The organism is Ruegeria sp. AJ12 (genome assembly GCF_056536245.1).
Genome location: NZ_JBQFJJ010000001.1, coordinates 3,122,546 through 3,345,824 on the forward strand (window position 1 = coordinate 3,122,546; position 223,279 = coordinate 3,345,824).

The window sequence follows — 223,279 nt, forward strand, 5'->3', positions numbered from 1 at the left end:
TGAGACCCGCACGCAGGACAAGTTGGAAGCAGCCGCAGAATAATCCGAGAAACGGCACGAAAACTCACGCGGCGCAGGTTCGTGGCGTGAGTGTACCTGAGCCCCTGTTTTCTACCTGACGACCGGCGGTTTACTCGGATCGCTCCCCGGTGCCGCGCGCAGCGAAACAGGGGCTTCTGCCTGGGGCAAGTCAAATCGCAACCCCGCCCTGGCCAAGAGCGCGGTGGCTGGATCGTCTGGTGCGAAGAACCCAACATCCATGGCACCTGCCTCAACACCGGAAAAGGTCAACGCCTCCGATGCAGCTTTGGCCAAAGCGGGTTCGGCCCCCTCGACCGCACCAACAATACCCAAAAGGTGACCCGGCGCGCCGTCCTGTGACTTTGTGGCGACCAGAAACGCGGATTGCGCCAAACCGACGGCAGACGCCAGCTTGACATCCAAAGCGGTTAACAAACTGTCCGGCAACCCGGACGGTGGCAGGAACTCCGTCAGCCGCTCCTGCACCTCCTCGGGGCCGTGCTGAAGCGTTTCTGCCAGCCAACCCAGCGCTTCGGCGGGAATCAGCATGGACGAGGAAGCAACGTCCAGGTTCAGGCCAAGCCCGATCCCCTGACCGGCCAGCATGGAGGACAGGGCACGTCCGGAAAGCGCCACATACGGCACCGGGCGACCCGCAAATTGCGCCAGCCGGTCCTCGCGATCAAAGGCCAGAACAAAACGCCCGTCCGCCACATCAAACAGCTCTGGCGAAATGTTGTTGCCCCGCGCCTCTTCGGTCAGCATCAGAAACAATTCGTTATCCGCCAGACGTTCAAAGAATTTCAACCTCGCATTGTCATCCTGCGAGGCGGCCTGCATGGCAGCATGGGCGGCATCCAGCGCCGTGGTTTCAGTCATTCAGCACCTCTTGCACCCTGGCCCGGAGAACCGGCAACAGCTCGGCTTCGAACCAGGGGTTTTTCTTCAGCCATGCCGTATTGCGCCAAGATGGGTGAGGCAAGGCAAAGACCTGCGGCGCTTGGTCCTGCCAGTTTCGAACGGTTTCCGTCACAGACCCCCGCGTTCCCAGATGGTACTTGTGCGCATAGCCGCCGACCAGAACCGTCAACGGAACCTGCCCCAACGCCTGCATCACCCGATCATGCCATGTCCGTCGGCAAATAGCCGGAGGTGGCAAATCCGCGCTTCGAGAATCGTAGCCGGGAAAACAGAAGGCCATCGGCACGATAGATACCCGTGAACGGTCATAAAACACGGTCTGATCAACACCCAACCAGTCATGTAACCGATCTCCGGACGGATCCGTAAAGGGCTGACCGGAGTCGTGCACGCGCGCACCCGGTGCCTGCCCGGCGATCATGATCGGGGTTCCCGGCCGGAACCAAACCACCGGGCGCGGTTCATGCGCCGTCGCCGTTTGCGCAAATTCCGGCGCGCACAAACGGCAAGAGGCGATTTCCCGGGCCAAACTATTCATCTGTTCACAACCCTTCCTGCATCCAATTCGATCCGCATCCTGAGACAAAGATAATCATCCCGCTAGTAAGTTCAAAACAACGGCCCCGGCGGCTCGAAAACACCAGCCGAGGCGGTCGGTTTCCGACATGCATTGATCATTTGTTTCATAATTCGACATAATGTGGCCAACATGGGCCGATAAAGACTACGTTTCATCGCCACCCTAACGAGCGACACACAAACGGACTGAGCAGCAGGCTGCGAATGCTTGAATTCGAGAATGTCAGCAAATCCTTCTGGACCGGGACGCGCCGCAAGGTGATTCTGGATCAAGTGTCGTTTCGCATCGAAATCGGCAAGTCTCTCGGTGTTCTGGCGCCGAACGGAACCGGAAAAACCACGTTAATCAATATGATGGCCGGGCTTGAGAAACCTGATGAAGGCGTTATCCGGCGGGAATGCAGGGTGTCTTTTCCGATGGGATTCACGGGCGGTGTGTCCAGCAAGATGTCGGCGCTGGAAAATGCGCGCTACATCGCCAAAATCTATGGCATGGACCCGGACTATGTCGAAGCCTACTGCAAGTGGTTGTGCGGATTGGGTGAATACTTCAACCAGCCGCTTGCAACCTATTCTTCGGGGATGAGGGCGCGGTTCACCTTTTCTCTGATGTTGGCGCTGGACTTTGACATGTACCTGATTGACGAGGGCATGCCCGCGACAACGGATGTGGAGTTCAACAAGAAGGCGGGGTCCATCCTGCAGGAGCGATTGCGCACCACGACACTGGTGATCGTGTCCCACAGCCCCTCCACCCTTGAGAAATTCGCGCAGCAGGCCGCAGTTCTGTTGGACGGGCAGCTTTACATGTTTGAAACCTTGGAAGAGGCAAAGCAGTTATATGACTACGAAACCCAAGGTTAAAAAATACAACTGGCGGCGCCAAAGGCAAAGCGAAGGCACAGCCGAGGCACGTGCGGACGCGATCGCGCGCATCCGCGGCGCCACGCAAAACACGGCCGCATCGATTGACTCTCAACCCAGCGCGGAACTGGATGACATCAAGCGCGAAGGGCTGACGGGGCGCCAGTTGCGCATCGCACGACGATTGGCGCAGAAACACGGATTGGCCGCGACATCAGATTATGACGCCGTGCGGCTGTTGCGCAAAAAAGGTATCGACCCTTTCGAGCGCACCAATCTGTTGGACCTAGCGACGGCGAAGCGGGTGGACAAAGACGCAGACACAGCGTCCAAGGGCGACGTCAAAATCCAGTTGCCGGAACCCGTCCAAGGTAAACAACCGAACCTGCCCGGTCCGGAACTGAGCCCGTCTGAACGCCGCAACCTTGAGATTGGCCAGATTCAAAAGGACATCGCACGCAGACGCAGGCGCAAACTCTTTACGTTGTTCGCGCGACTGGCGGTCTTCGTGCTGCTGCCGACGCTGATCGTCGGATACTATTTCTATCGCGTCGCGACCCCGATGTACGCCAGTGATTCAGAATTCCTGATTCTGCAGGCCGATGGCGGACCCGGCGCGATTGGCGGCCTGTTGGCGGGAACACAATTTGCCACGACCCAGGATTCGATCTCGGTCCAGTCGTTCCTCGAATCTAAAGAAGCGTTGCTGTTGCTGGATCGCGACGCCGGATTTTCCGATGTTTTCAAGCAGGATTGGATCGATCCCGTCCAGAGGCTGGCACCAGACGCCACATTGGAAGATGCGTACAAGCTGTACAAACGCATGATTACCATCGGATACGATCCCACCGAAGGCGTCATCCGAATGGAGGTTGCAGCCCCGGATGCCCAGACCTCGACCGAGTTTTCCGAGCGACTCATCTCTTATGCCGAAGACCGCGTCAATGCCCTATCCGAGAAGAAACGCGAAGATCAGATGCGTGATGCGCTGCAAAGCTTTGAATCAGCGCAGGAGTCGCGCCGGCAGGCGCAGGAAGATCTGATCGAACTTCAACTTCAGGGCGCTGTGCTTGATCCTGAGAACGTGATTGCCAGCTTGCGGGCCCGTATCAACGAAATCGAGATTCTGCTGCAGGACAAAGAGCTTGAACTGGCAGCTCTGCAAGATAACCTGCGCCCCAATCAGGCCAAGGTTGACGGCGTCAGCGGTGATATCGCCCGTCTGGAGACAGTACTCGCGGACCTGAATGCCGAGATGCTGGATGCCTCCGCCGGCGAAAACTCGCTGGCCCGGCTGAGCGTGCGAATTCAGATGGCTCAGGCCGATCTGGTAGCGCGCGACATGATGCTGCAAACCGCGATGCAGCATATGGAAACCACACGCACCGAGGCGAACCGTCAGGTACGGTATCTGACGGTCTCCGTGAACCCCGTTCCAAGCCAGGAACCCAGCTATCCGCGCAAGTTCGAAAATACGATTTTGGCTTTCCTGTTGTTTGCTGGTATCTACCTGATGATCTCGCTTACCGCGTCGGTCCTTCGTGAACAGGTATCCTCGTAAGACCCATGAAACATGTAAAAATCTCCGACCTGACCGTCGGCAACGATCTTCCGCTGACCATCATTGCGGGCCCATGTCAGCTTGAAACGGCAGACCATGCGCAGATGATCGCGGGCACCATGAAAGAGGCCTGTGATGCTGCGGGCGCGCAGTATGTTTTCAAGGCCTCGTATGACAAGGCCAACCGCACCTCATTGTCCGGCAAACGCGGCATGGGGATTGAGGCCGGACTGCAGGTTCTGGACGATATCCGCAAGACGATGGGTATTCCGGTCCTGACCGATGTTCACACCGAAGCGCAATGCGCTGTTGCCGCTGAGGCGGTGGACGTATTGCAAATCCCGGCTTTCTTGTGCCGCCAGACAGACATGCTGCTGGCTGCGGGCAACACAGGTGCCGTGATCAACGTCAAAAAAGGCCAGTTTCTGGCCCCGTGGGAGATGCCCAACATCGTCTCCAAGATCGAGAGCACCGGAAACCGGAACATCCTGTTGACCGAACGCGGCACGACCTTTGGCTATAACACTCTGGTCGCCGACATGCGCTCGCTCCCTCAAATGGCGCAGACCGGATATCCGGTCGTGATGGATGCCACCCATTCGGTGCAGCAACCCGGTGGTCACGGAGGCTCGTCCGGTGGTCAGCGCGAGTTTGCACCTGTGATGGCCCGTGCCGCGGTGGCAGTCGGCGCTGCTGCAGTATTCATGGAGACACATCAGGACCCGGACAACGCGCCGTGTGACGGGCCAAATATGATCTACCTTGATCAGATGCCCCACCTTGTTGACACATTGATGCGCTTTGATGCGTTGGCCAAGGCCAACCCAATTCAGATTTAACCATTGAGATTTGTTATGACCAAACCAATCCCCGAGGTGACCCCCAACACCTGGAGCTTTCTGCGCGACGCGATGATCAGACCCACAGGGTTCCGGGAATATGACGCGCGCTGGAAATACCCCGATGAGATCAATCTGCCGGGGATGACCGCCCTTGGTTTGGGACTGGGCACCCAGATTCACAAGCGCGGAATTGAGCCCGTCATTGCGGTGGGTAACGACTATCGCGACTATTCGCTGGCCATCAAGAACGCGTTGATCCTGGGGCTGATGCAGGCCGGGATTCAGGTCAAGGATATCGGCCCCGCACTCAGCCCGATGGCGTATTTCGCGCAGTTCCATCTGGACGTGCCTGCCGTGGCGATGGTGACCGCCAGCCACAATCCAAACGGCTGGACCGGGGTCAAAATGGGTTTCGAGCGTCCGTTGACGCACGGCCCGGACGAAATGGCAGAGCTGCGCGATATTGTCCTGAACGGCGAAGGAGTTGCCCGAACCGGCGGATCTTATGAGTTCGTCGAGGGTGTGAAAGAAGCCTATATCGACGATCTGGTCGGCGATTTCAAAATGTCGCGGCCGCTGAAGGTTGTATGTGCGACCGGTAACGGCACCGCGTCCGCCTTTGCGCCTGAGATTTTCGAACGCATTGGGGTCGAGATTGTACCCAGCCACAACCGGCTGGACTACACTTTCCCGAACTACAACCCAAACCCCGAGGCCATGGAAATGCTGCATGATATGGCCGCTTCAGTGAAATCCAGCGGCGCTGATCTCGCGCTTGGGTTTGACGGTGACGGCGATCGCTGTGGCGTGGTCGACGATGAAGGCGAAGAGATTTTTGCCGACAAGGTCGGTGTGATCATGGCCCGGGATCTGGCCAAGCTCTACCCGGGATCAACCTTTGTCGCAGACGTGAAATCGACCGGTCTGTTTGCCAGCGACCCAGAGTTGCAGGCGCAGGGCGTCAGGGCGGATTATTGGAAAACCGGCCACAGCCACATGAAGCGTCGGGTCAAGGACATCGGCGCGCTCGCCGGGTTCGAAAAGTCCGGCCACTACTTTCTGGCTGAGCCCATCGGGCGCGGATATGACTGCGGGATGCGGGTCGCCGTAGAAATCTGCAAACTGATGGACCGCAACCCGGATAAGAGCATGTCGGACTTGCGCAAAGCGCTGCCCAAAACATGGTCCACCCCGACGATGTCACCCTATGCTGCTGACACTGAAAAATACGACATCCTGCAGCGGCTGGTTGATAAGCTGGTGGCCAAAGCGGAGGCCGGTGAGAGTTTTGCCGGCCGGTCGATCAAGGAGGTCGTCACCGTCAACGGCGCCCGTGTCATTTTGGACAATGGCAGCTGGGGCCTGGTGCGGGCGTCATCGAACACGCCAAATCTGGTTGTCGTGTGTGAAAGCAGCGAAAGCGAGGATGAGATGCGCGCGATATTCGCAGATATCGACGCCGTCATCCGGACTGAGCCCGACGTGGGCGACTACGATCAGACCATCTGAAACGGGGGGCATTCTACCCCCCAAGGTTCGTGCGGCAGATATTCAGTCACCGCCGAACAGCTTTAGCAGTCCTTTCTTGGCCTCTTCCTCAAGTTTGTTCTTCAGGGCGTCTTCGATTTGATCACTGTCTGTAATCGTGGTGTTCAACTCGTTACCGACCTTGTCCAGAACCTTTTGCTTGGCGTCTGTCTCAAGATCTTTGATTTTTCCTTCCGCCGCGGCTTCGATGACTTTCGTAAGATCAGGTTTGATCGAAGGATCGCTCCACGGACCAACGATACGCACCGGCACCGAGATGCCTTGACCAGAGTTCGCCCGCAAGGCAACGGGCGTGAACAGATAGTCGATGCTCTGGCCGCCTATGTTGACCGTGCCTGTGCCATCGGCTCGGAAATTGTTCAGCAACATCAACAGGTCGTTGTTGGTCAGAACACCTTGGTCGATGGTGAAACTGGCTGTCATACTGTTGAACACCGTCGTGCCGCCGGATCCCGTACCGCGCCCCATCAGACGGTCCAGATCAAAGCCGGAAATCACGCCTTTCCCGACATCGATACTTCCTTTGCCACTGAGCGAGCGCATGATCTGATCTTCGGTTTGTCCGACACCCAGAAACTCCACTGCGCCCGATCCGGTTCCCGACAGCCGCTTGATGCCCCCCAGTGCCGACAGGGCCTGCTGCATGTCTATCCCCGATGCTTTCAGATTTCCCCCAACCGACAGGCCATTGCGATTGTTCGCGACCACCTGACCGTTGAGTTGGCCCGAAAACAGCGAGGCGGGATGCATCTCTAAAACCGCACGCGCGCGATCCAGGTTCAGCGTCAGATCGCTCGGCCCAAATTTCAGTCCCGGAACCGCAATCGAGTCAGCGGTAAGCCTGATTTTACCGTTTGCAAGCGACAAGGATGACGCATCGATCAGCGTTGTGGACCAGCCGCTGCCCGCAGAGGTTGCGGTGCCCGAACCGTTGCCAGAAGCAGGTGCCTGGCCGTCATCAAAATTCGAAAGGTCCAGATCGCCGGTGTTCAGCCGTGCCGTGATCTGTGGTGGGTTCGAGATTGCGATATCGGCCTCGCCTGCGAACTGGTTGCTATCCAGTTTGGCGATCATGTCGCGCAAAGAAACGCGCCCGTCCTTCGTATAGGTCATGTGTCCGGAAACACTTGCGACCCGCCCCAAACCCAGTGGCACAGACACGCCCGCCTGTCCGAAGGCAGCCAGCATCTTTTCGGTGTCGGTTGTCACAACCTGTGTTTTGCCATCCATTTCACCGGCCAGATTCACGCGCCCGTCAAAACCGATCTCACCACCCGGTGCCTTCAACGCCAGTTCCAACGGTGTCACCGTCCCGGACGAAAAGGCTGGCAAATCCGGTATTTTAAGGTCGACTTGCACTTCGCCGCCGGGAACGGGCATACCTGCCTCCATCACCATCGGTGCCGTGACATCCGGCCAACTTGCCGACAGGACGACGTCTGCAAAATCCAGCTTGGTTGCGCCGTCTTCGATGTAAATCAGCCGCGCGTCTGTCAGTTCAAGACGATCCAGCGTCACCGGTTTTGCATCGTCGGCTGTGGACGCACCACTGCCACCTCCTGTCGATGGCGGGCTGGCAGGTGCACCCAGTTCCCAATTGCCGCGTCCCTCTGACAGTTCCAGCCGCAACACCGGGTTGTCGGCAAACACCCGTTTGATCCGCAGATCTCCCGCAATCAAGGCCGCAGCATCAACACCCACAGCAAGGCTGTCAGCGCTCAGCATCGGTTCGGGCCCCGCCCACGGGGCATTTCCAAAGGTGACCGGTCCGGTTTCCATCCCTAGAACGGGCCAGAAGGACAAGTGCACATCCCCCGACAGCGTCAACTCCCGTCCGGTTTCCGCCCGCACCTGTTCCGCCAGAATGTCCGCCAGTTTGTCGCCGGGCATCAACAGCAAAGCGCCAACAACCAGCCCGAAAACCGCCACAAGAATGAACAGGATGCGCAACAGCCATTTCATTTTCAGCTCTCCGCCTTTGGGCTTGTCTTGTGTTTTATCATTCTGACCGCGCGTGGTATTTGCAAGGGGAAGTGTTCCTCACTATATGCCGCGCAATGACAACAAATCCGCCGAACCTCCGTCCGGACCTTGCACCTGCCGCCCGGATCACCGAAACGCCGCATTCCGACCAGCCCACCATAGGCATGGTCTCACTGGGCTGTCCCAAGGCCTTGGTCGACAGCGAGCGCATTCTGACCCGGTTACGGGCCGAAGGATACGGCATATCGCCCGACTATGCGGGTGCCGATGCCGTGATCGTGAATACCTGTGGGTTCCTTGACAGCGCAAAGGCGGAATCACTGGATGCCATCGGCGAGGCATTGGTAGAAAACGGCAAAGTCATTGTCACAGGATGTCTGGGGGCCGAGCCCGACTATATTCGCGAACACCATCCCCGAATTCTGGCCGTCACCGGGCCGCACCAGTACGAGCAGGTTTTGGATGCCGTGCACGCCGCCGTGCCGCCAGACCCAAATCCATTCGTGGATTTGCTGCCTGCCAGCAGCGTGCAACTGACGCCACGCCACTATAGCTATCTCAAGATATCCGAGGGCTGTAACCACAAGTGCAAATTCTGCATCATTCCCGATATGCGGGGCAAACTGGCCAGCCGCCCGGCCCATGCGATCCTGCGCGAGGCGGAAAAGCTGGTCGAAAACGGTGTGCGGGAACTCCTCGTGATTTCTCAGGATACTTCCGCCTATGGGCTCGACCGCAGATACGACACAAACCCGTGGAAAGACCGCGACGTTCGCAGCCATATCACCGACCTGGCGCGCGAGCTGGGCCAGATGGAGGCCTGGGTACGCCTGCACTATGTCTACCCTTACCCGCATGTGCGTGAGTTGATTCCGATGATGGCGGATGCGGGCAGCAACCTGTTGCCTTATCTGGACATTCCGTTTCAGCACGCGCACCCGGACGTTCTGAAGCGCATGGCGCGCCCAGCGGCTTCTGCCAGGACGCTGGAAGAAATTCGCGCCTGGCGCGCGGTATGCCCCGATATCACCCTGAGATCGACTTTCATCGTCGGATATCCCGGAGAAACCGAAGCCGAATTCCAGACCCTGCTGGACTGGATGGATGAAGCCCAACTGGATCGCGTTGGCTGCTTTCAGTACGAAAACGTTGCCGGTGCGCGATCAAACGCCCTGCCCGACCATGTCCCTGATGATGTCAAGCAGGACCGCTGGGAGCGCTTCATGCAAAAGGCACAAGCCATCTCAGAAGCCAGGCTGCAGGCCAAGGTCGGGCAAACGATCGACGTGATCGTGGATGAGGTCGACGATCAGGCCGCCACCTGCCGCACCAAGTCCGACGCCCCTGAGATTGACGGGAATCTGTTCATCGATGAAGGATTCGATAACCTTAAAGCGGGTGACATCCTGACCGTGGTGGTGGATGAAGCCGGTGAGTATGATCTTTGGGGCAAGGCGGTCTGATCCGGGTGAGGCCAATCTGTTTTTAAAGTAGCCCAAGCAAAGCCACGACCCATGCAACTCCTGCCGCTATGGCTGTCAGCGCAACCGCGGCGCTGGCCGCATCTTTGGCCTGACCGGCCAGTTCGTGATGATCAACAGATGTGTGATCTACCGCACGCTCAATGGCTGTGTTGAACAGCTCGGCCACCAGCACCAGGATGCCGAGTACAAGGACCAGCGCGCGTTCGGCGGCACCTATTGGCAGCCAAAGCGCCAGTATGACTGAAATCAGGTTTGCCCACGTCCAGACCCGGAACGAGTACTCCGCTTTCCAGGTTGCCAGCACACCCTGCCAGCTCCAACGGGTCCGGTCCTTTAGGCGGGAAAAGAAGTACAACATCGGTCCTAGGGCCTACAGCTCATAATCCGTGGGGCAGGATTGTTGTCTGGCACGAGACGGGCACGAAAAAACCACCCCAAAAAGGCGGCTTTCCTTGCGGACTGTGTGCAGGCGGTCCCGAACAGGACCGCCTGCGGAACACTTATTGAGTAACCGGGTTACAGACGGTCTGGCCTGCTTCGGTTGTTGCCAGTTCATACCCGCCTGGGCAGCTGGGCGTACCGGCCTTGTCATAGCTGGGCTGAACAAAAACCGGGGTCGGTTCTTCCTGCTGCGCACAGGCAGTCAGGATCAGAGCAAATGCGCCAACGGCAGCGAGTTTGAGTTTCATGTCCGTCAATCCTCTATTACTTTTCTGATATTGCCCAGTTTTTCGGGGCCGTTCCCAGAATACGAGGTGCAGTTCATTCTGGCAACAGCATCGGTCGCATGAGCATGAAGGAAGGCGAAACCATGCCTGCGCAGCCCATCACAATCCCTGTGGTAACGTGTCCCGCTACCCTTTTCCGCCCATGGCTCTAAACTGTTGCCACGACATCAGCCAAAGACGGAGTAGCCACATGTCAGACGCACCGATTATTGCCCAGACCTCACCTTTTCCGGTCGACGTCGAGGAAGGGAAAAACTACTTCTGGTGTGCGTGCGGCAAATCCAAACGGCAGCCTTTCTGCGATGGCTCGCACAATGGAACCGGGCTGGAACCTGTTAAGTATACGGCGGAAGAGAGCAAAAAGGTTTTCTTTTGCGGCTGCAAGCATTCTTCCAAGACGCCACTATGCGACGGGTCACACTCCCGGCTTTAAACGCTCCGAAAGCGCATTCAGGGTGTCGGCGTTTGCGCAAAACTCCGGGGCTGAGGCCGCAAGTTCATGCTGCGAAGCCAGCCAGGCTTCGCAGCGACCGTTGCATTGGGACGCGCGGCAACGGGTGACCAACTCGGCATAGCCCTCCGGAGAAAGCTGACCTTCGGCCATTGCGTCGGTGAGCGAGACGCCCACGCACCGTGCGACAGACCGTGTCAGCCAGAAATGTTTCTCGATATCTCCCAAAGGTACGTGCCGCATCAGTCTTCCCTCATCTGAGTAGATTTTAGCGCCGCAAATCGTGTCCGGTTTGGGCAGGTACACGGGGCATCTACGACGGTTTCATGTCTTTTCAGCCATTCCGGGCAATCCCGTGCCCATGAACATCCCCTGCAGAACTGAATCATGTCGGCCCAGTCTCTCTGGCTCAGGGTTCCGCGACGATGCGCCGCGACGATATCCGTGCCGGTGACTTGGCCCATCCGCAAGACAAGCCGAAGATGGGTCATGACGTCCCCAAGGTGCGGCATATGCATGTCTCTGCTCATGGCATCAGCTTATGAAGCAACTCCTGATTTCTGCAGTATTCCGGTGTTCGTTCCATTGCGGTGGTCTGGTTCAGGAGATCCTGGCAATGATCAGGATTGGGGCATGCCGCGCAGTTGATGACAGCATCGGAAATCTGATCAATCGTGATGTTCCCGCCGATGGCGGCAGCTTCGAGGTCGACGTCGAGCATACTGGCCATATCGTCAACCAGTCCGGCGTGAAGTCGCAGGGTTTCTCGGCTGGGCATGCGGTGTCCTTTCCCATTTGTGCTTGGGAATCAGGGTACCGGCTTGGGCCACCAAAGCCTTTGATACAGGTCAAGGCCTGATGCTGATGTGATCCAGATAGGCACGCGTTGCATCCTGCACCCGGCGAAAACGATCACCGCCCAGTTTTTTGCCACCGTACCAGCGGGTTACTATGATCACGTGGTTGCTCAGGCCGGCCCGCTCCATCATACGCAGAATCACCATCCCAGCGCCGCTTTCCCCGTCATCTGCCTTCAGGCCACCGGTCGGCAGGATGGCAGCCCATGTGTTGTGCGTGGCTTTTGCATAGTTCTTGTCGAGTTTGAGAGCAACCAATGCAGCGTCAACCTCGCTTCTTGACCTGACAGGCGCGCCCGATACAGCATATTTGGACCCACGATCCGTGAGAACGACCCCCAGCCGCGTTACAACCGTCACTGAGTCAGACCCAGAGATTTCGCTGTTTCCAATACGATCTCAACGCGCTCAGCGTTTGGCGGGTGCGATCCCAGAAACCTGTCTCCGGGATCTGGAATTCGGTCAAAAAACTTGGCGCCGACCAACGGGTTGTATCCCGCCTTGTAGGTAATGACGGTGCCCAATTGGTCCGCTTCGAGTTCGAAGTCCTTTACATAGGCCTGCACACCAACCTTCGCGCCCAACTGCTGCGCCTCTTCGATCTCGGCATCGTTGGCACCGCGCAACCGTGCCAGATCCCCGAACGTGGCCGCGCTTGCGCTGGCATTCTCGGATTGCCGGGCAATATGTCCAAGCACATGGTGCGCCGCTTCGTGCCCCATGACAAAAGCAAGCTCGTCGGCATTTTGGGCAGACCGAATCATCGAACGTGTAAAAATGATCACCGGTTGCCCGTTTTCATCCAAGGTCTGGAATGCGTTGGCTGGCGCAGTTGGGTTCAGATCGACCAGGATTCTGAAATCACAATTCTGGCGTCTGGCCTGACGCAGACACTGAGTTTTAGCCTCGGCCCCGATCGCCCGGCTGACCTCCCGGAATGTTTCGACGGTGACTTGTGTGCCGGGAACCGACACATCCCACTCGTCCGCAGGCTGTACACGGAGTGTCTCCGTATCGCAGGCCACCAAAAGCAGCGAAACCAGTAAGAAAATCAAGCCGCGCATTCCGTTTCCCTCAGGCCAGTCGTGCTGCATACCCAACATAACGCAGCCAATCCGGCGCGACCATACGCAGTACGCCAATCAACGGGTTGCAATGGGTGCCATCGACCTGCACTCTGCGCGTATGTTTTCTATTGAGCATGAATTCGACTCGACAGTCATTACTCTGGTGGATGAAGGCACAAAGCCGCTGCAAGAGGACGTGGTGATCAACAGTTTCGCGGAATGCGTAACTTTGGAACAGTTGGACCCGCGTACGGAACAGATCCAAAAGATCACCCTGTCACCGGAACAGGTCCGCGACCTGGCGGCTGCGCTGGACCTGCCCGAAGGGGTTTATCAGATTCGCGAATCTCAGCGTCAGGACTCCTAGGCACTCGCGGTTTCGCGCGTATTTTTCGCGGAACGACATGGAATGTGCCGACTTGTTCAGCTTAGAGCTAATCCGTTGGAATTCGGGTATTCGCATTGTGTCCCATTTCGAGTTGGCCGTTGGCAATACATTGACTCCTATGTCCTTGCATGTGCGGCCCCGGGGTGAAATTGATCCGTGAAACCTGCTCCGATGCCCTTGAAACCAGGGCACTGCCGACCAAATTACAGACGGATCATGTAAAGGAAGTTAACATATGTCCCTGAAGAACCCGGCTGCCCTTGAATTTCTGCAATCGCGCCGGTCCCGCCCTGCGAAGACGCTGGTCGAGCCAACCCCTACCAGAGACGAGTTGCTTCCGTTGTTGACCGCTGCGGCGCGGAGCCCGGATCACGGAAAGCTTGAACCCTGGCGGTTCATCGTGATCCAGAAGGGCGCTATGCCACGATTGGCCGACCTGACCGAGGAATGCGGGCGCGCTTTGGGCAAGAGCCCCGAGGATATCGCCAAGGCGCGCACCCAATTCGAGATGGGTCTTCTGGCGGTTGCCGTGATCGAAGTGCAAAAACAATCGGACAAGATCCCCGCCATCGAGCAAACTTATTCGACGGGCGCCGTTTGCCTGGCTTTGCTGAACGCAGCGCTGGCTGCTGGCTGGGGCGCAAACTGGTTGTCAGGGTGGCAATCGCATGATCGCGACTTCTGTAAAAAGGCGCTGGGGCTGGCGGATAACGAGCGTCTGGCCGGGCTGATCCACATCGCGACAGAGGGCCGCACGCCACCCGAACGTCCGCGACCGGACATAGCCGCGCTGACGGAATGGGTCACGGAATGATCATTCTGAACAGCTTCTTTGCCGCATTAGGTCAAATTGGCGACCCCAAGTTCCGGGCAGTTTTGTTGCGCGGTGTGGGTCTGACGATCCTTTTGTTAGTAGTCGCCTGTGCAGGAGCGATCTGGTTCATCAACTCTCTGTCGGGCAATGAGATTTCCCTGCCTTTCATCGGTGCGGTACCGTGGCTGAACGATGTGCTGAACTACTCGGGTATTCTTCTCATCCTGGTGCTGCCCGTTTTCCTAATGGTCCCTGTAGCCTCTGCGATCACTTCGATATTTCTTGATGAAGTCGCGCAGGCGGTCGAGGACAAGCACTACGCCAGTTTACCTGCCGCCCCCAGGATACCGTTTTCCGAAGCGTTGTGGGATGGCGTAAGCTTCCTGGGCGTCCTAATCGTGGCCAACATTCTGGCCTTGATCCTGTATGTGATGTTCACACCGCTGGCGCCTTTTATCTTCTGGGCCATGAACGGATTTCTGTTGGGCCGGGAGTATTTCACGCTGGCCGCCATGCGCAGGTTGGGCCGCGAGGGTGCGCGGCAACTTCGGGCCAAGCACTCAACAACCGTTTGGGTCGCCGGTACACTGATGGCCATCCCGCTGTCCATCCCGCTGGTGAACCTGATCATCCCGATCATCGGCGCTGCCACGTTCACTCATATTTTTCACAACCTTGCGAGTGAGCGACCCTAAAGGTCACTCGCGGGGTTCGAGCTGATTCAGCCAGTCGAAATCCCGCACCGAGATCATGCCCGACAAAATAATGCCCGCAATGATGGCCCACAGCACGACGGTCACGCCGGTGGTGATCCACAGCTTTTTCCTCATGTGATGGATTTCCGGGGCACCCGCATGCGTGCCGGGAACGATTTCGCCCAGGTCACCTTGCGTCTTGATGCGAATGGGCAAAACCACAAGCAGCGTTAGAAACCAGATGACGGCAAACAGGACCAGGGCAGCGGTGATGGTCATTTCGGGGCCTCCGGGATTAGATTACACCTGCTCAAGCTCGACCAGGCAGCCGTTGAAGTCCTTGGGGTGAAGGAACAGCACCGGCTTGCCATGCGCGCCGATCTTGGGGTCACCCGACCCCAAAACACGTGCACCCGTGGCCTTGAGATGATCGCGCGCCGCCAGGATGTCTTCGACCTCGTAACACACGTGGTGAATACCACCTGCAGGGTTCTTTTCGAGAAATCCGTTGATGGGGCTGTCGTCGCCTAGCGGATAAAGCAGTTCGATTTTGGTATTGGGTAGTTCGATAAAGACAACGGTCACGCCATGATCCGGCTCATCCTGAGGCGCACCGACCTTGGCGCCCAGCGCACTCCGGTATTGCTCGGACGCCGCCTCGAGATCCGGAACGGCAATGGCGACGTGGTTCAGGCGACCGATCATGACAGTTTCCTTTCGTTCTGCGTTGCATGGGTTATGGGGCCAGTCCCGCCAAAGGACAAGTGCGCCAAATCGCCCGTTAACCCTGTGTTAGCCAGAAGTTCCTAGCGTGAAGCATCTGCTGAAGAGGAGACCTGCCATGGACGATTCGGACCCATTCGCCACCGCGGCCGCCATGCCCACCGCAAGACGGCCCTTGCTGGGTCAGACCATTCTGGTTGTCGAAGACAGCCGGTATGCCTGTGATGTGATACGTCTCATGTGTTTGTACAGCGGCGCGCGCATCCGGCGGGCAGATTGTCTTAAATCCGCACGGCGTCATCTGCAGATTTATCGTCCTTCTGTCATTCTGGTTGATATGGGGCTGCCAGATGGGTCAGGGGCCGATCTGCTTGCCGATCTCGCAGACGCCTCCCCCCGTATCGGCGCGATACTGGGCATGTCGGGCGACGATTGCAATGAACCGGCGGCCCTCAACGCGGGCGCGGATGGTTTCCTGTCCAAACCTATAAAATCAATGTCTTATTTTCAGAAATCAATCTTGCAACTCCTGCCTGAGGACCGGCGCCCAAGTGACCTCCACTCGGTCCGGGACGAGGTTATACGCCCCGATCCGATGGCCTATCAGGATGACATGGCCCATATCGCAGATGTGCTGACTGGGCCAAACGACGCCCGCACACTGGACTATGCAGCTCAGTTTCTGCGCGGCGTCGCACGTGAGGCAGACGACATGGTTCTAGCGGAAGCCGCCCGGCGGCTTGCCGCCTCGCGCGCGCAGGGCACCCCAGTCACGGCTCAGGCCGCTCAGGTCGCAGGCCTTGTGCAAAATCGTCTGGAACAGCGGGAGGCGATTTGAGATGGTGACAGCGTATTTCATCACCGCGTCGCTGGTGTGTTTTTGGATGTACCGTCAAACACGTCATGCTGCGCGCAGCATTCGGATCAATCGCGAGTCGCTGGGTAACCCGCTGGACTAATCCGACTTCCGACTTTTTATGGCATCCGCAGCAGGTGAGCCCGTGCAGAGCCACCAGGTCATACCCGGCTCAAGCAGCTATGTCGGGATCAGGTCTTGCCTTCGAAACAAGCCGCCCGCGCCTAGCGAGCGGTTTCACATCAGTCTTGCGGGATGATCCTTAACCCCAGTTCCATCAACTGATCCGATGTCGGGTCAGACGGGGCATCCATCATCAGGTCCTCGGCACGTTGGTTCATCGGGAACATCATGACTTCGCGGATGTTCGCCTCGTCCGCCAGCAGCATCACAATCCGGTCGATGCCCGCTGCACAGCCCCCATGCGGCGGAGCGCCGAAATGGAAGGCATTGTAAAGCGCGCCAAACCGGCTTTTGACTTCCTCCTCGCCATAGCCGGCCAGTTCAAAGGCTTTCAGCATGATCTCGGGCTTGTGGTTCCGGATCGCACCCGAGACCAGCTCATACCCGTTGCACGCCAGATCATACTGATAGCCGCGCACGTCCAGCGGATCGCCCTGCAGTGCGTCCATCCCACCCTGGGGCATCGAGAACGGGTTGTGCTCAAAGTCGATGGTGCCGGTTTCGTCATCCTGCTCGTAGATCGGGAAATCCACGATCCAGGCAAAGGCAAAGCGGTCTTTTTCGGTCAGGCCGAGCTCTTCACCAATGACATCACGGGCCTTTCCTGCAACCTTTTCAAAGACTTTCGGCTTGCCGCCGAGGAAGAACGCCGCATCACCAACGCCCAGACCCAGCTGTTGGCGGATCGCCTCGGTGCGCTCGGGGCCGATGTTCTTGGCCAGAGGACCCGCAGCCTCCATCCCTTGGCCCTGATCGCGCCAGAAGATGTAACCCATGCCGGGCAGGCCTTCTTTCTGGGCAAAGGCGTTCATGCGGTCGCAGAATTTGCGGCTGCCACCCGTCGGTGCGGGGATCGCACGGATTTCGGTGCCATCCTGCTCCAGCAGTTTGGCAAAGATGGCAAATCCAGATCCACGGAAATGGTCCGAGACCACCTGCATTTTGATCGGGTTGCGCAGGTCCGGCTTATCTGTGCCATACCAAAGGGCTGAATCCTTATAGGAAATCTGCGGCCAGTCCTGATCAACTTTGCGACCGCCTCCAAACTCTTCGAACACTCCGGTCAGAACCGGCTGGATCGTGTCGAACACGTCCTGCTGTTCGACAAAGGACATCTCGAGATCGAGCTGGTAGAAATCGGTGGGTGAACGATCCGCGCGCGGGTCTTCATCCCGGAAGCACGGTGCGATCTGGAAGTATTTGTCAAAGCCCGACACCATGATCAACTGCTTGAACAGCTGCGGGGCCTGCGGCAGCGCATAGAACTTGCCGGGGTGCAGGCGGGACGGCACGAGAAAGTCGCGCGCGCCCTCGGGTGACGAGGCGGTGATGATCGGCGTCTGGTACTCGCGAAACCCCTGATCCCACATGCGGCGGCGCATCGAGGCGACCACGTCCGAACGCAGGGTCATGTTTTGCTGCATCGCCTCGCGGCGCAGGTCCAGATAGCGATAGCGCAGGCGGGTTTCCTCAGGGTATTCCTGATCACCAAAGACCATCAGCGGCAGTTCATCGGCGGCACCCAGAACTTCCAGCGCACGCACGTAAACCTCGATCTCACCTGTCGGCAGCTTCGGGTTCACCAAGTCCGCGTCACGCGCCTTGACCGTGCCATCGATGCGGATGCACCATTCCGAGCGGACTTTCTCCAGTTCGGCAAAGGCCGCGCTGTCGCCATCGCACAACACCTGTGTCACACCAAAGTGGTCACGCAGATCGATGAACAGGACGCCCCCGTGATCTCGGACCCGATGCACCCAGCCGGACAGGCGAACGGTGTCGCCAACATTGGCGGCGGTCAGAGCGGCGCAGGTGTGGCTGCGATAGGCGTGCATGGAACATATCCCTTCGGGCGCAAAATTCATCGCGCCGATACACCGCGATCCCCACGGGAAGTCAAGGGTTCGGCGACAAGTCGCACGTGATGTTATCCAAAAGGAAGACAAATTCATTTTTTGAGGTATGTTTTCAATACAGTGAACTTGAATAGTTGATCCCCATCTGCGGGAGCCAGGCCTTTTCGAAAGGAGATGTTCGGCTCATGTGGCAAGCTATTTTCGATCGCATAATGCAGCGGTTTATTGCGCAAGGCACGCTGCACGTGACGTACCCGGACGGAATAACGCACACGTATGGCGACGGGACGGCGCCGACGGCGCGTATTTGCATTCATGACGCTTCCTTGCTGCCCAGACTGGTACGCAATCCCGAATTGGGTTTCGGCGAAGGCTATATGGACGGTGTGTTGACAGCCGGGGACGGGTCGCTGGAAAACGCGATGCGGATCGCGATTCGAAACGCCGCCAACGGGCGCCTGCCGACCCTTCAGCGCGTGCAGGAGAGCTTTGCATATCTCTTACGCCCCATCAGGCAACGCAATTCTGGCAATCTGTCGCGGCGAAACGTGGCGCATCACTATGATCTGTCCGACGCGTTTTACCGCCTGATGCTGGATCAGGACATGCAGTACAGTTGCGCCTATTTCGAAGCACCGAATACATCCCTCGAACAGGCCCAAAGCGCCAAGAAAGCGCATATCGCGCGCAAACTGCATTTGGAACCCGGCATGACGGTGGTCGATATCGGGTGCGGCTGGGGCGGTCTGGCCCTGACGCTGGCACGCGACCACAAGGCCCGGGTCACAGGGCTGACCCTGTCAAAAAACCAGTACGAAACGGCGAGCCGGCGCATTTGCAATGCCGGTTTGCAGGACCGCATTGATATCCGTCTCATGGATTATCGGGAGTTACAGGGCGAATTCGATCGTGTCGTTTCGGTCGGAATGCTCGAACATGTGGGTGCCCCGCAGTTTCAAACGTATTTTGACAAGGTCGCCGAGTTGATGAAGCCGGACGGCGTTGCCCTGATCCACTCAATCGGGCGTAACGGGCCACCGACCAACCAGTCTCCGTGGCTGAACAAATACATCTTCCCCGGAGGTTATGTGCCTTCGCTTTCCGAGCTGATTGAACCGATTTCGAAAACCGGACTGTGGTATCTGGATATCGAAAGCCTGCGTCTGCACTACGCCAAGACGCTGCGCCATTGGCGCGACAGGTTCGAGCGCAATCTGGATCAGGTGCGCGCCATGTATGACGACAGATTCATCCGAATGTGGCGGTTCTACCTGACGGCGTGCATTCTGGTGTTCGAGGAACGGGATCAAACCGTATTCCAGCTTCAGCTGGGCCATCGGCGCGATATCGTCCCGCTCACGCGCGATTACATGTATCTGCATCATCATCGAATCCGCGACGCGGCGGAATAAAGTCAAAACGGGCGCTGTACGTTTCCGGAGTAAAAATATACGCCCAATCCGACGGCAAAAATGATGTTGCCAGCGATCGCGTGCAGCAAGACCGCATAGAAAAACGACCCGCGTCGCCGATAGGCCCAGGTGAACAAAAGCCCGCCCGCAAACGTCATACCGGCAACAATCCAGCTCCAATACATGAGATGGGCAAAGGAAAAGATGGCTGCGTTCAGCACATAGGCTTTGCGCCCATCGGGCAGGATTGCGTGATAGCGTCGAAAAAACAGCGAACGAAACAAGAGTTCCTGCGGCAGCGCTGAGGCCAGCGGATACCCGATCCAGATAAACGCCAGCATCTCTGGCCGGTTCAGCAACAGAAAAAAGGCGGCCTCGGGTCGGGTGATCTGAATCAGTGCAATACAAAACGCAGACATGAAGACCGCAAAAACAGCCACTTCGCGCCATGACCAATTCGCCCACTCATAACGCAACTCGGCCCAGTGAAAACCAGGGGTCCAATGCAGCAACACGATCCCAAGGCCGGTGAAGGCAAACAGGGCTGGAAACATCCAGTCAGGTGGGAAAAGAACAGCGATAGCCAAGGGCACCGCAATGTAAAACAGACCAAACTCAATGCGCAGCCGCACCAGCGACACCGGAGAGCCGATCATCGTGCTTTCTTTATTCACTGCCCCACCAACTCCACGGGGATCAACCCGCGTAGCGAATTCCCCATGAATACAATTTGTGCGCTTTGCAGATCGGTCAAGGTCAACGTGGCTTCGGAAACGGTATCTTTTTCCAGCAGTTCTTCGCGCAGGACACCCGGCAGCAAACCGCAAGACAAGGCCGGCGTGAGGATTTGCCCATCCTTCGTCGAAAGGAAGAGGTTCGTGATCGAGCCTTCGCAAAGTTCGTCGCGTTCGTTCAGGAACAGAACCTCATCAACACCTTCGGGCATCGACGCCCGCGCAGCGTCGTAGATCGCCCTGCGGGTTGTCTTGTGTTTCAACCAGACATCAGATGACGATAGCCTCGAGTCTGCGATGGCCACCCGCCACATGGGTGGATTGGGCGCCAATGAGGCTGTGGTTATGTCGAACACACCCAAAGCGTCCATGGTCAGCCTGCACCTGAGCGGCAGGTCTCCTGTCACCCCGGACAAAGCATCAAGGGCTTTCTCTTCCGAGAAAGGCACGGACAGAGCCGCAGCTGTTCGCGCCAGTCGCGCCAGATGCCGAGCTTGACGCACAAATCCCTGTTCAGGCTTGTACCCAAGCGTTTCGATCAGGCGGAAATCAGGCTCAATTGGCGCGCAAAGCGGGCCTTCCATAGCGCTTCCTCATATTCCGAAGGGGCAGTGCTGTCCCAGACAACGCCACCGCCCACGTTCAGCGTGGCCGTGCCCTGCTCGACCATCAAGGTCCGGATCGCCACGTTGAACTCAGATCGCCCATCCGGTGCGGCCCAGCCGATTGTTCCACAATAGATATCCCGTGGCCAGGGCTCGAGCTCCGACAGAATCTCCATCGCCCGTATCTTGGGCGCTCCGGTGATCGAGCCGCAAGGGAACAAAGCCTTCAGAACATCAGACAGCGCGGCCCCGATTTGCAGCTGCGCCTGTACCAGCGAAATCATCTGATGCACCGTCGCATAGGTTTCCACCTTGAATAGTTCGGGGACCTTGACGGTTCCCGGCAGGGCCACGCGGCTGATATCGTTGCGCAGTAAATCGACAATCATCAGGTTCTCAGCCCGGTTCTTTTCATCCACGGACAGAAAATTTCGGCGACGGGCGTCCTCGGACAGATCTTCACTGCGGGGCTGGGTCCCTTTCATGGGCCGCGTTTCAATACGCCCCGTTTCGTCCGTACGGAAAAACAACTCGGGTGATCGGCTGAGAAGGTCCGGCAGACCATCCTGCTCGATCAACGCCCCGTGTCCAACGGGCTGATGTGCGGCAAGCGCGGCGTACAGCGATCCGCTGTCGCCCTGAACGGTCAGATCGATGGGGAAGGTCAGGTTGGCCTGATAGATGTCACCGGCGCCAATCGCCTCGTGGACGACCTCAAACGCACGAGAATAGCGTATTTCGTCCCATCGCGGCTGAAAGGCGGTAATCCCGCTCGCAGGCTTTGGTAAATAACATGTCTTGGGGGGATCATACACGCCAAAGCTCAACAGCGGCAGACGACGATCCTTCGGCAAACGCTCGGAGAGGCACGGCTCCAACACGTATCCCAGTTCGTAGCTGGCATAGCCCGCCAGCCAGCCACCCTGCGCGCGCGCGTCGTCTATCGCTGCCAACGCCGCGGGCACCTCCTCCGCTTCTTCCGCGCGGATAATCCGGAGCGGTTGGTCAAAACAGGTGCCTGCCCCGGCTGGTCCCTGATCAAAACGAATACGCAATTGCATCCTCATTGGCCGTGTTGCGCGGTATAGACAATACGCGGCTAGGGGAAAGGGGGGAAAGCGGCAATTTCGTCCCTGTTTCCGATCCCCCTTGCACCTTTTCGCGCGGTCCCTATAACGCAGGACAATTTGGGCGCTTGGGCGGTGCCCCTGACTCGCGGGAAATCGAAGGAATTGGGCCATGCCGAGAAGAACCGACATCCAGTCGATCATGATCATCGGGGCGGGTCCCATCGTCATCGGCCAGGCGTGTGAATTCGACTATTCCGGTGCCCAGGCCTGCAAGGCACTGCGGGAAGAAGGCTATCGGGTCATTCTGGTGAACTCGAACCCCGCGACGATCATGACCGACCCCGGTCTGGCGGACGCGACCTATATTGAGCCGATCACACCCGAGGTTGTCGCCAAGATCATCGAGAAAGAACGCCCCGATGCCCTGCTGCCCACCATGGGTGGGCAGACCGGTCTGAACACCTCGCTGGCTCTGGAAGAGATGGGCGTGCTGGACGAGTTCGGTGTCGAAATGATTGGCGCGAAACGTGACGCCATTGAGATGGCCGAAGACCGCAAGCTGTTCCGCGAGGCGATGGACCGGCTGGGTCTGGAAAACCCCAAGGCGACCATCGTGACCGCACCCCGCAAGGAAGACGGCAGCGCCGATCTGGATGCTGGTGTGCAGATGGCACTGGACGAGCTGGAAGAGATTGGCCTGCCCGCCATCATCCGCCCTGCCTTTACTCTGGGCGGGACCGGCGGTGGTGTGGCCTATAACCGCGAGGATTACATTCATTTCTGCCGCTCGGGCATGGATGCCTCGCCCGTCAACCAGATCCTCGTCGACGAAAGCCTTTTGGGGTGGAAAGAATACGAGATGGAGGTGGTGCGCGACACCGCCGACAACGCGATCATCGTCTGCTCCATCGAAAACGTCGATCCGATGGGCGTGCACACAGGCGACTCGATCACCGTGGCCCCTGCCCTGACGCTGACCGACAAGGAATATCAGATCATGCGCAACGGCTCGATTGCCGTTTTGCGCGAGATCGGTGTTGAGACCGGCGGCTCGAACGTGCAATGGGCGATCAATCCGGATGACGGCCGTATGGTCGTCATCGAAATGAACCCGCGCGTGTCGCGGTCTTCGGCGCTGGCATCCAAGGCAACCGGCTTCCCGATTGCCAAGATCGCCGCAAAGCTGGCCGTGGGGTACACGCTTGACGAGTTGGACAATGACATCACCAAGGTCACGCCCGCCTCGTTCGAGCCGACCATCGACTATGTCGTTACCAAAATCCCGAAATTTGCGTTCGAGAAGTTCCCCGGTTCCGAACCCTACCTGACCACCGCCATGAAGTCGGTGGGTGAGGCGATGTCCATCGGCCGCACCATCCACGAATCCATGCAAAAGGCGCTGGCCTCTATGGAATCCGGTCTGACCGGGTTCGACGAAATTGAAATTCCAGGCCTGAACGTCGGTGTCTGGGATCAGGCCGACGACAAAGCCGCCGTGATCAAAGCGATCAGCCAGCAGACCCCCGACCGTCTGCGCACGATCGCGCAGGCCATGCGCCACGGCTTGTCCGACGATGAAATCTTCGGCGTCACCAAGTTCGACCCATGGTTCCTGGCCCGCATCCGCGAGATCATCGAAGCCGAGCGTCAGGTCCGCAAGGAAGGCCTACCGGTGACCGAAGACGGTATCCGCAGGCTGAAAATGCTGGGTTTCACTGATGCGCGTCTGGGCAACCTGACGGGTCGGGACGAAGACAACGTCCGCCGCGCCCGCCGCAATCTGGGCGTCACCGCCGTTTTCAAACGCATCGACACCTGCGCCGCCGAGTTCGAGGCGCAGACGCCCTATATGTACTCGACCTATGAGGCCCCGATGATGGGCGAAGTCGAGTGTGAAGCACGCCCCTCCGACCGTAAGAAAGTTGTTATCCTTGGTGGGGGTCCGAACCGGATCGGTCAGGGCATCGAGTTCGACTATTGCTGCTGCCACGCCTGTTTCGCGCTGACCGATGCGGGCTATGAAACCATCATGATCAACTGCAACCCCGAGACGGTATCGACTGATTATGACACCTCGGACCGGCTGTATTTCGAACCTTTGACGTTTGAGCACGTCATGGAAATCCTGACGAAGGAACAGGAAAACGGCACATTGCATGGCGTCATCGTTCAGTTCGGCGGCCAGACCCCGCTGAAGCTGGCCAACGCGCTGGAGGCCGAAGGCATCCCGATCCTTGGCACAACGCCGGACGCGATCGACCTTGCCGAAGACCGTGAACGGTTTCAGGCTCTGGTCAACGATCTGAACCTGAAACAGCCGAAAAACGGAATCGCGTCGACCGACGCAGAAGCGCTGGAAATCGCGGAAGAGATCGGCTTTCCGCTGGTCATCCGCCCGTCTTACGTGCTCGGCGGGCGCGCGATGGAAATCGTCCGCGATATGGACCAACTGAAACGTTACATCAACGAGGCCGTTGTGGTCTCGGGCGACAGCCCGGTTCTGCTGGACAGCTATCTGGCAGGCGCGGTTGAACTGGACGTGGATGCGCTGTGTGACGGCACCGACGTGCACGTGGCCGGCATCATGCAGCATATCGAAGAGGCTGGCGTCCATTCCGGCGATTCAGCCTGTTCGCTGCCGCCCTATTCTTTGTCAAAGGAAATCCTCGACCAGATCAAGGATCAGGCGTTCAAGCTGGCCAAGGCGCTGAATGTTGTAGGCCTGATGAATGTGCAGTTCGCGATCAAGGATGATGAGATCTACCTGATCGAAGTGAACCCGCGCGCTTCAAGAACGGTGCCCTTTGTGGCCAAGGCCACCGACAGTGCGATTGCGTCGATAGCGGCGCGCGTCATGGCAGGTGAGAAGCTGGCGAATTTCCCTATGCGTCCACCATATCAGGAAGGTCAGGACACCAAGATCGCGGATCAAATGACACTTGCCGATCCCAACATGCCGTGGTTCTCGGTGAAGGAGGCGGTGCTGCCCTTTGCCCGCTTTCCCGGCGTCGACACAATTCTGGGCCCGGAGATGCGCTCGACCGGTGAGGTCATGGGGTGGGACCGCGATTTCCCACGCGCCTTCCTCAAGGCCCAGATGGGCGCGGGCATGGTTCTGCCCTCCTCGGGGCGCGCCTTCATATCGATCAAGGACGCCGACAAGTCCGCTGCAATGATTGAGGCCGCTCAGGTTCTGGCCGAGCGCGGCTTCGCACTGGTCGCCACGCGCGGCACGCAGGCTTGGCTGGCCGATCAGGGCGTGGCCTGCGATCTGGTCAACAAAGTCTATGAGGGCCGTCCGGACGTGGCCGACATGCTGAAAGACGGGCAGGTTCAACTGGTGATGAACACCACCGAGGGGACGCAGGCGGTCGAGGACAGCAAGGTCATCCGGTCCATCGCCCTGTACGACAAGATCCCGTATTTCACCACAGCAGCGGCAAGCCATGCTGCGGCTCTTGCGATCAAGGCCCAAGCTGAAGGAGATGTTGAGGTCAAGTCATTGCAGGGATAGGAATATCGCAATCCATGAAAAAGCCCCGGAGCAGTTCCGGGGCTTTTCCTTTTCTAGTCAACCGGTTGAGCGGTAAGCTGATGCTTCTCTTCCCTTCTGAAGAACAGCAGGTAGAAGACCGGCGCCGCGACCATGGTCAGTACGGTCGCAAAAGCTAGACCTCCCATAATGGTCACCGCCATCGAGACAAAGAACGCATCTGTCAGCAGGGGTGCCATCCCCAGAATGGTAGTGATGGCGGCCAGCATGACCGGGCGCAGACGCGAGACAGAGGCTTCGATGATCGACTCGCGCAAGGGTTTGCCGGTTGCACGTACCAGATCGATTTCCTCGACCAGAACGATGCCGTTTTTGATCAGCATCCCCGACAGGCTGAGCAACCCAAGAAGCGCGGTGAACGTAAATGGCAAACCTGTCCCCAGTAGCCCGATGACCACACCGTTGACCGACATCGGGACAAGCAGCCAGATGATGATCGGCTGACGTATCGCGTTGAAGAGTAAAACGGAAATCAGAACCATGATCAGCAAGCTCAGGGGCAGTTGCCTGCCGAGACTTTCCTGCGCTTCGCTTGAGTCCTCGAATTCGCCGCCCCATTCCAGCTTGTAGCCTTGGGGAAGCTCAATTGCTTCGATGGCGTCACGAACTTCGCCGTGAACCTGTGCAGCCGTCAGGTCTGGTGGGATGTCGGCTCCTACGGTAATGGTCAGCACCCGATCACGGCGATGAACCAACGTGTTGAGGGATTTGTATTCGAATCCGTCCACCATCTGTTCAATTGGTACAAACCTCTCGGACTGATCCGAGTACACCACCTGATCAACAATCGAGTAATCGCCTCCCGCCGGGCGACGCAGGATGATCGGAATCAGGCGATCCCGGTCGCGCAGCACACCGCCGGTTATCCCATCGGTCGAAAACTGCAGCGTCGCGGCGATGTCTTCGCGTGTGACACCTGCGGTCTGGGCCCGCTCTGTTGCGTAGATCGGCTGAACGGCCAACTCCTGTTCGCGCCAGTCATGATGAACACGCAGCGCGTTTGGCGACGCATTGGCCATCCGCTGAACCGCTTCGTCCGCCAGCTGGCGCAAGATGACCGGGTCGCTGCCCGAGAACCGTGCCTGGATCGGATCACTACCACCCGGACCGAACACGAGCCGCTTGGTACCAAATTCACCCTCGGGGAATTGCGCGGTTCCAAAGGCTTCCAGGTCGGCCTGCAGGGCCGGAATGTCATCCAGGGTTTCGGTGCGGATGATCATGTGGCCGTAACTCGGGTTCGGCTTCTCGGCGGAATAGGTCAGCATGAACCGTGTCGCCCCCTGCCCCACAAATGTGGTCACGGAGACGACATCGTCACGCGCCGCAAGCCAGTCTTCGAAAACGGTCATGTCCTCGGATGTGCGCGCAATCGGCGTGCCTTGTGGTAGTTTGTAGTGGACGAAGAACAAGGGTGTGTTCGAATTCGGGAAGAACTGCTGCTTCATCAGGCCAAAGCCCGCGTAGCAGGCGACCGTGATCCCGAGCAGACCCGCGACCACCAACCAGCGGAACCGCAAAGCCCAGCGCAGGATAACACCATAGACACGGAACAGAATGCCGCCATAGGCGTCAATCTCGCCTTCCTTGCCCTGCTTGAAGAAATAGTGACCCAGCATTGGTGTCACTGTAATGGCCAGAACCCAGCTGAGCAGCAACGAGATCCCGATGACCGCAAAGAGTGAAAACAGGAATTCTCCGGTCGCATCCGGGCTGAGGCCAATTCCCGCGAAGGCCATGATGCCGATAACCGTCGCGCCCAGCAGGGGGATTTGCGTTTTCGACGCAACCTCTTCCGCCGCATCGCGTGAGGATTTGCCACGCAGCATCGAGATCTGCATCCCCTCGGCCACCACGATGGCGTTGTCCACCAGCATGCCCATCGCGATGATCAGCGCACCCAGCGAGATCCGCTCCATCTCGATAGAAAACAGCGACATGAACAACAGCGTTCCCACCACCGTCAGTAACAGGGTCGAGCCAACAACAATGGCCGCCCGCCACCCCATGAAAATCCCCAGAACGGCGACCACGATGGTCACCGACATGGCGAGGTTCACGAGAAAATCGTTCGATGCCTGCTCGACCACCACGTGCTGTTGATAGATGGGCAGTATCTCGACACCATAAGGAATATCCGTGTTCAATTCGGCAAATTTCGCGTCGGCACGTTTTCCCACCTCGACAATGTTCTCGGTGGCCAGCCCCGCAATGCCCAACGTAAAGGCCTCAACCCCGTCAAAGCGGATCATGATTTCAGGATCGGTCTGCTGCGCGCGGTAGACATCGGACATGTCAAACAGGTTGATGACCTGCCCCTGAGACCCCACGGACAAGCCTGCGATGGCGGAAACGCTGTCCGAGCCTTCCGCCGTCAGTATCGTCGTGCGGTCCCCATTTGACCGCAGAGAGCCAGAGGCGTTAACCGAGTCCGCATTTGCAATCGCGTCGTTAATGGCCTGAAACGGGACGTTCTGGTTCACGGAAATGGCCAGATCGGGTTCAATAAAAATCGCCTCGTCCGGCAAACCCTGAACCTCGACATCAGCGACGCCATCCACTGTCAGCAATTCACGGCGCAAAAACGTAGCCAGTTCATGCTTTTCCGCATCCGAGAAACCCTCGGCCGTCACCGCATAGAACAGACCGAACACGTCACCGAACCCGTCATTGACAAACGGCTGGCCAACACCAGAGGGCAGTCCCCGGGCGGCATCGCGGACCTTGGCACGCAGGCGTGTCCAGATATCGGGGAGCTCGGTACCGTCATAGGTGGATTTGATTTCCACCTCGATCAGGGAAAAGCCGGGTTGATTGACCGACGTGATCGTATCCACCTCGCCCATCTGCTGAATCGCAGATTCCAAAGGTTCCGACACTTCCAGAGCGACCTGCTCGGCCGTGGCACCGGGGTATTCTGTGGCAATGACCGCATTTTTGATGGTGAAGGCCGGGTCTTCCAGCCGCCCCAAAGAGAGGAATCCCCAAACACCACCAAACAGGGCGATGAGGATGATCAGCCACGTGTAGAGAGGCCGGTCGATCGAAGCGCGCGCAATCTTCATCTGTCCGCCCTTCAGTTCGAGAAGCCAGCAAAGCGGCGGACGCTCTGGCCGTCGGTCAAGACCGCACCGCCCGCGATCACGATCTCATCGCCGTCCGACAGCCCCGTCAGCACCCGGACACCGCCTGTTTGTGTCGGCTCGATGGTGACGGGTACGCGGCGCACCGTGCCTTCATCGGCACCGACCGGAGAGAAAACCATGACCCCGAGATCACCAGTTGCGTCTGCAACGATGGCTGTTGGCGGCACGATGATGCCTGGGCGTTCATCCTGCACCTGAACATTGACGGTGACCGAGGAGCCCGGAAGGATCTGTACACCTTCTGGCGGGGTCAGACCAAACTGGATGCGAAAGGTTTGACCCACGCTTGAGGACTCGGCATCAAATTCGCGGATCTCCAGCGGGTAGATTTCGTCGCTGACCGGGAACTTGGCGGTGATGGTGATGTCCTCATTCTGGCCAGAGCGCTGGAACAGAATTTCCGGAACGTCCACCTCGATCCGCAGTTCGGACATATCGTGGATACGCACGATAGGCGTTCCTGCTGCAACGGTCGAAAACGCTTCGACCGCACGGCTGGACACCAGCGCATTAAAGGGGGCTGTCAGGGTGGAGTTTTCCAGTTCATATTCCGCGTCCCGCAAGGCGATTGCGGCAAGCTGAGCTTCGGTTGCTGCGTCATCAACCGCAACCTGACTGGCCGCTGTGCCCCGCAGACGGGACAGGCGGGCCTCGGTGCGGTCGGCCTGATCTTTCTGCAGGCGGGCGCGATCCAGACGCAACTCGAACGGTTCCTGATCGAGACGTGCGATGAGCCCGTCCTTTGGGATGACGAACCCCTCGGTCACCGGCATTTCAACGATCTGGCCGGCAACCTGAAAAGCCAGATCGACGGTCTGACGTGCGGCGACGCGACCAAAGAACTGGCGCGAGAAGCCCGGCGTCGTTTCACTTACCAGCATCAGTTTCACCGGTTTTGGAGCATCTTGTGCGGCAAGCGGTGTTGCCAGTACGGCCAGAGCAAGGCCCAGAGAAGTCAGGAATCGCATAGTTTCAGTCCCTCGGGAATCCCGGTTTTCAGAATGTTGTCACGGATTTTACACGCCATTCGTGCGAATTCGGCGGTTTCTTCGGTGTTCAGGCCCGAGGCCCGGTGAAACAGGTCTCCGGCCTCGGCCACCAGCATGTTGCGGGTATCCTCACCCTGCTTGGTCAGCACCAGCAGCCAGGCGCGCCGGTCCGCCGGATCGCGTTCGCGGGTCAGGTAGCCAGCCTGCTCCAGAGCATCCGCTGTTGCGGTGATGGTCGATGGTACGCTCAGCATATCCGCTGCCAGAACGCCCATGCGTTTGGGCTGATCCAATTTGATCAGCATGTGGCATTCCAGATGGCCCAGATCGGTATCGATGCTCTCAAAGGTCTCTTCCAGCTTCCAGTACAGGGCATACACCCCCATGATCGACTGAATTTCAGGGCTGAGGCGACCAAGTCTGGACGCTATGTCGTCTGGCATATCGGGTCTCCGCGCAAGTCCGTGCGGCGATATACTTCATTTTTCGAACTATTCAAGGTGTGAAATAGAGTTTGGCCGGAGAGAAAGCGTTCCCTTGGGTCAACATCTCTTGATCAAAAGTCGATGTGACTGCATTTTGGGCAAATCCAAAACTTTCAGGACCAGCCATGTATACCCCCGCGATCACCGGCACCGGTGTCTACACGCCCGATAACGTCATTACGAATGCTGAACTGGTCGAGGCGTTCAATGCGTATGCCGACAAGAAGAACACCGAGAATGCCGAAGCCATCGCGGCGGGTCAGATGGAGCCGATGCAGCATTCGTCCGAAGAATTCATTCTCAAGGCTTCGGGTATCGAGAACCGTTACGTGATGGATAAATCCGGCATTCTGGACCCGGATGTCATGCATCCCGCGTTGCGCCAGCGCAGTGATGACGAGCCCGGGATCATGACAGAAATGGCGGTGGATGCATGCAAAAAGGCGCTGGCGCAGGCGGGGCGCGACGCGACGGATGTGGATCTGGTGATCTGCGCAGCGTCGAACCACGAGCGTGCTTATCCGGCGATCGCCATTGAAATACAGCAGGCCTTGGGGATTGACGGTTTCGGATTTGACATGAATGTGGCCTGTTCTTCGGCAACATTTGGCATTCAGGCGGCCGCTGACATGGTGCGCTCGGGTTCGGTCCGATCGGCACTGGTCGTGAACCCTGAAATCTGTTCGGGCCATCTGGAATGGCGCGACCGCGATTGCCATTTTATCTTTGGCGATGTCGCGACAGCCACGTTGATCGAACGGATCGAAGATGCCCGCGGCCCGCATTTCGAGATTGTCTCGACCCGCTGTGCCACGGCTTTTTCCAACAATATCCGCAACAACAACGGCTTCCTCCGCCGGTCGCGCCCTGACGGGATGATCGACCGGCGCGACATGCAATTCATGCAGAACGGACGGAAAGTATTCAAGGAAGTCCTGCCGATGGTCAGCAAGCATATCAGTGACCACATGGATGCCGAAGGCGTGGAGAGCAAACGCCTGAAACGTTTGTGGCTGCATCAGGCCAACAAGACGATGAACGATTTCATCGGGAAAAAGGTTCTGGGCCGCGAGCCTGAACCGGGCGAGCAACCCAATATCCTGCAGGACTACGCGAATACCTCATCCGCGGGATCGATCATCGCCTTTTCCAAATACTCCGACGATTTTCAGGATGGCGATATCGGCCTGATCTGCTCGTTCGGCGCAGGCTATTCCGTCGGGTCCGTGATCGTAAAACGGCACGGCTGAACCGGCGTCAAGGCCGGTGTCCATCCTATGCCCTAACCCCTGTTGACGCGAAAGATATGGAACGCAGCGTCAGGGCCGCCATCAATTTCTTCAAGAAACGCGGGCAAGTCCCCGGATAACAACCCGGCTGGCAAGCCTGCGCCCTCGGACACGGAAGACCAGTATTCCGTCCTGGGATGAAATTTGCAGATCAGTATGTAATCCACACCCAACTCTGCCAGACGCGGCCCCGCGTCTGACGCGTCTGTCCTGAACAGATCAATCTGAGCCAGAAGCCCGGCTTCGTTGCGATGATAATTGCCAGCCAGAGCCGAATGATCAGTGTAGCGGAGAAGATATGACGCGTAATCGAACCCGGTGACGACCAACCCCGGCGGCAAATCGCGGATTGTTTCGAAGGAGTGTTTTGCGTTGCAGGATATGATGCGGGAAGGTTCGCCCGTCCCGCTGCCTGCAGTCTGTTCCCCGGTCGCCGTCGACGCAGTGAACCAGCCTTCCACTCTGCCCCCCATCTTCGGCGACATAAGGGCGATGAAACCGATCATCAATACGCCGAACAACCGTTGCTTTTCGAACTTGTACTTAACGTACATGACTCGCAGGATTTGCGCCTGCACGGCCACCAGAGACATAGTCAGAAAAGTCATCATCCGGGACTGGTACAAAAACAGGACGAAACTGGCCGTCATCAGGAAGAGAAGCAAAAGGTACTCAATCTTGAGTTCTGATACGCGGATGAACGCGATCGTTGCGATTATCGTGAAGGTAGCAATACCAATAAGCGCAATTGTTTCGCCAGCGTGCCGTTGGAGGACAAGTGTGACACCTTGCGCTTCGGTTATCTGGCTCAGCCAGTACTTACGCACATCAGGCGACATCTGCTGGATTGGGTTATCCAGACAGTACGGCGCGTAAGAATACGTAACAGATACGACAATTATCCCGACTATCAGGACGCAGCTGGCACGTGCCCAAATTGGCCAACCTGATGCAACACACGAGGCACCCAGCAACCCTAAAGCGGCAAGGGCGGCCGACAGTGCAACACTAAGGGTCAAAGCATCGCAACCAGGGAAGAAAAAGCTGTCGCTGCTTGCGGTCGCGGGAATCGTCAGAAGAAGAGTCACGATAATCGCCGCACTGAAAGCCATTGTCCGACGACGGCTGTCGACGCCGGACAAGATCCAGTCTGCGGCGACGAAGGCACCGATCAAGGCGATCTGCGCAAGCGATTCTGTGCCGATCGAAACCGATAGAGCAAGGCAGGCACCCAATGCCCAACAGGCGTAGGGTTTATCCTTTCGAAGGACAAAAAACATGTAGGCAGCTACGAAAAGCAAAACCTGCAATCCGTGGTGATCAAAGGAAAACTGATCGAATTTCCCGGAGTTCAGTATTGCGAGCGCCCCCATGACAAGCGCTGAAACGGCGCCTTCTCGTCCCCCCATCGCCCCACCGGTGACCGCAAAAACCCACAAGGTCAGCCCCGCCAGCAAGGAGGGCCAGATAAATGCAGTCAGGTTCAGTGCCAATTCAGGTGGAAGGACCAGGGCACTCAGCGAGTAGATCGCGGCAATTGGCGCGTCGACCAGGCGCGACCAGTGCATCAACGTGCCGTTCCCTGGCCCAAGGCGATGCTGATAGGGGTCAAACCAACCCTGTCCCATCAGCAAGTCCCTTGCGGAAACCCACCGCAGGGTGTCGTCCGGACCCTGTACATGGCCGCTCAGCATCATGAGGGTTAGGAGCACGACAAATGCGACCCAAAAAAGCCGCCACACCACCCTGTCAGCCCGGGTGCTGTAAGGCTTCTGCAGATTTTGCATGCGTGTCCGCCTCAGGAGTTGGGTTTTGTCGTTGTGCCTGTTTATCGCCTAAGGAAGCGCAGCTTGGCACCAGTTGTTTGCATCGTAAGGCAGAAGTTCTGGCAGTGTTGCCAAGGCATCGCTCACACGGTTCAAGGTGCAGTTTCAGCTCACGCTTTCTTCTTCCAGATGCAGTTTCATCTCGATCAGCACCTGTTGAAGAAGGCTGGTTTCTTTCAACAGCCGCTTGGCTTCGTTAACCGTGATGATCCCGTCTTCAATCGCGGCCTGATATTCGGTCATCAGCATGGCAAAGCGTTGGCTCAGCGCGATGACGTCCGAATTGACCCCACCGGTGCGCGGGGTGTCGGTGTTGCGCCCGTCGTAGGACAAGGTGATGTTCTTGAGATCGGCCAGGGCCGAGGTGACATGCGGATAGGTCGCTGCATTCTCGAGACGCGCAACCGCATCCACCGGCATGAACCGGTCTGCATGTTCGGCATTGTCGGAATAATATCGGCCCAGGGTGGCCTTGGATTTGCCTGTTATCTCGCAGGCCGCTTCGATTCCGACATCCTTAACCAATGCCTCGGTATGTTTCTTCAGATAGGCCCCGATATCCGCCATTGCTTTACCTTTGTTACCTGCGCGCCCGCTCCCGCTTGCCGGTTTGGGGGAAAGGGCGGGGAAATTTCCCATACTCCAGTCATAATTGAAATGTCATATATTGGCTATCCCTCAGATATGCGGGGGATTTTGTGAGTGAGTGGCGGCAGTTCCTGCCGGTAATGAGTGAATGTGGGGCAGTTTTTTTAGCCTCGCGCTGGTTTGGCCATTATGCTGGCCGACGGCGTCGCTGTTGTGGACGCGGGGGTTCCATCCCCAAAGAGCGAAAGCTCGGCCTCTGGGATTGCAATGGCGACGTCGGTTTATTCCTCGACACTGATGGCTTGTTCGTTGGGTTCAGGCACTTTAGACCCGCGCCATGGCCAAGCTCTACTTCAATTACTCTACTATGAACGCGGGCAAGTCGACCGTGTTGCTTCAGGCGTCGCACAATTACCGTGAACGCGGCATGGACACCTATCTGATGACGGCGGCAGTGGATGGGCGCGCGGGCGCCGGACGGATTGCCTCGCGCATCGGAATATCGGAGCAGGCGGACACATTTCGTCCCGAAGACGATGTTTTCACTATGATTCAAAGGCGGTTGTCCGGCGGCACGGTCGCCTGCGTGTTTGTGGATGAGGCACAGTTTTTGTCCGAGGATCAGGTCTGGCAGCTCGCGCGGGTGGTCGACGATCTCAAGGTTCCGGTCCTAGCCTACGGCCTGCGGGTGGATTTTCAGGGAAAGCTGTTTCCCGGCTCGGCTGCTCTGTTGGCCCTGGCGGACGAGATGCGCGAGGTGCGCACGATCTGCGAATGCGGGCGCAAGGCCACGATGGTGATTCGCCGGGACGAAAACGGGCAGGCCATCACCGAGGGCGCGCAGGTGCAGATCGGCGGGAATGAAACCTATGTCTCGCTCTGCCGTAAACATTGGCGCGAGGCGGTCGGGGATTAAACCGGGTTTGGCACCGCCCGACCGGCAACAAAGGCTGCAACATTGTCGAGTGCCATATGGCCCATGCTAGTGCGTACCTCTTCGGTTGACGTTCCCAGATGCGGCAGCAAGGTGACGTTGTCCATTTCGCGCAGCGCTTGCGGGACATCGGGTTCGAACTCATAGACATCTAGTCCGGCACCTGCGATCTGACCGGCCAGCAATCCGGCAATCAGCGCGGATTCGTCAATGACCTCGCCGCGCGCAATGTTGACCAGTATCGCGGACGGTTTCATGGCCGACAGAACCCGCGCGTTGATCATATGCCGGGTGTCGGGCCCGCCGGGAACGGCCAGAACAAGGAAATCCACCGCGCCCGCCAATTCCAACAGGTCCGGCATGTAATCCGCCGGATAGCCGAGTTCTTTGTCTCCGCGTGCGGTGTAGGCCACCTGCATTCCAAAGCCGTAACGGCACCGTCGGGCGATGGCCTGACCGATGCGACCCATGCCGACGATACCCACCCGTTTTCCGGTGACGTGATGCCCAAGCATCTGGGTGGGGTGCCAACCCTCCCATTCGCCCGAGCGGACCAGCCGTTCCCCCTCGCCCGCGCGGCGCGCGGTAGACAGCAGCAGGGTCATGGCGATGTCGGCGGTGGCATCCGTTACGGCTCCCGGCGTGTTGGTGACCTGAACCCCTGACGCCCGCGCGCTATCCACGTCGATATGGTTGTAGCCAACTCCGAAATTGGCGAGCAGTTTGCAGCGCGACGCAGGCACCTGTGCGAACATCTGCGCGGAGAACTGATCCCCCAGCGTAGGAACGACAACGTCAAAGTCGGTGAGCGCCCGCACCAGTTCATCACGGCTAAGGGGTAATGTGGACGTCCTAAACTCGGTGTCGAATTCAGTGCTGGCACGGTCCGTAACCGCCGATGTCATCGGTCGGGTGATCCAGAGCCTCATCAATGCATCCGCCCGCCCAAAGGCACATCACTGTCCGGGCCGATCAGGACAACCTCACCGGCTTCGTCCGGCATTCCCAATACCAATACTTCGGACATGAACTTCCCAATCTGGCGCGGCGGGAAATTGATCACCGCCAGAACCTGTTTTCCGATCAACGTCACCGGATCATAGTGTGCAGTGACCTGAGCCGAGGACTTGCGTTCGCCGATTTCATCCCCAAAGTCGATCCACATCTTGATCGCGGGTTTGCGGGCCTCGGGAAAGGGTTCTGCGCGGGTAACCTGACCGACACGGATATCGACTTTGAGAAAGTCGTCAAAGCTGATTTCACTCACGCGATAGCTCCTTTGATCGTTCGGTTGCCGCCGTGACGGCCCGGTGCAGAAGATCGGGGAACCCCTGTTCTTCGTGCATCAGAACCTCCAAGGCCGCCTGAGTTGTGCCCTTGGGAGAGGTCACGTTGATCCGCAACTGCGACGGATCTTCGTCAGCGGCCATGGCGAGCGCCCCAGCCCCGGCGACAGTGGATTTGGCCAACCGCATCGCCAGATCGTGCGGCAGGCCCTGTTTTTCGCCCGCTGCTGCAAGCGCCTCGATAAGGTGAAAGACGTAGGCCGGACCAGAACCGCTCAGCCCCGTCACGGCATCCATCTGCGATTCCGACTCCAGACGGACGGTTTCGCCAATGGCCGCAAGCAGGTCTTCCGCCATTTCAAGGTGGTCACCCGATGTGTACGAGTTCCCGATCAGGGCCGTGATCCCCTGACGGATCGCAGCCGGCGTATTGGGCATCGTGCGCACGATTGGCGTGCCATCGCCCAGAACCTGCTCAAAAGTGGCAATGGATGTGCCTGCGGCCACGGATATGAACAGGCTGCTGCCTCCGCCCAGCGCCTGAATCGCTGGCAGGGCTTCACCCATCATCTGCGGTTTGACGGCCACCAGCACCACGGCGGGCGCCTCGGGAAGCGGTGTATTGATGTTGACGCCCTGCTCTTTCAGCCAGTCAGACGGCTCTGGATCAATGACCCAAACGGATGCTGCGGGCAGGCCGTGATCCAGCCAGCCCGCCAACATCGCGGATCCCATCTTACCGCATCCCAGAAGCACCAGCCCCTGTTCGGCGACACGCGACATGTCCATGGATTGCCCCTCCGCTGCGTTCCGGTTTGGGGCAAAGCTTTACGCGCGGCCGTAGGCCTCTGCAATGGCGACTTGCATCGCATCCTCGGGATCGCGGTTGCCCCAGGTCACAAGCTGGATTGCAGGGTAATAACGCTCGGCACTCAGCACGGCGGCGGTGATCATCGTGTCGATCTGATCCGGGCTTGCCATCTGGCCGCCGGTCAGAACCAGCCCATAGCGATAGACCATCAGTTTCTGATTTGCCCAATAGGTGAACGCACCGGCCCAGCACTGATCGTTCATCTTGTTGAGCAGCTCATACAACTCGGATTCGCGATCGGTCGGCGGTTCCATTTCAAATGAGCAAACCATGCGCAATGTTTCGTCGTAGTTGGACCAGGCCAGCGTGATCGAATATGTCCGCCACTGACCCTCGACGGCCATGGCGATCTGATCGTCGCCGATCCGGTCAAAATCCCAGTCGTGATGTTCGGCCAGATGTTCAACAATATCGATCGGATGAAGGTCTTCTTCGAGAAATTGCTCGGAAAGGGCCATGATGCCACCTCACTAATCTCTAGCATTTGGGGGCTGGCAGCGCCCCAGCGCTAGTTGCCTGCTCTACAAGCCGGGCTTCCCCCGCGTGCTCGTACTAAATATGGTGCGATGTAGGTGAGACTCTGGCAACCCCCAATTTTGGGGATATCAGCAATAAGTTGTGGATAGCCGGCAACGGCAGTCAAAATATTGGCACTCGGCGCAGCTTTGTCTTGATAAAATTCTGCGATGCGTCAAACTTCGCCGCACCGCACAAGCCGACATCGGATTGTGCGGAGGATCTTCTGCAAGACAATCAGGGGTACGAGCGGCGCCAGCGCGCTACTTTTTCGATGCCGCCTCAAGCGCGGCGATACGCTCTTCGAGCGCTGCGTTCTCTTCGCGCGCTTTCTGAGCCATGGCGCGAACCGCGTCGAACTCCTCACGCGTGACAAAGTCCCGGTCGGCCAGCCATCGGTCGATCATCGACTTCATTGCGTTCTCGGCCTCTTCCCGCGCGCCCTGCGCCACGCCCATGGCATTGGTCATCAACTGAGAGACATCATCCAGGATCTTGTTGCGGGTTTGCATGGTCTTACTCCCGATTTCGCACTTGCCCTCTATATGGGTAAAGAATAGCGCGGACACAAGGTTGACTTGCCCTGCGGCCCCCGTGCAATGAAGCGCACATGCAGGCTGTTCTGAATTTCCCCGATCTGTCGCCCGAGCTGTTCTCGATCTCTTTGTTCGGGATGGAATTCGCCCTTAGGTGGTACGCGCTCGCCTATATCGCAGGTATCCTGATTGCCTGGCGCATGGCGGTAACGGCTCTGCGCCGTCCCGCTTTGTGGCGGGATGACACGCCCCCGATGCCAGCGGATCAACTAGAAGACCTGGTCACCTGGATCATTCTGGGTGTCATCCTGGGCGGGCGTCTGGGGTTCGTGCTGTTTTATCAGCCGGGATACTATTTGACGCACCCGCTGGAGATTCCGATGGTCTGGCAGGGTGGCATGGCCTTTCACGGAGGTCTGCTGGGCGTTGTTGTAGCGTCCTACCTGTTTGCGCGCCGCCACAAAATTCAGGTTTTGTCGCTGGGTGATATGATTGCTTACACCGTGCCGCCCGGCCTGCTGCTGGGGCGGCTGGCCAACTTCGTCAATGCCGAGTTGTGGGGCCGTCCAAGCGAACTGCCCTGGGCCGTGATTTTTCCGGGCGCGGCGGCGCAGGACTGTCCCGGTGTGGTGGTCGGCATGTGTGCCCGGCACCCGTCGCAGCTGTACGAAGCTGCGTTGGAAGGCCTTCTGCTGGGGGCTGTTCTGGTCTGGCTTGCCTACCGGCGCGGCGCGTTTCGCAGGCCGGGATTAGTAATGGGCGTTTTCTTTGCGGGCTACGGCGCCTCAAGGTTTCTGGTAGAGTTCTTCCGTCAGCCCGACGCGCAATTCGTGTCGCTGGGGAATCCACTGGGGCTGGCGGTCCACGTTGGCGGGTATGGCCTGACAATGGGGCAAGTGTTGTCCTTGCCCATGATCGCGTTGGGTCTTTGGCTTGCGCTGCGCGCCGGACGAGATCGGTGACCCTTCTGGATCATATGGTCGCGCGCATCCGGCAAGACGGGCCGATGAGCGTGTCAGATTATATGACCGAATGCCTTTTGCACCCGACGATGGGCTACTACACGACCTGCGATCCGCTTGGGGTGCGGGGTGATTTTGTCACCGCCCCCGAAGTCAGCCAGATGTTTGGCGAACTGATCGGACTGTGTCTGGCGCAAAGCTGGATGGATCAGGGTCGGCCAGCCCGGTTCGCGCTGGTCGAACTTGGCCCGGGGCGCGGCACCCTCATGACCGATATCCTGCGGGCAACGCGCAGCGTTCCGGGGTTTCACAAAGCGGCAGAGCTCTATTTGCTCGAGGCGTCGCCCGTCTTAAGGAAAATGCAGGCCGAGACGCTGGACGCGTATGATCCTGCATGGATCAACAGCGTCTCCGATCTGCCGGACCTGCCCGTGATGCTGGTCGCTAACGAGTTCTTTGATGCCCTGCCCGTCCGCCAATTCTTGCGGGATGGCGATGGCTGGCGCGAGCGGTTGATTGGCGAACAGGCAAACACCTTGAGATTTGGCCTGGGCCCAAGGGCGCCTCATATGGCCTTGCGGGACAGACTGGCGGACACCGAGGATGGCGATCTGGTCGAGCTGTGCCCGGCCGCAATTCCGATCCTGACCGTCATTGCTGCGCGGATTGCCGCGCATGGCGGAACCGCCCTGATCGTCGATTACGGCGACTGGCATTCATTGGGCGATACGCTTCAAGCCCTGCAGCAGCATGAGCGTGTCGATCCGCTGGCTGCACCCGGGCAGGCCGATCTAACGTGCCATGTGGACTTCGAACCCTTGGCTCAGGCCGCCAGGGCAGCAGGATGCGCGCATACCCGCCTGACACCGCAGGGTGTGTTTCTGGAGCGGCTGGGGATCACCGCACGCGCGCAAATTCTGGCAAGAACGCTGAGCGGTTCCGAACTGGACACTACGATTGCCGCACATCGCCGGTTGACGCACCCGGAGGAAATGGGAAACCTGTTCAAAGTGCTGGGTCTCTATCCAGTACATTCGGCACCTCCACCGGGACTCGAGCCATGACGCTGGAAATTCTGACCTCAGACATGCTGTCCCCTGTCCGGCATGGATTCTTCAGCCGCCGCGGCGGGGCATCTTCGGGCATCTTCGCAGGCCTGAACTGTGGCCATGGATCGTCTGATCAGACCGAAGCCGTGGCGTTGAACCGACGCCGTGTGGCAGATGCGATGGACGTGGCCGCCGACGCATTGGTCGGCGTGCATCAGGTGCATTCTCCGACGGTTCTGGCCGTTGAGGGCCCAATCGATGGCGACAAACCCAAAGCCGACGCGGTCGTGACGGCGACGCCGGGCCTGGCCCTTACGATCCTGACAGCCGACTGTCAGCCGGTCCTGTTTGCCGATCCTGACGCTCAGGTCATTGGTGCCGCCCATGCCGGATGGCGCGGTGCGCTGGACGGTGTGCTTGAGGCAACCCTGGACGCCATGGAGACTTTGGGCGCCGATCGTTCAAACACCCGTGCTGTAATCGGACCTACAATTTCGCAACGGGCCTATGAAGTCGGCCCCGAGCTTTTGGACGATTTCATCGCGGATTCACCGGAGAACACTCGGTTTTTTGCCAACGGTCAGGGCGACCGTCTGCAATTTGATCTGCCCGCCTTTGGCCTGCACCGGCTGAGGCAGGCCGGAATCGGAGATGCCGAATGGACACGGCATTGCACATATTCGGACCCGGACAGGTTCTATTCCTACCGCCGTGCAACCCACGCCAAGGAAGCCGATTACGGGCGCCTGATTTCTGCCATCAGATTGTAGTTCTTGCCCGAAATAAGGCAGTTTTGCCACCTTTCCGCCACAATTGTTTTGTTTACCTAAGGCAGAATCGTAACGAGTTTTTGCCGGTCTTCAGGTTGTTAACTGACATTCAGACACGTGAATTCTGGCATCGGTATTAGGAAGGGCTGTCAAACTTCATTTTTTGTCCGCATTTGATCCCGCATAAGCCTTATCCCTGCCGCAAATCAGCGTCACATTAGGTTCACAAGGGATACGAGGCATCAGACCTCAAACAGAGCAGGATCAAGAAATGAAACCGAAATCTCGCTTTCTCAGCGCGGTGGTTGCCGCCACACGGAACCAGAAACTGGACATGCCGTGGAAACGAGTTTCAAGCAATTCTGTCAGGGTTGCCCGCCGTCTGGCGGCTCGACGCTGAAACAGGAATCCCAACGGACCAAGCTGCCGGTCCCGATGGGTCAAACATGCATCAGAAACTGCTCCGGTCTGGTGCGTGAGAGGTCGCGATACATTCCGCGGCATGTTTTTGGGGTGTGTGTGCGGGCAATTGCAGCCTGCAAAGTACGAGTTTGTCTGGGGGGTCAATGTGTTGACCGATGGAACGCGAAATTATGTCGCTGTGTACTGCCTATTCGGCCGGTGCCCAGAGGTTACCCATTTGTTTCAAGGCAAAGAACCAGTCTGCCAGGCGGGCCAGCACGGGGGTACGCCCCGCCCGGCGGAGTATTAAGAAGGATGGGATATTTATGACTATTCCAAGTTCATTGGCCCGCGCGGCCAGAAATGCAGTCGGTACGTCGGCCGTTTTGAGAGAGGTGCCGCGGCCGGCTGAAACGCCAAAGGCACAGCTGCGGCGCTATGAGGTTAGCAGCCTCCTGAAAAACGGCGATGTTTCTCAAACACGCCATATCGCGCCCGCTCTGCCCATGTTCGAGGACGCGTTCTGCGCCTTCTCACGCGGCTCGCTGGTCGAAACCCAGCAGGGACCGATGGCAATCGAGGACCTGATGCCGGGCGACAGCGTCCTGACACAGGATGGGACCTCTGAAACCGTGTTGTGGAAAGGGTCGGTCACACTGATCCCCGGACGCGAGGATTCGCGGGGGCGGACACGGCCCCTCACCCGGATCATGGCCGATACGTTCGGGATGCAGAAACCAATGTCCGGCGTCATTGCCGGTCCGGCGGCCCGGTTGCTTGGCACACCTGCGCATCTGCGCCATCTGCATGGCGGCGCACCGATTCTGGCGCCGGTGGCAGAGTTTCAGGACGGAATGGGTGTCATCGAAACAATGCCGCCTACACCGGTCGAGTTGTTTCACATTTGCCTGAGGCGACACTCTGTAATCCGGGTCGACGGTTTACAGTTTGAAACGTATCACCCAGGTGTGAACGCGGTTCGGATGATCAGCCATTCGCTTCGCTCGATTTATTTGAACCTGTTTGCGCATATCGAGTCGCTGAACGATTTTGGCCCGCTGCTGATGCCGCGCGCCGGAGACGGAGAAGTGGACGCGATTACGGCGTGAGTTGTTAACGATTGCTGCAGAGCGGGGGCATCATGCAGATATTACTGAGTTGGATCTTGTTTATGGTGATTTCGGCGCTTTTACCGCCGTGCACCACGCAACCAAACACTATGCGGTTCACGCCGTCCGGTTCATTCGTTCTTCCAGAACGTCGAACGGTACGCCTGGGTCGTCTTTTGCGCCGCGGATAACAAGCGAGGTTTTGACGCTGGCCACGTTCGGCGTGGTCAGCAACTCGCCCGTCAGGAACTGTTGAAAACTGCTGAGGTCCGGGGCCACGCATTTCAGGATAAAGTCCACCTCGCCATTGAGCATGTGACATTCCCTGACCAGAGGCCATTCGCGGCAGCGCTCTTCGAACGCGCGCAGCTCCGTTTCGGCCTGACTGTCCAGACCGACCATCGCAAAGACCTGAACCTCAAAACCCAATTCGCGCGCGTTGACCTCAGCGTGGTAACCGGTGATGTAACCGGATTCTTCCAATGTGCGCACTCGCCGCAGACATGGCGGGGCCGAGATTCCAACCCGTTTGGCCAACTCCACATTGGTCATGCGACCGTCTGCCTGCAATTCCGCCAGAATCTTGCGGTCGATATCATCCAGCCGAGTCGTGACCATAAAACGCTCCTGATTTTTCGGTTCTTATATCAGCACCCCGCTCGTGCGCAATATTGTTTCGCAATGGCGCAATATTCTTTGTTTTCAAAACTCTTCTTCCTGCGTTGCCATTCGGTCAGCGCATAGCGGGTTAACCGCAGGAAAGGGCTTTAAGCGTTGGCGACCCGCCGCTATATCCTAGCGACGGGTGAAAACCCATATCAGGCAGTTCGAGCGGGGATACCATGGCCGACACACGACACACCAAGGTTCTGATCATCGGATCAGGACCCGCAGGATATACCGCCGGCGTCTACGCCAGCCGAGCGATGCTGAACCCTATTCTGGTGCAGGGGATCGAGCCGGGTGGTCAGCTCACCACGACCACCGAAGTCGAGAACTGGCCGGGGGATACCGAAGTTCAAGGCCCGGACCTGATGGTCCGGATGCAAGATCATTCCAAGGCCATGGGATGCGAAGTGATCGGTGACATCATCAGCGACCTGGACCTGAGCGAACGGCCATTTACGGCCAAGGGCGACAGCGGCACCACATACACAGCCGACGCCGTGGTACTGGCGACGGGCGCCCGCGCAAAATGGCTGGGCCTGCCGTCCGAGGAGAAATTCAAGGGGTTTGGCGTATCGGCCTGTGCCACATGCGACGGTTTCTTCTATCGCGGGCAGGAAATTGTGGTCATTGGCGGCGGCAACACGGCTGTCGAAGAAGCCTTGTTCCTGACCAATTTCGCCAGCAAGGTCACCCTGATCCATCGCCGGGACGAATTGCGCGCCGAAAAGATCCTGCAGGACCGTCTGTTCAAGAACGACAAGATCGAACCGCTCTGGTTCCATCAACTGGAGGAAGTGATCGGCACCGATGCGCCGCTGGGCGTTGAAGGCGTACGCGTCAAGAACGTCAAGACCGGCGAGATCACAGAGATTCCGTGTAAGGGCGTATTCGTGGCCATCGGACATGCGCCCGCGAATGAATTGGTCAAGGACGCACTAGAAACCCATATGGGTGGGTATGTCATCACCAAACCTGGATCGACCGAAACCTCGATCCCCGGTGTCTTTGCCGCCGGCGACCTGACCGACCACATCTACCGTCAGGCAGTCACCAGCGCCGGCATGGGCTGCATGGCGGCCCTGGATGCCGAGCGGTTTCTGGCCGAGCAGGACTGAGACGTACCTGAGCACGCCATCGGCAGGATCATCGCTGATTTATCAGTGCTGGAGGCCGCTGGCGTGCGTGAACAGCGCTATTCTTCACTCGTTTGCTATTTGCCACCCGCTTGACCCATACCCGGAGGGATCGCACACTTGGGCAAAACGAGGTGATTGCAGGTGGCAGCGTTAAACAGCGCTCTTTGGCGAGGCGGGTGGGCAACCCGACTCAGGATCGGCAGCGGGCTGATTCTGTTTACCTTTGCCTTCTTTCACTTCATCAACATTGGCTTGGGTCTGTTTCACACCGACTATCTGCATGACATGCAGGACGGTCGACAGGCCGTGACACGACACAATGTCATGAGCGCGGTGATCTATCTGGCCTTGTTCGTTCACGCCGGTCTGGCGTTAACTTCCATCGCCCGACGCAGAACCCTGCGCATGCCGTTCAGCTCGGTTCTGCAAATCGTGCTGGGGCTGCTGATCCCTCTGCAACTAATCTCTCACATTGTGCACACGCGGGTTGCGCATGAGGTCTTCGACGTCAATGACGAGATGGGCTATATCATCATCCTGATGTGGCCCAGCTCGGCAATCTGGATGCAAAGCCTGCTGCTGCTGATTGTCTGGATTCACGGGTGCATCGGTCTGCATATGTGGCTGCGCCTGACGCGGTGGTGGTCCAGAACGGTTCCCTATCTGATCGGGCTGGCCGTGTTTGTTCCTTCCTTTGCCTTGGCCGGGCTTTTGACCGAGGGCCGGCGTATCTGGGCAGATTTTTCCGACGCCTTTTTGCGGGAGCAGTACATAGAGCATTACAACTGGCCCTCGCCCGAACAGTTTCAGATTCTGTTCAGCGTTAAGGACAACGCGCTGTTTGCCTTCCTGGCGGCGTTGGCCGTTACGGCGTTGTTTTACGTCGGCCGAAAGCTTTGGCGGCGCCGGCACTCTGTGCGTGTGCACTACACTCGTGGACCCGACGTGGTCGCAGAGAAGGGTATGACGCTGCTGGAGATTTCGCAGGCCAACGGCATACCCCATACGGCCCTGTGCGGTGGCAAGGGACGGTGCACAACCTGCCGGGTGATTGTGGAAGACGGATCCGACGGCCTTCCCCCGCCCAGCGATGTCGAAGCCCGCAGTCTGGCGGCGGTTGGCGCATCCTCTCAAACACGGCTTGCCTGTCAGATCCGCCCCACTGAACCGGTCTCGGTGTTTCGGGTGTTTCGCCCGGACGGCGGTCGCAATCGGGGGCACGCGAGTCAGGGGCAGGAGCGGCAGCTTGCCGTGCTGTTTCTGGATATGCGGGGGTTTACGGCGCGAACCACCGGGCAGTTACCCTATGACATCGTCTTCCTGCTCAACCGGTTTTTCGACGCGATAGTCCCGGCCATTACCGACGAAGGTGGTTTCGTGGACAAGTATATGGGAGACGGCCTGCTGGCCGTTTTCGAAAAACCCGACGCGCAAAGTTCAGCCCGCGCGGGGCTGAAGGCAGCGATCGATATCAGCCGTGCGCTGGACAGTTTCAATCAGCAACTGGATTCCGAAGGCAGCCCCCGGATCCGCATTGGCATGGGTTTGCATCTGGGCGATCTGGTTCTGGGTGAAATCGGGGCGGCGGGACATGCGTCCCGAACCATAATCGGGGATGCCGTGAATGTCGCCAGCCGACTGGAAAGCGAAACCAAGGCGCTGGGGGTCGAACTGCTGGTATCCGATGAATTGCTGCAGGCGGCAGATGTTGCCATCAACCCGGATGACATCCGCCTCTTTCAACTGCGCGGTGTCACGCAGCCGGTCCCGGCCCTGCCGGTCGCGCGGGCCTCTGACCTCGATCAGCCTGTCCACGGTCAGGAACACATGTACTCGGAGTGATCGGATTGTTGCCTGTATAGGGAACCACGGTCCCGTTTTGCTTTTCAGGCCGGAAAAACCTTCCATTCCAGAAAAAAACCGCGCATATCGTCCTTTGTTTCATTTGTGCCTGTGGACTTCGCCGGACGGTCGGGGCAAATGCCCTCCAACGACCAAGACTCACTGGCAAAACAACACTGCGATAAGAGTATTCTGATGACGATGTTAAGCAATCTGGCGCCCATTCCCGAATTATTCGTTTCATATGACTCGGCCCAGAAACTGAAGGTGGAAGCCGCCGACCTGACCAGCTGGGATCTGAGCCCGCGGCAGATCTGTGATCTGGAACTGCTGATGAATGGCGGGTTCAACCCGCTGAAAGGCTTTTTGAGCGAAGCGGATTACGACAATGTTGTCGAGAATATGCGTCTGGCGGACGGCACACTCTGGCCGATGCCGATCACACTCGATGTCAGTGAGGATTTCGCCGCACAGATCGAACTGGGGCAGGACATTGCTCTCCGCGATCAAGAAGGCGTTATTCTGGGTACGATGACGGTGACAGACCGCTGGACACCGGACAAGGCGCGCGAGGCCGAGCATGTCTTTGGCGCTGACGATCAGGCGCATCCGGCCGTGAACTACCTGCACAACGTTGCGGGCAAGGTCTATCTCGGCGGTCCTGTGGTTGGTATTCAACAACCCGTCCACTACGACTTCCGCGCGCGGCGCGACACGCCGAACGAATTGCGAGCCTATTTCCGCAAGCTGGGCTGGCGTCGGATCGTCGCCTTCCAGACCCGCAACCCCCTGCACCGCGCGCATCAGGAATTGACCTTCCGCGCCGCGAAGGAGGCGCAGGCCAACCTGTTGATCCACCCGGTCGTCGGCATGACCAAACCCGGCGATGTGGATCACTTCACCCGCGTGCGCTGTTACGAGGCCGTACTGGACAAGTACCCGGCAGCAACAACCTCTATGTCCTTGCTGAACCTGGCGATGCGGATGGCGGGCCCGCGCGAGGCGGTCTGGCACGGTCTGATCCGCGCCAACCATGGCTGCACGCACTTCATTGTCGGACGCGATCATGCAGGCCCCGGCAAGAACTCGGCCGGCGAGGATTTCTATGGCCCGTATGACGCCCAGGACCTGTTCCGCAAGTTCCAGGACGAGATCGGCATCGAGATGGTCGATTTCAAACATATGGTCTACGTGCAGGAACGCGCCCAATACGAGCCGAATGACGAGATTCTGGACAAGGACAATGTCACGATCCTGAATATATCGGGTACCGAACTGCGCCGCCGTCTGGCCGAGGGGCTGGAGATTCCCGAATGGTTCAGTTTCCCCGAGGTTGTGTCAGAGTTGCGCAAAACGCGCCCCCCGCGCAGCCAGCAGGGTTTTACCGTGTTCTTCACCGGGTTCTCGGGCTCGGGCAAATCGACCATCGCCAACGCGCTGATGGTCAAGCTGATGGAGATGGGCGGGCGTCCGGTGACATTGCTGGACGGGGACATCGTACGGAAGAACCTGTCGTCGGAACTGGGTTTCTCGAAAGAGCATCGCGACCTGAACATCCGGCGCATCGGCTATGTCGCCAGCGAAATCACCAAGAATGGCGGTATCGCGATCTGCGCGCCGATTGCACCTTACGCGACCACCCGGCGCGCGGTGCGCGAAGATATCGAAGCCTTTGGCGCGTTCTGCGAAGTGCATGTGGCCACCAGCATCGAAGAATGCGAACGTCGCGACCGCAAAGGCCTGTACAAGCTGGCGCGCGAAGGCAAGATCAAGGAATTCACCGGTATCTCAGATCCTTACGATGTACCAGAAAACCCCGAACTGCGCGTTGAGACCGAGAATGTGGAGGTCGACAACTGCGCCCATCAGGTCCTGCTGAAACTTGAAAGCATGGGTCTGATTGCCGCGTCGTAGTCCCGGTAAAACGCCGAGAGGTATTATAAGCCCCCGACGCATCGGGGGCTTTTTTCCATTCAGGCTTCTCAGATACTCAATTCCGCGCGTAGCGCCGCAACGGCGCGCCGTTCGAATTCGCCGAAATCTGCTGCTTTCGACTGGATCGCTGTCAAATGGGGCAGACGTTCCGCATAGTCTTCGGCTGACGCTGCGCTGATGGCCTTGTGGATTTCGTCTTCGGTCTCACAGAGAACCATGCCAGCAGTATCCATGAAATCCGAGATATTCGGGCAGCCCCAGTAGATCGGAACGGTCGAACACAGGATCGCATCGATCAGCTTTTCCGAGAAATAATTCTTCTCGCGGACATTCTCGATCACCACGGAATAGCGGTAAGGTGCCAGCCCGTCGGACTTGCGTTCAAAAGGCGTATAGCCACGCCCCATGATGTCGACATCTACGCCTGTGTCGCGCACCCAGTCGATAACGGAATGGCGCAGCTGATGTCCTGAAAGGTCGCGTTTAGCCGACGCGATCAGCGAGCAGGATTTGGTTTTCTGCACCGGCAACTCGCGCCAGTCGGGCACCATCGTCGCGCCATAGGGCAGAAAGACAGCGTTCGGGAGGCTTTGCAGCAAAACGTCATGAAAGGTGAGCACGCGAAAAAATCGCCGCCAGGTCACCCGCAACATCCGGTCGTGCTTGCCGTGAATGGCGGACGGTTCGCCCATCATCAGCGAGATCTGTGCCCGTGTGCCCCGGCGCAGGCGCAGATGCACGGTTGAGTTGGGATACATGATCAGGTGGTCAGTCGGGTCTAGATCACCCACAGACTTCCCGTTGAGGCGATCCGGGCAGCCTTCCGGCCAGATAAGTTCCGACAGTGGGATTTTGCCGAGCTTTGGTCCCAAGCGGTGACCATAGGGCAGAATGGCGATGGCCGGTTCGGTCATGGCAGACGTTCGGGCAAATCGACCTGCCCGCGCATCAGGACATGGCCGCGTCCGGCGACTTTGATTCCTGTCATGGCCTCAACCGGGCCGACTCGGGTCACGGTTGCTTGCCCGGGGCGGCCCATGTCGTGGCCTTGTTCGGCGATAAACCTGTCATTCTCCATCAGCCCGTATTTCCACAGGTAGGCTGCCATGGCACCGGTGGCCGATCCGGTGAAGGGGTCTTCCGGCGGGCTGGGCGGCGCCATCAAGAGACGCGAAAAGGTGTCACCTGACGCGGTAGCCCCCTGCAGTGTCACCAGAAACGGCTCGGCCATATCCGAACCGGAATGACCTGCGGCGGCGGCGACCTTGCGCAGCGGGCCCTCGGCCAAATGCGCGGCCCGCAGAGCGTCGTGGTCACGCAGGACTGTAATGCAGAATGGCAGCCCGGTCGAAACCATCTGGGGAGGACAGATGATTGCATCTGCACTTAGCCCGATGGCAGAAGCAACCAGTTCCACAGGAACTTGCGCGCCAAAACTTGGCGCGATCTGTGTCATTTCGATCTCATCGCCATTCAGCTGGACCGCCACAAGACCAGCGCCGGTTTCCAGTGTCAGGGAATCGCCAATAATCAATCCACGGGACCGCATGGCCGCGACTGTGGCAATCGTCGGGTGCCCGGCAAACGGGATTTCACGGCTGGCAAGGAAATACCGCACCCGCACGTCTGCAATGTCGGACGGCCCGGTAAATGTGCATTCCACCAGCGAGGTCTCGCGGACATACGCGGTGCAGACCTCTTCGGATAACCCCGCACCGTCGTGCACAACGGCACATCCGTTACCCCCAAAAGCGCGGTCGCTGAAGGCATCCACCCAATCAAAACTGAACCAGCTCATGCGCCCCCGTTCCGGACCTCAACAAGTCATTTCAAGGATCGTTGGGCCGTATCAGTGAACGGCCACGGGCGAAAGATCATGCTGCCGGGCGAGCGAAAATGCCAGCTTGCGGTCGGCCACAAGCGCCAGTTGCTGCCCATCGGAATCGTGCACGGCGTACAGATGATCCAAATCCCCCGCCTGATCGCGCAGATCATGCGGCAGGTCTGCCACATCGACGGCTTTTACATAGACGATCCGGTCGCCTTCGGTGTTGATCTCAATCGGTGTATTCATAGCTCTTACCCCTTCTTTATGTTGATTGTCTGCACCACGGTTTCCGGAACGGCGCGTGTCAGATCCACGTGCAGCAATCCGTTTTCCATGATCGCTTCGCCAACTTCGACGCCATCGGCCAGAACAAACATCCGCTGGAACTGGCGCGCGGCAATGCCACGATGCAGGAACACACGTCCTTCGCTGTCGTCGCGCTGACGGCCCCGGATCACAAGCTGGCGATCTTCAATGGTGATCGACAAATCCTCTTCCGCGAACCCGGCAACGGCCAGGGTGATGCGATAGGAGAAATCCGAGGTCTGTTCGATATTGTAGGGCGGATACCCTTCGTTTCCGGCCTTTGCAGACCGTTCCAGAAGGCGTTCCAACTGCTCGAACCCCAAAAGATGCGGGTATGAGCCAAGAGTAAGTTTTGACACGTTTTCTCGTCCTTTATTGCCAAAGCGACGTTCTGAGCGGTCCCTGCTTAGGCAACCGCGTACAATAGAATATGGGAAGAAATCAGGATGTCCACAAGGTCTGGCCGGATTCACCTCAACACACTATCTTGTGTAGAAATGCACCACCTACTAAATCGAGTCGCCCATGAACGCGCCCACCGACCTTTCAATGAAGACAGATGAAGTTCTGAAGGTTGAATTAGAGGTCTTTCGTCGACAACACCGGGATCTGGACGAAGCAATCGAAGCATTGCAGGCCACAGGCACGTCGGATCAGCTGACCATAAAGCGCCTGAAAAAGCAGAAACTGAAGCTGAAAGACCTGATCCGCCTGATCGAAGACCGCCTGACCCCCGACATCATTGCCTGACATGCGGCGGGCAAACGCTAACGCATTGCCACGAAGGCGGATTTAGCTATAGTGCGCGCTCTTTGACATGCCGGGGATACGAGCGGATGGGTGAGATCAAAGTGGGGATCATCATGGGCAGCCAGTCGGACTGGCCCACGATGAAGGAAGCTGCCGATATTCTGGACGAACTGGGCGTGCCCTACGAAAAACGCATCGTGTCGGCGCATCGTACCCCTGATCGCCTTTGGGACTACGGCAAGACCGCCGCCCAGCGCGGCTTGAACGTGATCATCGCGGGTGCGGGCGGCGCGGCGCATCTGCCTGGCATGATGGCCTCCAAAACCCGCATTCCTGTCATCGGCGTACCGGTGCAGACCCGGGCTTTGTCCGGGGTCGATTCCCTCTATTCCATCGTTCAGATGCCCAAGGGCTTTCCGGTCGCCACCATGGCCATCGGTTCGGCGGGCGGTGCAAATGCCGGCCTGATGGCGGCGGGCATTCTGGCATTGCAGGATCCGGCACTGGCCGACCGGTTGGATGCGTGGCGTGCAGCTCTTTCAGCCTCGATTGCCGATGAGCCCCAAGAATGAGACGCATTGGATTTATCGGAACGGGCCATATCGCAGCCCCAATGGTGCGGTTTCTGGCTTCCCGCGGGCATGAGATTGCAGTCACCGAACGAAATGCCGATGTGTCTGCAGCCTTGCAGGTCGAGTTGGGCGTCATCGTTGGCTCACCGCAGGCCGTTGTCGATTTTGCCGAGATTATAGTCCTTTGTCTGCGCCCAAACCGCGCTGCAGAGGTCTTGGATTCGCTGACCTTTCGGGCGGATCAGCAGATCGTGTCTGTTATGGCCGGTATCTCAAGGGATCAGCTTGCTGTGATGTGCGCGCCTGTGTCTGACTTTGTTCAGACCATCCCTTTGGGTTTTTTGCAGGACGGAGGCTGTCCCTTGGCTGCGTTTGGGAATGACAGCCTGCTATCTGCGTTGTTCGAACCGGAAAATCCGGTGGTAAAAGTGGTGGATGAGGCCGCGTTGAATGCCCATTTTGCAATTTGCGCGCTGGTTCCCGGCCTTTTGGACCTGATGGCCACCGGAGCGGAGTGGCTGACGGATGCAACGGGTGATGCGGACCGGGCAGAGTTTTACACGACCCAGCTCGTCGCCGGGTTTCTCGCAGCGACCGAAAAAGGCAAAGCCGGGCAGCTTGCCCGGGAACGCGATGCGCTGGCCACTGACGGCACGCTGAGCTTGCAGATGACAGACGCATTGCGGTCGGGTCGGGCACACGATGCGCTGCAGTCAGCGCTGAGTGCCATAGAAAAACGGTTGGAGACGTGAAGATGACGGATATGCTCGCCCCCGGTGCAGTGATTGGAATTCTGGGCGGCGGGCAGTTGGGCCGTATGCTATCCGTCGCCGCGGCGCGTCTGGGTTTTGTCAGCCATATCTATGAGCCGGGCGCAAACCCGCCCGCGGGGCATGTGGCCGACCGTGTCACCACAGCCGCATACGACGACACAAAGGCGCTGTTTGCCTTTGCCGAGTCAGTCGATGTGATCACCTATGAATTCGAGAACATTCCGACCGAAGCGCTGGATCTGTTGGAAGCGCACCGCCCCATTCGCCCCGGACGGGAGGCATTGCGAGTCAGCCAGGACAGGCTGACCGAGAAGACATTTCTGCAGGGTTTCGGGCTGAAAACCGCGCCTTTCGCCGATATCACGGATATCCAAAGCCTGCGTACGGCCGTCGATGAAATCGGGACGCCCGCCATCCTGAAAACCCGCCGCTTCGGCTATGACGGCAAAGGGCAGGCCCGACTTGGGACGCCCGCTGACGCAGAGGCCGCGATGGAGGATATGGCGGGCGCACCGGCCCTTCTGGAAGGGTTCGTGACGTTCACCCATGAAGTCTCGGTCATAGCCGCCCGTGGCCTGGACGGTCAGGTCGCCTGTTTCGACCCCGGAGAGAATGTGCATCGCGACGGTATCCTGCACACCACGACGATTCCCGCACGCCTGTCCCCTGCCCAGCGCACAGACGCTGTTTTGCTGGCCGCCAACATCCTGAACGCGCTGGATTATGTCGGCGTACTGGGGGTCGAGTTGTTCGTGACGCCGCAAGGTTTGATCGTGAATGAGATTGCCCCGCGGGTGCACAATTCAGGACACTGGACACAGAATGGCTGCGCGGTTGATCAGTTCGAACAACATATTCGCGCCATCGCGGGCTGGCCGCTGGGCGACGGACAACGTCATTCGGATGTGGTGATGGAGAACCTCATTGGTGACGACATGGACCGCGTACCCGATCTCGCCCGTGAACGGGACGTTGCGCTACATCTCTATGGCAAGGCCGAGGTCAAACCGGGCCGCAAGATGGGCCATTTCAACCGGGTGGTGCGGCAAGGGTAACCGCGCGTCCGCGCCAAGCGTCTTGCCAGTTTTTGACCGCCCAGAGTGCTCTAGGCCACGAACCGCTGTGCGATGTCTCCGGACATATGGCTGACGCGCCCACCCGCTAAGGTCGCCGCGACACGGTGGTTTTCCGCGTTCAGGATAACCATGTCGGCGCGTTTTCCGGGTGACAACGTGCCCCGGTCTTCCAATCCCAGAACCCGGGCCGGGCCGGACGAAACCAGCGCCCAGGCACCGGCCATGTCGAGCAAGCCGGACTTCGCCAGCATCAGCGCAGCCCGGCGCGGACTCGGGTAGTGGTAATCGGAGGCCAACGCATCGCACAGGCCCATCGCGATCAGGTCCAGCGCGCTGGCATTGCCTTTGTGCGAGCCACCGCGCACCACGTTCGGCGAGCCCAGGATTACGTGATCTCCACTGGCCTTGGCGGCCTCGGCGGCCTCAAGCGTTTCGGGGAATTCGGAAATCCGGACGCCACGCTGGCGCCACCATCCTCGCGTCTGGGCGGTTCCATCGTCATGGCTGCCCAATCGAATGCCCCGATCATTTAGTTTCGAACAAAGCGCCTCCAGTGCCTGGGGCACCTCATCCCTGCGTGCATGCATACTCTGCAGCATTTCCAGATGCGCTTCGGGGTTGCGACCCGCCTTCAGCGCCTGCCCGGTCAAACGCGCTGGTGTCTTTCCTTGCGCCAGACGATCATGCGGCAAGTGATCGTTGAAAACGACATAGGGCACCTGCCAATCCAAAACCCGATCTGCCAGATCCGCATAGTCATCCAACATATGCGTTTCAAACCGCAACTGAGGGATCAGATCGGTCACCGTTTGCGATTTGACAGACGCGATTGCGTTAAAGACCTGACCCGCAAACTCGGGGGCCCGAACGCCGCCTTCCCAGCTGTGGAACTGGGCCAGAACAGCGGTGGTAATCCCGTTGGCGGCCAGTTCCGCCTCGACCGACAGGATGCCTTCGGCCATTTGCTTCATCGCGCCTCGGCGCGGTGCAATATGGCGTTCGAAACCGTCGCCATGAGGGTCCACAATCCCGGGCAGGATGAGATATCCGGACAGATCAATCCGGCGCCCGGCCCGGTCCTGTTGCACCAGTCCGCCAGCGATGGCCAGGTCGGCGGGCGTCAGCCCCTCCTCCGGCAGGAGAACATCCGCACCGGATAGCGTCAGTTCCAGCGCGGTCATCGCGTGGGCTCCGACTCGGGTTCGGCGCAATCCTCACCGATGCAAATCTCGTCTATCACATCCATCACCCCATCCAGCCAGGTGATTTCAGGGTCAAACTGCCCGAACTCGATGAAATGCAGCGCCTGCGCCATGACACGGGGGTTGTTCATCATGAAGGTGTGAGTCACAGGCAGCACAATGTGGTCGGACATTCCGTCAACCTTGGTGCTTTCAATCGACACCTTGCCGTCATCCGGGCCATCGACCAACGACGAAAACACCGGGTTCAACGAGTTTTCGCCAGCAATGACGCCGAGTTCAAAATCGACCGGCGGCAATTTACGTGGAATGCCCTCGGGGCCTGTGCCCAATTGCAAACCGGCAGGCCCATTCAGGTAGCCAAACACTTCCCAGGCGCTCAGCTCGTCAACCAGTTGGCTGCCCTGGTTTGGCGGGCCGAGCATGACCACCCGCCCCAGGTTTTCCGGGCGGTGATCCTGCAGCCAGTAGCGCAGCAAAATGCCGCCCATCGAGTGCGCCACAACGTTGGCAGTGTCACCCCCGCAAGCAGCCAGAGCGTCCGGCAAGGTCTGGGCGGCCAGTTCGGGTATCCCCAGATCGGTCGACGGGTAACCCGGGCGGACAACCTGGTATCCATGGGTTTTGAACAACTGCTCCATAACGGAGAACGACGCCTCGGTGCGCGCAAGCCCATGCAGCAGGATCACGCATTTCGCGTGGGCTGCCGTCGCAAACAGGCAAAGGAACACGGCGCACAGGAGTTTCATACCCGCCAGATAAAGCCAATCTGTCGTCGATGAAAGGCCTAGCCTGCTTTCGGGCGCAGGACCGCCAGTCCGATGCCTCCGAGGACCAGCACGGCGCCAATCAGCAGACGGGTTCCGGCGACTTCGCCCAGCAATAAGACACCACCGACGATGGCGATCACAGGCACGCTGAGTTGCACCACGGCCGGAACAGCCGGCGGAAGCTGGGGTAACACGCGATACCACAACGCATATCCCAGACCAGAGGTCACACCACCAGACACTATCGCAAGCAGATACCCAAGGCCGGTCATCTGCCACGCAAGGTCTGTTGCCATCAGCGCCAGCGCAGTGACTGGCAAAGTCACGACAAAGTTGGCTGCAGTCCCTTGGAGCGCATCCGGTTCGCTGCGACCGGCCAGAGAATAGAGGGCCCAACCGACCCCTGCCGCTGTCATCAACAGTGCCCCCACCGGATCCACCTGAACTGCGCCGGACGGCCAGAGCACATAAGCCAGACCGCTCAGCGCGACCCCGGCGCCCATGAGCTGTCGGACCGAAGGTATCGCCCCGGTCAGTGCGTTCACCGCAAACATGGTGATCTGCACGACACCAAAAAGGATCAACGCCCCCAGCCCGGCGTCCAGTGTCAGATAGGCCAGCGAAAACCCGATCATATAGAGCGATAACGACCCCGCCCCGACAACGCGCCGCCGGTCCAGCAAAGGCAATTGACCGTTACGCAAGTACACCAGAGTGGCCAGAAAAAGTGCACCGGACAGAACGCGCACCACTGCAAATCCAGCAGGATCGCTGGCGCCACTGTCGATTGCGAGGCGGTTGAGAATCGAGTTCGCGGCGAAGGCGCACATGGTCAAAGACGTGAGCAGGAACAGTTTCATATCAACCGCATAGCGCTTTCACTTCGCTTTGCACATTCACTTTCTTGTCGGATCGGAACGCATTGCTACTTGCCTAAATGCAAAAAACGAGGCCGCCCGAAGGCGACCCCGTCATTAAGCGCTGAGGTTCCCGTCTCAGCAGCTTGACCATACGGCCAAGCGCCTGTCGGGGGCCGTCAGAATTCGCCGGAGCGAATTCGACGTCTTACATCATGCCGCCCATGCCGCCCATGTCGGGCATGCCGCCACCTGCAGGCGCGCCTTCTTTTGCGGGCTTGTCGGCGACCATCGCTTCGGTGGTGACCAGCAGGCCAGCAACCGACGATGCATCTTCCAGGGCGGTCCGGACCACTTTGGCCGGGTCGATGACACCGAACGAGAACATGTCGCCATATTCTTCGGTCTGAGCGTTAAAGCCAAAGGCCGCATCCGAAGATTCACGGACTTTACCGGCAACAACCGCACCGTCGACACCTGCGTTTTCGGCAATCTGGCGCAGCGGCGATTCGATTGCTTTGCGCACGATGTTGATACCGGCGTTCTGGTCGGCATTTTCGCCTTCCAGAGTTTCCAGAACCTTGCCCGCCTGAACCAGCGAGACACCACCGCCCACAACAACGCCTTCCTGCACAGCAGCGCGGGTTGCGTTCAGGGCATCGTCCACACGGTCCTTACGCTCTTTCACTTCCACTTCGGTCATGCCACCGACGCGGATCACAGCAACACCGCCTGCCAGTTTGGCAACGCGTTCCTGCAGCTTCTCACGGTCATAGTCGCTGGTGGTTTCTTCGATCTGAGTGCGGATCTGGCCAACGCGAGCTTCGATCTCGGCCTTCTCGCCAGCACCGTCGACGATGGTGGTTTCGTCTTTGGTGATTTCGATCTTCTTGGCGGTGCCCAGCATGTCCATGGTGACGGACTCGAGCTTCATGCCCAGATCTTCGCTGATGACTTGACCACCGGTCAGGATTGCGATGTCCTGCAGCATGGCCTTACGGCGATCGCCGAAGCCCGGTGCTTTGACAGCCGCAATTTTCAGGCCGCCGCGCAGTTTGTTGACCACGAGGGTCGCCAGCGCTTCGCCTTCAACATCCTCAGCGATGATCAGCAGCGGCTTTTGCGACTGGATCACCTGCTCGAGCAGCGGAACCATCGGCTGCAGCGAGGACAGTTTCTTTTCGTGCAGCAGGATCATGCAGTCTTCGAGTTCTGCAATCATCTTGTCTGCGTTGGTGACGAAGTAAGGCGACAGGTAGCCACGGTCGAACTGCATACCTTCAACAACATCGGTCTCGGTTTCCAGACCTTTGTTTTCTTCGACGGTGATGACGCCTTCGTTGCCAACCTTCTGCATCGCGTCTGCGATCTGCTGACCGATTTCGGCTTCGCCGTTGGCCGAGATGGTGCCAACCTGAGCAACTTCTGCCGAGTCTTTAACTTCACGCGAAGCAGCTTTGATGCCTTCAACAACCTTGGCGGTTGCCAGGTCGATGCCGCGCTTCAGGTCCATCGGGTTCAGGCCAGCTGCAACCTGCTTCAGGCCTTCTTTGACGATGGACTGAGCCAGAACGGTTGCGGTGGTGGTGCCGTCGCCGGCTTCGTCATTGGTGCGGCTGGCGACTTCTTTCACCATCTGCGCGCCCATGTTTTCGAACTTGTCTTCCAGTTCGATTTCCTTGGCAACTGAAACACCGTCTTTGGTGATGCGCGGTGCGCCGAAGGATTTGTCCAGAACCACGTTGCGGCCTTTGGGGCCCAGGGTCACTTTTACCGCGTCGGCCAGGATGTTCACACCTGCCAGCATGCGGTTACGGGCATCGGTGTCAAACTTGACGTCCTTAGCAGCCATGTTGTTTCTCCTCGAGAAATAAGTTGGAAATGAAAATCAGAGAAAGCGCGCGGGCTTACTCGATGATCCCCATGATGTCGCTTTCTTTCATCATCAGCAGCTCTTCGCCGTCGACCTGAACCTCGGTGCCCGACCATTTGCCGAACAGGATCTTGTCGCCAGCTTTCACAGCCATCGCGATCAGTTCGCCGCTGTCCTTGCGCGCGCCTTCGCCGGTTGCGACGACTTCGCCTTCGCTGGGCTTTTCTTTTGCGCTGTCGGGAATGATCAGTCCGCCTGCGGTTTTTTCGTCGCTTTCTACACGGCGAACCAGCACACGGTCATGAAGCGGTTTCAATGCCATCTTTGCAGCTCCTTGGGCTCAAAGTTTATCTATCCTCCCCCCGCCGGACGGCGAGGCGTTAGCACTCGGGTCACTTGAGTGATAACGACGCATAGCTAGGGGGTCGCTTGAAGCGAGTCAACAAGATGTGAGAGATTTTTTTAGAGGGGCCGAAAGCAGTCTTGATTGGCGGTCAGTCTGCCTCGTCCCAGCTATACGCCCAATGCTTGAGACCGTCATAACCAGCCTCAGACAATGCATAAATGCCGGTGTCCACTTTGTCGAACCAACCATAATGGTTCTCACGCATCAGGCGCGTTGCTGCGGGCACTCCGGTGGCGCTGGCAACGTCGGCACCCCGTGTGGCACCACTCTCCGCCAAGTGGCTTGCGCATTTCAACGCGTCCTGCCGGTATGCGGTGACAATACCGTGACGGGTCGCGCCACCTGCGTTCGGGTCGCCCTGCAGCCGGTCAAACTCACGCAACATCCGCGCGGCCTTACGCTTGTCCTTGCGCGGCGCATAAGGGCCGGGATCGCACTGCACTTCGACCGCTCCGTCCGCCCGGACGGTAATCAGACCCAGCCCCAGACGGCGGCAGAGTGCCAGATTGTCCTTGAGCATGCGCCGGGCGTTGCGCCCTTTGGGCTTGCAAACCCCGATATAAACCTGATCGGTGATTTTCAGTCGGGCAATGGCCTGATGAAACAGGGCCAGCGAGAACCTGAGCTTGAGCTCGACGATCACCGGCTCATCCCCTTCGCGCAAAGCAACAATATCGGCCGCGCCGACCTCTCCTTTTACAGTGTAGCCCTGACGCTCCAGCAGCGCTTTGATCGGGGGATAAAGATCCTGCTCGCGGTCCATGACGTCATGCTATGCAATTTTTTCATGAATGCCAGACGTTCAGTCATCGTCGGGTTGAATAGCATCGGGCTGCGCCGCTATGTCTTGGTTGCGACTGTCACCACGCTCAGGGTTTTCACAATGCGATTGCTGACCTTTCTTGCCTTTCTGCTGTTGCCTGTTTCGGTTGAGGCGGCCTGCGAAGGCCGCGATCTCAGGCCGGACATGACACCCGAAGCAAAGGCGCAATTGCAACAAGCCCTGGACGGCATTCCTTTTCCGGAGGGCAACCATTGGATTGCGACCAAGGATGATACGGTCCTGCACCTGATCGGGACCTTGCACACAAATGATGCCCGCATGGATGCGGTTGTCGAACGCCTGACACCGACGCTGAGCGAGGCTGATGCGTTTTATTTCGAAGTCACGCAGGAAGAGATGGACGCGTTCGAAAAGGACCTAGCCCAAGATCTCAGCCCGGTCCTGATCACTTCGGGTCCAACGCTGATTGATCTCATGACCGAAAAGGACTGGTCCGAGCTTTCGTCCAAACTGACCGAGCGCGGAATACCGCCGTGGATGGCGGCCAAGATGCGCCCCTGGTTTCTAAGCATGATGCTGGGCATTCCCCCTTGCCTGATGGAGAACCCGGACGCCAAACACGGGATGGACGCACGGCTAACAAATTTGGCCGAAGCGCAAGACATCCCACAGCACTCGCTGGAACGGATCGAAGACCTGATGGCGATGTTTGATAGTCATCCGATTGAAGAACAAGTTCAATCGCTTGTGCGTTTGGCCGATGCAATGCATGGCAGCGAGGATCAGCTGGCCACAATGGCAAACGCCTATATGGAAGAGAAACACGCTGAAATCCTCCAACTGGCGCGGCTGCAGGGGCTCGAGTTGTCTGGCCTGTCTCCCGAAGAATTCAACGAGGAGTGGGAGGGGTTCGAGCAACAATTGCTGGTCGAGCGAAACGCAAACTGGATGCGGAACATTCTGGAGATCAAGGGGCAGACCGTCGTGATTGCCGTCGGTGCCGGCCATCTGAGCGACGACCACGGTTTGCTTAACCAGTTGTATCAGGCCAGCTACACCCTGACACGAGCGCCGTTTTAGCCCATTGCCAGGAAATTCAGACCAACCGTCGCATCATACTTGACGGCACGTGACAAGGCGGGTTGCCCGCCCTATAAGGCGCGCAAATTTCCAATGCTCAGGACGCAGACATGACAATTCAGGTTTTTGGTCACAAATCTCCCGATACCGACTCGACCGGGTCCCCCATCATCTGGGCCTGGTATTTGAACGAAGTCAAAGGTGAGCCTGCCGAGCCCGTATTGCTGGGCGAGCCGAACACCGAAGCGGCCTTTATGCTGGACCGGTGGGACCTGCCAAAGCCGCGCATCATCGAGAGCGTGGCCGCGGACACTCCGGTCGTGATCGTCGATACCAATAACCCCGCTGAATTACCGGCCGATATCAACAGCGCCGATATCCGCGCAATCATCGACCATCACAAGCTGGTCGGTGGTCTGGAGACAAAAGGGCCAATCGACATCACCGTGCGCCCGCTGGCCTGTACTGCGACAATCCTGGTCGATCTGATGGGCAAAGACGCCGCCAAGATGCCGGAAGCAGTCAAAGGCGCGGCGCTGACCTGTATCCTGTCGGACACGCTGGAGTTCCGCTCACCCACCACTACCACGCACGACCGCAACGTGGCCGAAAAGCTGGCGGCTGATCTGGGCTTGGATGTGTCGGCCTATGCCTCGGATATGTTCGCGGCCAAGTCGGATGTCTCGTCCTTCTCGGATGCCGAACTCATTCGCATGGACAGTAAGGAATATGAGGTCGACGGCACCAAGTTCCGTGTCTCGGTGTTGGAAACCACGGCACCCGATGTTGTTCTGGACCGCAAGGCCAGCCTTGCTGGTTCGATGACCGAAGTCGCCAAGGAAGACGGGGTCGATCAGGTTCTGCTGTTTGTAGTCGACATCCTGAACGAAGAAGCCACGTTGCTTGTTCCGAATGATCTGGTCAAAGGTGTTGCCGAAAAAAGCTTTGGCGCATCGGTTGACGGCGACAGCGTCGTTCTGCCCGGCGTGATGAGTCGAAAAAAGCAGATCATCCCGAACCTCAAGGTTTGAGGACTTTTCAATCCTAAGAAAGGGCGTCCATTCGGGCGCCTTTTTTACGTGGGCGGCATGGTGTCGAAGCACGGGATGCCTTTGGGTATCAGATGAAACGTCTGCTTCTCACCCACGAACAGCGCCGCCTTGGCGCCGCGAAACACCGACGGATCATCCAGAGTGCCAATTTTCAGAATAACCGGGTCCAAGCCGGGACGATGGGTGGCGATGTGGGTTCCGCAGTCTGCACAAAACTCGCGCGTGACAGGTGCCGCGCGATCCGTGCGCCGGAATTGCTTTGGTGTGCCCGACGTATACCGAAAACCGTCACGCGGCATCAGCATGAAGAGATTTGGCGCGCCACCTGAAACGTGCTGGCACGCCCGACAGTGGCACTGGCCTTTGAAAACAGGCTTGCCGCTGGCCTTGTACCTGACAGCACCGCAAAAACATCCGCCTTGCAGGGTCATGATTTCATCTCCTTTTCGCACAACCATGGACAGGGATCGGTCAATCGGGCAGTGTCAGTTTTGACATTATAAGGACCGATTTAGACAAATGCAGACAGTTCGAACGGTGATCCTTCATCCAACCCCGTGCCAGTTGTCGAGTTTGTTCATCACAAGCGAGATGCTGGACACCGCAAACCGCGTCGCCCGTCTGCATGGAAACACGCCACCGTTTCAGGCCACTGTTTTGACGCCGGAAGAGTGCTTGTCACGGAAGAAGACGGCAGATCTGGTTGTTTTGCCCGGGCTCGGTCTGGCAACGGAACCAGAACTGCGGTCGACCATGCAGCATCACAGTTTTGGCACGCTGGTTGACGCTTTGAAGAACCTCGCGCGGCCGGAAGCAACCATCGCCGGTGCCTGTTCGGGTTGTTTTGCACTGGGTGCGGCCGGGTTACTGAACCGGCGCAGCGTCACTACCACCTGGTGGCTTGCACCGTTGCTGCAGTCTTTGTTCCCCTTGGTGCGTCTGCGTTCAAACGATCTGATCGTACGTGACGGCAATCTGGTGACTGCAGGCGCCTCGTTCTCGCAGATCGATCTTATGCTATCGCTCATCGAATGGTTCGCCGGTCTGGCTATCGCCGAGGATTGCCGGCGGTTCCTGATGGCAGACAACCGTCCCAGTCAATTGCCCTACATGTCCGTCGCGACGCTGGTCGCCGGACATCCTGCGCTGCAAAAAGCGGAACTGCACGTGAAACACAATCTGGGTCGACAGATAAGCCTGGCCGACCTTGCAGATGCGGCTGGTTTGACCCCGCGGACGTTGTCGCGCCGACTGGCACAAGCCACGGCCCTGACGCCGTCTGCCTTTATGCAAACGATCCGCGTCACCGAAGCAATCCGTCTGGCCCGGTCTGCAACACGCACCCATGATGAAATTGCAGAACGGGTCGGATATTCGGACGCCACCGCCTTGCGGCGGACTGTCCGCAAGAGAACGGGCCGGACCCTGGAAAGCTTTCGCAGGTGACCGCGCGCCTTTTCAATGGCCAATCACCGACGGGTACGGCATACATCGCTGGATTCAGTTTGCTGCGGACCCTACCCCATGACCCAGATCATCACCTCGCTGTCCGAAATCTCTGACCACTACAAGGCTTTGTTCGTCGATCTTTGGGGCTGCGTGCACAATGGCATCACCGCGTTCCCCGAGGCGGTTGCGGCCTTGCAGCAATACCGGGCTGCTGGCGGGTTTGTCGTCTTGGTCACCAACTCCCCCAAACCCCGCGCCGGAGTCGGTGAACAGCTGACACATTTCAATGTCCCGGCGGGCTCATATGACACCATTGCCACAAGCGGTGACTCGGCGCGGTCCGCGATGTTTCGAGGCGTGGTCGGGCACAAGGTGTACTTCATGGGGGAATGGGAACGGGATGCGGGGTTTTTCGAGCCTTTGAAAATCCTGCACCACCCCATTCATATCGAGCGTGTGCCACTGGATCAGGCCGAAGGCATTGTGTGCTGCGGGCCGTTCGATCCGATGGCGGATCCGGATGTGAACCGGCCGGACTTCCTCTATGCCAAGCAGATGGGCCTGAAACTGCTCTGCGCAAATCCCGATATAGTCGTGGACCGGGGCGAAGTGCGCGAATGGTGCGCGGGTGCCCTGGCGCGGCTCTACACCGAGATGGGCGGCGAGAGCCTGTATTTCGGCAAACCGCATCCGCCAATCTACGATCTGGCCCGCCGCCGCCTGCAGGAGCTAGGCGCGGATGTCTCGGACGGTGACATACTGGCGATCGGGGACGGCCCGCACACCGACATTATGGGCGGTATGGGCGAGGGAATCGACACGCTCTTTATCTCGGGCGGTTTGGCCGCTGCAGAGACCAAGACATCGCATCACCCGCATGCCGAGTCGCTGACGGACTATATCCGGCAGGAAAAGATCAACCCGACCTACACAATCGGGCGCCTGAGATAGTCATTTAGGGCTTGATTTTCTGCAACTGCGAAGTAATAAAGTTGCCAACACTGGGCCGTTGGTGATTTTTTCTTTCACGGTTGACATCGAGTGAGGGTGACATGTTGGACAATCTTCCACGCGGAACGATCTGTATCGAAGACATCGAAATGGGCATGAGCCGGCACCTGCACAAAGTGGTGACGGACGAAGACATCGAGATGTTCGCGCAAGTTTCAACCGACCGGAACCCGGTGCATCTGGATGACGACTACGCGCGCGACACGATCTTTGAAGGACGTATTGCCCACGGAATGCTGACCGCAGGTCTGATCTCGGCGGTGATCGGAGAGCAGCTGCCTGGCCATGGCACGGTCTACATGGGCCAATCCCTCAAGTTTCTGGCACCTGTCCGCCCCGGCGACATGGTCTATGCCGAGGTCAAGGTGATCGATATCGATTTCTCGAAACGCCGAGTCAAACTGGATTGCCATTGCTCGGTGGATGGCAAAAAGGTGCTGGTGGGTGAGGCCATGGTTCTAGCCCCGTCACGCAAGTTCGACTGATCCGCCACGACAACAACCCACGATCTGTGATCACGCCCTTAAAACTGAGAACGTGTTGATCTCTGTCATATGTCGGTTGTTCCAAGCAATGCACACTGCACCGCAACCGGACTTCCTGCGTTGATGGTGGATTATGGCTGGAACAACCAAATCAGATCTTCTGGACATCACTCACAAGGAGTTTGCAAAGCTCAAGGCAGTGATTGAGCCCGTCACAGATGAGCAGGCCTTGCAAAGCGACGAGGACAACACGTCGATAAAGGACGTGATCGGGCACCGCGCGCACTGGATCGATTTGTTTCTCGGCTGGTATACCGATGGTCAGGCAGGCAAAGCGGTTCATTTCCCTGCCAAAGGATACAAGTGGAACGAGTTGAAGCGCTACAATGCCGAGCTTCGCCGGGCGCAGGCAGACATGTCGTGGGCCGCGGCCGCCGCCGCTCTGGACGAAGGGTACGCGAAGCTGGTCACATTCATGGAGACACATTCGGAGACCGACCTGTATGGCGGGCCGATGAAAGGGGCCAAAAACAACTGGACCCCGGGCCGGTGGGCCGAGGCTGCCGGACCAAGTCATTTCAGATCCGCCGCAAAGTACATCCGCGCAAGGCTGAAAGCGATGGGCTGACTCCACCGGGATGAATTGCCCACGTGTGAGTCCAAGACCCCTGCTGAAAGCGCGTCGGAAACGGATTTCGAAGTTCTGGCAGCAATCCCACAGGTGAATTTAAGTCCAACCAAGAATGAGGTGCTTGAACATATTCCGGCGGGACAGTACCCAAGCCTCATGCATATCATCCGGGATTTCCAGTATGTCGAGCCAGAAGATCGCGGCGCCAGCGTGGCGATCGGCAATTTTGACGGTGTTCATCTCGGACATCGCTCGGTCATAGAGCTGGCCCGCAGCGCGGCACCGGAGGCGCCTTTGGGCGTCCTGACATTCGAGCCGCATCCGCGTGAATTTTTCGCGCCCGATGCCGCCCCATTCCGTCTGATGCGGGGGAGTGCACGCGCGCACCGGTTGGAAAAGCTGGGGGTGCAGAAGCTGTACGAACTGCCGTTCAACGCGGCGTTGGCCGGGTTGGCTCCGGAAGAGTTCGCACGCAATGTGATCTGCGATGGGCTGGGCCTGTCCCATGTCGTGGTTGGCGCTGATTTCTGTTTCGGAAAGGGGCGCAGCGGAACGGCAGATGACATGGTTCGGTTCGGTGCTGAAATGGGATTTGGCGTCACGATTGCACCGCTGATGGAACGCTCGGAAAACGTGGTGTCATCGACCGCTATCCGGACCGCTCTCAGCGAAGGTCGCCCACGGGATGCGGCTGCAATGCTGGGCCATTGGCACCGGATCGAGGGCGAAGTGGTTGGCGGCGAACAGCGCGGGCGCGAATTGGGATACCCAACGGCCAACATGTCCATCGAGGGCCTTCACCCTCCCGCGTTTGGCGTCTATGCCGTTCTTGTGGATGTGCTGGATGGCCCGCATATGGGCAGCTATCACGGGGCCGCGTCGATTGGTGTGCGACCGATGTTTCATGGCGAGCTTGCCAATATCGAAACTTTTCTTTTCGATTTCTCTGGCGATCTTTACGGGGCGACTCTGTCTGTGGGGCTGGTCGAATACCTGCGCCCCGAGATGACATTCGATGGAGTGGATGGGCTGGTCGCGCAAATGGATACGGACTGCGACCGCGCCCGCACCCTGCTGGCCGCCGAATGACCAAAGATCCGATTGATCGTTCCGGCCTGTCCCCGCGTTTCTGGGAGCGCAAACCCCTGCGCAAGATGAACCCGCGCGAATGGGAAGCGTTGTGTGATGGCTGTGGCAAATGCTGCCTGAACAAGCTGGAAGACGAGGATACGGGCGAGGTTGCCCTGACCTGCGTGGCCTGCCGCTTGCTGGACGATGAAAGCTGTCGATGCACACAGTACGACATTCGGCACCAGTTCGTGCCGGAATGCATCGTGATGACACCCGACAACATCGACACCCACGCCTATTGGCTGCCGCAAACCTGTGCCTATCGGTTGTTGTGGGAAGGCAAACCTCTTTACGACTGGCACCCGTTACTGTCTGGTACGCCGGACAGTGTCCATGACGCAGGCGTATCGGTGAAAGGGCGCACCGTGTCCGAGTTCGAAACGCCGGAAGAGGACTGGGAAGAGTACATTATTGAGGAACCCAACTGATGCACTTTGCCTCTGACAATTCCGGGCCGGTTCACCCCGAGGTTCTGGCAGCACTGGTCGAAGCCAATCAGGACTATCAAATGGCCTATGGTGCCGACACGCTGATGAATGAAGTGCGTGATCAGATTCGGGGGGCCTTTGAAGCCCCGGGGGCGGCGGTTTATCTGGTGGCGACCGGGACGGCGGCAAACTCGCTGGCTCTGGCCACTCTGTCCAACCCCTGGGAAACCGTGTTTTGTTCGCCGGTGGCGCATATCCACGAGGACGAATGCAACGCGCCGGAGTTCTACAGCGGGACCAAGCTGACACTGGTGCCCGGCGGCGACAAGATGTCCCCCGAGGCCTTGCGCAAATCCATTCTGGCCGAAGAAACCCGCGGCGTGCATGGACCGCAGCGCGGCCCGGTGTCCATCACTCAGGTCACCGAGCGGGGTTCGGTCTATTCTCTGGCAGAATTGCAAGCCCTGTGCAGCGTGGCCAAGGAATACGGCCTGCCGGTCCATCTGGACGGCGCGCGCTTTACAAACGCTCTGGTTGCGCTGAACTGTTCACCGGCAGAGATGACCTGGAAATCCGGAGTGGACACAGTCAGCTTTGGTGGAACCAAGAACGGGCTGATGGGTGTAGAGGCGGTGGTCTTTTTCGACGAGAGCAAAGCCTGGGAATTCGAGCTGCGTCGCAAGCGGGGTGCGCATCTGTTCTCCAAACACCGGTATTTGTCCGCTCAGATGGCCGCCTATCTACGAGATGACCTGTGGCTGCGGTCTGCGCGGCAAGCCAACGCCAACTGCGCGCGCCTGGCCGATGGCCTGCGACGTGCCGGGGCTGCGTTCCTGCATGAGCCGCAAGCCAATATGATCTTTGCCAGCTTTCCGCGCAGCACACATCGCCACCTTCACGAAGCCGGGGCCGTGTATCACCTCTGGGGGTGCGAACTGGATGGAGCTGATGAGGATGAAACGCTGGCCTGCCGCCTCGTTTGCGATTGGTCGATTGGAACAGACCAGATTGACCGCTTTCTTTCGCTGCTTTGAAGGCTCGAGAGGTCCAACAACCAGACGTGTCCTTCAAGGACAGGACGACCAGAATTCGAGAATTTGCGCGGCGGTTTCCTGCGGATGTGAGATGGGCAGCATGTGCCCTGCCCGATCAATCACCACCTCTCTGGCCGAGGGCAATCGGCGCTGCAAACCTGCGTTGATGGCGGCGATTGTCGGATGTGTCTCGGACCCCCGCATCAGTAGAACCGGCATGGCAGCCCGATCCAGAATGCCCGGTTGCAAAAACCCGCACGGTCACCGAACAATACGTCTCCAACCGGTGGGACCAGCCGCATCCCCCGAACCATCGCTGAACGCGTCTTTTCGGGAAGATCGGGCCAACGTGGGCTGTCTTCAGCGGTCCACAACCGATTGAACAGACGGGCGGCCAGCCTGTCATCGCCCGCCGCCAGCGCCGCGAGATATGGCTGAGCGTCCCGGTCATGTTGTTCCATCAGCCACGGTGCGTCCTGTTTGGCAATCGCGAAGAACACGGGTTCGATCAACACGGCACTGCGTATCAGGTCGGGATGTTCGATGGCGAGGCGCAGCGCAACCATCCCCCCAAAGGAATGTCCGATCAAATCCATCGGTTCTGTAATCTGGTTTAGTGCCTGTGCGGTCACCGCATCAAAAACGTCGCCGTGGCCGTCCCAATCCGGACTGCGTCCATGCGAGAGCATATCCGGCGCAATCAGCGTTGCCTGACCCCCAAACGCCGCTGCCAGCCCGGCCCACGCCCCGGAATGCGCCAGCGTGCAATGCAGGGCGAGCACCTTGCGCGTGCCGCTTCCAAACTGTCTGACAAATGTCGGGTGTGAGGGCGAACCCTCGTGTGTCACCCCTTCATCTCCGCCAGATGAATGTCGAGATCGTCGAGCCGGTCCTGACCCCAAAAGCGCTGATCATCCGGTGTGATGTAAAAAGGCGCGCCAAACACACCGCGGTCAACCGCCTCTTCCAGATTGGCGGCATAGGTTTCGGCGCCGACAAGCAGGCCGCTGTCGGCCAGATTGGGATCAAACCCGGCCTCAGACAGGCAATCGCGGATCACCTCATCCTGCGCAATGTCCTTATCTTCTGCCCAGCAGGCCCGCAGCAGAGAATGGCATAGCTTTCCAACATCGCCTGAGCTGTCCTGAATGGCTGCGATCACCGCATAAGACGACGGCGCCATATTCGTCGGCCAATGTGCCGGTTGCAGATTGAAGTCCATCCCCAGTTTCTTTGCCTGACGCTGCAATTCCTGCCCACGGTACTCCTGACGGGAGACATGTCGGTCCTTCGGCGGCGTTCCCCCCGTGCGGCCAAACAGGGCGATGATGTCCAGCGGCTTGTAGTTGATTGTGGCCCCGTGTTTCGCAGCGATTTCCTCCAAACGCTGACCGGCCAGGTAGGAATAAGGCGACAGTGTCGCAAAAAAGTAGTCAATCTCGGCCATGTTCACTTTCTCCGCTGCGTTATCTTTGCGGGACGGTAAGGCCATGCTAAGCGGAGTCAACATCACGAATCTGTCACATTGCCATTGCTGCCCAGGGACCTCAGCCGATGCCGACACTTCACGAACCCAAGCTGATCGCTGGGAACGCTAACCTTCCGCTTGCCGAAACGATTGCCCGCCGCATGAGCCTGCATCGCGGCGTCGATCAGGGGCTGGTCGATGCGCGGGTGGAACGGTTCAACGACGGAGAGATTTTTGTCGAGGTCTTCGAAAACGTTCGCGGCGAGGACATGTTCATCATCCAGCCGACCTCGAACCCGGCGAATGACAACCTGATGGAGCTGCTGATCATCGCGGATGCGCTGCGCCGATCATCGGCCTCGCGGATCACGGCTGTGATCCCCTATTTCGGGTATGCCCGCCAGGACCGCCGCACAAAAGCGCGCACACCGATTTCGGCCAAGCTGGTTGCAAACATGCTGACGGGCGCCGGGATCGAACGCATCCTGACAATGGATCTGCACGCAGCTCAGATCCAAGGGTTTTTCGATATGCCAGTGGACAACCTCTATGCTTCACCGATCTTTGCGCTGGATGTTAAGAAGCAGTTCAGAAACCAGATGGATGACCTGATGGTTGTCTCTCCGGACGTGGGTGGCGTGGCCCGGGCACGAGAACTGGCCAAACGGATCAACGCACCCCTGTCGATTGTAGACAAACGCCGCGAAAAGGCGGGCGAAGTGGCCGAAATGACGGTGATCGGAAGCGTAAAGGACAAGATTTGCCTGATTGTGGACGACATGTGCGACACCGCCGGAACGCTTTGCAAGGCCGCTCAGGTCTTGATCGACAACGGCGCCAAGGAGGTGCATTCCTACATCACGCATGGTGTCATGAGCGGGCCGGCGGTTGAGCGTGTGACCAATTCTGTAATGAAATCTCTGGTTCTGACTGACACGATCCAGCCCACAAAAGAAGTTGCCAAGGCCAAGAACATCCGCATCGTTCCGACCGCCCCGATCTTTACGCAGGCGATCCTGAACATCTGGAACGGAACAAGCGTTTCGTCGCTGTTCGAAGACAGGACGCTGACACCTATTTACGAGTCTCTGTACCAAATGGACTAACGTAAAAGAGCTCAGTCACCCGTAATCTCGATCTCTCGGTGTGACCAACGCTGTTTGGTTGCCTCTGGGCAACCCGGTTGACTGTTTTCCGGCGATTGACTGCAATACCCTGGTATCTGTTCAGACAGTGCGCGACCAAGACAACGGTCAAAAAGGACGGTTTGTTGCTAGATTACTCGAAATTTCGGAACCGCCCCATTCCCAGTGTTCCAAACCCGCCAACGGCGCTGGAGTACAAGGATGTTCCCGTCGACCGAACTGACCCCCGCGCGCAGGAGCCATTGGTGGATCTGGCTGAATACGGTGTGTCCGGCATCAATTTTTATGCGCGGCGCGATGGCTTGAACACGCCGTACCGCCGCTGTCTTTCGTGTTCGGAACCACAGATTTGTGTCCGCAAATCCCTCGCGGACCGGCTTGCCGACATCAACGAAGAACTGATCAATCTGGGCGTTGAACTTTTTGCTTTGAACGGGTTTCGACCATTGGCGGTACAGCAGGACCTGTGGGCATTCTTCATGTCCGAGGCCCGAACAACCCTGTCCGATCCAACGGATGAGGCCTGTGTCGCATTTGCGGGCCAGTATTGTTCGGACCCGCGACGGTTTGAGGCCACCGATCCCCGCACATGGCCCACCCATATCACCGGCGGCGCCATCGACCTGACACTGCGCAATCTGGAAACCAAAGAGCATCTGTTCTTTGGCGGTGTGTTTGACGATCCCGCAGCCATCACCCACACGCGGTTTTTCGAAGACCGGCTCGACACCGTCGGCGGCAACTATGGGACGTTGACCCTGAGCGAACTGGAAGCGCTGCAAAATCGCCGCCTGCTATATTGGTCCATGTGCAGCGCCGGGTTCACCAACTACGCGTTCGAATGGTGGCACTACGATCTGGGAACGCAATTATGGGCGGCAAACCGATCAGCCGCCAGCGACGGGCCTCCAATGATGGCATGGTACGGACCCGCTGCGGACTAGGTGGTTTTCGCCTGGGAAGACATGCTGATCCACTCACGAAACGTCCCAATCATCCACATGGGCCACTTCACCGATCGCCGTCCACGCGACCCTTATTCGCGCGATCCGGGTGTCGGACCAGGTCCGAAAGACCGCGCTGAACCCTTTTGGCGTTATGTCTTCGGCCTGCACCTCGGCACGCAGGGCCGACGACGTATCCACATCCCACAGCGACACGCCGATCTGCACCAAAGGCGCCGAGCGGAACGGTTCGCTGAATCTGATCGCGGTGCGACGTTCCCGGGGGCCATCCCCGGTCCACATGTCTCCGCCTTCGGCAAACTCGGAGAACAGCACTTCTTCGCCCTGATCGATGCCGATGGGATGGGATAGAAATTTCTTCATACTGTCATCATCGTTCAACAATTGCCGTAAGGTACCCCGGGTCTCCGGCAAAAGCACGACAAAAAAAGCGGCCCAGCTTTCACGGGGCCGCTTGAAAAATATTAGTGTTCTGAGCCGGTTACAGGCTCATATGCGTTCCAAGGGCTTCCATGTCGGCCAGCAGCTTGGCGGCATCGTCGACGATGGTCTGATCATCACCGCTCCTTGCCTCTTCATGCGAGGCGCGCGCCTCGGCGATCAGGTCGTCCAGATGCGACCGGGTCACTTCGGCAACTGGAATGGCCTTTTCGGCCAGAACCGACAGGCTATCGCCGTTGATCTGGGCAAACCCGCCGGTGACCAAGTATTCGCTGGCTCCTTCGGGTGCCTCGACCTTCAGGATGCCCGGGCGCAGGGTTGTGATTGTGGGGGCATGATCGGGCATCGCCGTCATGTCCCCGTCCGCGCCGGGAATCTGGACCGCCGTCGCGCTGAGCGAAGCAAGGCTCCGCTCGGGGCTGACGAGGTCGAATTGCATCGTGTTTGCCATCAGGGATACTCCTTAGGCGGCTTCTGCTGCCATCTTCTCGGCTTTGGCGATCACTTCTTCGATGCCGCCAACCATCAGGAAGGCCGCTTCGGGCAGGTGATCGTATTCGCCAGCCACAACGGCCTTGAACGACGAGATGGTAACCTCCAGAGGAACCTGAACGCCGGGCGAGCCGGTGAAGACCTCTGCCACGTCGAACGGCTGCGACAGGAAGCGTTCGATCTTACGGGCACGGGCCACGGTCAGTTTGTCCTCTTCCGACAGTTCGTCCATGCCGAGGATGGCGATGATGTCCTGCAGCGACTTGTAGCGCTGGAGGATCTGCTGAACGTCGGTCGCAACCTTGTAGTGCTCTTCACCAACGATGGCCGGGTCGAGCAGGCGCGAGGTCGAGTCGAGCGGGTCAACCGCCGGGTAGATACCCTTTTCCGAGATCGCACGGTTAAGAACGGTGGTCGCATCAAGGTGCGCAAACGATGTTGCCGGCGCGGGGTCGGTAAGGTCGTCCGCAGGAACATAAATGGCCTGCACGGACGTGATCGAGCCCGACTTGGTCGAGGTGATGCGTTCCTGCAGGGCGCCCATGTCGGTCGCCAGTGTCGGCTGGTAGCCCACGGCTGACGGAATACGACCCAGCAAAGCCGAAACCTCGGAACCCGCCTGCGTGAAGCGGAAGATGTTGTCGACGAAGAACAGAACGTCGGTACCGGACTGGTCGCGGAACTGCTCGGCCAGGGTCAGACCGGTCAGAGCAACACGCGCACGCGCGCCCGGAGGTTCGTTCATCTGACCGTAAACCAGGGCAACCTGCGATTCCGACAGGTTGTCCGGCTTGATGACGTTGGATTCGATCATCTCGTGGTACAGGTCGTTGCCTTCACGGGTCCGTTCACCAACACCCGCGAACACGGAAAAGCCCGAGTGCACTTTTGCAATGTTGTTGATCAGTTCCATGATCAGAACGGTTTTACCAACACCGGCGCCGCCGAACAGGCCGATCTTACCGCCCTTGGCGTAGGGGGCCAGAAGGTCAACAACCTTGATGCCGGTTACCAGAACTTCCGACTCGGTCGACTGTTCTGCAAAAGTCGGTGCAGGCTGGTGGATTGCGCGGGCTTCGCTAGCCTCAACCGGACCTTTTTCGTCGATCGGCTCGCCGACCACGTTCAGGATGCGGCCCAGGGTGGCGTTACCAACGGGAACCGAGATCGGAGCGCCGGTGTCGGTCACAGCTTCGCCGCGAACCAGACCTTCGGTCGCATCCATCGCAATGGTACGGACGGTGTTTTCACCCAGGTGCTGAGCAACTTCCAACACCAGGCGCTTGCCGTTGTTGGTGGTTTCCAGCGCGTTCAGAATTTCAGGCAGCGCATCATCGAACTGCACGTCAACGACGGCCCCGATGATCTGTGTGACCTTGCCTTTTGCATTCGCCATGTTTCGTCTCCGGTTTGTCTCTACAGCGCTTCGGCGCCGGAAATAATTTCAATCAGCTCGTTGGTGATCACGGCTTGACGCGAGCGGTTGAACTGGATCGTCAGCTTGTCGATCATCTCACCCGCGTTGCGTGTCGCGTTGTCCATCGCAGACATCCGTGCACCCTGTTCGGACGCTCCGTTTTCGAGCAGAGCCGAGAAGATCGCGGTTGCAACCCCCTTGGGCAGCAGGTCGGCCAAAATGGCCTCTTCGCTGGGCTCATAGTCGAAAATGGCACCGCTATCGTCACCAGCCGCGTCGTCCTCGAACGAGGCGGGAATGACCTGCTGCGCCGTCGGGATCTGGGTCACAACGTTGACGAACTTCGAGTAGAAGATAGTGGCAACATCGAACTCACCCCCGTCAAAGCGGGACAGGACGTCCTTGGCGATGTCTTGCGCGTTGGCGTAGCCAATGCGCTTGACCTCGCTCAGGTCGACATGTCCAACGAACAAATCGCCAAAATCACGCTTGAGCGCATCACGGCCTTTCTTGCCGACGGTCAGAACCTTGACCGTCTTGCCCTGGCCGCGCAGCTCGTCCGCCTTTTGGCGGGCCAACTTGGCGATGTTCGAGTTGAAGCCGCCACAAAGGCCGCGTTCAGCTGTCATCACAACCAGCAGATGGACATCATCACTGCCCGTACCCCGGAGCAGCTTGGGGGCGCTGTCGCTGCCCCCGACCGACGCCGCCAGCCCAGCCATAACGGCATTGAACCGCTCGGCATAGGGGCGCGAGGCTTCGGCAGATTCCTGGGCGCGGCGCAGTTTTGCTGCCGCGACCATCTGCATGGCCTTGGTGATCTTGCGGGTCGATTTGACCGACTCGATCCTGTTTTTAAGGTCCTTCAGACTAGGCATCGGAACCTCCTATCAAGCGAAGGTTGCGGCGTATTCGTCGATCGCTGCCTTGATCTTGTCGGACGCTTCACCTTTGACCTTGGGATCTTCGTCGGTGATCCACTTCAGCAGGTCAGCATGCTTACCACGCAGGTGCGCCAGCAGACCGGCCTCATAGCGGCCAACATCTGAGACGTCGATCTTGTCGAGGTAACCGTTGGTGCCTGCGAAGATGACGCAGACGATTTCCGCGTTGGTCAGCGGCGAGTACTGCGGCTGCTTCATCAGCTCGGTCAGACGCGCACCACGGTTCAGCAGCTGCTGGGTTGCGGCGTCGAGGTCCGAACCAAACTGCGCAAACGCAGCCATTTCGCGGTACTGTGCCAGTTCCAGTTTAACCGGACCAGCAACCGATTTCATCGCATCGGTTTGAGCCGAGGAGCCCACGCGCGAAACCGACAGACCGGTGTTCACAGCAGGACGGATGCCCTGGTAGAACAGTTCGGTTTCCAAGAAGATCTGACCGTCGGTGATCGAGATCACGTTGGTCGGAATAAACGCCGAAACGTCACCACCCTGAGTTTCGATAACCGGCAGAGCCGTCAGCGAGCCTGCACCGAAGTCTTCGTTCAGCTTCGCCGAACGCTCCAGCAGACGCGAGTGGAGGTAGAAAACGTCACCCGGATAGGCTTCACGTCCGGGCGGACGACGCAGCAGCAGCGACATCTGACGATAGGACACAGCCTGCTTCGACAGGTCATCATAGATGATCAGCGCGTGGCGGCCATTGTCACGGAAGTATTCAGCCATCGCGGTCGCGGCGTAGGGCGCCAGGAACTGCATCGGTGCCGGGTCGGACGCGGTCGCAGCCACAACGATCGAGTATTCAATCGCGCCGGACTCTTCCAGTTTCTTAACCAGCTGCGCAACGGTCGAACGCTTCTGACCAACCGCAACGTACACGCAGTACAGTTTCTTCGACTCGTCGTCGCCCGCTGCGTCGTTGTAAACTTTCTGGTTCAGGATGGTGTCCAGAGCGACAGCGGTTTTACCGGTCTGACGGTCACCAATGATCAGCTCACGCTGGCCGCGGCCGATCGGGATCATCGCGTCAACCGATTTCAGGCCGGTTGCCATCGGCTCGTGCACCGACTTACGCGGGATGATGCCGGGGGCTTTAACGTCTGCAACGCCACGCTTGGAAGCATTGATCGGACCTTTTCCGTCTAGCGGGTTGCCCAGACCGTCCACAACACGGCCCAGCAGCTCGTCACCGATCGGAACGTCCACGATCGAGTTGGTGCGCTTAACAGTGTCACCTTCTTTGATGTCACGGTCAGACCCGAAGATAACGACACCCACGTTGTCGCTTTCCAGGTTCAGGGCCATGCCCATAATGCCACCGGGGAATTCGACCATCTCACCGGCTTGCACGTTGTCCAGGCCGTATACACGGGCAATCCCGTCACCGACGCTCAGCACGCGGCCGATTTCGGCCACTTCGGCTTCCTGACCAAAATTCTTGATCTGGTCCTTTAGGATTGCAGAAATCTCTGCAGCTTGGATTCCCATTTATCCGACCTCTTTCATTGCATTCTGTAGGGAGTTCAGCTTCGAACGGATCGAACTATCGATCATTTTCGAGCCCACTTTAACGACAAGACCGCCGATGAGGCTTTCATCAACGGTCGCATTGATTGTCACGGTCTTGCCAACACGCTCGGACAGCGTTTTGGACAGTTTTTCCATCTGTGTTTTGGTCAGCGCCTTGGCCGAGGCGACATCTGCGGTCACTTCGCCACGCTCTTCGGCCAGCATGTCGCGCAGGACCTGTACCAGTTGCGGTACAACAAACAGCCGGCGTTTCTCAGCCATCAAACCCAGCGTGTTGCGCAGGATGGTGTGCAGCCCCATCTTGTCTGCAATTGCGGTGATTGCGGCTTCTTGTTCCGCGCGGGAAATCAGCGGTGAGGCGATCAGGTCGCGCAAGTCGGCACTTTCGTTCAAAGCCGCTGCCAAGTCAGTGATGCCGGTTTCCAGACCTGCGAGGTCTTTGTTCTCTTTGGCGATCTCGAAGATCGCGGTGGCATAGCGCTCGGCTATGCCCGTGGAAATCGAAGCTGGTTCGGACACGTCCACCCTTCCGATATTTTGGGCCCCGAATTCGCGTTGCGGCAGCTACCCCGGGGGCGTGAAGAAACCCCGTCCAGAAGGCCGGGGATCAAAATCACCGGGGGTCTAGCAGAGCCGAACCAACCTAGCAATACGTTATGCCGGTCAGTGACTTTTCCACAAAACGTTTACTTTCAATTAGTTAGGCAAAGTGCGACCCTTTTGACCGGTTCTTGCGTTTGAAAAATGTTACGAAGTTGCAGCTTTTTGCGATTCCTGTGGCCGATTTCCCGCAATTTTGCAGAAACCAAACTCAAAAACAGGCTGCAGAAATCGCTAAGCAGGCTTCAACAGGCCATCCAAGGCTTTGATCGGGCGCCGGGCCGTGTCCTTGGTGACACTCCCGCTGGGCGGACGAATATGCTTGGTCACCTCGACCATCAGGACACCGCCCGCCATAATGGTCGGCAGCCGCTGGCCGGTCTTTTCGATCAGCCCGGCCGACTTGAGCCAAAATCGGCGGAACGAGGGCGGCAGATACAGCGCCGAGCAGTGGTTTTCCGGAACAAAGTGATGTTCCTTGAGTTGTTTTTCCAGTTGCGACGCCGAGTAGGGATGCCCAAACCCAAAAGGCGTCACGTCAGACCGCGACCAGAGCCCGGCCCGGTTCGGAACGATAAACAGGGCCCGCCCGCCAGGTCCCAGAACACGCCAGCACTCGTCGAGCAATTGGCTGGGCCGCTCCGAGGTCTCCAACCCGTGCATGACGATCAGCTTGTCCACATGCCCGGTTTCGACTGGCCAACGTGTTTCTTCGGTCAGCACTGACACGTTGGGCATTCCCGCAGGCCAGGGCATCACCCCCTGTGGACCGGGCATTAACCCGATCACACGACGCGCATCCGCCAGATAGGGGCGCAGCAACGGCACCGCAAAGCCGAAACCCGCAACGGTCTGCCCCTTGGCCTCGGGCCACAGATCCGTCAGCCGACCGCGGATCGCAGCCTGCGCCGCACGCCCCAAAGTGCTGCGGTAATAGAAGTTCCTCAGATCCTGCACATCGAGATGCATTGCGGACACCCGGTCAATCGGCTTAGCTGGGCGCAGTCTAGCAATGAAAGGGCAAAAGGCCATGCCTCTTGAGATCATCACCGTCCCGTGCCTCAGCGACAATTACGCCTATCTCGCGCATGATGCCTCTAGCGGCCAGACGGCCCTGATCGACGCCCCCGAAGCCGACCCGATTCTGAGCGAGCTGGAAATCCGTGGGTGGGACTTAAGTCACATTTTGCTGACCCACCATCATTGGGATCACGTGGACGGTCTGGCCAATGTCCTCGAGCGACACCCAGCCAAGGTTATCGGGGCCGCAGCCGATGCGCATCGCCTGCCCAAACTGGATCTGCAGGTGACCGACGGTGACATTTTTGAGATCGGCGGTGAGCCGGTGCACGTGCTGGATGTATACGGACATACCGTCGGGCATGTCGCATATTATATGCCAGAGAGCGCTGCGGTTTTCACCGCCGACAGTCTGATGGCACTGGGATGCGGCCGATTGTTCGAAGGCACACCGTCGCAAATGTGGGCCTCACTGAGTAAACTGGCTGCACTGCCCGACAATACCCTTGTTTATTCCGGTCACGAATACACACAGTCAAACGCAAAATTTGCGATTACAGTTGATCCAGAGAACAATGCCTTGCGGCAACGCGTCATCGATATAGATCACGCGCGCGCTGCCGGGGAACCAACTGTGCCGTCCGAACTTGCGCTGGAAAAAGCGACAAACCCGTTTCTTCGCGCGGCTGATCCTTTGATTCTGGCTCATTTGGGAATGGAAGGCACTGACGCGACGACCGTTTTTGCCGAAATCCGGGCTAGAAAAGATCGGTTTTAGTGCCTATTTGCCTCTCTTCACGGCCACGGTCACAACAAATGTGACTGTCAAGTGAAAGAAAACCCTTGAAGCCGGGCCACGATCAACCAAACTCTAATAGTATGAGGACATGGTTGGGATGGGGATCCGGCCTGAAGCCCGCCCCTTCCGACCCAAGACTAGAGGAGCACCCGCGTGCCTTCATTCTCGAGCACATTGGAACAAGCCATACACGCGGCGCTTGCAGCCGCCAATGAACGGCGCCATGAATTTGCAACGCTGGAGCATCTGCTGCTGGCGCTGCTGGAAGAACCCGACGCGATCCGGGTCATGAAAGCGTGCAGCGTCGATCTGGACGAATTGCGCAGCACCCTGATCGAATTCATTGACGAGGATTTATCCAATCTGGTCACGGATATCGATGGATCCGAGGCTGTACCGACCGCTGCCTTCCAGCGCGTCATTCAGCGCGCCGCGATCCACGTGCAAAGCTCGGGCCGCACCGAAGTGACCGGGGCAAATGTGTTGGTGGCAATTTTCGCCGAACGCGAGAGCAACGCGGCCTATTTCCTGCAGGAACAGGACATGACCCGCTACGACGCGGTCAACTTCATTGCACATGGTGTAGCGAAGGACCCGGCCTACGGCGAAAGCCGGTCCGTGTCTGGCGCGGATCAGGTCGAGGAAGACGTTCCGTCCGGTTCCGGTGAAACCGAGCAAAAGGAAAGCGCGCTGGGTAAGTATTGCGTCGACCTTAACGCGAAGTCGCGCGCGGGGGATGTGGACCCGCTGATTGGCCGCGCGGATGAGGTTGAACGCTGCATTCAGGTGCTCTGCCGCCGTCGCAAAAACAACCCGCTTCTGGTGGGTGATCCGGGGGTCGGCAAGACAGCCATTGCCGAGGGTCTGGCTCATAAGATCGTCGCAGGCGAAGCACCGGACGTTCTGGCTGAAACAACGATTTACTCGCTCGACATGGGTGCTTTGCTGGCCGGGACTCGCTATCGCGGTGATTTCGAGGAACGCCTGAAGGCTGTCGTCACCGAGTTGGAAGATCATCCCGACGCAGTGCTGTTCATCGACGAAATTCACACGGTCATCGGCGCTGGCGCGACCTCGGGCGGTGCCATGGATGCCTCGAACCTGCTCAAGCCCGCGCTGCAGGGCGGCAAGCTCCGCACAATGGGCTCGACCACGTACAAGGAGTTCCGTCAGCATTTCGAAAAAGACCGCGCCCTGTCCCGCCGGTTCCAGAAAATTGACGTGAACGAGCCTTCGGTTGAAGACAGCGTGAAGATTCTGCGCGGCCTCAAGCCGTATTTCGAAAAGCATCACGACATCAAATACACCGCGGATGCCATCAAGACGGCCGTGGAACTGTCGGCGCGCTACATCAATGACCGCAAACTGCCCGACAAGGCGATCGACGTGATCGACGAAGCTGGTGCGGCCCAGCATCTGCTGGCTGAAAGCAAGCGCCGTAAGACCATCGGCGTTAAGGAAATCGAAGCGGTCGTTGCCAAGATCGCACGCATCCCGCCGAAGAATGTCACCAAGGATGATGCCGAGGTCCTGAAGGACCTGGAAGTGTCGCTGAAACGGGTGGTGTTCGGTCAGAACGAAGCCATCGAAGCGCTGTCGAGCGCCATCAAACTGGCCCGTGCCGGTTTGCGGGAGCCTGAAAAGCCCATCGGCAACTATCTGTTCGCCGGTCCGACCGGTGTGGGTAAAACCGAGGTGGCGAAACAGCTGGCAGATACCTTGGGAGTGGAGTTGCTGCGCTTCGACATGTCCGAGTACATGGAGAAGCACGCGGTCAGCCGCCTGATTGGTGCACCTCCGGGCTATGTCGGGTTCGATCAGGGTGGTCTGCTGACTGATGGCGTCGACCAGCATCCGCACTGCGTGCTGTTGCTGGATGAGATCGAAAAGGCCCATCCGGACGTGTTCAACATCCTGTTGCAGGTGATGGACCATGGTGAGCTGACCGATCACAACGGACGTACCGTGAACTTCCGCAACGTGGTGTTGATCATGACCTCGAACGCGGGTGCGCAGGAACAGGCCAAGGCCGCCATCGGCTTTGGGCGTGACCGCCGCGAGGGTGAGGACACCGCCGCGATTGAGCGTATGTTTACGCCGGAATTCCGCAACCGTCTGGATGCAGTCATCTCTTTCGCGCCGCTGCCGAAAGAGGTCATCCTGCAGGTGGTCGAGAAATTCGTGCTGCAGCTTGAGGCGCAATTGCTGGATCGTGGCGTGACCATTGACCTGACGCCCAAAGCGGCGGAATGGCTTGCTGACAAAGGTTATGACGACAAGATGGGCGCCCGTCCACTTGGTCGTGTGATCCAGGAGCATATCAAGAAGCCGCTGGCCGAAGAACTGCTGTTCGGCAAACTGGCCAAAGGCGGGGTGGTTCGTGTCTCGGTTAAGAAGGGTGAGTTGAACCTGGAAATCCTGGGGCCTGACCAGCCTCGCATTCCGGGCGACAAGCCTCCGCTACTGACAGCCGACTGATCCAACTGCTATTTCGAAATGTGAGACGCCCGGCGATTTAACATCGCCGGGTTTTTCGATTGGAATGGACCCAAAGATGTGGTCTGCAAAACCGCACAAAAAACCTGCGACGGAAATGCCCCACCTTGCCGTTCTATGCTTATGCCCACCGATCAGGGAGACCGGGAGTGAACAAAAAAATTGCCGTCATCTGGGGCACTGCTTTCGCCCTGTCAGCTGTTGCCGTCATTGCCACGGCACAGCATCGATTCCGATACCACGACGAAACACAATCCGAACAATTGCGATTGGTTCCGGCCACCGTTGATCCGGGCACCAGCCATGCGCAGATAAAGGAAACTGGTTCGAAACTGCGATTGTCGGCCAACGGTATTCCGGATCATCTGGTTGGACAGTTTCCCAACCGTGGCAATCCTCATCGGATATCCACACAGACCGTAAAATTGAGTATTCCAAAGGCCCCTGAGCAAAGCGGAACCATAACGCCATTGCGCATGGGTTGGAATTTCGGGGTTTCGTTGAATGGTATCGTCTTTGATCCGCTGGCCGCAGAGTTCTGGAAAGGCGATCCGCGAACCGGCTGGTCTTACAACCCGTTGGGCGGGGCAATAGCTCTGGGTCTCGACGCAAACTACGCGCATGTTCAGCCAAACGGTAAATACCACTATCACGGCGTACCGACCGGGCTGGTCGAGCTGCTGGATTGGTCGCCTGACAAACACTCGCCCCTGATCGGGTACGCAGCCGATGGGTTTCCGATTTATGCTATGACGGGAGTGATTGGCGGACAGGTGAGCAATATGACTTCATCTTACCGCCTAAAATCCGGAAACCGGCCGGGTGGTGAAATGCCAGACGGTCGCCATGATGGTACGTTCAACGAGGATTATGTTTTTGTTCAAGGCTTCGGCAATTTGGACAAGTGCAACGGCACATTCACAGTCTCGGCGGAATTTCCGGCCGGCACTTACGCCTATTTTCTGACTGAGGATTACCCGGTTGTCCCCAGATGCTTTAAAGGCGCCCCCGATCAAAGCTTTCGGTTCGGCCGAAGATAGGCGCGACATCTGATTGACCGCTAGCTTGACGGTTATCGTTCCGTGAGTTTCAGCTCGATCCGACGGTTCTGTGCCCGTGCTTCGGGCGTGTCTGCCGGGTTGACGGGCTGGAACTCACCAAACCCGTTGGCTGCAAGGCGGTTCGGGGGGATACCCAGCGCATCCACCATGTAGCGAACGACCGACAAGGCGCGGCCCTGGCTGAGTTCCCAATTGTCGCGATACCGGCCGGACCCCGCCAGGGGCACGTTGTCGGTGTGGCCATCCACCCGGATCACCCAATTCAGACCCTCGGGAATTTCAGCGGCCACGCTGCGCAAGATGCTGGCCACTTTGGCGACCTCTTGCCGCCCTTCTGCAGACAATACGGCCGAGCCTGTATCAAACAACACTTCGGACGAGAACACGAACCGGTCGCCTTCGATCCGGACCCCTTCCTGATTGCCCAGGACATCGCGCAGCCGCCCAAAGAATTCCGAGCGGTAGCGTTCCAGATCTTCGGCCTGCGCCGTCAGTTCCAGATTTTCCCCGGCCAAGGCTTCGGCCTCGGCCTCCAGACGAATACGCTCGGCCTCTTCCAGCAGGCGCCGCCGCCGTTCTTCCGAAGCCGCGCGCGCCAGAGCGGCATTCAGGTCCTGACCCAAGGTCTGGATCTGAACCTCAGCCGCTGCGTTCCGGTCCTTGAAGTCGTCCAGCAAAGCCTGCAATGAGCCCAACTGCCCGCGCAAAGCGGCGATCTGCTGGTTGAGCAGGGCCGTTTCACGCTGCGCTTTGGCGGATATCGCCTTTTCCACAGAAATCGCCTCGCGCGCCACGGCCAACAAAGCCTCGCGCTCATCTGCCAGCGATTTTTGGGTTTCGGCGTCGGCCTGGGCCTGGGATTGCGCCGCCAAAGCGGCTTTCAGCCGCGCTTGCAATTCTTCGTTGTTCAACTCGCCAAACTGCCGCTCAAGCTCCGCCTTGGCCGCCTGCGCAGCGGCCAGCAGGGTCAGGGTTTCTTCGGCCTCCTTGCGCTGCGCCTCCAACGCCAAGGTCATCGCCGTCAGTTCGGCATCTGCGTCCTGCAGCCGGTTGCGCAGGTTTTCCGCAGCAGCGGCCTCGGCCAACCGGGCGGCTTCTTCGTCCGTCAGCTGCTGTTCCAGTTCGGCAATCTGCGCAGCACGCTGTTCGCCGCTTTGCTCCAGATCCGCGACCAGAGCCTCCAGCGCTTCGCGACGGGCCGCCGCAAGACGCGCAGCTTCGGCCTGCGCATCGATTTCATCGCGGCTTTGCGTCAGCGCAAGGTTTAGGGCCTCCTGCTCGCTCAGCAGCTGTTCTTTCTGGGTTTCGAGCGCTTCAATATCCCCCAGGGCCCGTTCCTGATCAGCGAGCAAGGCGGCCACTTGCGCTTCGAAATCCGTGATCCGGATCTGGGCCTGATCCAGTGCCGCAGCCTGCCGATCCCGCTCGACTGTCAGCGAAGCAATCAGCGCCTGCGCCTGAGACAGATCGTCTTCGGCCTGTGACAGCGTTGTGTTGAGCGCCCCTAGCCGCGCCTGGAGCCGGCTGTTTTTCCGTTCTTCAAGCCCGAGGGCCCCGGCAAGTGCTGCGACTTCGTCGGACAGCGCCGTAAGCTCGTCCTCCTGCCCAGAAATGGTTTCGCGCAGAACAAACTGCACCACCATAAAGATGGTCAGCACGAAGGTCAGAACCATCAAAAGCCCTGTCATCGCGTCCACGAATCCGGGCCAAACCGAGCCCTGGAACCGTTGACCTGTGCGCCGCGACAGGGCCATGGATCACTCGCTTTCCGGCGTGGTGCGCACTGCACCGCGCGGCAGGGTCAGCGCTTTGACCAGCAATTCGACATCCTTGCGGAATTCGTTCATGCTCTCTTGCCGCCCTGCGGAAATCTCTTCGAGGATCCGTAACAACTGTACATCCATTGATCGCAGACGCATGCGGCTTTCGGCGTCGATACCGTCGCCAGAAACACCGTGGTCTCGCATGTGATCCAGCAACGCATCCTGTCCCAGAGCCACCCGTTCCAATGCCGCCGTGACACCTTCGGTATCGGACTGACGCGTGTTCAGCTCACCGATGGTGTCGACCAGCTGACCCAGCTTGGCCGAGACTTCGGCCCGGTCTGTTTCCTGTGCCGAGAACAGGGTTTGCAGCGCATCCATCTGTTCGGACATCGCATCCAGAACCGGCGTCAGGACTGCAATTTCCGCACCTGCGCCCTCTTCCGTCCCGGCAAAGCCAACACGCGTGATCGAGGACAACCATTCCTCGAGTTCGCGATAGAACCGGTTCTGGCCGTGACCGGCAAACAGCTCCAGCAATCCGACGATCAGCGAACCCGCCAAACCCAGGAGCGACGAGCCAAAGGCAACGCCCATTCCCTGAAGCTGGGCCTCCAGCCCGGTCATCAACCGGTTGAAAACGGTCAGTCCTTCTTCCCCTTCCTGCGGGTTCAGGCTGCGGATTGTATCGACGATGGCAGGCACCGTGGTGGCCAATCCAAAGAACGTACCCAGAAGGCCCAGATAGATCAGGACGTTGGTGATGTAACGTGTAATCTCGCGTTCTTCCTCAACCCGTTCGGCCACGGAATCGAGGATGGATCGTCTCGAGGTGGAACTGATCTGCGAACGCGCCCCTCTTTCGCGCAGCAAGGAGGCCAGCGGTGCCAGCAACTGTGGCGTCCGGGCGTCTTCGCGCACCACGCCGCCCACGAAGGCCTCGATCCAACGGACGGACCCGATCAACTGTGTCACCTGATAGAAACAGGCAAAGACGCCGATCACAAAGACAAGCAGGATAAAGCCGTTGAGATAAGGGTTTGCGTAAAAGACCGGGAGAACGTACGGCAGCGCCATAAAGACCCCAAGACCCGACAGCCCGATTGCGATCAACATCATCACAATTTGACGAATTGGATGCGAGAAATGCGGTCTCGCGCCCTGATGTGCCTGCGCCATGCGCGTGGTTCCCGGTTATTGCCTGCTCTGGCCCGAATCTAGCGAAAATCCGCCGGTGACGCCAAGGGTTTATGCGGTAAGGCTGCGAACCCGTTGCGACAACCACTCAAGATCCGGATCGCGCAACCCGATCTCGGAAAGATGCTCGGCCGTGTTGTACAGGTATTCGGTGTTCGGGCCCCGCCCGCCCACTGCGTGCGCGATGATCTGGGCCTGATCCTCCAAGGGCATACCTCCGCAGTACTGAACATGATGCGCGTCGATCACGTATGTCACGGCATTCACCACCGTACCCGTGTCCAGATGCACGTCCAACATGCGCTCGACATAGGCTGACGAGATCAACTCGCGTTCGCGCAACTCGTGCAGGGTGCGGTCTTCATGACCCGCTTCCACCGCCAAAGCCAGTCCTTTGCAATTGGCCTCAACCTGTTCATCCAATGCCAGCACAAGCCCCGGCTTGTCTTCGGTTCCGCGATGATGGATCGAGCTCATACAGAAGGATCGGGCATACCCGTGCAGGGTCGCCCGTTCACTGTGCGCCACCGGAAACCCCGGATTCCACAGCAGCGATCCATATCCAAAAACCCACATCGTCATTGCACTGGTCCTTGCCCGTTTCGGCCTATAAACATCAATTCCAAGGCAGGAAAAAGGGCCATTTCTCATGCGCCGTCTGATACGAGTGTTGCTTTTGGGTGCGGTGGCATGGAGCGCCTATTGGTTCATCGCCGGCTACGGCCTGCGCAGCGCCATAACAGGCTGGTTCGACCAGCAACAAGAGCTTGGCTGGCAGGCCGACTTTTCGGGCGTTGTGACCGCCGGTTACCCAACACACCACGTGACCCGCCTGGACAACCCTGCCCTCGCCGACCCCATCAACGGAACGGCCTGGAGTGCGGATTGGATCGAGTTTCAAAGCCCCGCCATCTGGCCCGGACGGCAGGTTCTGCGCTTTGCGGACACACCGCAGCGACTGTCCTATTTCGATCAGACCGCAACCATTGAGGCCAGCGCATTACAGGCAGAGCTGCAACTGCAACCCGGCGTGGCACTGGTGCTGGAAAAAATGGCTCTCACCGCCGGTCCGTGGTCTGTCACCGAAGACACAGGCACGCTGGCGGCGGGCGATACTCTTGGTCTTGTCATGGAGCAGACAGCGACACCCGAGGCCTACGCCATCACCATGCGCGCAGACGGGTTCACGCCCGGAGACGACCTGCGCGATCTGATGAAGTCAGCCGCGTCGCTGCCACAGGCGTTTGAAACGCTGGAACTGGACGCCGTAGTCACATTTGACAAACCTTGGGATCGCAGCGCACTGGAGGAACGACGCCCGCAACCGATTGAGGTCGGGCTGCGGTTGGCGGAGATCAAATGGGGGGAGTTGCACTTGTTCGCGACCGGAGAGCTGGAGGTCGACGCCCAAGGTATCCCCACAGGCGAAATTGCAATGAAAGCCGAAAACTGGCGAGACATGATCGCGATGGCCAATGCGGCCGGCGCCCTGCCCGATCAGGCGGTTGATCCGGTTACACGCGCGCTGAACTTTATGGCGGGTCTTGGCGGCAATCCCAACGCATTGGATTTGCAATTGAATTTTCGTGACGGGTTTGTCGCGCTGGGACCGCTGCCATTGGGTCCAGCGCCGCGGCTGATCTTGCGCTAGCGGCAATAAGGCCCAGTGCGGTAACGCGCCGTATCCAAGTGAAAATGATCGCGGTGATATCGGTCTGAATTTGGGCCCAGAACCGTTCCGAACGGGCCGCACGCGCCGCGCCAGACCTTCTTGAGTTGCTTCTGAGATGGATTCTTTCGCCATCCGTCATAAACGGTCACCACTTCGCCATCGGCCATGACGAAACCCGATATGTCGATGGCGCGCCCTTTGCCATGCTCAGAGATGCGAGCGCCTTTGCGGTTGTTGCGGGTGCGGCAGGCATAGTGGGCGGCCACCTGCAACTGGACCACCGGTCCGCGTCGCTTGAAGGTTGGTTTGACGGACTTGTCGACCCATTTGTTCAGCGCAATTGCGGTGCCGCAATCCATGGTCGACGGACGGCTGAGTGTGACGCCAGAAACCGATGTGATCTGAACGGCATCCTTGACACCACACGCCTTGATCTTTCCGGGAACCTTGCCAACAGGTTTGCCCTGGATCGCGATATCGCCACAAACCGACCCCTTGCGCAGCTTGCGCTTTTTGAACAACGCTTCCCGTTCCAGGGATTTGGGTCTCAGATACGGCATCAAAGAGATATCCGGTCCAAGCAAAGGCAGATCCGTCGGGCGAGCCGCAACGGCCAGAAGCTGAGGAGAGGCAGGCCTTTGTTCAGGGCGCAGTTTCGGAATGGTGATCGCAGGTTTCGTTTCGACTAATGCTGCACCAGCCAAAGGCAGATCACCGCCCGAATAGGCGACCGGTCGCGCCACGGGCATAAGGGAACGTTCCACGGCAAAAGACTGTGTCGTTGCAGCAAATAGAGCTGCAAATCCAATCAGCATTCGTCCCCAGAACCAGTTCATCAACTTACCTTTCCGCGTCCAAAGTTGGGTGCATCGGTATCCTGCCCGGCGTCGATAATACCGCGGCGGATGGCCCGGGTACGGGTGAAATAGTCAAACAGATGATCGCCGTCCCCGGTTCGAATTGCGCGTTGCAGCGCAAAGAGTTCTTCGGTGAAACGCCCCAGAATTTCCAGCGTCGCATCCTTGTTGGTCAGGAAAACATCCCGCCACATGGTGGGGTCCGAGGCCGCGATGCGGGTGAAGTCCCGAAAACCGGCGGCCGAATATTTGACGACCTCGCTGTCCGTCACGCGGCGCAGGTCATCCGCGACACCGACCATCGTGTACGCAATCAGGTGCGGAGCATGAGATGTCACGGCGAGAACAAGATCGTGATGATCCGCGTCCATTTCATCGACATTGGACCCCATGCCTTCCCACAAAGCCCGCAGCCGGGCGGTGGCGTCCGGGTCGGATCCTTCAACCGGTACCAGCAGACACCAGCGGTTGTCGAACAGTTCCGCAAATCCGGATTCGGGACCGGAATGCTCGGTTCCGGCCAGCGGATGTCCGGGGACAAAATGCACGCCGTCGGGGATATGCGGAGCCACAGTCCGGATCACGTGGCGCTTGACCGACCCCACATCGGTGACGGTCGCGCCGGGTTTCAAACTCGGAGCGATGTCCTTGATCACTGTCTCCATAGCACCAACAGGCACACACAACACAACCAGATCGGCACCGTCCACCGCCTCTTGCGCCGTGTCGCACACCCGGTCGCACAACCCGATGCGGCGGGCTGTGTTGCGCGTGGCTTCGGATCGTGCATAGCCGGTGACCTCGCCCACAAGACCCGCGCGCTTGATCGCCCAGAACATTGACGAGGCAATCAGGCCGAGTCCGATCAGCGCCACGCGGTCGTAAATCTGGCTCATGCGGCGCCCCCTTTGAACGCAGTAATCGCCGCAACGACACGGCGGCAGGCCTCTTCATCGCCCACGGTGATCCGCAAAGCGTTCGGCAGGTTGTAACCCGCAACCCGGCGCACGATCAAACCCTGCGATTTCAGGTGGTCGTCGCAGGCTTCTGCTTCGGCCTGATCCGCAAAGCGCGCAAGGATGAAATTGGTGTGCGACGGATCGGACGGGACACCGATCTTTTCAAGTTCTGCAGCCAGCCAGACCCGCAGGCGGGCGTTTTCAGACTGACAAAATGACAGGAATTCGACATCACCCACAGCAGCCTCTGCGGCAGCCAATGCCGTCAACGACAGGTTAAAGGGCTGACGCACCCGGTTCAGAACATCAATGATCGGTTGCGAGGCGTAACCCCAGCCAACCCTCATACCGCCCAGCCCGTAAACCTTGGAAAAGGTCCGTGTCATGATCACATTTTCATGGCGATCCACCAGCGATGCGCCCCCGTCGAACCCATCGACGAACTCGGCATAGGCCCCGTCGAGCACTATCAGGCAGGTCTTTGGCAGTGCATCGGCCAGGCGCCGCAGTTCACCCTCTGAAATCATGGTCGAGGTCGGATTGCCCGGGTTGGTGACAAAGACAATTCGGGTCCTGTCATTTACGGCCGCCAGAATATTGTCCACATCGACATGACGGTCCCGCTCGGCCACCATCACCGGCGTCGCACCGACCATTCGGGCGATGATCGGGTACATCGAGAACCCATGCTCGGTATAGATGACCTCGTCTCCCGGACCGGCATAGGCGTGCGCCACAAATTGCAGCACCTCATCGCTGCCGACGCCGCAGATGATCCGCGCCGGGTCCAGCCCGTGCCGCCCGCCAATCGCGACGCGCAGGGTGCCGTGATCGGTGTCAGGGTAGCGGTGCAAAGTCTCCGCGCTGTTGCGCACGGCCTCGATGGCCTTGGGGCTCGGGCCAAAGGGGTTTTCGTTCGAGCTCAGCTTGATCACGTGCTCCACCCCGGCCACATGCGACTGGCCGCCCTGATACAGCGCGATGTCCATTATGCCGGGTTGAGGGGTGATCTTGGTCATGAGAGGCTCCGTTCAGTGGGCCCCTCATACCTGTCTCAAAGCGTTGAGAAAAGCGGCAATTCCGTCAGGCGGCCTTGAAGCGGGCCGTCTCCGGGTCCGCATTGTAGTAAGGCACGAACTCCTCGGTCCGGCGGGACAGATCATTGACGCTGTCGATGATGAACTGAACCGTCTGCTCGCTCATCAGATACGAGAAATTCAAACGCACCCATCCGGGCTTTTTCATCTCTTCCCCTGCAGACAATGCTGCGTGCAAGTCCTCGGACGCCTCACGGTCGATACCCAGCAGACGGTGCGCGTAAGGACCGGCACACGCGCATCCGCCGCGCGCCTGAATTCCGTAGACGTCGCTAAGCATGCGCGTGAACAGCTGTTGGTGAACAGGCTGTCCGGCAGTGTCATGCACCAGGAAGGAATAAATCGGCAGACGATGCGGGTTGTCTGCGCCAAGCAAGGTCAGGTGCGGATTGTTTTTCCATCCGTCCAGTGCCATGCGGTTGTACAGGGCTTCGCGCCGGGCGATCTCATCCGTGCCAACGACGTCCTTGATCATGAAGGCCAACGCAGCGCGGATGTCACCGATGACATTGGGCGTCCCGGCCTCTTCGCGTGTGGACAGATCCTCGCTGTAATCGTGCCGCCAGGGAGAGACAAAACTGACAGTACCACCGCCGGGCCAGCTTGGGCTTGTGCGCTGAACGGCCTGCGTGTTGACGATCAGCACGCCAGACGCACCCGGCCCGCCCGGAAACTTGTGCGGAGATACAACGATGGCATCCTTACGCGCGTCTTCACCTCCCATATCCATGGGCAGGTAAGGTCCGCCCCCTGCGTAGTCCCAAACGGCCAGCGCATCATGAGCCTTTAGAATCCGCGTGACGGGATCAGGATCGGTAATGATTCCGGTGACGTTGGATGCCGCCGAAAACGACCCGATCACCAGATCAGCAGCCGCGTGCTCGATGAGCGCGCGCTCCAGCGCCTTCAAGTCGACACCACCCTCTGCACCCTCGGGGATTTCAACCACCTGCGCCTTACTTTCGCGCCATGGCAGGATGTTTGAGTGATGTTCGTAAGGCCCGATCAAGACAACCGGCCGGTCAGCCTCTTCCACCCCCAGCAGACTGACCAGCCGATTGAGCCCCGCAGTGGCACCGGACCCGGTAAAGATCACCGCGTCTTCTCCCCTCGCGCCAACAATGCGGGCAATTTCGACACGCGCTTCGCGCCGAAGACGCGTCATGTAGGACCCGCAGTAGGAGGCTTCGGTATGGCTGTTGGCGTAGAACGGCAAAACATGCTGCACCACAAAGTCTTCAACTTGCCGCATGGCGCGACCCGAAGCGACATAATCCGCGTAAACAAGCGGTACATCCCCATGCAGACCCGGGATCAGAGCATTCTCTCCGATCAGCCCGTCGCGCAAAGAAGAATTGTGAGTGGTGGACTGGATTTCCGCACGAAATTTGGACAGGGTCATAGCATCGGCTCCTTACTGTACCACCTATGTGATTGATATGGAGCGCAGAAACTTCACCTTTCTTTGCGTAGATTTCTAAAACTTTGTGTCATATGATAAGTAATGGAGCAAAAAATAGATCAGATTGACATGCGTATCCTGAAGGAACTGCAAAAGGACGCAACGCTGTCGCAACGCGAACTGGCCGACCGGGTTGGCCTGTCACAAAACGCATGCTGGCGCCGCCTCAAAGCCTTGAACGATGGCGGAATATTGCAGGGCTCATCGGCGCGCATTGCACGCGAAAAGCTGGGGCTGAGCCTTGTGGTGTTTGTAATGCTCCGAACCCGACATCATTCGGCTGAATGGCTACAGGCGTTTCGCAGTCACGTTCTGACCATCCCCGAGGTCGTGGACTTTCACCGTATCGGGGGCGATTACGACTATCAGCTAAAAGTCGTGACGCAGGACATGGCATCTTACGACAAGGTTTATCAGCGACTGATCGAAAAGGTCGAGTTGGACAGCGTCACGTCGTATTTTGCCATGGAGGCGATTGCCGAGGGACGACCGCTGCCTCTGTAAACACAAAAAGGCCGCGCAACTTGCGCGGCCCAAATGATCCGGTCTCGGCGAAGATCAGTTCTTCGCGTAGAATTCAACAACCAGGTTCGGCTCCATCATAACCGGGTACGGCACGTCGCCCAGCGACGGTGCACGCACAAAGGTTGCGGTCATTTTCGAATGGTCCGCATCGATGTAGTCCGGCACGTCACGCTCCGCCAATGCAGCGGCTTCCAGAACAACGGCCAGTTGCTTGGACTTGTCACGCACTTCGATCACGTCACCTTCCTGAACGCGGTAGCTGGGGATGTTGACCCGCTTGCCATTCACCTTGACATGGCCGTGGTTCACGAACTGACGCGCGGCAAAGACGGTTGCAACAAACTTGGCGCGATAGACGACGGCATCCAGACGACGCTCCAGCAGGCCGATCAGATTTTCACCGGTGTCTCCTTTGACACGCTCGGCTTCCGCATAAATGCGGCGGAACTGCTTCTCGGTCAGGTCACCATAGTAACCTTTCAGCTTCTGCTTGGCGCGCAGCTGCAGACCGAAGTCAGACAGTTTGCCCTTGCGGCGCTGACCGTGCTGGCCGGGGCCGTATTCGCGGCGGTTGACCGGGGATTTCGGACGACCCCAGATGTTTTCGCCCATCCGGCGGTCGATTTTGTACTTGGCAGACGTGCGTTTGGTCACGGCTGATCTCCTTCGTTTAGGTCGAGGCCGGTGTGGCCACTATGAAGGGCGTTGTCCTCTTGAGGTTTCCCCCATGACAGGCATCCCCTTGCGGGGGCCACCAACACCAATGAAGCCGCGCTTATATCTACAGAAATGGCAGAGTCAACACGTTGCACAAGGATGCTTGAAGTTTCTCTTGGGAGCGGGCGGAAACGAGTTCAGAGAGATCGGCCGACAATCAACCGTGGTGAACTGGCCTCGGTGAGTTTGCTGCAATCCGAATCTTTTCACTGACCCAGGGCGCCTTGTTACCCGCCTGTGTCGGAAAGGCGATGACGGTGGAACCGGATTCGGTCTTAGAGTCCCAACTCACACCAAGATCGGTGATTTCGCTGATCCAAAAGTCCTGATCCCGTGGCGGACACCCGTTTTCGAACACCAGGGTCGGGGCAACTTCGTTGGCTTCAACAATCAGCTGTGCCGAGAACTGCTGCGCACCATTGGTCAGCACGACCCTCCCGCTGGCGCGACCCGAAATATCCATCATCAGTGCAAACCGGTCATTGGAACACCTGGCAATGCCACCAGCAAGCCCGGCCTGTTCAACATGTTGCTCCTGACTGACAGCAAGCATGACTGCCTGCCCCCGCCAAGACCACGCGGCGCCCACGACCAATGAGGCCGAAGGCGCAGCCTCAAGCCCGTCAATTTCCGTTTGTTTCCATGATATGGCTACGCGACCGTTGCATCCGGCTGTCATCTGCCCGCCTGTACCTTTCAACACCCTACCGTTTACTCACACGTGCTTATCAGCGCTGAATCCGGCGGAAAAGAGACGGAAATGCAGCATTCACATGAATGTTGCAGAACTGAATCAGATTGCTTTGCTATGATCCGTTCTAAACTTTCGGGTAAGACCCTGTGCGAAGAATTGAAACTCGACCAACGTGAAGCTCGTGAACGCCTGCGCGCTGCTGCCAGTGACGCCAAGGCGAACCCTGAACTAGCCAAGGCGAGAAAGCCGCGCACCCCGTGGCAGTGGGTGAAGGGGTCCAAAGCACTTGAAGAAGCCAAGCGCGCTCTGAAGTGACAAGAAATCGAGTATGGTCTTGAACGACTTCTTGCCGTCAAAAAAGGCTTGACATAACAATGGTTCTTGACAGCCGCCTAGGGGGCGGCTGGCTTGGGCTATATTATGAACTTGAATGAACTAACTCTTGAAAGCAAAGCAGTTGCGAAGCCGTCCTTCGAAGATTGGCTTCAAGGCCGCAGTGCTCAGCTTTTGTCAACGAATTTTGGCTCGGAAGCCATTGCTTTTCAGAACTGGCGCAATTTCAAAGAAGCTTTTGCGCCAGAGCTAATTGGTCAGGCATTTGAGGAAACATCCAATCGACTGAATAGAAAAGTTGAAACTTGCATCGATCCCTTCGGAGGGTCGGGCACAACGGCACTGGCATGTCAGTTCCTTGGAGTAAGCCCAACTACAATCGAAGTAAACCCGTTTTTAGCTGACCTGATAGAAGCCAAGCTTTGTAGCTACGATGTCGAGAAATTAATTGAAGATTTCACTTGCGTGGTCGAAAAGCCGATGCGTCACGTGGAAAATCCTCTACCAAACTTACCGCCATCCTTTGTTGAGCCGGGAGTTAAGGGCCGATACATCTTTGGTCGAGAAGTAGCATCAGTTCTGCATGTTCTTCGCAGACGGATTTTCAGATTGGAGAATGCAGCGAACCGAAGGCTAATGAGAGTACTGCTTGGTGCCATAGCATTGCCGGTAAGCAACGTCGTGGTCAGTGGAAAAGGACGCCGGTATCGAAAGAACTGGGCGGACAGGGAGAGCTCCAAGCAGCAGGTAATTCAAGATTTTTCCGATGCAGTTATTCGGGCAATCTTCGATATCAGGCGCTATTCTGATCGACAAAGTACCGACTATCGCCTGCTGCGAGGTGACTCGAGAAAGCTGATTCCGAACAATCTGAAATTTGACATGTGCGTTTTCTCGCCGCCATACCCAAACTCATTTGACTACACAGATGTTTACAATGTTGAACTCTGGCTTTGCCAGTATTTGAAGGACTTCAAGGCCAACAGAACCCTTCGCATGGAGACTCTTCGTAGCCACGTTCAGGTCGCGCGTGGCTATGAGACAGGTGAGTTGAAATCATCGACGTTAGCAGATGTTTATGGACAACTCTCCGACGTACGCACTTCACTTTGGAGTAATAGCATCCCGGACATGGTGCGTGCCTATTTCGACGACATGAATACAATTCTGGCTCGTCTGCACACTCAAATAGTGCCGGGTGGAAACGTGTACATGGTTGTGGGAGATAGCCAATACTCAGGAGTGCCTGTGCCTGTCGCACAAATTCTAGAAGAATTGAGCACTTCTCTGGGTTTCCAAGTATCGGGTACCGAACCGTTCCGCTCGATGCGGGCTTCCCCTCAGCAAGGGGGTAGAAAAGAACTCTTAGAAACGTTGGTCACGCTGTCCCGGTAATTGGTTGTTTTCGAGTATTTCTTGCTGCTTTTGCGGATCGGAATAGGAATCCACGCCACAGCAATATTTCGTTTTCACTTGCTGCATCTTTGATGTGTTGAAAGCATGTTTCGTCACCATCATCGGATTTTCTCATGTCGAAACAACAAAGAGCGCCTTTCAATGCACCCAAATTCGACTTGTAGGCAATGGCTTGATAAAGTCCATCCTCAATTGCCTGCTCGTGATCAGCAGAAGATTTCTTTCCCGTAGAAGTCATGTCGCAGAGAGCTTTAAGCTCCAAAAGCCACTCACAAACAAACGCTGTAATTCCGCCAGATGAAAGCGTCTGCCGATGTATGGAAACGTCCGCTCGCCCTTCTTCGGTTACAAGCTCGGCTCTAACATTATAGTTGCAAAAAACTGCAGCCAGTGCATCGACTAAACGTCCTTGGATACGCTCTTCCGGTCGGTTTTCAGGAACTCCATTTGCGGCGTCAGACCAAATTTTCATTCCGTGTGCTTCTATTGAGATGCTGGGTGTTTTGATCTTTTCACGGAAATTCTTCAGCGCTTCCAAAATTGCTTCCGTCGAGATTGGAAGATCATCAAAGTGTATTGGACCGGCCAGTTCTCTTTGGACGATTCCATCCCTGTAGAATTTTCCAATTGGCCGTTCGCCGCGCCAATCGACAACGATTGCCGGTAATTCTCCCAACCCCTTGTCAACAATGAGATCGAAAAGCTTGTCGATGCTGTCCCATTCCACCTCAAGCTGAAACGCGGATGTCAAAGCCACCGAAGTGACAAAAACATGATTCCCAATAGGATCGTTCCCGTGATCCAACAATGGCTGCTCGATGTGATCGCACAGTTTTTTGCTACCTGCCAAATCTTGGCTCAGTAAAAACACTGAGTAAGAACCACTTTCACCTCTCGAACAACGCAGTGTTATTAGGTTGCTGACGCGTCGTGCGAACTTCGTTGGCAACGACCCGCCTGCAGCCCCCGGAATGCCCTCCGCTTCAGCAAACTCACCAATTTCATCCAGCGAGACACCGCCAAATGTAGAAGCCTCAGCCATGCACTCTCCTCTTCATCAACCTCATATACATCACTAGTTTTTCGGCCCGGCTGAGTGAAACATGGTCTGGAACAAATCGTTGAAACTCTTGCGCCACACGCCAAGAAGCATTGTCGTTTGTGGAAGAAACCCATTCGGCGAAGTCAACAATCCTGCCCTCCGCAATGGACGGGTCAGAGTACGCTGCATCAACTACCGCTACATCATCTCGAAGTTCGGGTTGAATGCCGACAAATGCGTCCGCGAGCTCAAGTAGGAAACCCTCGGACTGGGTTTCATCGGGCAAAACGCGGATTGCGGCCAAAAGCTCAATGCACTTTTCCCTTTCAAGAGAGAAAGAGGCTATAAGCCTCGGCTCATCACTCGCCTCGGAAGTTGAAAGTGAAAGGTCTGCTACTCGTACTAATCCGTCGCCCACCAGAACGTCCAATTCTCTTTGAACAACGGGAAAAAACGGCGAACCATGCTCCTTTAGGACAGATCCTTCAAACGGATGCAAATCCCATAGAGGACTGAGAACATTCACGAAGAATGCAAATGAGTGGAAAGCTGCTCCCTCTATAGGAGTCCCTCCCACCCGTTCCAATGCATCGAGCATTTCCACCAATTTGGCCCGGACAAACAAGCTATGATGTTCGCTTGCGGCCACGATCAGACCTCAATTCCTGCGCTCAGTATATCATGGATTTTCCCTGTGTATTCACTCTTCAACGTTCTGAGGGCAGCGGTTGGAGCGCCTAGCTCGACAAGGTTAATCAATCGCTGCCTTCTCAGGTCTAACGTTGAATAGTGGCTTAGAGTGCGGGGAATAAACTCCCCTTCCACTACATTGCACGCCAAGATGATTGTGCTGTCTTCTCCCTCTGGAACGAGCGAAGCAAAGAAATCTCCTGCTTTTTCTGCGAAAACAGCATCGACGGAACCTTCTGGGCCATCGACCACAAACGATCCACGACCGTTTCCAAACACCTTTAGGAAACTGACCCGGAAAATCAGATCTAGGTACTCTTGTTGAGACAACGAAACCTGCGTCTGCTCTCTTCTGATAAAGTCCCCATCGGTTGCAGCACTGGTCATCTCAACTTCAAACGCTGGAAACTCAAACGTCTCGCCCGCTTGGCCAAACCTTGTTTTTCTGGGTGCATAAACAAGGCGAACATCTTCTGAGAAAAAGGATCTTGCTAATGTGTTGAAGGATGTTTCGAATTCAAGACGGCGTTTCTCCATGGCCTCTGACAAACTCTGTAGCAGAGATGCAATCTCGTTCTCGGCAGTTTTTCTGTCGTTCACATAGGCATCGACTTCACGACGAAGAATCGAAATCTCGTCTTCGGTTCGGGCAAGGGAAGTTTGGTCGGTGGCTGGCAACTTCCTTTGAAGAGCGCGAACAGTGCGTCTAGCATCGTCAGCTTGCTTTCGTGCGATTTGAAGCGCTCGATCCGTTTCACGATAGTGAACTCTAGCTTCCTCGTGACGCTCGCCCCTTTGAGAGTCCGTAAGCCGCGCATTTTTTAACTTTTCATAAACTTTCGCGGCCTTCTCATTAAGCGCGGAAGCCGTAGAAATCAACGGTTCCAAGTTGTTACGCTTATTCCCGCAAACCAAGCAGCGGTCTTCACCCCTGCGGTCCTCCAATAGCTTTGCTGCATCTGAGGCGTCGTTACCGCAAGCAATACAATACCGTTCCGAGAGTATCTTCAGGAAAATGTACTGTTCGTTCAAGCTTGCTCCAGCGAAGGCGTGTTGAAGAGACCGGTACTTAATTTCCTCGTATTCTTGCAGAAGCTCCTCAGTTTTCCTTTCCGCTTGTTTGAGAGAGATACGTGTATCCGATCTGCGGACCTCCGCTAGATCAAGCTCGCGCCTCATCTCAAGCTCATAAGCCTGAGCGGCTTCGAGATCCGCATCAGCACTAGCCAGCCGCGCGCGCGTTTCAGTCAAACTTTGATGTTTGTCTTCTTCCTTCTTGCGCCGCGAAACGATCCTGTTGATGTTGGAATTCAGGCCTCTCGCAGAGCTGTCAGCTGAAATGATTTCTGCCTCCAGTTTTCGGAGCTTCACTGCTTCAGGGGAAAGAACGGCACGAAACAACTCGTATTGAGCTTCTAGACTCCAGACCAAAAGTTCACGTTCCTCCAGGAAAAACGTGATAAAGTCGATCAATCTGACCGTATCTTCAAAGCGACCGACACCCATCGCCTTAACAAGTAAGGCCCGATACTCATCCTCGTCAGTAGTTACTTGTTGTTCAGCAGTGCTGTAGAACGTGGCGGAGACGAGCTTCAGATCGCTTAGGCGACGGGTTACCGTACACGTTATATTGCCAAAGTCGATTGTCAGAGAGGAGATGGCGGATTTTGCCGCATCTCCAACGCGCACCGCAAACAATCGATTGTGAAGCGCAAACATATCAGAGGTCGATCCGGCAAACCCCGGCTTGCGTGCTCTCACTGCTCCAATCAAAGTGTGCTTTAGAACCAATAGTAGCGTGCTCTTCCCAAGACCATTCACGCCTAACACTACCCAAGGCCCCGAAGTAAGATCGATATCGATCCCTCCTCCATCGCCCGGGTAGAGCGAATATCCGTCAACCTTGATCTTTTTGTAAACGGGAAAATTAATCAATTGTCATGCCTAAACTCGCAGTTTTTCACACGCTAGGCGAAAATTCTTAAACCTACCACAACAACGTTAGGGAGAGCGCTGAGTAAACCCAGCTACAGAATGCCGCATTCAAACAGCCACGCCGCACGAGGAGTTCGCGCGATTGCAGTTTTGCCAATTGATACCCTAGCGATACCCGGCAACGAATTCGCGCCCGAAAATGGGAAGGTATGTCCATTTAAGGCATTGATTCTATTTTGTTTAAATGGTGCCCGGGGGCGGAATCGAACCACCGACACGAGGATTTTCAATCCACTGCTCTACCCCTGAGCTACCCGGGCATGGGAACGGTGTTTGCCGTTGGGTGGAGGCCTTCTAGGGCTTGCGCCAGAGAGTGTCCAGAGGCTTTTTGACATTTTTTAGTGCGGGCGCTGAGGCGTGTCGTCGCTCTCAAAACCATCCAATTCCGTGTCGTCTTCGCGTTGCGACGGGACGGCGTAGGACCCGTTCAGCCATTTCGCCAGGTCGATGTCTGCACAGCGCTGAGAGCAGAAGGGGCGAAACCTGACTACAGTTTCCTCACCGCAGATCGGACAGCTCATCTCAGCACCTCATTCAACGGAAGGCGTCCGCGTTTGCGCTGTAGCTCGAAATGACCCAGCGGGGTCCATCCGGCGAGGGTTGTTTCGACCGGATCGTGTTTGAAAGCCGCGCGTAAGGCCTGCTCAAAGCCGCGGCGGTCCTTTTTGGGCATAGGCGCCAGATCCAGGGTCACCTGGCCACCCAATCCCCGCACGCGTAGCGCACGGGCAAGGTGTTTCGCGCAGGCGAAGTTGGCTTTTGAACCTGCCGCCAGCGAGGTGTCCGCCCCGGTATTGACATCGACCGCCACCAGGGCGCGGGTGGGTTCAATGAACAGATGGCCGCCGCCGGGCAAAGGCTCCGCAGCACTGCGCGCCTCCTCCAATGCATCCAAAACGCCTTCGGCCTCAAAACCGCCGGGTTTGGTCACCACATCCGCCGGATCGGTCCAGTCGCGCCAGGCCAGAACGTGCGGGCCATCACCCTCGCACAGCGTTTCAGGCTGGGTGTCGGCCTCATTCAAGACCTGATCCGCCTGCGCCAGCATCGCGCCGATATCGTCGGCAATCTCGTCCGCGTCGGCACCGCGACAGCAAGAGCGCAGGATCAGGCCGTAGGAGCTGTCGCCCATCTGATCATGTGCAATTTCCAGAAGACGGTCCCGCTCTGCTTCGTCTCGGATGTTGCGTGATATGTTCAGCCCCGGCGCATCCGGCGTGACAATTGCATATCGGCTTTTGAACAGTACCCGGTCGGTTACCGGAAGCGCTTTGCCGGGTTCCGCGTATCCGGTTACCTGAACAAGTAGAGATGCACCTGGCGCTACGCCTTTGATCTGGCGCAGAAAGGCCGGGCCGTCAGGCGTCGTCAGGAACATACCGCCCTGTCCTTTGACCGGTCGATCTGCGCGCGCCCGGTAAATCGTGCCGGGGGATGGAGCGTCTCCGGAAATCAGGAAGTCGTCCAGTCTGCCGTCAACCATCAGGGCCGCAGCTTCGCGGTCGTTGATATGGTCCAGAATGATGGTGCGACCTTTCATGACACCTCGTTGTACAGCGGATAGCCGATGGCCTGCAGCAGGGCTGCGGTTTCGGACAGTGGTAGTCCCACAATGCCGGTAAACGAACCTGAGATCCAAGGAATGAACGCGCCAGCTGGCCCCTGAATTGCGTAGGCTCCGGCTTTGCCTTGCCAATCATTGGTTGCGAGATAGGCGTTCACCTCGATATCCGACAAGCGTTTGAGCCTGACCTGAGAAACCACGTCCCGCTGCAGCACCCGCGCGCCCTTGCGGATCGCAACCGAGGTTACGACACGGTGCCGCCGCCCGGACAAGGCGTACAGGTACTCAGCAGCTTGACCGGCGTCTTCCGGTTTGCCCAGAATGCGGCGGCCAAGCGCAACTGTAGTGTCGGCGCACAGCACGATATCCCCCTCATCCGCCTGAACAGCCTGCACCTTTTCGCGTGCGATGCGATTGCAGTATGGAACGGGCAGTTCCCCTTTTCGCGGTGTTTCGTCTATGTCAGGGGGTCGTATGGCGTCGGGTTGCACGCCAAGCTGCGCCAGCAGGTCCAGCCGCCTGGGACTGCCCGATCCTAAGACGAACGCCATTGCGGTGGGCGTTACTTAAAGCGGTAGTTGATCCGACCTTTGGTCAGATCATAGGGGGTCATTTCGACCTGAACTTTGTCGCCGGCCAGAACACGGATGCGGTTCTTGCGCATCTTGCCTGCCGTATGTGCGATGATCTCATGGCCGTTTTCCAGCTCGACCCGAAACGTCGCATTAGGCAGGAGTTCCTTCACGACACCGGGAAATTCGAGCGTATCTTCCTTGGCCATGTTGTCTCCATCATTAGGTTTCACCCGCAGCTTGCACGGGTGTGCGCCTAAATGAGCCTATTTCGGCCCTATTTCAAGGGCGGAATCGTCTAGAGGGCACATATTGTGACTGAATCTGCGCGGGGCGTCTGCTCTGTCCAGTGCATTCGGTTCAGGACGCGCCCATCGGCCCGGACATTGGCAATCGCGGGCAGATCGACCTGCGCATAGGTCCACCCGGGTTCATTCAACACACCTTCGGACAGGACCCCCGTTTGAGGAAAGCCAACATCCGGCGGACCAAATACACCGCCGGTTCCGGTGCTCATATCCACCGCTTCCGACCAATCGTTGTTGCCAACCAGGGAAGACATCACCGTGACGCACTGGTTTTCCAGTGCCCGCGACATCGCTCCGATACGCACACGCCAATAACCAGACAAGGCCTCGGTACACGACGGAACAAGGATCAGATCCGCGTCCTGTAGGGCACGTCCCAACAGAGGGAACTCGCTGTCATAACAGATCAGCACGCCGATCTTGCCAAGCGCCGTATCAAACAGTTTGAGCGGGCCGCCGGGCGCGATATCCCAGGTTTCGCGCTCAAAGCGGGTCATGATCTGTTTGTCCTGATGGTTGAGGCCTCCGTCCGGCGCGTAGAACATGGCTCGGTTCACCGGGCGCACGGACCCGTCGATCACCGGGGCGGACGCGCCCAAGATGTATGTTTTGTACTCTTGTGCGAGGCGCCGATGCACATTTTGTACGTCTTCCATCCGGTCGGATACCGCACGGATCGAGCGTTCAAGGTCACCCGCGACTTCGGCCCCGTCCAGCGTCGAAAGCTCCATCGCACCGTATTCGGGAAAGACCAGCAACCCAGACCCCTGCCCTGCGGCCCTGGACACCCAAGTTTCCAGCTTGTCTTCGTACTGGGCCCAGCTGTCGAGCCAGTCGAGATTATAGGCTGCGGTTGCGACGTACATGGCGAGGTCCTCTAACTGGGCTTTTCGGCAAACCTTAAGTGCGAGGACAACACTCTGTATAGTGCAAGCAGCAGCGTACACGGTTTGGTGGAATACAAAACAGTCTGCGTTGTCATTAAACTGTTATGATCTTGGTCCTGCATAGACGGACGAATTTCAGCAAATGTACGAGGAATTTTACGATGAAGATTATGAACTGGAACATTGAATGGATGAACAATTGGTTCTCGGGCAACCACAATCCACAATGGGGTAGCAACGCGCTTAGCGCGGATGACGCGAGAGAAGTTGCGCAAAGGGTCGCCAACGTCATCCAAGACCTGGACCCGGACGTTTTGTGTTTGCAGGAAGGTCCAAGCGCAATCCAGGAGATGCAACTTTTTATCGACGGTTTTCTTTCGGAAAACGGTGTGCCCATCTATGATGCAATGATCGGCAAAGCCGGTGGCGCGCAGAAACTTTATGTTCTGTCAAAAAGGGGCGGCGCTGTTGCGTCCATTGATCACGCAACCGACGTGTTGACGCAAGAGTTGGAAGACACCTGGGAGGCGGATGTTGATGGCGACCTTCTGTTACAAGCCTACGATTTCACCCGGCTTCCGATGGTCGTGGATATCGACCCTCAGGCCGGGGATCCGTTACGGGTCGTGGTCCTTCACACCAAGTCCAAATACGTGCACAACGGCGAGGCGCTGTTCAACAATCCGGCCCGTCGTCACGAATTTATTGCTGCAGCAATGAAAGCGCGCCGCAGGATCTCAGCCGAGGGGTTTCGCCTGCGCACCTATCTGGACCGGCTCATTGAAAACAACGCTGATGAACGCGTGATCGTTACCGGAGACTGGAATGACGGTCCGGGACCCGACTTTTTCGAGCGACAGTATCTGACACATAACGTTGCAGATATCGTGCTGGGCAGCACCTTCTATCCGGATCTTATTTTTCGCCACCCCATTCTCGAACGCGTCCCGTCCACTGCGTTGTTCACCGCACGGTTCGATGACTTTGTCGACAATATTCAGGACCGGCCGCTCTTGTTAGACCATTTTGCAGTTTCTCCGGCCTTACACGGCGAAGTAAGTGATGCTGGAATCGCACATGCCGCGTTCGAGAACGAAATCGATGGCAGCGGCGCAGCCCGACGACAACGCGCGAGCGACCACCGGCCAATTTGGCTAGAACTCTAGGTTCGAAACGCCTGGGTCCGGGCACATAGAATCAAAGGTCCCGGATCCAGAACTGCATCGGCTTCGGCGTTTCGTCTGCCTCCCCGATGTCTTTCCAGGAAAATCGGGCGATGACCCCCGGCATTGGTGCATATCCCCGCGCCGTCCAGAATGCATCAAGTGGGCGGTAGTCGGCGGGCCACATGGGATGATCGACCGGGCGCTGTACGGCACAGAAGGCGCATTTGGTGAAACCGAGGCTGCGGGCGTGGGCTTCGCGCAGGTCAAAGAATGTGTGCCCGATGCCCTGCCCGCGATAGTCAGGCAACAGGACGGATTCGGCGCAGTAAAAGATGTCCGCGAGATCTAGGCCAGTGCCCTTGAACGCGGCCGCAAAATCATCGGCGTGCTCGGTAAGCGGTGATCCGGTTGAGGCCCCGACCAGCCTATCGCCGTCAAACGCACCAACCAGGATGGCCCGATTGCTGCCCTTGTAGGCCTGCAGATATTTGCGTTCGTAGGCGAGATCGCCGTCATAGAGATACGGCCAGGCCCGGAAGACCTCGATCCGCAACCGCGCCACATCGTCCAGCGCCCTTTCGAGCGCGGCGCCGGTCAGGGCGTGAACGGTTGCGACCTTAGCCATCCGAAACCTGTTTGGTCCAGTCGGCAAGGTTGTAGAACGTGGTCACGCGGGTGATTTTACCGTCTTTCAAGTCGAAGAAAGATCCCGCCGGCAGGCGGTAGGTCTGACCATGCGCTTGCGGCAAACCCTCATCCGTTTCCAGATAGGTGCCGTTGACGATGAATTCCGCTGCCGCCCGGCTTCCGCCATTGGCTTCGAAGATCATGATGTCGGTGAGGTTCTCCTTGTAGCAGTGGTTCATATGGGCACAGAAGGCCGCGAATTTGTCCTTGCCGACCCGGATTTGCCCCTCGTTCACGTGATGGGCCACATCGTCTGACAGGCAGGCCAGCATGCCGTTGACATCACCGGCATTGAAAGCGTCGAAATAGGTTCTGACGGTCTGGTTCATGTGTTCTCCGTTGGCTCGCCCCAGCTTGCTTTCAGGTGCTGGATGATCTGGTCGCGGGTTTGTCGATAATGATGTAGCTTTTGTTCGCGGGTCTCACCCATCCCGGTTGGGTCCATTATTGGCCAATAATCGACATCCAGATGAAAAATCCGGGTCAGTTCCAGCGCTTTTCGCTGACTGGCGGGGGACAGGGCAACAATCAGATCGAAGGAACTGAGATCATCGCCCCATTCCTGCATCTCATCAAACGACCGCGACCGGTGACGGGACAGTTCCACGTTGATTTCCTGACAGGCTGCAATGCAAAAGCCATCGATTTCCAGATCGTTGTAGACCCCCGCCGATTGCACATAGGTGCCCGTGCCATAAAACTTCTTCATGATCCCTTCGGCCATCGGTGACCGAACCGCGTTGTGGTCACAACAAAACAGGACCGACTGCGGCAGGGGCTTCACGTGTCAGCCCCCGAAATGCAGGACGCAGATCAGCGTGAACAGCCGACGGGCGGTATCGGTGTCGACATCGGCCTTACCCTCAAGCCGTTCCTGCAACACGCGGCTGCCTTCGTTGTGAATCCCGCGCCGGGCCATGTCGATCGTCTCGATCTGGCTGGGCGGCAGGGATTTCACCGCGTCGAAATAACTTTCGCAGATCTGGAAATAGTCCTTTACCACCTGTCGAAAAGGCCCAAGCGACAGATGGAACTCGGCCGCTTTCTCGCTTTCTTCCGTTGCTATGTCAAAAACCAGTCGCTTGTCGCGAATGGACAGCTGCACGTGATATGGACCGTCCGGCACCGCGCGGTCGTCCCGGTTGGGCAGCGCGAAAGTATTTTCCTCAAGCAGATCAAAGATGGCGACCTTCCGCTCCTGCTCGATCTCGGGCGTTGGCGGCGGCAGATTTCTGTCATCCAGTTCGATATGCGAAATTCGGGTCATTTTCCTGCGGTCCGTTCAAGTCAGGCAAGACCTATAACAAGCGCATCGAATGGGCAACGCTGCGAAGCCAGACATGGTGACGACGCAGTGTTCTTTCAGTCGTTCAGGCGATCCAGGCGCGCCAAAACGGATAATCCATGCGCCTCGAGGCTTTCGGATTGGGCCAGTTGAGCTGCGGCTGGTCCGATGGCGCGCAATGCTTGCGGCGTCATCTGGCTAAGGGTCGTGCGTTTGAGAAAATCCATAACACTCAGGCCAGACGAGAACCGGGCCGAGCGGGCCGTCGGCAGCACGTGGTTGGGACCGCCGACATAATCGCCGATGGCTTCGGGTGTGTACTGGCCCAGAAAGATTGCGCCCGCATGGACGGTTTTCCGGCTCAACTCGGCCGGGTCGGCGACGCAAAGTTCGAGGTGTTCCGGCGCAATGCGATTGGAGAGCGTCGCCGCCTCGTCCAGATCACGCACGGTGATAACCGCGCCGAAATCCCGCCAGCTGGCACCTGCGATGGCCCGGCGCTGCAGGGATTGCAGACGATTTTCGACAGCCCGCGCCACGGCCTGACCGAAATCGGCGTCATCCGTGATCAGGATCGATTGGGCACTTTCATCGTGTTCGGCCTGGCTGAGCAGGTCCAAGGCGATCCAGTCAGCGTCGTTGTCCTTGTCGGCAATCACCAAAATTTCCGAAGGCCCCGCAATCATGTCGATACCGACCTTGCCGAACACACGCCGCTTGGCCGCCGCAACGAAAGCGTTACCTGGCCCGGTGATCTTGTCGACCGGTGCGATGCTCTCGGTTCCATAGGCCAGCGCGGCAATCGCCTGCGCACCGCCGATGCGGTAGATCGTGTCGACACCGGACACCTGAGCGGCCAACAGAACCAATGGGTTGATCTGCCCATCCGGCGTCGGCACAGCGATGGCCAATCGTTCTACGCCCGCTACTTTGGCAGGAATTGCGTTCATCAGAACAGATGACGGATAAGACGCCAGACCACCCGGTACATAGAGCCCGGCAGCAGAAACAGCCGACCAACGCCAGCCCAAAGTCGCACCGGTGTCGTCCGTCCATTCCTGATCGGACGGCATTTGTTTTTCGTGATAGGCCCGGATGCGCGCAGCAGCCAGTTCCAACGCTGCCCGATCCTGTTCCGACACTTGCGCGACGGCACGAGCGATATCGTCAGGGCGGAAGGCCAGTGTGTCCGGTGTCAGCTCTACCCGGTCGAATTTCGCGGTCAGTTCGATGACGGCTGCATCACCACGGTTTCGCACATCTTCGATGATGTCAGCTGCGACGTTGTCCACATCCGGGCTGTCTTCGCGTTTGGCGGACAGCAGCACCTGAAAGGCTGTGTCAAAGTCTGGCGATGTTGTGTCGAGGAAAACGGGCATTCTGGCTCTCCGGGCGTTTCAGCGGGACATACCGTCAGGCGGTGTCGGCCTCAAGCCTTACTCCGATAGATGCAGCGATTTGCGCATGGGAAACTGGGGAATGCCGTTCCACTCGCCCGGTTCGTTTGCCAATTGCCAATCGTGTTTCTGATAGAAGTCTCTCGCGGTGCGCGTCGCCTCCAGATGAGCCTCTGCGCAACCGCAACAGATCAGTCGCCGTTCCAGCCGGGCCAGCAACGCTGCACCAATCCCATAACCTGTGTGATCCGGATCGACATACAGCAAGGTGATCTTCCCTGTCTCCAACAAACCACCCACAGCGGCCACTTGCCCGTTGTGTTCGGCTAGCCAGATCTGCGCACCCGGTTTTATCCAACCCCGTATCGTTGCCGGGTCTTTGCCAGCGGTCCAACGCTTCAGATGCTGAGGATCATTGTTGTGATCTGCCGTGCACAGCATGGTGATCGACCGGATCAGAACGCGGCTGAGATCGAAGACATCGAAAACCGTGGCGGGGCGCAGTACGACCCCTTCGGGTGTTTTGCAAAACGCCTGCGCTATGCCCCGCTTGTTTTGCATCTATTCCGCATGGCGCGGAGCCTGACCCGATGGCGCGCGGTAGGGCCGGGTCACATCCTTGAGCGTCACCGCCAGAGCTTCGACCGTCAGACGAATTGCCCCATCGCCCGCCAGCGTCAGCAAGACCTGACCGGCACCGTCCTCACCAGGCTCGAAATCAACAGACAATAGAGACAGCACCATGTCAGGGTCGCGGCGGTCGATTCCCTGGCTGGACACCGACAACACGGAATCGAATACCAAAACAGACTGAACACGTTCAAACGGTCTGTCACGGCGCGCTGCGGCGTCTTTGTCTTCCCAGCGAAACCGGTTGAGCAGCAGCGCGAACCGGCGCTCGGACGGGCGCCACGTCATCTCGGTGGCGGGAAAAACAGCGTCTTGAGAAAGAGTTGAAACAATTTGCAAATCATCTGCATCCTCTGCCCCCAGATACAGCGGGGCTTCGCGCCCGTCTTCGAAACTTGCGTCCGTCATTGGCCTTTGATCCGTTCAATCTTTGCGCCTACGCCTTCCAGCTTGCGCACCACATGTTCATATCCGCGGTCCAGATGATACACCCGGCTGACCGTGGTTTCACCCTCGGCGGCCAGCCCGGCCAGGATCAGGGACACGGACGCCCGCAGATCGGTGGCCATAACCGGCGCACCCTTCAGTTGGTCTACACCGGTAACAGTCGCCGTTCCGCCGTGCACCTCGATATTCGCACCCATGCGCACCAGCTCGGGGGCGTGCATGAACCGGTTCTCGAAAATGCGTTCTTCGAGCACCGAAACACCCTCGGCCGTGCACATCAGCGCCATCATCTGCGCCTGCAAATCCGTGGGAAAGCCCGGGAACGGCTCTGTGACCACATCCACCGAAGTGACCCGCCCATTCTTGCGTGAGACTTTCAGACCATTGTCCGTCTCTTCCACACTGACACCGGCCGCATCCAGTTTGCCCGCGAAGGATTCGACGAGGTTCATCCGGCCACCCAGTAACTCCACGTCACCGCCACAGATCGCCGGGGCCAGCATATAGGTACCAAGCTCAATCCGGTCGGTCACAACCTGATGCGTCGCGCCGTGCAGGCGGTCCACGCCCTGAATTTCAATCGTTGACGACCCCTCGCCGGAAATCTGAGCGCCCATTTTGCGCAGGCATTCGACCAGATCGACAATCTCGGGCTCGCGCGCTGCGTTTTTCAAGACTGTGGTGCCTTTGGCCAAGGTTGCGGCCATGACGATGTTCTCGGTCGCCCCGACAGAGGCAAACCGCATCTCATGCACGGCCCCTTTCAGCCCACCTGGAGCCTTGGCGTGCAGATACCCGTCTCTGAGTTCGATCTCTGCGCCCAGCGCCTCGAGCCCCTCCACATGCAGGTCCATGGGACGTGCGCCGATGGCACAACCGCCCGGCAGCGATACAACCGCCTGCCCCAAACGCGCCAGCATCGGACCCAGAACAAGGTTCGAGGCCCGCATCTTGCGCACGATGTCATAATCCGCCGTGTGGCTGGTCAGATCGTGGCTGGACATCGCAATGACCTGACCATCCTGCAAGGACGACACCTCGGCGCCCAGAGACTGCAGCAGCGCTGTCATGGTTTTGATATCGCTGAGCCGCGGCGCATTGGTCAGTGTCAGCGGTTCTTCGCTGAGTAACGTCGCCGGCATCAGCGTCAGACACGCATTCTTGGCCCCCGCAATCGGTATCTGACCGTTGAGCGGCCCGTTGCCCGTCACCAGTATCGAATCCATCTGCTCTTATCCCTCATCCTTGCCGGCTTTGTCGTCCGAACCCGCACGGGCCCTGGCCTGCGCCTTGCGCCGCGCAAGGTTGGCCTTGAGTGCAGCCTTGAGCCTGTCTTCGCGTGCGCTCTCGGATTTGCCGTGTTTTTTTGGTGAACATTTGTCTGCCATTGTCTTTCTCTACAGGAGGCGAAAAAAACCGTCCAGACACCCTTGCGCGCTGTATCGTTTAAGTCTAATCACCCGCCCACAGCGCTGCTGTAGCTCAGAGGTAGAGCACTCCCTTGGTAAGGGAGAGGTCGAGAGTTCAATTCTCTCCAGCAGCACCATCGCTCCCTGATACAGCTCTGAAATCAGCTTGGGTTGGCACCGAAGCCCTTCGCGCCCCAATCGCGGATTCTACCGAAAACCCCACATGACCTTACGTAAACTCCTCAAAAATTAATGTTTTGGGGGTTTTTGAACCAACAAGTGACATGATGTCGCAATAGTTAAGTCAATATTCGCTTTTATCAGCGAATAATCCTGCTGAACCGTTTACTAGTCCAGTTTTAACGAGGGGGTACATCGGCGGGATCAGGGGGTGAGCGAAGTTGCCGCTTGCATACGCGATCTGGCCTTGTTGCTCGCCCCCGATCTGGGGAGCCCTCACAACTCGGGTCGAACCTGCCGGGCAGGCCATCAAGACATCAGTCAATCTTGTTTTTCTGCGCATGGGGGGTGACCCCAAAGCTCGACCGATACACGCGCGAAAAATGACCGGGGTTCTCAAAACCGCAGGCCACGGCGACCTGAGTGACCGAGGATTCGGTTTGCAGCAGCAGTTTCTGCGCCCGCGCGAGGCGCATTTCCATGAAATACTTCTTGGGCGATGTATTCAGGTATTTTCCAAACAACCTTTCGAGTTGCCGGGTTGATATCCCCAATTCCACGGCAATGTCCGAGGGCGACACCGGCGACTCGATACTGTCCTGCATAAGGTCGATGGCCTTGGCCAGATGCGCGTTACGCATTCCGTTGCGCGACTGCAAGGATACACGCTGTTTCGCGGTGGCGTTGCGCACGGCGTTATAGACCATCTGGTCCGCCACCTCGATCGCCAGATCCTCGCCATGGTCCTGCCCTATCAGATGTAGCATCAGGTCGGCCGTCGCGGTTCCGCCCGAGGCCGTGATATGTTTTTCGTCGGCCACAAAGACACTGCGGACCAGATTCACCTCGGGAAACGCCTCGGAAAAGGCGTCGTGGTATTCCCAGTGAATGGCGGCCTTCATGCCGTTCAGAAACCCGGCCTCGGCCAACAACCACGCGCCGGAGCAGAGCGCGCCGATGGCAGTTCCCTTGGCCCGTTCCCGCCGCAATGTCGCCAGCAACGGGCGCGTGACGTGATCGCGCATATGAATACCGGACAAGACGAACAACTGATCGCATTTGGGCAGCGCGCCCAATCCGCCATGCACCAGGGTCACCGATCCGTTCGAACATACCGCGTGCTCTCCGTGTTCGGACACGAACGACCAGCTATACAATTCCTCTTCGCTGGACCAGTTCGCGATCCGTAGCGGTTCGACGGCGCAGGAGAACGCGAGATGCGAAAACTCTTCGACCAGAATGAAGGTGATGTGCCTGGTCCGGCGCATTGGATGTCCTGTTCTATGGGGCAGTGCGCACCAGCGTCCTCTGCCGTTTTTGATTTGATGCGCCATGCTGCACGATTTTTTTCTGTATACAACTTGTATTTTTTTCGAATACAAAATGAAACAGTCCTGAACCGGGCGCGATTCGCCCGATCCGGTATGCCGACATGAGATGGTCAGGGTATGAGAGACGAGAGCAATTCGCGCAAAGCAGCACTGACAGAACACCTCAAGGTGTCAATTCTGACGATGCGGCTGCAACCCGGTGCCGATCTGGACGAAGCGCAACTGTCCGATGCGTTTGGTCTGTCCCGGACGCCACTGCGCGAAGTCTTCCGGCAATTGGCCGGCGAAGGCTACCTGGACCTGCGCACAAACCGCAGCGCGCGCGTCTCAGAGATGTCTCACACCACGCTGCGCGACTTTTTTCTGGCAGCGCCAATGATCTACGGGGCAATCCTGCGACTGGCCGCTCTCAACGCGACGACTGCGCAGATCGAAGAATTGAAAGAAGCGCAGCAGGCGTTCAAGGCGGCTCTGCGGTCCGGATCGAGTGCGGACCGGGCGCTTGCCAACACCCGGTTCCATGACGTGACCGGCGCGATGTCCGGCAATGTCTATCTGTTGCCGTCGTTCAACCGGTTGCTGATCGACCATGCGCGGATCGGCATGACGTTTTACCGCCCGCAGGATCCCGAGATGTCGGATAATCTGTCCACCGCCAGCCAGCAGCACGACGCCATCATCGCTGCCATCGAAGCCCGGGACGACACGGCCGCAGCGCGGCTTGCCGATGAACACTGGAGCCTGTCCCGGGACCAAATCGAGCTTTTTGTGATGCCAGAGCCGCTGGACGTCCCTATGGGCAGCGCGCCTCAGTCGAAACCCGCATGAGGACAGAATGACCCCGATATTCAGATTTGAAGGCATCTATACCCCGGTGGTCACCCCTTACCACGTGGATGGCAGCGTGAACTGGGACGCGCTGGCGCAGGTCGTCGAATACCTGATCGCACACGGCGTACATGGTCTGATCTCGGGCGGGTCAACCGGCGAGAACTATGCTCAAACCGTAGAAGAACGGTTGGAGCTTGCAACGTTCACGCGTGAGCAATCAAAGGGCCGGGTACCTCTGGTGGTCGGCACGGGTGCGATGCTGACACCGGATTCAATCGCCCTAGCCTCCGGTGCAAGAGAGATCGGCGCGGATGCGATTCTGCTGGCCAGCCCCCCCTACTCGGTCCCGACTGACCGCGAAAACGCGCTGAACGCGCTGGCCATCGACAAGGCTGCTGACCTTCCGGTGATGCTGTACAACTACCCGCATCGCACCGGCACGATGATGGGCGCGGAGTTCCTCGACCGAGTGGGCCGCAGCCGGAATTTCTGCGGCATCAAGGAAAGCTCGGGCGATATCAACCGGGTGCACCTGCTGGCGCGGGACTATCCGCATATCCAGTTGGGATGTGGCATGGATGATCAGGCCTTGGAGTTTTTCGCCTGGGGCGCACCGTTCTGGGTGTGTGGCGGGTCGAACTTTCTGCCTTCGGAACACGTGGCGCTGTATCAGGCCTGCGCCATCGAGGGCAATTTTGCCAAGGGCCGCCGGATCATGAGCGCGATGATGCCCCTGATGCGGGTACTGGAACAGGGCGGCAAGTTCATACAGACCATCAAACATGGTGTGACCATGAATGGGATCGACGCGGGTGTCATGCGGCCGCCACTTAAGGGACTGAACAAGGATGACAAGCGCGCATTGGAACAGGTGACGCGCGTGCTGAAGAAGACCATCGCTGACATCGTGGCCGAAGGGTAAGAGACATGGATCTGCTGACACGGGACGAATACAAATCCATCGCCGCAGGCCTGACCCTACCGACCGGGGCCTTCATCGACGGCGCGTTCCGTCCGGCGATCTCGGGCGAAACCTTTGAGACGGTGAACCCGGCCACTGGCGACAAACTGGCCGATGTCGCGTCTTGCGGAGCGGCAGACGTGGATTTCGCCGTTGAAAAGGCGCGCGAGGCGTTTGACGATGGCCGTTGGAGCAAGATGCACCCTTCCGACCGCAAGGCTGTTCTGATCCGATTGTGCAAGCTGATGACCCGCAACGCCCGCGAACTGGCGGTGATAGAAAGCATCGACAGCGGCAAGACCATCTACGACTGCGAGACCGTAGACCTGCCCGAGACGATCCACTGCCTGAAATGGCATGCCGAGGCGATCGACAAGATCTACGACCAGGCTTCCCCCGCCAGCGACGATCACATCGCCATGGTAATACGCGAACCGATTGGTGTTGTGGGGTTGGTGCTGCCGTGGAACTTCCCGCTGCTGATGCTGGCGTGGAAGATCGGGCCCGCGCTGGCAGCGGGCTGCTCGGTGGTGGTGAAACCGGCACAGGAAACCACGCTGACCGCCTTGCGCCTGGCGGAACTGGCGATGGAGGTCGGCCTGCCGCGCGGTGTGCTGAACATCGTTCCGGGTGGTGGGGCGGAGGTAGGCGAACCCATCGGGCGGCATATGGATATCGACATGGTGTCCTTCACCGGCTCGACAGTGACAGGTAAGCGGTTCCTGACCTACTCGGCGGAAAGCAACGCCAAAGAGGTGGTTCTCGAGATGGGCGGCAAAAACCCCGCCATTGTGATGGATGATGCCGAGAACCTCGACCGCGTCGCGGCGCATGTTGTCAATGGCGCGTTCTGGAATATGGGCGAGAATTGCTCGGCCGCGTCACGCCTGATCGTACACAAGGATGTAAAGGCCGAACTGCTGGAGCGGATCGCGCACCACGCCAAACAATGGAATATCGGCGATCCGCTGGACCCGGAAACCCGCATGGGGGCGCTGGTCAGCCAAAGCCACTACACCAAGGTCTGTGATTATCTGGAACAGGCCGAGACTGTGGTTATCGGGGGCAAAGCCGAAAAAGGGTTTGTCGAGGCCACGGTCGTTGAAGTTCCCGGCAATGACGCGACACTTGCCCGCGAGGAAATCTTTGGCCCGATCCTGTCGGTGATCGAGGTGTCCGGTTTTGACGAAGCCATCAGGATCGCCAATGACACCGAATACGGCCTGTGCGCCTCGATCTTCACTGCGAATGCAAAGCGCGCGATCCGTGGCGCGCGTGCGATCCGGGCGGGCACCGTCACCGTCAACAGCTTTGGCGAAGGGGACATCACCACGCCATTTGGAGGCTATAAGCAATCCGGCTTTGGCGGTCGGGACAACTCGGTCCACGCGCATGATCAATACACTCAGCTCAAAACCATCTGGATCGATCTGGCAGACGATGCCGACGAGGCAGTGGATTGAAGCGCTACGGGGCCAGACGCCTACCAAGGCAGACCGGCCCGGCAGGCTGGAACGCCATTCTGCCGCCGCAAACATCGTGCCCTGAACTGGACAGGGACCAGACCGCCGACATCACAATCGTTGGCGGTGGTTTTGCAGGTCTGTCGGCGGCGCGGCGGCTGCACCAGCTTGATCCATCCTTGACAATTGCCTTGCTTGAAGCCGGGCGTCTGGCCGAAGGATCCGCAGGCCGCAATTCAGGCTTCATGATCGATCTGCCACACGATCTGGCGTCGGACAACTACGCGGGCGACGGGATCGAGGCGGACCGGGCGACCATCGCCCTGAACCGCCGCGCCATCGGCTTTGCAACCGACGTCGCGACGGAGTGTAATCTGACGCAAGAGGCGTTTGATCCCTGTGGCAAATTCAATGCTGCGGCAACACGGGCCGGTGACGCGCACAATCGGAACTTCGCACAGCATCTTGAAAGACTGGGTGAACCGCACACACTGTATGACGGCCCGCAGATGAAAGAGATCACCGGCAGTCCACACTACACGTCCGGCCTTTATGCACCGGGTACGGTCATGATCCAGCCCGCCGCATATGTTCGGGCACTGTCCGGGCGTCTGGCCGGGCAAATCAACATGTATGAAAACTCACCGGTCACCGGCTTTGAGCGGCAAGGGTCAGGCTGGATCGTGAAAACGCCCAAGGCGCCGGTCAGGACCGGCCGCATCATTCTGGCCAACAACGGTCATGTGGAGAGTTTTGGATTTTACCAGCGGCGCTTGATGCATGTTTGTCTGTACGCGTCGATGACAGAACGGCTGACCCCCGATCAGATCGCGACCCTGGGCGGTCAATCTCGCTGGGCAGTGACACCAGCAAACCCGATGGGCACCTCGGTCCGGCGCGTTTCCGGCAGCTATGGGGATCGTATCCTGATCCGGACCTGTTCGAGCTTTCATCCCACAATCGAAACCTCGCAGATGCGGTTGCGCAATGCCGGACGGGTGCATGACCGAAAGTTTCGCGAACGCTTCCCGCATCTGCCTCAGGTGCGAATGGAGCATCGCTGGGCAGGCATGCTGTGCCTCAGCCGCAACGGGTCGGCAGCGTTTGGAGAACTTGAAAGCGGCGTCTACTCGGCCTGCTGCCAAAACGGGTTGGGCATTGCACGGGGCACATTGCAGGGCATGGGTGTGGCAGAAATGCTGATGGGGAATGGCTCGGAGATTGCGGCACATTTTCTGGCGCAACCGCGCGCCCCGCGCCTGCCGCCAGAGCCTTTTGCGTCACTCGGGGCAAACAGCTACCTGATGTGGAAGGAATGGCGGTCAGGAAAAGAGTGAAGGCCGGATAAGCCCCGGCCAGTTGTTTAAAAACTCTGGTTCAACTCATCCGCCGCCGGGATTTCCCGCTCGCGCCGGGCAATGTAGTCCAGCAGTTCCTCGTTCTTGGCCGGGTCCAGAGTGGGCTCCTGATATTCGGCCAGCAGCTTGCGTGCATGTTTCAAAGCGCGTTCGGTGATTTCCACCTCACCTTCCGCAACCCATTGTTCAATCGAATTATTGTCGAACAGTTCGGGCATGAAGAACGCATCCTGGAAATTGTCCTGCGTGTGTGGATGGCCCAGGTAATGGCCTCCGGGGCCGACATCCGGAATAGCGGCCAGCGCCTGATTGAAGTCACCCCATTTCGGCCCTTCGGCCATGCGGTAGGCCATGGCGCATTGCTCGGCATCGACAATGAACTTGGCGACAGAACAATGCATTCCCGCCTCGTTCCAGCCAGCACTGTGCCAGATGTAATTTGCTCCGGCATGGATCACGGCGCTTAGCGTAGTGGCGGACTCGTAACCGGCCTGCGCGTCAAAAGTCTTGGCACCGCCCAGCGTGTTCGACGTACGCCACGGCACTCCGTAGTGGCGCGCCATCTGGCCGATCATGAAGTTCATCAGGCTGATCTCGGGCGTGCCGGCCATTGGCGCCCCGGATCTCATCGACACGGTCGAAAGGTAGTGCCCGTAGATTGCAGGCGCGCCCTTTCGGATCACCTGTGTGTAGGCCAACGCGCTCAATGCCTCAGCGTTCAGTTGCGCTACGGTGGCTGGAACACTGGCAGGCGTATTGGCGCCACCCAAAACGAAAGGCGAGCACAGGACGGGCTGATTGCGGCGACAAAAGGCGCGCATCGCCCCCAGCATCGTCTCATCCCAAACCAGTGGCGAGTTGCCGTTGCAGTTTCCGGTGGTGACAGGGTGATCCTCAAGAAAGTCCTCGCCAAACAGGATGGCGCACATCTCCATTACATCCTCGGCATTTCTGGGCGAGGTGGTCATGCCCATGAAGGTTTTGTCCGAGTGTTTCATCGACGAATAGGTGATGCGCAAATGGCGCTGACTGATCGGGTGATCATAAGGCTCGACGATGTGATGTGCCGAGGAATGCAGCGCGGGCAGCATGTGGCTGAGCTTGTGAAACATCGCCAGATCGTCCAGCGTCGGGTTGCGGCGGTCATCGTCAAGATCGCGCAGGAACGGCGCGCCAGTCATCGGCACGAAGATCGAGTGCTTTCCGCCCAACCGCACGTTCTTTTTCGGGTTGCGGGCATGGTAGGTGAAATCCGACGGGATGCTGGCGATCAGCTCGCGCACCAACCCCCGGTCGAGAAAGACCCGCTCGCCCTCGACCTTGGCGCCCGCTCGTTTCCAATCTTCCACTGCAATGGGGTCGCGGAACTGGACACCAACATTTTCCAGAATGTCCATCGAAGCCGCATCGATGCGTTCAACCTGCGTGCCATCCATCACTTCGCAGAGCGGTATGCCGCGGGTCAGCCCCGGCAGCATATCAAAATTCGGAGCGGTGCGCGCGGCGCGGCGGGCTGAGCGTCCACCGGACCGGGTGGGGGTACGGATATTCACGGGGCAATCCTCCAGTCTTATGCCTCAGATTGGGGGAGTTGGCGGAACTGCACCTCACTGATTGCGAAACCTGTTTGCAGGAAGCGACACATGCCCCGCACGCAAAATGCCGCCCCGATCCGGGGCGGCATTGCATGCGTCAGATACGGTTGTGTCTACTCAGCCGCCTGCGTGGCAGCGCCGTGCTTGTCACGCTGGCCATCGCGGAACAGCGCCTTGCCCAGCGCAATGCACATCAGGCCCATCACCATGGTAAAGGGCAGTGCGCCAATGATCATCGCGTTGCGCAGCGCGTCCATCGGGTTGTTGTCACCCGCCGCGAGGATCAGCGCGCCGATCACAGCCGTCAGGATGACACCCCAGATGATGCGGTGCTTGACGCCGGTTTCCTGGCTGCCACCGGACATGATGGTGTTCATCACCAGAATGCCCGAGTCCGCAGATGTCACCAGGAAGGTCATGATCAGGATCACGCACATCACGTTCAGCATGGACAGCAGACCGCCATCGATCATGTAGGACAGGGTCACGAACAGCTTGTTGGTGTTCGACGCACCGATGATCGCGCCTTCGGCCGCGCCTGCCAGTTCCAGATCGATTGCGGTACCGCCCAGAACCGTCATCCACGCAAAGCAGACCAGTGCCGGAGCAAAGACACAGCCCAGAATGAACTCGCGCACCGTGCGACCTTTGGAGATACGCGCCAGGAACAGACCCACAAAGGGCGAGAAGGCAATCCACCAGGCCCAGTAGAACGTGGTCCAACCCGCCTGCCAGCCAAACTGGCGTCCCTGCTCACCCGCCGCATACACAGCCGCCAGCGTGTCGGCATCCAGTTCAGCCGCAGCACCGGTCAGGCCGTCTTTGAACCCGTCGAAGCTGCCCCAGGCATTGGTCGCGCCGCCGATCAGGTCATCAGCATGCTGTTGTGCCGCCTCGGGCAGGGCCGCAGCGAAGGCATCCGCCGACAATGGACCGTATGCACCGAAGCTGAGCGACAGGAAGTTCAGGATGTAATCGACCATCGCCGTGCCATAGGTGGTCATGGCAAAGACGAACGAGCCAAAGATCACGAACGTCCCCAGCAGGATGATCGACAGGACAAGGTTCAGGTTCGACAGGTATTTGACACCACGTCCCACACCGGACACCGCCGAGATGATCGACAGGCCCATGATCACGACCAGACCTGATATCAGGCCAACCTTGCTGGGGGTCGGAACTTCTCCACCCAGATCCATTACCCACTCCATTCCGGTGATCGCATAGAGACCGTCAATGAACTGGCTCACGCCATAGCCGATGGTTACCGAAACGCCAAGGATGGTGGCCACCACGCCCAGCACGTCGACCACATGGCCCAGAAAGCCGTTCATCAGCTTCCCAAACAACGGTGTCAGTGCCGACCGGATCGTCAGCGGCATGTTGCGTGTATAGGCGTAATAGGCCAGTGACAGGCCGGTCACGACATAGATCGCCCAGGCGTGAAAGCCGTAATGCAGGTAGGTAAAGCGGTAGGCCGATTGCAGCGCCTCGGGTGTGTTCCCTTCAATCGAGCCGGACACCACAACAGGGTTCGACCCCCACAGGCCCAATGGTTCGGCAGTGGCAAACACCATCAGACCGACGCCGAGACCGGCGCCGAACATCATCGAAAACCACGAGAAGTTCGAAAACTCGGGCTTTTCACCGGGTGTGCCCATGATTCGGCGACCGGTGGCTGGAATGATGGCGACAACCACGAGAAAAAAGAAAAACAACCCAACAATGATGACGTAGAAGCCGTTGAAGGATTCAAGCAGCCTTCCGTTCCAGCTGCCGAGTGTGCTGTTGGCATTGGCCGGAAAGACCAAAGCCCACAGCACAAGGGCAACCATGATACCCTTACTGATCAGGGCAATTGGCACACTGTAGTTTTCGTAGAACCCGGCATTCGCCGTTTCTATCTCCAGGTCCGTAAAGGGTTCTGGTACCGACATGATTTCCTCCGTGTTGTCGTTCCATTTTTGGAGCCCATTTTTTGTTTTTGCGTGGGCTCGCGGTTTTATTCGAATTTTGGGCGTTCGGTCTCACGTTGAGGATCAAGGACGCCATACGTGCGTATCGCGCTGCCATCCGATCCTGCAGATTACCTACCCATTTCACTTCCTTCGCTGGTTCCGGACCGTCCGGATCAAAAGGTCGCTTTCCGTGGAACCGGGTAGCTGGGATGGGTTCGCACACCTTAAGAAAGCATCGAATTCGATATTTCTTGGCTCGCCTGCCTATAGCCTCGCGGTTGCAAAAGTCCGACCATAACCGACACTTTGCGCGGATTTGACGACCCGAAACTAAAACTTGACCGCCAAATGCACCTTCGGACCATCATTTGCTGGTCTTCAACGGTAAAAATTCTAATAGTCAGACGAATTGGCCTAAACCGTAACCAACTGCCTGAACCATCATGTCCAGACGCCATTATAACCTGCCGCCTCTGACCACACTGTCCGCTTTTGAGGCGGCAGCCCGCCACCTAAGTTTTAAAAACGCCGCCGAGGAACTGTCAGTCACCCCCGGTGCCGTCAGCCACCAGATCAAAGCACTGGAAGGTGATCTGGACGCCCAGCTGTTTCAGCGAAAACATCGCGGAGTCGAATTGACCGACGATGGCAAGGCCCTCTACGAGGCGCTGTCCACGTCTTTTGGCCGTATTTCCCAGACCCTGTCCAAAATCCGAGACCATAGGTCCGGAGGAAAAGTCACGGTGGGGTCGACAACGGCAGTGGCGGCGCTTTGGCTGTCGCCCGCAATCATCCGGTTCTGGCGCGACACACCGGATGTCAGTGTGGACCAGATCTCGCAGGATCGCCCCTTCCGGGACCGCCCAGATCTGGATTTTTTCATACGATACGGGCGTGACAGCGACCCAAGCCTGTCACACACACCCCTCTTTCGGGACCACCTTGTCCCGGTCGCAAGCCCTGAACTGGCGGACAGACTGACAGGCGCGTCGCTAGAGCAACTGGCAGCGCAACGACTGATCCACCTGGAATCCGAGGATCGGACTTGGACGACGTGGCCGGACTGGTTTCAGCAACTCGGCTGTGCGGGCACAGTGCCCGTCGAGTCGCGCGTCAACAGCTATTCTGTCGCTCTGCAACTTGCGAGCAAAGGGGCCGGTCTGGTCCTTGGGTGGCAACGCTTGATCCACCCAATGTTGCAATCGGGAAAGCTGGCCCCAATCGGGCCTCATCACCTGACAGCGCCCAATCAGTTCTACCTTGTCGGCCGCCCGGATGAGGATCTGTCAGACAACGCCCGCGCGCTCAAAAACTGGATCATCCACGAGGTTCATCAGCCCTCGGTTTAGATCATCTAAACCCTTGATGAGCTTTTCTGATATTGCGACGCGCCCTGTCCATACGCCAAGACGAAATGGTCAGGGTAGTCCCAGCCTCAGGAGAGTTCGATGAACAAGCACAGCCCGCTGTCATCCGTGCTGACCGATGTGAACACGGCAAACGGTCTGCCGAACGGACATTATGTCGATCCGCAAGTCTTTGCCGAAGAAAAGCACTCGGTCCTGTTTGCAAACTGGTCGGGTATCGGGTTCGGGAAGGACGTTCCCGAGGCGGGCGATGCCAAACCGGTCGATTTCCTGGGCATGCCGCTGCTGATCGTCCGGGACCGAGACGGTGAGATCGGCGTGTTTCAGAACACTTGCCGGCATCGTGGAATGATCCTGGTGGATGCGCCGAAAAAAATCGGCGGTGCCATCAGATGCCCCTATCACAGCTGGTGTTACAGCCTGAAGGGCGAATTGCGCGCGACGCCGCACGTGGGCGGCCCGGGCCAAAACAAACATGAGGATGTCGATGCCAAGGATTTAGGATTGGTGCGCATCCGGTCGCATGTCTGGCGGGATGTGATTTTTGTCAACGTCGATGGCAATGCTCCGGAGTTTGAGGAGGCTCATGGCGCCCTGCTTGAGCGGTGGAAAGAGTTCGAGCAGCCGGTTTTTCACGGCGGCGATGTGTCTTCATTTAAGCTTGAGGTCAAAACCAACTGGAAGCTGGCCGTCGAAAACTACTGCGAGAGCTACCATTTGCCCTGGGTGCATCCCGGCCTCAACAGCTATTCCCGGCTGGAAGATCACTACAATATCGAAGCCCGGGGACATTATTCCGGGCAAGGCACACTGGTGTACCGCCAACTGACCGATCAGGACGGCGCGACCTTGCCCGATTTCGCTGGTCTCAGCGACAAATGGGATGAAGGGGCCGAGTACATCGCGCTATACCCCAACGTGTTGCTGGGTGTGCAGCGCGACCACAGCTTTGCAATCATTCTTGAACCGGTGGATCAGGAGAACACTGTCGAGCATATCGAGCTTTATTACGCCAAAAGCGAGGCGGACACGCCTGAGCATGATGGCCTGCGCGCGTCGAATGCGCAGTTGTGGAAGACCGTGTTCGAAGAAGACATCTTTGTGGTCGAGGGTATGCAGAAAGGCCGGCATGGCATGCTGTTTGATGGCGGGCGTTTCTCGCCTGCTATGGACGGGCCGACCCACAACTTCCATCGCTGGATAGCGACGCAGGTTGAAAAAGGACGATCCGGTTAGGTCGGGCGATCCATGAACAAAGTGGCTTTGGACAAGCTCCTGTTGGACGCTCATTCCAGGAATGACCATGCAGACCTTGTCCGTTTCTACACCATGGCTGCAGATGACTGCGAAGGTGCCGGTGACAGGGATGCAGCCTGTTTCTACCTGACGCACGCCTTCGTCTTTGCGCTTGAGGCCGGCGCACCCGAGGCCGATGCGCTGAACGCGCGCCTGGTCGCGCACGGTCGGGCGCACAGGCTTGAGTTCTAACGCCAGTTTGGTGCGGGATACACCGCATCTCGCCCATACGAACCCTTTCGACGCACGGAGGGGCTGACCCAACGGGACCCTGTTCACAACCCTCATACCATTTATAGTCTTTGGGTACGGCGTTGGGAGGAACAGGCGCGTGGGTCACGCAACAGATATGCTGATTGTCGGAGCCGGGTTTTCCGGGCTGACGATGGCATTGGAGGCCCGCAGGCGCGGACTCGGTGACATCGCCATTCTGGAAAAGGCCGATGATATCGGCGGAACGTGGCGGGAGAACACCTATCCGGGCGTGGCCTGTGATATCCCGTCACACCTGTATTCGATGGCAACCCATCTCAACCCGGACTGGAGCCGGGCCTATGCGGGCGGTGCCGAGATACAGGCCTATCTGCAAAAAGTTGCGCGTGACGAAGGGCTGTATGACCTGTGCCATTTCCGGCAGGAGTTGAAGTCCGCCAGTTGGGACGGCGCCCGCTGGCAAGTGGAAACGCAAAGCGGGCAACGCTGGTCCGCCCGGTTTCTGGTCTCGGCCGTAGGTGCGCTGCATGTTCCCAGCATACCGGACATCCCCGGCGCGGACAGTTTCCCCGGCCCCCGCTTTCATTCGGCCCAGTGGGACCACGACGCGGACTTGGACAACAAACGGATCGCAGTGATCGGTACAGGTGCCTCGGCCGTGCAATTTGTGCCCGAGATAGCCAAACAAGCCGAACACATCACCATTTTCCAACGCAGCGCACCATACGTGCTGCCGCGACCGGATGGCCCGATCGCACCGTGGGTCCGACGCCTCTACGCCCGCTTCCCGGTGCTCCCTCGGATCAGACGAAAACTCATCTTTGCTGTCTTCGAGTTTCGTCACCGTGTCTTTCGAGGCGAGAAACGCATGGTGAATTTTGCCATGAAAATGTGGCGCCAGTCTCTGGAAGGCGCGATATCCGATCCGGCCATGCGAGAGCGGTTGACACCGCACTACAGGATTGGCTGCAAGCGGATTCTCAGCTCGAACGACTGGTATCCCGCATTGGCCCGCGACAATGTCACCGTTGTTCCACACGGGGTGGTTTCGATAGACGGGGACCGCATCAGAGCCGCGGATGGCAACGAAACGCAGGCCGATGTTTTGATCTGGGGCACCGGGTTTCATGTGACCGACGTCGTGGACCGGCTGGACATTACCGGAGCAGATAACCTGACGTTGCGCACGGCCTGGGCGGAGGGGATGCAAGCCAACCTCGGCACGGCGATTGCCGGGTTTCCCAACTTTTTCATCCTGCTCGGACCGCATACCGGGCTTGGTCATAACTCGGTTGTTCTGATGATCGAAGCACAGGTCGCACATATCGGGCGCGTCCTGGATGAGATGCAGGCCAAAGGCTTGCCAGCCGTCACGCCTGACCCTGCAAAACAGACTGCGTTTACGCATGAAATGCAGGAGCGCCACTCCGACAGCGTCTGGCAAACCGGTGGCTGTACTTCGTGGTATCAGGATGCCCAAGGGCGGAACACGACACTATGGCCGGGAACTGTTGGCGAGTTTCAGAAACGCATGGCACAGTGCGGGTTGGAGCAATACCTGCCCGCACCTGTCAAAAACGGAGATCGTTGAAATGACGACCTTGCTGATTGTTATCGCGGTCTTCGCGGCCTTCTTGCTAGGTATGAACCTCTGGACCCGTCGCCTGACTCGGCAGGGCCTGAAAACCGTACCGCAGCTTGGTGAGGTGGTCCTCGTTCAGGGCGGCCGTATTCACTACGTTGAAAAAGGCAACCCCGACGCGCGGACCATTGTCATGATCCACGGTCTGGCAGGGCAGTTGCAGCATTTTACTTATGCATTGGTGGATCTGCTGGCTGACGACTATCACGTGATTGCGCTGGATCGTCCGGGATGCGGTTATTCCACCCGTGATGCCGCCGAACTGGGTCGTCTGCCCGAACAGGCCCGGATGATCGAGGAATTCCTTGACAAAAAAGGTGTTTCAGATGTTGTTCTGGTCGGGCATTCGCTGGGCGGCGCGGTCTCTTTGTCGATGGCGTTGAACCATCCTGATCGCGTGGCGGCGCTGGCCCTTCTGGCACCGCTGACGCACAAGCTGCCGGACACGCCCGCTGTATTCAAACCGATGGAGATTCGCACCGGATGGCTGCGCAACCTGATCGGCAATACGCTTGCCGTACCACTAGCGGCAAAAACGGCGCCGCGGGCCCTTGGCACAGTCTTTGACCCTGAAACACCACCCGAAGACTTTCTGGATCGCGCGGGCGGTGCGCTTGGATTGAGACCATCCGCTTTTATCACCGCATCGCAGGATGTGGTCGGGGTGGATGAGAGCATCGAGGCGCAGAGCAAACGGTATCCCGAACTGAAAGCTCCGGGCGGTATCCTTTACGGTGCGCAAGATGCGATCCTATCACCCACTTGGCACGGAGCGCCAATGACCGATTTTGGCCTGTCTTTTGAAGAGATTGAAGAACGGGGTCATATGATCCTTATCACGGCACCTGATGCCTGCGCGGAGTTCATCCGCCGGATCACTCAATCGGCAACTGATCCGTCAAAGGCAAAGCGTACTACAGTTGATGAAAGCGTCTGAAAGAAACAGTGTGGGCCCGGTGTTTTCCCTCTTGACCCTTACATGCCCCTCCCTTACATCGCCTGTCACTCGTGGCGGAGTAGCTCAGTTGGTTAGAGCAGCGGAATCATAATCCGCGTGTCGGGGGTTCAAGTCCCTCCTCCGCTACCATTAATCCCCACCAAAGGTTCTATAGGTTCGCCAAGGATAGCTGACAGGTGGCCGGTTATGTCCACCATCACACCATTCCCGGTATCCGGGTGGATCGTGATTGATGCCACTAGATTTCGGATTTGTTCGATGGCCTCGGCATCATCCGAAGCGTCCAGATCGGGATGCGATAGGCGCTGTGCCAGACTATCCACCAGCACCGCGAAATTCGCCACCGCCTTGGGGTGCAGTTCGACAACCGGAACATCAATCTTGGCTGACGACAGGGCGTCATTGGCGCTATTGTACGCCTCTTGGGCTTCGGCAATTCGGGCTTTCGCATCCGGCCCGTCTGACACCCCGTCTGCGTACAGGTTCACGAGCCGTTCCAGCCGCGATCTGGTGCGTGACACATTGCGTTCCAGATTGTCCAGCTGACTGACGCTCTGCGCCGACAGGCGTTTTCGCTCTTCCCGATAGGCGCGCACGTATTCTTTCAGGTATTCAGGATGGCGCAGTTGATCAGTCAACGATGCCAGAACCTCTTTTTCGATAATGTCGATCCGATAGGTGGCGCTATTGGTGCACGAGCGACTTTCCTTGAACGTCGAACACCTGACCCGCACGGCTTGGCCGCGCCGGTCATGAATCGACATTCCGCCGCCGCATCTTCCACACTTGATTATGCCGGAAAACACTCGGTTTGGTTTGCGGGATAGTCTCCCCTTGTGGTGCTTGGCCCCGGCTTCGGCCTTCTTGATCGCGACGGCCTTGAACGTGTCCGCATCCACAATCCGCAGATCAGGTGCGTCTGCGATCTTCCATTCCGATTCCGGGTTTGGTCGGCTGATGCGCCTGCCAGTATCCGGGTTGCGTACCATCTGAACGCGATTCCAAACAAGCTGGCCGTTATAGAGCGGGTTCAGCAGCATCCCGTGGCCGCGTGTGCCGTTGCCATTGATGGTTGAAGCATTCCACCGTGTCCCTCGTGGCGATGGGATGCCGTCAGCGTTCAGCCCAGCTGCGATCTCACGCGGTTTTTTCCCGTTCATATATTCATCGAAAATCCGGCGCACGATTTCCGCCTCGGAATCAACGATATTCAGTTCGCCGGGTTTGCCTGGAACCGGTTCGTAACCATAGGCCCGTCCGCCAGCGCTGCGCCCGTGGCGCACGACACCCGTCATGCCGCGTCGGACTTTGCCTTTGTGGCCGCGCAGGAACATTTCGCCCATAATTCCGTGCAACCCGATCTTGAGCGGGTCGGCCCGACCGTCATGGACGGCAAGGATATCGATACCGGCAAATTCGAGACGCTTATACAGCCCCGCGAGGTCTTCCTGATCCCGGCTGATACGGTCCAGAGCTTCCACCACCAGAACGTCAAAGGCCCCTTCCCTAGCGGCGTTCATCATGTCCAGCAAGCCATCACGGCCTATGATCGATGCGGAGGTTTTCGCCCTGTCGGAATAGACCTTGGCGACGCTTAGTCCTTCTCGGGCGCAGTAATCCCGGCAGAGCTGTACCTGATCTTCAATTGACCTGTCTGATTGCAGGTCGGTTGAGAACCGCGCGTAGATCGCGGCGCGTCGTCTGTCTGCGATTTGCATTTGGTCTGTCCTGTCGCCTGCGTCCTAATATCCCGTCGCGCAGCATCCTTGGCCATGGCGCGCACTAATGCAACCAATTCCGGGTTCAAGAATGTCTGGCGAATTGACACTTGCTAAACCCTCAATCCAGATACTTGAATTCAATGCGGTTGACGGTCTTGGTCGGGTGGCAGCGATGGTGGCGCACCAGAAAGTCCACGAATTGCCATGGCTGCCAATTGGGGAAGCCTTCGCGGATCACGTCAGCCTGCGTGATGGCGTTCAGCGGTTCGGCGCGCACGGATACGACTTCGATCAGGCACAGCCGTTCCACCTTTTCGCCCTTGCGCAGCCCCATGGATTTCTTGACGCCGATGAGCCGGTCGCCGGGTTTTAGGAACCACCAGCCGAACCGGCGCGTGACATCCTTGGTGCGGTCCTGCACCTGCTGGGTGGTCATGGCGAAAGAGATATTGCGGGGCATGGTTAAGCGGGTTCCCAGCAATCGAAATCAGCTTCAGCGCAAGCCTCTGGCCCATCATCGCGATAGTCTTTGTCCTCATAGTATGAAGGCGCTACTTCGCGGGCATATTCTTCGACGGACGATCCATCCGCGAATTCTCGTCCCCCGATTGCAATGAGCGCTATTGTGAATTCTTCAATGAACTTTTCGCGCTCTTCGGCTACTCCGGTCATGTCTTGGGCCTTTCGTTCAGAGGGTGATGTGGCAGCCGATCTTGTCGGACGTGCGGTTGAACTTATGAGCGACAGCGGCGGCAAGGTTGATGCCCTGCGATTGCGCCAGAAGGTCCAGATAGATGAATGTGTCGGCAATCTCGTCGGCCAGCATGGCCTGTAATTGCTCTGGCGTTTCAGCGTTGCCGGTGATGCCGTCGCGCACCCTGTTAAGCTTCTTGGCGACGTTCGATGCTTCGCCCAGCTCGCCAAGTGTCGCGGTCATCCAGTCCGACAGCGACCAATCGTTGATTGGATGGTTAAACCCGTCCGTGTGCTGGCATCGTTGCAGGTTCTTTGCGCTGAATTTGTTCATGTCCATTTTAATGATCCTCTGTGGTTTTTGACTTGGGCGTTTCGTTCCATTCCCGCCCGTCCAGAATTCGACCGGCGGCTTTCTTGCCGACTCGGCGCATTTCAAGGTTGTGGGTTGGTGTCAGCTTGTCGCGCGAGTGGACAAACCGGCCATCTTTGGTGAAAGCGCCGCAATCACTGCCAAATGGGGTGTGATAGTGGACCCAGCTTTCAGGATGCCACTCGCCCCATTGCTTGAAGAAAAACGCAGTCCCAGCGGCCTGGCATTGGTCCCGCAGGCTGCGCGCCCAATCCGGGTGCATGGGTCGGGCGTTCGGGCCGCTTTCACCGCCCACGATGACCTGACCGATGCTGGGTAGGTCTTCTTCCCTGAGTGCGTATTCCTGTTCGGGGTCGCCCATGGCTGGCCACCACGAGCCTTCCAGCGGGTTGTAGTTACCCATCGGCCATTCGGGTTCGGTTTCATCCGGCCAGTTCATGGCGCGCGGGTTGAACGTAGTGAAACCCGTTAGATCGACCGGCCCCAACAGCGGTTCAGCGCTAATGAAGCGAATCGCAGCGGGGGTTGCCAGCAGCTGGGGCACACGTTCGTCCGCCCGGCGCTGATCTTCGACCGACACGCCCAGCCAGACATTCGGCAGGGGCCATTGATAGAGGCGAACGACAGGACGTCCAAAGCACGCTGCACGCTCATCGTGTTCCGGCTGTGCAGACAGGGCAACCTCAAGCCTCTGATCAATAGCCTGATCACAAACCTCATCAAAAACGCGACGTTCTGCATTTTCGACATACTCGCGCATCCGATCTGCCCGCTTGGTCAGTATCTTGAACGTGTGTTGGGGGCACAGCGCCATGACAGCGAACACCCGGTCAATCCATTCGTCCGGCATGTTTTCATGGAAGAGATCGCCCATGCTGTTGACGAAATAGTCAGTTGGCTTGCGCCGCTTGAGTGGTTCCGTCAGAGCCTTTTCCGCCAGCGTCAGCCTACCGGTGAAAACGGGCTTTCCGTTCACCAGTCTAGCAGAGTCATAATACTGAGGTGTCTTGGGGTTCTTCGACATTCGGTAGGCCGCGCGCATGGCGTAGCAGTTGGTACAGCCCGGCGATGCAAGGCTGCAGCCCACAATCGGGTTCCATGTCCGTTCGGTCCATTCGATCTTGGTGACGTTGCCCATCAGTCCATCCCCATTGCTTCTTTGTAGAGGGCCAACACCGCCTCTTCCTCGGCCACTTCATCTTTGTCGCGCTTGCGCAGGGCGATCAGCTTTTTCATGACCTTGACGTCATAGCCTCGCGCCTTGGCCTCAGCCATGACCGCTTTCTGGTCGTCCGCGATGCCCTGTTTTTCGGCTTCCAAGCGCTCATAGCGTTCGATGAACTGGCGCAGCTGATCGGCTGTGACGCGGTGCGCCTTGTCCTTGGCTGCGTCGAATTCCGGGTCCGCTTTCAGGGGCGGTTTATTGTGGCCCATTTTCCCGTTTTGTTTCTTGTCTGCCATTGGGCTGATCCTCAGTGAACTTTGCCGCCAACCGTGACGGTTTGAGCGGTGGCCACACGGCCTTTGGCGTTGGCGATTGCCTTGGGTAGCTGCCTTACCATCGCGACCTGCAGGGCCTTGCGGTGCTTGCGGGGAGTGGACGCCAACACGTTGCCCTGAACGGCCACCAGTGCGCCCGCCACAGCGTTGAGCATCGGCGCGTCAAACGACGCTGAGGTTTCGGTTATTGCCCTGTCGATTGCGTTGGTCAGCAGTTGGGTCTGCCGGTCCTGTTCGCGGCGGTATGCGTCTTTGTCGCTCATTGTGGCCTCTTAGTTTCTCGGGCTGGCGATGCGTCCTGCCCACGCATCAAAATCGGTGCGCAGGGCCTGAAATCGGGCTTGCGCCTGTTGGTCGGTTGCGAGGTCGCGACGGCTGCTGATCCGGCACACATTGCGCAGGTACTCAGCCGCAGCGCTGGCGCAGAGCTGGTCAGCCGGTACGCCGCAGCGGATTGCGGCGAAGCGCTGGAACTGCGGATCGTTGCAGAGGATGCCCGCCTGCTGTGGGCGTGGCAGATCGGCAAAGTGGGTGCGGCGAGGCTGGTAGCTCATGCAACGCGCTCCTGTAGCTTGAGGTGCCCGCAATTGGCGCTGACCAGTGCAGCTGACGCGGGCGGCGGCACGCTGTTGCCGCACATGCGGGTTTGCTCTTTCTTGGTCATGCGCTTCCCGTCTGCGCCCGTGTCGATTTCATAGGTTTCAGGGAAGCCCTGCGCCCGGAACTGTTCGCGGGGCGTCAACATGCGCATGCAGATATCGGTGATGGCGTAGGTGGTGCCGTCTATCTCAACCGTGACCAGCCCGAACCGATCCAGTGCCGTGAGGGTGTGCAGCGGTTCGTCCATGCGCGGGTCTTGTTCCGTCCCGTAGTATTTGTGCAGGAAGGCTGCAACCAGCGCGCCATGGACTGCGCCTGCGCAGATGGTCGGGTGTGGATCATCAAGTGCCCGGGCACTTCTTTCCGTCCCCTTCATGTTCATCAGGTGGGCTGCAACAATCTGCTGCTGTGCCCCGGTTGTGGTCAGGGTCGAGACTGGCGCGCTGGCCGGTCGGCCCGACAGGGCGGCATTGCGCGGCCCTGCGTTGTGCTGGGCCAGAAAGGCGGTAACCAGTGCGTGTTTACAGCCGCCAGCCACCAATGTGCCAAGCGGCTTTTCAATACCCGGCACGCGCGGCTGCTGGCCTGTTCGTTCGCCGTAGCCGGTCTGAATTAGTGTCGGAACCACCAGCGCGTTCTGATCCTTGATGCTGGCGGTGATCGTGTGCATCGGGCCAAATGCGGATCGCGATGCGCCGCTTTGCTGGGCGTAGCTGACAAAGAACGGCTCTTTCGCCTCAAGCACGTATTTCTGAACGCCACGGGCTACCCGCTTTAGCGTGTTTTCTGCCAGCGGGCGGCGTGGCGGGTGCTGGCCGTGGACCTGGCCCCAGACCTTGGCTTGTTCGGGCGTCAGAAAGATCGACGGGATCGGGATAGACCAGTCAATGATTTCAGCTGCCGTGCGCCATGGTTTGAGCTTGCCGGTGCGCACCGCCTTGCTGTTAGGATCGCCATGTGTGGGCTTGGGCCAGACAATGGGCCTGCCGTCGCGCCGGGCCACCATAAAGAACCGCTTGCGGATCGTCGGTGCCCCAAAGTCGCAAGCGCGCAGCTCGCGCCACTGGACCTTGTAACCGGCTTGGCGCAGGCGTTTAACCCACAGGTCATATGTGGTGCCTTCCAGCCATTTGATTGGCTTTCCTGCGTCGCAGATCGGCCCCCATGTGCGGAATTCCTCGACGTTTTCCAGCAGGATCACATCGGGCTTGGCTTGCTCTGCCCATTTCACCACAACCCATGCCAGATCGCGGATGTTGCGGTCGCGCGGTGCGCTGCCCTTGGCCTTGCTGAAATGCTTGCAGTCGGGGCTAGCCCATAGCAGGTCAACGTGGCGACCCTTGGTCACGGCCAGCGGTTCGACATCCCAGATGTTGCTGTCCAGATGGACGGTATCAGGGTGGTTGGCTGCATGCATGGCAAGGGCGCGCGCGTCGTGGTTGATGGCCACATCGGGGCTGATGCCAAGGGCCATTTCAATGCCCGTGCTTGCGCCACCACCACCTGCAAAGCTGTCGATGATCATGGGTCAGCCACACTCCGCTTCAAACTGCGCGCGCTTGTTTTGCTGGTAGGCCAGCACATCGATTTCGGTGCGCAGGTGGCAGTTGCCGGGTGGGCGCAGGGACACCTGTTCGACGGTCATTTCGTCGCCGAATTCCAGCACCTCGGGGTGCGACCAGATTTCCCAATAGGCCGCGCGCAGCAACTTGCTGGCGGGTGTGTCCTTTGGGATGCGGATTTCTACAGGCTTCAGCTGCCCGTCTACGCGCCGAATAAGGGCGTAGACCTGCAACCCGTCCACGGGGCCTTGATGCGCAGGTGGGCGTCCGTGAGTGCCTGTATTGCGCGGCCCCGTGGGTTTCGTCGCCCACCGATGAAATCGGGAAAAAAGACCGGAGGCGGCGAGCAGCACGCCCCCGGTGAGTTGGCCGGGCCAGCGGGCACCGGCGTGGGAGATAGGGTTGGTCAGCATGGGATCAGCTCGCGTATCGGTTCAGGCGGGTTGTGGGGCGCGGCGCACCGGCTGCGCCGGTGAGGCGTTCAAGGAACTGGCAGTGCCGGTTCGCGGCCTTGGTCCAGTTTCGGATCGCCTCTTCTTCGGTCGCACCGGCCCCGCTGACGCCGTGCAGGTCGATTTCCAGCAGGTGGCTGGCCCATGCGTCACCGTTGGGGGGCCGCACATAGGTGCCGCCGGTTTCCATCACCTCATTAGCGATGGCATCCTTGCGCCCTTCGGCGTCAAGGCATTCGAGGTTCAGCAGGAAGGATGTCAGGCGGTCATGCAGCTGTGCCATCATTTCGCGCCTTTCTTCAGATCGTCGAAATGCTCTTCGATGCGGGTCATCAGGACGGCAGCTACCTTCGGCGCGTTCTCAATCGCGCATTCCCGCGCCATGTGGATTTCGTTGAGCCAATGTGTCTGGGTGGCTTGCCGAACAAGCGGGACGGATTCCGCCCCGGCACCTGCTGTCAGCTCGCCTATCTTGGCGATCACAGGTGCCAGCAGTTCGGCCCATTGCTCTGGCGTGGCCCCGTTGGCCCGCGCGGACGTTTCAAGGTGGCCCAGATACTCCTGCATCTTGTCGATGCGTCCGCGATTGGTGGGGGAGAAGAAGTTGCTCATTCCGCACCCCCAGCCGCTTCGCGTTTCTTTCGATCTGCGATGATGAAATGTTGGATTGCTCGGGTGAGGCCATGGAATACGTCCGCGTCGCCTTTGCTGGCCATCAGCAGCCCGACGCCGCCTTTGGCCTCTTCCATGGTTTTGTACCAGCCCGCGCCCGGAACTGCGTGGCAGCCATCCTTGACGATGATCCAGCCCATCGAAATGTAGGAGCGCGTGGGTGCGTCCCAAAATCCCAATTCGCCGAAGTCCCGCTTTGGCTTGATGGTATAGTCGCCGATCCGGCAAGTGTTGCCGTTGCGCCAATCCTCAGCTTCGCGCGCGCTCATGTAAGCGTTCATCGCTTCGCCCCCTGTACTGCGTCGATCAGGATCAGGGGGGCTGGGCGGGTCTGGCCGATCAGGGCAGCGTGGTCGCGGACCTTGGCCCGGATGCGTACCGTGATCGGCTCTTCAGACTTGTTAGCGGGTTCAGGAAGGCCGGATGGCTGTGCCTTGATGCAACCAATGGCTGAGTTGATCTTGTCGTGCATGGTTCACCTCATCGTGACTGATGGGGTGATTATCACCTTTAAAGGTGATTTGCAACACTTTAGATGACCGACATTTGCATCACACAGATGCGTTTGCCGTCGCCGTCCTGTTTGGTTGGACCGATGCGCCGGGTTGGAAGCCCGCTTTTGGTTAGCCATCGTATATAGGCGGGCGGCATCAATGCGATCAGCCTTTCAACACCTTCCTGCCGGGCCGCAGAGGCCAAGGCCGTGGCGTTTTCGGCAAGGGCGGCGTTTCGCTGGTGACTGGTCAGGTCCGGGTTCACCGTGAATCGGGTGGCCTCCCATGTCTTGCTGCAGGTGGGTGGGGCATCAAGGATGTCTTTGGGGATGCCGTCAATACGGCCCAGAACGGCGTCGCGTATCATGTAGGACCAACCGCCACAGTCAAAATCGCAAGGGTTCATTCGAGACGCTGATATGGGCATTCCGTCTTCGTGGGTGATCACATAGATTGTGTTGGCGTTGTCGTACTGGTCCCATTCTGCAGCCGTATTGTGTGGGATAGACCAGCCGTTGTGATCGACAAAGAGCCGCTTGCGCAGCTTGAGGTGTTCCCACCATAATGGCCCATGCTGGTGAATGGTGGACCATCGGACGATAGTTGATTGCAAGTTCGCCTCCGGCGTTGAGTGGCCGGGGCGATGCTGTCACTAATTTGCGTGCTTGTCCGCTAGCTTATTGGGTGAAACGTCATTCCTGCCCGCGCGCAAATGTTAACAACAACCATAAAGCTATTCACGCCCAATTGTCGCTGAATTTGCAGCTTACGCTGTTTGATTGCGTCTTCAGAAACGTCCAATGCTTCGGCTACATTCTTAGCGCGGTAGCCGTTGGCGAACATGTAAACAAGCTGCCGTTGTGTGTCCGTGAATTGCTCAGTCTTTTTCACCAGCTGATCAAAGTGAAGATCGCGAATTTGCATTTCAGCCGCGTGCCTGGCGGCACCACTGAGCGGTTTGTCTGAAGATATGCCAGCGATACAGCGGCTGCCACCGATGGATTGGGAAACGATGATCCCATTCGTCAGGCCAAAGTCCTGTGCCGCTGTCGCAAAGGTGCTGTCAGAGGCGTTGAGCGCGGGCCAATCAAATGTTCCGAGGTGACGAACGCCGGTTGTGACCACAGGGTCTACCGTCATCCAGTCATTTGCAAAGTATTCTTCCTGCCATGACCTGTCATAGTTGGAAAACACCTCTATGGCCCCGTTCAGGAAGTTGCCAACACCAACCGCCAATCCCTTGCTGGCAATGTTAACCAAGTCACTCTGTAATATTGAAGTATCCATTTGAGACGCCCTATTTCACCTTATAAGGTGAAATTAATACGAAAGTGCTGGACAATCAAGCATAGGTTGTGAAAGGTGATTCCGGTTACGGAAAGCGGGTCAGTTTGATGTCAACAAAAAACAAGACCGCCAAGCAGCAGCTGGCGGAATTGGTCAGCGCGATGACCGATGAAGAAGCGAAGGTTTTACTTGTGCGTATTAAGAGGGCGTATGTTCGCCCTCAATCTGTTCTTTGAGGCGTTCGAGTTCCTCAGCGGCCTGTTCATCGGTCAGCTGATCAATCAAGGCATAGAGTTCATTTTTTGTATCAGAAAACGGATTGTCCGCATCCAGCACTGCAACGTTGTTAATCCCGACAACTTCGCAGATGCGTTCTAGGCTACTCCATCTAAGTGTTCGGTTTTCGCCTCTCAGAAACTTGTTCACGGTGTTGACCGCAAGATCAGCGTCACGGGCCACCTGTGCCCCGTTGTGACCACGCACTGCCATCCATGCTGCCAAGTTCCGTCTGCGTTTATCCCAGATGTCCATCGATCATATTTCATCCCTGTCCACGGCCTGATCTTTTCACCTATTGGGGTGAATTTGAACATCCCAAAAAGTTAGCTGGACAAGATCAATTAGGGTGAATATAACCCTAAAAGGTGATTTAGGCACTTTGGGGTTGTGACGTGCAGAGCGAAACATCGCATGTAGAACAGGTTATACCTGACACAGAGCCATTCCGCGACTGGCTTATAAAGATACTGCCGCTTATCGAAAGCAATGCATTCCGGCTGGCAAAAGATGCAAATGTTGCGGTCAATTCCTGTCAGAAGTTTCTTAACAAAAAGCAAGATGACTTGCGGCTGGCGACAGCGCACAGACTTTATGTCGAGGCTCAGAGTCAGGCGCAAGAAAAGGGTGTTGAACTACCTGAACTGCCTACAGCTTCCCTTGGAAGCCAAGCGGGTGGACGGGGAATCAGAGCGTGACGGGTGCGTGGGGTTTAATTGAGTGCGCCGGTCGATGCTATCGCCTCTTCCAGTGCCAATTCCGGGTTTCGCTTACAGGCGATAGTTACTGCGGCGAGTGTATCGGAAAACTCAGCATCGCTGCCTTTTGCGGCCATGTATCCCCGCACATATCCGACATGAGCAAAGAAGCGTGCTACGGTGATTGCCTTTTCACTGTCCGGCAGATTTTTAGTTCGTTCGCTGTCTCCGTAAAGGTTGTAGGTCTGGCAGTTCATTATCACGTCATCAGACTGCGCAGAACCTGCGGTCAATACCACGAAGGCCGCCAAGACGATTGTTCCCTGTTTCACCTGTTTGAACCTTTCGGTTGTCAACCAATCCCCAAGGATATGGGCGCTACTGCCCCGGATGCAACCTTGCATGGGTGCGTCACATGCTGAGGGTTGTCGCCGAAATCACCATTGATCAGGCCGCTTTGTCTGGCGTGGTGAGCGAAATAGCGCGGCGGATCGATGCTGCCCCGGTCGTGCCGGACACGGTGCTGCGCGACTATCGGGCCTTTGCTGCCCGGCCCGTCGATTTCTTTCAACTCGAAGCCGCACTGGTGCGCGGATCGGTCAGCGTCACGGCGCGACCTGATGCGCGGCTGGCGCGGCTTCTGTCTTTCTCAGGGAGTGTCGAAGAATGAACGCTTATGTCGGTCCAGTCTTGCCGGTTCATGACGTGCAGGCGAAGCGCTGCCGCACGCTCTGGTGCGCAGTGCTGTATGCCGCTTTTGTGGACGCAACAGCCCCCGGAAAAAAGGGGGATGTGGGGCAAGCGCATGCAAGGGCGTTCTTTGGCACCAAGCGCTTTTACAAAATCTGTGCGCTGGCCGGGTATGATGGCGATTACATCATGCGCGGCTACCGGTCCAAAATGGCAGAGCTGGGCGAGGCCGCGTGATGGGGATCAAGCGCAAGGTTGTCATCGGCAATTGCCATCTGATCCTTGGGGATTGCCGCGATGTGCTGCCGCTTCTGGATGAACGGGCAAAGCTTTGCTTGTCGGACCCGCCATATCGCATCACGTCCGGGGGCAACAGCACCAGCGAAATGGGCGGGTGTTTCGACAAGTCGGTTTATGACAACTCCGGCAAGCTGTTCGACGTGGTTGAATGGGTCGAAATGGCACCGCTCATTCATGATGTGCTGACCGATGATGCCAATGCCATCATCATGACGTCAGATCGGGAAGAACCCGCCGCACGCACCGCGTTTGAAGGGTGCGGGTTCGGGTTCCATCGCCTGCTGGTCTGGGACAAGATCACGGCCACGCCCAATCGGTTCTATATGCCGAACTGCGAATTCGGCATGTTTTTGTACAAGGGGCGTGCACGGCGCATCAATGACTGTTCCTGTAAGGCCCTGATCGAGTGCCCGCAAAAGGACGTGTCGCACCTATATCTGCCCGATGACGTGCCCGCCGATGAGCGGCACCCGCACGCAACCGAAAAGCCCGTGCAACTGATGACCTACTGGATGGGCAATTCGACCCATCCGGGCGATCTGGTGATCGATCCGTTCATGGGGTCGGGATCTGCCATCGTGGCAGCGGCAATATCCGGTCGCAGGGCCATCGGAATTGAGAAAGACCCGAAATGGTTTCACGTCGCCTGCGCCCGCGTGGCGGAACAGGTGGAACGCGGCCAACTCGAACTGCCGGAAATCGCGCCTGAGAGGCCCCAACAGGAGGCGTTGGCGCTGTGACGGTCCTGAAACCACATTCCGCACATGCCACGGCGGGGCATTTTGTGCCCGAGGATTTCCGCACCTTTGCCCATAAAGAGCTGGAGGCGTCGACACCATGGGATCATGGCGTTTGCTTCAATCCGGGGTGCGGGCGGGTCTTTGAGCCTGCGCGCAGCTGGCAGATTTACTGCTGCCCGGATTGTGAGAAGGCGGGCAACGCCGAATTGCGGAAATGGGGCAACCGCGCCGCCCTATCGCTGCTGATCTGGCGCATGGGCAAATACGAGCAAAACGATCAGGGCGTGTGCGATCTGACGCGCGCGGCCCGGCGTCACGTGACGCAGGTCCAGTCAGCCTGGCTGGCGGATCGGCAGGCAAGAGCGAAAGGGGTGATCCTATGATGCAGACCGAAACGCCCATCAAAGACTTGGTGGATGGCGGGCACTACTGGGCCAAGTTTAAGACGGGCAGCTGGGGCGTCTGGGAGTACAGCGCACGCAATGGCTGGCTTTGGGACAATGGCGGGGCCGGTTACGCGCCTGAACAGTTCCAGCAGATCGGCCAGCGGGTCTACACGCCGCAAGAGACGGACGCCTTTGACCGCGAGGTTGCGCGGCTGCGCGGGTGGCTGTCGGCGATTGGGATTGAAACCGCCTATTGCGCCGACACGCTGGAAGAGGCCACCGACACAATCGCCATCGTCACACAGATGGCCGATGTGGCGCTGGATGGCGATGCGGTTCCGCAGACCGGCCAGCTGGCCGTGCGTGAGCGGGACGCGGCGCGGGACGTCTTGGCGGAACGCAAGCGCCAGCAGACGGTCGAAGGGTGGACGCCCGAACATGATGACCAATACACCGATGGTCAGCTGGCCATGGCAGCCTGCGCCTATATCGAAGGCAACGCGGTCTGGTGGCCGGATGATTTCGACCCCGCCATGTTGAAGCTGGGCGACCGGCGACGCGATGTCGTCAAGGGTCTGGCGCTGGGTCTGGCAGAGCTGGAACGGATCGACCGGGCAGCCGCCAAGGCGGGCGGGGGTGCGTCATGACGGAACTGCGTATCTACGCCCGCGATCTAGACGGCACTGGTTCGATGCATGTCTGCAGCAAGGGTGATCCGGGTGCTGTGGAATTCGTTCCGATCAATGCGGTCGAAGAGGCTGTGGACAAGGCCGCCCACGAAGCAATCAAGGGCTACTTGGAAAGGACTGATCGCTTTTCCCAAGGGGTGCGCGTGGGTTTGTTCAAAATGAAAGAGGCCATGCGGCGCGCTTTGCATGAGGTAGCATCATGATCACGCAAAAACCCGTCTACTACGCTGATCAATGGATGTGCGAAATCCCCGGCGTGGCGGGCACCTTGGGCGAGGTCGCCCAACAGCTTGCCAATGGCGTCAGATGTTGGAGCGATGACGATACTTGGTTGGTTGAGCCGCAACCGGTCCCGTCACGTCACGCGGCATCATCTGTGACTTACTTTTATGTCGCGTGTCAGCGTGTCGATGACCGCTATGCAATACCAGATGATCTACCCGGCACGGTTCATGCTGTTGCCTATGGTGACGGTGACGGCTGGTCGCAGGACATGCTCATTTCTTCTTGGGCGCACGAGAACTTGTGTGACGCCGATCTGACGCAGAATAGCGATCTAAGCTGGTATTTGGACTTAGATGTGCACGGACGAAAGTTCGCGCAGATGGCATTGCGAGAGTATGGTTCCGATTCCGTCGAGTATCTGGTGTGTCGAACGCCGGAGATGCGGGGGGAACTGATCCTGACGGCTGGCCCGGAAGCGCGCTTTGAAACGCGGATTGGCGGTGCAACATGAACGCCATGACGACGATTCAGGTGGTCGATACTGACGATCTGGAAGACTACCCGATTTCGGCCAGTGACCGGCTGGACAGCCACTATTTCATCATGTGGAACCTGAAGCGCTGGCGGGGCAGTTCGTTTCGCCGAAAGTGCGACCCTGAAGTGGGCTGGTATGGGTTCCAGCTCTTCTGCATCGCACAGGACGAAACGCCTATTGGCACCCTTCCGTGCGATGATATTGAGCTGGCCGTCGAACTGAATTTGCCGTTGGAAGCGTGGAAACGACTGTGTTCCCGCACGCCGTCGCCGCTGCACAATTGGCGGCCCGTGCGCTGCGATAATGGCGAAATCAGGCTGGGGCATCCTGTTGTTGAGGAAGTCGCCAAGGAAGCCTTGAAATCGAACCGGACCAATGCGGTAAAGAAGGAAGAGCGCAGACGGGCCAAGCGCATCACGGACCTGCGCGAAATGGTCGAACGGATTGGGGCAAAGCAATTGTTGCAGAACCCGCAATTCATTGACAGGTTCAATGATTGGCTGGAAGAACGTTATGAAGGGCAGCAGCGGCGTGAAGCGCTGGTGCGTGAAGCGCTGGACCAGTTTCAGCTGGAATGTGCCCCATGACGGCCTGTTCGCGTTCAGTGATATTCTGTGACGGTTACAGAATAATCACGGAAAATCACAGAATAACCACGGAATTACACGGAAAGTCACGGTTCAAACCGTGATAATCTCGCCCGTTCCTCTTTTTTTGCGTGTTTTCTGTGACCGCTGAAAAGAGAGGATACGAAATGAAAAAAAAAGAAAATGCGGGCGCACCACAACCAACGGCACGGCAGCGGACGGGTCGGATTTTGCTTAGAAAGGGGCAAGGCACATGGACAGTGCAGAACAGGCCAGAGGCGAAAAGCAGGTAATGGAATTGTTGGTCAAACCGCTGTTGGCGCGGGGATTGGGTAAGCCAAGGGGTTTCAGCAATCAGAACGACTTTGACACGATGGTGGCCAAGACGCTTTGCCCAAAGCTGGCTTATATGACCGCGCTGAACTTGGCCGCGCTTGAAGAACAGATCGCGGCCCGGCCGGATGGCAAGAACAAGGATCAGATGCCGATCCCGAATGAGATACTGCAGCTGGCCGCCGTCATTCAGCAGCCCGGTGATGAGGCATCGCCCCTGTTGCGGGCCGTGTTCGCGGCCCAATTGGGGTCCGATGCACTGGCCGGTGATTGGGCGGCTGAGCTGCGAAGGTTCCTGCGACAGCCACCACGTCGATGGCCTGCGGGTCGCGACGTTGATCAGATCAAACGCGATGCTGTCGAGGCGCGGGGCAAGGCAGACGACATTATTGCCCGGCGTGCAGCTGGTAAGTTCGTGTCTGATCCAGAGGAACAGTGGCTTGCATCACGCGAGGCGGCGCACCGCAAATGCGAGGAAATCCGCGATCTGGCTTTGGGGGAAGCGACATGAAGCACTGGCAAACAATCGTTGTCGATCCCGAGGGCAGCGCGGCCATCAAGGACTTGCGACCGCTGCATGAGGTAAGCAGGATCGCCGCTGTGCGCGAGCTTGGGCATGTGCCGGAACAGGTGGGACCGATGGTGCCCGAAGCACCGGCGCGCGGACCAGTGCGCATGTTCGAGGCAATCGCGCTCTACCCCAAAGGCGAAACCGAATATGAGGCAAGGCCAGCTGGCTACATGGGCCGCAAGACCCTGCAGCGGGCGGATGTCTTTGACTTGATGTTCCAAAAGGCCAAAACGGCACACACGCGTGCACTGCGCCGGGCGAAGTCTGCCGGGAAGAAACCCAAGGATTGGCCCCGGTTCCAGCCGCCCCTGTCATCCGGTCAGGTGGCGATGGGTAGGTTCTATCGCGATCTTGCCGAGCGGCACGGGTGCGCAGGCGTTAAATGTTCGTCACTGGAAACCCTGTCGCAATCCAGCGGCGGCGGTGGCGAGTTCATGGATGCGGTGCTGCGGGATCGCATGTGTTTGGACAAAATGCGACGGCGCATCGGCAACGGGATCGCCAAAGAGGTTCGGCGCATCCGCCCGTCTGAAACCGGATCGCGCGCCACCATCTCTGACAGACGGCTGGTCGATATGGTGTGCTTGGATGATCAGAGCATCACGGATGTTCTGCGCGCCCATGGCTGGGTCAGGGATGGCCAGTCTGCGCAGGGCAAGCACATCAAGGCGCTGATGGCCGCGCTGCGGCAGACATTGAACCGGATGATGGGGCCAAAATTTCGCGGTGTTAGTGTCGCTCAATTCGGCGGTGGATGTTCCAGTTTGATCTGGGATGCGATTGTCGATTAAAAAATGTTGTTGACGCTAGTACGTCAGCAGACTACCAAATATGCATCATCCAGAGTTGCGCCCAACACGATCCAGTGTTTGGGCGCTTTTCATTTCCAGCGGAGTGAAGAGGATGCAGAGCGCCGGGCAAATCCCGGCAATCCAATGCGGTGCGGGTATGTGCGAGCGACCCATGCGTGCGTGGGCGGGATCTACCCGGAAGGATGATCGTGCCCGCACCGCTATCAGGAACACACGAGGGAGGGTTCCCGCTGGCCGTCAGGTCAGAACCCATTGCTATGGCTGGTAAGTCGGTTGAAACCGCAGGTAAGTGGCAGATCGCTGATCGGGATCGGCGATCCGCTGCGCATAGGAGTCAGAGCTATGCAGATCGGAACAATTGAAGGCGTCACGCGTGTGTGTGGGAAATCGCAGGGTTTCTTGGGGTTGCCGTTGCGCGACGGGACACGCCTGTGCGGCGTGGCCGGCGGCGAAGTACCCACCATGACCAGTGCTTGGTTCCCCACGCCAGAAGAGCTTGCCGCGCTGAACGCGGGTGCAGCTGTTCACGTCAGCATCGATGGCGTGATGCCTGCGCCGATGATGGTAAGCGTTGGCCCGGAACCCGATCCGGTCTGATGATGAGGCCCTACAAAGCCATTTGTCGGCTTCTGGATTTCGCGGCGGTATTCCTTCCTGCGGTTGCGCTATTTCTCGCCTTCGGCCCTTTGAGCATCGGTTCACCGAACTTCTGGATTATCGTGTGTTCGCTCATTTGGGTGCGCATTGTCGGCTCGCTGTCCGACTGGATAGATTGGGATTGTTGATCATGGCGCGCCTGTCATCGGCCAAGCCAGCGCTTAAGGCATCCGCATCCCGGTTGGGCAGAGCGCCACAGTCGGAGGCCGAACGCACCCGACACCGCGACAAGACCCAGCCTTGGCGGCCTTGGTACAAGACGCCGCGCTGGAAGCGGCTGCGACTGAAGGTTTTGCGGGCTTCGGCGGTGGACATAAGGCTGCGACCGGACTTTGTGCAGCTCGTTGAGACACTGACCCGAGATTGTGCTGAGCCTCTGTTCAAGGGACAACCATTTCTCTGGCCGGTATGTGAACAGACTGGTGCGATCCTAATTGGCAAGTTCCCAGCTCCGAACAGTCCGGTGGTTGACCACACTGTCCCGCATCGCGGCGACCCGGTTTTGTTCTGGGATGAAAGCAAACTACAGGTCGTGTCCAAGAAATACCACGACAAGGTCAAGCAGAGCCTAGAGGCCAGCGGGCAGTTCTGAACAACCTGGCCCAAATCAATCAATCCGAAACCGGGGGGGTGGTCGAAAGTCCAGAACCGCCCAGCCATGCGACCCGCGTCCCCCTCATTGGGAGAATTTTTTTCTGTGAATCCGAAATTTGACCTACTTGGCGACCCCATCCCCGACAACCACGGGAAGGCCGGAGCGAACGGTCATGTTGCGACGTCCGAAAACGTCAACAAAGTCAGGCTGTTGCTGGTGGCTGGTCGGGACAAAAAAGATATTGCAGCTGAGCTGGGTATCTCAGTTCCGACTTTGACCAAGCATTATTTTCGTTCGGGTGCGAAGGGCGTCAAAGAGGCACGGGCAAAAGCACTGGCGGATGAGCGGGCCAAGAACCTGTTGCGTCTGGACGCGGCAGCAAAGAGCGGCAACGTTTCGGCGATCAAGGAACTGCGGTCCATTCTGGAAGCCGAAGCTATCAAGGACCGCGCGCGTGACGTTGCCGGGGATTCGGAAAGCGACAAACCGAAACCCGCACAGCCAGCTGCACGCGGCAAGAAAGAGCAACAGGTGTCAGCTGCGCAGGAGACCATCGCGCAGGACGATTTGCTTAATCCGAGGCTGCATTAGTGGCCAAGGATATCGCAGAACCGTTTGACGATTGGGATACGGCGGTTCCCGATTGGGCCGAACGGATCAAGGCCGGGCGTTCGCTGATCCCCGATCTGCCTTTGCACGATGCCTACGCCGACAAGGCGTTGAGGATATTCAAATCGCTTCGCGCGCCCGATCTTGATGGGTTTCCGACCTATGGCGAGATTTGCGACGAATGGGTCTTTGATTTGGTCCGGGTCATTTTCGGCAGCTATGACCCCGAGCTGAAGAAGCGCTACCTTCGGGAATTCTTCTTGATGATCCCGAAGAAGAACGGAAAGACAGCCATTGCTGCTGCGATCATTGTAACGGCCTGTATTCTGAACATCAGCCCTGCAGCTCAGTTCATTCTGATCGCACCTTCGATTGAATTGGCCAATAACGCCTTTGATCAGGCTTGCGGCATCATTACCCGTACCGAGCGCATCACGGACTTGTTTTCGGAGCCGAAGGACTCGAAGCGGGAAATCAAGAACCTGAATCCTGACATCCCGTCCAAGATCAAAATCAAGGCTGCGGACGCGGATATCGTGACCGGGTTGAAGAACGCCACGATCCTTGTCGATGAAACCCACGTTTTTGCATCGAAGCCATCGGCAAAGGGAGTGTTTCGCGAAATCCGAGGGGCGCTGTCGCACCCTTCAAACAAGCATTTCCTTTTGCAGATCACGACGCAGTCGAAAAAGCCGCCAGTCGGGATTTTCAGAAGTGAAGTGACCACCGCGCGCCGTGTTCGGGATGGCAAAATCAAGCGTCCGATGCTGGCGCTGATTTACGAACTGCCGCATGCCATGGCCAAAGATGGCGGCTGGAAAAACGAAGATACCTGGCCGCTCGTTAACCCGCATCTGGGTCGCAGTGTGGACTATGCTTTTTTGCACGATGCGGTCACCACAGCAGAGGATGAAGGCGCAGAGTCGCTGGCCGAAGTTGCCAGCCAGCATTTCAATGTCGAGATCGGAACCGCGCAGGGCGATGATGGCTGGCGGGCGCAGGGTTACTGGGACAAAGCCGTTGAACCCACGCTGACGCTGGATGAGTTGATCCGGCGTTCCGAGGTTATCACGGTGGGTGCTGACGGTGGCGGTGATGACGATCTGTGCGGCGCGGTTGTCCTAGGAAAAGAGATCGACACGGGCGCATGGCTGGCATGGTGCAAGGCATGGTGCCAGCCCGAGGTGCTAAAGCTGCGCAAGTCCATTGCCCCGGCTTTGGAGACTTTCGAAAAAGACGGGGATCTGGTGATCTGCGAAACGGCGTTCCAGCACGTTGACGACATTGTCGAGCTGGTCACGATGCTGAAGGCAACGGGGAAGTTGCCAGAGGCTGAGGCAGTGGGCCTTGACGTGGCCGGGTTGCCCGAACTGCTGACCGAGTTGGAGAATGCCGGGCACGAACAACCATTTGTCACCGGCGTGACGCAGGGATGGGCACTACAGACGGCGATCAAGTCGATCCCGCTGCGCCTGAAATCCAAAATCATGCGCGTTTCTCCGCAGCCGATCTTTTCTTGGTCAGTCGGTAATGCGCGGGTCGAGTTGAAGCGGTCCAATCAGTACATAACCAAGGAACTGGCCGGTGCGGCCAAAATCGATGTCGTGATCGGCTTGCTAAACGCGGCCCAGCTCATGGCTAAAAACCCTGTGCCGTCCGGTCGGGGTCTTGATGAATTTCTAGCCAATCCGGTGATGATCGCATGATCCGATTTTTGAAAGCTGCCGTCCGAGGCGTTCGGGCGGAATACACTGTTGGCACCGGCTGGATGCCGATGACGGGCGGATCGCCTTGGTTGCTGGGTGGCGTGACGTCGAAGGCGGGAACGGTGGTCAACGCCAGATCAACCATGGAACATTCGGCGGCTTGGGCCTGCGTTCGCAAAACGGCTGAAATGGTTGCTTCGATGCCCGTCTATCATTGCCGCAAGACCGCTGCCGGTGGCAAAGAACGGATGGATGACGATCTTGCCGAGATTATCACGGATTCACCGAACCGGGATCAGACCGCAGTAGAGTATTGGGAAGGCAAGATCGCCCAAACTCTGCTGCAGGGAAACGCCTATTCTGAACGGCTTTTTGTCGGCAACCGCTTGGTTGGCCTTCGCCCGCTTTTGGGTTGCACGCCAGAGCGTCAGCCGGATGGCGGGTTTCGGTACGGTGTGTTTGATCGCGGCAAGAAAGAGGTTCTGCCAGCGGACAAGGTTTTTCATTTGCGCGGCTTCGGAGCGGGCGACGGGCTGGGCATGTCGGTTGTGCGGTACGGCGCAAATTCGATAGGGGCTGCCCTGGCGGCAGACAGCACTGCCAGTTCCATTTTTTCAAACTCGGCAATGCCTGCAGGGGTTCTGTCTGCGGACCAGACGCTGAACGCAGAGCAGCGCGGTCATCTGCAGACCATGCTAGAAGCCTACACGGGGTCCAGAAAGTCCGGCAAAACCATGGTTCTGGAAGCTGGCCTGAAATGGGATCAGCTGCAAATGAACCCCGAGGATGCCCAGCTGCTGGACACGCGGCGGTTCAGCATTGAAGACATCTGCCGCTGGTTCGGTGTTCCGCCCATTGTGATCGGCCATGCCTCTGAAGGTCAGACAATGTGGGGCAGCGGCGTTGAGGCCATCCTGTTGGCCTGGCTGACCCTTGGTATCAACCCCCTGTTGGTTCGTCTCGAAAAGCGCTTGAAGAAAGACCTGATCCCTGTTGAGCGGCGTCGCAGGGAGTTCTTTGAGTATGACCGCGAAGCCATGATCCAGATGGACAGCAAAGCCAAGGGCGACCTGCTGCTGAAACTGGCTATCAGCGGCACCAATACCGCCAATGAACGCAGGGAACGGTTCAACCTGCCACGCCACGACGATCCGAACGCCGACGCGTTGCTGGCACAGGCGCAGATGACGCCACTGGAACTTCTGGGAAAGGATGACAAATGAGCAAGCGCGATCTGCCCGCAGCGACGGTGCCCACGCGGCCCGGCGTGAAATCCGACATTTCGGATGTGGTTCTGAAGCGGTGGAACCCCGATATCCGCGCCGCTGCTGATGCCAAGGATGACGCCACCATTTCGATCCTCGAACCGATTGGTGATGACTGGTACGGCAACGGCGTGACCGCTAAACGGATCGCCGCCGCGTTGCGCAGCATCGGCGAACGCGACGTCACGGTGACAATCAACTCGCCGGGCGGGGATTTCTTCGAAGGTCTGGCGATCTACAACATGCTTGCTGAGCATCCCGCAGGGGTCACGGTTAAGGTTCTCGGGCTGGCCGCGTCCGCTGCATCGGTCATCGCCATGGCGGGCGACAGTGTTCTGATCGCCCGCGCCGGATTTCTGATGATCCACAACACATGGGTATTGGCCGCAGGTGACCGGCATGCGTTCCGTGAGGTCGCGGACTGGCTTGAGCCTTTCGACAATGCCGCTGTGGATGTCTACCACGCCCGCACGGGCCTCGAGGCCAAAAGCCTTGGCGCGATGCTGGACAAGGAAACGTGGATTGCCGGTAAGGACGCCGTTGAACAAGGGTTCGCGGACGCCTTGCTGGGTGAAGAGGCTGTGAGCGGCGGGGCCAGCAACTCTATCGCTGAAAGCCCGGCAGCGGCCCAGAAAAAGATCGACATCGTATTGGCCCGCGAGGGCTTCACAAGATCAGAGCGGCGCGAACTGTACGCCGCGATGAAAGGGGGCAAGCCAAGCGCTGCCCCATCCGGCACGCCGCGCGCTGCCGTCTCAGACTTGGCGCGATCCGCGCTGGACAAACTCAAATCAATCTAAAGAGGTAAGCTTATGAATAAGCGATTGATGCCCGCCATTTCGATGGTGGCACTTGCAGCTGCGCGCCCACAGGCTGTTATTGGCCCGGTCAGCGCGGATGGTGAAACCCCCGAATCCATGCTGACGAAGGTCAGCCAGCAGCTGGAAAAGCTGGATGGCGAGATCAAACAGACGGCTGAAAAAGCGCTGAAAGAATCGAAGGCCGCTGGTGAGGTTTCGGCAGAGACCAAGGAAATGGCTGACAAGCTTTTGGTGCAGCAGACGGCGACCAACAAGGTGGTCGAGGATCTGAAAGCCTTAGTCGAAGGTCTGGACAGCAAGACGCTGGACATCGCCCAACAGATCGCCGATGGCCCGAAAAACCAACGGTCCAAGGTGATGACGCTGGGCCAAGCGGTGGTTGCTGAGGACGAGAAGCTGAAGAACTTCCAAGGCGGCACGCTGACCTTGATGGTTTCCAACGCGGTGACCACTGCTGACGGGTCTGGTGGTGGACTGATCTACCATGAGGAAGAGCGCGAGCCGGTGCGCATGCCGCGCCGTCGCCTTCTGGTGCGTTCGCTCCTGAGCCAAGCACGCATCGGTTCCGATCAGGCGCACTATCGCCGGCAGGTTTTGCGGACGGATGGAACCGGCATGGTTGCTGAGACCACGGCCAGCGGTGCGTCGGATTTCGGCTGGGAAAAAGCGGTTGAGCGCGTCAAAAAGATCGCCACGCACACCAATATCAGCGAAGAATCTCTGGCGGACGCTGACCAGCTGCAATCGGAAATCGACAGCGAACTGCGCTACCTGATCGATCTGGAAGAAGAAACCCAGATCGTGGCTGGCGACGGCACCGGCGAAAACCTGAACGGGTTGCTCACCGCAGCGCCGGACTTTGTTGCTGCTGCAGGCCTGCCTAACACCACCCGGATCGACCGGCTGCGCCTTGGTCTGCTGCAGGTCACGCTGGAAAACTACATGCCAGCGGAAATCCTGCTGAACCCGACCGATTGGGCCGGAATTGAGCTTGAGAAGGTCGGGGCCGCTGACGGGCGCTACATCTACGGCGATCCGGGCGCAGCAACGACGCCACGCCTTTGGGGCAAGGACGTAGTCGAAACCAACACCATGTCCGTGGGGGAGTGGTTGGCAGGCGACCTGGCCATGGCCGCGACCTACTATGATCGCAGCCAAACCGAAGTCATCATGTCGACCGAACATGACCAGAACTTCATCGAAGACATGGTCACGGTGAAAGCCCGCAAGCGTGTTGCGCTGGCGATCAAGCGCGCGTTGGCGATGGTCAAAGGGAACTTCACCTTCGCCTGATCGGCGGTGATTACCCTCAATCAACGGCGCTCCTAGCGGGGCGTCGTTTTTCTTAGGAGACATATCAATGTTCGTAAAAGGACTGTCGACGCGCCACACCGCTATCGGAATCTTTCGCTATGGGGTGGTCTATGAGGTCGACGAAAAAGACCACAAGGTCAGAAAGCACGTTTTGCCCTTGCTTGAAGGCGAACGCCCGGCACTTGAGAAGATATCTAAGGCCGAGGCCGAAAAGGAACGTTCTGCGCCCATGCAGTTCACGCCGAAAAGCACGGCCCCGAAATCAGGCGCGACGTCAGCGGATTTGCGCAGCGCACTGGCGACGGCTCAGAAAGCCCAGAGTGAAGCGGAAACCGATGCGGCGGACGCTGAAAAGCGGGCCGCAGAAGCCGAGGCCAAGGTCGACGCGCTGGAAGCCGAGGCAGCTAAAGTGGACCCACTGACTCAGGAGCTGGCGTCCGCTAAAAAGCGGGCTGCGGAAGCCGAGGCCAAAGTCGCCGCGTTGGATGCCGAGTTGAAAGAGACCGCAGCCAAAAAGGCCGCAAAGTGAGCCTTGTTGCTCTGGAAAAGGTCAAGTCCGGCGTACGTGCGACCGGGTTTGACCACGACGACAGCGAGCTGCAACGGCTCACTGATATGTCCGAAGCGGCCATTGGTCGTTATCTGCGGCGCGATCTGATCGCCGACTTTCCCGAAGGGTTGCCAGCCGATCTGGAAGGCGCGGTGATCGCGTTGGTTGATCTGATCTACAATGGCGATGACCAGAGAGACTACACCGATCAGAGCGCATGGCCGTTTCTTTTGAAATTCCTGCTGGCTGATCATCGGGTATTCTCATGAGCTTTCGGACGGCGAACAGATCGGGCCGCAAGGCCAGTCTGGTGCTTCAGGCTAAATCCGCTGGCGCATGGGTCGACCAGACTCAGCCGTTGCCATGCCGGATTCTGGACCTGCGCGGGGGCGAGGAAGTGATTGCCGGGCGGCTGCGGGGTGTCACAACGGTGGTTGTGCGCATCCGCGCGAGCGCTGCCCAGGGTGCGGTGACGTCTTGGCGGCTCAAGGATAAGGCGGCAAGGATCGTCTACAACATCCTGTCCGTTCAGCACACGACATGCGGCAGGTGGCTGGACTTCACCTGTCAGACCGGAACGCCTGGCTAATGCGTGCCAGTGGGTTCCGCCGGGCGCGTGCGCGTTCGCGCCGCCGTGTAGCAGCGCTGGACGCAAATGTGGCCAAGGCCATTTCTGAGACCGTTGATGATGTGCATCGCACCGGGCTGGAAAACATCGAAGCCATGACGGGCCGCAAATCCGGGCGTCTGCGGCGGTTTTACAGAAAAGCGCTGCGGGCCAAGGGTGCGCGGGGTCTGGTGGGCTACGTCAGCGCCAAGGCGCGGGATGCGGTCTTTTACGCGCGGTTCGTGCATGACGGAACCAGCCGCCAAAAGGCGCGGCCATTTCATGACAACGCGGTGCTGGAATTCATCGGCAAGCACGCCGGGCGGATGCGCGCCGCTCTTGCAAAGTCCCTGTCCGGTCGGGCCGGGCCAAGTGGTTTGGGCCGTTCAGGCGGCAGAGGTGAAAGGGGTCTTTGATGACTGTTCATAGGCGTTGGGAATTACAGCAGGCGCTGGTGGCGCGGCTGGAAGCTGAACTGGCGGGCTGGGGCCTGCCGGATGAAAACGACGATCCGACCGACATTCCGGTGGAGACGGACGTCCCTGAAACCAACCCACAGCTGTATGTGCGGCTGGATGGGTTCGCCGTTTTGCAGGGCGCTGGTGGGTCTGCCGGTCACACTGACCGGCATACCTTCCTTGCGCATGTGTTCTGCGATGACACCGCTGATTCCAGCGATGCCATCGTCGACGGCGAGGAAGAAGTCGTGCGCGTGCAATCGCTGTTGGTTGGCGCGCTCGAAGGCTGGGAACCGCTGAATGGCGCAAGCGGTATCGATCACATTTCCAGTTCCGACGCGCCAGACGATGACCCTGCCACAAAGCATGGCATCAGCAGATTCAGAGTCATGATCCAAGGAGAAATTTAGCATGGCACCAGTACAAGGTAAGGAAGTCCTCGTCATGGTTGACGATGGCGCGGGCACGCTTCTGGAAATCGAGTTCCAGAACGATGCAACGTTTAATTCCGGCAAAACGCAGAATATTTCGCGCAGCAAAAACGGGTCCAGCCCGTTTCAGTCTGAAGCCGGGGCAACGGTCACTTTCTCGTTCACCAAACAGCGTCCGCTGACGGCTGGTCAGACACGGCTCTATGAGCTGTCGGACTCGGGCGAGTCGACACCCTGCGAATATGATGATCCGACCACGGGTGGCCATAAGATCGCGGGCGAAGCCTTTGTCACAATCTCTGAGGAGCCGGCCAACGTTGACGGTATTATCGAAGTCAACTGTTCGCTGGCCTTCTTCGGCGATCCCACACGCACGGTGAACGCCTGATGCGCGGGAACGTGGAACTAAGATTGGGGGGCGCATCTTATCAGATGCGTCCTGAATATGAGCCGATGAAACAGATCGAAGCGCGCACCAAGCTAACGGTGCAGGAGCTTCTTGAGTTGGTGCAAATCCAGCGCCTGCGCATCGAAGAGGCCGTTCTGATAATTTGGTATGCCTGCAATGCTGCGGGTGAGCGTTTTGACGACATCGATCAGCTGGGCAAGGTTGTTTTTGAGGAGCGGATCACCTCAGAGCGGTTGCGCAGTTCGTTGGCGCAATTCCTGCTGAACTGTCTTTGGTCGCCAGAGGCTGCGCAAAAAAAGTGGGACGCCGAGGTGGGCCAGATCGTCGCGCCCAACGCGACTGGATAGAAGAAACCTTTGCCTTCGCAACGGTTCATCTCGGCTGGCCCCCAAGCGACTTCTGGTCATCCACCCCGCAAGAATTCTGGCCTGCACAGCAGGTTTTCGAAAAGAAGGTTCAAGCCCTAAATGCAACCAAATGACACGATCCTGACGGAATACCGCGCCGATATGCGGAATTTCCAGCGTGGCGCGAAGTCCTACGACGCCACGCTGGCACGACAAGAGCGGCTGACCAACACCCGCCTGAACCGGATTGATCAGCGCTGGGAAAGGTCAACACGGTCGATTTTGACCGCCCGAACCGCCTTGGCGGCTCTGGGCGGCGTCGCGGGCGCGCGCGCCTTGGGCGATGTGCGCAGATACGGTGAAGAGTGGCGCAATGTGGAACGGCGCTTGCAGTCTATCGGCGTGACGTCTGAAGAGGGACAGCAGGGCCTGATTGAACTTGCGATCCGCACGCGCAGTTCCGTTCAGGGCACCGCCGCCGCCGTTCAGAGGATGTCCAAATCCACCGGCGACGGAATCGAGCTGACCACACGGCGCGTTGAGACGCTGCAGAAGCTCTTGGCGGCTGGCGGTGCGACCGGAACGGAACGGGCATCGGTGTCCCTGCAACTGGGGCAGGCTCTACAGTCGGGTGTCCTGTCGGGCGACGAATTCCGTTCCATCAGGGAAAACGCTCCTGTCGAGTTTCTGGACGCGCTGGCCAACGCTGCCGGGGTCACACGGCAGGAGCTGAAGAAATTCGCCGAAGACCAGCGACTGACCACCGAAGTTGTTCTGCGCGCGCTGGACGGTCTGGCGTCAACGGCAGATGAGAAATTCGGACAGCTGGCCGTCTCAGGCGATGAGGCGTTCAGCGTCCTGACATCGGGTCTTGTCGCCTATGTCGGCAGGGTCGATGAAGCGCTGGGGGCAACGGCCAGCATCAACGGTGCTTTGACGTTCCTCGGGGAATACCTGGCGGGTGCCGGCGAAGGGGCCGAAACCATGGCCGAAGCCATCCGGGTTGCCGGAGTTGTCGCGCTGGCCACTGCCGGAAGCCGCGGTGTAGGTGCCTTGACCGCATCGCTTCAGCGCGCCGCGGCTGGCCGCTTGGCCGTCGCCTCTGCTGCGCGCGAAGAGGTTGCAGCATCACAGGCTGCCGTGGCGCAATCGCGTCGTGAACTGGACGCGGCCAACCTGCGCCAGCGCACCGCCCAGCAGGCGCTGCGGGCGCGGGCTGCCGCTAGCCGTGTGACAAAAACCGCGACACTGGAAGCGGCGCGCGCGGATCGGGCGCAGGCCAAAGCCGCCACCGCCTTGGCGGGCGCGCAGGCGCGTGCAACCGGGGCCAGCGTGGCGATGACTGCGGCGCAGCGGCAACTGTCGGCAGCAACCCGGATCACTACGGGCGCGCTGCGCGCGGCGCAGGGTGTTATGGCCTTCTTTGGTGGCCCGATCGGTCTGGCGTTCACCGGGATTTCGGCAACCCTTGCCATCATGGCGACCCGTACAAGCGAGGTGGACCGCCTGACCCAGTCCGCCACTGAACGGGTGCAGGAACTGGAAAAAGCCTACATCGCCACTGGCGGGCGGGTTGATGAATTGCGTAAGAAAGTCGGTTCACTCTCACTGGCGCAGGCGATCACGGATGCTGAGGACTTCGCACGCAAGCTCGCAGATGCGCAAGACGCCGCGCGCGGGACTTTGGACCAGCCACTTTATCAGGGCCTTTTCAGGAAAAATCCGGAATTTGCGGAGCTGGTGAACCAGCTGGTCGACGGCACAATCCGGGTGCAGGAATTCCGACAGGGTGTTGATGATCTTGTGCGGAAAGGCGATGTGGGCTTTGCCCGGCTGGTGCAGATTTTTGGATCGGTTTTGGACCCGCTGCTTTCGGTTGCAGAAGGTTTCGAGGAAGCCAATGATGCGGTTGCCGTCTTGAATGGGACCGCAGAAGAGGCCGAAGCGGCGATGCAGCGGCTTGGTCTTTCGATGGGGGATGCTGGCGAAAGTGCAGATGCCTTGGCGGCGAAGGCTGGCGCAGCTGCAAAGGGTATTGCGGGCTTGATTTCTCAAATTCCGGCCCTGCGCGATGCGGCCAAGGTTCAGGAGCAACTGACGCAGGCAACCAAGGATCGCGATGCCGCCCTGTCGGAACTTGGCGATCCGGTGGGCTGGGGTCCAGAAGAGGCCGCACGAGCAGCGGAAATCAACGATCTGTTCCGGCGTGCATCAACCGAGATAGACGGCACTGCAGCTGCGTCCCGTCGCGCTGGCAAGGAACTTGAGTCTTACATCGATGCGGCGCGCATCGGTGATCTGGATGATCGTAATCAGGCGCTGGCACGTGAGCAGGCACAGTATGAACGGCTGGTGGACAGCCTCAGAGCCGCCAAGGCGTCACAGCAGGAGCTGGATGCAGCAGAGGCTGCATATCAGGCACGCCGCGCGCAGATCAATTCCGGGTTCGATGAGCGCGCCAGTAACGGTCGCGGCGGTCGCGGGTCAGCCGAGCGCGACCTGGCGTCCGCCCGTGCTCTGCTGGCGGAGCATGGCAACCGGGCGCTTTACATCGAACAGGAGCTGAACCGGGAACGTGAACGCCTGCGCGGCCTGTTGCCTGAGCTGATTTCGCTTGGCCTGTCGCGCGCCGAGGCCGAAGGTTTGATCGCGGCCCAGCTGGAAGAGACCCGCAAGCGATTGGGCGATTTCAAGACGGCGAGTGCCGAGGCATCGGAGGCATTCGCAAGCAACATCCTGCAGGACGTCAGGGCCGCTGACAGCCTGAGTGATGCCATCGGGCGGATCGCCAGCCGATTGTCCGACCTGGCTTATGACGGTGTCTTTGACGTGCTGGCCGAACGGTTTGCGGGCCTTGGTTCCAGCGGTAGTGGCGGCACGCTTGGGCTTCTGGGTAATGCGTTCAGTTTCCTGTTCAATGCGAAAGGCAATGCGTTCAACAAATCCGGCGTCGTGCCCTTTGCCAAGGGCGGCATCGTGGATCGGCCAACCTTCTTCGGTTTCGGGGGCAATCGGCTGGGAGTGATGGGTGAGGAAGACCCCGAAGCCATCCTGCCACTGCAAAGAGCCAGCGATGGCAGGCTGGGCGTGGTTGCGGTTGCACCGGCCCCGACAGTCCCGCGCGCGAGCGTTGGCGCGATGATGGCAAGTGCCGTGTTCAACTGGACTGGCGACATGGTCATCCAAAGCAACAGTGACAATCCGCAGGAGGTTGGCCGGGAGGCAACCGACCAAATGCGGGTTCTGTTCATGCAGCTGTTCGGCAAGGAAATGACACAGGCCATGCGGCCCGGTGGCGTTCTGGACCAGAAATACCAAAAGAAGGCGGGCACCTGATGGAAGTGTTCAACCCGGCTACCCCGCCCACTTTGGATGGGTACTCGGAAACCAAAACCACAAACCCGCGCCGTGCGGAGTTTGAAGGCGGGTATTCCCAGCGGTCACGCAGCGGCCCCAACCCTGTTGGAACCGAGATCGATGTCACGTTCGAAGTGCCGGACCCCGAAAAACGCAGCTTGGATGCGTTCTTTACCGCGCGAGGTGGCGCAGGGGCTTTCCAGTACCAGTTGCCTTGGGATGACGTGCCCCTGATCTGGACGGTTGCCAGCTGGTCCATGGCGGTTATTGGGTCGCGTGGTGCTTCGCCGATGTGGCGCGTGCGTGCGACGTTCAGGCGTGAGTTCGATATCGTCTGATGGAACAGTTTGAAGATACCGTGCGCCGCGAGCTGGAAAGGTTCGAGGTTGGCGAGGAGATTGAACTGTTCACCTTGGACCTGACGGCCTTTGGCGGGGAAATCTACCGCTTCGCGCCCACGCCGGTTGAAACAGCCGGTGTGCAGGCCAAGCCGGTTTTTGGTGGCAACACCTACACGGTCATTCCGTTTGAAACCGAGGGCTGGGACTGGTCAGCCGGTGGCACGCTGCCGCAGCCCACTGTGCGGTTCCTGATCGCCCGAGAGGATGGCGACCAGATCAGCCCGGCGTCGTTCCTGCTGTCGCTGGTGGAAGCCTATGACGATCTTGTGGGTGCGACCGTCACAAGAGTGCGGACACTGCGCAAGTATCTGGATGATGGCGCAGAGCCAAACCCGCAGGCGCATTTCGGCGTCGAGATTTACACCGTTGCGCGAAAGACCAATCAGAACCCCAACCTGATTGAGTTTCAGCTGCAGTCGGCGCTGGACCTTGAAGACGTCATGTTGCCGGGCAGACAGGTGCTGAACTACTGCCAGCTGCGCTACCGTGTCGGGCGCGCGGATGGCAGTTTCGACTATTCAAACGCGACATGCCCCTATGTCGGAGCGGCTATGTTCGATGCTCTGGGCAACCCGGTGGTGGACGCGCAGCAAGATCAGTGCGGCCTGCTGCTGCCCGAGTGCAAGCGGCGCTTTGGGGCAAATGCCAAGCTGCCGTTTGGCGGTTTTCCGGGCGCAGGCCGTTTCCGCAGGAGCTGACACCATGTTCGATCCGTATTTCTTTCGCCAGCCGGTTGCGCCGTTCACGCGCGATGTGCTGCGCGCAGCTGGCGAACACATGGCCAGCTGTGCACCCGCTGAGGGGTGCGGGCTGGTACGGGATGGCAAGTTTGTGCCGTACAAGAACCGCGCCCCCGATCCCGAAAACAACTTTGAGATTTGCGGCAAGGTGATCGCGCGGGCCAGCAAGGCCGGTGACCTGCAGGGTGTCCTGCATTCGCATCCGGGCGGGCCGTGGTGGCCAAGCGCTGCCGACATGGCGGGGCAGATCGAAACCGATGTGCCATGGGCCATTCTGGTGCCGGGCGAGGCAGGGGCGGAGCTGGCCTGTCATTGGGGCGGGCCGCGCCCGCAGCTGTTCCGTGACGGCCTGCACGTTCAGCGGTCCTTCCTGCACGGGGTCAGCGACTGTTTCACGATCATTCGGGATTACTATGCCGAGGCCAAGGGCGTTGACCTGGCCGAATGCCCGCGCGATTGGGAATGGTGGGCCGATCCAGAGACGCCGGGCGGGCTGTATCTGGAAAATCTGGAAGCGTGGGGGTTCGAGGTCGTTTCAACCGCGCCCGAGGAATACCGCAAGATTGCCCAGCCCGGTGACGTCTATCTGCGCCGCATCCGGTCCAAGGTTCCGAACCACGGCGGCATCTATCTGGGTGAAAGCCTGAAGCTGGAACACCTGCCGGACAACCTGTCTTCTGTGCAACCCATCGCCAAGCACATTGACCACATTTCGCACTGGCTGCGTTTCAAAGGCTGACCATGATCAGAACAATCTACCTTCACGGGGCCTTGGGCGCTGCCTTTGGTCGCGAAATCCGCTTGGCCGTGGAAACACCCGCCGAGGCAATCCGCGCGCTCTGCACGATGGTCAAGGGCTTTGAAGCCCATGTGACGGATCGGTTCTATCAGGTGTTCCGGGGCGCCGAGATCGACGGGCGCGACCAGTCACCCCAAGAGCTGCATATCGTCTTTGCCAGCGATGAACGCGAGATGCATATCGTTCCGCGCACTGCCGGGGCCAAGCGTGGCGGGCTGGGTAAAATCCTGCTGGGTGGCCTGCTGGTGGCCGCGTCCTTTGTTGTGCCCGGTGCATGGGCCATCGCCGGTAAGGCGGTGTCCGGTCTGGTGGCCAATGTCGGTATCGCCATGGCGCTTGGCGGGGTCGCACAGATGTTGTCGCCTCAGCAAACATCCAACTATGAGGATCGCGACCAGCCCAGATCGGAGTTGTTCAACGGCAATGTCAACGTGACAACGCCGGGCGTGGCTGTGCCGGTGGGCGTCGGGATATGTGAAGTGGGGTCTGTCGTGGCGTCTGCTGCAATCCATGTCGAGGATCGCGCCTGATGAATGCGCCGCTGAGAGGCCGCAAGGGCAGCGGAAAGGGTGGTGGGGGCAGTCGCACGCCCTATGAGGCACCGGACAATCTGCTGGCCGACAGCACGGCCTATATCATCGACTTGGTGTCTGAGGGCGAAATAGAGGGCTGGGCGGACCCGGAACACCCGGCCAAGTGTATCTATTTCGATGACGTACCGCTGCAGAACCCGGATGGATCGTTCAACTATTCGGGCGTGGAATACTGGCTGCGCACCGGCACACCGGATCAGGACCCGGTGCCGGGGTTTTCGGCGGTTGAGAGCGAAATCAATGTGGCCCTGCAGGTCACGCAGGCGCAGCCGGTGGCCCGCACCATAACCGAATCCGACATTGACGCGGTGCGGGTCAAGGTTGGTGTCACGGCGCTGTCCACGCTGAACGCGGAAACCGGTGATGTGACCGGCGCGCGCGTCGATTTCGCGATTGAAATGCAGTCAGGTGCCGGTGGCTGGGAAGAGGTCGGCACCTACAGCATCAGCGGCAAGACCACATCCGGTTATCAGAAGGCGTACCGGGTAGAGCTGCCCGACATTCGCCCGGTATCGATCCGGGTGCGCCGGATCACCGCAGATTCGACGTCATCGCGACTGCAAAACGATCTCTACTTTGCGTCCTACACGGAAATCATCGACGCCAAGCTCTGCTACCCAGACACCGCCTATGTCGCCTTGGCGATCCCGGCGCAAGCGTTCGGTGGGCGGGTGCCGCGCCGGTCGTACCGCCTGAAGCTGATCAAGTGCTGGGTGCCCAGCAACTATGACCCGGAAACACGGGTTTACGATGAAAGTACCATCTGGGACGGCACGTTCAAACTGGCATGGACGGACAACCCGGCCTTTTTCACCTACACCGTGTTTCAGCAGGACCGCTGGGGTCTGGGCGCGCGTATCCCGGCAGGGCTGACCGATAAGTGGCGCATCTACCAGATCGGTAAATACTGCGATGAGTTGGTGGATGATGGCTTTGGCGGTCAGGAACCCCGTTTCACAATGAACGGGGTCATGAACACCCGCGAAGGGGCCTATCAGGTGGTTACCCAGCTGAGCGCTGTTTTCAGGGGTGTGACCTATTGGGGCGCCGGTGGCATCGTGCCGGTGCAGGATGCGCCGGGTGAACCCATCAAGGTGGTCACTAACGCAAATGTGGTTGGTGGTGAGTTCAACTATTCCGGCACCGGCCTGCCTGCGCGCAAAACAGCCGTTGTGGCGAGCTATCGCGACGTCAACGATCATCACCGGATCAAGGCCGGTGTGGCGTTCGAAGACCCGGAAAAGTCGCTGCGCTACGGGCGTCGGCCAACCGATGTTACGCTGCCGTTCGAAACAAGGCCGGGGGGCGCACTGCGCGCCTGCCGTTGGATCGTAGACACCAACACCACGCAGCGCGAAACCGTGAACTGGCAGGGCGGGCTTGATCACGCCGGGTTGCGCCCCGGAGACCGCGTCTTTGTTTCTGACAAACACCGGGTCGGATACCGCCTTGGCGGGCGTCTGCTGTCAATCTCGGGCGACCGGCTGTCCATCACGCTGGACGCGCCGGTGCTGATGCAGGACGGCCAGACCCACACCGCCTTTCTGGCCAATGAGCTGGGCAACGTCTCGCAAGTCGATGTTGTCAGCAGCAATGCGGATGCAGAAGACATGGCCACGGTGTTGACGCTGGACGCACCGTTGGCGGCCGATTTCCGGGCCGGTGCAGTGTTCAGCGTGGCGGCTTCAAACCTGCCGCCACGCCGGTTCAATGTGCTGTCAAACACGCCGGACAAACACGTGTTCAACATCGTCGCTGTCGAGGATGACCCGAACAAACACGCGCGTGTGGAACAGGGCATCAAGGTTGATGAGGATGCGCCCTACATCCTGCCCAATGCAGGCAAGCCAGATGCGCCGGGCAACGTGTCTGTGGACGTGTTTTATCGCGAGGTGCCGTCCGGTCTGGTGGCGTCTGTCAGCTGGGAACAGCCCACAAATGCATCGGTGGCGAATTACCGGCTGGAACTGACCGACAGTTCCGGTGTGCGCAGCCATGTGCGCGATCTGGCGGCACAGTCGTTTGATATCCCGTTGACCGGGGCAGAAACCGGAACGCTGACCGCCCATGTTGCGGCGCAGAACCACGTCGAATTGTGGTCCGAGTTCGCCAGTGTGCAATTCTCCGTTCAGGACGCCGTGCGCATCCCTGACATAGTCGAGGAATTCCGCATCCGCATACTGGGCGATCAGGCGCAGCTGACGTGGAAGAAAGGCAAGCCCAGCGTCTCGCACTACCACATCAAACACCTGCCCCCCGGCGCGTCTGGTGGCTGGACAGAGGCGCAGGACGTTGAAACGGACATTCCGGGGCGCACGGCGACTGTGCCCGCCTTGCCGGGCAAGTATCTGATCAAAGCGTTTAGCATATTTGGTGAGGCCAGCCCGGAACCCGCGATCATCGATTCAACCATTGTCGAGCTGGTCGGTTACAACGTGGTGCGCGAAGTCGCGCTGCATCCGAATTTCGCCGGTGATCTGTCGCCGGGCCTTTACCGGACAGATGACGGGCTGCAACTGCTGGGTGCGGACACATGGGCCGATTGGCCAACATGGGCCGAGGTCGGTATCTGGGCCAAGCAAGGCGAAATCGCCGACAGCGCGATATTCACATCCTCTGAAGTGACGGACCTTGGCGCGGTGATGACCAGCCGCGTGACAACGTCATTGGATGGGCGGGGCTACAATCAGGGTCTGCGCTGGTCGGATTGGGGCCTGTGGTCTGAGATCGGGAATTGGGCGGGTGTGGTCGATGACCAGTGGCGCATCCGGTTGCAGATCAGCATCACTTCCGATGACCCGGCGGACGCCATGGCGGTGTGGTCGGACTGGCAAGACTTTCTCGTAGGAGATTATCTGGCCCGTGGGTTCCGGTTTCGCGTGATCTTTGAATCACTGGAACAGGATGTCACGGCGCTGTTGCGCGCCCTGTCCGTGCAGATCGACGTGCCGGATCGCATCTTGGAAGGTGCAGACGTCATTTGCCCGGCTGAGGGCATCTATGTGCCGTTCGCGCCGCCGTTTCTGGAAAAGCCTGCCATCGCAGTGGATGGGCAGGGCCTGCCGGTGGGTGTGCGATCCGTTCGGACCCAGCACGACAGGGCGGGCTTTCATCAACAGTACGTCGATGATCAGGGACAGGGCGTGCCCTGCACGTTCGATTTCATTGCCAAGGGCTATGGCCGGTTAATCTGACCCGGCCTCAATCACACACAATCAGGAAAGGATAGGCTGTGTCGCGGCACACATCTAAGGAGGGTTTTGACCCGACCAAAAACCGGGGCGTCGATCTTGAGTTGATCTTCAATGCGGTCCATTCATCGCATCTGGGCGACGGGCGGCCCGAATACGCCCAGCAGGGCCTGATCTGGGCGCAGAGCGTCCATGAAGACCCGATGGACCCGGAATCGGCTGTCGTCGCCGCTGACGTCTTTCTGGACAGCGGTACGGCAGGCATTCCCATTGGCCGGTTCGATTTCGCAACCGGAAAGTTCACGCTTGATGCGACCGCGCGCGAAATCTTCGGGACGGCAGCTTACAAGGACACCGGCACGGCTGAGGGCGATGTGGTTGAGGTGCAGGCGGACGGCAAACTGCCCGCGCTGGATGCATCGAACCTGACCAACGTTCCCGCACCTGTCACGGGAACAAGCGTTGTAGGCTTGCCGACACCGAAACAGGGTACCAGCGCATTTCAGAGCGGCGGTGTCATCTTGGGCGACGGGTCACTTGCCGTGTGGGGCAACCAAAGCCATGGTCAGCTGGGTATCGGTGATGCCGCCGCTCATGACCGTTCCATGCCTGTGGTCCCGGCGTTTCCGTATGACTTCGCGGGTGTTCCGGTGAAGTGGTTGCGCAGCAACTATTCCAACCTTCTTTTGACCGATCTGGGCGAAGTGTGGGCTTGGGGCAGAAATGCGTCAGGTGAGTTGGGGCATGGGGATACCGCTGTCCATACGTTGCCGCGCAAAGTGGCCGCGCTGGATGGGATCAACATCGTCGATGTTGATATGGGTTTTCACCAAGCTTCGAGTGAAATCCACGCGATGTTTCTGGCCGACACTGGCGCGCTTTACGTGTGCGGCGACAATGGCCGTGGGCAGCTGGGGTTGGGCGATACGACTAACCGATCCGTGCCGGAGCCGCTGGCAAAGTCAGATTGGACTGCAGCTTGGGCAATAGGTGCCGGGTTGGGGTCCAGCTATGGCATAGATGCTGCGGGCGATTTGTACTGCTGGGGTTTCAACGGGCTTGGCGCGCTGGGTCTGGGCGACGTTGCTGACAGGAACGTGCCCACCAGAAACAACTTGATGGGCGGTGAGAGAATTGCGGCGTTTTCTTCGGACCACGGTGACCACCCTACAACTGGCGTTCAGTATTACAGCCATTGCATTGCGCTGACGGAAAGCGGGCGCATCTACACATGGGGTTACAATGGCAGCGGCAGTCTTGGCGTGGGGGATACGAACGTCAGGGATACGCCGCAAGAGATTGTCGCGCTGGGTACAGACAACAAAGCGGTTTATACAGGTGGTGGCGGGGCCTATGCCTTCACCATCGTGCAAAAGAACGATGACACGCTTTGGGGGGCAGGCAGGAACACCGAAGGCCAGCTGGGGCTGGGTGTTACCGCGAGCTTCTCAGACTTCACCGAAATACCGAATTCCGCGCGGGTCGGCATCGCGACCCGCCAAGTGTTGCTCTTTGGGTCCTACAACTATTGCGGTCTGGCGGTGTTGTATGACGATGGCGAAATTCGCGTGACAGGCTACAACGCCGATGGGGCTTTGGGCGTGGGCAGCTTTGACGAAATTGACACCCTGCAGCCCATGAGTTTCCCGACACGGCTTGGCGCAGTCGAGATTTGCGCGGTGGGGCAGAACGCCATTCGCGGCATGGGCATCCGAACTTCGGACGGTGCGTATTATCAGACCGGCGGGGCAAGCGGTTCCATGCTGCCAAGCGATGCGCAGGGCGACGAACAGATCAGCGTGCCACTGCGGGTAAGGTTGTGAGGTGACGCTATGAAGGTATTTCGAAAGACCGCCGATTCAACCATCAATGAGCCTCTTGTAACCGATGGCATAGTGACTTTCGTGCATCTGAGTACGCGCTATTGTTGCCTGCTGACGGGCGATCACATGCCAGAGGGCACATCCGGTCTGGTCGAAGTCGATTTGTCGGACCCGGAGGCGAAGGCCGATGTTGCGGCCTGCATGTTGTCTGTCGGGTCTCTGGAAAGCTTCACGGACGTCCAGAGCGGGATCTACGCCGATCTGACCGCCCCGACGCTTGAGGACGCCAAGGCGGACGCGATGGAGCGTGTGAAGGCACGGCACGCCGATATGCTGTGCTTGGTCACGGGCCGTTACTCCCCGCAAGAGCGCGATACCTGGCCCCTGCAGATGATCTGGGCGGATCGATTCAACGCCTCATCTGATCCCGGTGCTGAGGCGTGCCTGTCGGGGATGCTGCCGCCCGATCTGCGCGCCCAGCTGCAGGCGGACGGCCACAACCCTGCGCAGCATATGGCGGACAGGATCACGGCAAAGGTCAGTTTGGCTGAACGGGCCACGATGATTGCCAATCGCACGAAAAACGACTGCTACGACCGGATCGAGGCGGCGCAAAGCCTTGCCGAGCTGGAAACCGTCATGGCCGCACTGCCTGATCTGGAAACCGCCGCACTGGACGAATTCAACGCCGGGGCCTGACGGGATCGGCGGCAAGAAACCAACCGTCAAAAAGAGCAGAGGTAAACATGAAAATGGAATTCATCGGGTCCGCTTCGGCGGGCTTTTTTGCGTTGGCCGGGTCGTGGCTGGTCGCGCATGGATCGTCTTGGCCGATCCTGATTTTCGCCGCGCTGGGGGCCATTCTGGCCGTCATGGAGTTGGACGAACTGGAATGGCGCAGGGTGGTGACCCTGTTGCTGTTCAACACGCTGGTGGGCGCGTTTGGCAGCCCCATCGTGCTGAAGGTCATCGCCGTCGAGATATCGACCTTGCCACCGGGCGCGCAGCTGCTGCTGCCGTTTGTTCTGGGCGTGGTGGCGCATTCGGTTCTGATGCCAGCGCGCGGCGTGCTTCGCAGCGCGGCAGAGCGCTGGCTGAAGGGGTGGGCTAGCAAATGATCCATCCCATCAAACAGACCCGCAAAATGATGCGGTCCCGGCTCTACCGCCGGGCATCCGCCATCCTGTCAGCGCTGCTTTGGGTGCTGATCATCTGGGCCGTGCTGGCCTACTACCTCTAACCACATCAGGAGAATTCGCCATGAAACTGGCAGTTGTCGTGGGTCACAACGACCACGAGGAAGGAGCTGTGCGCCCTGATACCGGGGAAACAGAGTTTGACTGGAATTCGCGCCTTGCGGTGATGGTCGCGCAAGAGTCGCGTTGCTATCCTGACATCGAGGTCCAAACGTTCTTTCGCGAGCCTGACCGGGGGTACACGAGCGAAATCCGCGAAGTGTACGCGCGCACCGATAGGTGGGGCGCAGATGCAACGGTAGAGCTGCATTTCAACAGCCATCACAACCCCAACGCCACGGGCACCGAAACCCTGACCAGCGGCACCCGTATGTCCCTGCGCTACGCTGAGGCGCTGCAGGATGAAATGCTGGACGCGCTGGAATTGCGCGACCGGGGCGAAAAGATCGTCCGCACCGGGCGCGGCAGTGCCAGCCTGATTTCGGGCCGTGCGCCTGCTGCGCTGATCGAACCGTTCTTCGGGTCTTCGCCAAAGGGTCAGGAAGCCACGGACGAACCGCACGAGATGCGCGCCTTGGCCCGTGCGATCCTGCGTGCAACGGCGCAGGTGTTCACGTGAAGCGATTGGCGCTGGCCCTGTGCGTCCTGCTGCTGTCATCCTGTTCAGCCGGGCAGGTTGCCAGCCTTCTGACGGGCGGCGGGCCGAATGTCGCGGCCAACGTGCAGGCCGGTGCCAACAACGTGCAGGGTCTACAATCCGACAAGGGACAGGTGGCCCGCAAGGTATCGGGCGACGTCAGACAGGAGCGTGCAGAGCGTCAGGTGCGCGCAGAGCGCATTGAAACGGTCGTGACGCACGAATACCCGGTCTGGCTGATCGTAGCCTTTGTGGTGGCCGTTCTGATGGACAGCCCGTTGCGCTGGCCGGAACAGATTGCGGGCGTGTTCAGGCGGCGGCGTAAGGAGGGCTAACGCTGCCACCAGTCCTGCGCGTAGTAGGGCCTGCAATTGCCCCGCATATTGTCTGCTGTGACGGATTCCTCGGGGCAGTCCGCAGCGATCTTTCTTAGCGCAATCGGTAGCTCTGTATCTTCCCCGACAATCTCGCAATACCTGGCCTTGCTGTACCGGCCATAGCGCCCGCAATGGTCGCACCTGATTTCGACAGTGGCCAATGGGTAGTCCTTCACCTTCATTTGGTGCTGAGCCTTTTTTAGAACCCCTTGTTTACATAGCTATCGCAATGGGGGGGAATGACAACAACGGTCCTCCGCTACCACTAATCCACCCAATAGTTCAACAGGCTCGCCAAGGACAGAAGACAGGTGGCCGGTGATTTCCTACCAAGATACCTTCTCCGGTATTAGGATGGGTCTTCACAGTCGCCACAAAATTTCTAATTTGCTCAATCGCTTCAGCATCATCCGATGCGTCCAGATCGGGATGCAACAAACGTTGAGCAAGGCTGCTCACGACAATCGCGAAGTTGGCTACCGCCTTGGAGTGAAGTTCCTCAACTGGAACATCAATATTGGCTGCCGAAAGAGCATCATTGGCAATGTTGTGAGTCTCTTGAGCTTCAGCAACTCGAGCTTTTGCGTCCGGCCCGTCAGATACCCCGTCTGCACAAAGGCTCACGTGCCTTTCCAGACACGATTTAGGACGCAAGACATTGCGGTGCAGGTTTTCCAGTTGATTGACGCTTTGGGCTGATAGGTGTTTGCGTTCTTCGCGATAGGCGTGCACGTGTCCTTTCAAATACTCGGGGCGGCGCAGCTGGCCGGTCAGTTCTGGCAGGACTTCTTTTTCTATGGTGTTTTGGGTCAGGATGCATTGATTCCCGCCGCGCCGCGTCATTGACGGCCCCGAAGGCGGAGCGACGACTTGTCTGATTTTTTCTGGTTATGCAACGCACAAGTGGCGCGTCTTAAACCCTTCTTTTCGAAATCAAATGGCAAGCCTCGGGTTGATGACAAGTGGGTTATGAGTGAGATTATCTTCTTCAATTGCAACGGGTTACGCTGGAAAAATGCTCCTGAAACCTATGACCTGTACAGTTGAAGGAGACCGTGGCCCCAGCGGGGCAGCGTAAGCCCCTGAAACGCTCTACAGCCGCTGGAAACACTGGAGCGAGAAAACCATCTTCGCACGAATGATGGCTGGTCTGGCCGCCGAGCACGGCGAACAGAAGATTGTGATGATCGACGCCACCTACCTGAAGGCACATCGAACGGCGATCAGCATGGCAGCCAAAGTTCGGAGGATCAGGCATTGATCCAGTGGATCAACGGCCCGAAAGGCGGAGTGCGGTCGTCTGGTCGGTCGAACCAAAGGCGGCATCAATACCAAACTACACGCAATCTGCGATAGATGAACCGCTTTCACCTAACACCCTGCACTGCGAGTGCTTTAGTCTGCGCACAATGCGCGGCGATCGCAGATCGGGTCGTGAGCCAAAGCGTCTCATCCGACTTGCAAAGGCGCAGGATTTCGTCGATCGCCCAAGCCGCGGCCGGGCGGCCATAGCAGTGGCCGTGGGCGAAAACGTCGAGGATGATTGTCTCTGCGGGCTGGGGTTTTAGCCCGTTGAGCGAGTCCCGGAAAAGCTCAACGAATTGTGCTGGCGTTCGACCGAAGCGCATGGCATGCGGCAGGTCGTTGAACTCCACCGACATCGGAATCGCCAGGATTTCGTGCTCGCCAAAACGTTGCAGGTAGGGCATGTCCGCCTCCAACACATCACCGTGCCACGCGTACCCGTGTGCGGCAAGGCGTCCTTGAACCTCCACCGAGGACGTCACGCGTGGGCTGATCCACCCGGAGGGCGGACGCCCTATCGCGGCCTTGATCAGTGCTGTGCTTCGGGCGATTGATCGTTCGGTGTCAGCCGGAGAGAGTGTCGGGAACACCATGTCCTGCGTCAAACCGTGACCGACAATATCGTGACCTTGGGCCGCATAGGCGCGGAGTTGATCGGGAAAGGCTTCGGCGACCAGACCGGACGTCATGAGAGTGGCTGTGACCGCATGCCGTTCGCAGATTGCCACCAGTCGAGGGATCCCGTGAGTGGCGTTGTAGCTCCCATAGGTGTCGGCATTGGGGTCGAAAAGGCCATCGCCGAGCATATTGCCCATCGGGCCGACGCTCGAAGTTGCGCCGGGGGACCACATCTCAAAAGCAAGATTGAAAACGACCGCAATTCGACGTTCACCTGGCCAGATCAAATCTGCTGGCAGAGATCGCTTGTTCATGTCGGTTGTCCGCATCTACATCCATCGCACCGGCATTTCGGGCGCTCCCATGCTTTTGTGCCCAGACCTTACGGCTGCTGCTGCCCTGCGCCCATTTCATTCCTTTCACGCCATGCTGCACAGAATTCACATGATAATATGAACAACGTGCATGTCGCCCTGCGGTTTATGCACTGACTGCATCGTGCATTGTATGTGTAGGGTCCCACAGGATCGCACGGTCTGTGCGTTCTGCCAGACCCCGGGCGACCATCACATGGAGGAGACCTAATGACCCCAAAACTCACACGCAGAGTGTTCGGTGGGCTAATAACTGCGCTGGCGCTTGTGGGCACAGCACAAGCCGCTGAGTTTGATCTGAAGCTTGCTTGGCTGACCGCCGACAGCCCGACTGATCCTTATGCGATCGCCGCGCACGCCTTCAAAAATGAGCTTGAAGTAGCAACGGATGGCCGGGTCGAGGTTCAACTCTTCCCGAACCGCCAACTCGGCGACGATAAAGAGATTCTGGAGGGGCTGAAGTTCGGTACGATCGACCTCGGTATCATTACCAACGCCGTCGTTGCTAATCTCGAGCCAACCTATCAACTCGTCGACTTGCCGTTTCTCTTCGGAAGCGCCGAACAGGCGCACCAAGTGCTCGATGGTGAGGTCGGACAGCAACTTGCCGCCAATCTGCGCGACGATGGCGTGGTGTCGCTCGGCGCGGCCGAAGGTGGCTTTCGTAACATGATCAACAACACACGGCCTGTGCGCACACCGGCCGATGTCGAAGGCGTGAAATACCGCACTATGCAAAACCCGGTCTTTGTTGAGATGTTCTCCGCCCTCGGCGGTAGCCCTGTGCCGATGGCCTGGGGCGAGGTCTTTACGGCGATGCAACAGGGCACTGTTGACGGGCTGGAAATCCCCGCATCTGTGATCAAGTCCAACAACTATCCGGAAGTCACGAAATACCTTAGCTTCACGCGCCACACCTATTCGGCAATCCACCTTCTGATGTCTGAACGCAGCTTCGACCGGCTGCCGGAAGACATTCAGGAGGCCGTTCGTGGGGCAGGAACAGCCGCGATCGCAGCGCAGCGCGAAGCCGTGGCCGCCGCCGAGGCCGATGTCGTCGCGGCCTTGGAAGAGGCAGGCATGCAGATCAACGACATTGACGATGTCGGTGCCTTCCGTGCCAAAGTCGCGCCGGTCTATGAACGCTTCGAAGACAGCATCGGCACTGAGCTTTTGAGCACCGCGCTCCGAGCCGTGTCCTCGAATTGACAGAGGACCCGGTCGCTTGCGCAGGATCACCGACCCGATCTCAGCCACGAGCCGCATCATCTCGTGGCTCGTGGCCTATCTCTGCGTCGCGTTGATCTTCATTGTGCTGGGTCTTCTCGTGATGCAGGTCACTATGCGCTATTTCCTCGGCGCTCCACCAAGCTGGACCGAAGAACTGGCGATCATCCTCTTCGCTTGGCTGGTCCTCCTCTACGCTACTGTTGGCCTTCGTGAGGGGTTCCATGTGGCGATCCAGTCGATACCGACGCGCTTTGAACGTCTGAATTACTGGGCGGATCGCTGGGTCGCGGCGCTGGCGATTCTCTTCGGATGGGTCACACTGACGGCGGGTATCGCCTATGTGGGGCGCACAGCCGGCCAGAAAACGGCCGCGTTGCAGATCCCGATTGAGGTTCTGTATCTCTCTGTTCCCGTTTGTGGCGCGCTCTTCGTTCTTCACGGCGTGGCGCGATTTATCTCGCCAGACCCGCGCGAGGAGGTGATCGAATGAACGCCACGCTCCTTGTACTGACACTCGGCCTGCCGCTGATGCTGCTCCTGCGCGTGCCACTGGCCTTTGCCATCGGGTTAGCAACGATCGGCGCGCTTTGGGCGGCCGATATCGACATGGTAATCTTTGCACAGCGTATGGTTTCGGGGACGCAATCCTTCTCGCTGTTAGCCATCCCGTTCTTCATCCTGGCTGGCGACCTGATGACGGCGGGCGGGATTTCTCGCCGTCTTGTTGGATTTGCCGACGTGCTGGTGCGGCACCGGACGGGCGGGCTCGGTATGGTCGCTGTGCTTGCAGCTGCCTTCTTCGCGGCGCTATCTGGGTCTGCACCCGCGACCACTGCCGCTATCGGCGCAATCATGATTCCCGAAATGGAAGAGCGCGGCTACTCACGCCCTTTTGCCACGGCCCTGGCGGTTGCGGGCGGGATCATAGGGCCGATGTTGCCACCGTCGATCCCGATGGTTGTCTGGGGCGTCATGTCGGAAACCTCGATCAGCCAGCTTTTTCTGGCGGGTGTTGTGCCCGGTGCCCTTCTGGCCCTCGGTCTCATGGGTCTTTGCTGGTTGCATGCCCGTCGGAATCGGATCGCACCGCAGCCCAAGGCCAGCCGGGCCGAGGTCTGGGCGGCCTTCAATGCCGCGCGATGGGCGCTCCTTGGACCAGTGATCGTACTGGGGGGTATCTACGGCGGAATTGTCACACCGACCGAGGCTGCCATCGTCGCCACCGTGTTCGCGCTCGTTCTCGGCTTTGGCGTATATCGCGAACTGAACCTGACGAACATTGTCCCCGCAACCCTCGGCTCGCTCAAGACCATGACCATCGTGATGTTTATCATTGCGCTTGCCAACGGCTTCGGTTGGGTCATGGCATTTGAGCGCATCCCCGGTCAGGTCACTCAGACGCTCGAAGGCTTTGCCGATACGCCAGTGCTCTACGTACTTATGATCAACCTGCTCTTGCTTGTAATCGGCTGTGTGATGGATAACCTTGCCGCGATGATCATCCTTGCCTCGTTTCTGGTTCCCATCGGAGAGCAATTGGGAATGGACCCGGTGCAGTTCGGCGCGATGGTGGCGATCAACTTCACCATCGGAATGGCCACTCCGCCGTTCGGCTACACCATCTTTGTCGGTGCAGCCATCAGCGGACTAAGGATCGGCCAGATTGCCCGTCCTTTGTTTCCAATGCTTGGGGTGATGATCGGGGTTCTGTTGCTGGTGGCCTTCGTACCGCAGGTGACGCTTTCAATTGTCAATCTGGTTCGGTAAATCCATGGTGAACCTGCGCAACTTCGATTTGAACCTTCTGGTCATCTTCCGCGCCATCATGAATCGCGGTTCGATCGCGGGTGCGGCCGATGAGATCGGACTCTCTCCTTCCGCGGTCAGTCATGCGCTTGCACGTTTACGGGTTATGCTCAACGACGAACTGTTCTACCGAACCGCCGATGGTGTCAGCCCCACAGACCGTGCACTGGAGCTCAACACCGACATCGAGCGCGGGCTTGGTTTCATCTCTACGGCGATCTCACTCCAGCATCAGTTTGTGCCCGCCGAAGCCGAGCGGGTCTTTACGATGCAGGTCGCCGACTACGTGTCGGGTTTCCTCCTGCCCCGGCTCGCCGAGCGGCTGCAGGTCGAGGCACCGGGTGTCTCCGTGGACATTCTGCCTTTCTCAATCTCGCCCGAAAGCGTATGGGATCGCGTTGACATGCAGGTCCGCTTGACGCCGGGGCGGCTGCAACCCGAGATTGTTCGCTCACAACGCCTTTTGGCCGACGAAATCGTCGTGCTGATGCGCAGGGATCATCCGCGCGCAGGCGAGCCGATGACGGCTGAGCTCTATGCAGAGCTGCCTCACGTGAAGCTGTCGCAATCGGCGACCGGCACAACGGTCATCGAAGACGCGCTTGCCGCCCGGGGATTGAAACGCCGCATGTCGATGACTGTGGCGAGCTGGTTTGAAATTCCCGATATTGTTGCCCAATCCGACCTGATCGCAATCGCCCCGCGCCGCCTGTTTTCGCTCGATCCGCGGCTCGAGAAACTGCGCGCGACTCCATTGCCGCTGGAAGAGGTGGTCTTTTCTTTCGATCTTTGTTGGGATCTGCGAACTGAACGAGAACCTGGACAAAGATGGCTTCGTAAAGTCGTATCCGACGTTTTTAAGGAGGTAAGCGGCTGAGCGAAGGCACGAAGTTGGACGCTGTGAAACAGTCCGGCGGATGTCGTTTGAGCCATAGCAGGATTAGGCACACTACTCGCTCGGCAAGCACATAGCGGGCCCAGCAGTACAGCTGTGCGCAACGCACGTTGTTAAGCAATCAATGTAATCTGTTCCATGGATGCTGATGCCCTACAACACGTTTCGAGGAACGCTCGAGGCAATGAAACGAGAGGACGCAATTCTGACCGGTGCGGTTGACGAATTGTTGAACGAAGCGAAGCTCTCCGCAGACACCATGACGCATCTGGTCGATCTGGTCGGCAAAGAGGATGTTCTGGACCTGATAACAACCGTGGGCTTTTACGCCACGCTGGTCTTCATCGTGAACACGTTCCAAACACCCGTTGCTGTCTAGATTGTGAAAGACCTCACCGATCGCCCGCCCAGGGGTTAGGATCAAGCCGATTGGCAATCTCTTTCGAGAGATCGGTCAGAGGTGGCACCAAGGTACTGATCGCTTCGGTCTTGTCCATTGCGGCACGGGTCCAGATGACCGACACACATCCAACGATACGGTCATCCGACATCACAGGCACTGCAATGGAGGAGGTTTTCGGGCGAAACTCGGGGCCAAATCGGGCGCCAAACCGGTTTTCCCTGACCTCGTTCAGCGTGGTTTCGAGGTGTTGGTCCTGCAAAAAGAGCACGTCTTCCGGATCGTCGATACGGCGCAGATGTCGGATGATGATCTCACGCTCTTCGGGCGGGCAGAATGCAAGATAGCAGCGCCCGGCAGAGGTCCTGAGCATCGGCAGGCGATACCCCGTCATCCCGCCGTCGATAGACAGCGGATTGCGGCTATGGGTCGTTTCCTGAATGACCATGGCGTTGTTTTCATAGACTGTCAGATCCAAGGGCCAGACGATCTGCTCTGAGAACGCGGAAAAAAGCGGTCCCGTGATCTGGCACAGCTCGGATGTCGCACCAAACCCATCCCCGAGAGAGGCTGCAAGACGCGTCACGCGCACACGCGCCGAGGTTGGCGAGAAGGCGACGTAGCCTTCCTGTTCCAGCGTTTCCAACAGGCGGTAAATCGTGGGGCGCGGGATATCGAGCGCGCGTGCGATCTCAGCCGCCTTGCAAGCCCCGGTCTCGTTGACGTAGCGCAGAACGTCCAGCCCGCGCGTCAGAGCGCGGACAGAATGGGCAGCCCTGCTATCTGTGGCGCGTCCGATCGGCATAGCTATACCGTCGCACGCGCGGACCGACCGCGCAATCTCGACACGGTCAGGTTTCTGCCCGCACCGTGTTGCGCAGGACACCAATGCCCGAGATTTCCACCTCGCAGATATCGCCGTCTTTCATAAAGACTGGCGGGTTGCGACGTGCACCAACGCCCCCAGGCGTACCCGAAACGATCACATCGCCAGGCAGCAACGGCAGAATGGTTGAGCAATAGGCGATCAGGCGCGGGACCGACGCGATCAGGAGGTCGGTTGTGGTGTCTTGCATCACCTCTCCGTTCAGCCGGGTCTGCAGACGCAGTTTTGACGGGTCGGGGATTTCGTCGGCTGTTACCATCCAGGGGCCGAACGGGCCTGTATTGGCAAAGGTTTTGCCGGGCATGAACTGGTGTGTGTGTTTCTGCCAATCCCGCACCGATCCATCATTGTAGCAGGCATAGCCGGCGATGACGTTGAGCGCGTCGTCTTCGGAGACCCGGCGGCACTCTTGCCCGATGATCACGGCCAACTCGCCCTCATAGTCAAACTTGTCAGATTCCAGGGGTTTGATCAGCGGCGCATTATGTCCGATCTGGCTGCCCGGAAACCGGGCGAACAGGACCGGGTTTGGTGTTTCCTCGCGCCCTGTCTCAGTGATGTGGTCGTGGTAGTTCAGCCCGACGCAAATGATCTTGTCGGGATTTGGGATGACCGGATCATGCTCCACGGCATCAAAGTCAAAATCTGCAGGTTCCAGAGCAATCTCGGCAAGTTTGTCGATTTCACCCGCAGCAAGGAAATCGCGCAAGGTCGGGGCGCTGGAGCGGCGCCCAAGATCGACAATGCCGTCGTCGGTTACAATACCATAAGAGGACCTGCCATCGGTCCGAAACGAACATAGTTTCATAATTTACGCCTTTTCTGAGTGTCTCTGGTCAGTGCATTGTGTCGGCAAAAGCTTCGGCAAAGCGCGCAGCGCCTCTGCCGTTTCTGCCGACCCAAGGATGTAGCGATCTGGACGGAGCAGAACCGCACCTGTGCCGAAAGCCTGAAGATGCTGCGCCACTTCGGGGGCCTCTTGCGACGTCAGAACCCCCACACCAGCAGGGGGTTCAAACCCCTCCACCAGAGCTTGGTCAGCCAGGATCACCGGCGCGTATCCGAATTTGTCATCCATGCGCGATCCATCAGGCAAGCGTGGCTGGCCAAATTGCTGACCTGCATGCGGTCCTTTGCTGATCCCTGGCCCAAGCGGGGGATAAAGCGATTTCATTTCCACTGTCCCGTCCGATCTTTGAACCGCCGCGCGCAAGGCGCTTTCGCTGTCGGCTGCGTTGATCAACCGGCCGAGCCGAACTGCTGTTTCGATGAATTCCGCCGTGTTCGGGCCACGCTCGGACTGATAGCTGTCCAACAGATCATCGGAGGCACGGCCACTGATGACGTCTGCCAGTTTCCAAGCCAGATTGGCCACGTCGCGAATGCCGGCGCACATGCCTTGCCCCATAAAGGGCGGGGTCTGATGCGCCGCGTCTCCAGCGATCAACAGGCGCCCGCGCCTCCAGTCCTCGGCAATCAGTGAATGGAAGGTATAGACCGCGCTGCGTTCCAGTTCGGCCTCCTCGGGCGTGATCCAGCGCGACAGGAGATCCCAAACCCGCGCCTCATCGGTGATGGCGGTGCTGTCTTCGTCAGGCAAGACCGCGATTTCCCAGCGGCGGCGCAGACCCGGGCTGCGCACATAGGTCGCCGGACGCGAAAGGTTGCAGTATTGGATCGAGTGGTCGCCAAGTTCGGGTTTGTCCTTGTTCAGCAAGACATCGACAACCAACCAGCGTTCGTGAAACCCCAAATCCCGCATCTCGGTTTCGATGAACCGGCGGATCAGGGACCGCGCACCATCGCACCCGATCACATATTGCGCCTCGACATGACGGATCTTGCCCTTTGCCATGTCCTCGTAGCGCAGTGAGACTTGGCTGCCCGTATCTTCGACCATAAACGCGTCGCACCGGTTGCGGATCGTTACGCACTCTCGTTCAGCGAGGCGTTTGCGGAGGATCTTTTCCAGATCCGGCTGATGAAACCGCCAGCTTGGGTGCCATCCCAAAGCGCTTTCTTTTTGCGGACGGGGCCAATCCAGTAACAGCGTCCCTTCGGCATCCACAAACCGCATGCCGGGATTGATCCGCAGCATCGGTACCAGTTCCTCGGCGACGCCGATCCACTGAAACACCCGCATGGTTTCATCGTCGAAATGCACCGCGCGAGGCAGATGATAAGCCGCGGCTTCGCGATCAAGGATCAGCGTCCGCACCCCCAAGGACCCCAGCAAATGGGCCAATGTGGCCCCGACGGGTCCCAGACCAACAATCACGACGTCATAGTGTTCAATGTCTTTTGGATCGGGCATATCTCAGGCCATCTCTTTTGCGATTTCATTGTAGAGCCAGGGGCAATCGATAATCGGCGGCGCGCGGCGCCCCTCTGCGGCGGCTTTCAGGCGCATGTCACGTAGGGTTTTGCGCCCGCCATCCTCGGGGAGATAGAGCCTTTCATGCCCCCAGAAGCTGGGACCGACAGTGGTTTCGTGCGGCTCCCAGCTTGCCGGGTCGATGACCCGGCCGCCCCAGCCATTCTCGACGAAGAACCCCGAGGGGGAATGGGTGTAGTAGGAGGTCATGTAATCGTTGGTATGACGACCCAGCGTGTAGGCCACACGGCCTTCTTCTAGCTGCGCCAGATCGAACCCTTGCCCGACATCATCGAGGTTCTGAAACTCCACCATGAAATGGTGAAAGCCCATCTGCCCCGATCCAACCATGGCAAAGCTGTGATGCCGTCCGTTCACGTGAAAGAAGTAGAGCCCATAGGGCGACAACCCGTAATCCGAAACCTTGAAATCGAGCAGGTCGCGGTAGAACGGCAGCATCACCTCGATATCTCGGACATGCAGCACCGCATGCCCCATACCCAGCGGCCCTGTATGGAACCCGGCGATCGGGCGCCCGGGGACAAATGGATCGGATGCAATCATCGGGTTCCAGACCAGTTCGATGCGGTTTCCCATGGGATCCTCGAACCAGATCAGCGCCTCGACAAAGCGACGATCCGCCAGCGCGTGGCTGCCCTGATGCACCGCAACACCCGCCTGTTCCAGCCGGGCGGCATAGATCTCAAGATCATCTGCAGCGGCCACTTCCCAGCCCATGAAGGCCAGCGTGTCGCCGGGTTCATCAGAGACCAGCAGCCTCTGCATGCGGTCATCCATCCGAAAAGCCAGTGCCGTCGATGCGCGGTCGATCGGCATCATCCCCAGCAGCTTGCCCGCGAAATCGGACCAGTCGGCCAGCTTGTCGGAACGGATCCCAAGATAGCCCAGGGCACATATCGCCATACCATGTCTCCCTTTTGAAAAGGCCGGACCCGCACGCGACGGCGGTTCCAGCCCATTGTGTCAATTGCCGGCGGCAATTTCGCGCGCACGGTTCAAAACCGACTCTGCCGCAGCGCTGTCCTGCCCTGACAACCAGGCATCAGCCGCCCCGGACAGAGCCGACGCCCAAGCTGCCGACGCGGCATCATCAAGATCAATGAATGTGACTTCGCCAGTTGCCCGCATATCGGCTTCGATGGCCGCTTCGGTTGTATCGATCCGCTGCGCGATGGACTCGGCCAGAACCCGACCTGTTTGCGCCTCGAAGACCGCGCGATCCGCCTCCGGCAGCGCATCGTAGGCGGCGCGGTTCATCAGGATCGCCAAGGGGCTTGCTATCAGCCGTGTACCGGTGATGTTTGGCGCGACCTCGTTCAGCCGGAAGGTGCGGTAGGCATCCATCGTCCAGGCCGCACCTGCGACCACGTTGCGCTCCACATTTTCATAGACCTGTGGGGCCGGGATCGGCACACCTGACGCGCCCATCATTTCCAAGACGTTGGCGCCAAAGGCCGAGGGCGATCGCAAGCGCAGGCCAGCCATATCTTCAGGTGCGCTAACCCCATCCTTCGAAAACACCCGATACCCCGGCGTGCTGAACAGGGCCAGCACCTGGAAATCGGCATACTCCTCCGCAAGAGCGCCCTCCTCCAAAAGGGTGTTGAGGATCTCCGTGCCTGTGGCGCTATCGTCGATCAGACCAGGAATTTCTGCGACCGATGTCATCGGGAACAGACCGGCGGTGTAGGTCGGGACCACAAACGCGATGTCCGCCGCACCGGCGCGCACCAGATCTGCCTGCGCCGGAGGCGCGCCCAGGATAGCGCCCGGATACAGCTGCAGCGAGGTCTGATCGGAAAGCTGCGGCGAGATTTCGTCGATCCAAGCCTGCAAGGTTTGCGAGAAGAAACCTTGTTGCGGCTCAAAGCTGGAGACCCTGAGTTCCCGGGCCTCAGCGGCTGCGATGAACAGCGTCAGCGCCGTGGCGGCAACCAATGTTTGACGGAATAGGAATGTCATATGCGTTTCCTCCTGTTTGCAGACATTCAAAGTGCGACCTGTGGCAGCCACAGGGCCAGCATGGGGAAGGCAACGAGCAGGCCGATACGCAGGGCATCGGCCAAGACAAACGGCGTCACACCGCGCCAGAGCGTTGTCATCGGGATGTCAGGATTTGTCGCCTTGAGTACGAAGAGGTTCATGCCAACCGGCGGGGTGATCAGCCCCATCTCGACCACCATCACGGCAAAGATTCCGAACCAGATCAGGTCAATCCCCGCAGCCTGTGCCACCGGCACAAAGAGAGGTACCGTCAGAAGCAGCATGGCCAGACTGTCCATCAGCGTTCCAAGCAGGATGTAAACCAGGCTCATCAACAGGATGACCAGAAGCGGCTGGTCCAGGATGCCCGAGAAGAGTGAGGTCAGCGAGAAAGGCAGCCCGGACAAGGCAAGGAAGAAGTTGAAGATATTGGCCGCAATTAGAACCAGATAGAGCGCCCCGCAGGTGACAGCGGTGTCGATTGCGGCCGCCAGGAAGCCCTTGAACGACAACCTGCGCGACAGGATCCCATAGGTCAGCACGACGGCGACGCCGACGGCAGCGGTCTCGTTGGCGGTGAAATAGCCGGTATAGAGCCCACCCATGATCAACCCAAAGACGCCGACGGGTGGGGCAAGCTCTTTGAGCGCGCCCATGCGCTCCTCGGGGCTGGCGCGGTCGCGGCGTGGGGCATCGGACCATCCCAACCGGATCGGAAGCCAGACCGCCAAAGCGTAGAGGAGGACAGCGAGGATGATGGGTCCGGCCGTTGCCAACAGAAGCTGCCGGATCGATTGTTCGGCAAGGAAAGCGTAGATCACGAGGATCGTCGAAGGCGGGATGAGAATGCCGAGTGTCCCGCCCGCAGCAATCGTTCCCGACGAAAGGCTGTCCGAGTAACCACCGGTACGCATCTCCGGCAGCGCGATCCGACCCATTGTAGCTGTGGTTGCCAGGGACGACCCAGAGATCATTCCGAACCCGGCCGAGGCACCGATGGTGGCCAGAGCCAGCCCACCCCGGCGGTGGCCGATCAACGCGCGCATGGCAGAGTAAAGCCGCGATGACAGTTGGCTATGCGCCGCAAGATTTCCCATCAGTACAAAGAGCGGCAGCATCGTCAGCGTGTAATTGGTGAGCGAATCCCATGTCGTGGTCGCACCAACCACGAGCGTCGCGTCCAAGCCCAGGATCAGGGCGCAGCCTATGAGACCGACGAGCCCCATGGCCACCGCAACCGGAACCTCGACAAGGATCAGGAAGATGGCTGCGGCAAACCCAAGGCCTCCGAGGAGTAATCCGTCAGCCATTGGTGCGGTCCCGAAAGAGAACCTGATAAACACGCGCCAGCGCGGCAAAACACGCGGCGCCAAAGGTCAAAAAGGCGATCACCAATAACACATCCATCCTGATTTGCAGATCAGAGGTGGTTTCAGGTCCTCCCAGTTTGCCCGAGGCAAAATTGCCGATAAGAGCAGCCATGATCGCAGCAAAAACCAAAGCAAAAACTGCGCCAATCACGCTGAGGGGACGCCGGAACAGGGTCGGGCGAAGTTCGCTGAGCAGCCGTGCCGTGACATGGGTGTCATTCAGGTAGCAGACCGGCATCGACAAGGCGGCCCCCAACCCGATCCACAGCGTCGTCATCTCGATCACACCCGGCAGATTGCGATCTGCAACTGCGCGCAACACCACATCAATGACCGTGACACCTGCTCCGAACAGAAAACACGCGGCGGCCAGAATTAGCGACACCTTTGCCCATGGCCCAAGCGTCATTCGCGAGATCCTGAAAAGTGGACTCCCTGACGGGAATGATGCGGCATGTCGGCTCCTCCCCAGGCTATGCTGACAGCGTCGGAACTGGGTAAAAGCAAATCCGAGGAGCAGGTAGCATCGTTGACGGCGCTGTCCACCAGGTGGACAAGTGGTGGCCTCTTCAGAGTTGCTCTATTGGATGCGCATTGGCCCGGGCCTATGCGAACTTGAGCAGGCGGATCGCATCGAAAGGCACAGATGCTAGTCCCAATCTGTGTGAGCTGCGCCGCTGGCTCAGGCTGTACTGCCGCGCTCAGCAGCATCAAGCCCTTGGCATTTAGGGAGCAATGTCACCGTTGCGACAAAGGTCGGGAATGTGCCCAATGTGTCGAATGCTACGCGATGAACAAACGACAACTATCGACCTCAGCGCCTTAGTCTCTTGGCCAGCAAGCCCATCAACAACACGGCGATTATGAGGAAACCGGCACCTCCTATCCAAGCGATAGGCAGCGAGTAGCTTTCCGCAAGGCCGCCAACGGCTATCAGACCAATGGCTGCGCCTAGCTGCTGCACGAGAGAGCGTAGTGATAGCATTGTAGAACGCTGATGGTTCTCGACACACGAATGAAGAATGCTACTGGCTGGCGTTTCCGTAGAGCCAAGGACAACAGAAAAAAGAATGAACACGCCAACGAATCCGATAATGCCGCCCTGAAACGCCAATGCGATTTGGAGGGCTGACAGACACGCAGACGCTACGCAAAGCGAGACAGCATTTTGGCGTTTGAACATCCGATTGATGCGGGGAGACAGCGCCACACCAAACGCGATTGAGAAAAAATACGCTGCCGTCAGGACACCAATTGTAGTGTTGGCGTAGCCTTCGTCCAGCATTCCCTTAACGTGGGTAGGCCAGAACACTTCGACCGGGTTCGTTGCCATAAGAATCAGCGCCAAGGCAAGCAGAAGCATCGACAGTGTGGGATGTTTTAGGGCAAGGAGACCGGCTTCCTTTATCACCGCAGGTACGCTCGTGAAGCCTTGCCTGAGGGCCTTAGGGTTCAGCGGGCGTGGCTCTTCCCTGATGGCGACAAGAGTAAAGAAAAACAACAGAGTCATCATGATCAGGCTTGCGACATAGGAAGTATCATAAACGCTGAACCCAAGGTGGACCGCGACATCACCAAAGGCGTCAGGCAACAGGCCCCCGCAAATTGCACCGAAAGCCAGTCCCATGGCGTTCGCCCATTGGGCTTTGGCAAGCGCAGGTTGAATGTCAACGTTCGGGGCCATGACCTTGAAGTTCTCAACGAACCATGCGTCGAGCGTTCCCGAGCGCAAAGCGCGTCCGAAACCAATGAACGCGAATGAAAGAGCCAAAACATAGAAATTGCTGGACGACAGAAAGATAACCAGAGAGATCAGGCTGGCCACGACCGCTGACAGGAAGACGGGCTTGCGCCCGATGTTGTCGGCTAGCCCGCCGAATGGCAGTTCCATCGCCATGGTCGTGACTGAATAAACGCCAAACAGTAGCGAAATCTGGAACAGGTCCATATCACGGTCGATCAAAGCCAGTGCCACGACGGCCACCGTCAAACCCATCGCAAAGCGGTCCAGAAACTGCTGTATCTGAAAAACTCGAATGTGCCGTTGAGCGACGCGGGTCAGTTGGTGGAAGGAAAATTCGATGTCAGCAGGCATGATCACCATCATTGCAATTGGGGCCTCGAACGCAAAGAGTGATCAGCCCCACTTGAGTGTTAGTGCATGATCGGCGTTTGGTCCATCTGCAGGATGGTTTCCGGGGCTGGTGGGCGGTAGCCCACAGCACTATGGGGACGTTTCGTGTTGCAGTGTTTCCTCCATTCTTCGATCAGGATTTGCGCCTCGCGCAGGCTGTAGAAGATTTCGCCGTTCAGGAAGTCCTTTTTGCACGAATCAGGTCGCGAGCACACTTCCCCCTTTCCCACCTACCGCAAACGGCAGATTGCAAATCTTCATAACACGTAGTATACTACCTAAATGCGATATCAAGATGGTGGAGGAGGACGAACAGTGACTAAGCTTTGGCACGGCATTGTCCAATTGTGCAAATGGATGGCGGGGCCTCCGGAAGCCTGCGACGAATGCAAAGCAACCGGCAGAACATTCAACTCAAACTGCAAGTCCTGTGAAGAAGAGCAACGACGCCGGATCTCCGAAGGCTTGCATCGCCTGTCGTACCATTGAGGCGGTAACCATTATGATCGACATTCAAGCCGTCGCTTCCGCAGCTCAATCGGCGCTTGTGCCTTTTTTGGATCTTGGGGAGGAAGATGGTCACAGCATTCCAACCAAAGTGGACGTGATTGAAGTGGGAGTTGGCGGACTCTCCGTCGTAGTCAGTGACCTTCCTCACACCATTGATGACGTTGCGAAGGTGGAAGCAGCCATCTTGAAGCAAATCGAGCTGCGCACCGGTCTGAAAAAAGTGAACGTCGCATTGTCTCGCTCATCGCCTCGGGATCACGCCGCGGCAAAGAAAACCGGGCCGTTGGTTTTGGCCGTTGGGTCGGGAAAAGGCGGAGTAGGCAAGTCCACGTTGTCGACCGGATTGACACTGGCGCTAAAAGATCTGGGCCTTCGCGTAGGCCTGTTGGATGCCGACATTTACGGCCCTTCCGTGCCCAAGATGCTGGGTGCCGAAGAAGACAGGACTCAATTCGAAAACTCACAGTTGAAACCAGTGGTGGTTGATGACCTCCCAACGCTGTCGATCGGTTACATGATCGATCCTGAGACAGCGGTCATGTGGCGTGGCCCAATGCTTGTTAGAGCACTCAAAAAGATGTTGCTGGAAACAGATTGGGGTGACATTGAAGTTCTTATTGTTGATCTCCCTCCTGGCACTGGCGATGTCCAGTTAACCCTGGCGCAGAATGCCCAATTGGCCGGAGCCGTTGTCGTCTCGACGCCTCAAGACATAGCATTGGCGGATGCCAGGAAGGCAATTTCGCTCTTCAATCGAATAGACGTTCCTATTCTTGGCATCGTAGAAAACATGAGCGGTTTCGAGTGCCCCCACTGTGGTAAAAAATCAGATATCTTTGGGCGTGGCGGCGCTAAAAAAGAGGCACAGAAGCACTCGGTCCCTTTCCTGGGATCAATCCCGCTCGACCCAGCACTGATGGCAGCCGCGGACTCCGGGGCGATGAATTCCGGCTGTATTTCGGGGCGGCCAGGCGACGCGCCGTTCACAGCAGTGGCGCGCAATCTACTGAGCGAAATATTCATCCGCAAGGAGATCCACCCACAGTGACCGATTGTTCGCAAACGAGACAGTTAATTCGTGCGGGAACGCATACTGGTTCGACCGCAGGCCTCTGTCCGGGATACCTTCAGGCGAATGTTGTTATCCTTCCGGCCGACTTTGCTGAACCCTTTGCAGAATTCTGCTTCTTAAATCCTAAACCTTGCCCTCTTCTCGCCATGGGCGGCAGAGGCGAGCCAATGCTCTCGGAAGCTGGATCAAGCATAGACATCCGAACGGATGTTGCTGGGTACTACGTCTATCGTGATGGTGAGTTTGAAACAGAAGAGACGTCGATTTCCGACTACTGGAGCGACGACATGGTAGCCTTCGCGCTAGGATGCTCCCACAGTTTCGAAAATGCTCTGGCCTCGGCTGGAATTGGTATGCGTCACATACAGTACAAGTCAACTGTGCCCATGTTTCAGACCAATGTAGAAACAATTCCAAACGAGGTCTTTGGAGGGAAGTTGGTCGTGAGCATGCGCCCTATCCCGACCGAACAGATTGACCTTGCCGTGCAAATTTCATCCCGCTTTCCGCATTCTCATGGGGCGCCTGTTCATATAGGAAATCCGGGAGAGCTGGGAATTGATGACATCTCGGTTCCCAATTGGGGAGACCCTGTGCGTATTGAAGCGGACGAAACCCCGGTGTTTTGGGCGTGTGGGGTGACGTCACACGTGGCGGTTCGCACAGCGAAACCTCCGATTGCCATCACGCACCGTCCCGGCTCGATGTTGATCACAGAACTAGCAGAAGACAGCGATCTCGTCGTTCCTGGGCTGGGTTAGAATCCAGCGGGACTGCTTCAAATTGTGGACTCACTCAAATAAAGTAGTATACTACTTACATTCACCGTGACCTACAAACGGTGTACAGACCAACAAGGAGAGCAACCATGACGGTAGCTAAGAAGTTCAAGTGTCTGATTGGCGCAACTGCGCTTGCCGCCGTAGCCATGACGGTTTCCGCGCATGCCGAAGACTACCCAGAAACAGAGATCAACTATGTCGGAACTTGGGGCAATTTGTCCCTGTTCAAGAAGGTTGAAAACCCGTTCTGGAGCCAGGAACTCAGCGAAGCGTCAGGCGGGGCCATAACGGTCAATGTGCAGCCGTTCACCGAAATGGGTCTAAAGGGTGATGAAATCCTGAGACTGTTGAGAAATGGCGTCTTGGAAATCAGTGCTACTTTGCTGAGCTACGTGGGTGGAGAAATCCCCGAAGCTGAGGCAGTGGATTTGGCTGGCATCACGCGGGGCATTGATCAGGCGCATGCTGTTTCCGATGCGTACAAACCGGTACTGGAGCAGGTTTTCGAAGAACAGTACGGCGTAAAGCTGTTAGCAATTATCCCCTATCACGCACAGATTGCCTATTGCAGACAGCCGATCGCAAGTATTGAAGATTTCGCTGGTTTGAAAGTCCGGGCGTCCGGTCGATCTCAGGGCGACATGATCGAAGCATTGGGTGGGACCGCCGTCGGAATGGCCTTCGGAGAGGTTGTCCCGGCCCTGGAGAAAGGTGTTGTTGATTGTGCCATCACCGGCGCTCTGAGCGGCAACCTGGCCAAGTGGCATCAAGCAAGCAGCCATCTTTATCCTTTGCCGATCAGCTGGGCGATCACCTTTGTCGCGGCGAATAAGGACTTTTGGGACGGTTTAGATCCTTCGGTTCGAGACCTCATGACCACCGAGCTTGCTGCGTGGGAGGATCGAGCCTGGGAGTCTGGGAGATCCGAAACAAATGATGGCGTATCGTGTAACACCGGCGGCGACTGTGTAGACGGAAATGTTGCAGCGATGACGCTCATTCCTGTTCAGGATGATGACTACGAGAAGATCAGAGCGATCATGAACGAAGTCGTCGTCCCGAGATGGGCCGAGCGTTGCGGATCAGACTGCGCCGCCGCCTGGAACGAAACAGCCGGGGAAGTGTTAGATTTGACGGCACCAGTCAAATAAAGACTTCACTCATGGAGGTTCTAGACAAAGCTCTCAGGCTGAGCGAGGCGGTTTCCCGCCTCGCTATCTGGATCGGAGGCATAAGCGTACTTGCCGTTACGTTCCTGATCAGCGCGGAAGTCCTGCTGCGAAAATTTTTCAGGATCTCTACCGGGGGTGCGGATGAGTTGTCGGGATACGCGTTGGCCATCTGTTTTTCATGGGCTCTGAGTTTCACTGTATTGAGACGCGCGCATGTTAGGATTGACGCGCTATACACGCGCCTTCCGGCCAAAGCTCGCCCGTACTTGGACTGTCTGAGTATCCTCAGCCTCACAGTGTTCGCAGTTGTCCTGACTTATTTTTGTTTTCAGGTCGTCCTGGATACGATTGAGCTCGACGCCCGATCTAACACAACACTGGGCACACCGCTCTGGATCCCGCAACTGTTGTGGTTGTTAGGCCTGTTGTTGTTCTCGTCCACCTGCACGCTTCTCTCTCTGCTGTCGATTTCAGCCTTGATAAGGGGCGACAGGGTGAAAGTTCACGCTTTGGTTGGCAGTCGAACCACCGACGAAGAGCTTGCAGCAGAAACCTCGATCTCTTCTCTGCCGTCGAAGGAACACTAATGCTCAAGGTTTCGCTGATCCTTCTAATTGTGCTGGTTGCACTTTCTCTGCCCGTTGCCGCGGCACTGGGTATCCTCGGGCTCATTCTGGACTGGGTTTATGCCTTTCTACCACTCTACAAAGGAATGGGAGAAATTGCCTGGTCTTCTTCGACCGAATTTTTGCTGGTCGCGATCCCCTTATTCATTCTGATGGGTGAGTTGCTGTTGCGCTCTGGCATTGCTGCTTCGGTCTATCAATCGGTCTCTACGTGGCTTTCGTGGCTTCCGGGTGGCCTAATGCATTCAAACATTGGCGCTTGTGCGTCATTTGCCGCGATTTCCGGGTCTACAGTGGCAACAGCCGCAACCATCGGAACAGTCGCAATTCCCCAAATGGATGAGAAGAAGTACAATCGACGTCTGTTTCTGGGGACACTCGCCTCGGGTGGAACCCTGGGGATTTTGATCCCACCTTCCATCAATATCATCATCTACGGTGCGCTGACCGACACCTCGATCCCAGAGCTCTACTTGGCGGGGATTGTGCCAGGTGTGTTGCTGGCGATGCTGTTCGGAGCAACCGTGCTGATTGCCTGTCTCTACAAACCGGGCATGGGAGGCACAAAAATCTCCTACAACTGGCGCGATCGCTTCAGGACGCTGCCCGACCTTATCCCGCCAGCCCTGATCTTCGTGATCGTCATCGGATCAATCTATTCCGGATTTGCAACACCGACCGAATCCGCCGCCCTTGGCGTCCTGAGTTCTCTGATCCTGGCAGCCTCGCGTCGACGGTTGAGTTGGCAGGTCTTAAGGGAGTCTCTGGAAGGGGCGATGCAAACAACCGCCATGATCATGTTGATCATCGTTGCTGCGTTTTTCCTGAACCTCGTTCTTGCCTCAATGGGGTTACCCCAGACAGTAGGCCAGTTTGTATCCGATCTGGACTACCCGCCTGCGGTGGCGCTGTTGATGATTATCCTGCTGTATCTGGTGCTGGGGCTGTTTCTGGAAACGCTGACTCTGATGATCACCACCATTCCGATTGTGGCACCGGTTGTGTTCTCGCTGGGATACGACCCGGTCTGGTTCGGGATTTTGCTGATGTTGTTGATAGAAACCGCACTGATCACGCCGCCCGTAGGGCTCAACCTCTATGTTATTCAGGGTGTCAGGGGCAGCGGGAAGGTTGATGACGTCATACTGGGTGCGCTCCCATTCGTTGCGGCGCTTCTGGTCATGATGGGCATTCTGATGGCTTTCCCACAGATTGCCTTGTTCTTGCCCGCCCAATTCTACTGACCATAGGAAAGCCGACATCCCATGAAGCCCCTTCTGTTGGCCTTTGTCGCCTCTCTCGGCAATGCGATCTTCATTTACTGCCAGCGTGCGTCACCCCCCGCGCACAATCAGTTTCTGTTTTCGGCTGGGACACTGGCATCAGCCCTGGCCTGGTGCAGCATCGCCGCCTATGCGATGCGGACAGAATTCGACCATGCATTCATCGGAGTGGCTTGGCCGTATATGGTGTTGAGTGGGCTTGGCGTCTTCATCACCTTCATCGGGTTCTATCTGCTCCACACCCAATTTGGAGCCTCTCAATACTCGCTTGTGGCCGTATCGTCCATTTTCACGGTCTCGATCTTTGTTGGGGTCGTGTTATTCCGCGAGAGCTTCAATTGGATTCAGGTTCTGGCAACCTTCATGGCGGTTGGGGCGATTGTATTGTTCGCAATTGGCCGCGGTTTGAACACTTAGCCGGCAACTTCACCCTCACGCAGACACGAAACATGCAAACGACAAAAAAAGCCCCGGCGAAGGATCACCGGGGCAGTTCAAGGGGAGTGTTATTCCTTATTCAAAGGCGCTTGCGGGATAGAACTTTTCGCTAACCCACTCGCCACCTTCAGCCTTCTGAATGGTGTAGGCACCGGCTACGGTGCCGCTGGGATCGAACACTAGGGGACCGGACGCACCTTCATAATTGATGTCCTTGCCTTCAGCCAACGCCGCTTTGCCTTCGGCAAATGACGAAACCGTCTCGCCGCCTTCGGCAACATCACGAATGACAGAGTTGATGCCTTCGCCGGAACACACCCCGCTGGCTTCCAATGACAAAGCAACCAGATTGATCATGTCGAACGAGTTGGCAGCAAACGGCCCTGGATCCCCACCGGCCTTCTCCTGATGCAGAGCTTCGAATGCCTTATACTCAGGCAGTGAATTATCGGCGTCGGCGAATTCGACATAGGCGCGGCCATTCAAAAGGTCGGCTCCGGCTGCATCGAAGATTTCGGGCACTGCCAGGTCAGCTGTAAACAACCATTCACCTTCAAAGCCGCCTGATGTGGCTTCTTTGATCACGGTAACACCCGATTCCTGACCCCCGGCCAAATAGATAGCGTCAGGTTCATTGGCCAGAACCGAAATCAGTTCGGCCTGATAAGACGGTTGCCCGGGGTTGTAGATAATGAAATCGGTCAGTTCGATACCCGCCTCTTCCAAGGTTGTCCGGGCAACTTGAGCAGGTGAAATGGTCGATTCCTCGTTTTGGACCAGGAAGGCCACGCTTTTGTAGCCTTTGTCCTTCAGCCACAGGCCCGAGGCCGCCCCGTCACCCAGATCCGATGAAACGGTGCGATACACGTAGTCGCCACCGAGTTCATTCAGAGTGATCGTGCCCGCATAGGGGGACATCGTTACCGTCTTGGTCCGTTTCGCCAAATCAACCAGCGCCACCATGACCCCGGATGTCGGGCCAAGGATCGCAACCGCATTTTCCGATTCAATCATCTTTGATGCTTCGCGAATGCCAACTTCGGGGTTGCCGCCCGTATCGGCAACGACCAATCGAATACTTCCGCAGCTTGTACCACCCGCCGCATTGATCTCGTTCGCACCCAGTTCGACACCGCCAGCCACAATTTTCCCGAACTCGCCAAGTTCACCGGTCAGCGGAACCAGTACTCCGACGGTGACCTCTCCTGCAGCGGCAACCATGGACGTGGCGACCAGTGCAGTCGATGCGATTAGCCCTTTGAGGAGCATACTACGTTTTGGCTTAAGTTTCATGTTCACCTCCATGTTGTGAATTTTCCCTAGGCGTGGACCTGTAATAAGATCTCTTCCAGACGGCCCGGTTCGAGAAGAGTTTGGCTTTTGAGGACATCCGTGACCCGTCCTGCATCCAGGACATAGGCGTCTTCGGATATCGCGAGGATTTTCTCCGGGTTTTGCTCAACCACCCACGCAATACCCGTGCCATCCTGGGCGAGTTCTTCGACCCAGCCAACAATGCGATCCACGAATATAGGAGCCAAACCTGCCGTAGGTTCATCCAGCAAAAGAATGTCTGGCCCGGCAACAAGGGCAGTTGCAATCGCAAGAGTTTGACGCTCACCACCGGATAACGTCGACGCCAGTTGATTGGAGCGTTCCTGCAAAATAGGGAACCTCTTCAGGACTTCTGTGATCCTTTCGCCGGCGCCTTCAAACGCTGCAGCAGAGGCTTGCAGGTTATCGCGTACCGACAACTCAGCAAACACATTGGCATCCTGAGGCACCAGGCCGACACCGGCCATACAAACGTGCAGTGGGCTGATACCATTGAGGTGCTGACCGTTATGGACAATTTCGCCTTCCATCACCGGCAGATGCCCTGCGATGGTCTTCATCAACGTGCTTTTGCCCGCTCCGTTTGCACCCAGGACAGTGGTAATCTTGCCCGCAGGCACCTTGAGATCGATACCATGCAGTATCTGAACCTTTCCGTAGCCGGATTTCAGACCTTTGACTTCAAGCTGCATGTTCGTCTCCCAAATAGGCCGCGACCACTTTGGGATCGGTCTTGATTTCCTGCGGTGTACCACTGGACAGAAGTTCACCCTGCTGCAGCACAATGACCTGGTCTGCGATGCTGAACAAAAAATGCAGATTGTGCTCGACGACGATCAAAGTGCGCCCTTCTTTGTGCAGGTCAACCAGAATCCTGCTCAGCTTGCCTTGAAGGCTCGGGTCAACCCCGGCTGTGGGTTCGTCGAGCAATAGGATCTTTGGGTCGCGGATCAGTTGGCGTGCAACCTCAAGCATCCGCAACTCTCCGCCGGACAAATTGGATACGGTTTCAGCCACGCGATCTTCAAGCCCGACTCTGGCCAGCGCGGCCTTGGCCTTTTCGACCAATGCCGGCTCGCTGCTTCGCCAACCGCCAAACAGCACGGAACGCAGGTCTTCGCCGGATGATCTTGCGCCTACCAAAACGTTGTCGAGTACGCTCAACGACATGAACGCACGTGGCGTTTGAAACGTGCGGCCGAGGCCCAGTGACGCGATGTCAGATGAACGCACATTCGCTAGATCCGTTCCGGCAAGCGTCACTCGACCCGCGGTTGGCTCCAGAACGCCTGAAATCAGGTTGAACGTCGTCGACTTCCCTGCCCCGTTCGGACCGATCAAGCCTACAAAGGAGCCTTCCTTGACCGAAAAACTCAGTCCGCTGTCACCACCAACCGCCTTGAGGCCGCCAAACTGTTTCCGCAGGTTCTCAACAACAAGCAGATCAGAACTCATGCTTCAGCTCCTTTCTTGGCAAATCGGGTGAAGGGTTGCCAGCGCAAGATCATGACAAAGATTACACCGGTCATCATATGCTCGACCGAAGCTGCGATCTCGGCGGCGCGCACGGTTTCGAAATGCAGCGAGCGCACGACCTCTTCAAACGTGACCAAAGCAAGCGTGCCCAAGATGACACCTTTGATCGTATGCTCTCCGCCAAGAACCAGCGCGATCCAGACAAAGAACGTTACTTCGGCGGTAAACAAGTCCGGGCTGACCAGTGTCGTGATCATCGCGTAAAGCGCTCCGGCAAAACCAATCGGAATGGCCGAGATTACAAAAACTTCGAAACGCAGGCGGTGCACATCCTTGCCAACCGCCTCGGCGGCCACCTCGTCATCACGCACGGCGTCAACAGCCCGTCCATACGGTGATGCCAGAATTCGACGGCACAACAGGGATGTCAGTATCAACAGCAGCACAGCCAACAACATGAAGGCGTAGTTTTCAGACAAACCAATAACCGAGAAATCAGGCCGGTCGACGTTCGAAAGCCCAACGCTGCCGTTACCGATACGTCGTTCGTTCAGCAGGAAAGAATGCAGCACTTCGGCGAAGGCAAAGGTCGTCAATGCCAGATATTCGCCCCTGAGACGCAGCGTTGGCCAGCCCGTGACAATGGCAAACAGCAGCGAGGCCACTCCGGCTGCGATAAAACCGATCCACCAAGGTGCACTAAGGCCAAAGAGATACTGGTCAAGGCCTTTGGGTGGTTCCTGGGTAAAAATGGCGTAAGCATATGCGCCCGCTGCAAAATAGGCGACGGTCCCAAAATTGATCATACCGCCACGCGCATATTGCAGGTTAAGGCAAACGGTCATGACCGAATAGAGACACCCATATGTCAGGACGGTCAGAAGGAGTTGTTCGTAATTCATGACTTACTCCTTCCGGAAAGGCCTTCCGGGCGCACCAGAAGAACAACAATCACCACGGCAAAAGCGATAAGGGGTCGGTATCCGGCCGGTATGAAATAGACGGACATATCCATCGCCACGCCTACGATCAGGCCTGACAGAAGCACACTGTATAGCGACCCCAGCCCTGCAAGAATGGCGACAGCTAGGATCTGCAGGATTTGGTGAAACGCTATGTCCGTGGACAGTGTTGCAATCATCGCCAGCATAACGCCTGCCAGTCCAGCCAAACCTGATGCGACCAGCCACGTCGCACGCGAGGTCTTTTGCACATCAATGCCTCGTGACGCGGCCAGCGCGGGGTTATCCGCCATCGCGCGGATTGCGAGCCCGGTTTTTGTCTTGTTCAGGAAAAGAGCCAGGGAAATCCCGGTCAAGGCGGCCAGACCAACAACAATCATCTGGTAGTCGGTTATCCTGACGCCGAGGAATTTGTATGTCGTGGCCAGTGGGATATCGAGTGACCGGATTCCGGTACCCACTATTGCGTCAATGGCCCCGCCGATGACGTAAGCAACACCAACAGAGCTGATAAGCAAGACAGCGGGTCCAAGATTTCTGATGGGATCATAAACAAGGCGGCCTATGAACAACCCAAGGAACGCGGTTGTAACGATGGCAACAATCGCGGCGGGCAAAAAGGGCCACCCGGCCTGAGTATTGAGGCCCCATGCAATGAAGGCCGAAACACCCAGCATCTCGGCATGCGCGATATTCAGAAACCCCTCAACACGCCGTGTCAGCGAGAAGCCTATGGTTGCGAGGATCAAGAAACACCCTGTTACGACCCCCGTTACTAAATACTGAGCGATGAGTGTCATTGACCCCGCTCTCCATCGCTCGCTGCGAAGCGTTCGGCGCTCCGACGTTGCTTGCTATTGTTCACAGGCGAGTTCCTCCCATTCTTTTTAGGGAGTATGCTACGTTTTTTTTCAAACGTAAACGCTTTTCTGAAACCTCGTCGTAGAGCCTGTTATGCTTTGAATTAATTCAGTTAATCTCAACTGACTCCAAGCGGTGCGCGACTGGCGTCATTGTTGGCTTCGACCAGTTTCTTCAAGATTCGCTCCAATTCCGCGAGCTCTTCTTCGGTAAGCGGTGCGACCAGCTTGGCCTGTGCCCGAGCCATTTTGGGGCGGACTTTGTCGACGAATTCAGCGCCTTTTGGCGTGATGCAAATCACACGGGCACGCCTATCAATTTCTGAACGGTTCCTCTGCAGGAGACCTCGCCGTTCAAGTCGTTTGATTACGTCGGCACCACTGACTCTATCAACTCCGACCGAGGTCGAGAGGGTAAGTTGGTCCATTTCAACACCGCTGGCCAAAACTGAAAGCATGCCAAACTGTACGGGCGTTACATCGTCGTCCTTGCATTCTTCCGCGAACAGTCCCAGATGAATTTGATGCAGCCTGCGGATCAGGTATCCCGGACGGTTCCAAAGCTCACGAAACTTGCGGTTCTTAAGCGATTTGTTTTTCGTTTCTCGCAAAGCGATGTCTTTGTCTTCTTTCATTTCATTCCCGCTCTTTGGCCGTGTCAAATGGACGTGTGCTATATTCGATGTGCATCTAAGCCTTGTCTAGACGCTTGCAAAACGTAGTATACTGCGTAAAGTATATTACGCGTCTCTGAAGTTTATGTCAAAACAGACGAGCAGAGCCCACCGGGATGGAGAGGTGAAGTGAGAACTGGAATTGGAGCGCGCGTAACCAGAAAGGAAGACGCGAGACTACTCAGCGGCCAAGCTAAGTTTGTCGGGGATCTCAAATTCCCAAGGCTTCTCGAAGCCGCATATGTCCGCAGCCCCTTGGCCCACGGTCGTCTAAAGTCCGTTACGGTTCCGGAAGAACACAAGAATAGAGTTTTCACGGCATCGGATCTTACCGATGTGCTGCCTATCAGTCCGGAATCAACTCTGCCGGGCTACAAACCCTCAGAACAATACCCGCTCGCAAAGGACAAAGTGCGTTTCGTAGGTGAATGCATCGCAATCTGCGTCGCCCCGACACGCGCCGAAGCAGAGGATATCGCGGAGCAAGTGGTTGTTGACATCGATCCCCTGCCCCCGTTGGTAAACGCGGCAGATGCAAAATCGCATGATGCGCCCCGGTTGCACGAAGACTGGGACGATAACCTTTTTCTAACCACGGCCTTTGACGGAGATCTGGAGTTCGCGGAACAAAACGCGACTGTCGTCATTGAACGGGAATACAACACTGCGCGCCAGTGCATGAACCCGATGGAAGGCAAAGGGACGCTCAGCCATTGGGATGAAAAGGCCGGCCAGCTGGTCGTTTACACGTCCACTCAGGTTCCACATCTGATCCGAACGGGTATCGCCCAATATCTACAAATGGATCAGGGGCAAGTACGTGTCATCGCACCGGACGTTGGCGGCGGGTTTGGATACAAATGCGTGCTCCAACCGGAAGAGCTCTCGGTTTCGTGGGTGGCGCGCAAGCTCAAACGACCGGTACGCTGGGTGGAAGATCGGCGAGAACATCTGGTCGCGGGTGCAAATACGCGTCAGCATCACTACAAGCTGAAGGCATACGCCGATGATCGCGGCAAGTTGCTGGGTATTGATGCAGAGATTACGGTTGATATCGGTGCGTATTCCGTCTGGCCCTTTACGGCATGTCTGGAAGCTTCACAGGCCGGGGGCAACCTGCCGGGCCCGTACGCCTTGGACGGATACCGATGCAAAACCTACTCGGTCGCGACCAATAAACCGGGGTTTACTCCGTATCGGGGGGTGGCGCGTCCGGGGGTCTGTTTCGCCATGGAACTGACCATTGATGCGATTGCCCGCGCGGTTGGGCGTGAGCCCGCCGAAGTGAGGCGCGAAAACCTCGTGCCCGGTTCTGCCATGCCCTACACCAATGTTACCGGCAAATTCTATGACAGCGGGGACTATCAGCACAGCGTGTCCGAGGCGATAAAAGCAATCGGACTCGAAGCATTCCGTAAGCGGCAAAATGAGGCACGCGCTCAGGGTCGGTTTCTCGGGCTGGGCTTTGGAACTTTCACTGAACAATCAGCCCATGGTACAAAAGTCTTTGCCTCTTGGGGGCTGCCACTCGTCCCCGGATATGAGCAAGCCATGGTGAAACTCACCCCGTCCGGATCGGTCGAGGTCCGCTCGGGCAACCATAGTTTTGGGCAGGGATTGGAAACTGCCATTGGCCAAGTCGCGAGCGAATGGCTCACTGTGGACATCAGCAAGATCAACGTCCTGATGGGTGATACAGGCATGACCCCCTACTCTACCGGCGCCTATGCCTCGCGCGGGATGGTCATGGCCGGAGGCGCGGTCTCGAAGGCGGCCGAAGAGTTGGCAGCGCGGATCAAGATCCATGCCTCCCATTTGTTGCAATGTGACGCCGAAGACATTGCCTTGAAGGACGGAAAAGCCTGGAGCGGTGCGGCCAGCGTCGATTTCGCAGATATAGCCCGTGCCTGGTATCTGCGTCCGGATCAACTGGACGAAGATGTGGATACGGCCGGTCTGGAAGTCACACAAGGATACAAGCCTGACATCGACACGGGCGTGTTCACCTATGCCACCCATGCGGCCATCGTCGAGGTCGATCCGGACACCGGTCGGGTTTCCTTTGAAGACTATTACGTCTTCGAAGATTGCGGTCGACGCGTTAATCCAATGATTCTTGAAGGGCAAACGTATGGCGGGGCCGCGCAGGGTATCGGTACCGCATTGTTCGAAGAAGTGCTGTATGATCCAAGCGGCCAACCGCTCACGTCTACTCTGGCCGATTACATCCTGCCCGGCCCAGCCGAACTGCCGCATTTTCGCCTGGAACACAGCGAAACACCCTCACCCTATACGCGCCATGGGATTAAGGGTGTCGGAGAAGGAGCCGCAATTGCCCCCGGCGGTGCAGTTTTGAATGCGATCAATGATGCACTCCAACCGCTTGGCGTCGAGATCAATGAACTCCCTGCCACACCTCACAAAATTCTGTCTGCGATCATGGACGCTGACCGTCCTGAGGAGGCTGCCGAATGAAGCCTGTCGGATTTCAGCTTGAGCAACCAGAAACGCTTGCCGAGGCGACGCAGATGCTCCGTGATACGAACGCAGACACAAAAATAATGTCGGGCGGACAATCGCTTGGACCGATGTTGAACCTCCGGCTTGCGAGGCCCGGGAAAATTGTCAGCATTGCTGGCTTGTCCGAATTGCGCGAGGTTAACGAGGGCGCGGACTTTATCGAATTCGGAGCTGCTCTGCGCCACGCAGAATTCGAAGACGGATCCTTGCCGGAACCTATTGGCGGTATGATGCGTTATGTCGCCGGAGGCATAGCCTACCGCGCTGTGCGGAACCGTGGCACGATTGGCGGAAGCCTTTGCCATGCTGATCCTGCAGCCGATTGGATCACAGCGTTGACTGCACTAGGCGCATCCGTCCGCATCGTGTCCGCACAAGGCGATACGCGCGATGTCGACATGACCCGTTTTATGCACGGCGCTTATCGGACAGAGTTAAACGGCGATGAAATCCTCAAATCAGTCATTCTGCCGCGTTACAGTTCGTCCGCTGTTTGGGGCTACTATAAAACATGCCGAAAAGTAGGTGAGTTCGCAGATGCCATAGCAGCCTGGGTCGCTGATCCGGAGAAACGATATTCTCGCGTGGTATTTGGTTCGACAGCAGGGGCTCCGATTGTGTCGGTTCTTCTCGGTCGGCAACTCGCGGTGGCCGGTGAAGTTCCCAGTAAAGAGATCATCAAAGCTGAACTTGAGCAGCGCGCACCCGATCTCAATCGGGTTAAGCAACACCTTCTCTCCGTGGCTCTTCAACGGTGTACCAGACAGGCACTCAATCATGACTGAGACGATTAACATAACCGTCAATGGCGAGGAATTTACTGCTACCGTTCCACCCCGCACCCAACTTGCCGAGGTTCTGCGCGACCACCTTCATCTGACAGGTACGCATCTAGGGTGTGAACAAGGAGTATGCGGAGCGTGCACCGTCATGATGAACGGGCGCCCAGTGCGTTCATGCATCACGTTCGCCGGAAGCTGTGATGGGGCCACCATCCAAACGATCGAAGGCGGTGACGATGCCCTTGGGCAAATGCTGACCGAGGCATTTTCTCGCCATCACGCCTTGCAGTGTGGGTTCTGTACACCGGGCATGCTGGCAACCTCTCGTGATATTCTGACCCGCTTTCCGAATCCTGATGAAGATTTGGTTCGGCACGAACTTAGCGGCAATATCTGTAGATGTACCGGGTATCAGGGCATCGTAGCCGCCATATTGGATGTCGGGTCACAAATTGAAGCGCCCGCGCAAGCTCGAAACGATGCCGTTCTGCGTGCCACTTTCACACCATTTGAGCCGGACGAAAGTTCTGCCACCACGTCAGTCCCTTCGGCTGTTGGATCTGTCACGCAGGACAAGGGCTGGACCGTCATCACCCGCAGCTTTGACCTGAATCACCCTGTCGGTTTGGTTTGGGACTTGTTTTCCGATGTATCACGGGTTGCTTCCTGCGTCCCAGGCGCTTCTGTTTCGGACGTGACCGAAGACGCGTTCTCCGGAACGGTTGAAGTGTCCTTTGGCCCGATCAAGGCTCGATTTGGCGGCAAAGGTACATATGCAAACAACTCCCAATCTCGTAACGGGTATCTGTCGGGCAGCGGTGCAGACAAGAACGGGCAATCCAACGTGAGGGGCGAGCTTCATTATGGTATTGTTGAAAAAGCTGAAAACGCCTCGAGCGTAGATGTGGAGTTCCGTTTCAGTATTCAGGGCGCGTTTGCACAATTCAATCGACCTGAGTTGGTGACTGGTTTCGTGGATTTTCTGCTTCAAAGGTTCGTCGCAAACTGCAATTCGGTGCTATCGGGCGGCACCGCCACATCGGAACACAAGATTGGTGCATTTTCCCTTGCCTATGCCGTGATCAAATCGTGGTTCAAACGCGGTAAATCATAAACTCACAGTGCTTTTCCCCCACATAAAAAAGGCCCGCTGTTTGGCGGGCCTTTAGGTGTTGTCTGGTTGAATATGATCAGCCGAGTTTTTCGGTCAGCTCCGGCACGGCCTGGAACAGGTCGGCGACCAGTCCGAAGTCCGCGACCTGGAAGATCGGGGCTTCTTCGTCCTTGTTGATCGCCACGATGACCTTCGAGTCCTTCATGCCGGCAAGGTGCTGGATCGCGCCGGAAATGCCGACAGCGACATAGAGATCGGGGGCCACGACCTTGCCGGTCTGACCCACCTGCCAATCGTTCGGCGCATAGCCCGAGTCCACCGCCGCGCGGGAGGCGCCCACGGCTGCACCCAGCTTGTCCGCGAGGGTCTCGATCATTTTGAAGTCTTCTTCCGAGCCCACGCCACGACCACCCGAGACAACAACGCCGGCCGAGGTCAGTTCCGGACGGTCGCTTTCGGCGACCTTGTCCTCGACCCATTGCGACAGGCCGGGGTTGTCGCCGACCGGGATGGTTTCGACCGGGGCCGAGCCACCTTCGCCCGCGGCGTCAAAGCTTGCGGTCCGCAGGGTGACAACCTTCTTGGCGTCATTCGACTTAACCGTCTGGATCGCGTTGCCCGCGTAGATCGGACGCTCGAAAGTCGAGCCATCGACCACGCCCGAGGCGTCCGAGATCACCATCACGTCGAGCAATGCAGCCACGCGCGGCATGACGTTCTTGGCGTCGGTGGTGGCGGGGGCAACGATGTGCTCGTACCCATCGGCCAGACCCACGATCAGCGCTGCGGTTGATTCCGCGAGGCGATGACCCAGCGAGGCATCCTCGGCCACCAGAACCTTGGACACGCCGTCGATCCTGGCAGCGGCTTCGCCGGCAGCAGCCGCAGACCCGCCTGCAGCCAGAACGGTAATGTCACCCAGTGCCTTGGCCGCGTTCACGGCCTTGGCGGTGGCGTCAAAGCTGAGTTCGCCGTTGTTGACTTCGGCAAGCAGAAGTACAGCCATTACACAGCCCCCGCTTCTTTGAGTTTCTGGACCAGCTCGTCGACCGAGCCCACGACGATACCCGCGGCACGGGCCGGCGGCTCGTCGGTTTTGACAACCTCCAGACGCGGGGTGACATCGACGCCGTAATCAGCGGCGGTTTTCTCATCCAGCGGCTTTTTCTTCGCCTTCATGATGTTGGGCAGCGACGCATAGCGCGGCTCGTTCAGGCGCAGGTCGACGGTGATGATGGTCGGCATCTTGACGCTGATGGTCTGCAGGCCGCCATCCACCTCGCGGGTGACCTTGGCGGTGTCGCCTTCGATGTCCAGTTCGGACGCGAAGGTGCCCTGGGACCAGCCCAGCAGGGCCGACAGCATCTGGCCCGTGGCGTTCATGTCGTTGTCGATCGCCTGCTTGCCCGCCAGAACGATGCCGGGCTGCTCTTCCTCGACCACTTTGGCCAGGATCTTGGCAACCGCCAGGGGCTCGATGTCCTGGTGCACATCGTCGGCTGCCACAACCAGAATGGCGCGGTCCGCACCCATGGCCAGCGCGGTCCGCAGCGTTTCCTGCGCCTGCTTGACACCGATCGACACGGCGACAACTTCGTCAGCCTTGCCGGCTTCTTTCAGGCGGATCGCCTCTTCGACCGCAATTTCGTCGAAAGGGTTCATCGACATCTTCACATTGGCGAGATCAACACCGCTGCCGTCCGCTTTCACGCGAACCTTAACATTGTAGTCAATCACGCGCTTGACAGGCACGAGTACCTTCATGGGTGTTATACTCCTTTATCTTGTGGGAATTGGGGGGCCATCGCGGTAGTCGTAGAACCCGCGTCCGGATTTTCTTCCGATCCATCCCGCTTCGACATATTTCACCAGCAATGGGCATGGTCGGTATTTTGTGTCCGCAAAGCCTTCATGAAGGACGTTCATGATCGCAAGACAGGTATCCAATCCTATGAAGTCTCCAAGTTCCAACGGCCCCATAGGATGATTGGCTCCGAGCTTCATGGAGTTATCAATGCTAACAACGGAACCAACGCCCTCATACAAGGCATAAACCGCTTCGTTGATCATTGGGATCAGAACCCGGTTAACGATGAAAGCCGGATAGTCTTCGGAAACGGCCGTCTTCTTGCCTGTGCCTTCAACGAGGACCTTTAACGTATTGAATGTTTCCTTGCTCGTCGCAATCCCTCGAATGAGCTCAACAAGCCGCATCTTAGCCACCGGATTCATGAAATGAACGCCCATGAACCGGTCAGGGCGCGGCGTAATGGCAGCTAGGCGCGTAATGGAAATCGAAGAAGTATTGCTTGCCAAATAGGTGTCTGACGGGACGACCTGGCTGAGTTCTTCGAATATGTCTTGCTTGATATTCTCAGACTCGGTCGCTGCCTCAATCACAAACTGGCAATTGCCCAAGGCGGAAAGGGACGTCGTTCCGGTGAGGTTTTGGAGAGAGGCCGAAACATCCGAAGAGGCGACAATTCCTTTAAGGACCTCTCTTTCCAGGCGGGTTTCGATACCCTCCATACCATGAGCCAGATTGGTGGCAGATAGATCGCTGAGGACAACTTGGTATCCATGGGACAGGAAAAGTTGAGCGATCCCAGCACCCATTTGACCCGCGCCAACAACCCCTATCCTACCTATACTTTCCACGGAATTCTGGGCGCATCAATGATCTAGTCGACGAACGCGCGCTCAACGACATATTCACCGGGTCGGCTATTGGCACCCTCGGTAAATCCCTGCCCTTCAAGGATTTCCTTGAGGTCCATGTTCAAACCCATTGAACCGCAGATCATGATCCGATCAACGGCAGGGTCAAGGTCTGGAACACCCAGATCCGCAAACAACTTGCCGGACTTCATGAGGTCTGTAATTCGGCCCATTCTGGGAGACTCTTCGCGGGTCGTTGTCGCATATCGAACAAATTTCTCCTGCGCTTCTTCACCGACAAGAGGGTCATCCATCAGCCTGCGTTCAAGGTCCGCGCCGTATTCCAGCTCACTGTTCAAACGACAGGTTTGAGTCAGTATGACTTGCTCGTATTTCTCGTATGTCTCCGGCTCGCGCATCAGGCTGGCAAAAGGTGCCACGCCTGTTCCGGTCGACAGCATCCAAAGGCGCTGGCCAGGCAGCAAGGCGTCAAGAACCAAAGTCCCGGTTGGTTTGGTTTTCACAATGACCTGATCGCCCGGCCGAATTTTTTGAAGCTTCGAGGTCAGCGGGCCGTCCTGAACCTTAATCGAGTAAAACTCCAGTTCTTCGTCCCAAAAGGGCGACGCAATGGAATAGGCGCGCAGGATCGGCTTCTGTTTGCCCGTCTCCGGGTTTGGATCGTCCATCAGGCCGATCATCACAAACTCACCCGAGCGGAAGCGGAAGCTGGCCGGGCGCGAAACCCGGAAAGAAAATAGGCGGTCGTCCCAGTGCTTTACACTCAATACGGTTTGGCCATCAGGCAAGTTGGCCGCCGTTGATGCGAGGGCAGTTGCGGTCATCTGTTTCTCCTATTGGATTGAGCAGCCTAGTTGGGCTGTTTACCTGATTGAAGACGCAGGCCGTCATGCTCGGTTCCGTCCCTTTCAATAGACGGCCTGGGTTCCAGGTGGATGGTCTGTTGTCCTTCGCTTTCCGCAACGGCCAATTGAGTTCCATCTACCTCATAGGTTTCACTGCCATCGAATTCAGGCTTCACCCCGGGGTCGTAGATCGGCTTTGTCGCCGCCGGAGGGACGGGTTCTTCTCCGGTAATCAACAACGCCGCTTTGTTCGGTTTTCCATTCCATTCGTCAGCATCAACAGGAACATCTCCGATTTCAGTGATATTGGGCCAGATCTCGGCGTACTTCGTGTTAATAGACAGCCATTCATCGTGACCGCTTTCAGTATCTGGTTTGATTGCATCGGCGGGACATTCCGGTTCACACACCCCACAATCGATGCATTCTTCAGGATGTATAACCAGAAAATTCTCCCCTTCGTAAAAGCAATCGACAGGGCAGACTGCGACGCAGTCCTGATACTTACAGTTGATGCAGTTTTCTGTGACGATGTAAGTCATGATTCTTTCCTTTTAGGAAGTATACTACGTAATTTCTAAAAAGAAACCCTTATCCTTTGATTGGAACTGGAATTACATCATAGCTGTGGTTGATGGCACGACCCAAAACCGGGTCATTGAGTTCGAGGGTGAACCGTTCCGAATAACGAACTCCGCCGATAGCACCACAGGTGCCGCCAAACAGAAGGGTTCCTTCAACGAGATCGTCGCCTTCATCCCTGAGATGTTCAAGCAATTCCCGGGGCGACAACAGCCCTGCAACGGTGCCGTCTTGATAGACAACTTCGCTGCCATTTTCCCGGATCGTAGAGCGGATCTGAATCTGGTCCCAATGGCCTTCCACTTCTTCCAGAGGCCAAAATTCGCTTGCCAGCGGTTTGTCGCAAAGCTGTTTGGCTACTGTAATACCCATGTGCTCGTACACGCGATCGGTATGATCAGACGCTGCACCGACCCAGATCCGGCCAGCGTGTTTGATGAGTGTATATTCAACCTCACCACTTGACCCATCACCGATTACTTCAATCGCTTGAGCTCCCGTCAAACGGGATACGCCGACACGGTAGAACATCGGCGTCTTTTCGGGGGCCTGCACTCCAATCTTGGCGAGTTCGTCAATGTGGTGTTGTAGTGCCGCTTTGTCCCGCCCGGTCCACCCACCAACAACGGCGCGGTCGAAGGTCAAGACAACCTCTTCAGTACCTTCTTTGGAAGTCAGTTTCGCGGTGATTTGGATTGATGGCTTCATCTTGATTTCCTGTAGTTATCGGCCACGAATGACCTGTTCCAGGCCACGGGCCACGGATAGCAATCTGCGGTCATGGCCCCGCACGCCAAACAACATCAGGCCAACTGGCAGCGACCCGTCGGCATGACACGGGATTGAGATTGCAGGTAAGTCGAGGAAGTTGCCGACGGCGGTATTGCGCAGGCACAAAAGGTTCACGGCATTCGAGTGATCCTGATCCTGCAACTCATCGAGAGTTGGAGGCACGATCTGAACCGTCGGCAGGACCAGCGCATCAAATTGCTCCTGCTTTTCATCGACCAACGCTTGCAAGTGTTTGCGATCTTGACCAACTGCGATGTAGTCGGCTGCCGTCTGGGATTTGCCTGCCCCAAATCGGTCCCGAACCCAAGGGTCATAGAAGTCCGCTCGTGTTTCCAAAAGATCTTTGTGCCACGCATATGCATCCGCACCTACAAAGCCACCCTTGCTATTGATTTCGGGCAATCGTGACAACTGCGGAATGTCCAATGGTGTCAGGCGCACACCGCGATGCGACAGCCGCGTCAACGCATCCTGATAAGCGCGGGCAACGACGTCATCCATTTTTTCGGTCACATAGCCGTCAAGCACGCCCAACCTGACTCCACCTTCGGGAAAAGACTGTACGTCATCCCCGTGCCCACCTGATAGAATTGAATCAAGCACCGCAGCACAGGACACACTGGTCGTGAAGGGCCCGACACAATCCAGTGTCTGAGAAAGAGGGACCGCGCCGCGTTTGGACACTCGCGTCGAGGTCGGCTTGAAACCGATTGTTCCACAAAACGCCGCTGGGATACGGCAGGAGCCACCTGTATCCGTTCCGATCGCAGCGGCAACCATTTTCTGGATGACGGCAACGGCCGCACCAGACGACGACCCGCCCGGGACGCGCGGCGTTTCAGCATCACAAGGGTTTGCCGGTGTACCGAAATGTGCGTTCACACCCAGGCCAGAGTAGGCAAACTCGGTCATATTGTTCTTGCCGATAATTACGAAACCCGCTCGGCGCAGGTTCGTCACAATTTGCGCATCTCGGTCGGCTGGAGCATTCTCGTCCAAAACGCGTGACCCTGCGCGTGTTACTTCGCCTTGAACATCGAACAAGTCCTTGATGGCAATTGGAATTCCTGCATGAGGCGGCACGGCTATTCCAGCCTGACGGCCGTTGTCGACCCAATCTGCCTGGGCACGCGCAGCGTCCTTGTAGGTCGTGAGAAATACCTTTGCGCCTTCCTCACCAGCAGCATCAATTGCAGCAAATGAGTCCTCTACAAGATCACGACTACGCAACTTCCCATTGCGCAACTTGCGCGACAAATCAGTGATGTTCTGGATCAAACCGCCTGCCTCCCGTTGTGACCGGGGCTGGGCGCCCCGGTCCATGAGTTTCATTGAGGATCGTAGTAATGCTGTTCCAACAGCAGGCAGCCTTCCTCGGTCCGGAACGGCCCATGAGCGACATGCGGCGGGCGTACACAATAGGTGAATGGGCCAAAGCGTTCGCCACCTTCGTTGCCCTCGTTCCCGACCCACATGTCGCCTTCGATCACGAATACTTCCTCCCAGTAATCGTGCTCGAAAGGCACGGTGGTGTAAGTGCCGGGTTCAAATTTCAGCAGCCGGGTCCAACCGCCCTGGCGGTTTTCCATGTCGAGATGTCCGGAGAGGATCTTTTGTTTGATCCCGCTCGGGTAACCGGGCGGGGTTTCCCAGCCATCGTTCATGTCGAGTTGATAAAACTCGCGGTGTTCTTTGTTTACGGCCATTTTGGTCTCCCTATTCGGCAGGTTCTTTGTTGAATTTCGGACTGTCCCGGCGGATCGTGTCCATATTGTTGCGATTGGTTTTGAACTTGTCTTTTTCGAAAATCTCGTCCGGGATGTTGAAAAAGCCCTGATCGAATTGAGCCGGAGCCGTTTCTTTCATCTCGATGGAGTCGAACGGGCACACATCCAGACACAGTTCGCAGCCGATGCAATTGTCGGTATGAACGTCAATCTTGCCTTCAGGGTTCTGCGACAAAGCCTCGTAGAAACACACCTGAACACAGATGTTGCAGGTCGGGTTTTTGCATGTGTCTTCGTTCACGACAGCATGTACCCGGTTTTTGGAGAATTGCTCTGAGTAGTCTTTGACCGAGTTCTTGGACGCAATCCCGATCATTTCGTCCACCGAGTTGTATCCGTGCTCATCCATAAAGGCTTCAACGCCCTCGATCATTTTCGGCAGCCATTTGATGCCTTTGACCATCAGGATGGAGCCGACCTGTACGATGCTCGACCCGGCCATAATGAACTCAATAATATCCCGATGATCAAAAATGCCGTTTGAGCCGGTGATCGGCATACCCAGCTCTTCATGAATCTTGTGAACCCAGCGAAGAGACAGCGGCTTAACCCAGGTTCCGCCGATTCCAGCCGGACCACCGATGCGGGGTTGGCCGGTTTCAATGTCCACGACAAACCCGGTATGGCGGTTTATCGCGGTAACAGCCGCAGCACCTGCGTCTTTGACTGCTGCCGCGATTTCGAGAGGCCTGGACTGGTCAGGTGTCAATTTGACGACAACTGGAATATCCACCGATTCACAGACTTGCCGGGTCACTTCAAAGGCGACTTCCGGTTCTTGACCGATCATGGAGCCACCGTGCACTCCAGGCATCATCGCGGGGTGTGGGCAACCAAAATTGAGCTCGACCATCGGCAGACCGCAGTCTTCGATCGTCCGACAAATATCTTTCCATCCGTTGATGTCCTTGGCACCTGCGCTGCCAATCAAGTGCGCACCCCGTTCCGCCGCGTATTTCTGCGTTTCGATCAGATCGGGAATCCAATCCTTGTAATATGTGCTCGAATAACCTGACCGGCTGTAGAACACGAAATCCCGGGCGGCCTTCCCCCGAATAATGTCGCCTTTGGAATTCATGACGCAGTATTTCGAGTTCTGGGTCAGACGCGCCATGTCTTCGATATCTGTGAGAGTTTTGATGATCGCACCCGAAGCCCCATAGTCGAAACACTGCTTCATCAGATCAGGGCTATTGGTCGTTTCGAGCGATGCAATAACAACCGGGTTTTTGAACTTCACTCCGCAAAAGTCCAAGCTCATGTCAGCCATATTTTGTCTCCTTGGTCGTTTCTCTTTGCCTGGGACGATCACCCGCACGGCGGACGCACCGGCTGAGCAGTTTACCTTTGACAACAAACTATAGGGAGTATACGTCCTAATATCAATCCCTCATTTTCCCTATGGAGAGTCCAATGAAACTAAGCCCTCAAAGCGCCCCTGCCCTTGCAAGTTTCCAATGGGACGACCCATTTTTAATTGCGGAAGACCTCGCTGAAGACGAGCGTCTGATTCGTGATTCCGCTGGCGCCTACGCTCAGGACAAACTGTTGCCGCGCGTCACTGAAGCCTTTGCCAAAGAGGAGACCGACCCCGAGATTTTCCGTGAAATGGGTGAGATGGGTCTGCTGGGCACCACCATTCCCGAGGAGTATGGCGGTATCGGTTCCAGCTATGTCACCTACGGTCTGGTCGCACGCGAGGTCGAGCGGGTGGACAGCGGTTATCGCTCGATGATGTCGGTGCAATCCAGTCTGGTGATGTACCCGATATACGCGTACGGCACTGAAGAGCAGCGCAAGAAATACCTGCCGAAGCTGGCCAGCGGCGAATATATCGGATGCTTTGGTCTGACCGAACCTGATGCCGGGTCCGATCCCGGTTCGATGAAGACCGTCGCGAAGAAGACCGACGGTGGCTACGTGCTGAACGGAACCAAAATGTGGATTTCGAACGCGCCGATTGCCGATGTCTTTGTGGTCTGGGCCAAGTCCGAAGCACATGGCGGCAAGATCAAGGGTTTTGTTCTGGACAAGGGTACACCCGGCCTATCCGCGCCCAAGATCGAAGGTAAACTGTCTCTGCGCGCCTCGATCACCGGCGAGATCGTGATGAGCAACGTTGAGGTTGGGGGCGATGCTCTGCTGCCAAACGTCGAGGGGCTGAAAGGCCCATTTGGCTGCCTGAACCGCGCACGGTACGGCATCGCCTGGGGCTCTATGGGTGCAGCTGAGGCCTGCTGGCATGCCGCACGGCAATATGGGCTTGATCGAAAACAGTTCGGCCGCCCGCTGGCACAGACACAGCTGTTCCAGTTGAAGCTCGCCAACATGCAGACCGAAATCACGCTGGGCCTTCAGGCTGCACTTCGCGTAGGTCGCCTTATGGATGAGGCCCGCGCGGCGCCCGAAATGGTCAGCCTGATCAAGCGCAACAACTGCGGCAAGGCACTTGAGATCGCGCGTCACGCCCGTGACATGCATGGTGGCAACGGCATCAGCCAGGAATTCCATGTGATCCGTCACATGGTGAATCTTGAAACGGTAAACACCTACGAAGGCACGCATGATGTGCACGCCCTGATCCTCGGTCGTGCGCAGACCGGCCTGCAGGCCTTTGCCTGAGGAAAGCAGAAATGGATCGCGCAACAATCGTGCATGACAATTTCCTGCGTCGGGTTGCGGCGCGGGACCTTCCTTCGGGCGCGGCTCCGACTGGACCGCTCAGCGGTCCCGATGCTGTGGCGCTGTTCCGCGCGCAGTGCCTGAGCCGGGCGCTGGACCGGCATAGCCGGGCCATGCAGAAAGCAGGTCAAGGGTTCTATACCATCGGGTCCTCAGGGCACGAGGGCATGGCTGCCGTCGCGGCCGCCCTGCGTCCGACCGACCCGGCTTTCCTGCATTACCGCGATGCTGCGTTTCAGATTGCCCGCGCTGATCAGGTTCCGGGGCAGAGCCCAACATGGGATATACTGTTGTCCTTCGCCTCGTCTTCCGAGGATCCGATCAGCGGCGGGCGGCACAAAGTCCTGGGGTCAAAGGCGCTCAGTATTCCACCGCAAACATCAACGATCGCCAGCCACCTGCCGAAGGCGGTTGGCGCGGCCTATGCCATCGGCGCGGCGCGCCGCCATCGCCCCGAACATGTCGAGATGCCCGAAGATGCAATCGTCTGCTGCTCGTTCGGCGATGCCTCGGCCAACCATTCCACGGCGCAGGGCGCATTCAATACCGCGCAGTGGACTTCGTACCAGTCCGTCCCTCTGCCCTTGCTGTTCTGCTGCGAAGACAACGGGATCGGGATTTCTACGAAAACCCCCAAAGGTTGGATCCAGGCCACATTCGAAAACCGACCCGGGTTGAAGTATTTTACCTGCAGCGGGCTGGACCTGTTTGAGACCTTCCGCGTCGCCCAGGAGGCTGCGGCCTATGTGCGCAGCCGTAAGAAACCGGCCTTCCTGCATATCCATACCGTGCGTCTCTACGGCCATGCGGGCGCAGACATGCCAACTACCTATATGCCCAAGACCGAGGTCGAGGCAGAGGAAGCCAACGATCCCCTGCTGCATTCCGTTCGCCTGTTGGATCACGCCGGTGCCCTGAGGCCAGAGGACGCGCTGAATATCTACACTGATACCTGTCAGCGGGTCGTCCGCGTGGCCGATCAGGCCATAACCCGCCCACGTCTGAAAACGGCCAAAGAGGTGATGGCCAGCCTGATCCCGCCCTCCCGCGCCTGCGCCCCGACCAACGGCCCTGCACCCGAGCGGCGCGCCGAGGTCTTTGGCGGCGACCTCAAGTCCCATTCCGAACCGCAGATCATGTCGCGGCTGATCAACTGGGCTTTGACCGATCTGATGCTGGAACATGGCGAGATCGCCATGATGGGCGAGGACGTCGGTCGCAAAGGCGGTGTCTATGGTGTCACGCAAAAGCTTCAGGCCCGTTTTGGCCCCGACCGGATGATCGACACACTGTTGGATGAACAATCCATTCTGGGTCTCGCCATCGGAATGGCCCAGAACGGGTTTACGCCGATGCCAGAGATTCAGTTTCTGGCCTATCTTCACAATGCCGAGGATCAGCTACGCGGTGAAGCAGCCACCCTGCCCTTCTTTTCGAACGGCCAATATACCAACCCAATGGTCGTGCGGATTGCCGGACTGGGCTATCAAAAGGGCTTTGGCGGGCATTTCCACAACGACAATTCGGTTGCTGTTCTACGCGACATTCCGGGCCTGATCCTGGCTTGCCCTTCCAATGGGGCTGATGCAGCCCGGATGCTGCGCGAATGCGTAAGGCTAGCGCGTGAGGAGCAACGGTTGGTGGTGTTCCTCGAACCGATTGCGCTCTACCCGATGCGAGACCTGCACGCGGCCGGCGACAACGGCTGGATGCGAACCTACCCTGGTCCATCCGAACGTATCGGGTTTGGTGAGGTCGGTGTGGATGGCGACGGGGACGATCTGGCGATCGTAACCTTTGGCAATGGCGTTTATCTGAGCCACCAGGCAAAACGCGCACTCGAAATTGGCGGGATCAAGGCACGTATAGTCGATATACGCTGGTTGTCGCCGTTGCCAAAAGACGCACTGACCCAGGCCGTGACCGGAGCCAAGAGAATTCTCGTCGTTGACGAGACCCGCCATCATGGCGGACTGGCCGAGGCCCTGATGGCACATTTTCACGAAACCGCCGATGTGCCACTGGCCCGAATTACAGCTGAAGACTGCTTCATCGCCACCGGACCCGCCTACGCCGCGACCATGCCATCAAAGAGCGGTATCGAAGCTGCCGCGCGGCGGCTGATGGAGGCTGGTAAATGAGTTCCACCAAACAGACAGCCGTTGTCATCTGCCCCGGTCGTGGCACCTACAACAAGTCCGAGCTAGGTGTTTTGGGGCGGCACTTCACCGACAAGGCCCTGCTGGCGCATTTCGATGAGATGCGTCGTGCGCAGGGGCAGGATACGCTCAGCGATCTGGACTGGGCCGAGCGGTATTCAATCGCCAGACACACGCGCGGCGACAACGCTTCTGCTCTGATCTTCGCCGCTACGCTTGGCGATTTCCGGGCCATCGACCGGGAACGGATCGAAGTGGTTGCGGTGACGGGTAACTCCATGGGTTGGTATTCGGCCCTGGCCTGTGGCGGTGCCGTGTCGCCCGAAGGTGGGTTCGATATTGTCAACACCATGGGTACGTTGATGCAGCAGAGCCTGATCGGCGGGCAGTTGATCTATCCCTTCATGGATGCCGACTGGCGCCGTGACCCGGAGCGCAAGGCCGAACTTCTGGCGCTGGTCGCCGATATCGACAGCACCGATGCCACCCTGACCCTATCGATTGATCTGGGCGGAATGCTTGTGCTGGCCGGAGATGAGGCTGGCTTGTCCGCCTTCGAAAAAGCCGTCCCGGTGGTGCAGGAGCGGTTCCCCATGCGACTGACCAATCACGCAGGGTTCCATTCACATCTTCAGGCCCCGGTGGTCGAGGCAGGGCGCGCACGGTTAAGCGCGGGCCTCTTTGACCAGCCGGACCTGCCGATGATCGACGGGCGGGGCCAAATCTGGTGGCCCGGCGCATGCCATCTGGACGGGCTTTGGGAGTATACGCTGGGTCATCAGGTGACCGAAACCTATGACTTTACACGTGCCATTTCACAAGCTGCGCGCGAATTCGCCCCCGACCTGTTCATCGTCACCGGACCGGGCACGACACTGGGCGGAGCCATAGCGCAAAGCCTGATTCTCTCCGATTGGGCCGGATTGGAAGACAAAACGGAGTTCCAAGCACGTCAGAACAACAACCCATTGCTGATTTCTATGGGAAGGGCTGACCAAAGGACACAGTTGGTTTAGCGTCAGGATGCGTTGAAAGACCAGAACACTGGGCAAGGATTGTTGGTACTACGTCGGTAAAGACAGCCCATGCCAGCTTCTGTTCCTGTAACTTCAGTGTTCGAAAACTAGGCTGAGGATGCATTGATTTTCAAAGCGCTGCATGTTTCACGGTTCGAAAAACGGAGCGATGATATGAGCGACCTTTTCTGGCTGACTGACGAGCAGATGGCCAAACTTTCCCCCTTCTTGCCGACGTCGCACGGCAAGCCTCGGTTGATGATAAACGAGTGTTGAGCGGGATTATCTTCATCAATCGCAATGGGTTGCGGTGGCGTGACGCTCCCAAGGAATACGGACCGCACAAGACGCTTTATAGCCGTTGGAAGCGTTGGAGTGAAAAAGGTATCTTCGCTCGGATGATGGTCGGCTTGGCATCCGAAGGATGCTGCCGAGAGGGGCCGAACCAAGGGCGGCCTGAATACCAAACTGCATGCTATCTGTGACAGATGAGCCGTGGTGCGCCATTGGTTCAAGCACAATGGCGAATGGCGACCGATCAGCCTTTTTGTCACCGCTGGCCAAGTCAGCGGCTACATCGGTGCGCGAGCGCTACTGAGCAATATTCCAGATGTCGACTGGCTGCTCGGGGGTCGCGGCTATGATGCAGACTGGTTCCGAGACGCGTTGAAAGACAAAGGAATAAGCGCCTGCATCCCAGGTCGAAAGCAACGCAAGACAATCGTGAAGTACCCCTCTCGTGACATTGCTACGCAATGCACTGCCAGGCAGTGGACAAGCGCCGATATAAAAGGTGCAACCGTATTGAGATCATGTTTGGTAGCTGCCATTACCTGCAAGCGCAAAATCAGGAGCTGCTCGAACTCACAATCTGCGGGACAAAGGGTGAATTCGCTGCGTTTTCACCAAAGTCTGCGATATAGAGTAACCGGCCGCATATGCGCGGCCGGTCTTTCGATTTTACCGATCTCTGAGGAGGTTTTCAGGTCGGCTCCGCTTCTTCGGCGGGTTGGAATGCTCAGCCGGTTTCACCAAATCCTTTCGGTACCGGTAGATCAGGCAAGCTTGCCGCACGTTTTTGCAAGGCCCGTCCGATAACCACACGGCTGATTTCCGTCGTCCCGTCCACAATCCGCAGCATTTGTGCAAGGCGGGACAAACGATCCAGACCATAAGGCTGCAGCAGACCCATGCCGCCCAACACTTGCGTGCAGGTGTTCGCAGCCTTCACTGCGGCATCTGGCACAAACCGTTTGGCATGAGCGGCCATCAGAGGACCTTCGGGTGTGCCAAGGGATTCTGCCGCCTTTCGATAAAGCAGCTTGGAGGCTTCAAGATCGGTTGCAACCTCGCCCAGCATCCACTGGATCCCGTGCAGATCGAGGTTCTTGCCACCAAACATTTTGCGGTTCTTGGAATAGGACAGCGCCGTGTCCAGTGCAGCTTGCATCAATCCACAGCATCCTGACGCAATCGAAACACGGGCGATGTCGATCGCCATGAGTGAGCCTTGCAGGCCCTGGCCAATGGGCAGGATGATGTTGTCTTCACTCACCACGACTTTGTCCATGTACATCTCGGCCAGAGGCAGGAAGCTGTAGGACGGGGTTTCGTAGAGCGGTCCAAAGCTGAGACCCGGGGTGTCGGTCGGGATGGCAATCATCGCCATATCCTTGTGGCCGGGCTCATTGCTGGTCTTGACCACGGTGAAATAGATATCAGCCTCGGTCGCCAGGCTGACCCATGCCTTCGCACCGCTGATCGTCCATGTGCCGTCGTCATTGATCACGGCTCGCGAATACATGTTTGTGGCATCCGATCCGGATTGCGGTTCGGTCAGTGCAAAGTTCGCCAGTTTGCGGCCCGAGGTCAGATCCCGTGCCCATTTTTCCTTGAAGGTATCTGTGCCATAGCCGCAGCCCGCGAAGGTGCAGATGTTATGCATCGATAGGGCAAAGGCATAAGCGCCATCTCCGAGCCCCAGCTGTTCGTAGACCTGAATGCCCTCTGAAAGTGGCAAGCCCTGGCCGCCAAACTCTTCGGGGGCGTAGAGCCCGGTCAGGCCAGCAGCCCCGGCCTTGTCCGACGCATCACGGGGCCATGTCTTCGTGGCGTTCCAGGCGTCCACATTGGGCAGGATGACCTGCTCCGCGTGGTCGCGTGCGGCCTGGAGTATGGTGGCGAGTTTGTCTGACATTGATGGATCCTTTCAATGGCGATTGTTCTCAGATGACGCCACAACCCGGCAATCGTGGATGGCCGGACTGATGAGCTATGAAGGCAAAACTTCAGCTGAAAATGTTTCTCTGCGGCAAGACTTAGCGAGCCAGCCCGTTAAGCTCTATCTCGTGTGCTGACAGATAATTGTCCTAAAGTGACAAATGGCCGCTTATGTATGTGATTTGCGATATGCGCTGGGTGTACTGCCGGTCCAGCGTTGAAAGGCCCTGTGGAAATTGGCAGCCGAGGAAAAGCCGACATCATGTGCGACGGCCTCAACGCTTTTGCGGCCCGCTTGTAGATCGCGGATCGCGATGTCGCGCCGCAGGGCATCCTTGATCCCCTGAAACGACGTCCCATCCGACTGCAACCTGCGGATCAGGGTGCGCGGGGTCATGTGCATTGCGGATGCTGTCTGGGTCAGGGTCGCCGCGTCCCATCCCGTTTGGCCCAGATAAGTGCGCACCCGCAGCGATTGGGTGTGTTCACGCGAAGAGGTGAAGATCCAGTCCCGGGGCGCGTTTTGCAAAAACCGGTCAAGATCAGCTGTACTTCGAGTCTGCACTGGACCCAGTACATTCGGGTCAAACGCGATGGCGGTGGCGGGTTGGCCAAACCGCAGCGGTGCAGGAAAGATAATCGCGTAATCCTGATCAAAGTCCGGGCGATCAAACGCGAAATCAACGGCCTTAACCGGAACCTCATGCCCTGCCAGCCAAGACATGAGCCCGTGGGCAAGTTTGAGGATCAGCATATGTCCAAACCGCTGAAGCGGCACTTCGCCTTGTGGTTTCAGGGTAAGTACCAACGCGTTGTCGGCGTCCTCCAGATCAAACTGATAATCATCCAGCAACAAGTTCCAGAACGTTGAAAACCGGTAGAGCGCTGATGCTAGAGACGTGGCTTCCCTGACAGTGGTCAGAAGATGTTGTAGGGCCCTCGGCCGGACGGGTCTGCTCCAAAGCCCCATCATCTCATCACCGGTCTCAACTGCGGCAAGTTGATAGAGGCAAACGATCTGATCCAGCGTGACGCGACCATTCGGCGAGCGCGTATCCGCGTTCAGACCGGACCGGCTAAGCAGCGACGCCATCTGCGCCTCTGGGCATAGGGCACGCAGCGCCGCCAGCCAGTCATCGACAAACTGGCTGGAAACCGTGGAAAGGATCGTTGGCGTGACATTGGTCATAACGCCTCAGGAGGTATCACCAATTCCGGTCGACATGAAATGCAGGCTTGCAGATGGCGGCTTTCGCAGATGACAGAATGTCAATGTCTCAACCAGATAACGCTCTGCTTGAACTCATTTCAGTGCGGTCAGGCGACTTCGAACAACGCTGCGGCCCCCATGCCTCCGCCAACACACATGGAGGTCACCACGTATTTTACGCCACGACGCCTCCCCTCAAGCAGAGCGTGCCCGACTTGTCTCGCACCTGTCATGCCGTAGGGGTGGCCAATCGATATCGCACCGCCGTTCACGTTGTAGATTTCGGGATCAATCCCAAGGTGGTCGCGGCAATAGAGAACCTGGCAGGCAAAGGCTTCGTTAAGCTCCCAAAGGCCGATGTCTTCGATGCGAAGACCTGCATTCTTCAGCAGCTTTGGAATGGCGTAGATCGGGCCGACCCCCATCTCTTCCGGTGCGTTTCCTGCAACAGCCATGCCGCGATAGATACCTAGCGGTGTGAGACCCTGTTGCTCAGCCATTTTGCCTTCCATGAGCACACAAGCCGAGGCCCCGTCAGAAAGCTGGCTTGCGTTTCCGGCAGTGATCAGTCCTCCTTCGACAACCGGGTTCAATGCCCCGAGTGTTTCGGCCGTCGTACCCGGCCGGTTGCCCTCGTCTTTTGACAAGGTCACCTCGTCCAGGGTTTCCTCTCCGGTTTCGCGGTTCTTGACCCGCTTAATCGCAGTGATCGGGACGATCTCATCTTCAAACGCGCCAGCGGCCTGAGCCCGGGCGGTCCGACCTTGGGAAAGTGCAGCGTATTCATCCTGGGCGTCACGACTGATCCCATAGGTCCGCACCACATTTTCCGCCGTCATCAGCATCGGCATATAGGCATGTTCAGATTGGTCGATAACGTTTGGATCTTTCTCATCGCCCGCCCATTTCAGATAGGCATTCTGCAGGGTAGAAATATTTTCCTGCCCGCCAGCCACGGAGACATTCTGACCATCCACAATGACCTGCTTTGCGGCCGTCGCAATGGCCATCAATCCGGAGGAACATTGCCTGTCGATCGTCTGTCCTGCCACCGTATTGGGAAGGCCCGCCGCCAGCGCCGACAAACGGGCGACATTCATGCCCGCTGTCCCCGCCGTAAGGACCGATCCAATGACGACATCTTCGATCGTACCGGGGTCCACGCCTGCACGTTCAACCGCGTGCTGAATGGCGTGCCCCATCATGGTAGGGGATTTGATGTTGTTCAGCGCACCTTTGAAGGCAACCCCAATGGGGGTTCGTGCGGTTGAGACGATAACGGCTTCTCTCATGATTTTTCCTTTTTGGCATCAAAATGTGCGTCAAGTGTCACGCCCGAGGTTGCAAGTTGTTCCAGCAAAGGCGCAGGCGTGAACCACATCTCACCATAGGCACCAAGCGACTGCCGATAGTGGGTCATGCGTTCCAAAATCTGACTTAATCCAATCTCGTCAGCATAGTGCATTGGGCCGCCGCGCCAGTTTGGGAAGCCATAGCCATTGACCCAGATCAGGTCGCAATCACCCGGGCGCGTTGCAACGCCCTCTTCAAGGATGACAAAGCCCTCGTTGATCAGGGGAAACAGACACCGTTCAAGGATTTCCTGATCGTCGATGTCCCTGCGTTTCACGCCATGCAAGTCCGCCAATTGGGCACTGATTTGAACAATCTCAGGGTCTTCGACCCGTGTCCGCCCCTCGTAGACATAGCTTCCACGCCCGGTTTTCTGACCCAGTCGGCCCAGTTCAAACAACCTGTCCTGCACAGCCTGGTATGTCGGGTCATGTGCGATTTCACTTCGCAGTTCCTGACGCACGCGGGCGCCCACATCGACCCCGGCCAGATCCGCCATCGCGTGAATGCCCATGGCCATGCCGAAGTTCTCAAGGACGTTATCCACCTGTTTCGGCGTCGCCCCCTCAAGAAGCAGACGCGACCCTTCGCGGAAGTATGGCTCCAGCATCCGGTTTCCAACAAAGCCGTAGCACACGCCAACCGTGACTGGGAGCTTTCGGATCTTCTTTGCGACCGTGATTGCCGTAGCAATGACGTCCACAGCGGTCTTGGCGCCGCGCACCACCTCCAGCAAACGCATGACATTCGCCGGGCTGAAAAAATGGAGACCAATCACATCCTCCGGGCGTGATGTGACTGCGGCGATTTCATCAAGATCCAATGTCGATGTGTTCGAGGCCAGTATCGCGCCACGTTTTGCGTGTCGGTCCAGGGCTTCAAAAATCTGGCGTTTGACATTCATGCTTTCAAACGCCGCTTCAATGATCAGGTCAGCCTTCGCAAGGTCTGCATAGCTGAGCGTCCCGGTGGCGTTGGCGGCGATTGCCTCTGCCCGATCGGCACTGAGCCGCCCTTTTTGAGCCGCACGCTGGAAATGCTCCCGGACCTTTTCCAGCCCCTGTTCCAGCGCAGTTTGTGTGGTTTCCAGAAGCGTGACCGGGTATCCCGCCTGCAGAAAGGCGATGGCAATGCCGCGCCCCATTGTTCCGGCACCGATCACGGCGACCGATGAAATGCTACGTGGTTGGCCGGCACGGGTAACGCCGGGAACCTTGGTGCATTCACGCTCTGCGAAGAACAGATGCCGCCCCGCGCGCGATTGAGGTGTGTCGAGCAGTTCAGCGAAACCTGCCTTCTCTTGTGCCAACCCCTCGGCCAGCGGCAATTCGCACACGGCCTCGATGGATACCAAGCAGCGTTCAGGGGCGACACGGTTTTTGGACGTGCGCGCTATCTGGTCTCGGAAATCCGTCAGATATCCCTTCGGATCAGGGTGTGTGACGGTCATATCCACGCAACTGCGTTTCGGATCGCCCTCATGGCTGACACGGGTGGCGAAACCCAAAACATGCGCGCGAAAATCCTGGTCGTTCTCAAACAGCGCGTCGACCAGCCCGCAAGACAGGGCATATTCGCCCTTCACAGGATCACCCGACAGGATCATCTGCGTTGCCGCTTCCAGCCCGGCAATCCGGGGTAGTCGCTGGGTGCCTCCGGCACCTGGCAGCAGCCCCAGCTTGATCTCGGGCAGCCCCATCAATGCATCCGGCGTGGCGACACGGTAATCGCAGGCAAGCGCAATCTCCAGCGCACCCCCCATGGCAGGGCCTGCTATCGCGGCGATAATGGACTTCCTGCTGCTTTCAATCGTTACACACAGGTCCGGCAGGTCCGGCTTGTCCCAAACTGCCCCGGTACGGAACTCGACGATGTCAGCGCCGCCGCAAAAGAGCGGCAGAGCCGAGCATAGAACGATAGCTTTGACCTGTTCATCGGCGTCCAACTCGTGGAGGGCCGAGGAAAGCGCCTGTCGCATCTTGAGACCAAGAGCGTTCACTGGCGGGGCATTCAGCTCAATGAAAGCGACACCCTCGGTGTGTTTAATGGAAATCATGTTTGGAAACCTCAATTGGACTGTTTGGCAAGATCTTGTTCGATCTCTGCCCAATCGTCGAAGTGGATTACGTTGCAGGGTGAATTCACGTTCTCGAGCCAGACAAAGACGGAGATGAATGGCTGGTCATAGACCCGGGTGGCGTGGGGATCGCCCGCCGCGTTCCAGATAAGTGATCCAGCCGGATAATCCTGCCAGTCACGGGTGCCAAACCGCCAACCAGATTTCTCGGACAGGTTCAGGTACAGCTCTGGCGCGTCGTGGTTGTGGTCGCGATACAGCGTCCTTGGGCCCAGCATGAAAATGCCAAGGTTGAAATCGGGATGGTGATGTCCACATGCGTCTGGCCCAATCAGCAGAGTATGTAGGTTGCACCTTGTGTATCCCTCGCCCAATTCGGCACCGGGGGGATAGAATTGGGCGTTGTCTTCGCGCCAGATCAGATCATCCTTGGCCGCTTTCAGACAACGTGCGATTTCTTGCAATTCGGGGGCGACAATCCCGGCGATGGCGTTCTTCAGAACCTCATCGTGCCGGGTTCCTTTGGGAGGTAAATCAATGAGCCTCTCACCCTTCAGGTCCATGGCTGCCAGCTTGTCCAACGTCAGATCAACGCCGCGCGTGGCAGCTCTGTGAGCCTGCAGATAGGTGACAATGGATTGAATAAGCGCCTGAATACGGCGTTGTTTGTCTGTCATGATTTAAAGTCCGAGCGCGTTGAAATATCTTTCCGCACGAGTTTCTTGTCGAGCTTGCCGACGCTGGTTTTAGGTAGGCGGGAGACAAAGATTATCTCGTCTGGAACTGCCCATTTTGAGATCTCGCCTGCGTCAACCCGCGACTGAATTTCTTCCATGACTCTCAAGCGCACAATATCCGGGTCGGCATCCTTTGCGGCTTGAGCGACCAACACTGGCCTTTCGCCCCATTTCGCGTGCGGCAGCCCGATTGCTGCGACGTCCTCAACGCCGCTGCAAAACGATGCTATGTTTTCCAGGGCCAGTGAGGATATCCATTCGCCGCCGGTCTTAATCACATCCTTGAGGCGGTCAGTAATCTGCAACGATCCATTCTCGCGGATATACCCAACATCCCCGGTATGCAGATACCCACCGTCCCAAAGCTCATCCGAGGCTTGCGCATTATCCAGATAGCCTTGTGTCAACCAGGGAGCCCGAGCAACAACTTCGCCGGTTGTTTCGCCGTCATGTGGGACGTCCTGCATATCCGGTGTCACAACACGAAGGTCGACAAGAGGGCCGGGAAAGCCGGTTTGCGCCTGCATCTCGGGGTCATTGCTGGACAAATCGGCCACCGTCAGAAACGGACAGGTTTCGGACATCCCATAGGCCGCATGCAAGGATATGCCTGCCGCCGCGGCGCGGTCCTGCAGGCCTCGCGGCAAAGCGGCCCCGCCAATGATCACTTTCCATCTGTCCAGGTCAATTTGTGGGCAGCCCGGATGGTCGAGCACCATTGACAGAACCGTGGGCACGCAGTGTGAAAAGGTGACGTTTTCGTCTGCAATCAATCGCAAGATTGTGTCAGGGTCATATCGACCGGGATAGACCTGACGCAGCCCCAGCATCGTTGCGGCATATGGAAATCCCCAGCCGTGGACGTGAAACAAGGGCGTCAGCGGCATGTAGACGTCGCCGCGATGAAATCCGGCATTCCCGGGCCATGCGCCGAAACCTGCGATCAAGCCCAATGTGTGAAGGACCAACTGCCGATGTGAATAGCTCACCCCCTTGGGATTGCCGGTGGTCCCGGTTGTATAAAACAAGGTTGCCGTTTGGTTTTCATCGAAGTCCGGGAAGTCAAAGCTGCCTGGGGCTTTGCCTATCCACTCTTCATATCCTTCTCCGTCTCCAATCGGCACGATGGTGATGTCCCGATCAAAGCCCGATTTGATACCCTCAATGAGCGGCATGAAATCGCGGTGCACGATGATCAGATCCGGTTGCCCATGGTTGATTGTGTAAAGAACCTGCGCAGGCGACAAACGCACGTTGATCGTGTGCAGCACAGCCCCCATCATCGGAACCGCAAAGAAACATTCAAGATAGCGGTGCGTATCCCAGTCCATGACGCCAACACGCATGCCCTCGCCAATACCGCTGGCCTTGAGGGCATTGGCAAGCTGGCCGATGCGGTCGTTGAGCTGAGCATAGGTCAGCCGCATATTGGAGCCGCTGACGATCTCTTGCTTGGTGGAGACCAGCCTGGAGCGCGTCAGCAGCTGCTTGATCAGCAACGGATAGCCATATGCATTCGGCGAAGGTGACGTGGCGGACATACAGAAGGAATCCTTGGCTTTCTTCACCTGCCAATCTGCCATCTCTCAACGAGCCGAAGAATTGAAAGATTTTTGCTTTCATCAAGAATTTCTAACCGGTGCGTTGAGTGCGAAAATACCGTTTGACCGCATGTAAAGTTGGGCAAATATTCAATACCACCCGCCGCCGTAATTTTGCCGCCAGTTAGGCAAGCTAAAGGATGGCGGGCTGCATTCATCAAGGAGGCCCGCCGGTGACGACCCATATGCCAACATTGGTTTCTCTGCGCGCCTTTGAAGCCGTGGCGCGTCACAAGAGCTTTCGCAAAGCAGCTGACGAGATCTGCGTGACGCACGCGGCCGTCAGCCATCAGATCAAGGCACTGGAGAATTCAATCGGGGTTCAACTGCTTGAACGCACAAGCCGGTCCGTCGAACTGACACCAGCCGGTGAACAGTATTATCCGCCGGTTCGTGAACACATTCAGGGGATAATCAAGGCCACCCGGCGCATACAGGCACCGGACGAGCCCGATGTGTTGCTCGTTCAGTCATATGCGAGTTTCAATACAATGTGGCTGCAACCCAGGCTTGCCGATTTCCTTCAGGACAATCCGAACACCCGCGTGCGCATAATCTCAACCTTTGAAGACGGTAACTACGACGCGCACAGATTTGACGCCGGCATCTTCAATGCTCCGCCTTTTGACAAGAGATTCAGCTACAGCCCGTTGTTTGAAACCGACATTTACCCGGTGTGTGCTCCGGAGGCTTTGAGTGCTCCGGACATGGGCATGCCACTTGATGAATTGGAGAGCTTCTTGCTTCTGGGTGTCCCGACCACGCCGTCGGATGTTGATGACTGGACCTGCTGGCTGAAGGCGGCAGGCCTCAGCCGCGACGACATGAAATTCGGGTCGGTTTTTGACAATTATCCGCTGGTCCGTGAGGCCGTCCTGAAAAACCACGGGATTGGAATGGCAAGAGCGCCGTTCTGCGCTCGTGACCTTGAGAGGGGCCGCTTGGTGCGGCCGTTCGCTCTCTCCGTTCCAGAGCCGAGCCAATGGTACCTTGCAACGCCAAAAAACAGTGCAACGAACCCGAAACTGGCTCTGTTCACGAGGTGGCTTGGAGAGGAAATCGAAGCTGACCCGACGATGAGGCGCATTCCGGCAGACGTTTAGGCGCCGTCATTCAGGAACCACCGGTCAGCGCGTTCCAGATCAACGCTGACCGTCCCGGATTGTCACCATGCCACTCATTTCGTGTGCATGCGTTTTTTGGTTTCGCGCACACGTTCCGTTGCCTCTGGGCTGCCGTCGTGAAAGCTGCCGAACCAGTTGTCCCAGGGCATTTCCGGGCCGCCATAATTGCATTCGAAATACCGGTGATGCAGTTGGTGGTGGAACGACCCGATTTTCAGGTGGGCCTTGTCCCCCAGCACCAGGTTTTCAAACCCGGCATGCGATGTGGCTGAAGCAAGTGCCAACGAATATCCGATAAAGAGGAAGTGGATCGGATGCGCAGGCACCACCAGGAAGATCAGCAGCAGACTCATGTAGCCGACATGTTCGATCGGATGCATCGAAAAGCCTGACCACGGTGCAACTGAAACGCTACGGTGATGCACAGAATGCACACGCTTGTAGATCCATGGGATGTGCAGCGCGCGGTGTAGCCAGTAGAAATGAAAGGACTGTACAATAGGCAACAACAGGAACAGGGCAAAGAACCAGATCGGATTGCTCCGGGCCGTGATCATCGGTGCCCAGCCATTGGCGTACGCCATCCAAACGATAACATCATAAAATGTCCAGACGGTCACGCCAGATAGGAGCGCGTAGGTGACATTGTCCCAATATTGATCGTTCCACAGGAAGATGCGCGCATTTTTGGCTGGTCCGCGCCGGTCGAACTTGTAGTCGTCGCCCTGCTTTTTCCATCCGTAAAGCCACAGATGCAGGCCTTGGGCAAAAATGGTCATCAGGATCAGGTTGCGCGCCCAAAGCTGCAATACCCATCCCCAGCTCAAGTGCTGCATCTGCTCCAAGGGTGGCACCAGCCATGCCCAGATGGCCCAGGCCATCAGGGCGTAGATCAGGTATTCGGTGATCGGCAGCCAGTTGGCCGCAAACCACCGGAGCGTGGCCATGGGCCTTGGCGGCCACGAGAAAAGCGGCGTTACGGCGACAGGCAGGTCTGGATGCCAGTTCCATTCTTTGCTTGCGCCAGCTTTCAGGTGCTTTTCAGTGGCCGACATGTGCGCCTCCTATGCGTCCAACCAGATCTTATCCATGTGGATTTCGAAAGTAGGATGCATGCCCATCCCCTTCACATGTGGGCGGCTGTGATTGTAAAGGGAACGCCAATAGGGCTGTGTCACCACACCTTCTTCAAGCATGATGGACTCAAGCCTGGCCATGATGTCCCGGCGTTTGTCGGCGTCGGGGGTTGCCAGCGCATCTGACAAAAGGCCATCGAACTCGGCATTGTTGAAACCCGTTTCATTCCATGCCTCGCCGGACCGATAGGTCAGCGCTAGGATTTGGACACCCAGCGGGCGCATGTTCCAGTTGGTCGAGCTGAACGGGAATTTTGCCCAATCATTCCAGAAGGATGCGCCGGGGATGACGGTGCGCTTGACCTTGATGCCAGCATCGCGCAACTGGGCCGCCATGGCATCGGTGGTGTTCTTGCGCCAGTCATCGTCGATCGAGATCAGATCGTGCTCATAGTCTTCCATCCCGGCCTCTTTCAGGAGGGCCATGGCCCCCGCCGGATCATAGGGCAGCCGATCCACTTCGGCATACTCGGGATGGATCGGGCAGACATGGTGGTTCTGCGCCACAATGCCCAGACCGTTGACGCCCAGTTCAAGCAAGAGGTTGTTGTCCACGGCCATGGACAACGCACGGCGCACGCGTGCATCGGCATAGGGTTTTTGACCATTCACTTCGGTGAACTGGTTGGCCCGCAGGACGATGGTTGCCGCTGTCACCGCCTCGTTCTGCTCCAGACCCAGCCCGGTGAGCACGTCGACGAATTCACCATTGGTTTCATAGTTGGCGTCGATCTCTTCAGCTTCATATGACGCCACGATGATTGTCGGGTCGGTGCCGACATCAATATATTCGATCCGATCCAGGTAAGCTCCGTTGCCTTCGTTCCACCAAGTATGCCCTTCTTTGCGGACCAGAACAGCCTTAACCCCGACTTCATGGCTTTCCAGAGTGTAGGGCCCTGTGCCCATCGGCGCGAGAAACGGATCGGCGCTCCCTGCGCTGGGGTGCACGACGGCCGCCGGGTAATCCGCCATTCCGGCGATCAATGTGATGTCGGGATTGGGCAGGTTCAGACGCACGGTCATTTCATCAACCACCTCGATGGTGCCGTCCGCAGCCTTCCCCGTCTCGGCGTCAATCAGCGTACCAAACCGACCGGCCATCGAGTTGCCCTCAACATCCTTCTCGCACCAGCGGGCGATATTGTAGGCAACATGCTCTGCCGTTAGCGCATCGCCGTTGTGCCAGGTCGCGCCGGGGCGCACATTCAGAATGTAGGTTTTTGCATCCTCGCTGATTTCCCAGCTTTCCAGCAGCATCGGTTCAAAGGTGAAGTCATGCGTATAACGCACAAGGTATTCCAGCCATCCGCGGCTGATGTTGGCCTGCGGACTGTCGTCATAGGAACGGGGATCCTTTCCGGCCCGCACAACCATCCCGATCCGGATCGTGCCCCCAGATTTGGGTGTTTCAGAGGCCAGCGCCGGAGTGGCCATGCCCAGCATGGCGTAGGCTGTTGCGGTAGTGGCCCCGAACGTTGTCGCCAAGGCCAGAAATTCGCGTCGGCTGACTTCGTCATTTCGATGCTTCGCATTCTGAACAGAGTCTTCGACGGTTGTGGGCAGTATGTCACAGCCAGACTTGTAAAGTTTCATGATTTTCTCCCGGGTTGGCGGGAGGCAAACGCCGTGATCCGAGCCGGAAGGGCTTCTGGAACCATGAACACTTACTTCCCATTGTCGTTGGCACGCCTGGGATGAAGCAAAAATCCAAGCCAAGTTATGCCTTATTTGTAATGGCAATATGTATCGGCAGGCCCGCGCTCGAAGAACTGAAAAGATTTTTGGATCATGTACAATCAGTAACCGGTGTCGGATTGGAGCTGAACTTTTGCACAAGTGACGTCGTTCCAATGTTGGCGAATATAAGCACCGGTACGACTGCTACCGAGAAACTTTGGGAGGTGTCATCCTTCCTGTGAATGTCTGTTTTGCGCCGTTCACACTAATTCAAGCGTATTGCAGCATTGGTGGATTTGGGTTCACAGCGGGCTTTCACCGTAGCCTTTCAGGCCCATGGTATTCTTCGGCCTCAATGTTGTGTTGACGGTGTAGGCGGGCGCGGCGGATCGGAGAATCCGTCATGGACATACCCAACTTACCCGCCATCCGCGCATTCAGACCCGCGTGAAACAAGTGCGGCATTGTTGGCCAGAAGCGCCCTCTCAAGCCGAAACACATCTGAGCGATCCCCGTGGGGCTGGAGTTGGCAGAAAACCATCGCGACCTGACCCTCTTCAACATGGCAATTGATAGCAAGTTGCGCGGCTGCGATCCGGTCAAGACGAAAGTTGCCGATGTGATGGCGGCTGGGCAGATCAAGGAGCGGGCATCCATTCTACAAAGCAAAACCAACAAACCCGCTCGCTTCGCAATCATGGAAGACACGCGAACTTTGCTCGAACGCTGGATGGAAGATCCACTGATGGTCGGGTCTGAGTATCTCTGGCCCGGACGGTTTCACGAGCGACATCACATCTCGACACGGCAGCATGCCCGGATTGTCAGGGATTGGGTGAGCTCCATTGGCTTGGAAGCAACTGCATACGGCACACATTCAATGCGACTGACTAAGGTCACCCAGATTTACAAGAAGACGGGTAACCTGAGAGCGGTTCAGCTGTTGTTAGGGCAAACCAAGATGGACAATACAGTCAATTAACTAGGTGTCGAGTTAGAATACGCCTTGGCTATTGCAGAGTCTATCGAGTTCTATGAACCGGGCCGCTCGATATGGTCGGCCCGTTGCGGACCCTCGACCTAGAACCAAAATGCTGCAGTCGCTCTCGTGATGATTGGTATCTTCATGCATGCGACTGCGAAGCGACCGAGTTCGATTCGCACAACTACACGTCCTATCATCGTTCGGTCGGGTTCTATCTGGCGACGGACTCTGTTGCCATCGTCCGACTTTTCTGCCCATATCCCATACGTTTTGTCGCTGGCGAATAGGATCTTTCTGGCGCATCGCCTCTGTCAGCGGGCTTTGTCCGGAGTGCGGAAAGGTCGACGTTCGCCACCGCAGTTATAAATCCAATATCAGAGGGCAGTGATCAGGCACCTCAAGGTTATACACAATATCGAAACCCTTCACCGCCTCCTCCCGATTGATCAGCATGTAGTCGGCATACCGTCCTTTTTTGTAGTGCGAGTTACGGTTGCTATTAAAGCCTCGCCCTGTCCCCAGCTCGAACATACCTGCTTCAGAAAGGGTCGACGGCGTTTGGCTGTTCGGCTCAACATTGAAGTCGCCACAGATTACCGTCAGATCATCCGGTTCCGACACCCGTCGTGAGAGTTCAAGTAACTTTTGTGCCTGCCTCCTACGCTCAGGTGTGTCTATCTTGCCGTTCAGGTCGCGCAGTCCATGCATGTGCGTCACCCTCACGGGTCGGTTCGCGGTATAGTCAAAGACACGAACCCCATGAGCGCCGCGAGACCTCGAGTGATCGCCGTATCCCATCGGCGAGAAGCCTTTGTGAACGAACCCCTGCACTTGCCCGATGCTGGGCAAACATCGATGCACAAAAGTCGCGAGACCCCATTGTGATGGAACGGATCGCTCCTGATCCCCCAAAACGCCCTGCGCTGCCGGGCAAAAAACCGCGGCGTGTTCTGGTAACGCGTGACAGATATTGCGAAAGAAGTTCGCCCCTTGTGGAAGTACATGATCGCCGTTGCGATAAGTCAGCCAGCCTTTGTCAGTCTAGGGGCTGTAAACGACCTACTGAATACGCAGAATGTCGGGAGCAGTGGTCGCAATGTAAGGCAGAAGCTCTTCGTGCAGTTTGCCGCCCCAACCGTTCAAACACATGATTGCAATACTAACCCCCGCTTCGAAGAAGCTTTTTGCTGAAATAAAGAAAAGAAGCATAACGCAAAACATCATTATCTCAATGACTTCTTCCCGACACAATGCCTTTTGATAGTGGGTTTTACACATCACATCGGCTTGGCCTTTCCCAAAATGAGATGGGAACAGCCGTAAAAACAACTGCGCCGCCAATGAGTGTCGGCATAGTCGGCGTTTCCATCAATATTAGGAATGTAGGGATTTGAGCAAACGGTGTTTCCAATGCCCCAATCAATGCTGTTTGCCCCGAAAGCACGCGCTTTGCGCCCTCAGCTAGGCGCCATACCGCTTTCTCCGACTCTCCGACCGATCAATTTACAACTAGTCAGAAAGTGTCGTCAAACGCGCTCCAGAGCCACTGCGATACCTTGACCGACGCCGATACACATGGTGGCAAGTGCCAGTTTGCCGCCGCGCTCAGCCAATTCCAGCGCCGCAGTGCCGGCGATGCGGGCACCCGACATGCCAAGCGGATGGCCCAGCGCTATCGCACCGCCGTTGGGATTGACCTGCTCGGCGTCTTCAGCGAGGCCGAGCTGGCGCAGTACGGCGATCGCTTGGCTGGCGAATGCCTCATTGAGTTCGATAACGTCAAAGTCGGTCAATGCGATGCCGAGCCTGGCGCACAGCTTTCGCGTTGCTGGCACCGGGCCGATGCCCATTATACGCGGCGGTACGCCAGCCGTTGCGCCGCCCAAAACGCGGGCAATTGGGTTCAAACCTTTTCGCTTGACCGCAGCCTCAGAGGCGACAATCAGGGCAGCCGCCCCATCATTCACACCCGAAGCATTACCGGCGGTCACTGAACCAACGTCGCGGAACGGCGTCGACAGGCTGGATAGATTTTCGAACGTGGTCGCACGTGGATGCTCGTCGGTGTCGACGACAATCAGGTCTTTTCCATGCTGTGGGATAGTGACCGGTGTAATCTCCCTAGCCAGCCGACCAGATGCAATGGCCTTCGCCGCGCGCTCTTGGCTTCTGAGCGCGAACACGTCCTGATCGGCACGGCTGATCTGGAAATCCTCGGCAACATTTTCGCCGGTTTCCGGCATAGAATCGATACCGTACTGTTTCTTCATCAACTGATTGACGAAACGCCAGCCGATGGTTGTATCGTATACGGCATTGGAACGCGAAAAGGCCATTTCGGCCTTGGGCATAACGAAGGGCGCACGCGACATGGATTCGACCCCGCCAGCGATCACCAAGTCAGCTTCGCCGGCTTTGATCGCGCGCGAGGCCATGATCAGCGCATCCATTCCCGAGCCGCATAGACGATTGACTGTGGTGGCCGGCACCGTTTCCGGCAGGCCCGCGAGCAGCACCGCCATTCGAGCGATGTTGCGATTGTCCTCGCCCGCCTGATTGGCACAGCCGTAAATCACCTCGTCTACTGCGGCAGGGTCGAGA

At 58.0% G+C, this 223,279-nt stretch carries 243 protein-coding genes, 3 tRNA genes and 4 pseudogenes (2 of these 250 cut by a window edge); 116 read left to right on the forward strand and 134 right to left on the reverse strand.

The window, feature by feature from the left end; all coding sequences use genetic code 11:
- Positions 1-43, forward strand: partial view of a glutathione-dependent disulfide-bond oxidoreductase gene (gene yghU / locus ACR3E0_RS15540; RefSeq protein ID WP_480479711.1) — the 3' end only. The gene continues 836 nt to the left of window position 1, outside the view; only the last 43 of its 879 coding nucleotides appear in the window; its start codon lies beyond the left edge, outside the window; the stop codon is at positions 41-43.
- Positions 44-111: 68 nt separating this feature from the next.
- Here the strand turns inward: yghU and ACR3E0_RS15545 are convergent, their stop codons facing one another.
- Both ACR3E0_RS15545 and ACR3E0_RS15550 read right to left on the reverse strand, forming a co-directional pair.
- Positions 112-900, reverse strand: coding sequence for an SseB family protein (locus tag ACR3E0_RS15545; RefSeq protein ID WP_480479712.1), 789 nt, complete (start codon positions 898-900; stop codon positions 112-114).
- The gene (locus ACR3E0_RS15550; protein ID WP_480479713.1) at positions 893-1,480 is read right to left on the reverse strand and encodes a uracil-DNA glycosylase family protein; all 588 of its coding nucleotides are present in this window, start codon (positions 1,478-1,480) and stop codon (positions 893-895) included. The genes ACR3E0_RS15545 and ACR3E0_RS15550 overlap by 8 nt, the downstream gene beginning before the upstream one ends.
- A gap of 245 nt (positions 1,481-1,725) precedes the next feature.
- On the opposite strand from ACR3E0_RS15550, the gene ACR3E0_RS15555 reads away from it, so the two are divergent.
- Genes ACR3E0_RS15555 through ACR3E0_RS15570 form a run of 4 tightly spaced genes read left to right on the forward strand, consistent with a single transcriptional unit; the run spans position 1,726 to position 6,297 of the window.
- The gene (locus tag ACR3E0_RS15555) at positions 1,726-2,385 is read left to right on the forward strand and encodes an ABC transporter ATP-binding protein (RefSeq protein ID WP_480479715.1); all 660 of its coding nucleotides are present in this window, start codon (positions 1,726-1,728) and stop codon (positions 2,383-2,385) included.
- Complete coding sequence (locus tag ACR3E0_RS15560) at positions 2,363-3,946, forward strand: KpsE/RkpR family capsule polysaccharide export protein (RefSeq protein ID WP_480479717.1); 1,584 nt, start codon at positions 2,363-2,365, stop codon at positions 3,944-3,946. The genes ACR3E0_RS15555 and ACR3E0_RS15560 overlap by 23 nt, the downstream gene beginning before the upstream one ends.
- 5 nt (positions 3,947-3,951) lie before the next feature.
- Entirely contained in the window at positions 3,952-4,785 is an 834-nt protein-coding gene (gene kdsA, locus ACR3E0_RS15565) for a 3-deoxy-8-phosphooctulonate synthase (protein ID WP_480479718.1), read from the forward strand.
- 15 nt (positions 4,786-4,800) lie between these two features.
- Positions 4,801-6,297 carry a phosphomannomutase/phosphoglucomutase gene (locus ACR3E0_RS15570; RefSeq protein WP_480479719.1) on the forward strand — a complete coding sequence of 499 codons (1,497 nt, stop codon included), beginning with the start codon at positions 4,801-4,803 and terminating at the stop codon, positions 6,295-6,297.
- Between the two features lie 42 nt (positions 6,298-6,339).
- Here ACR3E0_RS15570 and ACR3E0_RS15575 read toward each other — a convergent pair whose 3' ends face one another.
- Positions 6,340-8,298: an AsmA family protein gene (locus ACR3E0_RS15575; protein ID WP_480479720.1), complete on the reverse strand. Its 1,959-nt coding sequence runs from the start codon at positions 8,296-8,298 to the stop codon at positions 6,340-6,342.
- A 95-nt stretch (positions 8,299-8,393) separates the two neighbouring features.
- Here ACR3E0_RS15575 and rimO point away from each other — a divergent pair, with 95 nt between their 5' ends.
- On the forward strand, positions 8,394-9,782 hold the full coding sequence (gene rimO / locus ACR3E0_RS15580; RefSeq protein WP_480479721.1) for a 30S ribosomal protein S12 methylthiotransferase RimO: 1,389 nt from the start codon (positions 8,394-8,396) through the stop codon (positions 9,780-9,782).
- Between the two features lie 22 nt (positions 9,783-9,804).
- On the opposite strand, the gene ACR3E0_RS15585 is transcribed toward rimO, so the two are convergent.
- Both ACR3E0_RS15585 and ACR3E0_RS15590 read right to left on the reverse strand, forming a co-directional pair.
- Positions 9,805-10,161 (reverse strand): diacylglycerol kinase, encoded by a 357-nt coding sequence (locus ACR3E0_RS15585; RefSeq protein ID WP_480479722.1) that lies wholly within the window; start codon positions 10,159-10,161, stop codon positions 9,805-9,807.
- Between the two features lie 142 nt (positions 10,162-10,303).
- A complete protein-coding gene (locus ACR3E0_RS15590; protein WP_480479723.1) occupies positions 10,304-10,492 on the reverse strand; it encodes a hypothetical protein in 189 nt (62 codons plus the stop codon).
- Between the two features lie 229 nt (positions 10,493-10,721).
- Between ACR3E0_RS15590 and ACR3E0_RS15595 the strand changes: the two genes are divergently transcribed.
- Positions 10,722-10,964, forward strand: coding sequence for a CDGSH iron-sulfur domain-containing protein (locus ACR3E0_RS15595; protein ID WP_480479724.1), 243 nt, complete (start codon positions 10,722-10,724; stop codon positions 10,962-10,964).
- Here ACR3E0_RS15595 and ACR3E0_RS15600 read toward each other — a convergent pair.
- The 5 genes from ACR3E0_RS15600 to ACR3E0_RS15620 form a co-directional block, all read right to left on the reverse strand.
- A complete protein-coding gene (locus tag ACR3E0_RS15600) occupies positions 10,947-11,225 on the reverse strand; it encodes a DUF6455 family protein (protein ID WP_480479725.1) in 279 nt (92 codons plus the stop codon). The genes ACR3E0_RS15595 and ACR3E0_RS15600 overlap by 18 nt on opposite strands.
- Complete coding sequence (locus ACR3E0_RS15605) at positions 11,225-11,512, reverse strand: DUF6455 family protein (RefSeq protein WP_480479726.1); 288 nt, start codon at positions 11,510-11,512, stop codon at positions 11,225-11,227. Before ACR3E0_RS15605 ends, ACR3E0_RS15600 begins: the two co-directional genes overlap by 1 nt.
- Complete coding sequence (locus ACR3E0_RS15610) at positions 11,509-11,760, reverse strand: DUF6455 family protein (RefSeq protein WP_480479727.1); 252 nt, start codon at positions 11,758-11,760, stop codon at positions 11,509-11,511. Before ACR3E0_RS15610 ends, ACR3E0_RS15605 begins: the two co-directional genes overlap by 4 nt.
- A 70-nt stretch (positions 11,761-11,830) precedes the next feature.
- Positions 11,831-12,199 (reverse strand): YigZ family protein, encoded by a 369-nt coding sequence (locus tag ACR3E0_RS15615; RefSeq protein WP_480479729.1) that lies wholly within the window; start codon positions 12,197-12,199, stop codon positions 11,831-11,833.
- Positions 12,196-12,903 carry a M48 family metallopeptidase gene (locus ACR3E0_RS15620; RefSeq protein WP_480479731.1) on the reverse strand — a complete coding sequence of 236 codons (708 nt, stop codon included), beginning with the start codon at positions 12,901-12,903 and terminating at the stop codon, positions 12,196-12,198. Before ACR3E0_RS15620 ends, ACR3E0_RS15615 begins: the two co-directional genes overlap by 4 nt.
- 121 nt (positions 12,904-13,024) lie before the next feature.
- On the opposite strand from ACR3E0_RS15620, the gene ACR3E0_RS15625 reads away from it, so the two are divergent.
- The 3 genes from ACR3E0_RS15625 (at position 13,025) to ACR3E0_RS15635 (ending at position 14,803) form a co-directional block, all read left to right on the forward strand.
- Positions 13,025-13,273 carry a hypothetical protein gene (locus tag ACR3E0_RS15625; protein WP_480479733.1) on the forward strand — a complete coding sequence of 83 codons (249 nt, stop codon included), beginning with the start codon at positions 13,025-13,027 and terminating at the stop codon, positions 13,271-13,273.
- A 256-nt stretch (positions 13,274-13,529) separates the two neighbouring features.
- Entirely contained in the window at positions 13,530-14,108 is a 579-nt protein-coding gene (locus ACR3E0_RS15630) for a nitroreductase family protein (RefSeq protein WP_480479734.1), read from the forward strand.
- On the forward strand, positions 14,105-14,803 hold the full coding sequence (locus ACR3E0_RS15635; protein WP_480479736.1) for an EI24 domain-containing protein: 699 nt from the start codon (positions 14,105-14,107) through the stop codon (positions 14,801-14,803). Before ACR3E0_RS15630 ends, ACR3E0_RS15635 begins: the two co-directional genes overlap by 4 nt.
- Positions 14,804-14,806: 3 nt before the next feature.
- Here ACR3E0_RS15635 and ACR3E0_RS15640 read toward each other — a convergent pair whose 3' ends face one another.
- Both ACR3E0_RS15640 and mce read right to left on the reverse strand, forming a co-directional pair.
- Positions 14,807-15,082, reverse strand: a complete 276-nt coding sequence (locus ACR3E0_RS15640; protein WP_480479738.1) for a DUF1467 family protein — start codon at positions 15,080-15,082, stop codon at positions 14,807-14,809.
- A gap of 21 nt (positions 15,083-15,103) precedes the next feature.
- Positions 15,104-15,508, reverse strand: coding sequence for a methylmalonyl-CoA epimerase (mce, locus tag ACR3E0_RS15645; RefSeq protein ID WP_480479739.1), 405 nt, complete (start codon positions 15,506-15,508; stop codon positions 15,104-15,106).
- A 136-nt stretch (positions 15,509-15,644) separates the two neighbouring features.
- On the opposite strand from mce, the gene ACR3E0_RS15650 reads away from it, so the two are divergent.
- Positions 15,645-16,364 carry a response regulator gene (locus ACR3E0_RS15650; protein ID WP_480479740.1) on the forward strand — a complete coding sequence of 240 codons (720 nt, stop codon included), beginning with the start codon at positions 15,645-15,647 and terminating at the stop codon, positions 16,362-16,364.
- 260 nt (positions 16,365-16,624) lie between these two features.
- Here ACR3E0_RS15650 and aspS read toward each other — a convergent pair whose 3' ends face one another.
- The gene (gene aspS, locus ACR3E0_RS15655; RefSeq protein ID WP_480481065.1) at positions 16,625-18,400 is read right to left on the reverse strand and encodes an aspartate--tRNA ligase; all 1,776 of its coding nucleotides are present in this window, start codon (positions 18,398-18,400) and stop codon (positions 16,625-16,627) included.
- 233 nt (positions 18,401-18,633) lie between these two features.
- On the opposite strand from aspS, the gene ACR3E0_RS15660 reads away from it, so the two are divergent.
- Positions 18,634-19,833 (forward strand): class I SAM-dependent methyltransferase, encoded by a 1,200-nt coding sequence (locus tag ACR3E0_RS15660; protein ID WP_480479741.1) that lies wholly within the window; start codon positions 18,634-18,636, stop codon positions 19,831-19,833.
- Positions 19,834-19,835: 2 nt separating this feature from the next.
- Here the strand turns inward: ACR3E0_RS15660 and ACR3E0_RS15665 are convergent, their stop codons facing one another.
- Genes ACR3E0_RS15665 through ACR3E0_RS15675 form a run of 3 tightly spaced genes read right to left on the reverse strand, consistent with a single transcriptional unit; the run spans position 19,836 to position 22,233 of the window.
- Complete coding sequence (locus tag ACR3E0_RS15665) at positions 19,836-20,507, reverse strand: CPBP family intramembrane glutamic endopeptidase (protein WP_480479742.1); 672 nt, start codon at positions 20,505-20,507, stop codon at positions 19,836-19,838.
- A complete protein-coding gene (locus ACR3E0_RS15670) occupies positions 20,504-21,151 on the reverse strand; it encodes an aminotransferase class IV family protein (RefSeq protein WP_480479743.1) in 648 nt (215 codons plus the stop codon). The genes ACR3E0_RS15665 and ACR3E0_RS15670 overlap by 4 nt, the downstream gene beginning before the upstream one ends.
- Positions 21,106-22,233, reverse strand: a complete 1,128-nt coding sequence (locus tag ACR3E0_RS15675) for an aminodeoxychorismate synthase component I (RefSeq protein WP_480479744.1) — start codon at positions 22,231-22,233, stop codon at positions 21,106-21,108. The genes ACR3E0_RS15670 and ACR3E0_RS15675 overlap by 46 nt, the downstream gene beginning before the upstream one ends.
- A 178-nt stretch (positions 22,234-22,411) precedes the next feature.
- Here ACR3E0_RS15675 and carB point away from each other — a divergent pair, with 178 nt between their 5' ends.
- A complete protein-coding gene (gene carB, locus ACR3E0_RS15680) occupies positions 22,412-25,756 on the forward strand; it encodes a carbamoyl-phosphate synthase large subunit (RefSeq protein ID WP_480479745.1) in 3,345 nt (1,114 codons plus the stop codon).
- Positions 25,757-25,809: 53 nt separating this feature from the next.
- On the opposite strand, the gene ACR3E0_RS15685 is transcribed toward carB, so the two are convergent.
- The 3 genes from ACR3E0_RS15685 to ACR3E0_RS15695 are packed head-to-tail and all read right to left on the reverse strand — an operon-like array spanning position 25,810 to position 30,373.
- Complete coding sequence (locus ACR3E0_RS15685; RefSeq protein WP_480479746.1) at positions 25,810-28,860, reverse strand: efflux RND transporter permease subunit; 3,051 nt, start codon at positions 28,858-28,860, stop codon at positions 25,810-25,812.
- An 11-nt stretch (positions 28,861-28,871) separates the two neighbouring features.
- Positions 28,872-29,909, reverse strand: coding sequence for an efflux RND transporter periplasmic adaptor subunit (locus tag ACR3E0_RS15690; protein WP_480479747.1), 1,038 nt, complete (start codon positions 29,907-29,909; stop codon positions 28,872-28,874).
- On the reverse strand, positions 29,897-30,373 hold the full coding sequence (locus ACR3E0_RS15695; protein WP_480479748.1) for a MarR family winged helix-turn-helix transcriptional regulator: 477 nt from the start codon (positions 30,371-30,373) through the stop codon (positions 29,897-29,899). Before ACR3E0_RS15695 ends, ACR3E0_RS15690 begins: the two co-directional genes overlap by 13 nt.
- 167 nt (positions 30,374-30,540) lie before the next feature.
- On the opposite strand from ACR3E0_RS15695, the gene ACR3E0_RS15700 reads away from it, so the two are divergent.
- Positions 30,541-31,665, forward strand: a complete 1,125-nt coding sequence (locus ACR3E0_RS15700; protein WP_480479749.1) for a beta-ketoacyl-ACP synthase III — start codon at positions 30,541-30,543, stop codon at positions 31,663-31,665.
- Between the two features lie 32 nt (positions 31,666-31,697).
- Here ACR3E0_RS15700 and ACR3E0_RS15705 read toward each other — a convergent pair whose 3' ends face one another.
- Both ACR3E0_RS15705 and ACR3E0_RS15710 read right to left on the reverse strand, forming a co-directional pair.
- Positions 31,698-33,491 carry a hypothetical protein gene (locus ACR3E0_RS15705; protein WP_480479750.1) on the reverse strand — a complete coding sequence of 598 codons (1,794 nt, stop codon included), beginning with the start codon at positions 33,489-33,491 and terminating at the stop codon, positions 31,698-31,700.
- 144 nt (positions 33,492-33,635) lie between these two features.
- A complete protein-coding gene (locus tag ACR3E0_RS15710) occupies positions 33,636-34,097 on the reverse strand; it encodes a hypothetical protein (RefSeq protein WP_480479751.1) in 462 nt (153 codons plus the stop codon).
- A 358-nt stretch (positions 34,098-34,455) separates the two neighbouring features.
- Here ACR3E0_RS15710 and ACR3E0_RS15715 point away from each other — a divergent pair, with 358 nt between their 5' ends.
- Entirely contained in the window at positions 34,456-35,034 is a 579-nt protein-coding gene (locus ACR3E0_RS15715) for a thymidine kinase (RefSeq protein ID WP_480479752.1), read from the forward strand.
- Here ACR3E0_RS15715 and ACR3E0_RS15720 read toward each other — a convergent pair.
- From ACR3E0_RS15720 to ACR3E0_RS15740, 5 genes are all read right to left on the reverse strand, one after another.
- Positions 35,031-35,981 carry a 2-hydroxyacid dehydrogenase gene (locus ACR3E0_RS15720; protein ID WP_480479753.1) on the reverse strand — a complete coding sequence of 317 codons (951 nt, stop codon included), beginning with the start codon at positions 35,979-35,981 and terminating at the stop codon, positions 35,031-35,033. The genes ACR3E0_RS15715 and ACR3E0_RS15720 overlap by 4 nt on opposite strands.
- Entirely contained in the window at positions 35,981-36,319 is a 339-nt protein-coding gene (locus ACR3E0_RS15725) for a tRNA-binding protein (RefSeq protein ID WP_480479754.1), read from the reverse strand. The genes ACR3E0_RS15720 and ACR3E0_RS15725 overlap by 1 nt, the downstream gene beginning before the upstream one ends.
- Positions 36,312-37,127, reverse strand: a complete 816-nt coding sequence (proC, locus tag ACR3E0_RS15730; RefSeq protein WP_480479755.1) for a pyrroline-5-carboxylate reductase — start codon at positions 37,125-37,127, stop codon at positions 36,312-36,314. The genes ACR3E0_RS15725 and proC overlap by 8 nt, the downstream gene beginning before the upstream one ends.
- Positions 37,128-37,166: 39 nt before the next feature.
- Positions 37,167-37,667: a type III secretion system chaperone family protein gene (locus tag ACR3E0_RS15735; RefSeq protein WP_480479756.1), complete on the reverse strand. Its 501-nt coding sequence runs from the start codon at positions 37,665-37,667 to the stop codon at positions 37,167-37,169.
- A gap of 321 nt (positions 37,668-37,988) precedes the next feature.
- Positions 37,989-38,237 carry an accessory factor UbiK family protein gene (locus ACR3E0_RS15740; protein ID WP_480479757.1) on the reverse strand — a complete coding sequence of 83 codons (249 nt, stop codon included), beginning with the start codon at positions 38,235-38,237 and terminating at the stop codon, positions 37,989-37,991.
- 98 nt (positions 38,238-38,335) lie between these two features.
- Here ACR3E0_RS15740 and lgt point away from each other — a divergent pair, with 98 nt between their 5' ends.
- From lgt to ACR3E0_RS15765, 5 genes are all read left to right on the forward strand, one after another.
- Positions 38,336-39,223, forward strand: coding sequence for a prolipoprotein diacylglyceryl transferase (gene lgt, locus ACR3E0_RS15745; RefSeq protein WP_480479758.1), 888 nt, complete (start codon positions 38,336-38,338; stop codon positions 39,221-39,223).
- Positions 39,220-40,287 (forward strand): class I SAM-dependent methyltransferase, encoded by a 1,068-nt coding sequence (locus ACR3E0_RS15750; protein WP_480479759.1) that lies wholly within the window; start codon positions 39,220-39,222, stop codon positions 40,285-40,287. The genes lgt and ACR3E0_RS15750 overlap by 4 nt, the downstream gene beginning before the upstream one ends.
- On the forward strand, positions 40,284-41,042 hold the full coding sequence (gene pgeF, locus ACR3E0_RS15755; protein ID WP_480479760.1) for a peptidoglycan editing factor PgeF: 759 nt from the start codon (positions 40,284-40,286) through the stop codon (positions 41,040-41,042). The genes ACR3E0_RS15750 and pgeF overlap by 4 nt, the downstream gene beginning before the upstream one ends.
- A gap of 271 nt (positions 41,043-41,313) precedes the next feature.
- Complete coding sequence (locus tag ACR3E0_RS15760) at positions 41,314-41,442, forward strand: hypothetical protein (RefSeq protein WP_480479761.1); 129 nt, start codon at positions 41,314-41,316, stop codon at positions 41,440-41,442.
- Between the two features lie 328 nt (positions 41,443-41,770).
- On the forward strand, positions 41,771-42,553 hold the full coding sequence (locus tag ACR3E0_RS15765) for a Hint domain-containing protein (RefSeq protein WP_480479762.1): 783 nt from the start codon (positions 41,771-41,773) through the stop codon (positions 42,551-42,553).
- 117 nt (positions 42,554-42,670) lie between these two features.
- On the opposite strand, the gene ACR3E0_RS15770 is transcribed toward ACR3E0_RS15765, so the two are convergent.
- Positions 42,671-43,171 carry an Lrp/AsnC family transcriptional regulator gene (locus ACR3E0_RS15770; RefSeq protein ID WP_170429452.1) on the reverse strand — a complete coding sequence of 167 codons (501 nt, stop codon included), beginning with the start codon at positions 43,169-43,171 and terminating at the stop codon, positions 42,671-42,673.
- Positions 43,172-43,395: 224 nt separating this feature from the next.
- Here ACR3E0_RS15770 and trxB point away from each other — a divergent pair, with 224 nt between their 5' ends.
- From trxB to ACR3E0_RS15785, 3 genes are all read left to right on the forward strand, one after another.
- The gene (trxB, locus tag ACR3E0_RS15775; RefSeq protein ID WP_480479763.1) at positions 43,396-44,337 is read left to right on the forward strand and encodes a thioredoxin-disulfide reductase; all 942 of its coding nucleotides are present in this window, start codon (positions 43,396-43,398) and stop codon (positions 44,335-44,337) included.
- A gap of 162 nt (positions 44,338-44,499) precedes the next feature.
- The gene (locus tag ACR3E0_RS15780) at positions 44,500-46,200 is read left to right on the forward strand and encodes an adenylate/guanylate cyclase domain-containing protein (protein ID WP_480479764.1); all 1,701 of its coding nucleotides are present in this window, start codon (positions 44,500-44,502) and stop codon (positions 46,198-46,200) included.
- Positions 46,201-46,395: 195 nt separating this feature from the next.
- The gene (locus ACR3E0_RS15785; RefSeq protein WP_480479765.1) at positions 46,396-48,114 is read left to right on the forward strand and encodes a bifunctional sulfate adenylyltransferase/adenylylsulfate kinase; all 1,719 of its coding nucleotides are present in this window, start codon (positions 46,396-46,398) and stop codon (positions 48,112-48,114) included.
- A 68-nt stretch (positions 48,115-48,182) separates the two neighbouring features.
- Here the strand turns inward: ACR3E0_RS15785 and ACR3E0_RS15790 are convergent, their stop codons facing one another.
- The 4 genes from ACR3E0_RS15790 to ACR3E0_RS15805 are packed head-to-tail and all read right to left on the reverse strand — an operon-like array spanning position 48,183 to position 50,628.
- On the reverse strand, positions 48,183-49,049 hold the full coding sequence (locus ACR3E0_RS15790) for a glycosyltransferase family 10 domain-containing protein (protein ID WP_480479766.1): 867 nt from the start codon (positions 49,047-49,049) through the stop codon (positions 48,183-48,185).
- Positions 49,046-49,933: a PhzF family phenazine biosynthesis protein gene (locus ACR3E0_RS15795; protein WP_480479767.1), complete on the reverse strand. Its 888-nt coding sequence runs from the start codon at positions 49,931-49,933 to the stop codon at positions 49,046-49,048. The genes ACR3E0_RS15790 and ACR3E0_RS15795 overlap by 4 nt, the downstream gene beginning before the upstream one ends.
- A 51-nt stretch (positions 49,934-49,984) precedes the next feature.
- Positions 49,985-50,209, reverse strand: a complete 225-nt coding sequence (locus ACR3E0_RS15800) for a DUF1150 family protein (protein ID WP_480479768.1) — start codon at positions 50,207-50,209, stop codon at positions 49,985-49,987.
- Positions 50,210-50,214: 5 nt separating this feature from the next.
- Positions 50,215-50,628, reverse strand: a complete 414-nt coding sequence (locus tag ACR3E0_RS15805) for an Hsp20 family protein (protein ID WP_480479769.1) — start codon at positions 50,626-50,628, stop codon at positions 50,215-50,217.
- Between the two features lie 166 nt (positions 50,629-50,794).
- Between ACR3E0_RS15805 and ACR3E0_RS15810 the strand changes: the two genes are divergently transcribed.
- From ACR3E0_RS15810 to ACR3E0_RS15825, 4 genes are all read left to right on the forward strand, one after another.
- Positions 50,795-51,019 (forward strand): DUF465 domain-containing protein, encoded by a 225-nt coding sequence (locus ACR3E0_RS15810; RefSeq protein WP_170429428.1) that lies wholly within the window; start codon positions 50,795-50,797, stop codon positions 51,017-51,019.
- Positions 51,020-51,105: 86 nt separating this feature from the next.
- On the forward strand, positions 51,106-51,591 hold the full coding sequence (gene purE, locus ACR3E0_RS15815; RefSeq protein WP_480479770.1) for a 5-(carboxyamino)imidazole ribonucleotide mutase: 486 nt from the start codon (positions 51,106-51,108) through the stop codon (positions 51,589-51,591).
- Positions 51,588-52,343 carry an NAD(P)-binding domain-containing protein gene (locus ACR3E0_RS15820; protein ID WP_480479771.1) on the forward strand — a complete coding sequence of 252 codons (756 nt, stop codon included), beginning with the start codon at positions 51,588-51,590 and terminating at the stop codon, positions 52,341-52,343. The genes purE and ACR3E0_RS15820 overlap by 4 nt, the downstream gene beginning before the upstream one ends.
- Before the next feature lie 2 nt (positions 52,344-52,345).
- Entirely contained in the window at positions 52,346-53,419 is a 1,074-nt protein-coding gene (locus tag ACR3E0_RS15825) for a 5-(carboxyamino)imidazole ribonucleotide synthase (RefSeq protein ID WP_480479772.1), read from the forward strand.
- A 50-nt stretch (positions 53,420-53,469) separates the two neighbouring features.
- Here the strand turns inward: ACR3E0_RS15825 and ACR3E0_RS15830 are convergent, their stop codons facing one another.
- From ACR3E0_RS15830 to ACR3E0_RS15855, 6 genes are all read right to left on the reverse strand, one after another.
- Positions 53,470-54,621: an alpha-D-ribose 1-methylphosphonate 5-triphosphate diphosphatase gene (locus tag ACR3E0_RS15830; protein WP_480479773.1), complete on the reverse strand. Its 1,152-nt coding sequence runs from the start codon at positions 54,619-54,621 to the stop codon at positions 53,470-53,472.
- Positions 54,618-55,391, reverse strand: coding sequence for an esterase/lipase family protein (locus ACR3E0_RS15835; RefSeq protein ID WP_480479774.1), 774 nt, complete (start codon positions 55,389-55,391; stop codon positions 54,618-54,620). The genes ACR3E0_RS15830 and ACR3E0_RS15835 overlap by 4 nt, the downstream gene beginning before the upstream one ends.
- 38 nt (positions 55,392-55,429) lie before the next feature.
- Entirely contained in the window at positions 55,430-56,272 is an 843-nt protein-coding gene (locus ACR3E0_RS15840; RefSeq protein WP_480479775.1) for a DMT family transporter, read from the reverse strand.
- A gap of 205 nt (positions 56,273-56,477) precedes the next feature.
- Entirely contained in the window at positions 56,478-58,121 is a 1,644-nt protein-coding gene (gene groL, locus ACR3E0_RS15845) for a chaperonin GroEL (protein ID WP_480479776.1), read from the reverse strand.
- Between the two features lie 55 nt (positions 58,122-58,176).
- Positions 58,177-58,464: a co-chaperone GroES gene (groES, locus tag ACR3E0_RS15850; RefSeq protein ID WP_480479777.1), complete on the reverse strand. Its 288-nt coding sequence runs from the start codon at positions 58,462-58,464 to the stop codon at positions 58,177-58,179.
- Positions 58,465-58,636: 172 nt separating this feature from the next.
- Positions 58,637-59,311: a DUF2161 domain-containing phosphodiesterase gene (locus ACR3E0_RS15855; RefSeq protein ID WP_480479778.1), complete on the reverse strand. Its 675-nt coding sequence runs from the start codon at positions 59,309-59,311 to the stop codon at positions 58,637-58,639.
- A 24-nt stretch (positions 59,312-59,335) separates the two neighbouring features.
- Between ACR3E0_RS15855 and ACR3E0_RS15860 the strand changes: the two genes are divergently transcribed.
- Positions 59,336-60,412 carry a TraB/GumN family protein gene (locus ACR3E0_RS15860; RefSeq protein ID WP_480479779.1) on the forward strand — a complete coding sequence of 359 codons (1,077 nt, stop codon included), beginning with the start codon at positions 59,336-59,338 and terminating at the stop codon, positions 60,410-60,412.
- A gap of 110 nt (positions 60,413-60,522) precedes the next feature.
- Positions 60,523-61,443: a manganese-dependent inorganic pyrophosphatase gene (locus ACR3E0_RS15865; RefSeq protein ID WP_480479780.1), complete on the forward strand. Its 921-nt coding sequence runs from the start codon at positions 60,523-60,525 to the stop codon at positions 61,441-61,443.
- Between the two features lie 44 nt (positions 61,444-61,487).
- Here ACR3E0_RS15865 and ACR3E0_RS15870 read toward each other — a convergent pair whose 3' ends face one another.
- Positions 61,488-61,895, reverse strand: coding sequence for a GFA family protein (locus ACR3E0_RS15870; protein WP_480479781.1), 408 nt, complete (start codon positions 61,893-61,895; stop codon positions 61,488-61,490).
- Between the two features lie 88 nt (positions 61,896-61,983).
- Between ACR3E0_RS15870 and ACR3E0_RS15875 the strand changes: the two genes are divergently transcribed.
- From ACR3E0_RS15875 to ACR3E0_RS15905, 7 genes are all read left to right on the forward strand, one after another.
- Complete coding sequence (locus ACR3E0_RS15875; protein WP_480479782.1) at positions 61,984-62,910, forward strand: GlxA family transcriptional regulator; 927 nt, start codon at positions 61,984-61,986, stop codon at positions 62,908-62,910.
- Between the two features lie 78 nt (positions 62,911-62,988).
- Positions 62,989-63,864, forward strand: a complete 876-nt coding sequence (locus ACR3E0_RS15880) for a TIGR01459 family HAD-type hydrolase (RefSeq protein ID WP_480479783.1) — start codon at positions 62,989-62,991, stop codon at positions 63,862-63,864.
- 101 nt (positions 63,865-63,965) lie between these two features.
- On the forward strand, positions 63,966-64,409 hold the full coding sequence (locus ACR3E0_RS15885) for a MaoC family dehydratase (RefSeq protein ID WP_480479784.1): 444 nt from the start codon (positions 63,966-63,968) through the stop codon (positions 64,407-64,409).
- Between the two features lie 133 nt (positions 64,410-64,542).
- The gene (locus tag ACR3E0_RS15890) at positions 64,543-65,037 is read left to right on the forward strand and encodes a ClbS/DfsB family four-helix bundle protein (protein ID WP_480479785.1); all 495 of its coding nucleotides are present in this window, start codon (positions 64,543-64,545) and stop codon (positions 65,035-65,037) included.
- 159 nt (positions 65,038-65,196) lie between these two features.
- Positions 65,197-66,129 carry a bifunctional riboflavin kinase/FAD synthetase gene (locus ACR3E0_RS15895; protein ID WP_480479786.1) on the forward strand — a complete coding sequence of 311 codons (933 nt, stop codon included), beginning with the start codon at positions 65,197-65,199 and terminating at the stop codon, positions 66,127-66,129.
- Complete coding sequence (locus ACR3E0_RS15900; protein WP_480479787.1) at positions 66,126-66,599, forward strand: YcgN family cysteine cluster protein; 474 nt, start codon at positions 66,126-66,128, stop codon at positions 66,597-66,599. Before ACR3E0_RS15895 ends, ACR3E0_RS15900 begins: the two co-directional genes overlap by 4 nt.
- Positions 66,599-67,633 carry a threonine aldolase family protein gene (locus tag ACR3E0_RS15905; RefSeq protein WP_480479788.1) on the forward strand — a complete coding sequence of 345 codons (1,035 nt, stop codon included), beginning with the start codon at positions 66,599-66,601 and terminating at the stop codon, positions 67,631-67,633. The genes ACR3E0_RS15900 and ACR3E0_RS15905 overlap by 1 nt, the downstream gene beginning before the upstream one ends.
- Before the next feature lie 33 nt (positions 67,634-67,666).
- Here the strand turns inward: ACR3E0_RS15905 and ACR3E0_RS15910 are convergent, their stop codons facing one another.
- From ACR3E0_RS15910 to ACR3E0_RS15920, 3 genes are read right to left on the reverse strand one after another with little or no spacing between them, the layout of a single operon-like run.
- The gene (locus ACR3E0_RS15910) at positions 67,667-67,852 is read right to left on the reverse strand and encodes an alpha/beta fold hydrolase (protein WP_480479789.1); all 186 of its coding nucleotides are present in this window, start codon (positions 67,850-67,852) and stop codon (positions 67,667-67,669) included.
- On the reverse strand, positions 67,837-68,481 hold the full coding sequence (locus tag ACR3E0_RS15915) for an alpha/beta fold hydrolase (protein WP_480479790.1): 645 nt from the start codon (positions 68,479-68,481) through the stop codon (positions 67,837-67,839). Before ACR3E0_RS15915 ends, ACR3E0_RS15910 begins: the two co-directional genes overlap by 16 nt.
- Positions 68,478-69,080: a DsbA family protein gene (locus ACR3E0_RS15920; protein WP_480479791.1), complete on the reverse strand. Its 603-nt coding sequence runs from the start codon at positions 69,078-69,080 to the stop codon at positions 68,478-68,480. The genes ACR3E0_RS15915 and ACR3E0_RS15920 overlap by 4 nt, the downstream gene beginning before the upstream one ends.
- Before the next feature lie 107 nt (positions 69,081-69,187).
- Between ACR3E0_RS15920 and ACR3E0_RS15925 the strand changes: the two genes are divergently transcribed.
- Both ACR3E0_RS15925 and ACR3E0_RS15930 read left to right on the forward strand, forming a co-directional pair.
- Positions 69,188-70,207 carry a ribose-phosphate pyrophosphokinase gene (locus tag ACR3E0_RS15925; RefSeq protein ID WP_480479792.1) on the forward strand — a complete coding sequence of 340 codons (1,020 nt, stop codon included), beginning with the start codon at positions 69,188-69,190 and terminating at the stop codon, positions 70,205-70,207.
- Between the two features lie 164 nt (positions 70,208-70,371).
- Positions 70,372-71,190: a M15 family metallopeptidase gene (locus ACR3E0_RS15930; protein ID WP_480479793.1), complete on the forward strand. Its 819-nt coding sequence runs from the start codon at positions 70,372-70,374 to the stop codon at positions 71,188-71,190.
- 33 nt (positions 71,191-71,223) lie between these two features.
- Here the strand turns inward: ACR3E0_RS15930 and ACR3E0_RS15935 are convergent, their stop codons facing one another.
- The 7 genes from ACR3E0_RS15935 to ACR3E0_RS15965 all read right to left on the reverse strand — a co-directional run bounded on the left by ACR3E0_RS15935 (position 71,224) and on the right by ACR3E0_RS15965 (position 77,601).
- Positions 71,224-71,574 (reverse strand): H-type lectin domain-containing protein, encoded by a 351-nt coding sequence (locus tag ACR3E0_RS15935; protein ID WP_480479794.1) that lies wholly within the window; start codon positions 71,572-71,574, stop codon positions 71,224-71,226.
- Between the two features lie 118 nt (positions 71,575-71,692).
- Entirely contained in the window at positions 71,693-72,103 is a 411-nt protein-coding gene (locus tag ACR3E0_RS15940; RefSeq protein WP_480479795.1) for a F0F1 ATP synthase subunit epsilon, read from the reverse strand.
- Positions 72,104-72,115: 12 nt separating this feature from the next.
- The gene (gene atpD, locus ACR3E0_RS15945) at positions 72,116-73,540 is read right to left on the reverse strand and encodes a F0F1 ATP synthase subunit beta (protein WP_480479796.1); all 1,425 of its coding nucleotides are present in this window, start codon (positions 73,538-73,540) and stop codon (positions 72,116-72,118) included.
- Between the two features lie 20 nt (positions 73,541-73,560).
- Positions 73,561-74,439 carry a F0F1 ATP synthase subunit gamma gene (locus tag ACR3E0_RS15950; RefSeq protein WP_480479797.1) on the reverse strand — a complete coding sequence of 293 codons (879 nt, stop codon included), beginning with the start codon at positions 74,437-74,439 and terminating at the stop codon, positions 73,561-73,563.
- A gap of 12 nt (positions 74,440-74,451) precedes the next feature.
- Positions 74,452-75,990, reverse strand: a complete 1,539-nt coding sequence (gene atpA / locus ACR3E0_RS15955) for a F0F1 ATP synthase subunit alpha (RefSeq protein ID WP_480479798.1) — start codon at positions 75,988-75,990, stop codon at positions 74,452-74,454.
- On the reverse strand, positions 75,991-76,551 hold the full coding sequence (locus ACR3E0_RS15960; protein ID WP_480479799.1) for a F0F1 ATP synthase subunit delta: 561 nt from the start codon (positions 76,549-76,551) through the stop codon (positions 75,991-75,993). It lies immediately after the preceding gene.
- Between the two features lie 315 nt (positions 76,552-76,866).
- The gene (locus ACR3E0_RS15965) at positions 76,867-77,601 is read right to left on the reverse strand and encodes a class I SAM-dependent methyltransferase (protein WP_480479800.1); all 735 of its coding nucleotides are present in this window, start codon (positions 77,599-77,601) and stop codon (positions 76,867-76,869) included.
- Positions 77,602-77,662: 61 nt separating this feature from the next.
- Here ACR3E0_RS15965 and gloB point away from each other — a divergent pair, with 61 nt between their 5' ends.
- From gloB to ACR3E0_RS15980, 3 genes are all read left to right on the forward strand, one after another.
- Complete coding sequence (gene gloB / locus ACR3E0_RS15970; protein ID WP_480479801.1) at positions 77,663-78,430, forward strand: hydroxyacylglutathione hydrolase; 768 nt, start codon at positions 77,663-77,665, stop codon at positions 78,428-78,430.
- Positions 78,431-78,604: 174 nt separating this feature from the next.
- Positions 78,605-80,929, forward strand: coding sequence for an ATP-dependent Clp protease ATP-binding subunit ClpA (gene clpA, locus ACR3E0_RS15975; protein ID WP_480479802.1), 2,325 nt, complete (start codon positions 78,605-78,607; stop codon positions 80,927-80,929).
- A 167-nt stretch (positions 80,930-81,096) separates the two neighbouring features.
- On the forward strand, positions 81,097-81,987 hold the full coding sequence (locus ACR3E0_RS15980) for a YHYH protein (protein WP_480479804.1): 891 nt from the start codon (positions 81,097-81,099) through the stop codon (positions 81,985-81,987).
- A gap of 32 nt (positions 81,988-82,019) precedes the next feature.
- Here the strand turns inward: ACR3E0_RS15980 and ACR3E0_RS15985 are convergent, their stop codons facing one another.
- The 3 genes from ACR3E0_RS15985 to ACR3E0_RS15995 form a co-directional block, all read right to left on the reverse strand.
- A complete protein-coding gene (locus ACR3E0_RS15985) occupies positions 82,020-83,762 on the reverse strand; it encodes a peptidoglycan -binding protein (protein WP_480479806.1) in 1,743 nt (580 codons plus the stop codon).
- 3 nt (positions 83,763-83,765) lie between these two features.
- Positions 83,766-84,950 carry a biopolymer transporter ExbB gene (locus tag ACR3E0_RS15990; protein WP_480479807.1) on the reverse strand — a complete coding sequence of 395 codons (1,185 nt, stop codon included), beginning with the start codon at positions 84,948-84,950 and terminating at the stop codon, positions 83,766-83,768.
- 69 nt (positions 84,951-85,019) lie between these two features.
- Positions 85,020-85,550, reverse strand: coding sequence for a gamma-glutamylcyclotransferase (locus ACR3E0_RS15995; protein ID WP_480479808.1), 531 nt, complete (start codon positions 85,548-85,550; stop codon positions 85,020-85,022).
- Between the two features lie 67 nt (positions 85,551-85,617).
- Here ACR3E0_RS15995 and ACR3E0_RS16000 point away from each other — a divergent pair, with 67 nt between their 5' ends.
- A complete protein-coding gene (locus ACR3E0_RS16000; RefSeq protein WP_480479809.1) occupies positions 85,618-86,619 on the forward strand; it encodes a DUF2125 domain-containing protein in 1,002 nt (333 codons plus the stop codon).
- Here ACR3E0_RS16000 and ACR3E0_RS16005 read toward each other — a convergent pair.
- The 4 genes from ACR3E0_RS16005 to ACR3E0_RS16020 all read right to left on the reverse strand — a co-directional run bounded on the left by ACR3E0_RS16005 (position 86,616) and on the right by ACR3E0_RS16020 (position 90,955).
- Entirely contained in the window at positions 86,616-87,476 is an 861-nt protein-coding gene (locus tag ACR3E0_RS16005) for an extensin-like domain-containing protein (protein ID WP_480479810.1), read from the reverse strand. The two genes, ACR3E0_RS16000 and ACR3E0_RS16005, sit on opposite strands and share 4 nt — an antisense overlap.
- The gene (locus ACR3E0_RS16010; protein ID WP_480479811.1) at positions 87,476-88,393 is read right to left on the reverse strand and encodes a prephenate/arogenate dehydrogenase family protein; all 918 of its coding nucleotides are present in this window, start codon (positions 88,391-88,393) and stop codon (positions 87,476-87,478) included. The genes ACR3E0_RS16005 and ACR3E0_RS16010 overlap by 1 nt, the downstream gene beginning before the upstream one ends.
- The gene (hisC, locus tag ACR3E0_RS16015; RefSeq protein WP_480479812.1) at positions 88,390-89,475 is read right to left on the reverse strand and encodes a histidinol-phosphate transaminase; all 1,086 of its coding nucleotides are present in this window, start codon (positions 89,473-89,475) and stop codon (positions 88,390-88,392) included. The genes ACR3E0_RS16010 and hisC overlap by 4 nt, the downstream gene beginning before the upstream one ends.
- 64 nt (positions 89,476-89,539) lie before the next feature.
- Positions 89,540-90,955 carry an aminotransferase class V-fold PLP-dependent enzyme gene (locus ACR3E0_RS16020; RefSeq protein WP_480479813.1) on the reverse strand — a complete coding sequence of 472 codons (1,416 nt, stop codon included), beginning with the start codon at positions 90,953-90,955 and terminating at the stop codon, positions 89,540-89,542.
- Positions 90,956-91,057: 102 nt separating this feature from the next.
- On the opposite strand from ACR3E0_RS16020, the gene ACR3E0_RS16025 reads away from it, so the two are divergent.
- Positions 91,058-91,519, forward strand: a complete 462-nt coding sequence (locus ACR3E0_RS16025) for an Lrp/AsnC family transcriptional regulator (RefSeq protein WP_480479814.1) — start codon at positions 91,058-91,060, stop codon at positions 91,517-91,519.
- Positions 91,520-91,573: 54 nt separating this feature from the next.
- Here ACR3E0_RS16025 and rpsD read toward each other — a convergent pair whose 3' ends face one another.
- Together rpsD and ACR3E0_RS16035 are read right to left on the reverse strand one after the other, a co-directional pair.
- Positions 91,574-92,194: a 30S ribosomal protein S4 gene (rpsD, locus tag ACR3E0_RS16030; protein ID WP_480479815.1), complete on the reverse strand. Its 621-nt coding sequence runs from the start codon at positions 92,192-92,194 to the stop codon at positions 91,574-91,576.
- A 220-nt stretch (positions 92,195-92,414) separates the two neighbouring features.
- Positions 92,415-92,810, reverse strand: coding sequence for a hypothetical protein (locus ACR3E0_RS16035; protein WP_480479816.1), 396 nt, complete (start codon positions 92,808-92,810; stop codon positions 92,415-92,417).
- A gap of 255 nt (positions 92,811-93,065) precedes the next feature.
- Here ACR3E0_RS16035 and ACR3E0_RS16040 point away from each other — a divergent pair, with 255 nt between their 5' ends.
- On the forward strand, positions 93,066-93,266 hold the full coding sequence (locus tag ACR3E0_RS16040; protein ID WP_480479817.1) for a hypothetical protein: 201 nt from the start codon (positions 93,066-93,068) through the stop codon (positions 93,264-93,266).
- Between the two features lie 93 nt (positions 93,267-93,359).
- On the forward strand, positions 93,360-94,679 hold the full coding sequence (locus ACR3E0_RS16045) for a hypothetical protein (RefSeq protein WP_480479818.1): 1,320 nt from the start codon (positions 93,360-93,362) through the stop codon (positions 94,677-94,679).
- On the opposite strand, the gene ACR3E0_RS16050 is transcribed toward ACR3E0_RS16045, so the two are convergent.
- The 9 genes from ACR3E0_RS16050 to ACR3E0_RS16090 all read right to left on the reverse strand — a co-directional run bounded on the left by ACR3E0_RS16050 (position 94,663) and on the right by ACR3E0_RS16090 (position 101,737).
- Positions 94,663-95,742, reverse strand: coding sequence for a hypothetical protein (locus ACR3E0_RS16050; RefSeq protein ID WP_480479819.1), 1,080 nt, complete (start codon positions 95,740-95,742; stop codon positions 94,663-94,665). The genes ACR3E0_RS16045 and ACR3E0_RS16050 overlap by 17 nt on opposite strands.
- Entirely contained in the window at positions 95,735-96,391 is a 657-nt protein-coding gene (locus tag ACR3E0_RS16055; protein WP_480479820.1) for a hypothetical protein, read from the reverse strand. The genes ACR3E0_RS16050 and ACR3E0_RS16055 overlap by 8 nt, the downstream gene beginning before the upstream one ends.
- A 2-nt stretch (positions 96,392-96,393) precedes the next feature.
- Positions 96,394-98,367 carry a hypothetical protein gene (locus tag ACR3E0_RS16060; RefSeq protein WP_480479821.1) on the reverse strand — a complete coding sequence of 658 codons (1,974 nt, stop codon included), beginning with the start codon at positions 98,365-98,367 and terminating at the stop codon, positions 96,394-96,396.
- Positions 98,368-98,612: 245 nt separating this feature from the next.
- Positions 98,613-98,687, reverse strand: a tRNA-Phe gene (locus ACR3E0_RS16065).
- Between the two features lie 78 nt (positions 98,688-98,765).
- Entirely contained in the window at positions 98,766-98,948 is a 183-nt protein-coding gene (locus tag ACR3E0_RS16070; RefSeq protein ID WP_480479822.1) for a DNA gyrase inhibitor YacG, read from the reverse strand.
- Complete coding sequence (locus tag ACR3E0_RS16075; RefSeq protein ID WP_480479823.1) at positions 98,945-99,967, reverse strand: ribonuclease E/G; 1,023 nt, start codon at positions 99,965-99,967, stop codon at positions 98,945-98,947. Before ACR3E0_RS16075 ends, ACR3E0_RS16070 begins: the two co-directional genes overlap by 4 nt.
- Positions 99,964-100,542 (reverse strand): Maf family protein, encoded by a 579-nt coding sequence (locus ACR3E0_RS16080; RefSeq protein ID WP_480479825.1) that lies wholly within the window; start codon positions 100,540-100,542, stop codon positions 99,964-99,966. Before ACR3E0_RS16080 ends, ACR3E0_RS16075 begins: the two co-directional genes overlap by 4 nt.
- Before the next feature lie 11 nt (positions 100,543-100,553).
- Entirely contained in the window at positions 100,554-100,772 is a 219-nt protein-coding gene (gene infA, locus ACR3E0_RS16085; RefSeq protein ID WP_005978431.1) for a translation initiation factor IF-1, read from the reverse strand.
- Positions 100,773-100,861: 89 nt separating this feature from the next.
- Positions 100,862-101,737, reverse strand: a complete 876-nt coding sequence (locus ACR3E0_RS16090; protein WP_480479827.1) for a carbon-nitrogen hydrolase family protein — start codon at positions 101,735-101,737, stop codon at positions 100,862-100,864.
- Positions 101,738-101,928: 191 nt separating this feature from the next.
- Here ACR3E0_RS16090 and ACR3E0_RS16095 point away from each other — a divergent pair, with 191 nt between their 5' ends.
- Positions 101,929-102,924: an endonuclease/exonuclease/phosphatase family protein gene (locus ACR3E0_RS16095; protein ID WP_480481067.1), complete on the forward strand. Its 996-nt coding sequence runs from the start codon at positions 101,929-101,931 to the stop codon at positions 102,922-102,924.
- Positions 102,925-102,955: 31 nt separating this feature from the next.
- Here the strand turns inward: ACR3E0_RS16095 and ACR3E0_RS16100 are convergent, their stop codons facing one another.
- The 9 genes from ACR3E0_RS16100 to ACR3E0_RS16140 form a co-directional block, all read right to left on the reverse strand.
- Entirely contained in the window at positions 102,956-103,549 is a 594-nt protein-coding gene (locus tag ACR3E0_RS16100) for a GNAT family N-acetyltransferase (RefSeq protein WP_480479828.1), read from the reverse strand.
- Positions 103,542-103,940: a ketosteroid isomerase-related protein gene (locus tag ACR3E0_RS16105; protein WP_480479830.1), complete on the reverse strand. Its 399-nt coding sequence runs from the start codon at positions 103,938-103,940 to the stop codon at positions 103,542-103,544. Before ACR3E0_RS16105 ends, ACR3E0_RS16100 begins: the two co-directional genes overlap by 8 nt.
- A complete protein-coding gene (locus ACR3E0_RS16110) occupies positions 103,937-104,395 on the reverse strand; it encodes an arsenate-mycothiol transferase ArsC (protein WP_480479832.1) in 459 nt (152 codons plus the stop codon). The genes ACR3E0_RS16105 and ACR3E0_RS16110 overlap by 4 nt, the downstream gene beginning before the upstream one ends.
- A 3-nt stretch (positions 104,396-104,398) precedes the next feature.
- Entirely contained in the window at positions 104,399-104,878 is a 480-nt protein-coding gene (locus ACR3E0_RS16115; protein WP_480479834.1) for a UPF0262 family protein, read from the reverse strand.
- A gap of 95 nt (positions 104,879-104,973) precedes the next feature.
- The gene (gene hisD, locus ACR3E0_RS16120) at positions 104,974-106,275 is read right to left on the reverse strand and encodes a histidinol dehydrogenase (RefSeq protein ID WP_480479836.1); all 1,302 of its coding nucleotides are present in this window, start codon (positions 106,273-106,275) and stop codon (positions 104,974-104,976) included.
- Positions 106,276-106,332: 57 nt separating this feature from the next.
- Positions 106,333-106,854 (reverse strand): GNAT family N-acetyltransferase, encoded by a 522-nt coding sequence (locus ACR3E0_RS16125; protein ID WP_480479838.1) that lies wholly within the window; start codon positions 106,852-106,854, stop codon positions 106,333-106,335.
- Positions 106,855-107,331: a DUF2948 family protein gene (locus ACR3E0_RS16130; RefSeq protein WP_480479839.1), complete on the reverse strand. Its 477-nt coding sequence runs from the start codon at positions 107,329-107,331 to the stop codon at positions 106,855-106,857. It lies immediately after the preceding gene.
- A complete protein-coding gene (gene murA, locus ACR3E0_RS16135; RefSeq protein WP_480479840.1) occupies positions 107,328-108,596 on the reverse strand; it encodes a UDP-N-acetylglucosamine 1-carboxyvinyltransferase in 1,269 nt (422 codons plus the stop codon). The genes ACR3E0_RS16130 and murA overlap by 4 nt, the downstream gene beginning before the upstream one ends.
- Before the next feature lie 6 nt (positions 108,597-108,602).
- A complete protein-coding gene (locus tag ACR3E0_RS16140) occupies positions 108,603-108,758 on the reverse strand; it encodes a hypothetical protein (RefSeq protein ID WP_480479842.1) in 156 nt (51 codons plus the stop codon).
- Between the two features lie 83 nt (positions 108,759-108,841).
- Here ACR3E0_RS16140 and ACR3E0_RS16145 point away from each other — a divergent pair.
- Positions 108,842-108,916 (forward strand) — tRNA-Thr (locus ACR3E0_RS16145).
- A 360-nt stretch (positions 108,917-109,276) separates the two neighbouring features.
- Here ACR3E0_RS16145 and ACR3E0_RS16150 read toward each other — a convergent pair.
- On the reverse strand, positions 109,277-110,227 hold the full coding sequence (locus tag ACR3E0_RS16150) for a GlxA family transcriptional regulator (protein ID WP_480479843.1): 951 nt from the start codon (positions 110,225-110,227) through the stop codon (positions 109,277-109,279).
- 180 nt (positions 110,228-110,407) lie between these two features.
- Here ACR3E0_RS16150 and ACR3E0_RS16155 point away from each other — a divergent pair, with 180 nt between their 5' ends.
- From ACR3E0_RS16155 to ACR3E0_RS16170, 4 genes are read left to right on the forward strand one after another with little or no spacing between them, the layout of a single operon-like run.
- Positions 110,408-111,118 carry a GntR family transcriptional regulator gene (locus ACR3E0_RS16155; protein ID WP_480479844.1) on the forward strand — a complete coding sequence of 237 codons (711 nt, stop codon included), beginning with the start codon at positions 110,408-110,410 and terminating at the stop codon, positions 111,116-111,118.
- Positions 111,119-111,125: 7 nt separating this feature from the next.
- Positions 111,126-112,043 carry a dihydrodipicolinate synthase family protein gene (locus tag ACR3E0_RS16160; RefSeq protein ID WP_480479845.1) on the forward strand — a complete coding sequence of 306 codons (918 nt, stop codon included), beginning with the start codon at positions 111,126-111,128 and terminating at the stop codon, positions 112,041-112,043.
- A gap of 5 nt (positions 112,044-112,048) precedes the next feature.
- Entirely contained in the window at positions 112,049-113,545 is a 1,497-nt protein-coding gene (locus tag ACR3E0_RS16165; RefSeq protein WP_480479846.1) for an aldehyde dehydrogenase, read from the forward strand.
- Positions 113,542-114,882: an NAD(P)/FAD-dependent oxidoreductase gene (locus ACR3E0_RS16170; RefSeq protein WP_480479847.1), complete on the forward strand. Its 1,341-nt coding sequence runs from the start codon at positions 113,542-113,544 to the stop codon at positions 114,880-114,882. The genes ACR3E0_RS16165 and ACR3E0_RS16170 overlap by 4 nt, the downstream gene beginning before the upstream one ends.
- Positions 114,883-114,908: 26 nt before the next feature.
- Here ACR3E0_RS16170 and ACR3E0_RS16175 read toward each other — a convergent pair whose 3' ends face one another.
- Positions 114,909-116,456 (reverse strand): trimethylamine methyltransferase family protein, encoded by a 1,548-nt coding sequence (locus ACR3E0_RS16175; protein WP_480479848.1) that lies wholly within the window; start codon positions 116,454-116,456, stop codon positions 114,909-114,911.
- A 155-nt stretch (positions 116,457-116,611) separates the two neighbouring features.
- Positions 116,612-118,435: a BCCT family transporter gene (locus tag ACR3E0_RS16180; RefSeq protein WP_480479849.1), complete on the reverse strand. Its 1,824-nt coding sequence runs from the start codon at positions 118,433-118,435 to the stop codon at positions 116,612-116,614.
- Positions 118,436-118,899: 464 nt separating this feature from the next.
- On the opposite strand from ACR3E0_RS16180, the gene ACR3E0_RS16185 reads away from it, so the two are divergent.
- The 6 genes from ACR3E0_RS16185 to ACR3E0_RS16210 all read left to right on the forward strand — a co-directional run bounded on the left by ACR3E0_RS16185 (position 118,900) and on the right by ACR3E0_RS16210 (position 124,061).
- On the forward strand, positions 118,900-119,805 hold the full coding sequence (locus tag ACR3E0_RS16185) for a LysR substrate-binding domain-containing protein (protein ID WP_480479850.1): 906 nt from the start codon (positions 118,900-118,902) through the stop codon (positions 119,803-119,805).
- A gap of 99 nt (positions 119,806-119,904) precedes the next feature.
- A complete protein-coding gene (locus ACR3E0_RS16190) occupies positions 119,905-121,059 on the forward strand; it encodes an aromatic ring-hydroxylating oxygenase subunit alpha (protein WP_480479852.1) in 1,155 nt (384 codons plus the stop codon).
- Positions 121,060-121,071: 12 nt separating this feature from the next.
- Positions 121,072-121,311 carry a hypothetical protein gene (locus ACR3E0_RS16195; protein WP_480479853.1) on the forward strand — a complete coding sequence of 80 codons (240 nt, stop codon included), beginning with the start codon at positions 121,072-121,074 and terminating at the stop codon, positions 121,309-121,311.
- Positions 121,312-121,450: 139 nt separating this feature from the next.
- The gene (locus tag ACR3E0_RS16200) at positions 121,451-122,923 is read left to right on the forward strand and encodes a flavin-containing monooxygenase (RefSeq protein ID WP_480479854.1); all 1,473 of its coding nucleotides are present in this window, start codon (positions 121,451-121,453) and stop codon (positions 122,921-122,923) included.
- 1 nt (position 122,924) lies between these two features.
- The gene (locus ACR3E0_RS16205) at positions 122,925-123,911 is read left to right on the forward strand and encodes an alpha/beta fold hydrolase (RefSeq protein ID WP_480479855.1); all 987 of its coding nucleotides are present in this window, start codon (positions 122,925-122,927) and stop codon (positions 123,909-123,911) included.
- A gap of 73 nt (positions 123,912-123,984) precedes the next feature.
- A tRNA-Met gene (locus ACR3E0_RS16210) sits at positions 123,985-124,061 on the forward strand.
- Here ACR3E0_RS16210 and ACR3E0_RS16215 read toward each other — a convergent pair.
- From ACR3E0_RS16215 to ACR3E0_RS16295, 17 genes are all read right to left on the reverse strand, one after another.
- Entirely contained in the window at positions 124,040-125,650 is a 1,611-nt protein-coding gene (locus ACR3E0_RS16215; protein ID WP_480479856.1) for a recombinase family protein, read from the reverse strand. The two genes, ACR3E0_RS16210 and ACR3E0_RS16215, sit on opposite strands and share 22 nt — an antisense overlap.
- 121 nt (positions 125,651-125,771) lie before the next feature.
- Positions 125,772-126,113 carry an ASCH domain-containing protein gene (locus ACR3E0_RS16220; RefSeq protein ID WP_480479857.1) on the reverse strand — a complete coding sequence of 114 codons (342 nt, stop codon included), beginning with the start codon at positions 126,111-126,113 and terminating at the stop codon, positions 125,772-125,774.
- A gap of 2 nt (positions 126,114-126,115) precedes the next feature.
- The gene (locus ACR3E0_RS16225) at positions 126,116-126,325 is read right to left on the reverse strand and encodes a hypothetical protein (RefSeq protein ID WP_480479858.1); all 210 of its coding nucleotides are present in this window, start codon (positions 126,323-126,325) and stop codon (positions 126,116-126,118) included.
- Between the two features lie 16 nt (positions 126,326-126,341).
- Entirely contained in the window at positions 126,342-126,686 is a 345-nt protein-coding gene (locus ACR3E0_RS16230) for a MazG-like family protein (protein ID WP_480479859.1), read from the reverse strand.
- Between the two features lies 1 nt (position 126,687).
- Positions 126,688-127,857, reverse strand: coding sequence for a phage Gp37/Gp68 family protein (locus ACR3E0_RS16235; RefSeq protein ID WP_480479860.1), 1,170 nt, complete (start codon positions 127,855-127,857; stop codon positions 126,688-126,690).
- Complete coding sequence (locus ACR3E0_RS16240) at positions 127,857-128,153, reverse strand: DUF2312 domain-containing protein (RefSeq protein WP_480481069.1); 297 nt, start codon at positions 128,151-128,153, stop codon at positions 127,857-127,859. The genes ACR3E0_RS16235 and ACR3E0_RS16240 overlap by 1 nt, the downstream gene beginning before the upstream one ends.
- 38 nt (positions 128,154-128,191) lie before the next feature.
- On the reverse strand, positions 128,192-128,482 hold the full coding sequence (locus ACR3E0_RS16245; RefSeq protein ID WP_480479861.1) for a hypothetical protein: 291 nt from the start codon (positions 128,480-128,482) through the stop codon (positions 128,192-128,194).
- 9 nt (positions 128,483-128,491) lie between these two features.
- On the reverse strand, positions 128,492-128,773 hold the full coding sequence (locus tag ACR3E0_RS16250) for a hypothetical protein (protein WP_480479862.1): 282 nt from the start codon (positions 128,771-128,773) through the stop codon (positions 128,492-128,494).
- Positions 128,770-130,344, reverse strand: coding sequence for a DNA cytosine methyltransferase (locus ACR3E0_RS16255; protein WP_480479863.1), 1,575 nt, complete (start codon positions 130,342-130,344; stop codon positions 128,770-128,772). Before ACR3E0_RS16255 ends, ACR3E0_RS16250 begins: the two co-directional genes overlap by 4 nt.
- A gap of 3 nt (positions 130,345-130,347) precedes the next feature.
- Positions 130,348-130,794 (reverse strand): hypothetical protein, encoded by a 447-nt coding sequence (locus ACR3E0_RS16260; RefSeq protein ID WP_480479864.1) that lies wholly within the window; start codon positions 130,792-130,794, stop codon positions 130,348-130,350.
- Between the two features lie 4 nt (positions 130,795-130,798).
- Entirely contained in the window at positions 130,799-131,116 is a 318-nt protein-coding gene (locus ACR3E0_RS16265; RefSeq protein ID WP_480479865.1) for a hypothetical protein, read from the reverse strand.
- Positions 131,116-131,445 (reverse strand): hypothetical protein, encoded by a 330-nt coding sequence (locus tag ACR3E0_RS16270; protein ID WP_480479866.1) that lies wholly within the window; start codon positions 131,443-131,445, stop codon positions 131,116-131,118. The genes ACR3E0_RS16265 and ACR3E0_RS16270 overlap by 1 nt, the downstream gene beginning before the upstream one ends.
- Positions 131,442-131,786 carry a hypothetical protein gene (locus ACR3E0_RS16275; protein WP_480479867.1) on the reverse strand — a complete coding sequence of 115 codons (345 nt, stop codon included), beginning with the start codon at positions 131,784-131,786 and terminating at the stop codon, positions 131,442-131,444. The genes ACR3E0_RS16270 and ACR3E0_RS16275 overlap by 4 nt, the downstream gene beginning before the upstream one ends.
- Positions 131,783-131,977, reverse strand: coding sequence for a hypothetical protein (locus ACR3E0_RS16280; RefSeq protein ID WP_480479868.1), 195 nt, complete (start codon positions 131,975-131,977; stop codon positions 131,783-131,785). The genes ACR3E0_RS16275 and ACR3E0_RS16280 overlap by 4 nt, the downstream gene beginning before the upstream one ends.
- 59 nt (positions 131,978-132,036) lie before the next feature.
- Entirely contained in the window at positions 132,037-132,612 is a 576-nt protein-coding gene (locus tag ACR3E0_RS16285) for an acyl-homoserine-lactone synthase (protein ID WP_480479869.1), read from the reverse strand.
- A 59-nt stretch (positions 132,613-132,671) separates the two neighbouring features.
- Complete coding sequence (locus tag ACR3E0_RS16290) at positions 132,672-133,286, reverse strand: autoinducer binding domain-containing protein (RefSeq protein WP_480479871.1); 615 nt, start codon at positions 133,284-133,286, stop codon at positions 132,672-132,674.
- A 198-nt stretch (positions 133,287-133,484) separates the two neighbouring features.
- Positions 133,485-133,817, reverse strand: a complete 333-nt coding sequence (locus tag ACR3E0_RS16295; protein WP_480479872.1) for a helix-turn-helix domain-containing protein — start codon at positions 133,815-133,817, stop codon at positions 133,485-133,487.
- 140 nt (positions 133,818-133,957) lie between these two features.
- Between ACR3E0_RS16295 and ACR3E0_RS16300 the strand changes: the two genes are divergently transcribed.
- On the forward strand, positions 133,958-134,260 hold the full coding sequence (locus tag ACR3E0_RS16300) for a hypothetical protein (RefSeq protein WP_480479873.1): 303 nt from the start codon (positions 133,958-133,960) through the stop codon (positions 134,258-134,260).
- Between the two features lie 14 nt (positions 134,261-134,274).
- Here the strand turns inward: ACR3E0_RS16300 and ACR3E0_RS16305 are convergent, their stop codons facing one another.
- A complete protein-coding gene (locus ACR3E0_RS16305) occupies positions 134,275-134,592 on the reverse strand; it encodes a hypothetical protein (RefSeq protein WP_480479874.1) in 318 nt (105 codons plus the stop codon).
- An 83-nt stretch (positions 134,593-134,675) separates the two neighbouring features.
- Here ACR3E0_RS16305 and ACR3E0_RS16310 point away from each other — a divergent pair, with 83 nt between their 5' ends.
- From ACR3E0_RS16310 to ACR3E0_RS16490, 37 genes are all read left to right on the forward strand, one after another.
- Positions 134,676-134,930, forward strand: coding sequence for a hypothetical protein (locus ACR3E0_RS16310; RefSeq protein ID WP_480479876.1), 255 nt, complete (start codon positions 134,676-134,678; stop codon positions 134,928-134,930).
- A complete protein-coding gene (locus ACR3E0_RS16315; protein ID WP_480479878.1) occupies positions 134,927-135,187 on the forward strand; it encodes a hypothetical protein in 261 nt (86 codons plus the stop codon). Before ACR3E0_RS16310 ends, ACR3E0_RS16315 begins: the two co-directional genes overlap by 4 nt.
- Positions 135,187-135,990, forward strand: coding sequence for a DNA-methyltransferase (locus tag ACR3E0_RS16320; protein ID WP_480479880.1), 804 nt, complete (start codon positions 135,187-135,189; stop codon positions 135,988-135,990). The genes ACR3E0_RS16315 and ACR3E0_RS16320 overlap by 1 nt, the downstream gene beginning before the upstream one ends.
- Entirely contained in the window at positions 135,987-136,373 is a 387-nt protein-coding gene (locus tag ACR3E0_RS16325; RefSeq protein ID WP_480479881.1) for a hypothetical protein, read from the forward strand. The genes ACR3E0_RS16320 and ACR3E0_RS16325 overlap by 4 nt, the downstream gene beginning before the upstream one ends.
- A complete protein-coding gene (locus ACR3E0_RS16330; protein WP_480479882.1) occupies positions 136,370-137,023 on the forward strand; it encodes a hypothetical protein in 654 nt (217 codons plus the stop codon). The genes ACR3E0_RS16325 and ACR3E0_RS16330 overlap by 4 nt, the downstream gene beginning before the upstream one ends.
- Positions 137,020-137,268, forward strand: a complete 249-nt coding sequence (locus ACR3E0_RS16335) for a hypothetical protein (protein ID WP_480479883.1) — start codon at positions 137,020-137,022, stop codon at positions 137,266-137,268. Before ACR3E0_RS16330 ends, ACR3E0_RS16335 begins: the two co-directional genes overlap by 4 nt.
- Positions 137,265-137,801, forward strand: a complete 537-nt coding sequence (locus ACR3E0_RS16340; RefSeq protein ID WP_480479884.1) for a hypothetical protein — start codon at positions 137,265-137,267, stop codon at positions 137,799-137,801. The genes ACR3E0_RS16335 and ACR3E0_RS16340 overlap by 4 nt, the downstream gene beginning before the upstream one ends.
- A 5-nt stretch (positions 137,802-137,806) precedes the next feature.
- Complete coding sequence (locus ACR3E0_RS16345) at positions 137,807-138,412, forward strand: hypothetical protein (RefSeq protein WP_480479885.1); 606 nt, start codon at positions 137,807-137,809, stop codon at positions 138,410-138,412.
- Between the two features lie 253 nt (positions 138,413-138,665).
- On the forward strand, positions 138,666-139,256 hold the full coding sequence (locus tag ACR3E0_RS16350) for a hypothetical protein (protein WP_480479886.1): 591 nt from the start codon (positions 138,666-138,668) through the stop codon (positions 139,254-139,256).
- The gene (locus ACR3E0_RS16355; RefSeq protein WP_480479887.1) at positions 139,253-140,107 is read left to right on the forward strand and encodes a hypothetical protein; all 855 of its coding nucleotides are present in this window, start codon (positions 139,253-139,255) and stop codon (positions 140,105-140,107) included. Before ACR3E0_RS16350 ends, ACR3E0_RS16355 begins: the two co-directional genes overlap by 4 nt.
- Before the next feature lie 363 nt (positions 140,108-140,470).
- Positions 140,471-140,725, forward strand: coding sequence for a hypothetical protein (locus ACR3E0_RS16360; protein WP_480479888.1), 255 nt, complete (start codon positions 140,471-140,473; stop codon positions 140,723-140,725).
- A 190-nt stretch (positions 140,726-140,915) separates the two neighbouring features.
- A complete protein-coding gene (locus ACR3E0_RS16365) occupies positions 140,916-141,377 on the forward strand; it encodes an HNH endonuclease (RefSeq protein WP_480479889.1) in 462 nt (153 codons plus the stop codon).
- A 105-nt stretch (positions 141,378-141,482) separates the two neighbouring features.
- Positions 141,483-141,971: a hypothetical protein gene (locus tag ACR3E0_RS16370; protein ID WP_480479890.1), complete on the forward strand. Its 489-nt coding sequence runs from the start codon at positions 141,483-141,485 to the stop codon at positions 141,969-141,971.
- Positions 141,971-143,695 (forward strand): terminase large subunit domain-containing protein, encoded by a 1,725-nt coding sequence (locus ACR3E0_RS16375; RefSeq protein WP_480479891.1) that lies wholly within the window; start codon positions 141,971-141,973, stop codon positions 143,693-143,695. Before ACR3E0_RS16370 ends, ACR3E0_RS16375 begins: the two co-directional genes overlap by 1 nt.
- The gene (locus ACR3E0_RS16380; protein WP_480479892.1) at positions 143,692-144,918 is read left to right on the forward strand and encodes a phage portal protein; all 1,227 of its coding nucleotides are present in this window, start codon (positions 143,692-143,694) and stop codon (positions 144,916-144,918) included. Before ACR3E0_RS16375 ends, ACR3E0_RS16380 begins: the two co-directional genes overlap by 4 nt.
- Positions 144,915-145,760 (forward strand): head maturation protease, ClpP-related, encoded by an 846-nt coding sequence (locus ACR3E0_RS16385; protein ID WP_480479893.1) that lies wholly within the window; start codon positions 144,915-144,917, stop codon positions 145,758-145,760. The genes ACR3E0_RS16380 and ACR3E0_RS16385 overlap by 4 nt, the downstream gene beginning before the upstream one ends.
- Positions 145,761-145,772: 12 nt before the next feature.
- Complete coding sequence (locus ACR3E0_RS16390) at positions 145,773-147,074, forward strand: phage major capsid protein (protein WP_480479895.1); 1,302 nt, start codon at positions 145,773-145,775, stop codon at positions 147,072-147,074.
- A gap of 67 nt (positions 147,075-147,141) precedes the next feature.
- A complete protein-coding gene (locus ACR3E0_RS16395; protein ID WP_480479897.1) occupies positions 147,142-147,624 on the forward strand; it encodes a hypothetical protein in 483 nt (160 codons plus the stop codon).
- Positions 147,621-147,914, forward strand: a complete 294-nt coding sequence (locus ACR3E0_RS16400) for a phage head-tail connector protein (protein ID WP_480479899.1) — start codon at positions 147,621-147,623, stop codon at positions 147,912-147,914. Before ACR3E0_RS16395 ends, ACR3E0_RS16400 begins: the two co-directional genes overlap by 4 nt.
- Positions 147,911-148,234, forward strand: a complete 324-nt coding sequence (locus ACR3E0_RS16405) for a phage head completion protein (protein ID WP_480479901.1) — start codon at positions 147,911-147,913, stop codon at positions 148,232-148,234. Before ACR3E0_RS16400 ends, ACR3E0_RS16405 begins: the two co-directional genes overlap by 4 nt.
- Entirely contained in the window at positions 148,195-148,668 is a 474-nt protein-coding gene (locus ACR3E0_RS16410; RefSeq protein ID WP_480479903.1) for an HK97-gp10 family putative phage morphogenesis protein, read from the forward strand. The genes ACR3E0_RS16405 and ACR3E0_RS16410 overlap by 40 nt, the downstream gene beginning before the upstream one ends.
- On the forward strand, positions 148,668-149,120 hold the full coding sequence (locus tag ACR3E0_RS16415) for a hypothetical protein (protein ID WP_480479905.1): 453 nt from the start codon (positions 148,668-148,670) through the stop codon (positions 149,118-149,120). The genes ACR3E0_RS16410 and ACR3E0_RS16415 overlap by 1 nt, the downstream gene beginning before the upstream one ends.
- Position 149,121: 1 nt before the next feature.
- Positions 149,122-149,529 (forward strand): phage tail protein, encoded by a 408-nt coding sequence (locus ACR3E0_RS16420; RefSeq protein ID WP_480479907.1) that lies wholly within the window; start codon positions 149,122-149,124, stop codon positions 149,527-149,529.
- Entirely contained in the window at positions 149,529-149,897 is a 369-nt protein-coding gene (locus ACR3E0_RS16425) for a hypothetical protein (protein ID WP_480479909.1), read from the forward strand. The genes ACR3E0_RS16420 and ACR3E0_RS16425 overlap by 1 nt, the downstream gene beginning before the upstream one ends.
- Entirely contained in the window at positions 149,849-150,031 is a 183-nt protein-coding gene (locus ACR3E0_RS16430; RefSeq protein WP_480479911.1) for a phage tail assembly chaperone, read from the forward strand. Before ACR3E0_RS16425 ends, ACR3E0_RS16430 begins: the two co-directional genes overlap by 49 nt.
- Positions 150,018-153,233: a tape measure protein gene (locus ACR3E0_RS16435; RefSeq protein WP_480479913.1), complete on the forward strand. Its 3,216-nt coding sequence runs from the start codon at positions 150,018-150,020 to the stop codon at positions 153,231-153,233. The genes ACR3E0_RS16430 and ACR3E0_RS16435 overlap by 14 nt, the downstream gene beginning before the upstream one ends.
- Positions 153,233-153,592, forward strand: a complete 360-nt coding sequence (locus ACR3E0_RS16440; protein WP_480479915.1) for a phage tail protein — start codon at positions 153,233-153,235, stop codon at positions 153,590-153,592. The genes ACR3E0_RS16435 and ACR3E0_RS16440 overlap by 1 nt, the downstream gene beginning before the upstream one ends.
- On the forward strand, positions 153,592-154,353 hold the full coding sequence (locus ACR3E0_RS16445; protein WP_480479917.1) for a phage minor tail protein L: 762 nt from the start codon (positions 153,592-153,594) through the stop codon (positions 154,351-154,353). The genes ACR3E0_RS16440 and ACR3E0_RS16445 overlap by 1 nt, the downstream gene beginning before the upstream one ends.
- Before the next feature lie 4 nt (positions 154,354-154,357).
- On the forward strand, positions 154,358-155,134 hold the full coding sequence (locus ACR3E0_RS16450; protein WP_480479919.1) for a Mov34/MPN/PAD-1 family protein: 777 nt from the start codon (positions 154,358-154,360) through the stop codon (positions 155,132-155,134).
- Between the two features lie 2 nt (positions 155,135-155,136).
- Positions 155,137-155,724, forward strand: a complete 588-nt coding sequence (locus ACR3E0_RS16455) for a tail assembly protein (protein WP_480479921.1) — start codon at positions 155,137-155,139, stop codon at positions 155,722-155,724.
- Positions 155,724-158,981, forward strand: a complete 3,258-nt coding sequence (locus tag ACR3E0_RS16460) for a TipJ family phage tail tip protein (RefSeq protein ID WP_480479923.1) — start codon at positions 155,724-155,726, stop codon at positions 158,979-158,981. Before ACR3E0_RS16455 ends, ACR3E0_RS16460 begins: the two co-directional genes overlap by 1 nt.
- Positions 158,982-159,019: 38 nt before the next feature.
- Complete coding sequence (locus ACR3E0_RS16465) at positions 159,020-160,801, forward strand: RCC1 domain-containing protein (protein WP_480479925.1); 1,782 nt, start codon at positions 159,020-159,022, stop codon at positions 160,799-160,801.
- A 9-nt stretch (positions 160,802-160,810) separates the two neighbouring features.
- Positions 160,811-161,500: a hypothetical protein gene (locus ACR3E0_RS16470; RefSeq protein WP_480479927.1), complete on the forward strand. Its 690-nt coding sequence runs from the start codon at positions 160,811-160,813 to the stop codon at positions 161,498-161,500.
- A 47-nt stretch (positions 161,501-161,547) separates the two neighbouring features.
- Positions 161,548-161,919 (forward strand): hypothetical protein, encoded by a 372-nt coding sequence (locus ACR3E0_RS16475; protein ID WP_480479929.1) that lies wholly within the window; start codon positions 161,548-161,550, stop codon positions 161,917-161,919.
- On the forward strand, positions 161,916-162,041 hold the full coding sequence (locus tag ACR3E0_RS16480; protein WP_480479931.1) for a hypothetical protein: 126 nt from the start codon (positions 161,916-161,918) through the stop codon (positions 162,039-162,041). The genes ACR3E0_RS16475 and ACR3E0_RS16480 overlap by 4 nt, the downstream gene beginning before the upstream one ends.
- 20 nt (positions 162,042-162,061) lie before the next feature.
- A complete protein-coding gene (locus ACR3E0_RS16485) occupies positions 162,062-162,616 on the forward strand; it encodes an N-acetylmuramoyl-L-alanine amidase family protein (protein ID WP_480479933.1) in 555 nt (184 codons plus the stop codon).
- Positions 162,613-162,969 carry a bacteriophage spanin2 family protein gene (locus ACR3E0_RS16490; RefSeq protein ID WP_480479935.1) on the forward strand — a complete coding sequence of 119 codons (357 nt, stop codon included), beginning with the start codon at positions 162,613-162,615 and terminating at the stop codon, positions 162,967-162,969. The genes ACR3E0_RS16485 and ACR3E0_RS16490 overlap by 4 nt, the downstream gene beginning before the upstream one ends.
- Here ACR3E0_RS16490 and ACR3E0_RS16495 read toward each other — a convergent pair.
- The gene (locus ACR3E0_RS16495; protein ID WP_480479936.1) at positions 162,966-163,193 is read right to left on the reverse strand and encodes a hypothetical protein; all 228 of its coding nucleotides are present in this window, start codon (positions 163,191-163,193) and stop codon (positions 162,966-162,968) included. The genes ACR3E0_RS16490 and ACR3E0_RS16495 overlap by 4 nt on opposite strands.
- A 100-nt stretch (positions 163,194-163,293) precedes the next feature.
- The gene (locus ACR3E0_RS16500) at positions 163,294-163,854 is read right to left on the reverse strand and encodes a hypothetical protein (protein ID WP_480479937.1); all 561 of its coding nucleotides are present in this window, start codon (positions 163,852-163,854) and stop codon (positions 163,294-163,296) included.
- Positions 163,855-163,881: 27 nt separating this feature from the next.
- Here ACR3E0_RS16500 and ACR3E0_RS16505 point away from each other — a divergent pair.
- Positions 163,882-164,365, forward strand: a pseudogene (locus tag ACR3E0_RS16505) (transposase family protein); the annotation flags it as partial.
- A 13-nt stretch (positions 164,366-164,378) separates the two neighbouring features.
- On the opposite strand, the gene ACR3E0_RS16510 reads toward ACR3E0_RS16505, so the two are convergent.
- Positions 164,379-165,248, reverse strand: coding sequence for a polysaccharide deacetylase family protein (locus ACR3E0_RS16510; RefSeq protein ID WP_480479938.1), 870 nt, complete (start codon positions 165,246-165,248; stop codon positions 164,379-164,381).
- Between the two features lie 270 nt (positions 165,249-165,518).
- Here ACR3E0_RS16510 and ACR3E0_RS16515 point away from each other — a divergent pair, with 270 nt between their 5' ends.
- The 5 genes from ACR3E0_RS16515 (at position 165,519) to ACR3E0_RS16535 (ending at position 169,618) form a co-directional block, all read left to right on the forward strand.
- Positions 165,519-166,517, forward strand: coding sequence for a TRAP transporter substrate-binding protein (locus ACR3E0_RS16515; RefSeq protein ID WP_480479939.1), 999 nt, complete (start codon positions 165,519-165,521; stop codon positions 166,515-166,517).
- 16 nt (positions 166,518-166,533) lie between these two features.
- Complete coding sequence (locus ACR3E0_RS16520) at positions 166,534-167,028, forward strand: TRAP transporter small permease (RefSeq protein ID WP_480479940.1); 495 nt, start codon at positions 166,534-166,536, stop codon at positions 167,026-167,028.
- Positions 167,025-168,305: a TRAP transporter large permease gene (locus tag ACR3E0_RS16525; protein WP_480479941.1), complete on the forward strand. Its 1,281-nt coding sequence runs from the start codon at positions 167,025-167,027 to the stop codon at positions 168,303-168,305. The genes ACR3E0_RS16520 and ACR3E0_RS16525 overlap by 4 nt, the downstream gene beginning before the upstream one ends.
- A gap of 4 nt (positions 168,306-168,309) precedes the next feature.
- Positions 168,310-169,221: a LysR family transcriptional regulator gene (locus ACR3E0_RS16530; protein ID WP_480479942.1), complete on the forward strand. Its 912-nt coding sequence runs from the start codon at positions 168,310-168,312 to the stop codon at positions 169,219-169,221.
- 202 nt (positions 169,222-169,423) lie between these two features.
- Positions 169,424-169,618: a hypothetical protein gene (locus ACR3E0_RS16535; protein WP_480479943.1), complete on the forward strand. Its 195-nt coding sequence runs from the start codon at positions 169,424-169,426 to the stop codon at positions 169,616-169,618.
- A gap of 13 nt (positions 169,619-169,631) precedes the next feature.
- On the opposite strand, the gene ACR3E0_RS16540 is transcribed toward ACR3E0_RS16535, so the two are convergent.
- The 9 genes and pseudogenes from ACR3E0_RS16540 to ACR3E0_RS16580 form a co-directional block, all read right to left on the reverse strand.
- Complete coding sequence (locus tag ACR3E0_RS16540; RefSeq protein WP_480479944.1) at positions 169,632-170,444, reverse strand: DNA-binding transcriptional regulator; 813 nt, start codon at positions 170,442-170,444, stop codon at positions 169,632-169,634.
- Between the two features lie 46 nt (positions 170,445-170,490).
- The gene (locus tag ACR3E0_RS16545; RefSeq protein ID WP_480479945.1) at positions 170,491-171,333 is read right to left on the reverse strand and encodes a fumarylacetoacetate hydrolase family protein; all 843 of its coding nucleotides are present in this window, start codon (positions 171,331-171,333) and stop codon (positions 170,491-170,493) included.
- A gap of 3 nt (positions 171,334-171,336) precedes the next feature.
- On the reverse strand, positions 171,337-172,839 hold the full coding sequence (gene mhpA, locus ACR3E0_RS16550) for a bifunctional 3-(3-hydroxy-phenyl)propionate/3-hydroxycinnamic acid hydroxylase MhpA (RefSeq protein ID WP_480479946.1): 1,503 nt from the start codon (positions 172,837-172,839) through the stop codon (positions 171,337-171,339).
- A gap of 3 nt (positions 172,840-172,842) precedes the next feature.
- Positions 172,843-173,823 carry a VOC family protein gene (locus ACR3E0_RS16555; protein ID WP_480479947.1) on the reverse strand — a complete coding sequence of 327 codons (981 nt, stop codon included), beginning with the start codon at positions 173,821-173,823 and terminating at the stop codon, positions 172,843-172,845.
- Positions 173,824-173,883: 60 nt separating this feature from the next.
- Positions 173,884-174,882 carry a TRAP transporter substrate-binding protein gene (locus ACR3E0_RS16560; RefSeq protein WP_480479948.1) on the reverse strand — a complete coding sequence of 333 codons (999 nt, stop codon included), beginning with the start codon at positions 174,880-174,882 and terminating at the stop codon, positions 173,884-173,886.
- Positions 174,883-174,908: 26 nt separating this feature from the next.
- Positions 174,909-176,213 (reverse strand): TRAP transporter large permease, encoded by a 1,305-nt coding sequence (locus tag ACR3E0_RS16565; protein WP_480479949.1) that lies wholly within the window; start codon positions 176,211-176,213, stop codon positions 174,909-174,911.
- The gene (locus tag ACR3E0_RS16570) at positions 176,206-176,682 is read right to left on the reverse strand and encodes a TRAP transporter small permease (RefSeq protein WP_480479950.1); all 477 of its coding nucleotides are present in this window, start codon (positions 176,680-176,682) and stop codon (positions 176,206-176,208) included. The genes ACR3E0_RS16565 and ACR3E0_RS16570 overlap by 8 nt, the downstream gene beginning before the upstream one ends.
- Positions 176,683-177,087: 405 nt before the next feature.
- The gene (locus ACR3E0_RS16575; protein ID WP_480479951.1) at positions 177,088-178,368 is read right to left on the reverse strand and encodes an MFS transporter; all 1,281 of its coding nucleotides are present in this window, start codon (positions 178,366-178,368) and stop codon (positions 177,088-177,090) included.
- A 95-nt stretch (positions 178,369-178,463) separates the two neighbouring features.
- Positions 178,464-178,589 (reverse strand): annotated as a pseudogene (locus tag ACR3E0_RS16580) (integrase core domain-containing protein); the annotation flags it as partial.
- Between the two features lie 320 nt (positions 178,590-178,909).
- On the opposite strand from ACR3E0_RS16580, the gene ACR3E0_RS16585 reads away from it, so the two are divergent.
- From ACR3E0_RS16585 to ACR3E0_RS16610, 6 genes are all read left to right on the forward strand, one after another.
- Complete coding sequence (locus ACR3E0_RS16585; RefSeq protein ID WP_480479952.1) at positions 178,910-179,965, forward strand: Mrp/NBP35 family ATP-binding protein; 1,056 nt, start codon at positions 178,910-178,912, stop codon at positions 179,963-179,965.
- Positions 179,962-180,750, forward strand: a complete 789-nt coding sequence (locus tag ACR3E0_RS16590) for a putative hydro-lyase (protein WP_480479953.1) — start codon at positions 179,962-179,964, stop codon at positions 180,748-180,750. The genes ACR3E0_RS16585 and ACR3E0_RS16590 overlap by 4 nt, the downstream gene beginning before the upstream one ends.
- Before the next feature lie 80 nt (positions 180,751-180,830).
- The gene (locus ACR3E0_RS16595; RefSeq protein ID WP_480479954.1) at positions 180,831-181,922 is read left to right on the forward strand and encodes a TRAP transporter substrate-binding protein; all 1,092 of its coding nucleotides are present in this window, start codon (positions 180,831-180,833) and stop codon (positions 181,920-181,922) included.
- 11 nt (positions 181,923-181,933) lie between these two features.
- Entirely contained in the window at positions 181,934-182,530 is a 597-nt protein-coding gene (locus ACR3E0_RS16600) for a TRAP transporter small permease subunit (protein ID WP_480479955.1), read from the forward strand.
- On the forward strand, positions 182,530-183,813 hold the full coding sequence (locus ACR3E0_RS16605; protein ID WP_480479956.1) for a TRAP transporter large permease: 1,284 nt from the start codon (positions 182,530-182,532) through the stop codon (positions 183,811-183,813). The genes ACR3E0_RS16600 and ACR3E0_RS16605 overlap by 1 nt, the downstream gene beginning before the upstream one ends.
- A gap of 21 nt (positions 183,814-183,834) precedes the next feature.
- Positions 183,835-184,269 carry a hypothetical protein gene (locus ACR3E0_RS16610; protein ID WP_480479957.1) on the forward strand — a complete coding sequence of 145 codons (435 nt, stop codon included), beginning with the start codon at positions 183,835-183,837 and terminating at the stop codon, positions 184,267-184,269.
- 96 nt (positions 184,270-184,365) lie between these two features.
- Here the strand turns inward: ACR3E0_RS16610 and ACR3E0_RS16615 are convergent, their stop codons facing one another.
- The 6 genes from ACR3E0_RS16615 to ACR3E0_RS16640 form a co-directional block, all read right to left on the reverse strand.
- On the reverse strand, positions 184,366-185,583 hold the full coding sequence (locus ACR3E0_RS16615; RefSeq protein WP_480479958.1) for an ABC transporter substrate-binding protein: 1,218 nt from the start codon (positions 185,581-185,583) through the stop codon (positions 184,366-184,368).
- A gap of 26 nt (positions 185,584-185,609) precedes the next feature.
- Positions 185,610-186,317, reverse strand: a complete 708-nt coding sequence (locus ACR3E0_RS16620) for an ABC transporter ATP-binding protein (protein ID WP_480479959.1) — start codon at positions 186,315-186,317, stop codon at positions 185,610-185,612.
- Complete coding sequence (locus tag ACR3E0_RS16625; protein ID WP_480479960.1) at positions 186,307-187,080, reverse strand: ABC transporter ATP-binding protein; 774 nt, start codon at positions 187,078-187,080, stop codon at positions 186,307-186,309. The genes ACR3E0_RS16620 and ACR3E0_RS16625 overlap by 11 nt, the downstream gene beginning before the upstream one ends.
- Positions 187,077-188,003 carry a branched-chain amino acid ABC transporter permease gene (locus tag ACR3E0_RS16630; RefSeq protein WP_480479961.1) on the reverse strand — a complete coding sequence of 309 codons (927 nt, stop codon included), beginning with the start codon at positions 188,001-188,003 and terminating at the stop codon, positions 187,077-187,079. Before ACR3E0_RS16630 ends, ACR3E0_RS16625 begins: the two co-directional genes overlap by 4 nt.
- On the reverse strand, positions 188,000-188,863 hold the full coding sequence (locus ACR3E0_RS16635) for a branched-chain amino acid ABC transporter permease (RefSeq protein ID WP_480479962.1): 864 nt from the start codon (positions 188,861-188,863) through the stop codon (positions 188,000-188,002). The genes ACR3E0_RS16630 and ACR3E0_RS16635 overlap by 4 nt, the downstream gene beginning before the upstream one ends.
- Positions 188,864-189,042: 179 nt before the next feature.
- On the reverse strand, positions 189,043-189,558 hold the full coding sequence (locus ACR3E0_RS16640; RefSeq protein WP_480479963.1) for a MarR family winged helix-turn-helix transcriptional regulator: 516 nt from the start codon (positions 189,556-189,558) through the stop codon (positions 189,043-189,045).
- A 168-nt stretch (positions 189,559-189,726) separates the two neighbouring features.
- On the opposite strand from ACR3E0_RS16640, the gene ACR3E0_RS16645 reads away from it, so the two are divergent.
- Genes ACR3E0_RS16645 through ACR3E0_RS16655 form a run of 3 tightly spaced genes read left to right on the forward strand, consistent with a single transcriptional unit; the run spans position 189,727 to position 194,013 of the window.
- On the forward strand, positions 189,727-192,072 hold the full coding sequence (locus ACR3E0_RS16645) for a xanthine dehydrogenase family protein molybdopterin-binding subunit (protein ID WP_480479964.1): 2,346 nt from the start codon (positions 189,727-189,729) through the stop codon (positions 192,070-192,072).
- Complete coding sequence (locus ACR3E0_RS16650) at positions 192,069-192,902, forward strand: FAD binding domain-containing protein (protein WP_480479965.1); 834 nt, start codon at positions 192,069-192,071, stop codon at positions 192,900-192,902. The genes ACR3E0_RS16645 and ACR3E0_RS16650 overlap by 4 nt, the downstream gene beginning before the upstream one ends.
- Positions 192,895-194,013: a 2Fe-2S iron-sulfur cluster-binding protein gene (locus ACR3E0_RS16655; protein WP_480481071.1), complete on the forward strand. Its 1,119-nt coding sequence runs from the start codon at positions 192,895-192,897 to the stop codon at positions 194,011-194,013. The genes ACR3E0_RS16650 and ACR3E0_RS16655 overlap by 8 nt, the downstream gene beginning before the upstream one ends.
- Before the next feature lie 76 nt (positions 194,014-194,089).
- On the opposite strand, the gene ACR3E0_RS16660 is transcribed toward ACR3E0_RS16655, so the two are convergent.
- The 9 genes and pseudogenes from ACR3E0_RS16660 to ACR3E0_RS16700 form a co-directional block, all read right to left on the reverse strand.
- The gene (locus ACR3E0_RS16660) at positions 194,090-195,019 is read right to left on the reverse strand and encodes an electron transfer flavoprotein subunit alpha/FixB family protein (protein ID WP_480477032.1); all 930 of its coding nucleotides are present in this window, start codon (positions 195,017-195,019) and stop codon (positions 194,090-194,092) included.
- A complete protein-coding gene (locus tag ACR3E0_RS16665) occupies positions 195,019-195,777 on the reverse strand; it encodes an electron transfer flavoprotein subunit beta/FixA family protein (RefSeq protein ID WP_480479966.1) in 759 nt (252 codons plus the stop codon). Before ACR3E0_RS16665 ends, ACR3E0_RS16660 begins: the two co-directional genes overlap by 1 nt.
- A 15-nt stretch (positions 195,778-195,792) precedes the next feature.
- The gene (locus ACR3E0_RS16670; RefSeq protein ID WP_480479967.1) at positions 195,793-196,671 is read right to left on the reverse strand and encodes a 3-hydroxybutyryl-CoA dehydrogenase; all 879 of its coding nucleotides are present in this window, start codon (positions 196,669-196,671) and stop codon (positions 195,793-195,795) included.
- A 23-nt stretch (positions 196,672-196,694) separates the two neighbouring features.
- Entirely contained in the window at positions 196,695-197,516 is an 822-nt protein-coding gene (locus ACR3E0_RS16675) for a ferredoxin--NADP reductase (protein ID WP_480479968.1), read from the reverse strand.
- Between the two features lie 260 nt (positions 197,517-197,776).
- Positions 197,777-198,079 (reverse strand): annotated as a pseudogene (fdxA, locus tag ACR3E0_RS16680) (ferredoxin FdxA); the annotation flags it as partial.
- A gap of 49 nt (positions 198,080-198,128) precedes the next feature.
- On the reverse strand, positions 198,129-198,827 hold the full coding sequence (locus tag ACR3E0_RS16685) for a DUF2848 domain-containing protein (RefSeq protein ID WP_480479969.1): 699 nt from the start codon (positions 198,825-198,827) through the stop codon (positions 198,129-198,131).
- A 15-nt stretch (positions 198,828-198,842) separates the two neighbouring features.
- Positions 198,843-200,243, reverse strand: coding sequence for an amidase (locus ACR3E0_RS16690; RefSeq protein WP_480479970.1), 1,401 nt, complete (start codon positions 200,241-200,243; stop codon positions 198,843-198,845).
- Positions 200,240-200,617 carry a cupin domain-containing protein gene (locus ACR3E0_RS16695; RefSeq protein ID WP_480479971.1) on the reverse strand — a complete coding sequence of 126 codons (378 nt, stop codon included), beginning with the start codon at positions 200,615-200,617 and terminating at the stop codon, positions 200,240-200,242. Before ACR3E0_RS16695 ends, ACR3E0_RS16690 begins: the two co-directional genes overlap by 4 nt.
- A 10-nt stretch (positions 200,618-200,627) precedes the next feature.
- Entirely contained in the window at positions 200,628-201,968 is a 1,341-nt protein-coding gene (locus ACR3E0_RS16700) for a 4Fe-4S dicluster-binding protein (protein WP_480479972.1), read from the reverse strand.
- Positions 201,969-202,111: 143 nt separating this feature from the next.
- Between ACR3E0_RS16700 and ACR3E0_RS16705 the strand changes: the two genes are divergently transcribed.
- The 4 genes and pseudogenes from ACR3E0_RS16705 to ACR3E0_RS16720 form a co-directional block, all read left to right on the forward strand.
- Positions 202,112-203,320, forward strand: a complete 1,209-nt coding sequence (locus ACR3E0_RS16705) for an acyl-CoA dehydrogenase (RefSeq protein ID WP_480479973.1) — start codon at positions 202,112-202,114, stop codon at positions 203,318-203,320.
- Positions 203,321-203,331: 11 nt separating this feature from the next.
- Entirely contained in the window at positions 203,332-205,521 is a 2,190-nt protein-coding gene (locus tag ACR3E0_RS16710; protein ID WP_480479974.1) for a thiamine pyrophosphate-dependent enzyme, read from the forward strand.
- Positions 205,518-206,555: an ACP S-malonyltransferase gene (locus tag ACR3E0_RS16715; RefSeq protein WP_480479975.1), complete on the forward strand. Its 1,038-nt coding sequence runs from the start codon at positions 205,518-205,520 to the stop codon at positions 206,553-206,555. Before ACR3E0_RS16710 ends, ACR3E0_RS16715 begins: the two co-directional genes overlap by 4 nt.
- 174 nt (positions 206,556-206,729) lie before the next feature.
- Positions 206,730-207,376, forward strand: a pseudogene (locus tag ACR3E0_RS16720) (transposase); the annotation flags it as partial.
- Between the two features lie 197 nt (positions 207,377-207,573).
- Here ACR3E0_RS16720 and ACR3E0_RS16725 read toward each other — a convergent pair.
- From ACR3E0_RS16725 to ACR3E0_RS16750, 6 genes are all read right to left on the reverse strand, one after another.
- Positions 207,574-208,752 (reverse strand): acyl-CoA dehydrogenase family protein, encoded by a 1,179-nt coding sequence (locus tag ACR3E0_RS16725; protein WP_480479976.1) that lies wholly within the window; start codon positions 208,750-208,752, stop codon positions 207,574-207,576.
- A gap of 192 nt (positions 208,753-208,944) precedes the next feature.
- On the reverse strand, positions 208,945-209,964 hold the full coding sequence (locus ACR3E0_RS16730) for an AraC family transcriptional regulator (RefSeq protein WP_480479977.1): 1,020 nt from the start codon (positions 209,962-209,964) through the stop codon (positions 208,945-208,947).
- A gap of 128 nt (positions 209,965-210,092) precedes the next feature.
- Positions 210,093-211,277 carry an acetyl-CoA C-acyltransferase gene (locus tag ACR3E0_RS16735; RefSeq protein ID WP_480479978.1) on the reverse strand — a complete coding sequence of 395 codons (1,185 nt, stop codon included), beginning with the start codon at positions 211,275-211,277 and terminating at the stop codon, positions 210,093-210,095.
- Positions 211,274-213,394 carry a 3-hydroxyacyl-CoA dehydrogenase NAD-binding domain-containing protein gene (locus ACR3E0_RS16740; RefSeq protein ID WP_480479979.1) on the reverse strand — a complete coding sequence of 707 codons (2,121 nt, stop codon included), beginning with the start codon at positions 213,392-213,394 and terminating at the stop codon, positions 211,274-211,276. The genes ACR3E0_RS16735 and ACR3E0_RS16740 overlap by 4 nt, the downstream gene beginning before the upstream one ends.
- An 11-nt stretch (positions 213,395-213,405) precedes the next feature.
- A complete protein-coding gene (locus ACR3E0_RS16745; protein WP_480479980.1) occupies positions 213,406-214,092 on the reverse strand; it encodes a dimethylsulfonioproprionate lyase family protein in 687 nt (228 codons plus the stop codon).
- Positions 214,089-215,693, reverse strand: coding sequence for a fatty acid--CoA ligase (locus ACR3E0_RS16750; RefSeq protein ID WP_480479981.1), 1,605 nt, complete (start codon positions 215,691-215,693; stop codon positions 214,089-214,091). The genes ACR3E0_RS16745 and ACR3E0_RS16750 overlap by 4 nt, the downstream gene beginning before the upstream one ends.
- Before the next feature lie 233 nt (positions 215,694-215,926).
- Here ACR3E0_RS16750 and ACR3E0_RS16755 point away from each other — a divergent pair, with 233 nt between their 5' ends.
- On the forward strand, positions 215,927-216,856 hold the full coding sequence (locus ACR3E0_RS16755) for a LysR substrate-binding domain-containing protein (RefSeq protein WP_480479982.1): 930 nt from the start codon (positions 215,927-215,929) through the stop codon (positions 216,854-216,856).
- A 74-nt stretch (positions 216,857-216,930) separates the two neighbouring features.
- On the opposite strand, the gene ACR3E0_RS16760 is transcribed toward ACR3E0_RS16755, so the two are convergent.
- Together ACR3E0_RS16760 and ACR3E0_RS16765 are read right to left on the reverse strand one after the other, a co-directional pair.
- Positions 216,931-217,932 (reverse strand): sterol desaturase family protein, encoded by a 1,002-nt coding sequence (locus ACR3E0_RS16760; RefSeq protein WP_480479983.1) that lies wholly within the window; start codon positions 217,930-217,932, stop codon positions 216,931-216,933.
- A gap of 9 nt (positions 217,933-217,941) precedes the next feature.
- A complete protein-coding gene (locus ACR3E0_RS16765; RefSeq protein ID WP_480479984.1) occupies positions 217,942-219,609 on the reverse strand; it encodes an ABC transporter substrate-binding protein in 1,668 nt (555 codons plus the stop codon).
- A 646-nt stretch (positions 219,610-220,255) separates the two neighbouring features.
- On the opposite strand from ACR3E0_RS16765, the gene ACR3E0_RS16770 reads away from it, so the two are divergent.
- Positions 220,256-220,675: a tyrosine-type recombinase/integrase gene (locus ACR3E0_RS16770; RefSeq protein ID WP_480481073.1), complete on the forward strand. Its 420-nt coding sequence runs from the start codon at positions 220,256-220,258 to the stop codon at positions 220,673-220,675.
- Between the two features lie 363 nt (positions 220,676-221,038).
- Here ACR3E0_RS16770 and ACR3E0_RS16775 read toward each other — a convergent pair whose 3' ends face one another.
- The 3 genes from ACR3E0_RS16775 to pcaF form a co-directional block, all read right to left on the reverse strand.
- Entirely contained in the window at positions 221,039-221,386 is a 348-nt protein-coding gene (locus tag ACR3E0_RS16775; protein ID WP_480479985.1) for an endonuclease/exonuclease/phosphatase family protein, read from the reverse strand.
- 351 nt (positions 221,387-221,737) lie between these two features.
- Complete coding sequence (locus ACR3E0_RS16780; RefSeq protein WP_480479986.1) at positions 221,738-222,019, reverse strand: hypothetical protein; 282 nt, start codon at positions 222,017-222,019, stop codon at positions 221,738-221,740.
- A gap of 185 nt (positions 222,020-222,204) precedes the next feature.
- A protein-coding gene (pcaF, locus tag ACR3E0_RS16785) for a 3-oxoadipyl-CoA thiolase (RefSeq protein ID WP_480479987.1) crosses the window boundary here: on the reverse strand, positions 222,205-223,279 show its 3' portion. It continues 128 nt past the right edge of the window; only the last 1,075 of its 1,203 coding nucleotides appear in the window; its start codon lies beyond the right edge, outside the window; its stop codon occupies positions 222,205-222,207.

Coding starts and splice junctions, on each gene's coding strand:
- ACR3E0_RS15835 (WP_480479774.1), bottom strand. CDS start 55,391: ATGAAACTCCTGTGCGCCGTGTTCCTTTGCCTGTTTGCGACGGCAGCC.
- trxB (WP_480479763.1), top strand. CDS start 43,396: ATGGCCGACACACGACACACCAAGGTTCTGATCATCGGATCAGGACCC.
- ACR3E0_RS15740 (WP_480479757.1), bottom strand. CDS start 38,237: ATGCAAACCCGCAACAAGATCCTGGATGATGTCTCTCAGTTGATGACC.
- ACR3E0_RS16565 (WP_480479949.1), bottom strand. CDS start 176,213: ATGGCTGACGGATTACTCCTCGGAGGCCTTGGGTTTGCCGCAGCCATC.
- ACR3E0_RS16260 (WP_480479864.1), bottom strand. CDS start 130,794: ATGCTGACCAACCCTATCTCCCACGCCGGTGCCCGCTGGCCCGGCCAA.
- ACR3E0_RS16735 (WP_480479978.1), bottom strand. CDS start 211,277: ATGAGAGAAGCCGTTATCGTCTCAACCGCACGAACCCCCATTGGGGTT.
- ACR3E0_RS16585 (WP_480479952.1), top strand. CDS start 178,910: ATGATCGACATTCAAGCCGTCGCTTCCGCAGCTCAATCGGCGCTTGTG.
- ACR3E0_RS16105 (WP_480479830.1), bottom strand. CDS start 103,940: ATGAACCAGACCGTCAGAACCTATTTCGACGCTTTCAATGCCGGTGAT.
- ACR3E0_RS15830 (WP_480479773.1), bottom strand. CDS start 54,621: ATGACCGCGCTGGAACTGACGCTATCCGGTGCGGATGTTCTCCTGCCG.
- ACR3E0_RS16385 (WP_480479893.1), top strand. CDS start 144,915: ATGAGCAAGCGCGATCTGCCCGCAGCGACGGTGCCCACGCGGCCCGGC.
- ACR3E0_RS16290 (WP_480479871.1), bottom strand. CDS start 133,286: ATGGATACTTCAATATTACAGAGTGACTTGGTTAACATTGCCAGCAAG.
- ACR3E0_RS16130 (WP_480479839.1), bottom strand. CDS start 107,331: ATGACGGACGCAAGTTTCGAAGACGGGCGCGAAGCCCCGCTGTATCTG.
- ACR3E0_RS16530 (WP_480479942.1), top strand. CDS start 168,310: ATGGTGAACCTGCGCAACTTCGATTTGAACCTTCTGGTCATCTTCCGC.
- ACR3E0_RS16495 (WP_480479936.1), bottom strand. CDS start 163,193: ATGAAGGTGAAGGACTACCCATTGGCCACTGTCGAAATCAGGTGCGAC.
- atpA (WP_480479798.1), bottom strand. CDS start 75,990: ATGGGAATCCAAGCTGCAGAGATTTCTGCAATCCTAAAGGACCAGATC.
- ACR3E0_RS15650 (WP_480479740.1), top strand. CDS start 15,645: ATGGACGATTCGGACCCATTCGCCACCGCGGCCGCCATGCCCACCGCA.
- ACR3E0_RS15995 (WP_480479808.1), bottom strand. CDS start 85,550: ATGACGATGTGGGTTTTTGGATATGGATCGCTGCTGTGGAATCCGGGG.
- ACR3E0_RS15610 (WP_480479727.1), bottom strand. CDS start 11,760: ATGCCCAGCCGAGAAACCCTGCGACTTCACGCCGGACTGGTTGACGAT.
- ACR3E0_RS16180 (WP_480479849.1), bottom strand. CDS start 118,435: ATGTCGGTACCAGAACCCTTTACGGACCTGGAGATAGAAACGGCGAAT.
- hisC (WP_480479812.1), bottom strand. CDS start 89,475: ATGACCAAGATCACCCCTCAACCCGGCATAATGGACATCGCGCTGTAT.
- ACR3E0_RS15595 (WP_480479724.1), top strand. CDS start 10,722: ATGTCAGACGCACCGATTATTGCCCAGACCTCACCTTTTCCGGTCGAC.
- ACR3E0_RS15660 (WP_480479741.1), top strand. CDS start 18,634: ATGCAGCGGTTTATTGCGCAAGGCACGCTGCACGTGACGTACCCGGAC.
- ACR3E0_RS16650 (WP_480479965.1), top strand. CDS start 192,069: ATGAAGCCTGTCGGATTTCAGCTTGAGCAACCAGAAACGCTTGCCGAG.
- ACR3E0_RS16245 (WP_480479861.1), bottom strand. CDS start 128,482: ATGAGCGACAAAGACGCATACCGCCGCGAACAGGACCGGCAGACCCAA.
- ACR3E0_RS15795 (WP_480479767.1), bottom strand. CDS start 49,933: ATGAGCTGGTTCAGTTTTGATTGGGTGGATGCCTTCAGCGACCGCGCT.
- ACR3E0_RS16480 (WP_480479931.1), top strand. CDS start 161,916: ATGATCCATCCCATCAAACAGACCCGCAAAATGATGCGGTCCCGGCTC.
- ACR3E0_RS16750 (WP_480479981.1), bottom strand. CDS start 215,693: ATGTCCGCCACGTCACCTTCGCCGAATGCATATGGCTATCCGTTGCTG.
- ACR3E0_RS15885 (WP_480479784.1), top strand. CDS start 63,966: ATGTTGGACAATCTTCCACGCGGAACGATCTGTATCGAAGACATCGAA.
- ACR3E0_RS16515 (WP_480479939.1), top strand. CDS start 165,519: ATGACCCCAAAACTCACACGCAGAGTGTTCGGTGGGCTAATAACTGCG.
- ACR3E0_RS15965 (WP_480479800.1), bottom strand. CDS start 77,601: ATGCATCTCGATGTGCAGGATCTGAGGAACTTCTATTACCGCAGCACT.
- ACR3E0_RS16140 (WP_480479842.1), bottom strand. CDS start 108,758: ATGGCAGACAAATGTTCACCAAAAAAACACGGCAAATCCGAGAGCGCA.
- ACR3E0_RS16655 (WP_480481071.1), top strand. CDS start 192,895: ATGACTGAGACGATTAACATAACCGTCAATGGCGAGGAATTTACTGCT.
- ACR3E0_RS16715 (WP_480479975.1), top strand. CDS start 205,518: ATGAGTTCCACCAAACAGACAGCCGTTGTCATCTGCCCCGGTCGTGGC.
- ACR3E0_RS15870 (WP_480479781.1), bottom strand. CDS start 61,895: ATGACCCTGCAAGGCGGATGTTTTTGCGGTGCTGTCAGGTACAAGGCC.
- ACR3E0_RS16235 (WP_480479860.1), bottom strand. CDS start 127,857: ATGGGCAACGTCACCAAGATCGAATGGACCGAACGGACATGGAACCCG.
- ACR3E0_RS16460 (WP_480479923.1), top strand. CDS start 155,724: ATGAATGCGCCGCTGAGAGGCCGCAAGGGCAGCGGAAAGGGTGGTGGG.
- ACR3E0_RS16075 (WP_480479823.1), bottom strand. CDS start 99,967: ATGAAAGGTCGCACCATCATTCTGGACCATATCAACGACCGCGAAGCT.
- ACR3E0_RS15640 (WP_480479738.1), bottom strand. CDS start 15,082: ATGACCATCACCGCTGCCCTGGTCCTGTTTGCCGTCATCTGGTTTCTA.
- hisD (WP_480479836.1), bottom strand. CDS start 106,275: ATGCCCGTTTTCCTCGACACAACATCGCCAGACTTTGACACAGCCTTT.
- ACR3E0_RS16765 (WP_480479984.1), bottom strand. CDS start 219,609: ATGAAACTTTACAAGTCTGGCTGTGACATACTGCCCACAACCGTCGAA.
- ACR3E0_RS16620 (WP_480479959.1), bottom strand. CDS start 186,317: ATGCAGCTTGAAGTCAAAGGTCTGAAATCCGGCTACGGAAAGGTTCAG.
- ACR3E0_RS16440 (WP_480479915.1), top strand. CDS start 153,233: ATGGAAGTGTTCAACCCGGCTACCCCGCCCACTTTGGATGGGTACTCG.
- ACR3E0_RS16475 (WP_480479929.1), top strand. CDS start 161,548: ATGAAAATGGAATTCATCGGGTCCGCTTCGGCGGGCTTTTTTGCGTTG.
- ACR3E0_RS15880 (WP_480479783.1), top strand. CDS start 62,989: ATGACCCAGATCATCACCTCGCTGTCCGAAATCTCTGACCACTACAAG.
- ACR3E0_RS16695 (WP_480479971.1), bottom strand. CDS start 200,617: ATGGCCGTAAACAAAGAACACCGCGAGTTTTATCAACTCGACATGAAC.
- ACR3E0_RS15630 (WP_480479734.1), top strand. CDS start 13,530: ATGTCCCTGAAGAACCCGGCTGCCCTTGAATTTCTGCAATCGCGCCGG.
- ACR3E0_RS16635 (WP_480479962.1), bottom strand. CDS start 188,863: ATGACACTCATCGCTCAGTATTTAGTAACGGGGGTCGTAACAGGGTGT.
- atpD (WP_480479796.1), bottom strand. CDS start 73,540: ATGGCGAATGCAAAAGGCAAGGTCACACAGATCATCGGGGCCGTCGTT.
- ACR3E0_RS16240 (WP_480481069.1), bottom strand. CDS start 128,153: ATGGGCCACAATAAACCGCCCCTGAAAGCGGACCCGGAATTCGACGCA.
- ACR3E0_RS16705 (WP_480479973.1), top strand. CDS start 202,112: ATGAAACTAAGCCCTCAAAGCGCCCCTGCCCTTGCAAGTTTCCAATGG.
- ACR3E0_RS15785 (WP_480479765.1), top strand. CDS start 46,396: ATGACGATGTTAAGCAATCTGGCGCCCATTCCCGAATTATTCGTTTCA.
- ACR3E0_RS15920 (WP_480479791.1), bottom strand. CDS start 69,080: ATGGCCGAGATTGACTACTTTTTTGCGACACTGTCGCCTTATTCCTAC.
- ACR3E0_RS16040 (WP_480479817.1), top strand. CDS start 93,066: ATGATCCGTTCTAAACTTTCGGGTAAGACCCTGTGCGAAGAATTGAAA.
- ACR3E0_RS16205 (WP_480479855.1), top strand. CDS start 122,925: ATGACGACCTTGCTGATTGTTATCGCGGTCTTCGCGGCCTTCTTGCTA.
- ACR3E0_RS16745 (WP_480479980.1), bottom strand. CDS start 214,092: ATGACAGACAAACAACGCCGTATTCAGGCGCTTATTCAATCCATTGTC.
- ACR3E0_RS16630 (WP_480479961.1), bottom strand. CDS start 188,003: ATGAATTACGAACAACTCCTTCTGACCGTCCTGACATATGGGTGTCTC.
- ACR3E0_RS15790 (WP_480479766.1), bottom strand. CDS start 49,049: ATGACCGAACCGGCCATCGCCATTCTGCCCTATGGTCACCGCTTGGGA.
- ACR3E0_RS16270 (WP_480479866.1), bottom strand. CDS start 131,445: ATGAGCAACTTCTTCTCCCCCACCAATCGCGGACGCATCGACAAGATG.
- mce (WP_480479739.1), bottom strand. CDS start 15,508: ATGATCGGTCGCCTGAACCACGTCGCCATTGCCGTTCCGGATCTCGAG.
- ACR3E0_RS16415 (WP_480479905.1), top strand. CDS start 148,668: ATGACTGTTCATAGGCGTTGGGAATTACAGCAGGCGCTGGTGGCGCGG.
- ACR3E0_RS16250 (WP_480479862.1), bottom strand. CDS start 128,773: ATGAGCTACCAGCCTCGCCGCACCCACTTTGCCGATCTGCCACGCCCA.
- ACR3E0_RS16485 (WP_480479933.1), top strand. CDS start 162,062: ATGAAACTGGCAGTTGTCGTGGGTCACAACGACCACGAGGAAGGAGCT.
- ACR3E0_RS16420 (WP_480479907.1), top strand. CDS start 149,122: ATGGCACCAGTACAAGGTAAGGAAGTCCTCGTCATGGTTGACGATGGC.
- ACR3E0_RS15685 (WP_480479746.1), bottom strand. CDS start 28,860: ATGAAGATTGCGCGCGCTTCGATCGACCGGCCTCTCTACACGTGGCTG.
- ACR3E0_RS15990 (WP_480479807.1), bottom strand. CDS start 84,950: ATGGCGCAGGCACATCAGGGCGCGAGACCGCATTTCTCGCATCCAATT.
- ACR3E0_RS15925 (WP_480479792.1), top strand. CDS start 69,188: ATGCCGACACTTCACGAACCCAAGCTGATCGCTGGGAACGCTAACCTT.
- kdsA (WP_480479718.1), top strand. CDS start 3,952: ATGAAACATGTAAAAATCTCCGACCTGACCGTCGGCAACGATCTTCCG.
- ACR3E0_RS16455 (WP_480479921.1), top strand. CDS start 155,137: ATGATCAGAACAATCTACCTTCACGGGGCCTTGGGCGCTGCCTTTGGT.
- ACR3E0_RS16675 (WP_480479968.1), bottom strand. CDS start 197,516: ATGACCGCAACTGCCCTCGCATCAACGGCGGCCAACTTGCCTGATGGC.
- ACR3E0_RS16280 (WP_480479868.1), bottom strand. CDS start 131,977: ATGCACGACAAGATCAACTCAGCCATTGGTTGCATCAAGGCACAGCCA.
- gloB (WP_480479801.1), top strand. CDS start 77,663: ATGCCTCTTGAGATCATCACCGTCCCGTGCCTCAGCGACAATTACGCC.
- ACR3E0_RS16020 (WP_480479813.1), bottom strand. CDS start 90,955: ATGACCCTGTCCAAATTTCGTGCGGAAATCCAGTCCACCACTCACAAT.
- ACR3E0_RS16150 (WP_480479843.1), bottom strand. CDS start 110,227: ATGCGCCGGACCAGGCACATCACCTTCATTCTGGTCGAAGAGTTTTCG.
- ACR3E0_RS15770 (WP_170429452.1), bottom strand. CDS start 43,171: ATGGTCACGACTCGGCTGGATGATATCGACCGCAAGATTCTGGCGGAA.
- ACR3E0_RS15620 (WP_480479731.1), bottom strand. CDS start 12,903: ATGCGCGGCTTGATTTTCTTACTGGTTTCGCTGCTTTTGGTGGCCTGC.
- ACR3E0_RS15985 (WP_480479806.1), bottom strand. CDS start 83,762: ATGGCCCTGTCGCGGCGCACAGGTCAACGGTTCCAGGGCTCGGTTTGG.
- ACR3E0_RS15700 (WP_480479749.1), top strand. CDS start 30,541: ATGTATACCCCCGCGATCACCGGCACCGGTGTCTACACGCCCGATAAC.
- groL (WP_480479776.1), bottom strand. CDS start 58,121: ATGGCTGCTAAGGACGTCAAGTTTGACACCGATGCCCGTAACCGCATG.
- ACR3E0_RS16215 (WP_480479856.1), bottom strand. CDS start 125,650: ATGCAAATCGCAGACAGACGACGCGCCGCGATCTACGCGCGGTTCTCA.
- ACR3E0_RS16005 (WP_480479810.1), bottom strand. CDS start 87,476: ATGAACTGGTTCTGGGGACGAATGCTGATTGGATTTGCAGCTCTATTT.
- ACR3E0_RS15825 (WP_480479772.1), top strand. CDS start 52,346: ATGACGGATATGCTCGCCCCCGGTGCAGTGATTGGAATTCTGGGCGGC.
- ACR3E0_RS16710 (WP_480479974.1), top strand. CDS start 203,332: ATGGATCGCGCAACAATCGTGCATGACAATTTCCTGCGTCGGGTTGCG.
- ACR3E0_RS15590 (WP_480479723.1), bottom strand. CDS start 10,492: ATGAAACTCAAACTCGCTGCCGTTGGCGCATTTGCTCTGATCCTGACT.
- ACR3E0_RS16360 (WP_480479888.1), top strand. CDS start 140,471: ATGCAGATCGGAACAATTGAAGGCGTCACGCGTGTGTGTGGGAAATCG.
- ACR3E0_RS15765 (WP_480479762.1), top strand. CDS start 41,771: ATGACTATTCCAAGTTCATTGGCCCGCGCGGCCAGAAATGCAGTCGGT.
- ACR3E0_RS16345 (WP_480479885.1), top strand. CDS start 137,807: ATGACGACGATTCAGGTGGTCGATACTGACGATCTGGAAGACTACCCG.
- ACR3E0_RS16575 (WP_480479951.1), bottom strand. CDS start 178,368: ATGCCTGCTGACATCGAATTTTCCTTCCACCAACTGACCCGCGTCGCT.
- ACR3E0_RS16350 (WP_480479886.1), top strand. CDS start 138,666: ATGGACAGTGCAGAACAGGCCAGAGGCGAAAAGCAGGTAATGGAATTG.
- ACR3E0_RS16275 (WP_480479867.1), bottom strand. CDS start 131,786: ATGAACGCTTACATGAGCGCGCGCGAAGCTGAGGATTGGCGCAACGGC.
- ACR3E0_RS16190 (WP_480479852.1), top strand. CDS start 119,905: ATGAACAAGCACAGCCCGCTGTCATCCGTGCTGACCGATGTGAACACG.
- ACR3E0_RS15810 (WP_170429428.1), top strand. CDS start 50,795: ATGAACGCGCCCACCGACCTTTCAATGAAGACAGATGAAGTTCTGAAG.
- ACR3E0_RS16035 (WP_480479816.1), bottom strand. CDS start 92,810: ATGCTTGCTGTCAGTCAGGAGCAACATGTTGAACAGGCCGGGCTTGCT.
- ACR3E0_RS16660 (WP_480477032.1), bottom strand. CDS start 195,019: ATGGCTGTACTTCTGCTTGCCGAAGTCAACAACGGCGAACTCAGCTTT.
- ACR3E0_RS16195 (WP_480479853.1), top strand. CDS start 121,072: ATGAACAAAGTGGCTTTGGACAAGCTCCTGTTGGACGCTCATTCCAGG.
- ACR3E0_RS16770 (WP_480481073.1), top strand. CDS start 220,256: ATGGCAATTGATAGCAAGTTGCGCGGCTGCGATCCGGTCAAGACGAAA.
- ACR3E0_RS15865 (WP_480479780.1), top strand. CDS start 60,523: ATGACAATTCAGGTTTTTGGTCACAAATCTCCCGATACCGACTCGACC.
- ACR3E0_RS16510 (WP_480479938.1), bottom strand. CDS start 165,248: ATGAACAAGCGATCTCTGCCAGCAGATTTGATCTGGCCAGGTGAACGT.
- ACR3E0_RS16165 (WP_480479846.1), top strand. CDS start 112,049: ATGGATCTGCTGACACGGGACGAATACAAATCCATCGCCGCAGGCCTG.
- ACR3E0_RS15670 (WP_480479743.1), bottom strand. CDS start 21,151: ATGGAAGGCCCGCTTTGCGCGCCAATTGAGCCTGATTTCCGCCTGATC.
- ACR3E0_RS16265 (WP_480479865.1), bottom strand. CDS start 131,116: ATGGCACAGCTGCATGACCGCCTGACATCCTTCCTGCTGAACCTCGAA.
- ACR3E0_RS15605 (WP_480479726.1), bottom strand. CDS start 11,512: ATGAGCAGAGACATGCATATGCCGCACCTTGGGGACGTCATGACCCAT.
- ACR3E0_RS16070 (WP_480479822.1), bottom strand. CDS start 98,948: ATGAGCTGTCCGATCTGCGGTGAGGAAACTGTAGTCAGGTTTCGCCCC.
- ACR3E0_RS16330 (WP_480479882.1), top strand. CDS start 136,370: ATGATGCAGACCGAAACGCCCATCAAAGACTTGGTGGATGGCGGGCAC.
- ACR3E0_RS16155 (WP_480479844.1), top strand. CDS start 110,408: ATGAGAGACGAGAGCAATTCGCGCAAAGCAGCACTGACAGAACACCTC.
- ACR3E0_RS16090 (WP_480479827.1), bottom strand. CDS start 101,737: ATGTACGTCGCAACCGCAGCCTATAATCTCGACTGGCTCGACAGCTGG.
- ACR3E0_RS16025 (WP_480479814.1), top strand. CDS start 91,058: ATGGAGCAAAAAATAGATCAGATTGACATGCGTATCCTGAAGGAACTG.
- ACR3E0_RS15575 (WP_480479720.1), bottom strand. CDS start 8,298: ATGAAATGGCTGTTGCGCATCCTGTTCATTCTTGTGGCGGTTTTCGGG.
- ACR3E0_RS15905 (WP_480479788.1), top strand. CDS start 66,599: ATGCACTTTGCCTCTGACAATTCCGGGCCGGTTCACCCCGAGGTTCTG.
- ACR3E0_RS15910 (WP_480479789.1), bottom strand. CDS start 67,852: ATGCCGGTTCTACTGATGCGGGGGTCCGAGACACATCCGACAATCGCC.
- ACR3E0_RS15560 (WP_480479717.1), top strand. CDS start 2,363: ATGACTACGAAACCCAAGGTTAAAAAATACAACTGGCGGCGCCAAAGG.
- ACR3E0_RS16730 (WP_480479977.1), bottom strand. CDS start 209,964: ATGACCAATGTCACGCCAACGATCCTTTCCACGGTTTCCAGCCAGTTT.
- ACR3E0_RS16255 (WP_480479863.1), bottom strand. CDS start 130,344: ATGATCATCGACAGCTTTGCAGGTGGTGGTGGCGCAAGCACGGGCATT.
- ACR3E0_RS15735 (WP_480479756.1), bottom strand. CDS start 37,667: ATGGCCCTTTCCGAGCAATTTCTCGAAGAAGACCTTCATCCGATCGAT.
- aspS (WP_480481065.1), bottom strand. CDS start 18,400: ATGCACGCCTATCGCAGCCACACCTGCGCCGCTCTGACCGCCGCCAAT.
- ACR3E0_RS16320 (WP_480479880.1), top strand. CDS start 135,187: ATGGGGATCAAGCGCAAGGTTGTCATCGGCAATTGCCATCTGATCCTT.
- lgt (WP_480479758.1), top strand. CDS start 38,336: ATGCAGGCTGTTCTGAATTTCCCCGATCTGTCGCCCGAGCTGTTCTCG.
- rimO (WP_480479721.1), top strand. CDS start 8,394: ATGACAACAAATCCGCCGAACCTCCGTCCGGACCTTGCACCTGCCGCC.
- ACR3E0_RS16690 (WP_480479970.1), bottom strand. CDS start 200,243: ATGAAACTCATGGACCGGGGCGCCCAGCCCCGGTCACAACGGGAGGCA.
- ACR3E0_RS15555 (WP_480479715.1), top strand. CDS start 1,726: ATGCTTGAATTCGAGAATGTCAGCAAATCCTTCTGGACCGGGACGCGC.
- ACR3E0_RS16725 (WP_480479976.1), bottom strand. CDS start 208,752: ATGTCAGACAAACTCGCCACCATACTCCAGGCCGCACGCGACCACGCG.
- ACR3E0_RS16560 (WP_480479948.1), bottom strand. CDS start 174,882: ATGACATTCCTATTCCGTCAAACATTGGTTGCCGCCACGGCGCTGACG.
- ACR3E0_RS16640 (WP_480479963.1), bottom strand. CDS start 189,558: ATGAAAGAAGACAAAGACATCGCTTTGCGAGAAACGAAAAACAAATCG.
- ACR3E0_RS15855 (WP_480479778.1), bottom strand. CDS start 59,311: ATGGACCGCGAGCAGGATCTTTATCCCCCGATCAAAGCGCTGCTGGAG.
- ACR3E0_RS16540 (WP_480479944.1), bottom strand. CDS start 170,444: ATGCCGATCGGACGCGCCACAGATAGCAGGGCTGCCCATTCTGTCCGC.
- ACR3E0_RS15720 (WP_480479753.1), bottom strand. CDS start 35,981: ATGAGGCTCTGGATCACCCGACCGATGACATCGGCGGTTACGGACCGT.
- ACR3E0_RS15950 (WP_480479797.1), bottom strand. CDS start 74,439: ATGCCTAGTCTGAAGGACCTTAAAAACAGGATCGAGTCGGTCAAATCG.
- ACR3E0_RS16685 (WP_480479969.1), bottom strand. CDS start 198,827: ATGAAGCCATCAATCCAAATCACCGCGAAACTGACTTCCAAAGAAGGT.
- ACR3E0_RS15705 (WP_480479750.1), bottom strand. CDS start 33,491: ATGCAAAATCTGCAGAAGCCTTACAGCACCCGGGCTGACAGGGTGGTG.
- ACR3E0_RS16100 (WP_480479828.1), bottom strand. CDS start 103,549: ATGGCTAAGGTCGCAACCGTTCACGCCCTGACCGGCGCCGCGCTCGAA.
- ACR3E0_RS16625 (WP_480479960.1), bottom strand. CDS start 187,080: ATGAGTTCTGATCTGCTTGTTGTTGAGAACCTGCGGAAACAGTTTGGC.
- ACR3E0_RS16380 (WP_480479892.1), top strand. CDS start 143,692: ATGATCCGATTTTTGAAAGCTGCCGTCCGAGGCGTTCGGGCGGAATAC.
- ACR3E0_RS15840 (WP_480479775.1), bottom strand. CDS start 56,272: ATGAAACTGTTCCTGCTCACGTCTTTGACCATGTGCGCCTTCGCCGCG.
- ACR3E0_RS15935 (WP_480479794.1), bottom strand. CDS start 71,574: ATGAAGAAATTTCTATCCCATCCCATCGGCATCGATCAGGGCGAAGAA.
- ACR3E0_RS15820 (WP_480479771.1), top strand. CDS start 51,588: ATGAGACGCATTGGATTTATCGGAACGGGCCATATCGCAGCCCCAATG.
- ACR3E0_RS15545 (WP_480479712.1), bottom strand. CDS start 900: ATGACTGAAACCACGGCGCTGGATGCCGCCCATGCTGCCATGCAGGCC.
- ACR3E0_RS15625 (WP_480479733.1), top strand. CDS start 13,025: ATGTTTTCTATTGAGCATGAATTCGACTCGACAGTCATTACTCTGGTG.
- pgeF (WP_480479760.1), top strand. CDS start 40,284: ATGACGCTGGAAATTCTGACCTCAGACATGCTGTCCCCTGTCCGGCAT.
- ACR3E0_RS15635 (WP_480479736.1), top strand. CDS start 14,105: ATGATCATTCTGAACAGCTTCTTTGCCGCATTAGGTCAAATTGGCGAC.
- ACR3E0_RS16230 (WP_480479859.1), bottom strand. CDS start 126,686: ATGGACATGAACAAATTCAGCGCAAAGAACCTGCAACGATGCCAGCAC.
- ACR3E0_RS16605 (WP_480479956.1), top strand. CDS start 182,530: ATGCTCAAGGTTTCGCTGATCCTTCTAATTGTGCTGGTTGCACTTTCT.
- ACR3E0_RS16220 (WP_480479857.1), bottom strand. CDS start 126,113: ATGCCCCGCAATATCTCTTTCGCCATGACCACCCAGCAGGTGCAGGAC.
- ACR3E0_RS15715 (WP_480479752.1), top strand. CDS start 34,456: ATGGCCAAGCTCTACTTCAATTACTCTACTATGAACGCGGGCAAGTCG.
- ACR3E0_RS16535 (WP_480479943.1), top strand. CDS start 169,424: ATGAAACGAGAGGACGCAATTCTGACCGGTGCGGTTGACGAATTGTTG.
- ACR3E0_RS15550 (WP_480479713.1), bottom strand. CDS start 1,480: ATGAATAGTTTGGCCCGGGAAATCGCCTCTTGCCGTTTGTGCGCGCCG.
- ACR3E0_RS16555 (WP_480479947.1), bottom strand. CDS start 173,823: ATGGCGATATGTGCCCTGGGCTATCTTGGGATCCGTTCCGACAAGCTG.
- ACR3E0_RS16500 (WP_480479937.1), bottom strand. CDS start 163,854: ATGACGCGGCGCGGCGGGAATCAATGCATCCTGACCCAAAACACCATA.
- groES (WP_480479777.1), bottom strand. CDS start 58,464: ATGGCATTGAAACCGCTTCATGACCGTGTGCTGGTTCGCCGTGTAGAA.
- ACR3E0_RS15875 (WP_480479782.1), top strand. CDS start 61,984: ATGCAGACAGTTCGAACGGTGATCCTTCATCCAACCCCGTGCCAGTTG.
- ACR3E0_RS16445 (WP_480479917.1), top strand. CDS start 153,592: ATGGAACAGTTTGAAGATACCGTGCGCCGCGAGCTGGAAAGGTTCGAG.
- ACR3E0_RS16740 (WP_480479979.1), bottom strand. CDS start 213,394: ATGATTTCCATTAAACACACCGAGGGTGTCGCTTTCATTGAGCTGAAT.
- ACR3E0_RS16435 (WP_480479913.1), top strand. CDS start 150,018: ATGCAACCAAATGACACGATCCTGACGGAATACCGCGCCGATATGCGG.
- ACR3E0_RS16010 (WP_480479811.1), bottom strand. CDS start 88,393: ATGAGCCAGATTTACGACCGCGTGGCGCTGATCGGACTCGGCCTGATT.
- ACR3E0_RS16470 (WP_480479927.1), top strand. CDS start 160,811: ATGAAGGTATTTCGAAAGACCGCCGATTCAACCATCAATGAGCCTCTT.
- ACR3E0_RS16615 (WP_480479958.1), bottom strand. CDS start 185,583: ATGAAACTTAAGCCAAAACGTAGTATGCTCCTCAAAGGGCTAATCGCA.
- ACR3E0_RS15900 (WP_480479787.1), top strand. CDS start 66,126: ATGACCAAAGATCCGATTGATCGTTCCGGCCTGTCCCCGCGTTTCTGG.
- ACR3E0_RS16050 (WP_480479819.1), bottom strand. CDS start 95,742: ATGGCTGAGGCTTCTACATTTGGCGGTGTCTCGCTGGATGAAATTGGT.
- ACR3E0_RS16365 (WP_480479889.1), top strand. CDS start 140,916: ATGGCGCGCCTGTCATCGGCCAAGCCAGCGCTTAAGGCATCCGCATCC.
- ACR3E0_RS16000 (WP_480479809.1), top strand. CDS start 85,618: ATGCGCCGTCTGATACGAGTGTTGCTTTTGGGTGCGGTGGCATGGAGC.
- ACR3E0_RS15895 (WP_480479786.1), top strand. CDS start 65,197: ATGCATATCATCCGGGATTTCCAGTATGTCGAGCCAGAAGATCGCGGC.
- ACR3E0_RS16080 (WP_480479825.1), bottom strand. CDS start 100,542: ATGGCGTTCGTCTTAGGATCGGGCAGTCCCAGGCGGCTGGACCTGCTG.
- ACR3E0_RS15585 (WP_480479722.1), bottom strand. CDS start 10,161: ATGTTGTACTTCTTTTCCCGCCTAAAGGACCGGACCCGTTGGAGCTGG.
- ACR3E0_RS15695 (WP_480479748.1), bottom strand. CDS start 30,373: ATGCCAGACGACATAGCGTCCAGACTTGGTCGCCTCAGCCCTGAAATT.
- ACR3E0_RS16610 (WP_480479957.1), top strand. CDS start 183,835: ATGAAGCCCCTTCTGTTGGCCTTTGTCGCCTCTCTCGGCAATGCGATC.
- purE (WP_480479770.1), top strand. CDS start 51,106: ATGGGTGAGATCAAAGTGGGGATCATCATGGGCAGCCAGTCGGACTGG.
- ACR3E0_RS16665 (WP_480479966.1), bottom strand. CDS start 195,777: ATGAAGGTACTCGTGCCTGTCAAGCGCGTGATTGACTACAATGTTAAG.
- ACR3E0_RS16355 (WP_480479887.1), top strand. CDS start 139,253: ATGAAGCACTGGCAAACAATCGTTGTCGATCCCGAGGGCAGCGCGGCC.
- ACR3E0_RS16600 (WP_480479955.1), top strand. CDS start 181,934: ATGGAGGTTCTAGACAAAGCTCTCAGGCTGAGCGAGGCGGTTTCCCGC.
- ACR3E0_RS16185 (WP_480479850.1), top strand. CDS start 118,900: ATGTCCAGACGCCATTATAACCTGCCGCCTCTGACCACACTGTCCGCT.
- ACR3E0_RS15800 (WP_480479768.1), bottom strand. CDS start 50,209: ATGAATACACCGATTGAGATCAACACCGAAGGCGACCGGATCGTCTAT.
- ACR3E0_RS16405 (WP_480479901.1), top strand. CDS start 147,911: ATGAGCTTTCGGACGGCGAACAGATCGGGCCGCAAGGCCAGTCTGGTG.
- ACR3E0_RS16545 (WP_480479945.1), bottom strand. CDS start 171,333: ATGAAACTATGTTCGTTTCGGACCGATGGCAGGTCCTCTTATGGTATT.
- ACR3E0_RS16760 (WP_480479983.1), bottom strand. CDS start 217,932: ATGTCGGCCACTGAAAAGCACCTGAAAGCTGGCGCAAGCAAAGAATGG.
- ACR3E0_RS16700 (WP_480479972.1), bottom strand. CDS start 201,968: ATGGCTGACATGAGCTTGGACTTTTGCGGAGTGAAGTTCAAAAACCCG.
- infA (WP_005978431.1), bottom strand. CDS start 100,772: ATGGCCAAGGAAGATACGCTCGAATTTCCCGGTGTCGTGAAGGAACTC.
- ACR3E0_RS16095 (WP_480481067.1), top strand. CDS start 101,929: ATGAACTGGAACATTGAATGGATGAACAATTGGTTCTCGGGCAACCAC.
- ACR3E0_RS16525 (WP_480479941.1), top strand. CDS start 167,025: ATGAACGCCACGCTCCTTGTACTGACACTCGGCCTGCCGCTGATGCTG.
- ACR3E0_RS16315 (WP_480479878.1), top strand. CDS start 134,927: ATGAACGCTTATGTCGGTCCAGTCTTGCCGGTTCATGACGTGCAGGCG.
- murA (WP_480479840.1), bottom strand. CDS start 108,596: ATGGATTCGATACTGGTGACGGGCAACGGGCCGCTCAACGGTCAGATA.
- ACR3E0_RS15690 (WP_480479747.1), bottom strand. CDS start 29,909: ATGCGATTCCTGACTTCTCTGGGCCTTGCTCTGGCCGTACTGGCAACA.
- ACR3E0_RS16160 (WP_480479845.1), top strand. CDS start 111,126: ATGACCCCGATATTCAGATTTGAAGGCATCTATACCCCGGTGGTCACC.
- ACR3E0_RS15675 (WP_480479744.1), bottom strand. CDS start 22,233: ATGCAATTGCGTATTCGTTTTGATCAGGGACCAGCCGGGGCAGGCACC.
- ACR3E0_RS16450 (WP_480479919.1), top strand. CDS start 154,358: ATGTTCGATCCGTATTTCTTTCGCCAGCCGGTTGCGCCGTTCACGCGC.
- ACR3E0_RS15600 (WP_480479725.1), bottom strand. CDS start 11,225: ATGCGGCACGTACCTTTGGGAGATATCGAGAAACATTTCTGGCTGACA.
- ACR3E0_RS15710 (WP_480479751.1), bottom strand. CDS start 34,097: ATGGCGGATATCGGGGCCTATCTGAAGAAACATACCGAGGCATTGGTT.
- ACR3E0_RS16395 (WP_480479897.1), top strand. CDS start 147,142: ATGTTCGTAAAAGGACTGTCGACGCGCCACACCGCTATCGGAATCTTT.
- ACR3E0_RS15860 (WP_480479779.1), top strand. CDS start 59,336: ATGAATGCCAGACGTTCAGTCATCGTCGGGTTGAATAGCATCGGGCTG.
- ACR3E0_RS15570 (WP_480479719.1), top strand. CDS start 4,801: ATGACCAAACCAATCCCCGAGGTGACCCCCAACACCTGGAGCTTTCTG.
- ACR3E0_RS15890 (WP_480479785.1), top strand. CDS start 64,543: ATGGCTGGAACAACCAAATCAGATCTTCTGGACATCACTCACAAGGAG.
- ACR3E0_RS16115 (WP_480479834.1), bottom strand. CDS start 104,878: ATGACCCGAATTTCGCATATCGAACTGGATGACAGAAATCTGCCGCCG.
- ACR3E0_RS16775 (WP_480479985.1), bottom strand. CDS start 221,386: ATGCATGGACTGCGCGACCTGAACGGCAAGATAGACACACCTGAGCGT.
- ACR3E0_RS16570 (WP_480479950.1), bottom strand. CDS start 176,682: ATGACGCTTGGGCCATGGGCAAAGGTGTCGCTAATTCTGGCCGCCGCG.
- ACR3E0_RS16335 (WP_480479883.1), top strand. CDS start 137,020: ATGACGGAACTGCGTATCTACGCCCGCGATCTAGACGGCACTGGTTCG.
- proC (WP_480479755.1), bottom strand. CDS start 37,127: ATGGACATGTCGCGTGTCGCCGAACAGGGGCTGGTGCTTCTGGGATGC.
- ACR3E0_RS15760 (WP_480479761.1), top strand. CDS start 41,314: ATGAAACCGAAATCTCGCTTTCTCAGCGCGGTGGTTGCCGCCACACGG.
- ACR3E0_RS16225 (WP_480479858.1), bottom strand. CDS start 126,325: ATGACCGGAGTAGCCGAAGAGCGCGAAAAGTTCATTGAAGAATTCACA.
- ACR3E0_RS16295 (WP_480479872.1), bottom strand. CDS start 133,817: ATGGACATCTGGGATAAACGCAGACGGAACTTGGCAGCATGGATGGCA.
- mhpA (WP_480479946.1), bottom strand. CDS start 172,839: ATGCCCGATCCAAAAGACATTGAACACTATGACGTCGTGATTGTTGGT.
- ACR3E0_RS16390 (WP_480479895.1), top strand. CDS start 145,773: ATGAATAAGCGATTGATGCCCGCCATTTCGATGGTGGCACTTGCAGCT.
- ACR3E0_RS16125 (WP_480479838.1), bottom strand. CDS start 106,854: ATGCAAAACAAGCGGGGCATAGCGCAGGCGTTTTGCAAAACACCCGAA.
- carB (WP_480479745.1), top strand. CDS start 22,412: ATGCCGAGAAGAACCGACATCCAGTCGATCATGATCATCGGGGCGGGT.
- ACR3E0_RS16310 (WP_480479876.1), top strand. CDS start 134,676: ATGCTGAGGGTTGTCGCCGAAATCACCATTGATCAGGCCGCTTTGTCT.
- ACR3E0_RS16425 (WP_480479909.1), top strand. CDS start 149,529: ATGCGCGGGAACGTGGAACTAAGATTGGGGGGCGCATCTTATCAGATG.
- ACR3E0_RS16340 (WP_480479884.1), top strand. CDS start 137,265: ATGATCACGCAAAAACCCGTCTACTACGCTGATCAATGGATGTGCGAA.
- ACR3E0_RS15940 (WP_480479795.1), bottom strand. CDS start 72,103: ATGGCAAACACGATGCAATTCGACCTCGTCAGCCCCGAGCGGAGCCTT.